Annotated in this window: 223 protein-coding genes, 4 tRNA genes and 6 pseudogenes (1 of these 233 cut by a window edge); 123 read left to right on the top strand and 110 right to left on the bottom strand. The window is 61.5% G+C overall.

Annotated elements, in window-relative coordinates; translation table 11 throughout:
- On the top strand, nucleotides 1-161 hold the final stretch of the coding sequence (locus P0648_RS01160; protein WP_276246075.1) for a GTP-binding protein. It extends 1102 nt beyond the left edge of the window; the window shows 161 of its 1263 coding nt (coding positions 1103-1263); the start codon falls outside the window, past its left edge; the stop codon is at nucleotides 159-161.
- Between the two features lie 57 nt (nucleotides 162-218).
- On the opposite strand, the gene P0648_RS01155 is transcribed toward P0648_RS01160, so the two are convergent.
- A complete protein-coding gene (locus tag P0648_RS01155; protein ID WP_276246076.1) occupies nucleotides 219-533 on the bottom strand; it encodes a hypothetical protein in 315 nt (104 codons plus the stop codon).
- A 57-nt stretch (nucleotides 534-590) separates the two neighbouring features.
- On the opposite strand from P0648_RS01155, the gene P0648_RS01150 reads away from it, so the two are divergent.
- The 6 genes from P0648_RS01150 (at nucleotide 591) to P0648_RS01125 (ending at nucleotide 7672) form a co-directional block, all read left to right on the top strand.
- Nucleotides 591-776 carry a hypothetical protein gene (locus P0648_RS01150; protein ID WP_277504941.1) on the top strand — a complete coding sequence of 62 codons (186 nt, stop codon included), beginning with the start codon at nucleotides 591-593 and terminating at the stop codon, nucleotides 774-776.
- A 59-nt stretch (nucleotides 777-835) separates the two neighbouring features.
- Complete coding sequence (gene upp, locus P0648_RS01145; protein ID WP_276246078.1) at nucleotides 836-1510, top strand: uracil phosphoribosyltransferase; 675 nt, start codon at nucleotides 836-838, stop codon at nucleotides 1508-1510.
- Nucleotides 1511-1631: 121 nt separating this feature from the next.
- Nucleotides 1632-2798, top strand: coding sequence for a CapA family protein (locus P0648_RS01140; protein ID WP_277504938.1), 1167 nt, complete (start codon nucleotides 1632-1634; stop codon nucleotides 2796-2798).
- A 582-nt stretch (nucleotides 2799-3380) separates the two neighbouring features.
- Nucleotides 3381-4403, top strand: a complete 1023-nt coding sequence (locus P0648_RS01135; protein WP_276246080.1) for a TAXI family TRAP transporter solute-binding subunit — start codon at nucleotides 3381-3383, stop codon at nucleotides 4401-4403.
- Between the two features lie 57 nt (nucleotides 4404-4460).
- Nucleotides 4461-4961 carry a DUF1850 domain-containing protein gene (locus tag P0648_RS01130; protein ID WP_277504936.1) on the top strand — a complete coding sequence of 167 codons (501 nt, stop codon included), beginning with the start codon at nucleotides 4461-4463 and terminating at the stop codon, nucleotides 4959-4961.
- Nucleotides 4958-7672 carry a TRAP transporter fused permease subunit gene (locus P0648_RS01125; protein ID WP_276246082.1) on the top strand — a complete coding sequence of 905 codons (2715 nt, stop codon included), beginning with the start codon at nucleotides 4958-4960 and terminating at the stop codon, nucleotides 7670-7672. The genes P0648_RS01130 and P0648_RS01125 overlap by 4 nt, the downstream gene beginning before the upstream one ends.
- Before the next feature lie 2 nt (nucleotides 7673-7674).
- Here the strand turns inward: P0648_RS01125 and P0648_RS01120 are convergent, their stop codons facing one another.
- The 6 genes from P0648_RS01120 to P0648_RS01095 form a co-directional block, all read right to left on the bottom strand.
- Complete coding sequence (locus P0648_RS01120) at nucleotides 7675-8277, bottom strand: YigZ family protein (protein WP_276246083.1); 603 nt, start codon at nucleotides 8275-8277, stop codon at nucleotides 7675-7677.
- A gap of 235 nt (nucleotides 8278-8512) precedes the next feature.
- Complete coding sequence (pyrE, locus tag P0648_RS01115; protein ID WP_276246084.1) at nucleotides 8513-9043, bottom strand: orotate phosphoribosyltransferase; 531 nt, start codon at nucleotides 9041-9043, stop codon at nucleotides 8513-8515.
- Nucleotides 9044-9079: 36 nt separating this feature from the next.
- Nucleotides 9080-9583 (bottom strand): ACT domain-containing protein, encoded by a 504-nt coding sequence (locus tag P0648_RS01110; protein WP_276246085.1) that lies wholly within the window; start codon nucleotides 9581-9583, stop codon nucleotides 9080-9082.
- A complete protein-coding gene (gene hisB / locus P0648_RS01105; protein ID WP_276246086.1) occupies nucleotides 9584-10171 on the bottom strand; it encodes an imidazoleglycerol-phosphate dehydratase HisB in 588 nt (195 codons plus the stop codon). It abuts the gene before it with no gap.
- A 48-nt stretch (nucleotides 10172-10219) separates the two neighbouring features.
- Nucleotides 10220-10948 (bottom strand): 1-(5-phosphoribosyl)-5-[(5-phosphoribosylamino)methylideneamino]imidazole-4-carboxamide isomerase, encoded by a 729-nt coding sequence (gene hisA / locus P0648_RS01100; RefSeq protein ID WP_277504933.1) that lies wholly within the window; start codon nucleotides 10946-10948, stop codon nucleotides 10220-10222.
- 54 nt (nucleotides 10949-11002) lie between these two features.
- The gene (locus P0648_RS01095) at nucleotides 11003-11416 is read right to left on the bottom strand and encodes a VOC family protein (RefSeq protein WP_277504932.1); all 414 of its coding nucleotides are present in this window, start codon (nucleotides 11414-11416) and stop codon (nucleotides 11003-11005) included.
- Nucleotides 11417-11503: 87 nt separating this feature from the next.
- Between P0648_RS01095 and P0648_RS01090 the strand changes: the two genes are divergently transcribed.
- The 4 genes from P0648_RS01090 (at nucleotide 11504) to hisI (ending at nucleotide 14647) form a co-directional block, all read left to right on the top strand.
- A complete protein-coding gene (locus tag P0648_RS01090; RefSeq protein ID WP_277504931.1) occupies nucleotides 11504-12700 on the top strand; it encodes an inorganic phosphate transporter in 1197 nt (398 codons plus the stop codon).
- A gap of 73 nt (nucleotides 12701-12773) precedes the next feature.
- Nucleotides 12774-13163, top strand: a complete 390-nt coding sequence (fer, locus tag P0648_RS01085) for a ferredoxin Fer (protein WP_276246090.1) — start codon at nucleotides 12774-12776, stop codon at nucleotides 13161-13163.
- Between the two features lie 102 nt (nucleotides 13164-13265).
- Nucleotides 13266-14249: an A24 family peptidase gene (locus P0648_RS01080; RefSeq protein WP_277504927.1), complete on the top strand. Its 984-nt coding sequence runs from the start codon at nucleotides 13266-13268 to the stop codon at nucleotides 14247-14249.
- Entirely contained in the window at nucleotides 14246-14647 is a 402-nt protein-coding gene (gene hisI, locus P0648_RS01075) for a phosphoribosyl-AMP cyclohydrolase (RefSeq protein ID WP_277504926.1), read from the top strand. The genes P0648_RS01080 and hisI overlap by 4 nt, the downstream gene beginning before the upstream one ends.
- Here hisI and glmM read toward each other — a convergent pair whose 3' ends face one another.
- The 3 genes from glmM to P0648_RS01060 all read right to left on the bottom strand — a co-directional run bounded on the left by glmM (nucleotide 14648) and on the right by P0648_RS01060 (nucleotide 18622).
- The gene (glmM, locus tag P0648_RS01070; protein ID WP_276246093.1) at nucleotides 14648-16033 is read right to left on the bottom strand and encodes a phosphoglucosamine mutase; all 1386 of its coding nucleotides are present in this window, start codon (nucleotides 16031-16033) and stop codon (nucleotides 14648-14650) included.
- Nucleotides 16034-16832: 799 nt separating this feature from the next.
- Nucleotides 16833-18161: a sodium:calcium antiporter gene (locus tag P0648_RS01065; RefSeq protein WP_276246095.1), complete on the bottom strand. Its 1329-nt coding sequence runs from the start codon at nucleotides 18159-18161 to the stop codon at nucleotides 16833-16835.
- A gap of 272 nt (nucleotides 18162-18433) precedes the next feature.
- Nucleotides 18434-18622 carry an HVO_2922 family protein gene (locus tag P0648_RS01060; protein ID WP_276246096.1) on the bottom strand — a complete coding sequence of 63 codons (189 nt, stop codon included), beginning with the start codon at nucleotides 18620-18622 and terminating at the stop codon, nucleotides 18434-18436.
- A gap of 80 nt (nucleotides 18623-18702) precedes the next feature.
- On the opposite strand from P0648_RS01060, the gene P0648_RS01055 reads away from it, so the two are divergent.
- The 5 genes from P0648_RS01055 to P0648_RS01035 all read left to right on the top strand — a co-directional run bounded on the left by P0648_RS01055 (nucleotide 18703) and on the right by P0648_RS01035 (nucleotide 22748).
- Nucleotides 18703-19155, top strand: coding sequence for a hypothetical protein (locus tag P0648_RS01055; protein ID WP_276246097.1), 453 nt, complete (start codon nucleotides 18703-18705; stop codon nucleotides 19153-19155).
- Between the two features lie 77 nt (nucleotides 19156-19232).
- Nucleotides 19233-20012 carry a hypothetical protein gene (locus P0648_RS01050; RefSeq protein ID WP_277504921.1) on the top strand — a complete coding sequence of 260 codons (780 nt, stop codon included), beginning with the start codon at nucleotides 19233-19235 and terminating at the stop codon, nucleotides 20010-20012.
- Nucleotides 20013-20055: 43 nt separating this feature from the next.
- On the top strand, nucleotides 20056-20910 hold the full coding sequence (locus P0648_RS01045) for a ribose-phosphate diphosphokinase (RefSeq protein ID WP_276246099.1): 855 nt from the start codon (nucleotides 20056-20058) through the stop codon (nucleotides 20908-20910).
- Between the two features lie 225 nt (nucleotides 20911-21135).
- A complete protein-coding gene (locus tag P0648_RS01040) occupies nucleotides 21136-21735 on the top strand; it encodes a hypothetical protein (RefSeq protein ID WP_277504917.1) in 600 nt (199 codons plus the stop codon).
- A gap of 47 nt (nucleotides 21736-21782) precedes the next feature.
- Nucleotides 21783-22748, top strand: coding sequence for a hypothetical protein (locus P0648_RS01035; protein WP_277504915.1), 966 nt, complete (start codon nucleotides 21783-21785; stop codon nucleotides 22746-22748).
- A gap of 159 nt (nucleotides 22749-22907) precedes the next feature.
- Here the strand turns inward: P0648_RS01035 and ileS are convergent, their stop codons facing one another.
- Together ileS and P0648_RS01025 are read right to left on the bottom strand one after the other, a co-directional pair.
- The gene (ileS, locus tag P0648_RS01030; protein WP_277504913.1) at nucleotides 22908-26087 is read right to left on the bottom strand and encodes an isoleucine--tRNA ligase; all 3180 of its coding nucleotides are present in this window, start codon (nucleotides 26085-26087) and stop codon (nucleotides 22908-22910) included.
- Between the two features lie 51 nt (nucleotides 26088-26138).
- A complete protein-coding gene (locus P0648_RS01025; RefSeq protein ID WP_277504912.1) occupies nucleotides 26139-26390 on the bottom strand; it encodes a hypothetical protein in 252 nt (83 codons plus the stop codon).
- Between the two features lie 97 nt (nucleotides 26391-26487).
- Between P0648_RS01025 and P0648_RS01020 the strand changes: the two genes are divergently transcribed.
- The 6 genes from P0648_RS01020 to P0648_RS00995 all read left to right on the top strand — a co-directional run bounded on the left by P0648_RS01020 (nucleotide 26488) and on the right by P0648_RS00995 (nucleotide 30450).
- On the top strand, nucleotides 26488-26715 hold the full coding sequence (locus P0648_RS01020) for a hypothetical protein (protein ID WP_276246104.1): 228 nt from the start codon (nucleotides 26488-26490) through the stop codon (nucleotides 26713-26715).
- Nucleotides 26716-26794: 79 nt separating this feature from the next.
- Nucleotides 26795-27223 carry a hypothetical protein gene (locus P0648_RS01015; RefSeq protein ID WP_276246105.1) on the top strand — a complete coding sequence of 143 codons (429 nt, stop codon included), beginning with the start codon at nucleotides 26795-26797 and terminating at the stop codon, nucleotides 27221-27223.
- A gap of 39 nt (nucleotides 27224-27262) precedes the next feature.
- A complete protein-coding gene (locus tag P0648_RS01010) occupies nucleotides 27263-27916 on the top strand; it encodes a uracil-DNA glycosylase family protein (RefSeq protein WP_277504909.1) in 654 nt (217 codons plus the stop codon).
- 27 nt (nucleotides 27917-27943) lie between these two features.
- On the top strand, nucleotides 27944-28309 hold the full coding sequence (locus P0648_RS01005) for a hypothetical protein (protein WP_277504908.1): 366 nt from the start codon (nucleotides 27944-27946) through the stop codon (nucleotides 28307-28309).
- A 493-nt stretch (nucleotides 28310-28802) separates the two neighbouring features.
- Entirely contained in the window at nucleotides 28803-29252 is a 450-nt protein-coding gene (locus P0648_RS01000; RefSeq protein ID WP_276246108.1) for a thioesterase family protein, read from the top strand.
- Between the two features lie 31 nt (nucleotides 29253-29283).
- Nucleotides 29284-30450: a phenylacetate--CoA ligase family protein gene (locus P0648_RS00995; protein WP_276246109.1), complete on the top strand. Its 1167-nt coding sequence runs from the start codon at nucleotides 29284-29286 to the stop codon at nucleotides 30448-30450.
- Nucleotides 30451-30486: 36 nt separating this feature from the next.
- Here P0648_RS00995 and P0648_RS00990 read toward each other — a convergent pair whose 3' ends face one another.
- Complete coding sequence (locus tag P0648_RS00990; RefSeq protein ID WP_276246110.1) at nucleotides 30487-31257, bottom strand: SDR family NAD(P)-dependent oxidoreductase; 771 nt, start codon at nucleotides 31255-31257, stop codon at nucleotides 30487-30489.
- A 55-nt stretch (nucleotides 31258-31312) separates the two neighbouring features.
- Between P0648_RS00990 and P0648_RS00985 the strand changes: the two genes are divergently transcribed.
- The 3 genes from P0648_RS00985 to P0648_RS00975 are packed head-to-tail and all read left to right on the top strand — an operon-like array spanning nucleotide 31313 to nucleotide 33876.
- On the top strand, nucleotides 31313-32128 hold the full coding sequence (locus tag P0648_RS00985) for an enoyl-CoA hydratase/isomerase family protein (protein WP_276246111.1): 816 nt from the start codon (nucleotides 31313-31315) through the stop codon (nucleotides 32126-32128).
- A gap of 47 nt (nucleotides 32129-32175) precedes the next feature.
- Nucleotides 32176-33204: a DUF2332 domain-containing protein gene (locus tag P0648_RS00980; protein ID WP_276246112.1), complete on the top strand. Its 1029-nt coding sequence runs from the start codon at nucleotides 32176-32178 to the stop codon at nucleotides 33202-33204.
- 54 nt (nucleotides 33205-33258) lie between these two features.
- Nucleotides 33259-33876, top strand: coding sequence for a cyclopropane-fatty-acyl-phospholipid synthase family protein (locus P0648_RS00975; RefSeq protein ID WP_277504906.1), 618 nt, complete (start codon nucleotides 33259-33261; stop codon nucleotides 33874-33876).
- 3 nt (nucleotides 33877-33879) lie between these two features.
- Here P0648_RS00975 and P0648_RS00970 read toward each other — a convergent pair whose 3' ends face one another.
- The 8 genes from P0648_RS00970 to P0648_RS00935 are packed head-to-tail and all read right to left on the bottom strand — an operon-like array spanning nucleotide 33880 to nucleotide 42117.
- Complete coding sequence (locus P0648_RS00970; protein ID WP_276246114.1) at nucleotides 33880-34707, bottom strand: amidohydrolase family protein; 828 nt, start codon at nucleotides 34705-34707, stop codon at nucleotides 33880-33882.
- A complete protein-coding gene (locus P0648_RS00965) occupies nucleotides 34704-35102 on the bottom strand; it encodes a PaaI family thioesterase (RefSeq protein ID WP_276246115.1) in 399 nt (132 codons plus the stop codon). Before P0648_RS00965 ends, P0648_RS00970 begins: the two co-directional genes overlap by 4 nt.
- A 21-nt stretch (nucleotides 35103-35123) precedes the next feature.
- Nucleotides 35124-36155, bottom strand: coding sequence for a branched-chain amino acid ABC transporter permease (locus tag P0648_RS00960; protein ID WP_277504905.1), 1032 nt, complete (start codon nucleotides 36153-36155; stop codon nucleotides 35124-35126).
- A gap of 54 nt (nucleotides 36156-36209) precedes the next feature.
- Nucleotides 36210-37145: a branched-chain amino acid ABC transporter permease gene (locus P0648_RS00955; RefSeq protein ID WP_276246117.1), complete on the bottom strand. Its 936-nt coding sequence runs from the start codon at nucleotides 37143-37145 to the stop codon at nucleotides 36210-36212.
- Nucleotides 37145-39172 (bottom strand): AMP-binding protein, encoded by a 2028-nt coding sequence (locus P0648_RS00950; protein ID WP_276246118.1) that lies wholly within the window; start codon nucleotides 39170-39172, stop codon nucleotides 37145-37147. The genes P0648_RS00955 and P0648_RS00950 overlap by 1 nt, the downstream gene beginning before the upstream one ends.
- Nucleotides 39172-39987, bottom strand: coding sequence for an ABC transporter ATP-binding protein (locus P0648_RS00945; protein WP_276246119.1), 816 nt, complete (start codon nucleotides 39985-39987; stop codon nucleotides 39172-39174). The genes P0648_RS00950 and P0648_RS00945 overlap by 1 nt, the downstream gene beginning before the upstream one ends.
- A gap of 13 nt (nucleotides 39988-40000) precedes the next feature.
- A complete protein-coding gene (locus P0648_RS00940) occupies nucleotides 40001-40852 on the bottom strand; it encodes an ABC transporter ATP-binding protein (RefSeq protein WP_276246120.1) in 852 nt (283 codons plus the stop codon).
- A gap of 2 nt (nucleotides 40853-40854) precedes the next feature.
- Nucleotides 40855-42117: an ABC transporter substrate-binding protein gene (locus P0648_RS00935; protein WP_276246121.1), complete on the bottom strand. Its 1263-nt coding sequence runs from the start codon at nucleotides 42115-42117 to the stop codon at nucleotides 40855-40857.
- 215 nt (nucleotides 42118-42332) lie between these two features.
- Here P0648_RS00935 and P0648_RS00930 point away from each other — a divergent pair, with 215 nt between their 5' ends.
- The 3 genes and pseudogenes from P0648_RS00930 to P0648_RS00920 form a co-directional block, all read left to right on the top strand.
- Nucleotides 42333-42761, top strand: a complete 429-nt coding sequence (locus P0648_RS00930) for an HIT family protein (protein WP_276246122.1) — start codon at nucleotides 42333-42335, stop codon at nucleotides 42759-42761.
- Between the two features lie 43 nt (nucleotides 42762-42804).
- Nucleotides 42805-43554: an AAA family ATPase gene (locus tag P0648_RS00925; protein WP_277504904.1), complete on the top strand. Its 750-nt coding sequence runs from the start codon at nucleotides 42805-42807 to the stop codon at nucleotides 43552-43554.
- Between the two features lie 47 nt (nucleotides 43555-43601).
- Nucleotides 43602-43913: pseudogene (locus P0648_RS00920) on the top strand (zinc ribbon domain-containing protein); the annotation flags it as partial.
- A gap of 166 nt (nucleotides 43914-44079) precedes the next feature.
- Here P0648_RS00920 and P0648_RS00915 read toward each other — a convergent pair.
- The 3 genes and pseudogenes from P0648_RS00915 to P0648_RS00905 all read right to left on the bottom strand — a co-directional run bounded on the left by P0648_RS00915 (nucleotide 44080) and on the right by P0648_RS00905 (nucleotide 51879).
- On the bottom strand, nucleotides 44080-44625 hold the full coding sequence (locus P0648_RS00915) for a hypothetical protein (protein ID WP_276246124.1): 546 nt from the start codon (nucleotides 44623-44625) through the stop codon (nucleotides 44080-44082).
- Nucleotides 44626-44782: 157 nt separating this feature from the next.
- Nucleotides 44783-45063 (bottom strand): annotated as a pseudogene (locus tag P0648_RS00910) (hypothetical protein).
- Nucleotides 45064-51879: an LAGLIDADG family homing endonuclease gene (locus tag P0648_RS00905; RefSeq protein ID WP_276246125.1), complete on the bottom strand. Its 6816-nt coding sequence runs from the start codon at nucleotides 51877-51879 to the stop codon at nucleotides 45064-45066.
- Between the two features lie 120 nt (nucleotides 51880-51999).
- On the opposite strand from P0648_RS00905, the gene P0648_RS00900 reads away from it, so the two are divergent.
- Entirely contained in the window at nucleotides 52000-52536 is a 537-nt protein-coding gene (locus P0648_RS00900; RefSeq protein ID WP_276246126.1) for a GNAT family N-acetyltransferase, read from the top strand.
- 3 nt (nucleotides 52537-52539) lie between these two features.
- Here the strand turns inward: P0648_RS00900 and P0648_RS00895 are convergent, their stop codons facing one another.
- From P0648_RS00895 to P0648_RS00875, 5 genes are all read right to left on the bottom strand, one after another.
- Nucleotides 52540-53619, bottom strand: a complete 1080-nt coding sequence (locus P0648_RS00895) for a phosphotransferase family protein (RefSeq protein WP_276246127.1) — start codon at nucleotides 53617-53619, stop codon at nucleotides 52540-52542.
- 252 nt (nucleotides 53620-53871) lie between these two features.
- Nucleotides 53872-53944, bottom strand: a tRNA-Pro gene (locus tag P0648_RS00890).
- Between the two features lie 66 nt (nucleotides 53945-54010).
- On the bottom strand, nucleotides 54011-55822 hold the full coding sequence (locus P0648_RS00885) for an SLC13 family permease (protein WP_276274695.1): 1812 nt from the start codon (nucleotides 55820-55822) through the stop codon (nucleotides 54011-54013).
- Between the two features lie 40 nt (nucleotides 55823-55862).
- Entirely contained in the window at nucleotides 55863-57917 is a 2055-nt protein-coding gene (locus P0648_RS00880; protein ID WP_276246129.1) for a DEAD/DEAH box helicase, read from the bottom strand.
- A gap of 38 nt (nucleotides 57918-57955) precedes the next feature.
- Nucleotides 57956-58330, bottom strand: a complete 375-nt coding sequence (locus P0648_RS00875) for a cupin domain-containing protein (RefSeq protein ID WP_277504903.1) — start codon at nucleotides 58328-58330, stop codon at nucleotides 57956-57958.
- A 128-nt stretch (nucleotides 58331-58458) separates the two neighbouring features.
- Between P0648_RS00875 and P0648_RS00870 the strand changes: the two genes are divergently transcribed.
- Entirely contained in the window at nucleotides 58459-59658 is a 1200-nt protein-coding gene (locus P0648_RS00870; RefSeq protein WP_276246131.1) for a CBS domain-containing protein, read from the top strand.
- Here the strand turns inward: P0648_RS00870 and P0648_RS00865 are convergent, their stop codons facing one another.
- From P0648_RS00865 to P0648_RS00820, 10 genes are all read right to left on the bottom strand, one after another.
- Nucleotides 59659-60369 carry a competence/damage-inducible protein A gene (locus P0648_RS00865; protein ID WP_276246132.1) on the bottom strand — a complete coding sequence of 237 codons (711 nt, stop codon included), beginning with the start codon at nucleotides 60367-60369 and terminating at the stop codon, nucleotides 59659-59661.
- Between the two features lie 116 nt (nucleotides 60370-60485).
- Complete coding sequence (locus P0648_RS00860) at nucleotides 60486-60728, bottom strand: hypothetical protein (protein ID WP_276248451.1); 243 nt, start codon at nucleotides 60726-60728, stop codon at nucleotides 60486-60488.
- Nucleotide 60729: 1 nt separating this feature from the next.
- The gene (locus P0648_RS00855; protein ID WP_276246133.1) at nucleotides 60730-61191 is read right to left on the bottom strand and encodes a universal stress protein; all 462 of its coding nucleotides are present in this window, start codon (nucleotides 61189-61191) and stop codon (nucleotides 60730-60732) included.
- A 3-nt stretch (nucleotides 61192-61194) separates the two neighbouring features.
- Complete coding sequence (locus P0648_RS00850; RefSeq protein WP_276246134.1) at nucleotides 61195-62874, bottom strand: cation acetate symporter; 1680 nt, start codon at nucleotides 62872-62874, stop codon at nucleotides 61195-61197.
- Nucleotides 62871-63326 carry a DUF4212 domain-containing protein gene (locus P0648_RS00845; protein ID WP_277504902.1) on the bottom strand — a complete coding sequence of 152 codons (456 nt, stop codon included), beginning with the start codon at nucleotides 63324-63326 and terminating at the stop codon, nucleotides 62871-62873. Before P0648_RS00845 ends, P0648_RS00850 begins: the two co-directional genes overlap by 4 nt.
- A gap of 60 nt (nucleotides 63327-63386) precedes the next feature.
- Nucleotides 63387-65375, bottom strand: coding sequence for an acetate--CoA ligase (gene acs / locus P0648_RS00840; RefSeq protein ID WP_277504901.1), 1989 nt, complete (start codon nucleotides 65373-65375; stop codon nucleotides 63387-63389).
- 351 nt (nucleotides 65376-65726) lie between these two features.
- A complete protein-coding gene (locus P0648_RS00835) occupies nucleotides 65727-66101 on the bottom strand; it encodes a carboxymuconolactone decarboxylase family protein (protein ID WP_369685108.1) in 375 nt (124 codons plus the stop codon).
- A 245-nt stretch (nucleotides 66102-66346) separates the two neighbouring features.
- Nucleotides 66347-68080 (bottom strand): bacterio-opsin activator domain-containing protein, encoded by a 1734-nt coding sequence (locus P0648_RS00830; protein ID WP_276246138.1) that lies wholly within the window; start codon nucleotides 68078-68080, stop codon nucleotides 66347-66349.
- 139 nt (nucleotides 68081-68219) lie between these two features.
- A complete protein-coding gene (gene acs / locus P0648_RS00825) occupies nucleotides 68220-70148 on the bottom strand; it encodes an acetate--CoA ligase (RefSeq protein WP_277504899.1) in 1929 nt (642 codons plus the stop codon).
- 567 nt (nucleotides 70149-70715) lie between these two features.
- Nucleotides 70716-71165, bottom strand: a complete 450-nt coding sequence (locus P0648_RS00820) for a pyridoxamine 5'-phosphate oxidase family protein (RefSeq protein WP_277504898.1) — start codon at nucleotides 71163-71165, stop codon at nucleotides 70716-70718.
- 221 nt (nucleotides 71166-71386) lie between these two features.
- On the opposite strand from P0648_RS00820, the gene P0648_RS00815 reads away from it, so the two are divergent.
- Nucleotides 71387-71941, top strand: a complete 555-nt coding sequence (locus P0648_RS00815) for a DoxX family protein (protein ID WP_276246144.1) — start codon at nucleotides 71387-71389, stop codon at nucleotides 71939-71941.
- An 11-nt stretch (nucleotides 71942-71952) separates the two neighbouring features.
- Here P0648_RS00815 and P0648_RS00810 read toward each other — a convergent pair whose 3' ends face one another.
- From P0648_RS00810 to P0648_RS00800, 3 genes are all read right to left on the bottom strand, one after another.
- Entirely contained in the window at nucleotides 71953-73194 is a 1242-nt protein-coding gene (locus P0648_RS00810) for a transposase (RefSeq protein WP_276246145.1), read from the bottom strand.
- 441 nt (nucleotides 73195-73635) lie between these two features.
- A complete protein-coding gene (locus P0648_RS00805; RefSeq protein ID WP_276246146.1) occupies nucleotides 73636-73914 on the bottom strand; it encodes a hypothetical protein in 279 nt (92 codons plus the stop codon).
- Nucleotides 73911-74288, bottom strand: coding sequence for a helix-turn-helix domain-containing protein (locus P0648_RS00800; RefSeq protein WP_276246147.1), 378 nt, complete (start codon nucleotides 74286-74288; stop codon nucleotides 73911-73913). The genes P0648_RS00805 and P0648_RS00800 overlap by 4 nt, the downstream gene beginning before the upstream one ends.
- A 243-nt stretch (nucleotides 74289-74531) precedes the next feature.
- Here P0648_RS00800 and P0648_RS00795 point away from each other — a divergent pair, with 243 nt between their 5' ends.
- Together P0648_RS00795 and P0648_RS00790 are read left to right on the top strand one after the other, a co-directional pair.
- Nucleotides 74532-75680 carry a multicopper oxidase domain-containing protein gene (locus P0648_RS00795; protein ID WP_276246148.1) on the top strand — a complete coding sequence of 383 codons (1149 nt, stop codon included), beginning with the start codon at nucleotides 74532-74534 and terminating at the stop codon, nucleotides 75678-75680.
- Nucleotides 75681-75685: 5 nt separating this feature from the next.
- A complete protein-coding gene (locus P0648_RS00790; protein ID WP_276246149.1) occupies nucleotides 75686-76693 on the top strand; it encodes a halocyanin domain-containing protein in 1008 nt (335 codons plus the stop codon).
- Here P0648_RS00790 and P0648_RS00785 read toward each other — a convergent pair.
- The 3 genes from P0648_RS00785 to P0648_RS00775 all read right to left on the bottom strand — a co-directional run bounded on the left by P0648_RS00785 (nucleotide 76690) and on the right by P0648_RS00775 (nucleotide 78767).
- Nucleotides 76690-77136 carry a DoxX family protein gene (locus tag P0648_RS00785; RefSeq protein ID WP_276246150.1) on the bottom strand — a complete coding sequence of 149 codons (447 nt, stop codon included), beginning with the start codon at nucleotides 77134-77136 and terminating at the stop codon, nucleotides 76690-76692. The two genes, P0648_RS00790 and P0648_RS00785, sit on opposite strands and share 4 nt — an antisense overlap.
- A gap of 74 nt (nucleotides 77137-77210) precedes the next feature.
- Nucleotides 77211-77858, bottom strand: coding sequence for a ferredoxin Fer (fer, locus tag P0648_RS00780; protein WP_276246151.1), 648 nt, complete (start codon nucleotides 77856-77858; stop codon nucleotides 77211-77213).
- 60 nt (nucleotides 77859-77918) lie between these two features.
- Nucleotides 77919-78767, bottom strand: a complete 849-nt coding sequence (locus P0648_RS00775) for an ABC transporter permease subunit (protein WP_277504893.1) — start codon at nucleotides 78765-78767, stop codon at nucleotides 77919-77921.
- A 180-nt stretch (nucleotides 78768-78947) separates the two neighbouring features.
- Here P0648_RS00775 and P0648_RS00770 point away from each other — a divergent pair, with 180 nt between their 5' ends.
- Nucleotides 78948-79340: a FixH family protein gene (locus tag P0648_RS00770; RefSeq protein WP_276246153.1), complete on the top strand. Its 393-nt coding sequence runs from the start codon at nucleotides 78948-78950 to the stop codon at nucleotides 79338-79340.
- Between the two features lie 16 nt (nucleotides 79341-79356).
- Here the strand turns inward: P0648_RS00770 and P0648_RS00765 are convergent, their stop codons facing one another.
- A complete protein-coding gene (locus P0648_RS00765) occupies nucleotides 79357-80652 on the bottom strand; it encodes an alpha/beta fold hydrolase (RefSeq protein WP_277504892.1) in 1296 nt (431 codons plus the stop codon).
- A gap of 63 nt (nucleotides 80653-80715) precedes the next feature.
- A complete protein-coding gene (locus tag P0648_RS00760) occupies nucleotides 80716-81189 on the bottom strand; it encodes an Lrp/AsnC family transcriptional regulator (protein ID WP_276246155.1) in 474 nt (157 codons plus the stop codon).
- Nucleotides 81190-81349: 160 nt separating this feature from the next.
- On the opposite strand from P0648_RS00760, the gene P0648_RS00755 reads away from it, so the two are divergent.
- From P0648_RS00755 to P0648_RS00740, 4 genes are all read left to right on the top strand, one after another.
- Nucleotides 81350-82444, top strand: a complete 1095-nt coding sequence (locus P0648_RS00755) for a hemolysin family protein (RefSeq protein WP_276246156.1) — start codon at nucleotides 81350-81352, stop codon at nucleotides 82442-82444.
- 140 nt (nucleotides 82445-82584) lie between these two features.
- Entirely contained in the window at nucleotides 82585-83340 is a 756-nt protein-coding gene (locus P0648_RS00750; protein WP_276246157.1) for a ferredoxin--NADP reductase, read from the top strand.
- An 896-nt stretch (nucleotides 83341-84236) separates the two neighbouring features.
- The gene (locus P0648_RS00745) at nucleotides 84237-84467 is read left to right on the top strand and encodes an AbrB/MazE/SpoVT family DNA-binding domain-containing protein (RefSeq protein ID WP_276246158.1); all 231 of its coding nucleotides are present in this window, start codon (nucleotides 84237-84239) and stop codon (nucleotides 84465-84467) included.
- Entirely contained in the window at nucleotides 84468-84842 is a 375-nt protein-coding gene (locus tag P0648_RS00740; protein ID WP_276246159.1) for a PIN domain-containing protein, read from the top strand.
- 359 nt (nucleotides 84843-85201) lie between these two features.
- Here the strand turns inward: P0648_RS00740 and P0648_RS00735 are convergent, their stop codons facing one another.
- Together P0648_RS00735 and P0648_RS00730 are read right to left on the bottom strand one after the other, a co-directional pair.
- On the bottom strand, nucleotides 85202-86506 hold the full coding sequence (locus tag P0648_RS00735; RefSeq protein ID WP_276246160.1) for a transposase: 1305 nt from the start codon (nucleotides 86504-86506) through the stop codon (nucleotides 85202-85204).
- Between the two features lie 855 nt (nucleotides 86507-87361).
- A complete protein-coding gene (locus P0648_RS00730; protein WP_276246161.1) occupies nucleotides 87362-87820 on the bottom strand; it encodes an SRPBCC family protein in 459 nt (152 codons plus the stop codon).
- Nucleotides 87821-88518: 698 nt separating this feature from the next.
- Here P0648_RS00730 and P0648_RS00725 point away from each other — a divergent pair.
- From P0648_RS00725 to P0648_RS00715, 3 genes and pseudogenes are all read left to right on the top strand, one after another.
- Nucleotides 88519-89136: a YihY/virulence factor BrkB family protein gene (locus P0648_RS00725; RefSeq protein ID WP_277504890.1), complete on the top strand. Its 618-nt coding sequence runs from the start codon at nucleotides 88519-88521 to the stop codon at nucleotides 89134-89136.
- A gap of 255 nt (nucleotides 89137-89391) precedes the next feature.
- Complete coding sequence (gene tnpA / locus P0648_RS00720; protein WP_277504889.1) at nucleotides 89392-89823, top strand: IS200/IS605 family transposase; 432 nt, start codon at nucleotides 89392-89394, stop codon at nucleotides 89821-89823.
- Nucleotides 89820-91128 (top strand): annotated as a pseudogene (locus P0648_RS00715) (RNA-guided endonuclease InsQ/TnpB family protein). The gene tnpA and the pseudogene P0648_RS00715 overlap by 4 nt, the downstream one beginning before the upstream one ends.
- Before the next feature lie 491 nt (nucleotides 91129-91619).
- On the opposite strand, the gene P0648_RS00710 reads toward P0648_RS00715, so the two are convergent.
- Nucleotides 91620-92141, bottom strand: a complete 522-nt coding sequence (locus P0648_RS00710) for a hypothetical protein (protein WP_276246162.1) — start codon at nucleotides 92139-92141, stop codon at nucleotides 91620-91622.
- A gap of 835 nt (nucleotides 92142-92976) precedes the next feature.
- Here P0648_RS00710 and P0648_RS00705 point away from each other — a divergent pair.
- Entirely contained in the window at nucleotides 92977-93621 is a 645-nt protein-coding gene (locus tag P0648_RS00705) for a hypothetical protein (RefSeq protein ID WP_276246163.1), read from the top strand.
- A gap of 73 nt (nucleotides 93622-93694) precedes the next feature.
- Here P0648_RS00705 and P0648_RS00700 read toward each other — a convergent pair whose 3' ends face one another.
- Nucleotides 93695-95110: an ATP-binding protein gene (locus P0648_RS00700; protein WP_277504886.1), complete on the bottom strand. Its 1416-nt coding sequence runs from the start codon at nucleotides 95108-95110 to the stop codon at nucleotides 93695-93697.
- Nucleotides 95111-96560: 1450 nt separating this feature from the next.
- Here P0648_RS00700 and P0648_RS20530 point away from each other — a divergent pair.
- The 4 genes from P0648_RS20530 (at nucleotide 96561) to P0648_RS00680 (ending at nucleotide 101367) form a co-directional block, all read left to right on the top strand.
- The gene (locus P0648_RS20530) at nucleotides 96561-96917 is read left to right on the top strand and encodes an HNH endonuclease (protein ID WP_369685687.1); all 357 of its coding nucleotides are present in this window, start codon (nucleotides 96561-96563) and stop codon (nucleotides 96915-96917) included.
- Between the two features lie 139 nt (nucleotides 96918-97056).
- Entirely contained in the window at nucleotides 97057-98409 is a 1353-nt protein-coding gene (locus P0648_RS00690; RefSeq protein ID WP_277504882.1) for a TIGR00341 family protein, read from the top strand.
- Nucleotides 98410-98787: 378 nt separating this feature from the next.
- Nucleotides 98788-99624, top strand: a complete 837-nt coding sequence (locus P0648_RS00685) for an ion transporter (RefSeq protein ID WP_276274712.1) — start codon at nucleotides 98788-98790, stop codon at nucleotides 99622-99624.
- A 69-nt stretch (nucleotides 99625-99693) separates the two neighbouring features.
- On the top strand, nucleotides 99694-101367 hold the full coding sequence (locus P0648_RS00680) for an MFS transporter (RefSeq protein ID WP_276274713.1): 1674 nt from the start codon (nucleotides 99694-99696) through the stop codon (nucleotides 101365-101367).
- 503 nt (nucleotides 101368-101870) lie between these two features.
- Here the strand turns inward: P0648_RS00680 and P0648_RS00675 are convergent.
- Nucleotides 101871-102353 carry a hypothetical protein gene (locus tag P0648_RS00675; RefSeq protein WP_277504879.1) on the bottom strand — a complete coding sequence of 161 codons (483 nt, stop codon included), beginning with the start codon at nucleotides 102351-102353 and terminating at the stop codon, nucleotides 101871-101873.
- 247 nt (nucleotides 102354-102600) lie between these two features.
- On the opposite strand from P0648_RS00675, the gene P0648_RS00670 reads away from it, so the two are divergent.
- The 3 genes from P0648_RS00670 to P0648_RS20525 all read left to right on the top strand — a co-directional run bounded on the left by P0648_RS00670 (nucleotide 102601) and on the right by P0648_RS20525 (nucleotide 104473).
- Nucleotides 102601-102792, top strand: a complete 192-nt coding sequence (locus P0648_RS00670; protein WP_276274716.1) for a hypothetical protein — start codon at nucleotides 102601-102603, stop codon at nucleotides 102790-102792.
- Between the two features lie 218 nt (nucleotides 102793-103010).
- A complete protein-coding gene (locus P0648_RS00665) occupies nucleotides 103011-103292 on the top strand; it encodes a hypothetical protein (RefSeq protein WP_276274717.1) in 282 nt (93 codons plus the stop codon).
- Between the two features lie 371 nt (nucleotides 103293-103663).
- Nucleotides 103664-104473, top strand: a complete 810-nt coding sequence (locus P0648_RS20525) for an HNH endonuclease (RefSeq protein ID WP_369685663.1) — start codon at nucleotides 103664-103666, stop codon at nucleotides 104471-104473.
- Nucleotides 104474-104589: 116 nt separating this feature from the next.
- Here the strand turns inward: P0648_RS20525 and P0648_RS00655 are convergent.
- Nucleotides 104590-104662 (bottom strand) — tRNA-His (locus P0648_RS00655).
- 98 nt (nucleotides 104663-104760) lie between these two features.
- Between P0648_RS00655 and P0648_RS00650 the strand changes: the two genes are divergently transcribed.
- Entirely contained in the window at nucleotides 104761-105216 is a 456-nt protein-coding gene (locus P0648_RS00650) for a DUF5814 domain-containing protein (protein WP_276274718.1), read from the top strand.
- A 1-nt stretch (nucleotide 105217) separates the two neighbouring features.
- Here the strand turns inward: P0648_RS00650 and P0648_RS00645 are convergent, their stop codons facing one another.
- The 3 genes from P0648_RS00645 to P0648_RS00635 form a co-directional block, all read right to left on the bottom strand.
- Complete coding sequence (locus P0648_RS00645; RefSeq protein WP_276246176.1) at nucleotides 105218-105631, bottom strand: ribbon-helix-helix protein, CopG family; 414 nt, start codon at nucleotides 105629-105631, stop codon at nucleotides 105218-105220.
- A gap of 161 nt (nucleotides 105632-105792) precedes the next feature.
- A complete protein-coding gene (locus tag P0648_RS00640; protein ID WP_276246177.1) occupies nucleotides 105793-106314 on the bottom strand; it encodes a hypothetical protein in 522 nt (173 codons plus the stop codon).
- Nucleotides 106315-106601: 287 nt separating this feature from the next.
- Nucleotides 106602-106904 carry a hypothetical protein gene (locus P0648_RS00635; protein ID WP_277504874.1) on the bottom strand — a complete coding sequence of 101 codons (303 nt, stop codon included), beginning with the start codon at nucleotides 106902-106904 and terminating at the stop codon, nucleotides 106602-106604.
- A 74-nt stretch (nucleotides 106905-106978) separates the two neighbouring features.
- On the opposite strand from P0648_RS00635, the gene P0648_RS00630 reads away from it, so the two are divergent.
- The 3 genes from P0648_RS00630 to P0648_RS00620 all read left to right on the top strand — a co-directional run bounded on the left by P0648_RS00630 (nucleotide 106979) and on the right by P0648_RS00620 (nucleotide 110454).
- Entirely contained in the window at nucleotides 106979-107572 is a 594-nt protein-coding gene (locus tag P0648_RS00630) for a class I SAM-dependent methyltransferase (RefSeq protein WP_277504872.1), read from the top strand.
- Nucleotides 107573-107918: 346 nt separating this feature from the next.
- Nucleotides 107919-108857 carry a winged helix-turn-helix domain-containing protein gene (locus tag P0648_RS00625; protein WP_276246180.1) on the top strand — a complete coding sequence of 313 codons (939 nt, stop codon included), beginning with the start codon at nucleotides 107919-107921 and terminating at the stop codon, nucleotides 108855-108857.
- A 430-nt stretch (nucleotides 108858-109287) separates the two neighbouring features.
- Nucleotides 109288-110454 carry a pyridoxal phosphate-dependent aminotransferase gene (locus tag P0648_RS00620; protein WP_276246181.1) on the top strand — a complete coding sequence of 389 codons (1167 nt, stop codon included), beginning with the start codon at nucleotides 109288-109290 and terminating at the stop codon, nucleotides 110452-110454.
- A 36-nt stretch (nucleotides 110455-110490) separates the two neighbouring features.
- On the opposite strand, the gene P0648_RS00615 is transcribed toward P0648_RS00620, so the two are convergent.
- From P0648_RS00615 to P0648_RS00600, 4 genes are all read right to left on the bottom strand, one after another.
- Complete coding sequence (locus P0648_RS00615) at nucleotides 110491-110886, bottom strand: PIN domain-containing protein (protein WP_277504868.1); 396 nt, start codon at nucleotides 110884-110886, stop codon at nucleotides 110491-110493.
- A gap of 1 nt (nucleotide 110887) precedes the next feature.
- On the bottom strand, nucleotides 110888-111118 hold the full coding sequence (locus P0648_RS00610; protein WP_276246183.1) for an antitoxin VapB family protein: 231 nt from the start codon (nucleotides 111116-111118) through the stop codon (nucleotides 110888-110890).
- A gap of 257 nt (nucleotides 111119-111375) precedes the next feature.
- Entirely contained in the window at nucleotides 111376-111969 is a 594-nt protein-coding gene (locus P0648_RS00605) for an RPA family protein (protein ID WP_276246184.1), read from the bottom strand.
- A 2-nt stretch (nucleotides 111970-111971) separates the two neighbouring features.
- The gene (locus tag P0648_RS00600) at nucleotides 111972-112904 is read right to left on the bottom strand and encodes a replication factor A (RefSeq protein WP_276246185.1); all 933 of its coding nucleotides are present in this window, start codon (nucleotides 112902-112904) and stop codon (nucleotides 111972-111974) included.
- Between the two features lie 379 nt (nucleotides 112905-113283).
- On the opposite strand from P0648_RS00600, the gene P0648_RS00595 reads away from it, so the two are divergent.
- Nucleotides 113284-114120 (top strand): alpha/beta fold hydrolase, encoded by an 837-nt coding sequence (locus tag P0648_RS00595; protein ID WP_277504867.1) that lies wholly within the window; start codon nucleotides 113284-113286, stop codon nucleotides 114118-114120.
- A gap of 12 nt (nucleotides 114121-114132) precedes the next feature.
- On the opposite strand, the gene P0648_RS00590 is transcribed toward P0648_RS00595, so the two are convergent.
- Nucleotides 114133-114684 (bottom strand): GNAT family N-acetyltransferase, encoded by a 552-nt coding sequence (locus P0648_RS00590; RefSeq protein ID WP_276246187.1) that lies wholly within the window; start codon nucleotides 114682-114684, stop codon nucleotides 114133-114135.
- 222 nt (nucleotides 114685-114906) lie between these two features.
- Between P0648_RS00590 and P0648_RS00585 the strand changes: the two genes are divergently transcribed.
- From P0648_RS00585 to P0648_RS00565, 5 genes are all read left to right on the top strand, one after another.
- Nucleotides 114907-115059: a hypothetical protein gene (locus P0648_RS00585; RefSeq protein ID WP_276246188.1), complete on the top strand. Its 153-nt coding sequence runs from the start codon at nucleotides 114907-114909 to the stop codon at nucleotides 115057-115059.
- 91 nt (nucleotides 115060-115150) lie between these two features.
- Entirely contained in the window at nucleotides 115151-115444 is a 294-nt protein-coding gene (locus tag P0648_RS00580) for a hypothetical protein (RefSeq protein ID WP_276246189.1), read from the top strand.
- Nucleotides 115445-115612: 168 nt separating this feature from the next.
- Nucleotides 115613-116725: an acyltransferase gene (locus P0648_RS00575; RefSeq protein WP_276246190.1), complete on the top strand. Its 1113-nt coding sequence runs from the start codon at nucleotides 115613-115615 to the stop codon at nucleotides 116723-116725.
- An 18-nt stretch (nucleotides 116726-116743) separates the two neighbouring features.
- A complete protein-coding gene (locus tag P0648_RS00570) occupies nucleotides 116744-117682 on the top strand; it encodes a hypothetical protein (RefSeq protein WP_277504857.1) in 939 nt (312 codons plus the stop codon).
- Nucleotides 117683-117776: 94 nt separating this feature from the next.
- Nucleotides 117777-118757, top strand: coding sequence for a mannose-1-phosphate guanylyltransferase (locus P0648_RS00565; RefSeq protein WP_277504855.1), 981 nt, complete (start codon nucleotides 117777-117779; stop codon nucleotides 118755-118757).
- 1 nt (nucleotide 118758) lies between these two features.
- On the opposite strand, the gene P0648_RS00560 is transcribed toward P0648_RS00565, so the two are convergent.
- From P0648_RS00560 to P0648_RS00550, 3 genes are read right to left on the bottom strand one after another with little or no spacing between them, the layout of a single operon-like run.
- Entirely contained in the window at nucleotides 118759-119544 is a 786-nt protein-coding gene (locus tag P0648_RS00560) for an SDR family oxidoreductase (RefSeq protein WP_276246193.1), read from the bottom strand.
- A 41-nt stretch (nucleotides 119545-119585) separates the two neighbouring features.
- Entirely contained in the window at nucleotides 119586-120053 is a 468-nt protein-coding gene (locus tag P0648_RS00555; RefSeq protein ID WP_276246194.1) for a Tfx family DNA-binding protein, read from the bottom strand.
- A gap of 23 nt (nucleotides 120054-120076) precedes the next feature.
- The gene (locus P0648_RS00550) at nucleotides 120077-120529 is read right to left on the bottom strand and encodes a TRAM domain-containing protein (RefSeq protein WP_277504854.1); all 453 of its coding nucleotides are present in this window, start codon (nucleotides 120527-120529) and stop codon (nucleotides 120077-120079) included.
- A 539-nt stretch (nucleotides 120530-121068) separates the two neighbouring features.
- Between P0648_RS00550 and P0648_RS00545 the strand changes: the two genes are divergently transcribed.
- Both P0648_RS00545 and P0648_RS00540 read left to right on the top strand, forming a co-directional pair.
- On the top strand, nucleotides 121069-122319 hold the full coding sequence (locus tag P0648_RS00545) for a transposase (protein WP_277504853.1): 1251 nt from the start codon (nucleotides 121069-121071) through the stop codon (nucleotides 122317-122319).
- Entirely contained in the window at nucleotides 122241-123431 is a 1191-nt protein-coding gene (locus tag P0648_RS00540) for a PQQ-binding-like beta-propeller repeat protein (protein WP_369685686.1), read from the top strand. The genes P0648_RS00545 and P0648_RS00540 overlap by 79 nt, the downstream gene beginning before the upstream one ends.
- 139 nt (nucleotides 123432-123570) lie before the next feature.
- Here P0648_RS00540 and P0648_RS00535 read toward each other — a convergent pair whose 3' ends face one another.
- Nucleotides 123571-124563 (bottom strand): radical SAM protein, encoded by a 993-nt coding sequence (locus P0648_RS00535; RefSeq protein ID WP_276246199.1) that lies wholly within the window; start codon nucleotides 124561-124563, stop codon nucleotides 123571-123573.
- An 88-nt stretch (nucleotides 124564-124651) separates the two neighbouring features.
- Here P0648_RS00535 and P0648_RS00530 point away from each other — a divergent pair, with 88 nt between their 5' ends.
- From P0648_RS00530 to P0648_RS00520, 3 genes are read left to right on the top strand one after another with little or no spacing between them, the layout of a single operon-like run.
- Nucleotides 124652-125962: an MFS transporter gene (locus tag P0648_RS00530; RefSeq protein ID WP_276246200.1), complete on the top strand. Its 1311-nt coding sequence runs from the start codon at nucleotides 124652-124654 to the stop codon at nucleotides 125960-125962.
- Nucleotides 125963-126005: 43 nt separating this feature from the next.
- A complete protein-coding gene (locus P0648_RS00525) occupies nucleotides 126006-127091 on the top strand; it encodes a DUF373 family protein (RefSeq protein WP_276246201.1) in 1086 nt (361 codons plus the stop codon).
- Between the two features lie 36 nt (nucleotides 127092-127127).
- Nucleotides 127128-127415, top strand: a complete 288-nt coding sequence (locus P0648_RS00520; protein ID WP_276246202.1) for a hypothetical protein — start codon at nucleotides 127128-127130, stop codon at nucleotides 127413-127415.
- 49 nt (nucleotides 127416-127464) lie between these two features.
- Here the strand turns inward: P0648_RS00520 and P0648_RS00515 are convergent, their stop codons facing one another.
- Nucleotides 127465-127986: a GrpB family protein gene (locus P0648_RS00515; RefSeq protein ID WP_277504847.1), complete on the bottom strand. Its 522-nt coding sequence runs from the start codon at nucleotides 127984-127986 to the stop codon at nucleotides 127465-127467.
- Nucleotides 127983-128825: a polyprenyl synthetase family protein gene (locus P0648_RS00510; protein WP_276246204.1), complete on the bottom strand. Its 843-nt coding sequence runs from the start codon at nucleotides 128823-128825 to the stop codon at nucleotides 127983-127985. Before P0648_RS00510 ends, P0648_RS00515 begins: the two co-directional genes overlap by 4 nt.
- Nucleotides 128826-129000: 175 nt before the next feature.
- Here P0648_RS00510 and P0648_RS00505 point away from each other — a divergent pair, with 175 nt between their 5' ends.
- On the top strand, nucleotides 129001-130506 hold the full coding sequence (locus P0648_RS00505) for an amidase (RefSeq protein WP_277504845.1): 1506 nt from the start codon (nucleotides 129001-129003) through the stop codon (nucleotides 130504-130506).
- A gap of 71 nt (nucleotides 130507-130577) precedes the next feature.
- Here P0648_RS00505 and P0648_RS00500 read toward each other — a convergent pair whose 3' ends face one another.
- The 3 genes from P0648_RS00500 to P0648_RS00490 form a co-directional block, all read right to left on the bottom strand.
- Nucleotides 130578-131531 (bottom strand): electron transfer flavoprotein subunit alpha/FixB family protein, encoded by a 954-nt coding sequence (locus tag P0648_RS00500; RefSeq protein ID WP_276246206.1) that lies wholly within the window; start codon nucleotides 131529-131531, stop codon nucleotides 130578-130580.
- Complete coding sequence (locus P0648_RS00495; protein WP_276246207.1) at nucleotides 131528-132322, bottom strand: electron transfer flavoprotein subunit beta/FixA family protein; 795 nt, start codon at nucleotides 132320-132322, stop codon at nucleotides 131528-131530. The genes P0648_RS00500 and P0648_RS00495 overlap by 4 nt, the downstream gene beginning before the upstream one ends.
- Before the next feature lie 66 nt (nucleotides 132323-132388).
- On the bottom strand, nucleotides 132389-133486 hold the full coding sequence (locus P0648_RS00490; protein WP_277504842.1) for a hypothetical protein: 1098 nt from the start codon (nucleotides 133484-133486) through the stop codon (nucleotides 132389-132391).
- Between the two features lie 156 nt (nucleotides 133487-133642).
- Between P0648_RS00490 and P0648_RS00485 the strand changes: the two genes are divergently transcribed.
- Both P0648_RS00485 and P0648_RS20520 read left to right on the top strand, forming a co-directional pair.
- Entirely contained in the window at nucleotides 133643-134836 is a 1194-nt protein-coding gene (locus P0648_RS00485) for a hypothetical protein (protein WP_276246209.1), read from the top strand.
- Nucleotides 134742-135041, top strand: a pseudogene (locus tag P0648_RS20520) (type IV pilin); the annotation flags it as partial. The gene P0648_RS00485 and the pseudogene P0648_RS20520, both read left to right, overlap by 95 nt.
- A gap of 41 nt (nucleotides 135042-135082) precedes the next feature.
- Here the strand turns inward: P0648_RS20520 and P0648_RS00480 are convergent.
- On the bottom strand, nucleotides 135083-135274 hold the full coding sequence (locus tag P0648_RS00480; RefSeq protein ID WP_276246210.1) for a hypothetical protein: 192 nt from the start codon (nucleotides 135272-135274) through the stop codon (nucleotides 135083-135085).
- 52 nt (nucleotides 135275-135326) lie between these two features.
- Nucleotides 135327-135950, bottom strand: a complete 624-nt coding sequence (locus tag P0648_RS00475) for a methyltransferase domain-containing protein (protein ID WP_276246211.1) — start codon at nucleotides 135948-135950, stop codon at nucleotides 135327-135329.
- A 146-nt stretch (nucleotides 135951-136096) separates the two neighbouring features.
- On the opposite strand from P0648_RS00475, the gene ahaH reads away from it, so the two are divergent.
- The 10 genes from ahaH to P0648_RS00425 are packed head-to-tail and all read left to right on the top strand — an operon-like array spanning nucleotide 136097 to nucleotide 145136.
- On the top strand, nucleotides 136097-136429 hold the full coding sequence (ahaH, locus tag P0648_RS00470; protein WP_276246212.1) for an ATP synthase archaeal subunit H: 333 nt from the start codon (nucleotides 136097-136099) through the stop codon (nucleotides 136427-136429).
- Nucleotides 136416-138557: a V-type ATP synthase subunit I gene (locus P0648_RS00465; RefSeq protein ID WP_276246213.1), complete on the top strand. Its 2142-nt coding sequence runs from the start codon at nucleotides 136416-136418 to the stop codon at nucleotides 138555-138557. The genes ahaH and P0648_RS00465 overlap by 14 nt, the downstream gene beginning before the upstream one ends.
- Nucleotides 138558-138575: 18 nt before the next feature.
- Entirely contained in the window at nucleotides 138576-138839 is a 264-nt protein-coding gene (locus P0648_RS00460; protein ID WP_276246214.1) for a F0F1 ATP synthase subunit C, read from the top strand.
- A 20-nt stretch (nucleotides 138840-138859) separates the two neighbouring features.
- Nucleotides 138860-139438 (top strand): V-type ATP synthase subunit E, encoded by a 579-nt coding sequence (locus P0648_RS00455; protein WP_276246215.1) that lies wholly within the window; start codon nucleotides 138860-138862, stop codon nucleotides 139436-139438.
- Nucleotides 139435-140496 carry a V-type ATP synthase subunit C gene (locus P0648_RS00450; RefSeq protein ID WP_276246216.1) on the top strand — a complete coding sequence of 354 codons (1062 nt, stop codon included), beginning with the start codon at nucleotides 139435-139437 and terminating at the stop codon, nucleotides 140494-140496. Before P0648_RS00455 ends, P0648_RS00450 begins: the two co-directional genes overlap by 4 nt.
- Nucleotides 140493-140816, top strand: coding sequence for a V-type ATP synthase subunit F (locus P0648_RS00445; protein WP_276246217.1), 324 nt, complete (start codon nucleotides 140493-140495; stop codon nucleotides 140814-140816). The genes P0648_RS00450 and P0648_RS00445 overlap by 4 nt, the downstream gene beginning before the upstream one ends.
- Nucleotides 140817-140819: 3 nt before the next feature.
- Nucleotides 140820-142580: an ATP synthase subunit A gene (locus P0648_RS00440; RefSeq protein WP_276246218.1), complete on the top strand. Its 1761-nt coding sequence runs from the start codon at nucleotides 140820-140822 to the stop codon at nucleotides 142578-142580.
- Complete coding sequence (locus P0648_RS00435; RefSeq protein ID WP_277504838.1) at nucleotides 142580-143989, top strand: ATP synthase subunit B; 1410 nt, start codon at nucleotides 142580-142582, stop codon at nucleotides 143987-143989. Before P0648_RS00440 ends, P0648_RS00435 begins: the two co-directional genes overlap by 1 nt.
- 26 nt (nucleotides 143990-144015) lie before the next feature.
- Nucleotides 144016-144696 carry a V-type ATP synthase subunit D gene (locus P0648_RS00430; RefSeq protein ID WP_277504836.1) on the top strand — a complete coding sequence of 227 codons (681 nt, stop codon included), beginning with the start codon at nucleotides 144016-144018 and terminating at the stop codon, nucleotides 144694-144696.
- A gap of 47 nt (nucleotides 144697-144743) precedes the next feature.
- Complete coding sequence (locus P0648_RS00425; protein WP_277504835.1) at nucleotides 144744-145136, top strand: DUF6276 family protein; 393 nt, start codon at nucleotides 144744-144746, stop codon at nucleotides 145134-145136.
- Here P0648_RS00425 and P0648_RS00420 read toward each other — a convergent pair.
- Together P0648_RS00420 and prf1 are read right to left on the bottom strand one after the other, a co-directional pair.
- A complete protein-coding gene (locus P0648_RS00420; RefSeq protein WP_276246222.1) occupies nucleotides 145133-145891 on the bottom strand; it encodes a winged helix-turn-helix domain-containing protein in 759 nt (252 codons plus the stop codon). The genes P0648_RS00425 and P0648_RS00420 overlap by 4 nt on opposite strands.
- A gap of 124 nt (nucleotides 145892-146015) precedes the next feature.
- A complete protein-coding gene (gene prf1, locus P0648_RS00415) occupies nucleotides 146016-147260 on the bottom strand; it encodes a peptide chain release factor aRF-1 (RefSeq protein ID WP_277504834.1) in 1245 nt (414 codons plus the stop codon).
- A 121-nt stretch (nucleotides 147261-147381) separates the two neighbouring features.
- On the opposite strand from prf1, the gene P0648_RS00410 reads away from it, so the two are divergent.
- Nucleotides 147382-148275: a MinD/ParA family protein gene (locus P0648_RS00410; protein ID WP_276246224.1), complete on the top strand. Its 894-nt coding sequence runs from the start codon at nucleotides 147382-147384 to the stop codon at nucleotides 148273-148275.
- Nucleotides 148276-148433: 158 nt separating this feature from the next.
- Here the strand turns inward: P0648_RS00410 and argS are convergent, their stop codons facing one another.
- Both argS and P0648_RS00400 read right to left on the bottom strand, forming a co-directional pair.
- Nucleotides 148434-150182 carry an arginine--tRNA ligase gene (argS, locus tag P0648_RS00405; protein ID WP_276246225.1) on the bottom strand — a complete coding sequence of 583 codons (1749 nt, stop codon included), beginning with the start codon at nucleotides 150180-150182 and terminating at the stop codon, nucleotides 148434-148436.
- A gap of 39 nt (nucleotides 150183-150221) precedes the next feature.
- Nucleotides 150222-150665 carry an HTH domain-containing protein gene (locus P0648_RS00400; protein ID WP_276246226.1) on the bottom strand — a complete coding sequence of 148 codons (444 nt, stop codon included), beginning with the start codon at nucleotides 150663-150665 and terminating at the stop codon, nucleotides 150222-150224.
- A gap of 383 nt (nucleotides 150666-151048) precedes the next feature.
- On the opposite strand from P0648_RS00400, the gene P0648_RS00395 reads away from it, so the two are divergent.
- The 16 genes from P0648_RS00395 (at nucleotide 151049) to P0648_RS00320 (ending at nucleotide 167550) form a co-directional block, all read left to right on the top strand.
- Nucleotides 151049-152215, top strand: coding sequence for a MarR family transcriptional regulator (locus tag P0648_RS00395; protein WP_277504831.1), 1167 nt, complete (start codon nucleotides 151049-151051; stop codon nucleotides 152213-152215).
- A 207-nt stretch (nucleotides 152216-152422) separates the two neighbouring features.
- Nucleotides 152423-153826, top strand: coding sequence for an arylsulfotransferase (asst) (locus tag P0648_RS00390; RefSeq protein WP_277504830.1), 1404 nt, complete (start codon nucleotides 152423-152425; stop codon nucleotides 153824-153826).
- A gap of 390 nt (nucleotides 153827-154216) precedes the next feature.
- Nucleotides 154217-156115, top strand: a complete 1899-nt coding sequence (locus tag P0648_RS00385) for a glycosyltransferase family 39 protein (protein ID WP_277504828.1) — start codon at nucleotides 154217-154219, stop codon at nucleotides 156113-156115.
- A complete protein-coding gene (locus P0648_RS00380; protein ID WP_276246230.1) occupies nucleotides 156102-157583 on the top strand; it encodes a sulfatase in 1482 nt (493 codons plus the stop codon). The genes P0648_RS00385 and P0648_RS00380 overlap by 14 nt, the downstream gene beginning before the upstream one ends.
- Before the next feature lie 2 nt (nucleotides 157584-157585).
- Entirely contained in the window at nucleotides 157586-158650 is a 1065-nt protein-coding gene (locus P0648_RS00375; protein WP_277504827.1) for a lysylphosphatidylglycerol synthase transmembrane domain-containing protein, read from the top strand.
- Between the two features lie 73 nt (nucleotides 158651-158723).
- On the top strand, nucleotides 158724-159245 hold the full coding sequence (locus P0648_RS00370) for a DedA family protein (RefSeq protein ID WP_276246232.1): 522 nt from the start codon (nucleotides 158724-158726) through the stop codon (nucleotides 159243-159245).
- Between the two features lie 18 nt (nucleotides 159246-159263).
- Nucleotides 159264-159716, top strand: coding sequence for a metal-dependent hydrolase (locus P0648_RS00365; protein ID WP_276246233.1), 453 nt, complete (start codon nucleotides 159264-159266; stop codon nucleotides 159714-159716).
- Between the two features lie 145 nt (nucleotides 159717-159861).
- Nucleotides 159862-161322, top strand: coding sequence for a sugar porter family MFS transporter (locus P0648_RS00360; RefSeq protein ID WP_277504825.1), 1461 nt, complete (start codon nucleotides 159862-159864; stop codon nucleotides 161320-161322).
- Between the two features lie 436 nt (nucleotides 161323-161758).
- The gene (locus tag P0648_RS00355; RefSeq protein ID WP_277504824.1) at nucleotides 161759-162310 is read left to right on the top strand and encodes a site-specific integrase; all 552 of its coding nucleotides are present in this window, start codon (nucleotides 161759-161761) and stop codon (nucleotides 162308-162310) included.
- A 73-nt stretch (nucleotides 162311-162383) separates the two neighbouring features.
- Nucleotides 162384-163364 (top strand): 4-demethylwyosine synthase TYW1, encoded by a 981-nt coding sequence (gene twy1 / locus P0648_RS00350; RefSeq protein ID WP_277504823.1) that lies wholly within the window; start codon nucleotides 162384-162386, stop codon nucleotides 163362-163364.
- 61 nt (nucleotides 163365-163425) lie between these two features.
- Complete coding sequence (locus P0648_RS00345) at nucleotides 163426-164094, top strand: nucleotidyltransferase domain-containing protein (RefSeq protein ID WP_276274738.1); 669 nt, start codon at nucleotides 163426-163428, stop codon at nucleotides 164092-164094.
- Nucleotides 164084-164569 carry a hypothetical protein gene (locus P0648_RS00340; protein WP_276246238.1) on the top strand — a complete coding sequence of 162 codons (486 nt, stop codon included), beginning with the start codon at nucleotides 164084-164086 and terminating at the stop codon, nucleotides 164567-164569. Before P0648_RS00345 ends, P0648_RS00340 begins: the two co-directional genes overlap by 11 nt.
- Before the next feature lie 181 nt (nucleotides 164570-164750).
- A complete protein-coding gene (locus P0648_RS00335; protein ID WP_276246239.1) occupies nucleotides 164751-165458 on the top strand; it encodes a CTP-dependent riboflavin kinase in 708 nt (235 codons plus the stop codon).
- The gene (ribB, locus tag P0648_RS00330) at nucleotides 165458-166114 is read left to right on the top strand and encodes a 3,4-dihydroxy-2-butanone-4-phosphate synthase (protein WP_277504821.1); all 657 of its coding nucleotides are present in this window, start codon (nucleotides 165458-165460) and stop codon (nucleotides 166112-166114) included. Before P0648_RS00335 ends, ribB begins: the two co-directional genes overlap by 1 nt.
- 101 nt (nucleotides 166115-166215) lie before the next feature.
- Nucleotides 166216-167157: a branched-chain amino acid transaminase gene (locus P0648_RS00325; protein ID WP_276246241.1), complete on the top strand. Its 942-nt coding sequence runs from the start codon at nucleotides 166216-166218 to the stop codon at nucleotides 167155-167157.
- A gap of 42 nt (nucleotides 167158-167199) precedes the next feature.
- Nucleotides 167200-167550, top strand: a complete 351-nt coding sequence (locus P0648_RS00320; protein WP_277504820.1) for a nuclear transport factor 2 family protein — start codon at nucleotides 167200-167202, stop codon at nucleotides 167548-167550.
- Here the strand turns inward: P0648_RS00320 and P0648_RS00315 are convergent, their stop codons facing one another.
- Nucleotides 167551-167739: a hypothetical protein gene (locus tag P0648_RS00315; RefSeq protein WP_277504819.1), complete on the bottom strand. Its 189-nt coding sequence runs from the start codon at nucleotides 167737-167739 to the stop codon at nucleotides 167551-167553. It lies immediately after the preceding gene.
- A 42-nt stretch (nucleotides 167740-167781) separates the two neighbouring features.
- Complete coding sequence (serS, locus tag P0648_RS00310; protein ID WP_277504818.1) at nucleotides 167782-169143, bottom strand: serine--tRNA ligase; 1362 nt, start codon at nucleotides 169141-169143, stop codon at nucleotides 167782-167784.
- 86 nt (nucleotides 169144-169229) lie between these two features.
- On the opposite strand from serS, the gene P0648_RS00305 reads away from it, so the two are divergent.
- From P0648_RS00305 to P0648_RS00290, 4 genes are all read left to right on the top strand, one after another.
- Complete coding sequence (locus P0648_RS00305; RefSeq protein WP_277504817.1) at nucleotides 169230-170147, top strand: MBL fold metallo-hydrolase; 918 nt, start codon at nucleotides 169230-169232, stop codon at nucleotides 170145-170147.
- Nucleotides 170148-170184: 37 nt separating this feature from the next.
- Nucleotides 170185-172119, top strand: a complete 1935-nt coding sequence (locus tag P0648_RS00300) for a long-chain fatty acid--CoA ligase (protein WP_277504816.1) — start codon at nucleotides 170185-170187, stop codon at nucleotides 172117-172119.
- A 65-nt stretch (nucleotides 172120-172184) separates the two neighbouring features.
- Nucleotides 172185-174047, top strand: a complete 1863-nt coding sequence (locus P0648_RS00295) for a cation:proton antiporter (protein ID WP_276246248.1) — start codon at nucleotides 172185-172187, stop codon at nucleotides 174045-174047.
- 73 nt (nucleotides 174048-174120) lie between these two features.
- A complete protein-coding gene (locus P0648_RS00290; RefSeq protein WP_277504815.1) occupies nucleotides 174121-175806 on the top strand; it encodes an aldehyde ferredoxin oxidoreductase family protein in 1686 nt (561 codons plus the stop codon).
- Here P0648_RS00290 and P0648_RS00285 read toward each other — a convergent pair.
- The 6 genes from P0648_RS00285 to P0648_RS00260 all read right to left on the bottom strand — a co-directional run bounded on the left by P0648_RS00285 (nucleotide 175803) and on the right by P0648_RS00260 (nucleotide 184484).
- Entirely contained in the window at nucleotides 175803-176819 is a 1017-nt protein-coding gene (locus P0648_RS00285) for a BtrH N-terminal domain-containing protein (protein WP_277504806.1), read from the bottom strand. The two genes, P0648_RS00290 and P0648_RS00285, sit on opposite strands and share 4 nt — an antisense overlap.
- Nucleotides 176820-176950: 131 nt before the next feature.
- On the bottom strand, nucleotides 176951-178726 hold the full coding sequence (locus tag P0648_RS00280; protein ID WP_277504814.1) for a nitrite/sulfite reductase: 1776 nt from the start codon (nucleotides 178724-178726) through the stop codon (nucleotides 176951-176953).
- A 243-nt stretch (nucleotides 178727-178969) separates the two neighbouring features.
- Nucleotides 178970-179608 carry a molybdenum cofactor guanylyltransferase gene (locus tag P0648_RS00275; RefSeq protein WP_276246252.1) on the bottom strand — a complete coding sequence of 213 codons (639 nt, stop codon included), beginning with the start codon at nucleotides 179606-179608 and terminating at the stop codon, nucleotides 178970-178972.
- Nucleotides 179609-179623: 15 nt separating this feature from the next.
- On the bottom strand, nucleotides 179624-180907 hold the full coding sequence (locus P0648_RS00270) for an MFS transporter (protein WP_369685109.1): 1284 nt from the start codon (nucleotides 180905-180907) through the stop codon (nucleotides 179624-179626).
- 2 nt (nucleotides 180908-180909) lie between these two features.
- Nucleotides 180910-182991: an assimilatory nitrate reductase NasA gene (gene nasA, locus P0648_RS00265; RefSeq protein WP_277504803.1), complete on the bottom strand. Its 2082-nt coding sequence runs from the start codon at nucleotides 182989-182991 to the stop codon at nucleotides 180910-180912.
- 356 nt (nucleotides 182992-183347) lie between these two features.
- Complete coding sequence (locus tag P0648_RS00260) at nucleotides 183348-184484, bottom strand: thiolase family protein (RefSeq protein ID WP_276246254.1); 1137 nt, start codon at nucleotides 184482-184484, stop codon at nucleotides 183348-183350.
- 117 nt (nucleotides 184485-184601) lie between these two features.
- On the opposite strand from P0648_RS00260, the gene P0648_RS00255 reads away from it, so the two are divergent.
- Complete coding sequence (locus P0648_RS00255; protein WP_276246255.1) at nucleotides 184602-185969, top strand: ATP-binding protein; 1368 nt, start codon at nucleotides 184602-184604, stop codon at nucleotides 185967-185969.
- Complete coding sequence (locus P0648_RS00250) at nucleotides 185969-186793, top strand: MBL fold metallo-hydrolase (protein ID WP_277504799.1); 825 nt, start codon at nucleotides 185969-185971, stop codon at nucleotides 186791-186793. The genes P0648_RS00255 and P0648_RS00250 overlap by 1 nt, the downstream gene beginning before the upstream one ends.
- On the opposite strand, the gene P0648_RS00245 is transcribed toward P0648_RS00250, so the two are convergent.
- The 6 genes from P0648_RS00245 to P0648_RS00220 form a co-directional block, all read right to left on the bottom strand.
- Complete coding sequence (locus tag P0648_RS00245; protein WP_276246257.1) at nucleotides 186788-187753, bottom strand: DUF5787 family protein; 966 nt, start codon at nucleotides 187751-187753, stop codon at nucleotides 186788-186790. The genes P0648_RS00250 and P0648_RS00245 overlap by 6 nt on opposite strands.
- 322 nt (nucleotides 187754-188075) lie before the next feature.
- A complete protein-coding gene (locus P0648_RS00240) occupies nucleotides 188076-188759 on the bottom strand; it encodes a haloacid dehalogenase type II (protein ID WP_276246258.1) in 684 nt (227 codons plus the stop codon).
- A gap of 38 nt (nucleotides 188760-188797) precedes the next feature.
- Complete coding sequence (locus P0648_RS00235; protein ID WP_276246259.1) at nucleotides 188798-189043, bottom strand: hypothetical protein; 246 nt, start codon at nucleotides 189041-189043, stop codon at nucleotides 188798-188800.
- A 109-nt stretch (nucleotides 189044-189152) separates the two neighbouring features.
- Nucleotides 189153-190064, bottom strand: coding sequence for a helix-turn-helix domain-containing protein (locus P0648_RS00230; protein ID WP_277504797.1), 912 nt, complete (start codon nucleotides 190062-190064; stop codon nucleotides 189153-189155).
- Nucleotides 190065-190129: 65 nt separating this feature from the next.
- Nucleotides 190130-190396 carry a hypothetical protein gene (locus tag P0648_RS00225; RefSeq protein ID WP_277504796.1) on the bottom strand — a complete coding sequence of 89 codons (267 nt, stop codon included), beginning with the start codon at nucleotides 190394-190396 and terminating at the stop codon, nucleotides 190130-190132.
- A gap of 99 nt (nucleotides 190397-190495) precedes the next feature.
- The gene (locus P0648_RS00220) at nucleotides 190496-191413 is read right to left on the bottom strand and encodes a helix-turn-helix transcriptional regulator (protein WP_277504795.1); all 918 of its coding nucleotides are present in this window, start codon (nucleotides 191411-191413) and stop codon (nucleotides 190496-190498) included.
- Between the two features lie 174 nt (nucleotides 191414-191587).
- Between P0648_RS00220 and P0648_RS00215 the strand changes: the two genes are divergently transcribed.
- The 10 genes from P0648_RS00215 to rdgB all read left to right on the top strand — a co-directional run bounded on the left by P0648_RS00215 (nucleotide 191588) and on the right by rdgB (nucleotide 197569).
- Nucleotides 191588-192820, top strand: a complete 1233-nt coding sequence (locus P0648_RS00215; protein WP_276246263.1) for a translation initiation factor IF-2 subunit gamma — start codon at nucleotides 191588-191590, stop codon at nucleotides 192818-192820.
- A 19-nt stretch (nucleotides 192821-192839) separates the two neighbouring features.
- Complete coding sequence (locus P0648_RS00210) at nucleotides 192840-193208, top strand: twitching motility protein PilT (RefSeq protein WP_369685074.1); 369 nt, start codon at nucleotides 192840-192842, stop codon at nucleotides 193206-193208.
- 2 nt (nucleotides 193209-193210) lie between these two features.
- Complete coding sequence (locus tag P0648_RS00205; protein WP_276246265.1) at nucleotides 193211-193780, top strand: DNA-directed RNA polymerase; 570 nt, start codon at nucleotides 193211-193213, stop codon at nucleotides 193778-193780.
- A 2-nt stretch (nucleotides 193781-193782) separates the two neighbouring features.
- Complete coding sequence (gene spt4, locus P0648_RS00200) at nucleotides 193783-193983, top strand: transcription elongation factor subunit Spt4 (protein ID WP_276246266.1); 201 nt, start codon at nucleotides 193783-193785, stop codon at nucleotides 193981-193983.
- The gene (locus tag P0648_RS00195; RefSeq protein WP_277504791.1) at nucleotides 193983-194534 is read left to right on the top strand and encodes a GTP-dependent dephospho-CoA kinase family protein; all 552 of its coding nucleotides are present in this window, start codon (nucleotides 193983-193985) and stop codon (nucleotides 194532-194534) included. The genes spt4 and P0648_RS00195 overlap by 1 nt, the downstream gene beginning before the upstream one ends.
- 63 nt (nucleotides 194535-194597) lie before the next feature.
- Entirely contained in the window at nucleotides 194598-194915 is a 318-nt protein-coding gene (locus P0648_RS00190) for a 30S ribosomal protein S24e (RefSeq protein WP_276246268.1), read from the top strand.
- The gene (locus tag P0648_RS00185; protein ID WP_276246269.1) at nucleotides 194916-195050 is read left to right on the top strand and encodes a 30S ribosomal protein S27ae; all 135 of its coding nucleotides are present in this window, start codon (nucleotides 194916-194918) and stop codon (nucleotides 195048-195050) included.
- Nucleotides 195051-195053: 3 nt separating this feature from the next.
- Nucleotides 195054-196631: a bifunctional N(6)-L-threonylcarbamoyladenine synthase/serine/threonine protein kinase gene (locus tag P0648_RS00180; protein ID WP_277504790.1), complete on the top strand. Its 1578-nt coding sequence runs from the start codon at nucleotides 195054-195056 to the stop codon at nucleotides 196629-196631.
- A gap of 31 nt (nucleotides 196632-196662) precedes the next feature.
- The gene (locus P0648_RS00175) at nucleotides 196663-196935 is read left to right on the top strand and encodes a DUF5808 domain-containing protein (RefSeq protein WP_276246271.1); all 273 of its coding nucleotides are present in this window, start codon (nucleotides 196663-196665) and stop codon (nucleotides 196933-196935) included.
- 70 nt (nucleotides 196936-197005) lie between these two features.
- On the top strand, nucleotides 197006-197569 hold the full coding sequence (gene rdgB, locus P0648_RS00170; protein WP_277504811.1) for an RdgB/HAM1 family non-canonical purine NTP pyrophosphatase: 564 nt from the start codon (nucleotides 197006-197008) through the stop codon (nucleotides 197567-197569).
- Between the two features lie 30 nt (nucleotides 197570-197599).
- On the opposite strand, the gene P0648_RS00165 is transcribed toward rdgB, so the two are convergent.
- Nucleotides 197600-198070, bottom strand: a complete 471-nt coding sequence (locus P0648_RS00165) for a hypothetical protein (protein ID WP_277504789.1) — start codon at nucleotides 198068-198070, stop codon at nucleotides 197600-197602.
- A 117-nt stretch (nucleotides 198071-198187) separates the two neighbouring features.
- On the bottom strand, nucleotides 198188-199270 hold the full coding sequence (locus P0648_RS00160) for a putative sulfate/molybdate transporter (protein ID WP_277504788.1): 1083 nt from the start codon (nucleotides 199268-199270) through the stop codon (nucleotides 198188-198190).
- Between the two features lie 137 nt (nucleotides 199271-199407).
- Between P0648_RS00160 and P0648_RS00155 the strand changes: the two genes are divergently transcribed.
- From P0648_RS00155 to P0648_RS00145, 3 genes are all read left to right on the top strand, one after another.
- Nucleotides 199408-200412 carry a substrate-binding domain-containing protein gene (locus P0648_RS00155; protein WP_277504787.1) on the top strand — a complete coding sequence of 335 codons (1005 nt, stop codon included), beginning with the start codon at nucleotides 199408-199410 and terminating at the stop codon, nucleotides 200410-200412.
- A 677-nt stretch (nucleotides 200413-201089) separates the two neighbouring features.
- Nucleotides 201090-201779, top strand: coding sequence for an ABC transporter permease (locus P0648_RS00150; protein WP_276246276.1), 690 nt, complete (start codon nucleotides 201090-201092; stop codon nucleotides 201777-201779).
- A complete protein-coding gene (locus P0648_RS00145; protein WP_277504809.1) occupies nucleotides 201776-202525 on the top strand; it encodes an amino acid ABC transporter ATP-binding protein in 750 nt (249 codons plus the stop codon). The genes P0648_RS00150 and P0648_RS00145 overlap by 4 nt, the downstream gene beginning before the upstream one ends.
- 20 nt (nucleotides 202526-202545) lie before the next feature.
- On the opposite strand, the pseudogene P0648_RS00140 reads toward P0648_RS00145, so the two are convergent.
- Nucleotides 202546-203199, bottom strand: a pseudogene (locus P0648_RS00140) (TrkA family potassium uptake protein); the annotation flags it as partial.
- Between the two features lie 88 nt (nucleotides 203200-203287).
- Between P0648_RS00140 and P0648_RS00135 the strand changes: the two are divergent.
- Together P0648_RS00135 and P0648_RS00130 are read left to right on the top strand one after the other, a co-directional pair.
- Complete coding sequence (locus P0648_RS00135; RefSeq protein WP_276246279.1) at nucleotides 203288-203482, top strand: hypothetical protein; 195 nt, start codon at nucleotides 203288-203290, stop codon at nucleotides 203480-203482.
- A 103-nt stretch (nucleotides 203483-203585) separates the two neighbouring features.
- Nucleotides 203586-203771, top strand: coding sequence for a hypothetical protein (locus P0648_RS00130; RefSeq protein WP_276274746.1), 186 nt, complete (start codon nucleotides 203586-203588; stop codon nucleotides 203769-203771).
- Nucleotides 203772-203774: 3 nt separating this feature from the next.
- On the opposite strand, the gene P0648_RS00125 is transcribed toward P0648_RS00130, so the two are convergent.
- A complete protein-coding gene (locus P0648_RS00125) occupies nucleotides 203775-205058 on the bottom strand; it encodes an LVIVD repeat-containing protein (protein WP_277504780.1) in 1284 nt (427 codons plus the stop codon).
- Nucleotides 205059-205205: 147 nt separating this feature from the next.
- A complete protein-coding gene (locus P0648_RS00120; protein ID WP_276246281.1) occupies nucleotides 205206-205508 on the bottom strand; it encodes a hypothetical protein in 303 nt (100 codons plus the stop codon).
- A gap of 148 nt (nucleotides 205509-205656) precedes the next feature.
- Here P0648_RS00120 and P0648_RS00115 point away from each other — a divergent pair, with 148 nt between their 5' ends.
- Complete coding sequence (locus P0648_RS00115; RefSeq protein WP_277504778.1) at nucleotides 205657-206481, top strand: alpha/beta fold hydrolase; 825 nt, start codon at nucleotides 205657-205659, stop codon at nucleotides 206479-206481.
- 132 nt (nucleotides 206482-206613) lie between these two features.
- On the opposite strand, the gene P0648_RS00110 is transcribed toward P0648_RS00115, so the two are convergent.
- Both P0648_RS00110 and P0648_RS00105 read right to left on the bottom strand, forming a co-directional pair.
- Nucleotides 206614-206685, bottom strand: a tRNA-Thr gene (locus tag P0648_RS00110).
- 48 nt (nucleotides 206686-206733) lie between these two features.
- On the bottom strand, nucleotides 206734-207408 hold the full coding sequence (locus P0648_RS00105) for a hypothetical protein (protein WP_277504777.1): 675 nt from the start codon (nucleotides 207406-207408) through the stop codon (nucleotides 206734-206736).
- Between the two features lie 60 nt (nucleotides 207409-207468).
- Here P0648_RS00105 and P0648_RS00100 point away from each other — a divergent pair, with 60 nt between their 5' ends.
- A complete protein-coding gene (locus tag P0648_RS00100) occupies nucleotides 207469-208167 on the top strand; it encodes an enoyl-CoA hydratase/isomerase family protein (protein ID WP_277504775.1) in 699 nt (232 codons plus the stop codon).
- 30 nt (nucleotides 208168-208197) lie between these two features.
- On the top strand, nucleotides 208198-208779 hold the full coding sequence (locus P0648_RS00095) for a hypothetical protein (RefSeq protein WP_276246285.1): 582 nt from the start codon (nucleotides 208198-208200) through the stop codon (nucleotides 208777-208779).
- An 18-nt stretch (nucleotides 208780-208797) separates the two neighbouring features.
- Here P0648_RS00095 and P0648_RS00090 read toward each other — a convergent pair whose 3' ends face one another.
- The 4 genes from P0648_RS00090 to P0648_RS00075 all read right to left on the bottom strand — a co-directional run bounded on the left by P0648_RS00090 (nucleotide 208798) and on the right by P0648_RS00075 (nucleotide 213046).
- Complete coding sequence (locus P0648_RS00090) at nucleotides 208798-209631, bottom strand: NAD+ synthase (protein ID WP_276246286.1); 834 nt, start codon at nucleotides 209629-209631, stop codon at nucleotides 208798-208800.
- A gap of 108 nt (nucleotides 209632-209739) precedes the next feature.
- A tRNA-Gly gene (locus P0648_RS00085) sits at nucleotides 209740-209810 on the bottom strand.
- Between the two features lie 112 nt (nucleotides 209811-209922).
- Entirely contained in the window at nucleotides 209923-211155 is a 1233-nt protein-coding gene (locus P0648_RS00080; protein WP_276246287.1) for an MFS transporter, read from the bottom strand.
- 76 nt (nucleotides 211156-211231) lie between these two features.
- Nucleotides 211232-213046 (bottom strand): hypothetical protein, encoded by a 1815-nt coding sequence (locus P0648_RS00075; protein WP_277504772.1) that lies wholly within the window; start codon nucleotides 213044-213046, stop codon nucleotides 211232-211234.
- Between the two features lie 364 nt (nucleotides 213047-213410).
- Here P0648_RS00075 and P0648_RS00070 point away from each other — a divergent pair, with 364 nt between their 5' ends.
- A complete protein-coding gene (locus tag P0648_RS00070; RefSeq protein ID WP_277504771.1) occupies nucleotides 213411-214034 on the top strand; it encodes a transcriptional regulator in 624 nt (207 codons plus the stop codon).
- Here the strand turns inward: P0648_RS00070 and P0648_RS00065 are convergent.
- The 5 genes and pseudogenes from P0648_RS00065 to P0648_RS00045 all read right to left on the bottom strand — a co-directional run bounded on the left by P0648_RS00065 (nucleotide 214031) and on the right by P0648_RS00045 (nucleotide 217682).
- Nucleotides 214031-214740: pseudogene (locus P0648_RS00065) on the bottom strand (hypothetical protein). The gene P0648_RS00070 and the pseudogene P0648_RS00065 overlap by 4 nt on opposite strands.
- Before the next feature lie 30 nt (nucleotides 214741-214770).
- Nucleotides 214771-215052: a hypothetical protein gene (locus P0648_RS00060; RefSeq protein WP_276246291.1), complete on the bottom strand. Its 282-nt coding sequence runs from the start codon at nucleotides 215050-215052 to the stop codon at nucleotides 214771-214773.
- 50 nt (nucleotides 215053-215102) lie between these two features.
- The gene (locus tag P0648_RS00055) at nucleotides 215103-216194 is read right to left on the bottom strand and encodes a sorbosone dehydrogenase family protein (RefSeq protein WP_277504767.1); all 1092 of its coding nucleotides are present in this window, start codon (nucleotides 216192-216194) and stop codon (nucleotides 215103-215105) included.
- Nucleotides 216195-216202: 8 nt separating this feature from the next.
- Nucleotides 216203-216730, bottom strand: a complete 528-nt coding sequence (locus P0648_RS00050; RefSeq protein WP_276246293.1) for a gamma carbonic anhydrase family protein — start codon at nucleotides 216728-216730, stop codon at nucleotides 216203-216205.
- A gap of 49 nt (nucleotides 216731-216779) precedes the next feature.
- On the bottom strand, nucleotides 216780-217682 hold the full coding sequence (locus P0648_RS00045; RefSeq protein ID WP_276246294.1) for an acyltransferase: 903 nt from the start codon (nucleotides 217680-217682) through the stop codon (nucleotides 216780-216782).
- Between the two features lie 133 nt (nucleotides 217683-217815).
- Here P0648_RS00045 and P0648_RS00040 point away from each other — a divergent pair, with 133 nt between their 5' ends.
- Nucleotides 217816-218874 carry an aldo/keto reductase gene (locus P0648_RS00040; protein ID WP_276246295.1) on the top strand — a complete coding sequence of 353 codons (1059 nt, stop codon included), beginning with the start codon at nucleotides 217816-217818 and terminating at the stop codon, nucleotides 218872-218874.
- A 234-nt stretch (nucleotides 218875-219108) separates the two neighbouring features.
- A complete protein-coding gene (locus P0648_RS00035; RefSeq protein WP_276246296.1) occupies nucleotides 219109-219489 on the top strand; it encodes a DUF6176 family protein in 381 nt (126 codons plus the stop codon).
- Nucleotides 219490-219493: 4 nt separating this feature from the next.
- Here P0648_RS00035 and P0648_RS00030 read toward each other — a convergent pair whose 3' ends face one another.
- From P0648_RS00030 to pyrH, 4 genes are read right to left on the bottom strand one after another with little or no spacing between them, the layout of a single operon-like run.
- Nucleotides 219494-221317, bottom strand: a complete 1824-nt coding sequence (locus P0648_RS00030) for a heme-binding protein (RefSeq protein ID WP_277504763.1) — start codon at nucleotides 221315-221317, stop codon at nucleotides 219494-219496.
- A gap of 40 nt (nucleotides 221318-221357) precedes the next feature.
- A complete protein-coding gene (locus P0648_RS00025) occupies nucleotides 221358-223127 on the bottom strand; it encodes a site-2 protease family protein (RefSeq protein ID WP_276246298.1) in 1770 nt (589 codons plus the stop codon).
- Between the two features lie 55 nt (nucleotides 223128-223182).
- Nucleotides 223183-224808 (bottom strand): lysine--tRNA ligase, encoded by a 1626-nt coding sequence (gene lysS / locus P0648_RS00020; RefSeq protein WP_276246299.1) that lies wholly within the window; start codon nucleotides 224806-224808, stop codon nucleotides 223183-223185.
- A 1-nt stretch (nucleotide 224809) separates the two neighbouring features.
- On the bottom strand, nucleotides 224810-225526 hold the full coding sequence (gene pyrH / locus P0648_RS00015; RefSeq protein ID WP_276246300.1) for a UMP kinase: 717 nt from the start codon (nucleotides 225524-225526) through the stop codon (nucleotides 224810-224812).
- Between the two features lie 87 nt (nucleotides 225527-225613).
- On the opposite strand from pyrH, the gene P0648_RS00010 reads away from it, so the two are divergent.
- Nucleotides 225614-226402 (top strand): molybdopterin synthase, encoded by a 789-nt coding sequence (locus tag P0648_RS00010; protein WP_276246301.1) that lies wholly within the window; start codon nucleotides 225614-225616, stop codon nucleotides 226400-226402.
- 280 nt (nucleotides 226403-226682) lie between these two features.
- On the top strand, nucleotides 226683-226934 hold the full coding sequence (locus tag P0648_RS00005) for a hypothetical protein (RefSeq protein WP_276246302.1): 252 nt from the start codon (nucleotides 226683-226685) through the stop codon (nucleotides 226932-226934).
- Nucleotides 226935-227215: the final 281 nt, after the last annotated feature.

The following is a 227215-nucleotide window of genomic DNA, read 5'->3' as shown; positions in this document are numbered from 1 at the left end:
CGGAACTCGTCTTCATCGGGACTGACCTGCAGGAAGACCGACTACGCCAGTCACTGTCAGACTGTCTGCTCACCGACGCGGAGATGGACGCAGACTGGGAGGACTTCGAGAATCCGCTTCCCGCAGAACTGGAGGGTGTCGCGGTCGTCGCCGAACCATAGCCACCCCCAGCGCAGATACGTATGGTTCACCCCGCGTGCCCGCGTGGGGCACCGACCTCAGAGAAAGGGGATGTTCACCAGTACCAACAGGAGCACGACGAGGAGGATGGCGACGAACAGCCGTCGGACCCTGAATTCGACGGGAATCTCCGCCGTGAGGTCGGGGCGGGCGGTCCACACCAGTTGGTGGTAGCAGAGCGCCGCACAGCCGAGAAAGAGGAGCGTCGAGGCGGCCACGGAGACGGCGAGCGAGTACCCGAGCGTCAGTCCGTAAACCGGCCCCGCGGAGAACACGAACAGAAACGAGGTGCAGAGGGCGACCAGAAAGGGTACCGGGTCTACGGAGTCGCCAGACCGCGTTCTGAGGCGCATTGTCGTGCTAGAGATTCGCATGATAAGTACTTAGTCGCTCGGTCACCGAGCACTGCCATGAGTCAGAAGTCACAGGGCGACCCGCGCGTCCTGTTCGTGATGAACGTCGTCCTCTCCGTGCTGTTCGCCAGTCTCGTCGTTTGGGGAGCCTCGCTCATCAGCCTCTGGGCGTTCACGCCCGTGAACGTCGCGCTCGCGACGGGTGTGTTTGTGGTGCTCACGCATTTTGTAGTGATGCGATAACGTGCCTGCCTGAGGCCATATCCGGTAATTTATGGCACTTCGCGTTGCCCGTAATTACAATGACCATCGAGGACCGCGGCGACGCGAAAGTCGTCACGCACGCACTGGCAAAGGACACCCTGTCGAAACTCAGAGACGTGAACACCTCGCAGGTAGCCTTCCGGAAGGGCCTCGTCAAACTCGGCCGCATCTGTGGCTACGAGATTATAGACGGCGTCATGGAGACCGAATACGTCTCCATCCAGACGCCGATGCAGGAGACGACCGGCGAGCGCGTGAAAGGCCTAGACGACGTGGTCATCATCAACGTCCTTCGCGCCGCGACACCGTTCGTCGAGGGTCTCCTGAAGGCGTTCCCCCGTGCGAAACAGGGCGTCATCAGCGCTGGGCGCGACGAGGAGGCCGGCATGGTCGACGGCGAGTTCCCCATCACCATCGACTACGTCAAACTCCCCGAAATCAAGGAGACGGACACGGTCATCGTCGCCGACCCGATGCTCGCCACCGGTTCGACGATGTGCACCGTCCTCGACCACGTCCTCGAAGACGCCCCAGACCCACAGCACCTCATCGTCCTCTCTGCCGTGAGCGCCCCGCCGGGCCTGCTCCGGGTCGCAGACCAGGTCCCCGAAGCGAACCTCCTCACCGTCGCTATCGACGACTATCTCAACGACGACGGCTACATCATTCCCGGCCTCGGCGACGCCGGCGACCGCGCGTTCCGCACCCAGTAACCGCGCAACTGGTCCATCGTCACCACTGATTTCCCTCCCGATTCTCTCGAATTCAGCTTGCTGCTCTGCCACCGCCGGAGCCGTCAGCTACAAGTGTCACCTGTTCAATATCACAGACTCGATGAAACGAAATCGGCGTGCATTCCTCAGCGCCGTGGGCGCACTCACGGTCGGTGGGTGCGTCGGTTCCCCACCCGACACTCCCTCGGGCGACGCGCCGCCCGCGACTGGGGACTCGGACACGTCAGCCCCTCCACCCTCCACCCAAGAATCGACTCAAAAGACGACGACGGAGCCGGAACCCACAACGACGACCATCGGTTTCGCCGGCGACACGATGGTCGGTCGCCGGTTGAACAACATCTACGGCGACGACGACGTAGACCCCGCGAGCATCTGGGGTGAGTTCCAGCCCCGGCTTCAATCGGTAGACGGCGTCCTCTGCAACCTGGAGTGCAGTCTCTCGACTCGCGGCGAACGCTACCCCGGCCGCGCCTTCTACTTCCGGGGCGACCCCGAGTGGGCGATTCCAGCCCTCGAAGCCGGCAACGTCCAGTACACGTCGCTCGCGAACAACCACGCGCTGGACTTCGGCGCGACGGCGCTCATGGACACGATAACCCACCTCGACGACGCCGGCATCGCGAACGCGGGCACGGGCGCGAATCCGGAGGCAGCGCGTGAACCGGCCACGCTCACCGTCGGCGACCTCGACGTCGCCGTCGTCTCGTTTTCAGACGAGTACGACTTCTACGCCGCCACCGACGACCGACCCGGCATCGCCTGGATTTCGCGGGATTACGATTCCGAGGAGACCCGACGGAAGATGCGCGATGCCATCGACCGCGCGAAGGCGACCGACCCGGACCTGCTCGTCTTCTCGATTCACTGGGGCGAAAACTGGATCGAGCGCCCGAGCGAGAAACTCGTCAAACTGGGCCACTGGCTCGTCGACCAGGGCGTGGACGTCGTTCACGGCCACAGCGCCCACGTCGTCCAGGGGATAGAGCAGTACGAAGATGGCATCATCCTCCACGACACGGGCGACCTCGTGGACGATTTCGGCATCAAAGACGACCTCGGGAACGACAAGAGTTTCCTCTTCGAGATGACCTTCGAGGGCGACGAACCGACGAAAATCCGGCTCGTCCCGCTCCACATCGACGACGGCGTCCGTCCGCCGACCGACGAGGAAGTCGAGTGGCTGAGGGAGACGATGCGTGACCGCGCTGAACCGTTCGATACGACCTACGAACGGGCTGACGATGGTCTCGTGGTCCATCTCTGAGCCGACATCGTAATCGCCGGCTTCACGGCCCTTCGCAACCCTCTCATTTCGCCTGGAAACCGACGGCGGAGAGGCCAATCGAGAGCCACTTTCTGCGAACGAAACGCACCACTTTCGGGTACATAGTCATGTATAGTCACGCTGACGGCACCCCCACGGTCGCCACTCTGACCCGTCTATTTCGTGTGGAAACACGAATAGGGCGGCCCAATTGGAAACGGAATATCGCTCACGAAACAGACCTTTCCTGCGTCGTTGGCGATTCGGCTTTCAGCCTATATGCGCTGATTCGGGCACGCTCTGGGACTGAAACGCCGGGTATCGAATCCGATTCGAACTGCGTTCTGTGCCGACTCGACGTCTATATAGTTCAGATACTGGTTGATTATCAATCAGTAAATATTGCCAGTGAGTGACACCGATTACCAATGTTCGTGATGTTATCTCTTCATATGTCCGACACAGTACGGGTACAGCACCGTTTCTATAGCGGCTAACATAATTATCCGTCAATCTATAGCGAAGAACAACTAGTCAGCATGATTGAATAAGTTTTTCATGCAGAGTGACCAAGGAGGTGGTATGGTAGACAGTGACCAGACAAAAGGTTCGAACACAAGCCGCCGCACGTTCATGCAGGTGGCTGGTGCAGCAGGACTCGCCGCGCTCGCCGGTTGTACCGGTGGCGATGGCGGGGACGGTGGCAACAACGGGACCGACGGTGGCAACGGTGATGGCGGCGGCGACACCCGTCTCTCGTGGCACGCAGGCGGTACGGGTGGGACGTACTTCCCACTCTCCAACGAGTTCAAGAACATCATCGAGGACAACACCGACTTCACGGTAAACGTCCAGTCCACCGGCGCGTCCGTCGAAAACGTCGGGTCGCTCGCGAACGGCAACGCCGATTTCGCGCTCATCCAGAACGACGTCGCGTTCTTCGCGAAGAACGGGACGGGTATCGACGTCTTCCAGGACAACCCAATCGAAAACCTCCGTGGTGTCGCGACGCTCTACCCGGAGACCATCCACGTCATCACGCAGGCGAACTCCGGTATTAGCGCCCTCGCCGACCTCGAAGGCAAAGTCGTGAACACCGGCGACCTCGGGTCGGGGACGCAGGTCAACGCGCTGACCATCCTCGAAACCGTCGGCATCACGACGGACGACTTCGAAGAGCAGAACACCGGGTTCTCCCAGGCGTCCGACCAACTCAAAAACGGCGACATCGACGCCGCGTTCGTCGTCGGTGGCTGGCCGGTCGGTGCCGTCGCGGACATCGCGACGACCAACGACATCTCGATCGTCCCAATCGACGGCGATACCCGCGCGAGCATCAAGGAAGCCGGTTCTTGGTTCGCAGACGACACCATCCCTGCCGGGACGTACGACGGTATCGACGAAGACACTCCAACCGTCTCCGTGCAGGCGATGATTGCCACGGCAGCGGAGGTCGAAGCCGACACCGTCGAACAGATTACGGCCGCAATCTTCGACAACACCGACGCGCTGACCATCAAGAAGGACTTCATCACCAAAGACACCGCCCAGGACGGCATGTCCATCGAACTCCACGAGGGGGCAGCGGCGTACTTCGGTGCGTAACCGAGGTCGAAACGCCTACGTAAGCACCCGACTATTTATCATTCACAAAGGCTGCAAATGGTAGAGCGCAGGTCGCTCCGTATCGTGGCGGTCGTGTTGGTCCTCTTGGTTCTTCTTTCGGGAGGAGCGGCGGCCGTGCCGGTCGGCACAGAACTCGTCGTCGAGGACGCAGACACCGGGCAGGTGTACTATTCGATTCCCGTCGAGAACGGGACTGCCTTTAGCATCGAGTACACCCACAGTGTCGAGAAAACCCGCGTCCTCGACGCCTACGTCGTCGATGGCGACCGAATCGTCATGACCCACATGGAGTTCGAATCCTATGGGTGGGGACTTCCCGCCCGGGCGGACGTCCGTCAGGAAAATGGCGTGTTCGTCTTCGAACCCGAGTGGGCCGACGATGAACTTTATGTCAAGGCGGGACGAATAGCAGGTCATCGTCTGAATGTCAACAGTCATACGTATGACCTCGTTGCACCGTCTGACGCGAGCTCGGTGAAAATCACAGTCGAGAAACGATCTGCGCTGGCAGTCGCGGTAGATTCCCTGAAACTATGACAGAAAATCCAACCCCCGGAACTGCGACGCCTCCGGATGACGACGACGTCATCTCGGAAGAAGAGCAGCAGGAACTCCTGCAGAAGCTCGAACGGCGTCGCACCGTCAGAGGCACAGCAGCGATACTCGTATCGGCCGTGGCCATCCTCTTTTCCGCATTCCAGATGTGGATTGCCGCACGCGGATTCGCGTTCGCCATCCCACTCCCCTTCGTCGGTGAAATCAACCTCGGAGCACTCCAATTGCTCACGGTGAACGCCGTCCACGTGACGTTCGCTCTCGTGCTGGCGTTCTTGCTATTCCCGCCGTCGACAGGCGAGGGATTCCTCTCGAATCGATTTGCCAAGATAGAACGCGCCGTCATTCGCTCGTCGGGTGACGGCAGTCCGCTCGCCCGTGTCGTCTCTCGCACTGGTGGTTTCTTCCACTGGTTTGCGGTAGACGACACGCGCGACCGAATCACTCCTCTCGACCTCCTGATGATTATCTTCGCACTGCTGGCAGGTCTTTACCACCTGACGCAGTTCGACGAAATCCGTCGAATGCGCGCACTCGGCCTCAATTCTGGTCGAACCATCGGTGACGTGCTTCCCTTCCTCGAAGGCCCTGCGCAGGCACTCGGCGCGATTGGGATTCCGTTCGACTCGATGTCCATCGCGTTCATCCTCGGTGTCATCGGCGTCCTGCTCGTTTTAGACGCGACTCGACGGGCACTCGGCATTTACTTGATGCTCATCGTATCCGCGTTCATCGTCTACGCCCGCTTCGGGTTCCTCATCCCGCAGAACGCAGAGCTCATCGGTATCCTGTCTATCGAGCAACTCGGCTGGGACGTCATCATCCAGAACCTCTGGTACAACACCGAAAACGGTGTGTTCGGGATTCCAGTCACCGTCTCTGTGCAGTTCATCTACATCTTCATCCTGTTTGGGGCGTTCCTCGAGATGTCCGGGGCGGGCCAGTGGTTCATCGACCTCGCGTACTCCGCAACTGGGACGCGAAAAGGTGGCCCTGCGAAGGCGTCCATCCTGGCGTCCGGGTTCATGGGAACCATCAGCGGGTCGTCGATTGCAAACACGGTGACGACCGGTGCGTTCACCATCCCGCTGATGAAGCGCTCCGGGTATCGTTCTGAATTCGCCGGTGCAGTCGAAGCGTCCGCGTCCTCCGGCGGCCAGATTCTCCCGCCGGTCATGGGTGCGGCGGCGTTCCTCATCGTCGAGTACACGCTGACGCCGTTCGCGGACGTCATCGTTGCCGCCGCCATCCCGGCTATCGTGTTCTTCTTCGGCGTCTGGGTGATGGTCCACCTCGAAGCCTCGCGCGTGGACATCGGTGGCTTAGACCCATCCGAAATCGTGAACACCCGAAAGCACATGGGACGTGGCTGGTTCTACCTCGTGCCGCTCGCACTGTTGCTCTACTACCTCATCATCGCGCGCCTCTCCGTGGCCCGCTCTGCGTGGTTCACGCTCGTCGCTATCATGGCGCTCGTCGCGTTTATCGCGGCGTACAACGAAAAGACGCGCATCCCGCTCATCGGCGTGATTCTCGCGCTCTTCGTCGCCGAATTCGCGGCGTACTTCGTCGCAGGCGTCGGCGTCACGTCCGCCATCACCGGCGCGGGTAGCGCCGGACTGCCAGCAACCGAGGCGTTCTCGGCCGCCGCCGGCGTCCTCGGCTGGATTATCATGGGCGTGAGCATCGCCACGTTACTCCTCCGCCCGCGCAACGAATCGCCGTTGCTCAACTACGACGACGAAATCGACGAAACTGCAGAACGCACCGCAGCGGGTCTCGGCCGGCCGTCGCTTGCGACCAATCAGGTGTACCGCTTCGGAACGTTCGTCCTCCGGTCGATGGACTCCGGGGCACGCACGGCGACGACCGTGGTCATCGCCGTCGCCGCTGCGGGTATCATCCCCGGCGTCATCAGCGCGACCGGTCTCGGACCGAACCTGACGCGCCTCATCCTGACCGTCGCCGGGAGTTCGCTCGTCTTGCTGTTGTTGCTCACCGCCGTCTCCTCGATTATCCTGGGGATGGGGATGCCGACCACCGTCACCTACATCATTCTGGTGTCGATGCTCGGGCCGGCAATCGCCGAATTCGGGATTCCGATTCTGGCAGCCCACCTGTTCATCCTCTACTTCGGCGTCATCGCGGACATCACGCCACCGGTGGCCGTGGCCGCGTACGCCGCATCCGGGATTGCAAAGTCCGACCAGTTCGAGACGGGTGTCCAAGCCTTCTCGCTCTCGCTGAACAAGGCCATCGTGCCGTTCGCGTTCGTCCTCACGCCAGGTATCCTGCTCATTCGCGGGGTCGGCACGGGTGAGGATGTTCGCGTCATCAACGCCGCGGACGTGCTCGACGTTGGCTGGTTCATCCCTGAAGTCGTCTTGCCGATTCTCGCCGTATTCGTCGGCGTCGTCGGTCTCGGCGCGACGGTCATCGGCTACCTCTACACCGACGTGAGCCGGATGAACCGCGGCTTGTTCGCCATCTCTGCGCTGTTACTCATGGCACCGGGAATGGTCACGGACATCGCCAACACACTGGCTGGCACGGGCGAACTCGAAACGGTACAACTCGCCCTCCGTGGCGTTGGTCTCGCATTGTTCGTCCTGCTCGTCGTCGCGAACCGCCGCGCTGCTGGTCCTCGCGCCGAGGGCACTGGGACGGTTGCCGACACCGACACGACGGCATAATCTCACTCCTCGATTTTTGCTCGCCCGCTCGTCGCACTTCGAATTCTGTCCTTGAGCGACGCCGACTGCGCGACGGGAATGCGGACCGAGAAAGAGACGTCAGCGTCGTAGGATGCGTCGAACTCCGCGCCGGTCGATTCGATGATGCCGCGCACGGTGCCCGAGTCGTCGTACTCGACGGTGACCGACACCTGTTCGTGTGGCACCTCTTCGACGATACCCGCAGCCGCAACAGCCTCCTTCGCAGCCTTCGAGTAGGCGCGAACGAGGCCACCGACGCCGAGGTTCGTCCCGCCGTAGTACCGCGTAATCACGACGGCGACGTTTTCGAGTTCCTCGTGAGTGAGCACCGACAGGGCAGGTTTACCCGCAGAGTTCGACGGTTCGCCGTCGTCGCTCGACCACTCGCGCAGCGGGTCGGCCCGCACGCGGTATGCGGGGACATTGTGCGTGGCGTCTGCGAACTCCTGCGAAATCTCGTCGATGAACTGCTCCGCCGCCTCGACGGAGGTCACGGGCAGGGCGTGGCCGATGAATTCGGACCCTCGCACGGTGAAGCGCGCCTCGCCGCGGCCGCGAATCGTTCGGTAGGGGTCCGGTGTCATTACTCGAAGGTTCGAGAGCCGCGCCTAAACAGGTTACGAGCGCCGAGAGAAACGAGGGCAGGGGCGCGCCCTCTTCGGGAGAGAATGTGGTTCGATGAGTGCCTCTGACTGCGACGGTGGGAAATGGGCGTAACGCCGCTACATCTCAGTCCGTCGCCATGTGAACCTTCACGGGGCCGCTAATCAATCCATCGACCGAAAGTACGATACGTTGACAGCTAGCCGTCGTGTACTGTCATTTGGTTACGTCGATGTCCTTGCCGATGCGGACGATGGCCTCCAGGTCGAAGCCACCGTCTTGGAGATTTTCGACCGCACCCTGATTTCGGTCCACGACCACGATGAGACGGGAGATGGTTGCGCCGAGGTCGTTTTCGACGAACTGTGCGGTCTCTAAGATGGTGCCGCCGGTCGTCGTCACGTCTTCGAGCAGGGCCACCTTGTCGCCCTCATCGATGGTACCTTCGACGCGGGTATCCGTGCCGTAGCCCTTCGCCTCCTTGCGGATGAACGCCCCGCGGATGCCCGTCTTCATCGTCACGGCGGCGACGAGCGGAACCGCACCCAGTTCCGGTCCCGCAATCACGTCGATGTCGCTGCCTTCGAGTCGCGCTGCGATTTCCTCGGCGATGGCTTCGAGCACCTTCGGCTGGGTCTCGAAGACGTACTTGTCCACGTAGTACGACGAGGTTTCGCCGCTCGCGAGTTCGAACTCTCCGTACTTCACGGCGCCACACTCCTCGATGAGCGAAGCAATGTCAGCCATTGGCCAATCGACTGCGAGAGGCGGCAAAAACGTTGTCTATTCCAGTTCGATTTTTCGGACGAACGGCAGGCGCCGAATCTCGTTTATCAAGTCCCCCGGTAACTCGTCGTCCATGATGATGTAGAGGCGCGGTTCGTCGGTGAACTCGGGGTCCTCGCTGATGGTCTGGCGAATCGAGATGCCGTTGTCCGCGAGGAGGCCCGTGACCTTCGCGACGATGCCCGGTTCGTCAGCGTCAGCGACTTCGACGGTCAGCACGGTCAAATCGAGCACCGGCGCGAGGTCGCGCAGACTCGGAATCGCCGAGATGTTCTGGAAGATGCGCTTTAACTCCTCGTCCGCGAGAATCGCGTCCGTCGTCGCGTCCACGACACGCCGGTCCACGTCGATTTCGCGGGCGATGCCCGTATTCGGAATCTCGATGCCGCCCGACACCACGCGTCCCTGTTCGTTCACCGAAAAGCCGCGTTCGAGCAGGAGGCGGATGACGGCCTGCTGGCTCGGGCTTCCCTCGAACTTCTGCATGATTTCGTCGAACATTCAGAGCGCTCCCTTCGTGCTCGGGGTGTCCGTCCGGCGCTCGTCGATTCGGGTGGCGTCGTCGAGACTCCGGGCGAGACACTTGAACAGCGCCTCCACTTCGTGGTGGGCGTTGTCGCCCTTGACGCTCGCGTGGAGCGTGAGGCCGGCGTTCATCGCGAGCGACATGGCAAAGTGCTCTGCCATGTGACTCGTGAAGTCACCGATGTGGTCCTGCGAGAAGTCGCCCTCGAACTCGAAGTACGGGCGTCCGGAGATGTCCACGACGACCGAGGCGACGGCCTCGTCCAGTGGCACTTTGCGGTCGGCGTAGCGGACGATTCCGCGCTTGTCCCCGAGTGCCTCCGTGAAGGCCTCTCCGAGGGTGATGGCCACGTCCTCGACCGTGTGGTGGTCGTCGATTTCTACGTCCCCGTCACAGCGCACCGTCAGGTCGAACAGGCCGTGGGTGGCGAATGCGTCGAGCATGTGGTCGAAAAAGCCGATGCCCGTGTCCACGACGGACTCGCCCTCGCCGTCTACGTCGAGGATGACTTCGATGTCCGTCTCGGCCGTCTCGCGGGTCACGGCCGCCGAGCGCTCACTCATAGGATATGAGAGAGGGGCCACCTACATGGTGGTTCCGCTTGTGGGAATTTAGTCGAGGGCCGCCTGCGCTTCTTCGAGCGAGAATCGCCCCTCGTACAGCGCACTCCCGACCACGACGGCGTCAGCACCCGCATCGCGCAGGGCCACGACGTCCTCGATGGTCGCCACGCCCCCACTCGCCACAATCGGAATCTCGACTGCTTCCGCAAGCCGTTTCACCGGCTCTGTCTGCACGCCCTCAAGCCGCCCTTCTACGTCCACGTCAGTAAAGAGAATCGCGCCAGCACCCAACTCCTCGTAGCGTTTGGCCGCCTCCGCGGGGTCGAGGCCCGTGCCCTCGGTCCATCCCGACACCACGACTTCGCCGCCTTTCGCGTCGAGCGAGACCATCACGCTGCCCGGATAGCGTTCGCTAATCTCCTCGACAATCTCCGGGTTCTCGATGGCCGCCGTCCCGAGAATCACCCGATTGACGCCCCGCGAGAGCAGGTCGAAGGCGTCTTCTGCGGTGCGAATCCCGCCGCCCAGTTGCACGTCCACGTCCACGGCGTCGAGGATGGCTTCCACGGCGTTCGCGTTCTGCCGTTCGCCCTCGAACGCGCCGTCTAAGTCCACGAGGTGGAGCGTCGTCGCGCCCGCCGCAATCCACTTCTGGGCTGCCTCTACCGGGTCGCCATAGGTCTTTTCGGTGCCGCGCTCGCCGCCGACGAGTTGGACGACTTGCCCGTCTTGCATATCGACCGCCGGAATCACCCGAAACTCGGGAAATGCGCTCATTGCCCGCAGTTGGTGGCGACTTCGCCTAAAGGACTCGGCTTCGGCAGGTACTGCTCAGTCGATTGGCTCGTCGGGTTCGACGAGCAGCAGCGGGTTGCCGTAGAGGTCCTCGATGACTGCTTCCAGCCCGAACCGGCGCTCGACCGGTCGCTGGCGGATTGTCACGTTGCCCTTCGCGAGTCGCTCGACCGTGCCCCGGCAGTCGTGGACGGTGTAGGCCCACGGCGTGCCGTTCCCGATTTGTTGGCGCATTCGCGCGGCCGTCTCCGGCCCGTGAAAGTTGTCGTTCGGTTGTTCGAGTGCGATTGCGACCTCCTGCTGTGCCCATGGTGTGACCGTCACCCAGCGGACGCCCGGTGCGACTTCCACGTCCTCGCGCGGGGTGAACCCGAGCGTATTGGTGTAGAAGTCGAGCGCGTCGTCCTGGTCTTCAACGTAAACCGTGACGAACGCGAGCCGTTCAATCATGGTCTCGCTAGCGACTTCTGTGATATACACTCATTGGCCGATTCGAAGGCCGACACCGTTTAACCGACTCGTCCCGTGGTTCGGGACGTGTTCAGCGCGCTGCTCATCGTCGGCTTGCTCGTCGCCGCCTTCGTCGGATTCAACATCGGGGGCTCCTCTACGGGCGTAGCCTTCGGCCCGGCCGTCGGCAGCCGCGTCGTCTCGAAACTCGCCGCCGCCGGGCTGATGACGGGCTTTGCCCTGCTCGGGGGCTGGACCGTCGGGCGCAACGTCGTGGAGACGATGGGAGGGCAAATCGTCCCCCAGGACTACTTCACCCTCACTGCGAGCGTCGCCATCTTGTTCTTCATCGGCCTCGCGCTCCTCATCTCGAACCTCTTTGGCGTGCCCGCTTCCACCTCGATGACCGCCGTCGGAGCTATCGCCGGCCTCGGCGTCGCCACCGGAAGCATCGACTGGGCGGTGATGGGCCGCATCGTGAGTTGGTGGCTCGTCTCCCCCATCCTCGCTTTCTGGGTGTGTGCGGTCATCGGCCGCTACCTCTACCCGTATCTCGACCACTGGTTCGCCTTAGACCGCAGTGACGGGGCGTTCATCGAACTCGACCGCTCCGGTACGTTCCCCTGGCCCCGCCTCGGCGAGAACGTGAGCAGGCGAAATCTCATCGGCGGTCTGCTCGTCATCGCCATCGGCTGTTACATGGCCTTCTCTGCGGGCGCGTCGAACGTCGCGAACGCCATCGCGCCGCTGTACGGCAATGGCGCTATCACGATGAATCAGGGCATCCTGCTCGCGGGCGCGGCCATCGGTCTCGGTGCGTTCACCATCGCCCGGCGCACCCTCGACACGGTCGGCAACGACCTCACGGACCTCCCGATTCTCGCCGCGCTCATCGTCGAAGTCGTGAGCGCGAGTCTCATCACCGGCCTCTCGTATCTCGGCATTCCGGCCAGTCTGGCCGTGAGCGCGACGATGTGCATCATCGGCCTCGGCTGGGGGCGAGCGACCCGGACGGTGACGATTTCGAAGGTGGCGAGTGCGGCGGTTCGCGGCACGTCGAAGACGCCTACCGCCGAGGACGGCGGCGTCTCGGTGAACGCCCTCGCGGCGCGTCGTGAACGCCGTTCGGTTCCACGAATCGGAGAGGAACAACCCGGCGAAATCTCCGCGAGCGAGCTGTTCGACCCCCAGGCGACGGGGAAGGTGATGATGCTCTGGCTGTTGACGCCGACGCTCGCTGGCGTCGCCTCTTACCTGCTGTTCCGGTTCGCGCCGTTCGTCTGAGGCGAACGTTCCCGATTTTTGATGACCGCCGAAACAGCAAGGTCTAACAAGCAGGCCACCCAACCGAGGCTTGATGCCCACGGTAGAATACCTCAATTACGAAGTACTGGACGACCAGGGCTGGGACATTGACGACGACGATCTCTTCGAGAACGCCGCAGACGCCGGTCTCGACGCAGAGGACTACGGCACCCTCGACGTAAACGAAGGCGAGTACGTCCTCGAGGCTGCTGAGGCCCAGGGCTACGACTGGCCATTCTCGTGCCGCGCTGGTGCCTGTGCAAACTGCGCAGCAATCATCATGGAAGGCGAAATCGAGATGGACATGCAGCAGATTCTCTCCGACGAAGAAGTCGAAGAGAAAGGAGTCCGCCTGACCTGCATCGGCAGCCCAGCTGCTGACGACATCAAAATCGTCTACAACGCAAAGCACCTCGACTACCTGCAGAACCGCGTCATTTAAACGCCCCTCTGCAACCTTTTCGCGACGCTGCTGCCGTGAGCGCCAGCTACCCCACCTCGCTGACCGGAACTGCTAACTCGTTTCAGTGAGCGTTTCCTGTCAGTGTTTGCTTCGACTCCAGACCTCCTGCGACTTCTCATCATCCCGATTCTCGGGTGGGCGGCGTGGCGCGACATCAAGACGCGCCGGGTGCCAAACGAGACGTGGATTCCGCTCGCGATTCTCGCGGTCTCGCTGTTCGCGTGGGACGCCTCCGTCGCTTACACGGCCAGCGAATTCGCCCGCCAACTGTTCACGATTCGGGCCGGACTCAGCGTCGGCATCGTCATCCCACTCAGCTACCTGTTCTGGCGCATTGGCGGCTTTGGCGGCGCGGACGCGAAGGCGCTGTTCGTTATCGCCGTGTTGTTCCCGACGTTCCCCGTCTACCGCATCGCCGACACCGTACTCCCGTATGTCTGGACGCCACTCGGCGTGTTCTCGCTCACGATTCTCACGAACGCCGTCCTCATCGGTATCGCCTACCCAGTCGTCCTGACGCTCAGCAACGCCCTCTCCGGGGACATCTCGAAGGTGATGTTCGTCGGCAAGCGCATCACTTGGGACGAGGTCACGCGCTCGTACGGTCGCATTCTCGAAACCTCGTCGGGATTCACCCGCGGTGGCCTCGACATCGACGCCCTTCGGATGTACCTGCGCTATCGCGGCCTCACCCTCGAAGAACTCAGAGCGAACCCGGACGCCTTCCGCGACCCGGCGACGCTCCCCGCGGAACCGAATCATCCGGGTGACGGCGCGCTCGCAGACGGCGGTGTCGAACTCGAACAGTCGCCGGAACCCGACCCGGCAGACCCCGCCGCCGCCGACCCCTGGGGCGCACAGGCCTTCCTCGACGACATCGACCACTGGGCGTATGGAACCACGCCACAGCAACTCCGCGAAGGGCTCGACTTGCTCGTCACCGCAGAGAACGTCTGGATTTCGCCTGGCATCCCGTTCATCGTCCCGCTGTTCGTCGGCCTGCTCGTCGCGCTCTCCTACGGCGACGTGCTGTTCGCCATCCTCGAAGCGATTGGCCTCGCGTGAAAAGACTCAAAGCCACCTCCTCCCTTCTCCCGACTATGACGATTGCCCTCGCGTTCGACGAACAGGACCTGCTGCCGGCCATCGCGCAGGACGACGAGACGGGCGAAGTGCTGATGCTCGCCTACGTCACCGAAGAAGCAGTCGAGCAGACCAAAGAGACGGGCCTCGCCCACTACTACTCGCGCTCTCGTGACGAACTCTGGAAGAAAGGAGGAACCAGTGGTCACGTCCAGCACGTCTCGGAAATTCGCGTCGATTGCGACGGCGACACCCTCCTCTACCTCGTCCAGCAGGAGGGCGGCGGCGCGTGCCACACGGGCTACCGGTCGTGTTTCTACCGGACGATAGACGGCGAGGTGGTCGACGAAAAAGCGTTCGACCCGGACGACGTGTACTGACTACTCCTCTTCTGCTTCGCTCGTGGCTTCCAGTTTTGCCTCCACGAGCGCCTCGTACATTCCGTCGACGAGTTCCTGGGCGCGGTGTTTGCCGTGGGCCTCGGCGTAGATGCGGATGAGCGGTTCGGTCCCACTCGGGCGGACGAGCACCCACGCGTCGCCGTGGTCGAGGCGGAAGCCGTCGATGGTCGAGAGTTCCGCGGACGCCTTCTCTGCGTGCTGTTCTGCGGCAAATAACATCGCGTCGTACTCGGCGTCGGTGTCGTAGTGAATCTTCGTCCGGATGTTCTCGTACCCCTCGAACTGCTTGACCACCTCGCTCGCCTGTCGGTCTGCGAGGAGTTCGAGGAACTTCGCGGCGGTGTAGGCCCCGTCGCGGGCGAGGCGGTAGTCGGGGAACAGTACCCCACCGTTGCCCTCCCCGGCGATTGGGACGTGGACGTCCCCGCGCTGGAGTTCCTCGATGCGGGTGATGATGTTCGTACTTCCCACAGGCGTGAGTTCGAGCGATGCGCCCACCTCGGCGGTCAAGTCGACGAGGCGCTGGGAGACGTTCACCGCGGAGACGGTGGCGTCCTCGGGTTTGAGTTCGGCCGCAGCAAGAGCGGCGAGCGTCGCGTCACCCTCGATGTAGCGCCCGTTCTCGTCGTAGAAGATGGCCCGGTCTGCGTCGCCGTCGTGGGCGATGCCGATGTCGGCGTCCGCCGCCCGGACGAGTCGCCCGAGGTCAGCGAGGTTCTCTGGAATCGGTTCGGGGTCTCGACCCGGGAAGTGGCCGTCCGGTTGGGCGTTGACCGTCACGACGTCGCAGCCGAGTTCGCGGAAGAAGTCGGGGCTGGTGAGCGACCCTGCGCCGTGGCCGGGGTCGAGGGCGACGGTCAGGTTCGCGTCGGCGATTTTCTCGCGGTCGACGGCTTCGAGGAGTTCTTCGACGTACGCTTTCCGTGCCCCCTCGACGATGCGGGTGTTTCCCGTCTCGTCCCACGGGATTTTGTCGAACTTCTCACCGAGGATGGTGCCTTCGACGCGTTCGAGCTGGTGTTTCGAGAGTTCGACGCCGTCGTCGCCGACGAGTTTGATGCCGTTGTACTCGGGCGGGTTGTGGCTCGCCGTAATCATGAGCGCAGGGATGCACTCGCGTTCTGCGTATGCCTGGAGGCCCGGCGTTGGGATGACGCCGATGCGGTCTACGTCTGCGCCCGTACTCGCGAGGCCGCTCGCGGCGGCGTCGGCCAGCATTCGCCCGGTGGTTCGTGTGTCGCGCCCGACCGCGACGCGGTCTGCGTTCCAGACCGTTCCAGCGGCCGCCGCGACGCGCAGGGCGAACGACGGCGTGAGTTCGATGTTCGCCACACCGCGGGTGCCACTCGACCCGAATACTTTCATTAACAGAAATGTAGCGCGGGTTGATTGAAAGCCTTCCGACGTTCTCCGGCGGGTGTGTGGCAGTCTCGGGCAGGATTGCTGGATTTGTTGAGTATGGGTTCCAGGTATGAGCAGTATGCTGGTATATATGTTTGGTCATTAATATTCAAAATTGGTTTAATAAAACTATCTAAATCCAAACCAAAAACAATCTATATAATTTGGTTAATTCAATCATCAACTGGCGTATTAAGTCCTAAACGCCCATCTTCGTGAATATCAACCAAAATGAACCCCCCAGTGACCTGTTCTCCGCTTGGCCCTCCTGGTCCGAGTCCAAGCCATGTACTTGCGTTTATTCCTATCTCTAATTGAACTACTATATGGAATGCACCTGTTTCGGAGATGAAGGTTGATTTACGCACTCGGCCGCCTGCTGCCACGTCAAATACATCCGTTCGATCCCAAATTGATGGAGCTTCGGGTGGCTGGGTGTCATCTCTGAAGGGGGCATCATTGTCGTCTTCACTCGTTTTTGAGACAGTTACTGTGACTGTATGCGGTTGGTCGTGGTCGTTCGCAATGACCAGCGTTCCTGATTGGATTGGATCTTGGTCAAGGGTGCATCCGCTCAATGGCACAGTTATTGTGGTAATCGCTCCAAAAATAAACGCCCGTCTACGAAGTTGAACCCGGCAATTTTATGTTCTATTCTGTCATACGTTTTATGGAATTGTCCATTGGGGGAAGTCATTAGTAAGCAAAGAGTTTCCTCAATGAGTTCCAATAAATCCACCGTAAAAAATTAGCTTCTTCCTTTTTAGTCGTCCGCGCTCACCGACTCATTCCTCCCACTCCCTAATGCCTCACCAACCGTACCCCTCGTCTGCTTCAAGATGCCCCGGAACGCCTTCCGGCGGGTGAAGAACAGAAGCGCGCCGATGACGATGTAGAGCACCGAGTAGGCGAGAAGGAGTTCGTAGCTCGAAATCGCGAGCGAGATGTACTCGCGGATGAGCAGGAACTCGATGACGACCTGCGAGACGAACAGCGTGAGCAGGACGACCGCTTCGCGGGCGGAGATTTCGAAGTTCACCAGAATCGAGATGGCGAAGAAGGACTGGGCTGCGGTGAGCCAGATTTCGCCGGATTGCTTCTGGTCGAACGGGAGCGCACCGTAGGTGCCAAGTGCGATGGAGTAGACCACCACGAGCGTCCCGATGAGGAGCGTCCACTGGTTGAGTTTCGAGGAGATGAGCGCGTTGAATCCGGCGGTCGAGCGCGCCTTGTTCACCAGGTAGGCGACGACGATGAGTTCCGGCGACTCGGAGGCCAGCGGCGCGACCCACTGAATCATGAAGAACGACGGAATGCCAACATTCTTGCCGAGTTCTTCGAGGCCATGTGCGAAGGGTTCGACGGCGGTGAAAATCATCAGTCCGGAGAAGGCGAACAGCGCGATGACGGTGGCAATCCGCTTGCCTTTTGGAAATCGCTGGAGGTAGGCGGGAACGCCCACGTTGTGTTCTTCGTGTTCGATGTCGCCCTTGAGAATGATGGCGATGTAGGCGACGTAGAGGCCGACGAGGAACAGCATGTCGAGGATGTCGATGCCGCCACCGAGTGGGACGAGGAACGCCCACAGCGTGGCGACGAGCAAGAAGACGATCTCGAGACCGATATCGCGGTCGAGTTTGACCACGTCTGCGAGGAAACCAGTCCGTCGCTCGACGGAGGAGTCTTTCGACGACCCGGAACGATAGAGGGTGAACAGCGTGATGCCGGCCCAGCCGATGCCGATGAGGATGCGGTTCGCGCCGGTCATGTTCGCGATGGCGAGGTTACCGGCTTCGACGCCGCGTTCTGTGCCGGCGAAGACCCCTGCGTTCCAGGCGTAGAGTGCGTCAACCGCATATTCGGGTGCAACGGCGAGCACCGCCAAAACGGCGATGGCGAACGCTCGCGGCACGTCCTTCTCTGCGGTCTCTGCCCCCCACGCGAGCAAGAACGACGCGCCGAGAACGGCGAGACCGCTCACGACGACCGTCGCGCCCGTCGAGAGCGACGGCACGAGGCCAAGCCACACGGCAATCCACGGCAGCGTCAGCACGACCGTTGCCGCGATTGCGCCGAGCGATTTTTGTCTCATCTGTCGATTCGCCCCTCCGTCAAGTGGCCCGTCGATACGCGGGCCGGTGATAGGTCGTCCATGTGTACGAACTGCTCGTTCACGTAGGCAAACGAGGGACGGATATTTAATTCACAAGCTATCGTCTCATGCGCGGAATTCTCGGGGTAGACGGCGTGAAGGGCACGAAAACGCGTTCGAGCGGGTCTGTGGGAATTCAACTCGCAGACCGGCTGAAGACGCCGAAATCGGCTCTTTCGGGGTTAGATAGCTCTCGCTCGCCACCGTGACGGTCAGTCGAGGAACTCGACGGTCGCGCTGGCGGCGTTCTTTTTGACGCTCTCGATGCCGCGCTCGACGCCCTGTTTGGTCTGGTAGCCTTCGCCGCTGTCTGCGATGATGTTGCCGTTCGAGGCGACGAGTCGCCAGCGCCACTGGTCTGCGTTGTCCTGGAACACTTCGAACGTTGCGCGCGTTGCCATATTTGACACCTCGCACGACCGGTACAAAGAACGCGTGGATTGTCCCGAAAGCTTATCACATCAGTGATTTGACCAGAACCATGTCCCTCCGCGAACGAATCGGTGCGCTGCAGGTTCCTGTCGCCTTGCTGGCGGTGATGAGTCTCGTGAGCATCCTCGGCGAGATGCACACGCTGGTGACCGGCCCCGACCAGGGGTTTCCCGGTGGCCTCGCATTACTCCTCGCCTACGCCATCGCGTGGGTGAGTTTCGTCGCTCTCGCGTTCATCTTCGCAGTTCCGACCACGCACCCATGGGCAATCCAGTTTTCGCGGCCCCAGCGATTGCTGTTTCTCACGTCGGGAATTGCGTCGATTGCGAGTCTCCTCCTTCCGTTCTCGATGTTCACCATCGCCCTCGCGCTCGGTCTCTCCGACCTCTCGCTCGTCGGGAACGCGTGGCTGCTCGCGATGGTCGTCGCTGTGGGAACGTTTGTTGGCGGCCTGTGTTGGCGGTTGGGGGAGGCAGTCTGGCGCGTCGCTCGCCCTGCCTGACCGCTGTCATTTTTGTCCGGCACGGGTCGCCTTTCTATCCCGCAACACTTTCACCTGCCCCGTTCCGTGTGTCAGCCATGCAAAGCCTCGAGGAAAAACGAGTGTTCGGCGAAAAGACGGGAAAGACCGTCGTCCTCGCGGCCACCGACGTTGGCGTCGCGGCCGTCTCGATTGCGGGAGCACAGGTCGGCCAGACTGAACTGCTCGTCCAGTGTGCGGCACGGGACGTCGCGGCGAACGACGAACAGGTCGCCGTCGCCACCGAAGAGGATGTGCTTGTCCACGACGGCGAGGAATTCGTGGAGACGGGTTTCGGCCCGGCGACGGCCGTCGAGTTCAACGACGGCGTCTTGCTCGCGGGCGGGCCAGCGGGTACCCTTGCTCGCTATGCCACCGACTGGTCTGCGATTACGAGCCTTTCAGGGCGGGTGAATGCCATCTCCGGCAACCTCGTGGCTACCGACGACGGCGTCTGTCAGGTCACCACCGCAGACTGCATCGAAGCGGGCCTCGAATCCGTCCGCGACGTGAGCACGGCGGGGACGCCCCACGCCGCCACCGCAGATGGGCTTTACTACCTCGGGAACGGCTGGATGGAGGCACTGGACGGCGACTTTACCATGGTCTCCACCGCCGAGGACGGCCGGGCACACGCCGCCACCGCGGACGAGTTCTACGCCTCCGACGACGAGTGGGGGGCCGTCTCGCTCCCAGTCTCCGGACAGGTAGCAGACGCCGCCTACGACGCGGCCACCTACGCGGCGACGGTAGACGGCACGTTCCTCGCGGATGCGGGCGAGGGTTACCGAACCCACCCGCTCGGACTGCGTGACGTGCACGCACTCTGCGTGCTGTAGCGGGACCGAAAATGGGTTTACACCCTGCGTACACCGTTCTCATATGATTGTAAGTGGGTCCGCGTCGCAGGCGCTCGCGGCGGCACTCGCCGCCAAGACGGGCCACGACCTTGCGATGGCCGCGACCGAACACTTTCCGGACGGCGAACTGCTCGCGTCGGTCGGTGACTTCGACGACGACCACGCCATCATCGTCTCCTCGACAGTGTCGAGCGACGCGCACGTCGAACTGCTCCAGTTGCAGGACGCCGCCCGCGAGGCGGGGGCGACGGAGATTACGACCGTCATTCCGTACATGGGCTACGGCCGCCAGGACCGGTCGTTCAAGCGGGGCGAACCCGTCTCCGCTCGGGCGATGGCGCGGGCAATCTCCACCGGAACCGATGGGGTCGTGACGGTGAATCCTCACGAAGAACTGCTCTGTGACTTCTTCTCCGTCCCTTGCGCGTCGGTGGACGCCGCCCACCGCCTCGCGACGCCCCTTCCCGACGACCTCACCGACCCCCTCTTTCTCGCGCCCGACGAGGGAGCCATCGACCTAGCGGGAACCGTCCGCGACGCCTACGGCGCGGGCGACACCGACTTCTTCGTGAAAAAGCGTCTCTCGGGCAGCGAGGTGGAAATCACGCCGAGCGACGCTGAAGTCTCTGGGCGCGACGTGGTGCTCGTCGACGACATCATCGCCACCGGTTCGACGATGAGCGAGTCGATTCAGATCCTTCAGGGGCGCGAACCCAACCGCGTCTTCGTCACCTGCATCCACCCGATGCTCGCGAGCAACGCACAGACGAAACTCGCCCGCGCCGGCGTGGAAGCGATTTACGGCACCGACACTATCGAACGCGCGGTGAGCGCGGTGAGTGTGGCCCCGGCGATTGCCGAGGCACTTGAAAACTGAGTTTTTGGCGCTGTTGAAATCTTAGAAGTTTGCCAGCATTGGCTTGCTGAGCATCTCTCATGGTGATCATGTCAGTCGATTCAGGACAACGAATTACAGTCCGCTTTCGGATAGAAATATAATCCAGTTTACATTTATCTTCCACCGTGGCGTCGATAACGAAGAGGAGAGATGACCAGAACCGATACAGTCGACCGAAGAAGTGAGACTCAACAGCCCGGTGGTGTGTTGCGCCGTACCGTGTTGAAGGCCAGTGCCCTGACCATCGCAGCACTCGGGACGAGTGTCCCCGTTGCCGCCGATCCGATGAATCACGACGGCGAACCGGGAGACGACCGCAAGGTCGACAGTCCCGTGGGATTCTACGTCGAAGTCCTCGCCGGGCACTCGACATTCCTCGACGGGGTCGCCGCGAAGTTTCAGATGAAGTACGACGGTGAAGGCGGAACCGTCGTTTCCAATTTGCCACGGGACGCGTCGACGACTGTCGTCGCCAAAGTGACGTGGGACCCAGAAGGGACCTCCGGATGGTACACCCACCCTGGACCAGTAATCGTCAGCGTCGTTGAAGGCGAACTCGAACTCGTCAACGAACGGGACTGTATCGTTCGGTCCTACTCGGCGGGCGAGGCCTTCATCGACCCCGGGCAGGGAAACGTCCATATCGCGTCGAATCCGAGCCATAGCCACAGTGCCGTGGCATACGCGACGTTCCTCGGTGTGCCCGACGGCGCGCCGCCGACGGTGTTCGTTCCACCGGTGAACTGCGAATTCCCGCTCCATCGGACGGCAAAACTGGCCGAGGTAATCGACCCGAAAACATAGGTCTGTTGATAATTGTTATGATTCACCGGCACCTATTGGTGTACCCTATGACCTCCGACGAAGAGCAGGAACACGAACTCACGCCGGATCGGGCTTTCGCTGTACTCGGCCACGAGACGCGACTCGCCATCCTGTTCGAACTCTGGAAACAACGCCGTCCCGACGAACACGTACCGCAGCACCCGATAGCGTTCTCAGAGTTGCGAAAGTCCCTCGGGATGCGGGACGGCTCGCAGTTCAACTACCACCTCAAGCCTCTTCTGGGCCGGTTCGTTCACCAATCAGCGGATGGGTACATCCTCCGACGGGAGGGTGAGCGCGTGGTCAGCGCGATCCTCGCTGGGGCATTCACCGACGAAGTCGTGTTCGAGACGGTCCCGAACGACAAGCCGTGCGAAATCTGTGGGGGACAGACCGTCTTCGAGTGCAACACCGACCTGACCCGTGGATACTTTGCGATCAGGTGCACCGAGTGCGAGGGAGCGTTCGGTGGCACTGGGTTCGATGGGGCATTGAGCCTGACCGATTCGCTCTCGCCGGTCGGCACCCGCAGCCGGGACCCAGAGGAGTTCTACCGGGCACTGGATGTCATGGTGAAACACCAAATCATGTCCGCAGTGGAGGGGGTCTGTCCCGACTGCACCGGAACCACGAGCGCGACGCCCCATGTCTGTGAGGACCACCATGTCGAACCGGGCCGTCGCTGTGAGTCGTGTGACACCATCTTCGAGGTTCAGTACGTCATCGTGTGTGATGTCTGTCAACAGATGTTCGGTATTCCGAGCAACCGGTGTCTACTCACCGAACCGAGAGTGCTCGTGTTTCTCGACGATCATGGCTACGACCCCTGGTACGACTGGCTCCTGATCGAACTGGAATTGGTCCAACGCCAGACGGTTCGCTCCGAAGACCCGTTCGAATTGGAGATGGTCCTCGAGGCCGACGGGGACCGACTGGTGGCGACCCTCGACGAGAAGGGGGCTGTTTCAACCCTCAACCGGGTGCCTCGATAGGCGTGTAGAATGTCGTGAGGAGCCGCCCGCTTGATGCTATTCCCTGTCTGCCTTAGCCGGACGAGAGGTCCGGTGTGACCGACTTGCGCCTTCTATTCACCAGGGCCGCAACAACCTATACGTAGAACGAGATCTTCGACAGAAGAGGGGTTTTCTGTATTAGGCTGCCTTCTCGATTGCGAGCGTCATCGTGACGCCTTCAACGTCCCATTCCTTGCGGTGGCCGTTTTCGACGTGCCCGACGTCGGTGGCCCGAACCTCGGATGCGATGAGTTCCTCGTGCGCCGAGACGAGATCAGCCACGCGCTCGTCTGCGATGTCGTAGGCGAGGCGGATGGAGGCGTCTAAGTCGAGGTCCAGATCTTTGCGCATCTCCTGGACGCGGCGGATGACCTCGCGGGCGTAGCCCTCACTCTCGATGTCCTCGGTGAGCGTGGTGTCCACGTAGACGGTGCCCTGTGCACCGCCTTCGAGGGAGAACGAGGCAGCACTCGTCCCCTCCGGCGTCTTCGTGACGAAGGTGACCATGTCCTCCTCCAGTTCGATGTCCTCGCCGAGTTGCTCGCTCACGGCGTCTTGGAGTGCGGCGAGCGACGGTTCGGTGATGCGGGCCTCGTTGAGCGCGTTCATGACTTTCCCGGCGTCACCGCCGAAGGCGGGGCCGAGCAGGCTCATGTCGGCTTCTGCGCTGTAGTAGAGTTCGCCCCACGAGTCCTCGGGGTCGATGACCTCGATGGTGCGGGCGTTGAGGCGCTCTGCGACGAGGGACGCCTGCGACCGGACGGCCGCTGCCACCCGGTCATCTGTGGCGTCGACGACGATGCGCGTGACCGGCCAGCGGAGTTTGCGCTCTGCCTGTTGGCGGGCGTTCGACCCGGCTTCCTCGACGGCGCGGACGACCGTCATCTCCCACTCTAACTGCTCGTTGTGGAGTGCCCGGTCGTACTCAGGCCAGTCGCACATGTGGACCGTGTCGTAGCCTGCGTCACCGGTGAGGTTCTGGTAGATTTCCTCGGTGATGAACGGTGCGAACGGCGCGAGCAGCGCGACGACTTCCGAGAGGACGTGGTAGAACGTCGTGTACGCGGACGTCTTGGAGTCGGATTCGGCCTCCTCCCACATGCGCTCGCGGACGACCTGGATGTAGAATCGTGAGACGTCCTCAACGACGAAGTCGACGAGCGTCCCGACGGCGCGGTCGTAGCGGAAGTCGTCCATCGACGCGGTCATGGACTGCTTGACCGTCTGGAGTCGCGAGAGCAGCCAGCGGTCTTCCTGGTCGAGGGTCACGTCGTCTACGGTCTGGGCTTCGGGGTCGAAGCCGTCCATGCGCATGTACGGCAGCGGGAACCGGAAGACGTTCCAGAGGATGTTGAGGTGGCGCTGCATGGTCGCCATCTCGTCCCACGAGAAGCGCATGTCCTCACCCTGTGGGTTCACCGAGAGGAGAAACAGACGCATCGCGTCCGAACCGTGCTTGTCGATTGCCTCGTGGGGTTCGACGACGTTGCCAACTGATTTGGACATCTTGCGACCGTCCTTGTCGTTCGCGAAGCCGTGCATGAGAACCTCCTTGTACGGAATCTCGCCGAGTGCGGCGGTGCCCATGCCCAGTTGCGACCAGAACCACCCGCGCGTCTGGTCGTGGGCCTCGATGATGAGGTCTGCCGGCCAGAGTTCGTCGAACCGCTCGGTCTCGGATGGGTAGTCGAGCGTGCCCCACGAGGCGACCGAGGAGTCGAGCCAGACGTCGAACACGTCGGGGACGCGGTGGGCGTCAGAGCCACACTCCTCACACGACATCGTGAGCGGGTCGACGGCCGGGCGGTGGAGGTCGACTTCGCTCGGATCGACGTCCTCGTGGACGCGTTCTGCGAGTTCCTCGCGCGTGCCGACCACGTTCAGGTGGCCACACGAAGCGTCGTCGCACATCCAGATGGGGATGGGGATGCCCCAGTAACGCTGGCGGGAGACGTTCCAGTCGCGGGCGTTCTCCACCCAGTCGCGGAATCGGTTGTCACGCGCCCAGTCTGGGTGCCACTCCGAATCCTCGATGTTGTCGAGGAGTTCGTCTTTGATGTCACTGACCGTGATGAACCACTGGTCGGTAGCGAGGAAGACGATGTCCGTGTCACAGCGCCAACAGTGGCCGTAGCGGTGGCGGTGTCGACCCGAGGCGAGGAGCAGGTCCTTCGCCTCTAGGTCGGCGATGACGTTCTCGTTCGCGTCGCGGACGAACTGGCCTTCGTACTTGCCACCCTGTTCGGTGAACGTTCCGTCACCGGCGACGGGGCAGAAGATGTCGAGACCGAGTTCTGTCCCGCGCTCGAAGTCCTCTTGCCCGTGGCCGGGTGCGGAGTGGACGAGGCCCGTGCGGTCTGCTTCGACGTAGTCCGCGGTGTAGACCTGTCCGGCACCCTCGAATGCGGCGTGGTCTGGCACTTCGTCTGCGAGCGGGTGGTCGTACTCCCAACCGACCATGTCCGCGCCCGTGACTTCTTCGAGGATTTCGAAGTCGTCGTAGCGCCCCTCTTTGAGCGCGCCTTCGACGCACGGTTCGGCGAGGTAGAGTACCTCGCTCTCACCGTCTTTCGTCGCCTTCACGGCCTGATAGGTCATGTCCTCGCCGACCGCGACGAACGTGTTCGCCGGGATGGTCCACGGGGTGGTCGTCCAGATGACGAGCGAGCCCTCGCGGTCGCGGAGCGGGAACTTCACGTAGATAGATGGCGACTCGATTTCGTCGTATTCGACCTCGGCATCGGCGATGGCCGTCTCACAGCGTGGACACTGGTTGATGGAGCGTTTGCCGAGTTCGACGAGGCCGCGCTCGTGGGCCTGCTTGAAGCCCCACCACGCGGCTTCCATGTATTCGGGGGAGACGGTTCGGTAGGGGTTTTCCCAGTCCATCCAGACGCCGAAGGACTTGAAGTCAGACTGGAGGCCCTCCAGGTTGTCGTCGGCGAACTGCTTGCACTCGTCGATGAAGTTCTCGATGCCGAACGCCTCGATGTCCTTCTTGTTCTCGAAGCCGAGTTTCTCCTCGACTTTCGTCTCGATGGGGAGGCCGTGCATGTCGTAGCCCGGACGGTCGGTGACGTTCCACCCCTGCATCCGCTTGTAGCGGATGGTCGCGTCTTTCAGCGTCTTGTTCCAGGTGGTGCCCATGTGGGCGGCCCCGGAGGTGTACGGGGGGCCGTCGACGAAGAAGAACGTCTCGGCCTCCTGTCGGTGTTGTTTCGTCTGCTCGTAGGCGTCGACGTCGTCCCAGTAGTCGAACACCCGCTCCTCTACGGCGTCGGGGTCGTACTGGTCGTCGACGTCAGCAAACCTGCTCATACAGTGGTGAACCCTCTCAGGGATTAAAGGAGAATCGGTTAGACTGTCGGTTCAATTGTCGCTCGTGCCGAGGGCGAACAGTGCGGGCAGCAACTTTCCGCGGCCGATGAGAACGATGCCGAAGTAGCCGAGGACGACGCCCATGAACGCGAACCAGAGGCCCATCGTCAGGTCGCCCGTGGCAATCGTTTCGAAGCCGGTGAGTTCGGCGGCCACACTCAGTGTGGTGAGTGTGCCAGCGCCCACGGCGTACACGAGCACCGCGAACAGCTCCGCGCCGAGGTCGACGAGTAGTTCTCTCATACTCCCACTCATTTGACCGCTCGTTATCTACTTTTCGTGATACTGTGTCACACTCGGTCGCAGAACATTTTAGCTATCCGCCGGGAAACGACGTGTCATGGGACGCTACGGAAACATCGACTACGCTGCGGTGACGAAACTGGGCTTTCTGTTGAGCCTCGGCCTGTTCGCAATCGGCGCGGGCGGTGAACTCATCGGGCACGCGCTGTACTCGTCGCTGCCCGCCTGGGAGGAAACGCTCTTTTTCGACCTCGAAGTGATCGGCGTCCTCGGGGCGCTGCTCGTGCCGCTGTTTTTCGGTATCATCCTCCCTTTGACGGAGTGACTCTGCCACCGCGACTATCAGAAATCACAAATATTCCAGATACATTGATATTCTCTTGTGTTGTTATTCAGCTGGGGAAATGAAGACTGAGATGGGGATTGGGGGACTTACTGAACAGAGCGCAGCACAGGCGAAGCACGCGAACAGACACCGAGAGCGCACGCTGGAACTCGTCGAATTTCTCGGCGGGCGGGCCGGCGACGCGCTGTGCTGGGTCGCGTACTACGATGCCACCGTCTACGAGTTACTCTATACGCGGACCGACCTCGAAGGGTCCGTAGACGACGGCGATGTGACCGGTATCATCTCTCACTTACGATTCGAAGCACCGCTTTCAGAGGAATCTATCTTCCCGTACGAGTCGCTGCGGGCGACCGTCCGGCTCTTCGACGACGCAGTCGTGATACACATGCCACAGGGTTGTGCCTGTGGCGTCGTCGTCTCGCTCGACCAGAGCGCGGCACGAAACCTCAAATCGTTCATCACCGACTGCGAAGTCTACCTGTAGCCCGCTTCGTTAAGCCGTCACCGCCGCAACACTGCGGATATGGTGCCGTTTCCTGACCCGACGACGCGCAATGAACTCGTTGCCGACTGTCGCCGCTGTCCGGCCCTGGTCGAGGCACGCGAGTGCATCGCCTGGGGGAACGGGCCGCTCGACGCGACGCTCGTCGTTATCGGCGAAGCGCCCGCTGCGGGCGACTCGACCGCGGACACGTGGAAGGGTGGAAACTGGACGGGCATGGCCTACACGTCTCGCCACTCTGGGCGAACGGTTCGCCGGCTCATGGCAGACCTCGGGTACGGACCCGAAGACTGCTACTACACAAACGCGGCCAAGTGCTACCCGAAAGACGGGGAGTCGAACCGCGCACCTCGAGACACCGAGCTTGCGAACTGTCGCTCGCATCTCGTAGACGAACTCTCGGCCATCCGTCCGCACGCCGTCCTCACGACCGGGAAACACGCGACGCGGTCCGTCCTCGCGATGGAATCCATCGCACTCGACGGCTTCCTCGACGCGGTCCTCACACCCATCGACTGTCCAACCCTGGAAGTCACCCTTCTGCCGCTGTTACATCCGTCCTACCAGGCGGTCTGGCTCTCGCGACTCGATTTCACCTACGAGTCGTATCTGGAGGCGATTCGGACGCAGTTAGACGGGTCGAAGCCTAACTCGTCGGCCACGTATTTTATATGAAATTCTTCCTATATGACAAGTGGGCCGATGTACAAGGACAATGCGAAGGAGTTGGTGTCGTTTCTCGAGCAAAGAGTAGGCGGGTCGCTCCGGGCCGTTGCCTTCTACTCGTCTGACATGATTGAACTGTTACACCTCCGCGACGACCTCGACCGCGAGCGAATCCGACGGTCTGTGGAACCCGGACTCGAAATCCTCCGACAAGAGTCTCAGCTCGAGGGTATCGGTGCCCTCCCCTTCGAGGACCTGAACGCAACTGTGCACTTGTTCGGCCAAGGTGTCCTCCTTCACTTCCCACAGGGGGTGGATCACGGCACTGTCGTGACCCTCGATAGCGGGGTGGCGCGTCAACTCAACGGATTCGTCAAAGAGTGCGCGGCGTATCTGAAATAGTCATGCGCCAGCGCCTGCTGTCGATTATCTGTCGGGCATGACTATTCCACCCTTTTTGTTTTCATCGTCCACGAGAATTGTCAAAAGGGGCTATGTCATTTCGACACGCGAAAGATCTCGTGCCGTTTCTGAAACGGAAGGCGAGAGAAAGTCTTCGAGGGGTCGTGTACTACGATGCGGAGGGGTCGCAGTTTCTGTATTTCAGAGACGACGTCGACAGAACCAAACTCGAACAGAGATACCCACACGCGATGCGTCGGTTGCGCGAGGAGTCGACCGAATCGGAGGTTTACAACTATCCGTTTTCGAATCTCCACGCCACAATTCGACTGTTCGAAGAGGCGACGCTCGTCCACCTCATCCAGGGTGAACAGACGGGGACCGTGTTCTCGCTCGAACCCGAGAGCACGCAGGTAGTCCGTGGCTTCGTCCACGAGTGTCTCGACCGCCTCAAACACACCAACTTTTCTTTCGGCCCTGCGTCTCGTCGACAATGTCCGTCGACCGCGACGCGCTGGCCAGACTCCGTGACCAGTCCGTCACGCACACCCGCCGGTTCATCGTTGAGCGCCGCCACACGACGAATGTCTTCGGCGAGCAGGACGACCCAGCCGGGAAACCCGCCGCCGCCGACGCTTCCCCCGAGGAAGCAGTGCGCGTCCTGGGGTCGCCGTTCGTCGTCTCCTTCGCCGAGTTCACCGGCCGCGAATCGCTCCGAGGCCACCTCCCCGAGGGGACCGGGACGGTCGGCGAGTACGTCGGTCTCGACCACCGCAGCGCCGCACCGCTCGGGGCGACCGTCACCGTCGAAACCCTACTTACCGGCGTGGAGGGGCCGAAACTCTCCCTCGAAGCCACCGTCTCGCACGACGGACGACTCGTCGGTGAGGTGGCTCTCGTGTTTCGCGTCGTCGACCGGGCGCGCTTTCGCGCCGCCCTCTGATTTTATGCAGTGTGGCAACACACCTCTCAGTATGTACGACGACGAGACACTCGGCGCGGTTCGCGCTCAGCTCGAACGGGTCGCAGCGTACGACTTCTACGGAGCGAAGTTCGACAAAGCGGGCATCGACCCCGCGGCGATAGACTCGTGGGAGGATTTTCGCGACGTTCCGTTCACGACCGCCGACGAACTCGAAGCCGACTTCGAGGCGAATCCACCGGAGGGCTCCTGCTACCCCGGCGAGTCGATGATTTGCTTCACCCCGATGGGCGACGACCTCAAGCCGGTCTTCGACACGCAACCGGATTTAGAACACATGGCGGCGGTGAACGCGACCGTCTTCGAACGCGCCGGCATCAGGCGCGGTGACCGGGTGCTCAACACGTTCGGCTACCACCTATTCGGGACAGGCCTGCTCATCCATCGCGGCTTAGAACAACTCGGCGCGGAGGTCATCCCGCTCGGCCCCGGCGATTCCGAGCAGGCGGCGAGCGTCATCGACGAATTCGACGTCGACGCCCTCATCGGGAATCCAAGCTACGCGCTGAAAATCGGTGCTGCGGGCGGGCACGTGAACCGCTTTGTCGGCGCGGGCGAACCGTTCACCTCGATTCCCGGCCTCCGCGAGGAAGTGAAGGAAGCACTCGGCTGTGAGACGGCGTGTGACTACTTCGGGTCGCGTCAGATTCTCCCGGTCGCCGCCGAGACCACCGCCGAGGACGGCCTGTACGTCACCACCGACTACGCGCTCGTCGAGGTCGTAGACCCGGACACGGGCGAAGTGGTCGGCCCCGGAAACCGCGGCGAACTCGTCGTCACGCACGTCAAAAAGGAGGGTGCACCGCTCGTCCGCTACCGCACCGGCGACCTCGCGGACGTGGGCGTGCGCGACGGCCGCGTCGTCCTGCCGAACGGCGTGATTGGGCGAACCGACGGCCGCCTGAAAGTGAAAGGCGTGAAGCTCTATCCCGAGGCTGTCGGCCTCGTCCTCGCTGGATTCGACGGTCTCACGGGCAACTACCGACTCACCGTCTCCCGGCCCGACGCGACCGACCACCTCGCCATCGTCTGCGAGGGGGAGGCAGACCGCGAGGAACTGCGGGACGCCCTCGCAGAGCGTCTGCTCATCAAACCGAACGAGGTCGAACTCGTCGCAGAACTCGAAGACGGTCCCTCGGTCGTGGACGAACGCTACTGAGCGACCGTCCACACCGCGAACCGTGCGACCCAGCCGCTACCCGTTCATCGTCAGACCGCCCGACACAGAGAGCACCTGTCCGGTGACGAATCCCGCGTCGTCAGAGGCGAAGTAGGCCACCGCCGCGGCCACGTCTTCGGGTTCGGTCATTCGCCCGAGGGGAATCTGTTTGGCCATGCTGCCGAGAATCTTTTCTGCGAGTTCTGACTCCTCGCGCATCGCTCGCGTCAGGGGCGTGTCCGCGGGACCCGGCGCGACGACGTTGCAGGTAATCCCGTCACGGGCGAGTTCCCGGGCGAGCGTCTTCGTGAACCCGATGACGCCGCCTTTTGCCCCCGAGTAGACGGCCTCGCCGGAACTGCCGACCCGGCCTGCGTCCGAGGCGATGTTGACGATGCGCCCACCCTCGTCGCGGTCGGTCATAATTTCCGCTGCCGCTCGCGAGCAGTAGAGTTGCCCCTTCAGGTTGATGTCGATGATGCGGTCCCAGACGCCGGGGTCCTGTTTGAGGAACCACTCCATGCGGTCCCACCCGGCGTTGTTCACGAGCACGTCGAGGCGACCTGTCTCCTCGACCGTCGCCGCCATCGCGGCCCGCACGTCTTCTAAGTCGGTCACATCTGCAACGGCGGCGAACGCCTCGTCGCCACCTTCCCGAATCGCCGCGACTGTCTCTGCGGCCCGGTCTGCGTCGATGTCGTTTACCGCCACGGTCGCCCCTTCCTCGGCGAGTCGCGTTGCGATAGCCGCGCCGATACCCCCGCCGCTGCCGGTGACGAACGCCGTCTTTCCTGCGAGTCCGCGCATGGCCGAATCGACTCCCGCAGAGGAGTTATACTATTGGGGTGTGTTTCCACGGAACATGTCCTACGAGCGAATCGTCTACGAGACCCTCGCGGCAGACGACCGAATCGCCGCCGTCCGCCTCGACAACCCGGACCGACACAACGTCTTGGACGAGCGGATGGTGCTCGAACTCTACGACGCCTTCGACCGGGCCGACCAGGATGCCGCTGTGCAGGGCATCCTCCTGACTTCGACGAGCGACACGTTTTGCGCCGGGGCTGATTTGGGCGAACTCAACGGCCTCACGTTCGAGGAAGGCGCGCGCTGGCTCACCACCTACTTCGAGGCAATCGACATGCTTCGGGACACGGGCAAACCCGCCGTCGCCGCCATCGAGGGCACCTGCGTCGCCGGCGGCAACGAACTCGTGATGGGGTGTGACCTCATCGTCGCCGGTGAGTCTGCCCGCTTTGGCCAGCCAGAGGTCGGCGTCGGCTCGACTGCCGCGGGGGGTGGGGTCCAACTGCTCCCGCTCATCGTCGGCGAGAAGCGCGCCCGGGAGATGCTTCTGACTGGCTCCCTGCTCTCTGCAGTCGAAGCAGAACGTATCGGCCTCATCAATCGGACGGTCGAGGACGGAACCGCCGAGGACGCGGCCGTCGAACTGCTCCAGACCATCGTGGACACGAAGAGTCCACAGGCCTACCGTACCATCAAGACCATCCTCAAGCCGTGGACGAACTTCGGCCTGCTCGCAGAGGAGATGGCCCGCGACATGACCGCGAACGTCTGGGCCTCAGCAGAGTTCACAGAGCGCGCCGACGCCTTCCTGAAGCGCGAGGAACTGAAACCCCGCGAGTTCACCGGCACCCAACCCCGGACGCGAGACTGACTGCGACGCAAACACTCTTCTCACTGCTCTGTGGAGGATTACTGTTGATGACAGCTCTGACTTCGGTTTTCGAAACCTTAGCCACCCGGGAAGCGCGTGACTCGTCTCCACTCTACGAATCACTCGCACATTCTGTCGCCGCCGACCCCAAACTCCTCGCCCTCGCCGGACACTCACCTGCCGACCAACCAGCACCGAACCTGCTGTTCGCCGCCGTCCAGTATCTCTTGTTCAACCGGCCCGACCACCCGCTCGCGGCGTACTTTTCGAGCATCGTCGACGACCCAGCATCGCCCGCCGAGGAAGCTGACCAACTGTTCAGAGAATTCTGCCTGGAGAATCGAGCGACACTCGTCGCCCTCCTCGGGTCACGCCGGGTGCAGACGAACGTTCTCGGCCGCAGTTCGATTCTCCTCCCCGTGTTCGAACACGTCTCCCACCGAACCGACCAAACCCCGCTCGGCCTCGTCGAAATCGGCTGTAGCGCCGGCCTGAACCTGCTCTGGGACCGCTACGGCTACGAGTACGGCGGGCAGTGGCGAGTGGGCGACCCAGCCGCTCCGCTCCAGTTGTCCTGCGACGTCCGAAACGACGGCGTCCCACCACTCCCAGAATCGCTTCCTGCGGTCGGGTCGCGTCTCGGTATCAACCTCAACACGCTCTCGGTGGAGAACGAAGCGGACGTCAAGTGGCTCCGTGCGCTCATCTGGCCGGAACATGAGTCCCGTCGCGAACGAATCGAGGCCGCCGTCTCTGTGGCTCGCGAGTCACCACCGGAACTCGTCGAAGGCGACGCGCTCGCCGACCTGAAAACGCTCTGCAACCGCGTCCCAGAAGACGAACACCTCTGCATATACAACACGCACGTCCTCTACCAGTTCACCGAAGAACAGCAAGCTGACTTCGCGGCCCTCGTCGCCGACATCGGCCAGTCACGAGACCTGTTCTGGGCGAACTGCGAGTGGCACGGCGAGACGCCCGAAGTCCGGTACGTTGCGTACGAAAATGGCGAGAAATCGGCTGGCACGCTCGCGGCCTACGAGGCGCACGGTCGGTGGATCGACTGGCACGAATAGGCTGACGACGCTGGGCCTATACGCTTTTCACGGTACGTCGAGTCGGCCGAGACGATGGACTTCGAGACCTGTGAGGCACGCTACGAACAGGAGGAGTACTACTGGGGAACCGAGCCGAACGACCTGGCTCGCAAAACTGCGTCCCTCGTTTCGACAGCGAACACGACGCCCACGGTCATCGACATCGGAGCAGGCGAAGGCCGTGACGTGGTGTACTTCGCAAAACAGGGCTTCGACGCCTACGCTACAGACGTCTCCCCGAACGGCCTCGAAAAGGCGCGTCAACTGGCTGCCGCCCACGGTGTGGCTATCGAGACGCTCGAAGCCGACGCGAACGAACTGGCACTCCCAGAACCCGTCGACGTGGTCTATTCGTGTGGCGCGATTCAGTACATCCAGCCAGAAAATCGCGACGCACAGTTCCAGCACTTCCAGGAGATGACGAATCCCGGTGGCATCCACACGATGTTCGCGTTCGTAGACCACCCAGCCGTTCCGACGGCTCCCGACTGGACCGAGAACGAATATTTCTACGAACAGGGTGAATTCGAATCGTACTACTCGTCGTGGAACGTTCTCGAACGCGACACCCTCATCTTCGAGAACGAATCGGGCGGTGAATCCCACCAACACGCCGCAGAAATCGTCATCGCGAAGAACCCGACGGCGTAACGCTTACCCGAGGAACCGCTCTGCGGCCCCCCGGAACAACTGGTCGAATGCCTCGTCAGAGAGGTCGCGTTCGAGCAACAGCGCCCGTTCGTCGTCGTAGGGATACGGGATGTTCGGGTAATCAGAGCCGTACATAATCGACCCGGCGAGGTCCTCGATCACCGAATCGGGAATCGTCGCCGGGTCGAAGTCCATGAATCGCTGGGCCCCAGCGGACATCGCGAACGTCGTGTCGAGGAACACCTGTTCGTTCTCGCGGGCGCACTCGATGAACGCCTCGTGTTCGTAGGTTCCCATGTGGGCACAGCACGCCCGCACCTCGGGATAGTTCTCCACGAACTGGGCGAACTGGTCGTAACCGACGTGTGGGTTGTCGTGGAACATCGGCGCGGTACCGGCGTGGAACATGATGGGCCGGTCGTACTCGGCGGCCAACTCGAAGGCGGGGTCGAGGCGCGGGTCGGCGGGGCCACAGCCCTGGACCGGGCACTGGAATTTGAGGCCGCGTGCGCCGTTCTCGAACGCCCGTCTGACCACCGCGTCCACCTCGTCGTCGCCGTGGACGGTTGCAAAGGGCACGGCCATCTCGGAGTCGGCACACCGGGCGAGCACCCAGTCGTTGAGGTCGTCAGCGATGCCAGGCTTGTGGGCGTAAGGCAGGGCGATGTATCGGGAGACGCCTGCCTCCGTGAGTTCTGCCTCCATCGACTCGCGGTCGGTCGGGTGGTCGAACTCCCACGCGGCGGCGTCGTGGAGCGCATCGCGGATGGCAGCCATCAGCGTGTCCGGCATCAGGTGGACGTGGCAGTCGGTTGCTGGTGCGAAGGTCATGGCGAGAGTTTGTACGTGCCGACCCCGGTGGCACAGAGCGTGTCTCCGGCGCGAATCTCGATGTCGGCGACGCCAATCGACCCGCCCTTTCGGCGGAGCCTCGCGTTCCCGACGAGCGTCTCTTCGCCGGCGTGGCTGAGGTAATCGACGCGCATGTCGATGGTCGGCGTGTACCGGCCCAGATTTCCGACGAACAGCGCCGCGCCGGTCAGGTCCACGAGCGCCGAGAGGACGCCGCCGTGGATGGCGGGCACGTCGGGGTTGCCGACGAGGTCCTCGTCGAACGGAATGCGCGTCGTGGCCGTGTCTTCGGTAACCTCGACGATTTCGATGCCGTGGGATTTGTGGAACGGCAAAATATCGAGAAGAGAGCGGGCGGTTTGCGTCCGGTCCATGGGGTCAGTTGTGGCCATCCGCTAATAGGCGTATGGCCACTTCCTGAGATATTCCTTGAGCTGGCCGAGCGCAGCCAGCACCCCCTTTGGCTCGACGGCCAGCACGATGATGATGACCGCGCCGAAGATGACGGGAATCAGCGCCGTCGCGTCGCCGGCGTACGCCGTGAAGAAGTTCCGCAGGTAATCGAGCAGGAACGACACGACGGCCACGCCGAGCAGCGCGCCCCAGACCCGTCCGAGGCCGCCAAACAGCAACATGACGTAGTGTTCCAGCGTCAGCTCGATGGTGAAGAAGCCGGGGTCCAAGAAGCCAATCCAGATGGCGTAGAGGCCCCCGGAGAAGCCAATCATGAACCCGCCGATGGCGAACGCGAGCAGTTTGTTCTGGAACACGTTGATGCCCAGCACGGCGGCCGCGAGGTCGTTCTCGTGGACCGCACGGAACGACCGGCCGATGCCCGTCCGACTCAGGTTGAGCGAGAGCATCGCAAAGAGAAGCATCGAGACGAGCGCGACGAAGTAGATGTCCGTCCGCGAACTCACCGAGACGAACCCGCCGATGAGGCCGACGTCCACGGGAATCGACTGCTGGACGCCGCCGTGGATAAACGTCGCCTTGTCGTTCAGGAAGAACCACTCGGCGATGAACTGCAGGGCGAGCGTCGAAATGGCGATGTAGAAGCCCTTGACGCGGAAGGCGGGCAGGCCGAAGGCCACCGCGACGCCCGCGGCGACGAGGCCGCCAATGACCATCGAGGGCAGCAGTCCCGCCCCCGTCCCGAGCATCCGCGAGGTGCTGTACGCGCCGATCGCCATGAACGCCCCCTGCGCGAGGACGATTTCCCCGGCGTAGCCGAGGATGACGTTCAGGCCGAGCACCGCGATGGCGAAGATGTAAATCTTCGACAGCAGCGACACCGTCCCGCCGCCCAGCACGAACGGGAGCAAGAACGGAATCGGCAGGACGAGTGCCAGCGCGATGCGCTGGGTTCGCCAGCGGAACAGGCCCATCCGTGACCCGTAGTCCGTGAAGTACTCACCGCAGGGCATGGGACACCTCCGCGATGGAAACGAGCGACCGGTTGAGTGAAGTGCAGAACATGGTCAAATCCTCTCGATGCGTTCGGTGCCGAACAGGCCGTAGGGTAACACGACGATGATGAACAGCAGGAAGATGAGCGGCAGGACGGGGCCAAAGCCCGGCCCCACGATTGGCTCGACGTAGAACGTCCCCAGCTCCTGGAGGAGGCCAACGACGATTGCCCCGATGAACGCTCCCGGCACGCTGTCCAACCCGCCGAACACGACGGCGACGAAGATGATGATGCCGGTGGTTTCGATGTTGAACCCGGCCCCACCGTTGGCCATCGCGAGCAGGATGCCGCCGATTGCGGTGATGGCAATCGACAGCGTCCACGCGATGATGATGGTGCGCTCGATGGAGACGCCGAGGGCCATCGCGGCCTGCTGGTCTGACGCCGCCGCCCGGAGAATCGACCCCGTGACGGTGTAACGGAAGAACAGCATGAGCGCGATGACGACGGCCAGCGAGAGCACGACGCCGATGGCGAACGGTCCGCTTATCTCCGCGCCGAGCGGGAGCGGAACGTTCCAGTCGGGTAGAATCGAGGCGGGATACGCCCGGAAGTTCGGCCCGACGAGGAAGCGGATGAACCCGCTGAAGATGCCACCCAGTGCGAGGGTGACGATGATGACCGACAGCACGGGTTCGCCGATGAAAAAGCGGAAGATGGCGCGTTCTAACAGGATGCCGAGCAAGATGCCGACCAGAATGGTCGCCACTAGCGCGCCAATGCCGCCAAGTCCGGCCACCGACCCCGATGGGACGAACCAGACGATGCTCGGCGCGGCGAAGATAGCGACGAAGTACGCGCCGACGAGCGCCAACTGCCCCTGGGCGAAGTTGAGCACGCCGGTCACCTTGTAGATGAGCGAAAACCCCATCGCGATGAGCGCGTAGATTGCGCCGATACCGATGCCCGCGACGATGGTCGCGAAGAGGTTGCCAGCGTCAACCATCAATTTTCACCTCCGTCGGTGGCGACGGCTTCGCCGGGTGATTCGAGGTCGATAATCGCCATTTCGCCGTGTTCGCGCGTCTCGCGGCCGTCCTGATACGTGATGGTGATGTCGATTTCGCATGCTTCTTTGTCGCTGTAGATGTCCTCGACGAGCGAGGCGTAGCGTTCGCCGACGACTTTGCGGCGAATCTTCCCCGTCCGCGTGAGTTCGCCGTCGTCGGGGTCGAACTCCTTGAACAGGACGATGAACTTTCGAATCTCGTTGCCTTCGAGGCGTTCGTTGGTCTCTTCGACCACCTCGGTGATGAGGTCGAGCACCTCGGGTTTCTGGGTCAGGTCGCGATAGCCGGTGTACTGGATGTCGCGCTGGTCTGCCCACTCCGCGACGTTGTCGTAGCGGATGTTGAGCACCGCAGCGAGGTAGTCGCGGCTGTCGCCGACGACCATCGCCTCCTTGATGTACGGGTTGAATTTCAGCTTCGTCTCGACGCTGATGGGTGCGATTGCCGTTCCGTCGGCGAGTTCGAGCACGTCGTCCATCCGGTCGAACACCTTCACGTGACCGTCCTCGGTGATGTCGCCGAAGTCGTCGGTGTGGAGCCAGCCGTCCTCGATGGCCGAAGCCGTCTTCTCGGGCTGGTTGTAGTAGCCGGAGGTGACCACGGGGCCGCGAACCACGAGTTCGCCACCCGGCGTGAGGCCTACTTCCACGTTCGGGAACACCTGCCCGACGGTGTCGGGTTGGATGTCGCCGTCGCGGTGCATCGTCACGAACCCACAGACCTCGGACTGGCCCCAGATTTGCTTGAGGCGCACCCCGAGGGCGTGGTAGTACTGGAAGTGTTCTTCGCCGAGCGGGCCGCCGCCGGTGTAGACGTTCTTCGCGCGCTTCAGCCCGATTTTGTCGAGAATCGGGCGGTAGACCAGCCAGTAGGCGAGCCAGTTTTTCGCCCGCAGCGTCGCGGGTGGGTCCTGGTCTGCCTTCTCGCCGGTGACGTACTCGGCGTAGGCCCGACCCCAGTCCATCGCCTTCTCGTAGGACCACCGCTTGAGGCGGGTCGTGTTCTCGATTTTCGCCTTGATGTCCGCGACCCACGCCTCGTAGGTGCGCGGCGAGGAGAAGATGATTTCCGGGCCGATTTCTCGCAGGTCTTCGCGCTCGGTATCGGGCTGTTCGGGGAAGTTCGCCGTCCAGCCGCCGACGAACGCGGCGGCGATGAGAATCATCTGCTCGCCGACCCACGCCATCGGCAGGTACGAGAAGTAGTCCGATTCCTTCGGAAGCGGGTCGATTTCGATGGCCGCGTTCGCGAGGTTGACGAAGTTGAAGTGCGACAGTTGCACCCGCTTTGGCGTGCCCGTCGTTCCACTCGTTGGCGAGAGCATCGCCGGCGACTGTGGGTTCACGGCGCGAATTCGCTCTTCGAGGTAGTCCCCATCGACCTCGCCGCTCTCCAGTCGTTCGCGGCCACGTGCCTCCACGTCGGCGTAGCTGACGATTTGTGGGTCGTCCTGCTCGTAGCGGAACATCCCGCGTTCGTCGCGGTAGATGATGGTCTCTAAGCCTGGGGCGTCGTCCGCGACGGAGAGCACCTTGTCCACCATCTCCTGGTCCTCCGCGAAGACGATGCGCGGGGAAAGGAGTTCGAGTTGCTTCCCGATTTCTTCGGGCAGCATGTCCTGGTAGTTCGGCGCGGCCATCCCGCCGAGGGACATCGCGCCGAGCCACGCCCACAGCTGGTGGGGGCGGTTGTAGCCAATCGTGAACAGTACGTCACCGTCGCCGAATCCGTACTCCTCCAGGCCGAGGGCGAACCACCGGACGCGGTCGTAGTAGGCCGTCCAGGTGAACTCTTGCCAGATGCCGAACTGCTTCCAGCGAAGTGCGACGTCGTCGCCGTGTTTCGCGACGTGGTCTATCAGAATCTCGGGCAGCGACCGGTCGGAAACGATGTCGATGTCGCCCTCGGGGGCGTTCGCCACGCGGTCTACGGTCACGCCGGTTGCCATCTCGTCCTGGGCCATCAGTCGACCCCCGTGTACACTTCCGCGACGAGTGGGTCCGCGGTAACTGCCTCGGGTGGCCCACGGGCGATAACCGCGCCCTCTTGTAAGACGATCATTCGGTCTGAGACGTCCGTGACGACTTCGAGGTCGTGTTCGATCATAACGACGGTCAGGCCTCGCTCCTCGTAGAGGTCGGTCAGGAACCGCACCATGTCGTACTTTTCCTCGAACGTGAGACCGCTCATGGCTTCGTCCAGAAGGATGACGTCGGGGTCGAGCGCGAGCGCCCGCGCGAGGTCGACACGGCGGCGAATCCCGAGCGGGAGGCTCGAAATCGGGCTATGGCGGTACTCCCAGAGTTCGAGATAGTCGATTATCTCCTCGACCTCTCGCATATTTTTCTCCTCTATGTCTCTGCCACCCCAGTAGAACAACATCGCCTCCAGCAGGTTCGGGCGACGGCTGATGGACTTGACCGTGATGATGTTCTCGATAACGTCCTCGCTCTCGAACAGTTCGAGACCCTGGAAGGTGCGCCCGAGACCGTTTCGCGCCCGCTGGTGGGACTTCATGGTCGTCACGTCCTGCCCGCCGAGGAACACCTGGCCGCCGGGGTCGGGTTCGTAAAAGCCGTTGATGACGTTGAGCAGGCTCGTTTTGCCAGCCCCGTTCGGGCCGACGATGGAGACCCACTCGCCTTTTTGGATGGAAATCGAAACGTCGTCGACGGCCGTCACCGCGCCGAAGGTTTTGGTGATGTTCTTACAGCCGAGGGCGGCTTCCTCCGGTGGAACCGGCGGCTCGCCCCGCACGTCGAAGGTCGATTGGCTCACAGTTCACCTCTCATCAGGTCCACCGTTTGCGGATCTTGTAGTGGCGAATGTCGGTGTAGCGCCCTTCTTCACGACTCGTTCCGAGGTAGAACTCCTTGATTTCCTCGCGATTCTTGAGCTTGTCCGCGGGGTCGTGGAGTTCGATTTGCCCGTTTTCCATGACGTAGCCGTAGTCTGCGATGTCGAGTGTGCGTTTGGCGTTCTGGTCTGCGATAATCATCGTGATATCCTCCTTGTGGTTGATTTCGACGAGTGTCTCGAAGATGTCGCGCACCAGTTTCGGCGCGAGACCGAGCGACGGTTCGTCGAGCAACAAGAGCCGCGGCCGGTGGAGCAGGGCGCGTGCGATGACGAGCATCTGCTGTTCGCCGCCGGAGGCGTACCCCGCCTTCAGATTCATGATATCGTTGAGTTGCGGGAAGTAGGAGAACGCGAGTTCGTAGTCCTCCTCGCTGAAGTTGAGGCGACGGCCCTGTCGGTAGAGGCCACACCGGAGGTTCTCCTCGACCGTCAGGTCGCGAAACGACCGTCTGCCTTCGAGAATGTGGGTCACGCCGCGAGAGACCATCTCGTTCGTCCCGAAGTTGGTGACGTCCTCGCCGTCGAAGTAGATGCGACCGCGAGACACCTCGCCGCGTTCGGTCCGGCCGATGCCGGAAATCATCTTGAGGATGGTACTTTTGCCCGCGCCGTTGGGGCCGAGCAGGGCGATGATATCGCCCTCGTTGGCCGCCATCGACACTCCCTGTACTGCGAGGAAGTGGCGGTCGTAGACGATTTCTGCGTTGTCGAGTTCGACAACCGGTGGGGTTTCTGGCTGGTCGCCCACTCCCGATTCAGTCGTCTGTGACTCGCTCTGGGTCATGATTAGAGCCCGATCCAGTCGTCGCGGCGGGGGAGTTCTGCCTTCGAGTCGAACTTCATCTCGCCACCTTCGACCTGGTAGATGCGGCCCGTCATGGTCGGGCGGCGGTCAGCCTCTTCGTAGCTGAACGGTTCTGCGAGGCCGAACACGTCCCAGTCTTGGGTTTCGAACAGTCCTTCGCGAATGTTCGCACCCGCCGAGGGGTCTAAGTCGAGGTTGTTTGCCTCTTGGATGCCCTTGAGCGCAAGCATCGCGTGGATGACCCCGCGGACGTAGTTCAGGTTCGCCACGCTCGGGTCGTTCATGTCACGACCCTCGCGCTCGAAGGAGGCTTCGATGGCAGCCTTGCCGTCGCCGCTTCCCTCCATGACCTCGCCGAACGTTTTGAACCCACTCACGTAGCGCACGCCCTCGAAGGTCTCCGGGGATTCCTGGACGCGCAGTTCGTCTACGGTGTAGGTCAGCCCCATGACGTTGACCTCGGGGTAGACGTCCTGTCGGTCCTTCAGCAACACCTGCATCGGCGCGGCCGTGTTCTGGTGGATGAGGTAGTCGATGCTGTCGTCTCTCGCCTTGCGCAGCTGGCTCGTCGCGGAGTTGGCAGTGAGCGGCAGGTCGATGTCGTCGCCAACTTCGAGGCCGAGTTCCTCGGCGTAGGCCTTCCCGCCCTCGACGGGAGCCTTCCCGAACGGGTTGTTCGAGAAGATGAAGGCGATCTTGCCTGGATCGTTGTCCGCAATCCACTTGAGGTGGGCGCGGGCCTGACTCGTGTAGTCGAGGTTACCGAAGAAGTTGTACGGCGCTTCCTCCGTGAGCAGATTCGCCGAGTACGATGCAGAAATGTAGACGATTTCGTCGCGGGCGACTCGTTGGGACAGGGCCTCCGTGTCGGCGGTCCCCCAGCCAATGATGATTGGCGGCAGGTCTCCAGAGGTAAACTCGTCGTAATTCTGTTGGGCCTGTGCCACGTCGTAGGCGTAGTCCACCCCGTTGTGGTTGATTTGCTGTTCGAGCAATCCTTCCTCGTTTATCCATTTGAAGGCGTCGCGGGACCCGAGTGCCGTCGGACGGCCCACGTCTGAGGTCGCCCCACTCTGGTCGTAGAGGCCGGGAATGGTGAGTGCGTTCGCGCCGCCGTCGCCACCACCGTTGCCACCCGTACAACCGGCGACGGTGACAAGGCCGGCCGCCGCTGCGGCCTGCATGAACCGTCGTCGGGTCTGATAGCTGTCAGATTGGTCTTGTGGGTCGGTAGTCTGTCTCATGTGACCATTCATCATTATTACTCCTGAAGAATGTTGGAATGTGTTGTTTTATACATTTCGGTCATCCAACCCCTTCCAGTTCCGTGGATTTTAAATTCTGCCAAACTGATTGACGGATTTACAATTTGGCTACGGAAATCTCGTGATTCGTTAGTTGCACGCCGGTGTGCGTCCACGGGAAACTTTCTTCAAAGCGCCGCGCGACACACTCTACGATGGACGACGATTGCATTTTCTGTAAGATTATTGATGGTGAAATTCCGAGTCGAACCGTCTACGAGGACGACCAAGTGCTGGCGTTCCTCGACGTGAACCCGCTCACGCGCGGTCACACGCTAGTCATCCCGAAATCCCACCACCAGACGGTCGCAGATCTCCCCGAAGACGTCGGCGAGGCGGTGTTCACCACGCTCTACCGACTCACGCCCGCCGTGGAATCGGCCGTCTCCGCAGACGGGTCGAACATCGGTATCAACAACGGTACGGCCGCCGGTCAGGAAGTCCAGCACGTCCACGCCCACATCGTTCCGCGCTTCGAGGGCGACGGCGGCGGTGCTATCCACTCTATCGTCAGAACGATGCCCGACCTGACCGACGACGAGTTCGACGACATCGCGGCGGACATTCGGGCAAACGCCGACTGAGCCTCCCCGCCTTTTTTGTACGATAGCCCGAATAGTTCAAAATATGGATATGAAGCCACAGTCGCTCGCCCTCGCCGGCGTCACCGGCGGGGCTGGAACGACGCGACTCACAGCCGAACTCGGGGCGACACTCGCCCGAGCAGGCCGTGACGTCGCGCTCGTCGATGCCGCCTACGCCACGCAGGGCCTCTCGAGATTCGTCGGCGGGGCGCTCGAAACCGACATCACGGACGTCGTCTCGGGTGAGGCGACCGTTCAGGAAGCCCTCAGCGACCTCCCGCTCGACCTGTCCGGTCGCCTCGCGGTGGCACCCGCACACGCCACCTTCGAGCAACTCGCCCGGGCGAAATCCGCGGCCGCCGCAGAACGCCTCGCCGACACCATCGGCGACCTGACTCGGGGGTTCGACGTCGTCATCGCCGATACGCCGCCGCTGGCCGCGAATCAGGCCGTCGCCGCCGCCACCGCCGCGGACGCCGTCGCGCTCGTCGCCCCCGCCACCCAGCGAGGCCTCGACGCCGTCCCAACCATTCCCGGCCGCCTGCAGGACGTGGGCGCGACCGACGATCACCTCATCGCGAACCGTGCCGATGGCTCCCTGTTCGCGAGCGAAACCGACCTTGCGGTGCCCGTCTGCGAAGACCAGGAGGTCGAAACACCGACGTGTGCGACCGCAACGACTGGCACGTTCGCCCCGGCCGTCGCTGCCGTCACCGAGGGCATTTTCGACACCAACCTCGGCCTCGACTTCGAGGAACCGGGCTTCCTCAAAAAGTACACCCGGTCGCGCTAGAAGAACTCGTCGCCGTCGCTCATCGTCTCGGCGAGGCACTCACGTTAGTCGAAACCGTTGCCCCGCAGTACACGTCACAGCGGTGTAGTCACGGTGAGTGTGGGTTTACTCACGAGGACAATCGGAATGGTGACGAGTTCAAGTGTCTGAAGTGCGGGAAGGAGTTGCACGCGGATTACAGTGGTTCGAGGAGAAAGCCCACGACTTCAGTCGTGGGAGGAAGTCAGAACGCTGCGCGGAATGTGGCGTGGCGACTTGTCCAAAACTGGCTCAAGTCTGGTTCTGGACGGGTCACCAGTCAACTGGCCTTGAAGTCAGGAACGGTGAACGCTAACGGCGATTTCAACGCCTCCGCCTAAGTGCGGTAGAGCGGGAGTTCACTGACAAGCCCCGACCCTTGAGGTCGGGGTTGTTGACCGTGCGCTCGACAGATGTTTCGCAATCTGGCGGGCTACAGTCGAGTAGGTCACGACGAGTAGCACGCTACTCGTTTCAGAAATGATTAGTGTTAAATTTATCGTCAGGCTACCGGGTGCGGACGGTTCGCTCGCCGTCTTCGGTGAGCGACACGTCCCCGTCGAACAGTGAGCGAATCATCGAGAGCGTCTGGTCGTCGTGTGCCCCCGGATTGATGTGGAAGTGGGCGATGGCGTCCGCGGCGAACAACCGACCCGTGAGCACGTGTAAGAATTCGTATGCCTTCTCCGGGTCTACGTACTGTAGGAGCGTCGTGAGCGAATCGAAGCAGACGACGATTTGGGCGTCCTGGTCGGCCCACCGCGTGAGCACTTCGCTGATTTTGATGCCGAGGCCGGTGAGGTCGCCGGCGCTCGCCACTGTCTGTATCGGGCCCTGTGGGTTCTCGCCGGCCGTACTTGCCGCCGCGGCCGAACGGACGCTGTCGCCGACGTTGATGATGGCGAGATCGTTTGGTCGTCCCGCCCCATGGCGGTGCCACTGGGTGAGGCAGCTATCGGGTGAGCGAGAATAGGCAACCCAGAGGACGTTCGTCTCTGCCGGGTTCTGCGGCGTCAATAGCTCCATGCACGCGTCGTCTGCCGCCGGTTCCATGGGCGGTGCGCACAGCAGTGTGCTCGTCGCCGTCACCAGATCGTCGTGGAGTGAGTTTCCCCGTGTATCCTTTTGGCTCACACTCGTTCACTCTACCATACGCGGGAACAGATAAAATCGTTGTGGTGATTCAGAGAGTCTTTATTTCTGATTCATATCATGCAGAATCAACGGGCTCGACGATAAACGAAGCCGGATTTCCGTGCAGCTCGACGATTCGCTGTCGCGCTTCCTCTCGGGAGGTTGACACGACGATGAGGCCGTCTACCGTGCCGTCGCCGCTCGCGTGATAGGGGCGAGCGCATCATCCGCGAACTCGGTCGCGTAGGTCCGGAGGACGCCGCGAACGCGCCGCTCCATGCTCGCGAGGTCCGTCTCACCCTGCTCAAAGGTAGCCAGCGCGTCCTCAATGTTCCGCAGGGCAGAAATCCGGTCCATCTACGTCGTCCGAAGGTGGTCGGTGCGCGGTTCGTACACCTCGCCTTTCTGTTTGAGCTTCTCGATTTCGTGTTCGGCCTTCGAGTGGTCCATCCCGATTTCCTCCGCCCGGTCTAACACCACGTCGATTGGCGCACCGTCCTCGTATTCGTCTTCGATTTCCTTGATGAGGTTCTTGATGTTCTTCACGCGGTCGCGCTGGGTCTTCGAGCGGCCCGTCTCGACCACGTCGGCGTCGAACTGCCCGGTCTCCGGGTCGACCCCGATGTCCTGGAGACACGACCGGACGAGTTCGATGACCCGCTCTGCGTCCTCTGTTTCGACGGTGTCAGAGAGGCGAACCCGCGCGCTCGCCTCAGAGAGCCGGACGAGCCCCTCGAGTTTACGGGCGGTCACGGGAACCGGGGCGTCCTCGTCTGCACCCTTCGACCGCAGGTCCACGTAGAAGTCACGGATGGCCTGTTTGGCCTCGTCACTCATCGTCGGATAACACGTGCGTTTGGAGAACGCGATGTACTTGCGGAGCAACTCGGCGTCGATGACGGGCGCCACCTCCTCGGTCACCTCGTTTACCTGCTGTTCGGTGAAGTTAGAGGAGTTCGTGTGCGTGCGGTGGGTGTGCAACTCGCCTGCGTAGTTCGTCCGCAGGATGTGCTCTGCGAGTTCTGTGTCCTTCTCCGCGTCCGGCTTGTCCGTCACCGTGAAGATGAGGTCGAACCGGGAGATGAGCGCCGGTTCGAGTTCGATTTGCTCCCCGATTGGCTCGTACGGGTCGAACCGGCCGTACTTCGGGTTCGCCGCACCGAGCAGCGAACACCGCGATTTGAGCGTCGCGTTGATGCCTGCCTTGGAAACCGAAATTGAGTTGTGGAGCACAACTCCCTGACTGACGAACGTATTGGTTGGCTCAACAGTCACGTCGTACACCCACGCTGTTTCGTACTCACCGGCGTTCGGAACGACCTCTACATCCGTGACACGATAGTACCGGAGTTCACATCCCGCTTCTAGTTCGCAAATTCGCTGTTCAGCTTCTTCGAGAGCTTGTTGCACAGTTGCGTGTGCACGGTTCGTCAGTTGTTCACGCGTTTGCTCGTCATAGCCACCCGCCTCTGCGTAGTGAACAGTGCTCGTCGTCACGCCGTCCAATCGTTCGGCGAGTTGACGGCCGGACCAGTTGATTGTCGTCCGAATCGTAGCGAGAGTAGTTGCGTTTTCGAGTTCTTGTTCGACCACTTTTACGCGATCGCGAATCTCTGCAATCTCCTCCTGCACGGTTTCCACCCGAATGCCGAATCCTTCATCGAGCGTCGGACGGAACTTCCCGGTGAGATTGAGACCGACGAGTTTCCGAAGGCTGCGAATCTCTCGTGCCACGTCTGTTGGCAAGACGTCATGGTGTCTCGGAGTGGCGTCGCTTCGGTCTGCAAACGCGACAGCATCGTCGTATCGGTCGTCTGTTGGTTCGACTACCGCATCGACGAATTGCCGGATTGAATCGCCCATCACGTACACTTTCCACGAATTTTCGGCGATATCGTGGTGGATACGGGAGCCAACGCCTATCTTCGCAAGCGCATCCGCGTAGTCTTCTGCGAGCCCTTCTGACGCCGTCGAAAATGACATGGCTTCACTTTCGACCCCACCGTCACCGGCGAATACACCGACCAGGAACCGGCGAATGTGTTCCTCTGACGCTCCGAGCACCTTCGCTGGAATTCGCTTGTCGCGGGCCGTGTGCATGAACTCGGGGAAGTTCGCCTCAAACCACCGGTACAGTTTGGTTGAAACCCACCGCTTTGTCACTGTTCCTGCGGCATTCACTGCGTCGGTACTTTCGATCGCAAACGTGCTTCGTGCGAGTGTCGCTGCCCGTTCGAGTAATCGTTGATCCTGATTTGAGAATCCGATTTCGTGGCTGGAGCCAGCATACGAGTGCCCCTCGGCAACAAGGAGTCCAAGAAGCTCCGCGAGGTCTGGCGTAAGTGACTCGGGAAGTCGTACATCTTTCTCATTCCCCTGTACTGGCTCGTCAACTAGCGTGACACCAGCCGCAGAGTTTGGGAGTTTTCGTGGTGCTGGGACGAAATCACCGGCCGAAATGTCTTGCGCTTCGACCGTCTCAACGTCACTTCCTGCGACGAACATTGGATGTTCCGGCGTAACCATCACCTCTCGTCCGTTCGAAAACCGCACTCTCACGAACTCGTCGGGTGCCTCGTGGCGGCTGACTCGGTCAACAGGGTGTTTCGTCGTCTTATTCGACTCGAAATCAACAGAATGGACTTGCGTATCGTCGACCGAAATAATCTCACAGTTAATTCCATCGACGACTGCATCTGGATTGGCTGCCATCTTGGAATCAACAAACTCGCCGATTTTCACGCGTCGTCCATCAGCAAGCAAAATCTCTGAATTTGGGTGATATGACTGCTGTTCCAGCGCTTCGTGCATCGCAGAGCGGTCTTCCGATCGCATCTTATCGAGTTCGTCCACTGCAGCAATTCCTTTGTCTGCGAGGACGAGCGCACCTGCTTCGAGCGTCCACTGCTGGCCGTCACCGAAGTCGTCGCGCACCGCAGCGGCGGTGTTGTGCGTCACCACACCGTTCCCGATGAAGTTGTGCGTTTCAGGAACTGTGAGGTCAAACACTTCTTTCGTACCTACATCTGCCGCTTCGACGACGCGGTCCCAGCAGAGACTGGCGTCAACGACTTCGCGGACAAGGGGTTCTGCGTGTCCGAGGTCAACGTCTTCGAGTATCGCTCTGGCGCGCTCACGGCCTGGATTGTCCCCGCGTGTCACGTTGGTGTGGTACGCACCACCAGCGCCGTCAGTAGCGACGAGTGCCGACCCCACTGGAATCGTCTCTCCGCGTCTTGTCGCGCCGTTGGTGATCTTTTCGAGCGACGCTTGCTTTGGTGTGACCTCGAAACCGATGGTCGCGGCGTAGCGGTCGATATTCGAACCGTATATCTCGACGAAATGCTGCACGTGCTTGGACTCAATAGTCTGGCCATCGGCTAACGTATACGTTCCACGTCGATCGCGTTCCCGTCGTCGTGCGCGGACGCCATAGGTCTCTAGCATCAGCTGAACCTGTTCGGCCAACCCTTCGCTGATCGTTGAGAGAAGGATACTGGACCCACCGTTTTCACGGACTGAGACGGCTCCGTCCGCGTCCATCAGTCCTCGAAGGAATGCGTTGGCGTGCTCTGCTGTCGTGAGCTCAGGTGCCAGTTCGAGGTTGGCTTTTGGCGTCTCCATCCCAGCATTGGCGAAAAGGCGTGCAATCGTTGCGCTGTTAACCCTTATACACGAAACACGGCCTTCCTGTCGTTCGATGCTTGGGTGCTTATCGAACTTCTCGGCGAAGATAGTTGCTGCCCGCTTTAGTACCTCCTCATCGCTATTAGAGAGCCGAATTAATCCCCGATTCCCGCGCCGGCGGTCCAGAGAGATATCACCGTCGCCAAAGACGAGTCCAAGAAGATACATGAGTTCCTCGTCGAACGTTTTTGGCACGGTGATGCTGTCACCATGTCGAATCATGAGGCGATCGAATGTGATATCTTCACGAGTCATCCCAACCGCATCGAGCATCGTGTCGAGTTTTGAAAGAGGGACGTGTCGGTTTCTGAGGGAGTCATAGATGAAGTCCTCTGAGAGGCCCAGTGTTGTCGCTGCTCCACGAAGGTGGCCAAACTCTGTGCAGAGGGCCGCACGAATCGTCTCAACTGATTCGTCGGTCAACTTCACTTTCTCGGTGGTGAGTTCGAGGAGTTTCCGAACCGGGATCTCAGTTCGCTCGAAGTCCCTGTACTTTGGAATCGCGACGTAATCTCCCGGCCCAATATCTGAAATCTTGACCCACTCCATACCGTGTTCGCCGCACGTCAAGAGTGGCGTGTTCTCGGATGCAGTAAGCGACTTTCCGTGGGCGGTTTCGATGCGTCTGCAGGGCTTTTCTGGCATCCGCCAGACGTGCGATGAAGCGCGTTCATCTACCACACCGGTTCTGCGGTCGAACGTTTGTAAACCAATAGCTTTCAGTGCGCTCGTCTCTTCTGTCACCGGTTCAGGGTGTTCGTCAATCGCAAGATTCCGAATCTCCTGGAATCCGTTTTCGGTGTGGATTCGCGTGTCACCAGTCACACAGAGACCCGCAGAGGACGAACCCTTGCCCGAGGTGTAGACCGACCGCGGTGCGATGTTTCGGATGTACTGGAGCATCGCGGAGTTGTGCGACACAATGTTGTTCGTCAGGTAGTTGTGAGTCCCCTCAATTTCCAGGTCGTACACCCATTCATAATCTGGTTCAGCAATTTCGATGGACTCGATTTGTTCCCACCGGATGTCTCCCTCGACAAGTTGCTTGAGCGCGTGTATCTCATCAGCGACTGCTATTCCGTCTTCAATTCGCTCGTTTATCACTGCACGCGCTCCGGACACATAGCCGCCGTCTGCAATGACTTCGTTTCGCTCGTGAAGGCTCACTGTCCGCTGTGAAACGCCAACGTCGTCAGCAATTGCCTGCTGTGAGATGTTCAGATCGGTGCGTGCTGTTTTGAGGCTCCCCCATTCGGGTTGGAGGTTCTGCTTGAGCGCGTAGAGTTCATCTAATCGGCTTTCGAACGCCGTAATGACTGATCGGAGCGCCTCACGGGAGGGGTTTCTGTCACCGCGTTCGTAGTGCTGGTAGGTTGACCGAGGAACACCGCAGTCGAACTGTGACAGTGCTAATGCGGTACGTATCTCCTGTAGCTGCTCTCCAATATCCGGAATCACATCGACGTTGGTATTCTCTGGTACGTCGGCAAATGCCTGTGATGCAACGGTTTTTCGCTCGGTTACGAATCCAACTTGTTCAACATACTCACTGAAGTCCGAACCACTGATTCGGAGCCGGAAACTCTCGTTGTGTCGTGGTTTCAAGTGAGCGCCAATACCGATCGACGCGAGCAACGACTTCACGCCCTCTAACAGCTTACGACTCATCGAACTGACCGTAATCTCTCGCTGCGTGGTTGAAACGTGGCCTTCGGCCTCAACATAGGCTTTCAGGAACGCTGCTTTCACTTCCGGACTTGTGCTGAACAGCGCCTGTGGAACGTGCTGTTCTGCAGATCGGTTGAGGATGGCAGGCTCCAGATTTTCGAGGAAGCTTACAAACTCACTAGCTGAACAGACAACTTCTCGCGCCTGTTCATCTGGGCGTCCTTCGCGTTCAGACCACGTCAGTCCTAATCGCTCGAACCCGTCGGCGACGTCGTCGAGAATCTCGCGGTCGTTGTTCGTGATGGTGACCGAGCCGCTGTGCTCGTCATTTCGGTACACGTGACCCTCTGCGATGATGTAGCCAATGAGCCGCGCAAGTGACGGCGTCCAGGTTTCTGGGAGGGACAGACGAACGGCATTGTTCGCTCTCGACCGTCGATAGTCGACGGAAAGTGTATCGTCCCACGTGGTTGGTATGTGCCGAGGTGTCGCGATAAATTGCCCTTCGGAGAGCGTTCCTGCCTTGCGAGCCGAGAATCTGCCATCCGACTGCACAAACAATGGGTGGGACGGAGTCACCTCTATCTCGCTTCCGCTCGCGGTTTGGATGCGATACATCCGATCAGGTGCTTCGCGCTTCCAGACTTTCGTGGCTCGCTTTTGCGTCAGGGTTCCGTCTAAATCGACCGAAGGGACTGGGAAATCAACCGCTTGGTACACACCGTCGTCAATTGGTTTCGGATCCGTGAGATTTGACTCGACCAGCTCTCGAATCGTTACCTCTGTGCCGTCTGCGAGCGTGACTTTTGTATCGCCTTTGACGCACTTCCCGGTCCCTGGGTCACCGATGAGGAGCATGTGCAGGTCGCCACGAATCCGCGACCCGTCGGGGAGGTGTTTGGTCACGCCAGAGAACAACTGGAGAATCATCGCTAACTTCTCCTGTTCGTACCCGAAGATGGAGGGTGCAATCGACCCCACCATCTTGTCGTAAATGTCGGGTTCCTGGGAGAGTTCGATGATGTCCTTTTTGTCCTCCTCGGTGATGTCCATCTCCTCGAACTGCTCGTCCTCGACGACGATGGAACTGCCCTCCATGAACACGTCGAACATCGGGGATTTCTCCTGGTTGTTGCCCTGTTGTTCGAGGTGGAGGACGCCCGTCACGCGGACGTGGTCACCGGCGGTCACTTTGCCCGTGATGTCGTCTTCGATGTGGATGTCGATGCTCTGAGGTGTCTCCCCGCCGCGAAGTCCCTCGGGGCTCTCTTGGACCCGGAGCTTCTGGGCGTCGATGAACTCAGACTGGTCGAAGTTGATGCGAAACGGCCCCTGTCGTTCACAGCCCTGACACTCGTGGGGTTCCTGGAAGTCGCCGCCGGCCTGCTGGATGAAGGTCAGCGTGCCACAGCGCAGGCATTCGAAGGCGGCTTCCTGAATCTTCGGTCGAACGTCGGTGGCCTTGCGGACGATGCCCTGCACCGCGATGAGTCGGCCGCGGTGTCGTGCCCGAATCTTCCGGATGTCCGTCGCCTCCGGCAGGTTCTTGACCCGGACGTGCGCCCGGCCGAGGCCGACGTCAACCGGCAAGTCGTACATCCGCAGCGCCTCCTCTGCGTACTGTTGGAGTTGTCCCGGCTGGGATTTGTAGTCGTCAGCGAGGTCCGGGTCGAACCGATAGAGGTCCTGATAATCGATGTAGAGCGACCGCTGCTCGTTTGGGTACTTCTGGGCGAGTTCCCCGATTGCGTCGCGGTAGTAGTTCCGGTAGAACTCTTCGAATCGCTCGATTAGCTCTGCGTTTTCCGCGTGCGCCATTCAAGGAAAATGTAATCCACCATCGGCTAAGTAGTTTGGCAAAGGGCAGACTGAAAGTGAATGCCACCCGGGCGAACCCCTAAATAGGAAGCCGACATCGCCTCACTCAGTGATTCGCTGATGCCCGGCCCCGTCTTTCTTCCCGGTGAGAACGTCTCCCTGCATACCGTCGCCCGCGACGACCTGCCGTTCATCCAGCGACACGCGAACGACCCCCGCGTCTGGCACTCGCTCGCCAAAGCGAACCCAGTGAACGAACTTCAGGAAGAGCAGTGGTACGAATCGTGGAGCAAAGGCGACGACGCCAAACTCCTGATTTGCGCGGACGGCGACCCCGTTGGCTTCGTCAGCCTCACGGATTTCGATACGGTTCACGGGTCGGGCCAACTCGGCTACTGGATCGCTCCCGACGAGTGGGGCAACGGCTACGCCACCGAGGCCGTTTCGCTCATCACCGACTACGGATTCGGCCACCGACGCCTCCACAAAATCATCGCTTACGTCTACGACTTCAACGAGGGGTCAAAGCGCGTCCTCGAAAAGCTCGGGTTCAGGCAGGAAGGCCTGCTCCGCGATGGCGGCTTCATCGACCACGAGTACATCGATTTACTGCTGTATGGGGTGCTCGAAGACGAGTGGCGAGCGCGCCAGGGCTGATCTTTAGAGATACCGCTCGACGAACGTCCGGTGCTCCGCGGCCCGCTCGTCTCGCTCCTCGCTTGACGCATCCTGATACCACAGCGGGAGACAGGCCATCGCGCCCAGCCGAGTGGTGAGGCTGTAGACTGCCATTCGCTCTCGGGTCGCCTCGTCGAACGCCCACCCACTTCGCGCCTCGGTGTAGGCCGTCCTGAAGGTCTCGCGGAGGGTTGCCGTCTGCTCCGGTCCGTCTTCCTCCGGATGCAGCAGGTAGAATTCCGTCTGTGCGAGGTTGTACGCCGGCTCTGCCGCAGACAGATTCGCCCAGTCGAGAACCGCCTTCGTCGCGCCCGTCTCCGGATCGACGAGCAGGTTCCCAAGGCGGTAGTCCCAGTGGCAGTAGGTCGGTGCTTCGGGTTCCGACAGCGCGGGAATCGCGTCCCGGAGATACTCCCGTACGCCCGGCACGAGGTCGGCGAACCGCTCGGGTTTCTCCGCGAGGTCCGGGAAGAAACCGCCCTCGGCTAAGCTGTCGAGCGTTCCCTCACTGTCCGCCAGCACCTTTTCGCGCAAATCGTCGTAGCGAGGGTGTTCGTCAGTATCCAGGACGGCCAGTTCCTCATCCCGAACCCCGACTTTCCCCGCGCCATCGAGCGGGCCGAGCTCGTGGAGTTCCGCGAGATTTTGACCCGCCTCTCGGAGAATCTGCGTCCGGGCATCGAAGGAGAGTTGGCTCGCCTCGCCTTCGAAATTCTCCCCCTCGACGTATTCCATCAGATAGAACGGCGCGGGAAACCGCTCGTGGTCGTCACAGTAGCCGAAAACCTCCGGGACGGGAATGGTCGTCTTCAGTCCGACCAACGCGAGCAGTCGCGGTTCTGCCCGTGCAATGACGGGGTCCACGAAATCAGCCGTCGTCGCCTTGAGTACGACCACTCGTCGCTCGAAGGACGTTTTCACGTCGAGTTTCGCGACGAAATCCGTGCCGTGGGGGCTTCGTTCGACCGATTCGGCCTCCCAGTCCGACTTGAGGTTCTCGACCATCTCCTGCACTGCCGCGTCGGAAATTTCCGCAGAATCGTTGCCCGTCGCCGTCGTCATACGCTCACTTCTGATTGAACGTGTAGAAGTTTTGTGGTGATGGGTACGGAACCACCCGGATTTGAACTCGGTCGCAACGTTGCGAGTTGCTCTCTGCTCAAACTGGTTGCTGTCCATTTCTGCCTCCTCACGTGCGTTCGTCGCACAGAAATGGGACCACCCGGATTTGAACCCCAGTCGCTGTCGCTCCTTTGTTCAAATCCGCGGCTCGTCAGAAGGCTCTCGCTCGCCAATTTGCTCGCGAGAGAATTATGGGACCACCCGGATTTGAACCAGGGTCACAGCGTCCCAAACGCTGAAGGATACCAAGCTACCCCATGGTCCCGCATTACTGGCTTATCGGCAGCAGTTGTAAAGGGTTTCGTTCCGCGTCTGTCGGTTTGCTACCGACCTACACGCCCCAAATCATGTAAATGCCCACTGTCGTCACGACGGCGAACACCAGTTGCAGCGGCGTGCCTACCTTCACAAAGTCCATGAATTTGTAGCCACCCGGCCCGTAGACGAACAGGTTGGTCTGGTAGCCAACGGGCGTCATGAACGCCGTCGAGGCGGCGAACGTCACCGCGAGGACGAACGAGAAGGCGTTCGCGTCGATGTCGGCGGCGGCCTGAATCGCCACCGGAATCATGAGCACCACGCTCGCGTTGTTGCTGATGATGTTCGTGAGCAGAGCCGTTCCGATGTAGAACACGCCGAGCACGCCGATTGCTGGCAACACGTCCGCAGACATCACGATGAGGTTGGCGAGGAACTCTGCTGCGCCCGTGCGCTCCATCGCGATGCCGAGGGGAATCACGCCCGCGAGCAGGAAGATGACGTCCCACTGGACGGCTTCGTACACCTCTGGTGGGCGGAGACAGCCGGTTGCGACCATGGCAATCGCCCCGCCGAGTGCGGAGACGACGATGGGCACGACGTTGAGCGCGGCGAGCGCGACGACGCCGACGACGATGCCGACGGCGATTGGAATCTTCGACTCACGATAGTCAGGGCGTTCGACTTCCTGGGCGATGATGAAGTTTCGATTCCGGCTGAGGCGGTTGATGCTTTCGGTGGTCGCCTGCACGAGCAGCGTGTCACCCGCCCGAAGCGGGGAGTTGTCCATCCGCTGGCGGATGAGTTCCCCACCACGACGCACCGCGAGGACGGTGGCGTCGTAGCGCTGGCGGAAGTTCGCCGTCGAGAGCGACTGCCCGACGAGCGCAGAAGAGGGGGCGACGACCATCTCGACCAGGTTGCGCCCTTCGCCCATCTTCTCCAGTTCCTCGTCGGTGACCTTGACTTCGGGAAGCAGGTCGAGGCCCTCCGCGTCGAGGAGTTGGACGAGCGTCCGGCGGTCGGTACGCACCGCGAAAATGTCCCCCGCCTGAATCGTCTTCGGGCCGAGTGGTTCGAGGAAGACCGCATCGTTGCGAATCAGTTGAATCAGGTCCACGTCGAAGTCCGTCTCCTTGAGCGCTTCCTGGACGGTCTGGCCGATGATGGGCGAATCCTTGCGGACGACCACTTCGGTCAGGTACTCGGCCATCTGATACTCCTCAGTCAGGTCCTCTTCCGGCTTGATACGCTCTGGGAGGAGGAACCGGCCGACGACGAGCAGGTAGATGATGCCGACCACGGTCACGATGGCCCCGAGTTGCGTGAACTCGAACATCGTAAACGACCGCCCGAGCAGTCGCCCCGAGAGGTCAGACGCGAGGATGCTGGTCGAGGTTCCGATGAGCGTCAGCATCCCGCCGAACATCGAGGCGTAGGAGAGGGGAATCAGGAGTTTCGACGGCGAGGTACGTCCCTTGTGCGCGAGGTCGGTCACCATCGGCAGGAGAATCGCCACAGCTGCCGTGTTGTTGATGAACCCCGAGATGGGGCCGACGATGCCCATCGTCGCGAATAACTGTCTGCTCTCGCTTTCGCGTGTATATCGCCCCACCCACGTCCCGAGCATCTGGACCACGCCGGTTCGCTGAATGCCGTAGCTCAGAATGAACATCGCGAGGACGGTCACCGTCGCCGGACTGGCGAACCCGGAGATGCCGTCTTCGGGTGTGATGCCGGTCAGCGGCCCGAACACCATCAGCGCGACCATGATGCCGATGGCGGTGATATCGACTGGGACGGGTTCGGTTGCAAAGAGGAACAGCGCTACGAGGATGATGGCGAAAACCACCAGGGCTCCTGGGTCAAGCGCTGTTACTACCACAGCAGTATGTATTTTGCAACTGCCAAAAAGAGTGCGGTCGTCAGGATTCCTCGTCGCGCAACTCGATGTTCGCCACGATTTCGTACGGGTCGAGGCCCTTCCGAATGCCGTCTAACATGGCGAACGCCTCGGGCGGCGAGAGGAAGTGACGCGTCACCGCCCGCCCGAGGGGTGTCGGTTCGAACCCGTCGATGAACTCGTACTGGAGGAGTTTTCCGATTGCGTGTTTCGTCGAGAAATCGCCGAGCATCCGGTCATTCAGGCGCTTTGCGCCCTTCCCCGCAACGACGAGGTTCGCGAGCGTCTCCTCGATGGCGGCGTCCTCGTCGTACGGCGTCCGCACCGATTCCATCTCGTCTTTGAGCAGGGTGAAGGCCACCTCGTCCTCAGAGCGCTCCATACTGCCGTGGTAGGACCCGTCCGGCTCGACGAGCAGGTAGACGACACCCTTGTCGTGGTAGTCGGGGCGGCCCGCACGCCCGAGCATCTGGTGGAACTCCTGGACGGAGAGCCACTCGATACCCATCGCGAGCGAGTCGAAGATGACCTGCGAAGCCGGAAAGTCGACCCCAGCGGCCAGTGCGGCTGTCGTGACGACTGCCGCCAGTTCCTGCTCTGCGAACATCCTTTCGACCTTTTTCCGCCGCTTGTAGTCGAGGCCGGCGTGGTACGGCGCGGCGTTGTACTCGAGTTTTCGCGAAATCTCGTGACAGCGCCGCCGGGAGTTCGTGAAGATAATCGTCTGCCCTCGGTAGCCCTTCGAGGACTTGGTGTCGAAGGCGCGTTTGACGAGTTTGTTTTCGATGCGCGGCTTCTCGGCCCCCGAGGCGAACGTGACGTGGCGCTCGATTGGCACGGGCCGCTCTTCGAACTCGATGAGCGTGGCTTCCAGCCGTTTTGCCAGCCACTTCGGGTTGCCGACGGTTGCAGAGAGGTAAATCCACTGCGCCCCCTTGTACGACTGCTTGCGTTTTGCGCGCTGCTCGCAGTAGTGTTTCAGCCGGGCGATGAGGCCGTCGAGGCGGTGGCCTCGCCCCTCGTCTTCGAGCATGTGCACCTCGTCGATGACGACGGTGCCGATGTCACCGAGGTCCTTGCCCGTCCGCAGCGCGTGGTCGATCCCCTCGTAGGTTCCCACAATTACGTCGGCGTTCGGGTCGAAGCGGTTGCCGTTGTCCTGGACTCGGCTCGCGCCGACTCGAATCGTGACTTTGCCGAGGTGGCCGTAGCGTTTCTTGAAGTCCTCGTGTTTCTGGTTCGCGAGGGCGACGAGGGGCACGAGAAACAGCATCTTCCCCTTGTTGTTCAGGTGGTTGTTGATGCCGGCCATCTCCCCGATGAGCGTCTTGCCCGTCGCCGTCGCGCTCACGACGAGTTGGTCGTTGCCGTCGAGCAGCCCATTTCTGACCGAGAGGCTCTGGACGGGGAGCAAGGTATCGAACCGGTCTGCGAGGAGGTCCTTGATGCCTGGGTGCATCTTGAGTTCGTCCGTCTTGACCGGGTTGACGTCCTCGACGGTGGCCGAAATCTCGTCGAATTTCGTCAGGTCGGGGTCTAAGTTCCCCTTGAGCAGGTTCGTGATGCGCTCTAAGTTCTGGACCGAAAGCAGGAGTTCTTCGAGGCGTTCGACCGCCGTCGCGGTCAGGTCGCCCTGGAAAGAGAGTTCCCGTTCGAGTTCGCGTTTCGCACAGTCGGTACAGATGTGCTCGCGGTCGGTTTCGATGGCCGTCTTGCTCGTGAGCGGCGAGTACCGTCCTTCACCAGCACAAATCCGACAGGTGCGCACGCGAGTGGCTTCGAGTTGGTAGCCGGCGAGCATCTCTCGGAGTTCTTCTGCTGCGTGCTGGGAGGTCTGCTCTGAGATGCGGATACGCGTGGCTCGCCGGGCGATCTCGACGAACTGGTCGGGGCTGCGTGGCTCCTCGCTCGACCCGCGAATCACCCGAAAGCGGGCGGGTCGCGGACCGGCGTTCGTCTCTTTGAGTTCGAGCCGGGCGCGAAAGACCCGCTCTCCGTCCCGCATGACGGATACGAGGTAGTAGTCGCCAACCTCGTGGAGGAACAGCGTGTCGACCCGGGCGAGCTGCTGTGACACGTTCGCGAATACGCGGGCCGGGGTACTTAGGCCGCTCGCTACTCGACGAGTTCGATAGCGTCGTCACCGTTCGGAACCGCACAGAGGAACGACCCCTCTTCGTCGCTCTCGTTTAGGTACCAGTGGACCACGCCCGCGGGAATCAGTAGTGAGTCGCCCGCGGAGACGGTGTACTCCTCGTCGCCGATGCCGACGGTGTACTCTCCGGCGAGGACGTACTGTTCGTGTTCGACTTCGTTCGTGTGTTTCGGGACGGACGCACCGGGGTCGAGGACGAATCGTCGGATGGCGAAATGCGGAGCCCCTTGGTCCTCGCTCAGGAGGACGCCTTTTTGCATTCCCTCGGCCGCGCCGACGGGTTCGTACTCGATGTCTGCGGCGCGACGCACGAGGGGTACTGGCGTTTCGGTCATACGTCCTCTACCCAGCGCGTCGGGTTAAGATTTGGTCACGTCGCCCCACCAGCACATATCTCGACTGAAACGTGTAGCTTTCTGACAGAGCACGCGCTCTTAAGGCGATTGCGCGCTTACCATGGGGCATGCGTAGTTTCCAGATCGGGCGGCTCTTTGGCATCCCGATCAAACTCGACCTGACATTTCTGTTGGTCCTGCCAGTGTTCGCCTGGCTCATCGGAACGCAGGTCGGGCTGTGGGCGGGGACGTTGAACGACCTCTGGGGGACGGGTATCGACCCGGCGAATCTGAACGGCAGCCAGCGCCCGCTCATTCTCGGCGCGGTCAGCGCCGTTGGCCTGTTCGTCGGCGTCGTCCTCCACGAACTTGGCCACTCGCTGGTCTCGATGCGGTTTGGCTACCCCATCGCCTCCATCAAACTCTGGCTGCTCGGTGGGGTGGCCCAGCTCACCGAGATGCCCGAAAACTGGAAGCAGGAACTCCTCATCGCCATCGCCGGCCCCATCGTCAGCATCGCGCAGGGAATCATCTTCTACCTCGTGCTTATCTCGATTCCCGGCTTCAGTGACCCCATCAAGTTCGTGATTGGCTACCTGGCGCTCACCAACTTCGCGCTCGCGGCGTTCAACCTCCTGCCGGGCTTCCCGATGGACGGTGGCCGCGTGCTTCGCGCCCTGCTCGCCCGGAATCGCCCCTACGCCCAGGCCACCCGCATCGCCGCAGAAGTGGGCAAAGCGTTCGCCATCTTCCTCGCGCTCATCGGCCTGTTCGGCGGCGGTGGCATCTTCATGGTCGCCATCGCTTTCTTCATCTACATCGGAGCCTCCTCAGAGAGCCAGCAGATGACGATGAAGGCCGCCTTCGAGGGCGTTCGCGTCCGCGACATCATGACGCCAGAAGACCAGGTCGATTCGGTGAGTCCGGACAACTCGGTCACGGAACTGCTCCGGCGGATGTTCGCAGAGCGCCACACCGGCTACCCAGTCATGCGAAACGGCGAACTCGTCGGCCTCGTGACTCTCGGCGACGCCCGCGAAGTGAAGGAAGTCGAACGCGACGCCTACACCGTCTCCGACGTGATGAGCGACGAACTCCACACGATTTCCCCAGAGAGCAACGCGCTCGATGCCCTCCAGCGCATGCAACAGAACGGCATCGGTCGCCTGCTCGTCGTCGACGAATTCGGCGGATTCCTCGGCCTCATCTCGCGGACGGACCTTATGACCGCCTTCGACATCATCCAGTCGAGCGGGCCGACGCAGGTACGCCCGGGCCGCCCGGCGGTCGACCCACCGACGAAGCCGTTCGACGACCCTTCTCAGTAATCAGACCGTCTCGATTTCGTCGCGCAACCACGTTTCTGCGGCGTCGAGTGCCGCCGCGTCCTCGCTTCTGAGTTTCAGCCGATTGCGCCGCTGTTCGCGGTTCGGATAGCAGCCGATTTCCACGTCGAACCGTTCTCGCACCGCACCGAGTACGCCGAGCAACTGCCCCTCCGGCGTCGGCGTGTAGAGCGTCCGCGTCTGCATCGCGCCCGAAAATTCGTCTGCCACCTGTTCGAACATGGCCTTCATCTCCGAGGGGATTCCGGGGAGGGCGTAGACGTTGTTCGCGACACACCCCGGCGAGAGGCCCGCGTCGTTGACGAGCACCCGCGCCCCCTCGGGAATAGAGGCTTCCGCCTCGGCATCGATTTCGAGGTCAGGATAGCGGTCTGCCACCTCGGCGAGTCGCTCTTCGACGGCGACGAGCGCCGCGTCGTTCACCACCAACTCCCGGTCGAAAGCGCGGGCGACGGCTGCCATCGTCACATCATCTGGCGTGCCGCCAAGGCCGCCGGTCACGACGACGGCGTCGAACTCGGTGCTGTAGGCCCGGACGTGGTCTGCGATGACTTCCTCGTCGTCGGGAACCACGAGAATTCGCACGACCGAGACGCCCCGGTCGCCCAACTGCCGCGCCAGCCACGACGCGTTCGTGTTATCGATATCGCCAGCGAGCAGTTCGTCGCCGACGGTCAACAGCGCAACGTGCATGGGTGCTCTCGTGGCTGGAGTGGGTTAAGCGATTGCGTGAAACGTGCACGATAGACCCCTTCGCTTCCAGTGGAGAATAATGATGGTTCGAGAAACCTGCGTGTGGAGAAACCGGCCTACTGGCCGTCGTTCGCCACCGACAGCGAGGCGAAGAAGCCAAAGTAGGCGACGACGCCACAGAGCAGGCAGAGCTGGTAGGCCCATTCTGGTCCCTGCACGACGTCGAACAGGATGGTCACGCCGGTGACCCAGCCAATCGCGAACACGAGGTCGACGACCATCCCGTCGCGGTGTTCGCGGACGTGGTTCCGAACGGTCGCGACGAGTCCGCCGTCGGTTGCAATCCCGTCGTCGCCCATCTCAGGTGCCACCTCGTTCGTCCACGACGAGCACCGGCCGGTGGGTCGTCCGGAGGACGCGCTCGGTGACGCTCCCGAGGAGCGCTCGCTTGACGCCCGACCGGCCGTGGCTGCCCATCACGACGAGGTCGGCTCCCGCGTCGTCTGCGTAGTCTGCGATGACCTCGTGCGGTGCCCCGACGCGCACTTCTTCGTGCACCTGCACGTCGCGGGAGGCGGCCGCAGCCGCTACCGCACCGGTCGCCGCGTCTGCCTTCTCCTGTAACTCGGTCATCTCGCCGAAGTTACCCTGCGTGATGCGGTCTACCTGCTCGGTGCCGAGGCCGAAGTTCACCGCGTCGATGTCGACGACGTACAGGGCGTGCAGTTTCGCTCCGTACGTCGCGGCGAGGTCGACAGCGTGGTCGATGGCGACGCTCGCCGTGTCGCTTCCGTCGGTCGGAATGAGGATGTCTTGGTACATGGATTAGTCGTCAGCGGGGGTCTTGCCGCCGCTTTTGTTGACGAAGTCCTCTGCGGACTGTTGCTGGCCCATCGGTTCGGGGCTGTGACACTGGCGGACCATCTGCTTTATCTCCATCGGCGGTTCCGGCGTCGCGAGCGAGACGGCGATGGTGACGAGGAAGACGAGCGGCGTCCCGACCAGTGCGGCCCCGATTGGGGGCACGTACTGGGCGTAAATCGGGATGAGTGCCTGCCCTGAGCCACCTGCGATGTCGGCGAGGAACGGGACGTAGGCCGGGAGCACGCTGTTTACGACCGACGTTATCCAGAGCAGGAGGCCGACGGTCATCCCGGCGAGTGCGCCCTCTCGATTCGTGTTCTCCCACCAGAGGCCGAGGAAGAACATCGGGAACAGCACCGTCCCGGCGAGCGAGAACGCGTAGGCGACGAGTTCGCCGATGAGCGCCGGCGGGTTGAACGCGGTCACGGTGACGAGCGCGCCAATGACGACGATGGTCGCCCGCCCGATGAGCACCTGCTGGCGCTGGGTCGCGTCTTTGTTGATGAGTTCTGCGTAGATGTCGTGAGCCACGGCCGACGAGGCCGTGATGAACAGGCCAGCGGTGGTCGCAATCGCCGCGGCCATCGCGCCGGCGGCGACGAGGCCGACGAACCAGCGCGGCAGGTTCGCGAACTGCGCGGCGAGGACGACGATGACGTCGCCCTCCGCGCCGGACATCGCCTGTGAACCGCTGAAGACGGCATCCGGCCCGATGTTGTTCACTTGCGCGAACAGGTCGACGCCGAAGGCGGCCATCGCGGGGGCGGCCCAGTAGAGCAGGAGGATGAAGAACAGGCCCCAGACGGTCGACCAGCGGGCGGTTCGCTCGCTCTTGACCGTATAGAATCGAACGAGAACGTGGGGCAAGCCGCAGGTTCCGAAGATGAGCGAGAAGGCCGTCGCGATCCAGATGTAGTACGAGGCGTTCTCGAACGGCGCGGAGAACTCCCGACCGAGGTCGTTTATCAGCATCCCGTACTCGATTTGCGGGAGAATCGTGGAGTACCCCTGCGTGAAGCCGACGACGTAGACGCCGGCGAGGAACGCGATGATGAGGATGACGTACTGGACGGCCATGTTCTTGGTCGCCCCGAGCATTCCCGAGAGCGCGAGGTAGCCGACGGTGATGGTCATCATCACGACGATCATCGGGATGATATCGAGGCCGAAGACGTACTGGCCGACCAGTCCCATGCCGCGGGCCTGGCCGACCGAGTAGACGTACGCGATGAGTAGGGTGGTAAACGCCGCGAGCGCCCTGGCCGTCGGCGAGTTGAATCGGTCTGCAACGAAGTCAGGAGCCGTGTACTTCCCGAACCGACGCATCTGTGCGGCGAGGAAGATGAGCAGGACGAAGTAGCCGGTCGTCCAGCCGACGATGAACGCGAGGCCGTAGAACCCGGAGAGGGCGACCAGCCCCGCGAGTCCGAGATACGACGCCGCGGACATCCAGTTTGCGCCGATTGCCATGCCGTTCTCGATGTTCCCGATGCCGCGTCCGGCGACCCACATCCCCTCGGTGTCTGCCACTTTGAAGATGTAACCGATGACGAGGAACGACGCCATCATCAGGAAGACGATGATTGCGGGGACGAGCTTGAACGAGATGTCGAGCGCCTCCGCCTGCAATGGGAGTATCACTGGTCTGCACCTCCGCTCGCGGCCTTCGAGTCACTCGTTCCGGCCTTCTTCGACGCCGACCCGGCAGTGCCGTGGTCGATGCCGTACTTCTCGTCGAGTTTGTCGCGCTGGCGAGCGTAGACGGCCGCCAGCACGAGCGCCCCGGTCGGTGCGCCGAAGGCGACGAGGAAGTAGTGAAGCGGGAAGCCAATTCCCGGAATCGTCGTCGTCATCACGTCGGGCGCGACGACGGTGGCCGTCACCGGCCCGAAGACGATGAGCGCCCAGATGGCGAAACTGGCCCAGACGATTTTGAGGTGGTCTCGCATGAACGCAGTCGATGGACTCAGGAGGTTCACCTCCTCTTCCAGATAGTTCGTGCGTCTGTGTTGCTGTGCGGCCTGTGTGAGCGTCCCGCCGTCCGTCTCCACCGACGAGGACCCTGTCGAATCGTGCGTGTTGTTTTCTTGCATGGGTGGGTGTGGGTTGTGGGGTCGTGCGTTGTACCGTCTAAAAAAATTGGAATGGCGTGGTCAGTCGTCCTGTACCTTCGCGGCGATTTCGGAGACGATTTCCGGGTTCCGGAGCGTCGAGGTATTCCCGAGTTCGTCGCCGTTCGCGATGTCCTCTAAGAGGCGGCGCATGATTTTGCCAGAGCGCGTCTTTGGCAGTTCCGGCGTGAAGACGACCTGCTCGGGGCGGGCGATTGGCCCGATGGCCGAGTTGACGCCCTCGATGATACGCTCGGCCATCTCGTCGTCGCCCTCGTAGCCGTCTTCGGTGATGACGTAGGCGTAAACCGCCTCGCCTTTCACGTCGTGATGGCCGCCAACCACGGCGGCTTCGGCGACGCCTTCAACGTCCACGATGGCCGATTCGATTTCCATCGTCCCGAGGCGGTGGCCGGAGACGTTGATGACGTCGTCGACCCGCCCGAGGACGGTGATATAGCCGTCTTCAGAAATCTTCGCGCCGTCTTCGGGGAAGTAGACCCAGTCGTCGGGGTCGTCGCTGTTGGTGTCCGAGTAGGTGCGCCAGTACTCCTCGATGTAGCGCTCGTCGTTTTGATAGAGCGTCCGGAGCATCCCCGGCCACGGCTTGTTCACAGTCAGGTAGCCGGCGCGGCCCGCGTCGACCTCGTTGCCCTCCGTGTCGACGATGCGGGCGTCGATGCCCGGCAGCGGTGGCCCCGCGGACCCGGGCGACATCTCACCGACACCCGGCAGGGTGGTTATCATCATGCCGCCGGTTTCGGTCTGCCACCAGGTGTCCACGACGGGACACTCCTCGCCGCCGATGTGCTTGTAGTACCACTTCCACGCACGCGGGTTGATTGGTTCACCGACCGTTCCGAGCAGACGCAGCGACGAGAGGTCGTGTTCGTCTGGGTACTTTGCGCCCCACTTCATGAACGCGCGAATCGCCGTCGGCGCGGTGTACAGTTGGTTCGCGTCGTATTCGTCGACGATTTCCCAGAGGCGGTCTTTCTCGGGATAGTCCGGCGTCCCCTCGTACATCATCGTGGTCGTCCCGAGCGCGAGCGGGCCGTAGACGATGTAGGAGTGGCCGGTAATCCAGCCGATGTCTGCGGCACAGAAGTAGGTGTCCTCGGCTTTTACGTCGAGGACGGCCTGCGAGGTCCACGCGGTGTAGGCGAGGTAGCCGCCCGTGGTGTGTTTGACGCCTTTCGGCTGACCCGTCGTGCCCGAGGTGTACATCAGGAACAGCATGTCCTCTGCGTCCCGGGAGACGGGGTCGACGGTCGCGCCTTCCTGGGCGGCGACGAGTTCGTCGTAGTCGTGCTGGCTGGCCTCCATCGGGTGGTCGTAGTCTTCGTCGAGGCGGTCGACGACGACCGTCTCCACGTCGTGTTCGACGCCCGAAAGCCCCTCGTCGGCCTTCGCCTTGTGTTCGAGGGGGTCACCGCGCCGATAGTAGCCGTCACACGTGACGAGGTACGCAGAGTCCGCCGCGTTCATCCGGGTGGCGAGTGCGTCGGCGGAGAAGCCGGCGAACACCACCGAGTGCGGCGCCCCGATTCTCGCACACGCGAGCATCGCAATCGGGAGCTCTGGAATCATCGGCATGTAGAGGGTGACGATGTCGTCCTCCTCGACGCCGAGGTCCCGGAGTGCGGCCGCGAACTCGTTCACCTCGCGGTGGAGTTCCCGGTAGGTGTAGGTTCGATTTGCCTCGTCGGTCGGTTCGCCGACCCATTCGATGGCGGCTTCGTCACCGTGTTCGTCGAGGTGTCGGTCGATGCAGTTCGCCGAGGCGTTGAGCGACCCGCCCGTGAACCACTCGAAAAACGGTGGGTTCGAGTCGTCGAGAACGGTGTCGTAGTCCGTCTCCCAGTCGAGTACGTCGGCGGCCTGTTCCCAGCAGTCCGGCCACTCGTTTTCGAACTCGTCGTAGATGCCCTCGTCCGCCACGTTCGCTTGCTGTACGAACGATTCAGGCGGGCTGAACCGCTCCTGTTCTGCCAACCGAGCCTCCAGTTCGGTGTTGGTGTCCTGCGACATAGTGAGCCGTGTTGACAACCATTATATTAGGGTATAAAGGGTGTAACTAATTATACTAACTTCGCGAAAAACGCACCGCGAGCGGTCGCGGCAAATAGTCTCTCTTAGCCTGTCTCGGGCGGCTGTTGCCGTCGCACCTGAGAGATGGAGATTTCTTACGAAACGGCTCTGTTGACTCCTCAGTCGTTGATCGTTCGATTCGGAAACTTCGAATCTCATCGAGAGTATCAGCGGTCTCATACGGCCAAACTCATCGAATTACTGTCGTATTGAATCAGCATGGGTAGCTTGAAGCGTCGGGTTCGCAGAAAAATAATCGAGAGTGAGACTGCTTCCCTCGTTGCTGTCCCGTTAGTCGTCTGCGGTTGCCTGCTGCTCGGTGATGTATTTGACAATTTCGTCCGTTTCAGTTTTGAAATCGTCAAGGTCGGTCTCATTCCCGTGGAGAATCGTCGAGAAGTATTTCGTGTCGGCGGCGAGGTTGACAGCTTCCTTGAGCTCCTCGTCCTTGACGCCACTCAACCGCGCCTCCTCCGTGTGGAAGTAGGTACAGAAAGGACAGCTAATCGCGGCTGCGACGCCGACCCCAATGAGTGCTTTCTCGCGCGCGGACAGTTCGGTGTCTTCTCCCAAGTTGAGGTCGCGAAAGAGCCCCCAACTGTGTTCACTCGCCGATTCTGCCAAGTTCTCCATCCAACTCGGAACTTGGCCGAGCATTCCCTCCATCTCTTGTTGTGTGGCTTTCGATACCATCAGTTACACACCTTCACCTCCGAATCCGATGTGATAGGAGGTGTAATTATTAGGACGAATTAGGTTACTAAAGTTATGAGGTGGTTGGGTGAGTATAATCTACCTGTATCGACGACTTTCTTCAGAGCTGTGTAGTTAGTACACCAGCCTAACGAACGGGCCACCACCGGAGCCCACTAACCAGCCTGTATCAATTGACCGTACTGTATATCCGGCGTTCACTCCCGAACCGCGGCGTCTGCGTCCTCGATGACAGCGGTGAGTACCTTCTGTTGAGCCTTCCGGAGGTGATTGTGCAGCGTCGGCGACGAGACGTCCATCGAGGCAGCCAGCTCCTCTGCGGTCGAGCCACGGGGCCACTCGAAGTAGCCCGAAAAGTAGGCCGCCCGGAGTACCGAGCGCTGTTTCTCGGTGAGGCTGTCTGTCATCACCTGTCGCGGGCCCGAACTGGTCTGGGTGGGCCGCTCGATTTCTCGCTTCGAGACGAGTTCTGAGTCTGCGAACACGTCGGTCAGGTCCTCGACCACCGCTCGAACGTCGGTGCGCCGCGAGAACACGCCCGCCACCTCAGCGACGCCGTCTTCGACGGTCATCGTCTCGACGGTTCCACCGCGTGCGACGAGCGTCGAAACGACCGTCTGGTCGGTCACGACGAACTCGAGGAGGGCTCCCGACGCGAAGTCGCGAATCAGCCGCGCTTCGGTGACCGAGTCGGTGTCGTCGATTGCGTCGAGAACGGCCCGCACTTCGGCCCCGCGGACGGTCACGAAGTAGAGGAGGGCGTGGTCTTCGACCGGGACGACGCCTTCGACTTCGAACCCACAACCGAGTCGCTGGGCGGTGGCGACGAGGAAGTCCTGTGAATCGGTCGTCCGAAACGCCAGTTCGACCCCGGTGTCGGCGAGCAGGAGACGTTTTCGTTCGAGCGACGTGATGACCTCGCCGACCCGTCTGGCAACGTCCGTGAGCAGTTCGCGGTCGGCCGACTCGACCGACGGGTGGGCCACACAGAGCAGTCCGTTGACGCGTTCGTTCGACTTGAGTGGGGCGACGACGAGCGCACAGCCCGTGAGCCGCCCGCCGACGTGGGCGAGGACGTTTCGGATGACGATCGCCTGTGATTCGCCCTCGAAGCTGTCGACGCCGCCGGCCTCGTCCACGATGTCCCGCAGGTCAGTCTCGCCCTCGCGGTGGTTCGCGTACGTCCGGGGGACGCCCTGTTCGTCGCACACCCACACGGTGCGGTACTCCCCGGCGAGCACCTCACACGTCGCCCGTTCTACCTCCTCGCGTGTCGTGGCGTCTGCGAGTTCCGTCCCGAGTGCGTGGACGCACGAGAGCAGCGCGTCGCTTCGCGCCGACGGCGCATCGTTCGGTTCTGTGCCCTCCTGCCCATGCGGCGCACGAAGCGGTTCGAACGCGTCGATGATGGCCGCTCTTGAGGGTGGTTCGAGATAGGGGTCGAGGCTTTCGAGGCTCTTCCACCCGCCGACGGCTCTGACGACCTGCGGATGGATGCCCTCGCATTCGAGGAGATGGTGGGCGTAGTACTGGCGCAGGTCGCGGGGCGAGACCGATTGCAGTCGCTCGTCGTCGGTTCGTGCGGCGACGTCGGTAACCAGCATCTGGATGCGTCGCGGACTCACGTCGAACACGTCGTCGTCGGGGTCGCGGTCGTTCACCGCAACGAACTTGCGCAGGTCGTGGGCCACGTCCGGGAGCAAATACGCCGCCCGTTCGCGCTCGTCGCTCGAAATCCTGAGGAAGGCGTGCGTCTCCCCGTCGCGTTCTTGTTCGACCAGGTCGCGGGGGGTGAAGCGGGCGACCTCACTCGGGCGCAGCCCGGCTTCCCCCATGAGCGAGACGACCAGCTCCTCGCGGTAGGTCTCGGTCGCCCGCTTCAGGCGCGAATACGCCCGCGGGGTCAGGAACGTAGATTCCTCACGGTTCATCCTGTGTTTCGTGCTTTTCGAAAAACCCGAATTTAACTGTTACTGCTCTGCTCGCTGTTGCTGGGCGAACTGCTACGAGACTTCGACTTTCTCCACTCGAATTCACACTCTCGTTTCGTCCTTTTCGAAATATCCGAACTCATCGGTCTTCGACGATCGATTCGAGTTCGCCGACCACCTCGGGGTTCCGGAGCGCGCTGGTGTCGCCGAGGCGCTCGCCGTTGGCGATGGCCGCGAGATGTCTGCGCATTATCTTCCCCGACCGGGTCTTCGGGAGCGCCGGGGCGAAAGTGATTCGCTCTGGAACCGCGAGTTCGCCGATGGACGCCATCACCGCCTCGCGGATGGTCGCTGCGAGCTGGTCGTCGCCGACGACGTTCTGCTCGGGGGTGATGTAGGCGTGGATGGTCCGTCCCTCCACGTTTCGTCTCCCGCCGACGACGGCGGCTTCGGCGACGCCTTCGACGTCCACGATGGCCGATTCGATTTCTTTGGTTCCGATTCGCGTCCCCGCGACGTTGACTACGTCGTCGGCCCGGCCGAGCAACTGGATGTAGTCGGCCTCGACCGCTCGGTCGCCGGTGACGTAGTACCACTCGTCGTCCGCGCCGACGACGCGCTCGCTCTCGTCGCAAAAGCCGTGGGGAATTCCGGGCCAGGGCTTCGTGATGCGGAGGTGACCCGGCGTTCCGGGTTCGACGGGGTCGCCGCGGGCGTCCACGATTTCCGCTTCGATGCCCGGCAGCGGGCGACCGACCGCCCCCGGTTTCATTGGGTCCACCCCCGGCAGGGTGGTTATCATCATACCGCCCGTTTCGGTCTGCCACCAGGTGTCCACGACGGGGCACTCGCCACCGCCGACGTGTTCTGCGTACCAGCGCCAGGCGCTTTCGTCGATTCGCTCGCCGACCGTCCCGAGCAGGCGCAGCGACGATAGGTCGTACTTCGCGGGGTGTTCTTCGCCCCACTTGACGAAGGTTCGAATCGACGTGGACGCAGTGTAGAAGACGTCCACCGCGTTTCGTTCGATTATCTTCCAGAGGCGGTCTTTGTCCGCCTGATTGGGCGTTCCCTCGTAGAGGACGGTCGTTGCGCCCGTGGCGAGCGGGCCGTAGACGATGTAGGAGTGGCCGGTAATCCAGCCGATGTCTGCGGCACAGAAGTGCGTGTCCGTGGGTTCGAGGTCGAGTACCGTCTGTGCCGTCCACGCGACGTGTGCGAGATAGCCGCCCGTGGTGTGTTTGACCTCCTTCGGTTCGCCCGTCGTCCCCGAGGTGTAGATGTAAAAGAGGAGGTCCGTCGCGTCTCGGGGAACCGGGTCCACCGTTTGGCCCTCGTGGGTGGCGATGAGCTGGTCGTAGTGCCAGTGGTGGCCACGGTGCCCCTCGTTGCCGAGGCGGTTGACGACGACCTGCGAGACCTCCTGTGGAACCGAGAGACAGGCGTTGTCCGCCGTGCTCTTCAGGTCGATGGCGTTGCCGCGCTGATAGTAGCCGTCGCAGGTGACGACGAGTTCTGAGCCCGATTCCGCCATCCGGGTCGCGAGCGCGTCGGCCGAAAAGCCCGCAAACACTACCGAGTGTGGCGCGCCGAGGCGAGCGCAGGCCAGCATGGCGATGGGCAACTGGGGAATCATCGGCATGTAGAGGGTCACCACGTCGTCGTCCTCGACGCCGAGGTCGCGCAGCGCCGCCGCGAAGGCGTTTACTTCGCGATAGAGTGCCTGATACGTGTAGGTCTCCGTCTCGCCGAGTTCACCCTCCCAGGTGAGTGCGGCCTGGTTCTTCCGCCCGGCTTCGAGGTGTCTGTCGAGGCAGTTGTACGAGGCGTTCAGTGTTCCGCCAGAGAACCAGCAAAACCCGTCGCTGTCGTCGAGAACCGCGTCGTAGGGGTCGTCCCAGTCGAGGCGGTTGCCCGCCTCGCGCCAGCACGCAGGCCAGTTCGTCGCAAACTGCTCGTAAATCGACGGGTCTGCGACGTTCGCCTGGGCGACGAACGACGCTTTCGGGTCCACCCACTCACCGGGCACAGAAGACGTGTTCGCCGGTTGATTCCTCCCCGTGTCCATCTTAATCAAGCAGGGAATTCCGGCCTAAAGGCCGGGAGGGAATGCGACTAACGACTGTGCAACTGCCGTCAGTGGCCGGGCTGGACCCCGACCTGGAATCTTTATCGTGCATGAGTCTGTTTGTGAGGGTGACACACGCTGTGCGTGTGTCGCGCGACACACTCGAACCACTTCGTCCGGTTCCCCGCCGGATGACGCCCGAGGTGAGAGTCGTCCTATGAAACCGGACGGCAATGACACGTCAGGCGATGGGAGTGCCCGTGACAGCACCACGGGGCACTCCGAGGCAAGGCAGGGGCCCTGCCGTCCGAGCCTCGGGACGCGACGCCCCGAAACCGAACCGGCACCGGGCCGGGTGCCCACTGTGTGGGAAGCCCTACCCTTTAGGGCGGGCAAGGATGTCACGTGCGTTTCACCTGCGCAGAGGGTCACAAAAATTGTTCTGCTACCGGAAAACTATCTGACACCTGTTCGGTCTCAGCCGGAGAACGGTATCGATGGATGGATTCGCCGCAGAAAACGCAGGTTGCAAGGCTAGCAAAGCAACTCCAGGGACGACAGCGACCCTCAGACCGGCGTTTTCGATTCTTTTCGCCCGGTGAGTTCGTCGGGTACCAGCCGGTAGAACTCGAAGTGAATCTCTCCCGGCGGCTTTCCGAAGAAATCGACGAGCGGGATGGTGACGCGCTCTAGGCCCTGGAGCGTTTCTGTGGCGATCGCTTCGTCGGTCGTCTCCTCAAGCTTTCCACTTGCGATGACGCTCTTCCACCCGTCGCCGTCCATGCCGTAGATTACGAACGAGATGACACTATTGACGATTCGCTGCTTCCTGCTCTCGGGGCTTACAGCGAGCCGGAAGTAGAAGGTTTCCTCGCTCGCATCGTAGCCATACGAGACCGGTATCGAGTGGGGGGCCTCATTGGCTGGCGTCGAGAAGGACATGACTCCCGTCCCACCAGTTCCGAGGAACTCGTCTCGCTCGTCGACCTCCATCTCGAGTGATTCTCTCGCACCCATACTGCGATGGTACGACCCGGAGGGGCAAAAGTATCTATACACTAACGCGTTCGCCTCTCTGTCAATGCGGTTATCTGTTTACGACCGGGCAAACGGTAAAGATAGTCGAAACGTTCCGTTTCGCCGTAAATCGGTATCTACCTGCCGATTCTCGCAATCTGGGAATCACACCGCGCTTATATCGGATTTCCACACGTTCGTTTAATTGTAAGGTGAATAAAATGTCCATCAACGCCCCTAACACGTTCGAGAGCCAGATCGCTGGCGTCACCGTCACCGGGAAAGCCCACAGCCTCAGCGCGTGGTTCGTCCTCGCGCTCCGACTCGTCATCGGTTTCGCGTTCCTTTACACCGGCCTCGAAAAGGTTCTCAACGGCTTCAGCGCCGCAGGATATCTCGGAAACGTCGCCGCAGCAAACGGAAATCCCCTTGAGGGAATGTTCCTCTGGATGAGCCAGACGCCCTGGTTCGTCGACTTTGTGAACGTCGCGGTTCCGTGGGGTGAAGTGTTCATCGGCCTTGGCCTCATGGTTGGCCTCCTGACCCGCCTCGCGGCGTTCTTCGGCGCGTTCATGATGCTCATGTTCTACTTCGGCAACTGGAACATGGCCCACGGGTTCATCAACAGCGACTTCATGTACATGCTGGTCTTCCTCGCGGTGGCCGCGTTCGGTGCGGGTCGCATCCTCGGCCTCGACGCGTTTGTCGAGCGCTACGAGATCGATGGCACGGCTCTCATCGAGAAGTACCCCGCCTTGGACTACATCCTCGGGTGAACTACCCCACCCTACCGCTCGTCTTGCGACTCGCGCTTGAGGGTGGGGCTTCCTGCTTCCAAGACGCGCTTTGCAGGAACCGAAGTGGTTCCCGTAGGGAGCGCAGTCTCCACAGGCGTTGATTCGGAGCGTCCCGCTCCTAACTGCTTGATTCCACGCCGAAGGATATTCCACGCCGCGTTCCAATCCCTGTCTGCGGTGAAGCTACACGAGGGACAGGAGTGTTCACGGACCCACAATGGCTTGTCGCTTTTCACTCCACACGCGGCGCACTCTTTGGTCGTGTTTCGTGGGTCAACCGAGATGAAGTGCGTTCCTTCTCGCTCGCATTTGTATTCGAGCATCCGAAGAAAAGTGCTCCATGCGGCGGATGCTCGGTTACGCGAGTTTGAGTTGAACTGCATCATCCCCTTCACGTTCAAGTCTTCGACCGCTACGAGGTCGTACTCTTTTGCGTAGTAGTTCGAGAGTTTGTGCAAAAAGTCGCGGCGCTTCCGTCGGAGGTCGGCGTGACACTCCGCGACCCGACGCCGTTGTGTCTCGTAGTTGGCAGAGCCGTGTTCCTTCCGCGAGAGTTTCCGTTGCTCTCGTTCCAAGCGTTCACGTTCGTCCGAGTGGTCGAGTGATCCGACCGCCGTGCCGTCGGTGTCGTGGGCGTACGTGAGAATCCCAACGTCGATACCGACGCACTTCTCGGGATTCTCGGGTTTCGCAGGCGGGTCGTCAGGGGTTTCGACGCCGAACGTAGCGAACCATTCGCCCGTCGGTTCCTTCTTGACCGTGACCTGCTTGAGTTTCGCGTCGTCGGGAATATCTCGGTGAAGCCGAATTGGTACGTCCGCGAGTTTCGAGAGTGATAGGACAGTCTGACCGCCCTTCTTGTCGAGCTTGAAGCCAGACTGACTGTACGTGAAACTGCGGAACTCCCGTGGCGGCTTCCACGTGAGTTGACCAACGCGATAGCCATTCTCCTTGAGTTTGGAGAGTCCTTTGACGTTCTGCTCGATTCGCATGACCGCTGTTTGTAGAACTGTCGAGTACACGTCCGAGAGGCTGTCCCACCACTCTTTCAGGGATGGAATCTCGTCTCGGATGGACCGAACACGCTGATTGAGCGTGCCTGCGTCCTCGGGTATTTGGTCGAAGCGGTAGAGCGCGTGGTTGTAGAGTTGCCTACAAATGTCTCGGTGGCGGTCCAACTCCTCTCGGTGGGCGTCGGACGGCTTGAGACGGTACTTGTAGGCGTAGTACATTCGCTACTCGTGTTCCTCGATGTACTCGTCAAGTCGCTCGCGGATGAACGACGAGAGATTCAGGTGGTGTTCCTGAACCCACTCGTGTTGGTCCTCTCGGAGCGTGATTGTGGTTCGTTTCACCGTATGCATTGTATTCACTGTATGCACAAAGCAGTTACGATTGCGTGGGCCTGTGGGACGAGTGTCGAACGTGTTTGACACTCGTGCGGCGTTGACGAGACGCGTCGCGTCTCGTTCGCACACGAGAGTAAAGCTCTCGTGAACGCTGTATCCCCTCCCTACTCGCTCCCTTTGGTCGCTCCTTGAGGAAGGGGGCTTAGCGCCTACTTTCAGCTAAAGCGCACCGTTTCTGCTTTTTCGATTTTCTGACGTCTGCTCCGAGTCCTGTCGTGGATTTGTTTCTCGAATCCCTGGTATACTCGTGCGGACGATACAACCTCACTCGGCGTAGAGTGAGTACAGAATTATCCCAAAGCCAGCGGTCGTGAGCGTGCTCTCGATCGAAAGGACGATTCCTGAGTCCAATCCGAACGCTTGGTGGGCTGCACCCGCAGCAAGAGCCCCAACTGTAACGATAGCAAATCCGAGTGCAAGTACCCCAAGCGGCGGTGCGTTGGTTCGTCGATAGGCTCTGTACGCAAAGTAGGTGATGAGGCTGCCGAGGACGAGCGTAATCGTCTTCAGGGCCACGACCACCGTTGGGATGAGTGAACTCATGTTCCTCTGCGCATTTCCGCCCACATCGATGCAAGCTGTTCCTCCGGTTGTGCTGGCGGACGGACGATGGAAACGTCAAATTCTCGGTTTTCGTCGAGCCAAATCGAAACTTCCTCGAACGCGGTATGGTACATCGTTTGGTGGTGTCCGTCTTGCCGGAGTTTCATCTGTGTGGCTAGCAGCGAGGCGTCGTTGAGTTGTTCGAGTTTTCGGTACGTCGTCGAAAGCGGTACGTCGGCCGCATCGGAAAGTTCTCGTGCAGTCATCGGTTCCGTCAACCGTCGAATGAGCGTTCGACATGCCGGGTCGTCCAGACTATCGAGTATCTCCTGCACAGCGGGCGCGTCGTCCTCCCAGAACGATTTTCGCACCATATACCGTCAAAATCCGCACACTGCTAGATTAATGTATTGTTCATCGCAGGGCCCGCGCCTTTTCGATTGACAGCCGGCGACGGGATTGTGCAATCGTCTGGTTTGAACGAATGGGTCTGTCCTGTCCAACCGTTCTCGTACCCGGCGTACTCCCCGCACTGATTGTGGTTCGTGTTGCTTGATTCTCACCTCGTGAGAATTAGTTTCATCGGTTAAGACATATCCATCCAAAGAACTATATGTATGAGTGACAGAATCGGTGCCCCCGGAACCGGAATCTCTCGTCGAAAATTCCTCGCCGCAACCGGCAGCGCTGGTCTCTTTGCGACCGCTGGCTGCACGACTATCTCACAGCCGACGGTACGAACTGTCCCGCTCTCCGGTTCACAGAATGGGCTGAACCTCGACCTCCCGGAGACCGGGAAACCCGAGGTCGTAAACTTAGACGAACGGGGCCACGCGGTCACGATTAAATCCGTGATGGCTCGCCATCACATCCACCCTGGTGAGACGATGAACGGCCCCATCACGCTCCCTGTCGTCTGGGCGTTTCAGGCGGACGATGGCGTTCCGAGCGTCCCTGGCCCTATTCTCCGGTGCACCGAGGGTGCGGAACTGAAAATCACGCTCGACAACTCGGAGATGCAGATGCCCCACACGTTGCACTTCCACGGGGTGCGAAAGACGTGGGAAAACGATGGTGTCCCGACGACGACCGGCGTGACGGTCATGCCCGGCGAGAAGCACACCTACACCATCCCTGCGAACGTCCCGGGCACGCACCTCTATCACTGCCACTACCAGACGCCGATGCACATGGACATGGGCATGTACGGCATCCTTCGGGTTGACCCGAAGGGGTACGAGGAGGCTGACAAGGAGTACTTCATGACCGTCAAGGAATGGGATACCCGCCTCTCGCGCCAGCACGGTGGCGAAAACGTCCAGTACTCGCTCTCGAACCGACACGGAGACGCGTTCACCATCAACGGGAAATCCGCACCCGCGACGTTTCACCCCGAGACGGGGTCACCACTCATCGTCGAACCCGGTGACACGGTCCGCGTCCACTGGGTGAACGCGGGGTTCATGAGCCACCCGCTGCACGTCCACAATCACCGATTCAAAATCGTCGAAAAAGACGGGAGTCCAATGCCGGAGCCGTTGCAGTTCCTGCAAGACGTCGTCAACGTGGCTCCAGCAGAGCGTTACACTATCGAGTTCGAGGCCGATGCAGACCCGGGTATCTATCCGGTTCACTGTCACAAGGTCGACCACATTCGCAACGGCGACAGCTACCCCGGCGGGATGCTGACCGCGATCGTCTACACGGACGCGATGGATACCGATATCTTCCGCAGCGTGATGGACTATGCAGGGTACCAGGGGTGAAATCGATGACCACTGAACTCCACCGCCCCAGAGACTGCATCGACCGCCGACGGTTCCTCACCATGACGGCGGGACTTGCTATCGGCAGTACATTAGGTACGGGTCTGCTTGCGAGACCAGCCTCAGCGGCCGAAGACGACCTCGCGACGTTCTTCGCCAACACCGACAACGTGACCGAACTCGTCGACCGCCGCGGGGAACCGTCGGTCGAAATCATCGTCGGTTCAGCCGGCAACGGTGGGTCGTTTGGTTTCGAACCCGCCGCCGTCCGCGTCGACCCGGGGACGACGGTCGTCTGGACGTGGTCTGGCGAGGGTGGGATGCACAACGTGGTCGCGAAAAACGGTGCGTTCAAATCGGAGTTCTACACGAAACCGGGTGAAACCTACGAATTCACCCCTGTCACGACGGGCGAACACCGGTACGTCTGTGCTCCTCACGAGATGATGGGAATGCGGGGCGTGCTCGTCGTCGGTGACGGGGCGGTTTCCCTTGGGTCTGTCGCGGGTAGTAGTTCATCGAGCGGGACGCGCTCCGCTGAAACGTTCGACGGTTGGCTCGCTCGAACCGATAATTACGACAGTATCACGGACCTGCGCGGCGAGTCGACGGTGACAGTCGAGGTCGGTGCAGACGGTAACGGTGGAGCGTTCGCATTCGAACCTGCTGCCATCCACGTCGACCCCGGCACGACGGTCATCTGGGAGTGGGTTGGCAAGAACGAGTACGATGTCTCTGACCCGGAACTGGGGTATCAGAGTGACCTGCTCGCTGGTCAAGGAAACCGATTCGCAGTGGAATTCGACGGCCACGGACTGAGCAAATATGAGTGTTCAGCCTACGGCGAACAGGGAATGCGAGGCGTCGTCATCGTCGGCAACGGGCCAGACCCCGTGCTCTCTCCGCTCGGCAAGGTCCTCACCGGCGGAACGGCTGTCGTCCTCGGCGCGCCGTTCCTCTACGGGTTACACCGCCACATCAGTGATTCGACCAGCTACGACGAAGCGGACTAGTTCGCGAACGGTACCGAAGGGTGATACTCGCCGTCGAAGACGAGTTCAGCGATGGAGTACGCCCCCGGCCCCATCGCGACCAGCGAGAGCGCCACGACGGTCAACACGAGCGTGAACTCGACGCCGCCGTTCGAATTGGCGAACCCGTTCGGCAGGTGGACGAGCACCGTCGCGCCGAACATGACGCCTGCGACGCCGAGGGCGGCGTACCGCGTGAACAACCCGGCGACGAGCAGCACACCGCCGAGGAACTCGACCACCGCGACTACCACGGCGACGAGCCCGGCGAGCGGCACACCCATCGAGGCCAGGAAGCCCTCGAACTGGCCAAGCGGCATCGCGACGGGGCCAACGGCGAACAGTTTTCCACTCCCGTGGACGACCATCACGAGTCCAAGCGTAAGCCGGACGAGTAGCAGGCCGACGTCGTCGGTATTTTTCATGTCGTACGCGTGGCTACTTGCCGACCGGCAATAATAATTTCTGTAACAATAGTACGAAATAAACAGGGAATCGCTCATTCCTCCGCCCGAACGGTGTCGAACCGCTGGGAGGGGAGTTTGAGTTCGTCGAGGCCGGGGAGGTGTTTGACGTTGAAGACGACTTTCAACTCGTCCGTACAGGGTGTGCCGATACAGGAGAGGCGGATGCCCTTTTCCATCATGTTCTCAGAGAGGACGTGATTGGGCGGCATCTCGATGTCGCCTTCGACCACCGCGACGGCGCAGTTTGCACACGCCCCGCCGCGACACGCGAAGGGCCACGCGAAGCCCGTCTCCTCGACGCTCTCTAAAAGCGCATCCCGGGGGTGGGCGAGCAGCCGACCGTAATCGCGGGGGTTCAGGTTCGTCTCCGCAGCTTTCTCGAAGAGGTCTTCGTCGTGAATGTCCCAGCCGAAGTCGTCAAACACCTCGTAGTTCAGGTACTCGACGCGGGTCTCCGGGCGCTCCTCGCGGACCGGTTCTGTCTCGATTTCTTCTGCTTCCTCGTCTTCGGGGTCGTAGCCGTTTTGAATCTTCGCGTAGGCGGTCTGGACGGCCTTGAACTCGCGGACCGAGCCACCGCGGTCTGGATGGGTCTCCTTTACGCGTTGTCTATACGCCTGCACGACGGTCGAATCGTCTGCACCTGGTTCTATCCCGAGGACATCGAACGGGGACGCCACACCCGAAGTAAGCCCTTGGTGGCTTAAAATCTCTCTGGCGCGGGCAATCGGCCGACCTCCTCAGTGAATATCCGCCGCCCTGAATCGCAGGTAGCCAAGCGAGAGCGGAACGACGACCCACACCGCGAGGATGGGAAAGCCAATCCAGTCCTGCAGGAACGCTGCATTCGACTCGGAGTAGACCGTGAGTTCGTAGTACGCCGGGAGCGCAGACCGACTGGCGAACATGAACGCCCGCGCGGGGTTCAGGACGCCGGCGAACTGTATCACGTCCGGAAGTTGCGCACCTTGGGGCAGCGTCGGCCCGATGAAGATGAGTTGGAGGATGAACATGAGCGCGTCCCAGCCGAGCATGAACAGCGCGTAGAGCGACACCGTCCCGACGAGCGCTTTTCGCTTCGACTCCATCCACGCCGAAAAGCCGACCGCGATGGACACGTACACCGACCCGTAGAGTACCCAGATGGTCGTATTGATGACGAACGATTTCACATCGAAGGCGGCGTAGGTCACCAGCGCGATGACGCCCACGGCGAGGCCGGCGATTGCTGTAACCGCCATCACGACGGCGACCCGTCCGAGGAACTTCCCGAACACGACGTCCCGTCGGGTATGCGGCAGTGCGAGCATCATCTTGAGCGCGCCACTTTCACGCTCACCAGCGATGGTGTGATAGCCCACGAGTAACCCAAGCATCGGAACGAAAATCGCCCCCGGTTGTCCGAGGCTGTTGATGAGCGCCAGGGTGAATCTCGGAGTGCCGCTGTACCCAACCTGACCAATCTTGGGCACCCACTGAATCGCGGCGAAGAACACGACCGAGAGGAAGAACAGGCTCACCGTCCCGAGAACCGCTGGCGAGCCTCGACACTGGTGGTACTCTTTTCTCGCGACTGTCTGGAGGCTCATCGAATCTCCCGTGTGACTTTCGATTTGGAGGGTTGGCTGGACATTGGGGGAGGATTCGGAGGACGGGCACGTAGTGTTTATGAATTAACATTTTCGATACGGCTCTGTGCCAACACGTATCGTGAAATCGCTGTTAGATGTAACTCAATCTATATCTTCTCGCCGGTCGTTTCAACCTTCGTGACGATTTACCCTTCCCGACGGGCGTTTCTCGGGCTCTCCGGTGCCACGCTTGTGGCTCTCTCGGCCGGCTGTCTGGACGCCTTTGCGTCCGACCCGGCCACGTTGAACATCAAAAACAGCGCAGCGGTCGACCACACGGTCACGGTAAGCGCCGTCCACCGCACGGGCGAGCAGGCGGATTTCGAAGCGTCGTTCACTCTCACGGCAGGCGACGTCCAGCAGGTCCCAAACCCACTGCAGATGGCGGGCACCTACGACATTCGCGTCGTCGTCGCGGACACGTACGACGAGACCTACGAGTGGACCATCTCCGAAAACGGTGCGCGGAGCTTGTATCTCGACATCCAGTCAGACGGGATGTCGTTCTCGGACGCCGACTGGGGCCAGTAGCCCTCCGACAAGAGTGTCAGTCGTCGCAGACGCCGTGAATCCACTCGACGAGGTCCGCTACGACGTATCCGGCGACGTTCCCGCCGAAGTAGAGCGTGCTCGGAGCCACGGGCGTCGGTCCGTGCTGAAAGTAGTGACCGACGTGCTCATAGAATTCGACTCGGCTTCCGGGTGGGAGGTCCGTATCCTGCCACACTTCGAATTTCTGTCGACGAAACGCGGCGAGTTCCGGCTGCAGTTTCTCGTCTGCCCGACTCGTCGTCAGGACGAATACGGGCGAATCGAGCCCGGAGGAGGTGACCAACGGGTCGCAGTCGCGGTGGCTCCGGTGCCACACGCCAGGCTTTCCCAGAATAGTTTCGTCATCGTCGTACTCGTCGGCTTCGAGACGCCGAAACGTCTCGCGCATCTCCTCGAATTCGGCTTCCTGTTCCTCGTCGAGTTCGCCGTCCATCTCCATGCTGTATCGGAGCCACGCGAGGCCGTCCGGGTCGACCATCGAGTCCGGGGTGCCGTCGAGCGAGATGACGCCGGCACAGTCTTCGAACCGGTCAGCAATTCGCGGGGCGACCATGCCACCCTGGCTGTGCCCGGCGATGAACACCCTGCCTGCGTCTATTTCCTCGGCCTCGGCGAGCCTCGAAAGCGCCGCGACCGCATCGTCGGTCACGACGGTGTCGAGCGTGTAGTTCTCGTCCGCGACTTCGTGGTCGAACAGGCGCTTTTCGTACCGGAGCGTGGCGATTCCCTCGCTTGCGAGCCCCCACGCGACGTCCTTGAGAATCTTCGAGGCACCCACTGTCCCGTCCGGGTCGTGGAGGCCGTGACCGTGGACGAGCAAAACGCCCGGGAACGACCTGTCGCCCTCGGGTACGGCGAGAATACCTCCAAGGTCAATGTCTCCGGCGTCGATGATCACGTCGTGTTCTGCGAACGCCTCGCGGTCGACGTACTCGGGAACCTCGTACGCGGGCGAAAACGAGAAGGCTGTGACCTCGTCCCCCTCGAATTCGACGGTGGCCGTTTCGCTCCCGTTAGCAAAGCAGAGTTCCACCTCGGCCACTCCGTCTCCGACGGTCACTGCACCGATTCCTTCGAACTCGCCGTGCTGACCGTACAGTCCCCACCAGTACTCGGAGAGGGCTTCCGTGGGGTCGAGTGGACCCTGCTGGAACTCGTCGGGAAAGGCGGCGACGACCTGCTCGCGGCCGGCTTCAGTGAGCAACTCCACGGCCTCTTCGAATGACTGCTCGCCGAATCGCGTGGCGAACTCGTGGACTGTGGCTCCGACTGTCTCGTCGCTTCCAGTCATCGGTTCACGATTCCCGGACGGCGCTGAAATAGATTGGTGGGCGACACGTTGCTTCCGACGGCCCTACGATTCGTCTGTCTCTTCGAACCCGGAAAACGAACTTCGGTGAGTGCTCCGAATCAAGTCTTCGTCTGAAACCTGGAGACCGAGCTCGTCCAGTTCCTCGCCGATTCGCGTGAGGTCGTCGCCATCGACGCCGACTGCCTGGACGAGCACGTTCGCCTCGCCCGTCATCACCTCCTGGACCTCGACGACGCCATCGACTCCCGCGGCCGCGGTCGCGAGTTCGCCACGGTCTGGAATCGGGGCGGTACAGACGATGAGTGTGAACAGTTGATATCCCGCCCGCTCATAATCAACGTCGGCATGATAGCCGCGAAGCACCCCAGCGGCTTCGAGTTGCTGAATCCGATTTCGAACCGTACTCGCAGAAACCGAGAGCGTGCTTGCGATGTCACTGGACGAGGTGTGGCGTGCCTCCGATTGCAAGTGTGCGAGAATGCGTCGGTCAAGGTCGTCTACGTCTCGACTCACCATTTTGCTACATGGTTCACGCGTCCACATAAAAACGTACCTTCACTCTGTGTCAATCTGACATTCAATACTACGAAACATGCGCTTCTGACAACAAACTATTTAAAATTCCGAGCAGGTCGACACATACTACTATCTCCGGAAAGAAGGAAACATCCACCCAATGAACGCCATCGAGATCTGGATTCGCCTGTTGGCGGGCGTCCTGCTTATCCTCGCCAACGGCTTTTTCGTCGCCATCGAGTTCGCGCTGACCCGCGCTCGCCAGTTCACCGAAGACGAGTTCATCGACGGGAATCCCAAGCTGGAGCGGGCCTGGGAGATGACCAACGATCTCGAACTCTACCTGACGACGTGCCAGGTGGGCATTACCGCCTCCAGCATCGCGGTCGGTATCGTCGCCGAACCGGCACTCGCCGCCATCTTCGAGCCGCTGTTCGGCGGCACGGTGCTCGCCAATATCGGCGCTGGTGCGCTCATCGCGTACTTCATCATCAACCTCATCCACCTCACCCACGGTGAACAGACGCCAACGTACCTCGGCGTCGAACGCTCTCGCTTCGTCTGTCGCTATGGTGCGGCCCCCCTCCACTGGTTCTACGTCGCCATCTCGCCGATTATCAAACTGGGCGACATGGTCGCGAAGTGGACGCTCAAGCTGTTCGGCATCGAGATGTCTGGCGCGTGGCTCGAAGCCGAAACCGACGTCATTGAATCTCGGAGCCAACTTCGAAACCGCATGAGTTCACTCCTCGAACAGGGGGACATTAAAGGTGAGCGCCACGACGAAGTGCTGAACGCACTCGAAGCCGGGACCTTCGAAGTCCGGGACGTGATGGTCGACGAATCGGACATCGTGTTCCTTTCGACCGACGCATCTGTCACCGAAAACCTCAAACGGGTCTCTGAGACGCCCCACACCCGCTATCCGCTCGTCGGGGAATCACCCGCCGACGTCGAAGGCATCGTCTACGTGCCGCAGGTGCTCGACAACATCGACGCACTGCGCGACGAGGAGGTCACCTTCGGCGACATTGCCGCCCCGCCGATGACGCTCTCGGCGGAAACCACTGTCAGTGATGCCATCGACAAGTTCCAGGCCGAACGCCAGGAGTTAGCCCTGGTGCTCGCAGACGGCGACGTCGTCGGACTGGTGACCGCAACCGACGCGCTCGAAGCCGTCGTCGGCGAACTCGAAGACCCACTCGACGACCAATCTGCGAGTGACAAACCGACGGGTCATCCGTCGTCGACCTAGGGACCGGCTGTCGGTTTTCGTTCTTTCGTTGAACGGCGATGTCCAACTCCATGCCATGAGCTTCTCGAATTTGTCGGGTAGGAGACTCCACGCCGCTGTCTGAGACAGGTCCTTCCTCCTCGGTGTGCTATTCTAGCCTAATGAACGACGACAGCTCACTTCGAAAAACGGAACACGGCGTTGCGTTCGTCGCCGAGGTCCTGGAATCTCGACCCTTGACGCCGACGAGCCACCACATCCGCACCAGCCGCCACCCCCAGTTCGTGTACGAACCGGTTCAGTTCACGAGACTCTCGCTGCGCACGTCCGAAGGCTCGGCGAGATTCGACGACTCTCGACCCATGTCGCTGGCCAGTTCGCCAACCCGAGACTCTCTCGAATACGGCGTCCGTGTCTCAGATAGTCCTTTCAAGCAGGCGTTCGTGAACCTCGAACCCGGAGACGAGGTCCTGGTCGAAGGTCCTCGCGGCCATTTCATTCTGAACCCCGAGCGGGACACCGTCCTCATCGCCGGCGGCATCGGCATTACCCCCCTGAAAGGCATGGCCGAGTACGCGAGCGACAAACACCTCGATATTCCCGTCCGCCTCATCTACAGCAATCGAACCGCAGATGAAATCGCCTATCGAGATGAACTGGACGCGCTCGTCGAGTCGAACCCACAGTTCGAACTCATTCACACACTCACCCGCGAACCCGAAGGAAGCGAGTGGACGGGGCGCAGAGGGCGTGTCGACAGAGCCCTGATCGAAGCCGTCGTGAACGAGTTAGAGGCTCCTGTCTTCTATCTCTGTGGCACCCCCGGGATGGTGCGCGGATTGTGGGAAATCTTGCAATCGATGGGGGTCCCGCCGGAGCGAATCATTTACGAGCAGTTCTGGGGCTACACCGGCTGAGAGACAGCCCGTACCTGGCCTACGGGAAGTTCGAAGACACACTTAACGACCGTTCAGGGAGCGACACACAGGCGGGCCTTTCGTCGGAGAACGAGTACCGATTCTCACACTCGGTTCCAAGCCCGTAACACAGCCGAACGCGCCAGTGCGGGTCGCTCGACCAGCGAGGCGAGTTCCACAATCGGCCTGAAACCCCGCTAGAAGGCGTGTGGTTGGCGTTTTGGTCTGAGTGTGGAGCCTGTCGTCGCGGGAGGAATAGAGAAATCGAGATTTCGAATTTCGAGTGTAGAGCTGTTCTATCCGTTTCTTTCCGGGTTTCGAGAATCCCATTGCTCCCTCTTCTACAGACACGCTCGCCTGTCGACTGACGGTAATTCCCAAAACCGCACGACTGAAACCGATTGTGGAACTTCGGACGCACGTTTGACGGCCACAATTGAGTGGCCACGCCGTATTTCCACACTCGGATTATTGCCTGAATACTCGGGTTTCAACGCTGCTATAGCCAATTTGGATTTCTAACTTGCTCCACTGCAATTCCACGCTCTTTTCTCCACACTCAGGTCACTCACTCTGTATTCTCTCCCCTTCCGGATTATTTGCCGATTGTGAACCCGAAAATCCCTCGAAAGCAACTGACTCAACGCCCATACTACCGCTTTGCGGGAGGGTGGTTTTGGCGAAATTTCGACGTTCGGTGATTCCTCACAGAAACCGTGAAATCACCTGCGGGAAACCGATTGTGGAAAAATCGATGTTGGGGTCAATCGGATGGCTCGATTTCACGACGTATTCCCAGACCGGTTACGAGAGCTGGAGTACCTGTACGTCAGCACTGATGGGTAACTATTTGAATTTGGGGAAATCTCTTATACTTTCCCACCATAAACACGACTATGTCCGAGGCAACACTCGACGGTCGTGGCCGCCTCACGCTTCCGAAAGAAATCAGGGAGCGCTACGGGGAGCGCTATCGCATCGTTCAACTTCACGATGGTCTCAAGTTGGTTCCAATTGACGAAGATCCGCTTGCTGCCCTGCGTTCTGAATTCGCAGACGTCGAGAAGACAGCAACTGAACTCCGCGACGAAGCCCGCAATGCGGCGCTGGACGAGGCCGGACCCTGAATGTACGCTGAAACCGACTTCCTTCTGGCACTCATCAAGGACGAAGACTGGCTCGGTGACGCTGCAGAGAAGGTGTATCACAACCACCGAGACGAACTCTGGACGTCTCAATTCACGCTCATCGAACTCCTCATGGTCGCCTATCGTGAGGAACGGGATACAGAGCGAGTCATCACGAACGCTGCAGCACTCATGGAAATCCGCGGTGACGTGGACACGGTCATGGCCGCAGCAACCTACGTCGAAGACCACGGATTCACTCCCTTCGATGCCCTACATCTTGTCGAATCCGACAGTGATACAATCGTTTCGAGTGACGATGCGTACGAATCATTCGCACCACGACTCGACCTGAAGGCAATCGGGGAAGAGTAGCCCGACTACAGCGAGTCGAAATCGAGGTTGACCACGTACCAATCGAGTGCCTATCCGATACCAACTCCAAGCCCTACGAATATCACGCCGACCGCAGGCGAGAAGCCACTGCATCGATGAACGCGTTTAGACTGGTCGCCATCCGCCTGTACTGACCCAATATCACTAGCCATAACGACCCAGCAATGCCGGGGAGTTCGTTGCTTACGTCGTCCAAAAAGCGGGTATCAACGTCTCAGGCCGAAAGCCATGCGTATGTCTGGACGGTCCCGAATAACAGTGCTAACGCTGCATTCTCGACGACAAGTGACATCCTCCCCGCCATGAACGGCGGGGCTTCCCGTACCGCGTTGGGATATTTACGGTTCACAGAGGCTCGCTTGGTCAGCGAACGTCCCCTGTCCACTACTCGGGTCGTGTTCTCCACGACGGAACAGGTTGACTACTGGGCGTGCCACACGCCCGCTACTCCTATCCCCGGAAGACCGAGGACTCAGAGTTACCTTTTCTGCTTGGTCTAACCGACGCCGAATGTTCTCCGCACCATTCGAGTCGGCGTTCATCACGACTCCACACCCACAACAGACGTACAAGCCACGCTCTACACGATTGGCATCTCGTTTCTGTCCACAGCACGAACACGTCTTCGAGGTGTCGCGCTCGCTCACCACAACGACGGCGATGCCTTCGGCTTTCGCCTTGTACGTGAGGAGGTTCGTGAAGCGGTCGAACGCCCACCCGTGCAAGCCTTCGTTGCCACGGTCGCCCCAGTTGCGAGCCTCGCCGGTTTCGTCGTTGTCACGGATGCCTTCGAGGTTACCAACAGCAATCGTTCCGACACCTCGTTCGACGCACTCTGAGACGAGGTGTCTGGTGAGGGCGTGCAGGTAGTGTGACCGGCGCTCAGAACGTTTCCGTCGAAGCCTGAGGGCCTTGTTTGACCGAGAGGAGTTGCACGTTGCTATCTCCTTGGCGAAGTAGCGTTCGTCGGTCTTGAGGGCGTTCCCCGGATACAACTCGTGGGCGCCCGTGGAATACGAGACGGCGGCGACGTTCTTGATGCCGAGGTCGATACCGGCGGTTTCGTTGCCGGGCGACTCAGCCTCGATGTCGTGTTTGCACACGATGTGGAGTTCCCACTCGTCGCCGTTGTAGACGGCTCGGACTTGGCGGACGTTCTCGACAACAACATCTGGTCGGGTCTCGATTTCGCAGAGGATGAAGTCCGACCAGTGTTCTTTCAGGTTTCGACCTTTGGAGAGGCGAATCCGGTTGTTGTGGGCGTCGTGTTTGAAGCCGTCTTCTTTGAACGTGACCGTCGAGCGCGGGTGGTCGCCGTTGTGTTTGCGGTACTTCGGTGGGTTTGCGCGGTCGTTCCCGTTTCGGCGCTTGGCGTACCAGCCACGGAACGCTTCAGCGAGTTCTTCGATGACTCGCTGACTCGACTGAGAATTGAGGTCGGCGTAGCGTTCGTGGGTCTTCAGGTAGGCCTTGAGCGGGCCATCCTCGGGGATTGTCCCTGTTTCGCTCCAGATGCGGTCGCACGTCCAGCGTGCGATGTTCCAGAGTTTCGAGGCGGCGAACCCAAGCGAGTCCAAGTCACTCGTGACCTGTGGCTGGTTCCGGATGGAAGCAACGTAGGTTCGAGTGACCTGAATCGCCATACATAGCCTATGTAGACAAACCTACTTAATGGTATGGACTGGCGTTGAATATCCTGTCTGCAATCGACGGTGGTCTGTGTAGGAGTTGTCGGATTCACTCCCCCCCTTTAGGGCGGGATTCTCTCCTCGCAGAATGATAGATTACTGCCGGACAGCATTGTCCGACCGGCCAGGGCGAACACTCCAAACAATGTCGCCAACAGCAGATTGTACTTCGCGAATGCGACCCAACACTCTTGGTCGAGTTCGACGAGGCCATCGGTACCCATAGTTACAGTTTGGTCTGTGGGGTAACAAGCGTCATGGCCTTCAACTGTCTTTCTTCCCATTATCCCGCCAAATAGAGCGGACAGAACGACGAAAGCGACCGCTCGTCGGAGTGAAATTGTGAAACGGTACCAGGTGCGAGAATCGAACCTCAGTCGCTCCCTTCGGTCGCTCCTTGCTTCGATTCTCTCCTATCTGATCACTCCCGTTTTCGTCCATGTTCGCGTTGCTCTCAGTCGAGAGCAAACGCTCAGGAATTGAGAACGGAAGGAAGGTCCAGGTGCGAGAATCGAACCCCGATCGCTACCGCTCCCGAAAGAACTCAGAGAGCGCTACGGTGAGCGTTATCGAATCATCCAACTCCACGATGCTCTCAAGCTCACTCCCATCGACGAAGATCCGCTTGCAGTTCTCCGGTCTGAATTCACAGACGTGGAGAAGTCATCAGATGAACTCCTCAAAGAAGGTCCTCAAAGAAGGTCGCAACACGGCGTTGGACGAGTCTGGACGCTGATTCACTCCTCGTAATGCCTGCCCTTCGTAAAATCTGACGGATCGGCTGCGAACCGCACACATCCCACTGCTCAGTCACGGTTTCCTCACGACTTCAGGTTCGAGAATGGCCTTCAAATTCTCACCTTCCTCTTTCATATGTTTCCGGACGGCGTCGAACTCACGCCGGTTGAGCCGCGCACCGATTGGTCCGGTGCGAACCCTGATTCGTTGGGTGAGGTCACAGCCGTCCTCGTGCGGGTCGATGGTAAAGCTAATCGACGGCATCAGGAGTCCAACGAGCAGCGATGTTGGTCTAAACTCGATGTATTGGTTAGGAACCACCTCGGTAAATCGCACCGTCTTTTGCTGGGTCTTCCCCGCAATCCGTTCCTCGAAGTAGGCTTCCGACCCCTGCGCTAATCCGGCTTCGTCGAGCCACCGAAACTCGATGTGGTCCGGGTGCCACCGCTCGTAATTTGCCTCCATCGACTCGAAGAAGCCGTAGACGGCTTCCGGAGACGCCTGTATTCTTGTAGTCTCCTCTAATAGCATCTCACTCTCACTATCGGCGTGCAGCGCACAAAATCGTTTGTCCGCGCACTCAGCCAGGTTTTCACGCGCCTGCCGATTCCCGATCGATGAAAGACAATACGAACCAAGCAGCGGACCGACCACGAGCAACCACCTGGACGGCGGAGCGACTCCGTTTCATACGTAGTGATACCCGACAGAATCGGATGGTGTGCCCGATACTCGTCTCCCAGGCCGTCGATTACTGTTCATACCTGGCTGTTTTCTCCGGTAGTGGTGAGTATTGTTGGTGGTACTGGGAGCTAGAACGATTCGGCGTTCCTCTGGCTGTGGCACGCGTGTTCGAAATGAGTCGGGACAGAGTCGCTTCCGGTGGTTCGGTGGGTTTCGAGCGCTCCTCGTTCGAGCGGTTTCTCGCTCGATGTTTCATAATCGGTTTCCCTCTGGTGGTTTTCTCTTTCACATCTGCGTCTGTTCGCTGGCTGAATGCCCGATAGACGGCGTGTCGCGGCGAATCAGGCGTGTGGATTTCGTTGATTCTTAGCCCGGGTATCGCTTCGCTGTGTTCCTTGCGTGCCATTTCGTGTTCCTCGAGCGCTTCGAGGGCTGTAACCCGCCAATTCCGATTTTGCACGTCCCCTCAGACTCCGTTTGTAGTTCCGTCTCGATTCTCTGCTATCCCCTCTCTTCCGGTCAAACCATCCGATTAGGAACAGTCGATGATCGCCCAGGTCATCACGCGTCTCTTCCAGAGCCAGACGAGCGGGGCCGCCGGATCGTCGGTTTTCGGCCTCGTCGTGCTCGTCTGGAGTGCGTTGAAACTCTTCGGAGGACTCAACACCGCGTTCGCGGAAATTTACGAGGTTGATGTCGACAGTTCGTTCACTGACCAGCTCAGAGATGGACTCGTCGTCCTCGTGTCATTCGTGTTCGCCGCCGCCGCTATTATCGTGGCGACGAGCGCATTCAGTGCCTACTCGGAACGAGTTCCATTCCTTGGGGTGCTGTTGCCGGTCGTAGTGGCCATCGGCCTCGTGGTCGCGTTGTTCCCAATGTACTACGTCTTCCCGAACGTGGACGTCTCGCCGCGCGAAGTCCTGCCAGGGGTCGTCGTGGCCGCAGTCGGATGGGCTCTTCTCCAAGGCGTATTCCAGATCTACGTCACGCTGTCGAGTGGTGGCGGGACCGGTCTCATCACCGGTATCATGCTCCTCCTCACGTGGTTGTACTTCAGTGGAGTCGTCCTGTTACTGGGTGCAGTGGTCAACGCGGTTATCGAAGGATATCCTGCGGAGCGCGTCGATATCGGGGAGACCGTTCGCTCGCCGACTGACTAGGCACGTTTTCAATAACATCGGGAGGGCTTCGATAACGAGTTGAGTGCCACCCACCACGTCGTCTTTCTTCCCGCCGCCTCTGTCGAACTGCGAGATAGCTGTTCGGACTGACGTGTTGATTACGAAAAATTCGAGGCGAAAGCCTCGCCCTTCAGGGCGGGGATGAAGCCGACCAACAGTATTCAACCGCCGACGATGGCATAGACGGGGTTCCAACGCGATCTTTAAGCCGCCCGACCGTGATAGTATGCATGGATGGTGAAGAGTACCCGTCACGCGAAATACGAACTCTACTACCACATAGTGTTCGTTCCGAAATCTGACGGAATCGAAGATTCCGCTGACCTCGCGGAACAAGGTTCCGCTCAGTATCGGGGTTCGCACCTGACGGGGGAGACGGAGGAACGTCTCGAAACCATCTTCGCGGAAATCTGTGACGACAAGGGCCTCGAACTGGCCGAGTCCAAGGTCATGCCCGACCACGTACACCTGTTCATCGGGAGTCCACCGAAGAACGCCCCATCACTCATCGTCAACTGGGTCAAGGGCATCTCGGCGCGGAAATACAACAACCGCTACGACGACCGCGTGAAGTGGACTCGTTCGTACTACGTCGGTACGGCGGGGAGCGCATCTAAAGGCGCTGTCGAACGCTACATCGCTGAACAGGAGGGTGAGGACGCATGAAACGCGTCAACACCTTCGAGGTGGTTCCACAGACCGAGAACGACAAAGAGTGCCTCCTACGGCTACTCGATGCGTCCGCCTCTCTGTGGAACGAACTGACCTATGAACGTCGCCAGAACTACTTCGGTGACGGCGACGTGTGGGACATCTCCGAATACCGAGGGCGCTACAACGGCGTCGTCGGAAGCGCGACCGTCCAACAGGTCACGCGCAAGAACAGCGAAGCGTGGCGGTCGTTCTTCGCCCTCAAGGAGAAAGGCGAGTACGCCAACCCGCCGTCGTACTGGGGCAACGAGGAGGACGGACGCGAACTCCGTACCTACATCCGCAACAACCAGTACACGATTCAGTGGGGCAAGCGTAGTCGTCTTGAAATCCCCGTCGGGCAAGAACTGAAAGACGAATACGGACTCGGCTACCACGAACGACTCCGCCTCGAAGTCCGAGGCAACCCGAAGTGGGACGGAAAACAGGGTCGTCTGGAACTTGAGTACGACGAGGTGAGCGACACGTTCAGGGCTTTTCAACCAGTCACCGTACCTGATTCTCGACTGGATTCACCACTGGCTTCCGAAGAAGCCGCCCTCGACGTTGGCGCGAACAACCTCGTCGCCTGTTCCACGACTACTGGGAACCAGTACCTCTACGACGGACGGGGGTTGTTCGGACGGTTCCGTGAGACAACAGACGAAATTGCCCGAGAGATGCAGTCTCTCGGAATCACGGAAGACAAAGTTTTCCGGACGACTCCGAGAGGGACGCTACAGTTCCAAGCGGATTCGACGGCTGTACCGACAGCGAACCCGTCGCCGTGACCACGCACAGAACGCGCTGGTGCGCGACCTCGTTGAACGGCTGTACGACGAGGGTGTGGCGACGGTGTACGTGGGTGATTTGACCGACGTGCTGGAAACGCATTGGTCGGTCAGGGTGAACGAGAAGACGCACAACTTCTGGGCATTCAAGAAGTTCATCCACCGTCTCGCGTGCGTCTGTGAGGAATACGGTATCAGCCTCGAAGCCGAGTCGGAAGCGTGGACGAGTCAGACGTGTCCCGAGTGTGGCGACCACGAGAAGACGGTTCGCCACGGAGATACGCTGACGTGTCCGTGTGGCTTCGAGGGGCACGCCGACCTCACGGCGTCTGAGACGTTCCTTCGAGAGAACAGCGATTGCGAAATCAGGCCGATGGCACGGCCCGTGCGATTCGAGTGGGACGACCACGATTGGTCGGGGAAACCACACCCTCATGAAAGTCCCAAAGAAGTGCGCACGAACCCGCAAGTTGCCTCCGTGGGTCGGTAGCCGAACCCCCAACGGAGGAATCCTCGCGCTTTAGCGCGGGGAGGATGTCAAGTTTCTGTGAGACTGGGGATTCGGTCTTGGAACAGTTGGTCGAGCACAACCCAGAGTATCTCTGTTGGAACAGATTTCTCGAACGTCGCCCGCTCATAGCTCATCTCTCCCGTTTCTGGATTTTATACTGGAAGTGCATTGGCCCCAGTTCGGGATGATCGTCATCGCAATGCCATCCACAGTTGAATCCAGTGTTCGGATCTGCGTAGTGGACTCGGAAGTGCTGTGTATCACGGAAAAATCGCCATTCGACGTCAAGCAGCGGTGATTCAGGACCAGTCATCGGCACAACACGGGTTGGGTCGATTTGTGCTCGGATACATTTCTTGACGATACTATCTGGCTCATACCCGACTGACGTGATTGCAGGATGCCGCTGGAGGACATCCCTGAGCCCTTCATAGACCGAGCTGTCGGTTGTTCCTGAAAGGCCCATCTACTCACACAGGGATGGCGTCTCGGTCTGTCGCCCAGTCGTATTCGTTGAGTGCCGCCCGAACGACCGGGATGCGGTCAGCGAGGTGCTCCCATTCGCTTGCGGTTTCGCGCCGCGTCCTGCTCTCATCGGCATCGGAAACATCTGCGATACTCGCTCGAAGTTCGCCAGGTGTCTCAACGTTGTAGGATTCTTTCCAGTCGGTGATTTTGGCACGCATCGATTCAAGCGCCCTCGTCAGTTCCTCACGACTCTGCTCTCGTTGAAGTGTGGCGATTTCACGATAGGTTGCCATGAGCTGATCGACACAGTAGAGCGTTTGGTCACCTTGTTTTATCGTTCGTAGAACGTTGTCCTCAACAAGTTGGTCGAGGTATTTTTGCGCCGTCTTGACGGAGACTTCCGTTTCTGTGGCAACCCATGAGGCAGTGCGGGGGGTTCGAAGCGTCCGTGCAGCGGCACGAATCCGCTCACCCCGCGTCATTGAAGTCTGTGGATAGGTGGTCTCGTGGCTATCGTCAGGCATATTCGGAAGTACGCCCTCTCCTAATATATATCCAGTGGGTTGGAAATATGCGGTGTAGTCACTGACTCTTTGCTATTGATTGGCTCGCGTTTATACGTCGTGCTGATAGGGAGAGCGAATCGGTCACGAGCGAACTGCTTTGAGGGTGTGTTCCTCTACCTGTTCGTGAATTATTCACTCTGTCACTGCTTCGAAGTCCGACAGTGCTTGTCACCGCTCGCAGAAAAGAAGCCAACTTGCCCCTCTTCGTACTCGATAATGATGCTATAGCACGTGTTCTCATCATATGTCATCGACTCGCCTTCACCGGTTCCATTCACTCCCACTGAGACTCTTTGGCGTCCCGCTTCCTGCGGGAGTTCATCGAATAGCACCGGAACGGGCGCTGTTCCTGCAGACGGCACTTTGTGAGACTTCTCGTAGGTGACCGAGCCATTCGTCTCAATCTGTACGGTGAATCGATGAGTGTCTGAATCGCGGTTGATGAGTTGCATCTTCTCGATGCGTGCGGTGGGTTGCTCGGGTGGCTTGACTGCGTGTTGAATCGCCGAACAACCGGCGAGGAGAGTGGTGGCGCTAATGCCCAACCCCCTCAGGAGAAACGCTCGGCGAGACTCATCGGACGACCTCATTCTTGTTATAAATACAACACATATACAAAGTCTTTCTGAGAGTGCCGAACTCCTTGCGATTCGACCAAGCACTGCAAGTCCGTTGACGAAGAGGTCACTCGCTGAGTGAAAGACGAATTTTCATCGAGAGACCGAGTTATAATGTCTGCCAACCAATGGGTTATCGACAGAGTGGAGAAATCAATACTCAGTATCCATCCCGAATGAACGACCAAACCGCCGTCAACACTGTCGAGGAGTACTGCATGTTTGGCGAGGAACGCGTTTACCTGTTCATGGCGATTGCACGCCAGAAAGAGAACCCACACCTCACCAGCAGTACAGAAGTCACGTTTCGTGAAGTCGTCACAGATACTCAAGACATTCGTCGGAAATTCGACCAGCTCCAGTCGTGGGCTCAACACTACCGAACCGAATCCGGCGACCCACTGGCCTTTCGGCTGTATCTCTCCGTGAATGCCCGGAACACGGTAGACGGCTTCTTCAATTTTCAGGAGCAGACAAACGGCTGGATCAGAGCGTGGTTAAAGGGCGATGAGACTGCCCCCCGGAAGTTCAAGCGCCTGTCCAGTTACTGGAAATCTGAACTCCAGAAACCTACTGCGAGCGACGACTCACGATTCCTCTTCGACCTGGACGATACCTCAGAGGAGGATGCACAACGCCTGCTCGCATCTCTGGAGAAACAGACGTCGGTCGTGACGGTCCGTGAGTCACCGAATGGGTATCACATCGTGACGGAACCGTTCAACTACACTACTCTCGATATCGATGTCGAATATGATTTGAAGACGGATGGGATGTTGTTCGTTGGGTTTCTCAGTGACTCATCGGAGAGTGATGGGTGAGTCTCTCGTATGGTGGTTCTGGCAATCGCCGGAACGGACATGAGTCGAATGTATGACTTCCAGCTATCTCCTTTCAGTTTTCGGCTTCACTTTCGAGAACGGCAACGACCTCGGTCAGATCGAAGAGACGGAGGTCATCGCGTTCGTCTGCAGCTTCTTCGACAGAGCGTTTGAATCCAGACCGGCTGAACAAGGCGAACTCAAATTCCGGCTCTCCACCCGCTTCGGGCGTCCAGTCGATATGGGGTGCGTCTTCTTCGAGAGCTGAGAGAACGTCATAGCCGAGGGGTGCGTTTGTGAACTTCGCTTCGCCAACGATCAGCGTCGATCCGTCGGTTGGTGCGACGACGTCCACCTCACGGCCCTTGTACCACCACTGACTCGGAACCTGTGTGAGCTGGTAGTCTGTATAGAGTTCCGGTACTGCCTGATGACAGAGTGATTCGAACGTCTCACTGACGAAGTCGGGCAATTCCGGTTCGATGAGATCAGCATAGGCGTTCTCGCCGTAGAGTTCGTACTGTCCACTTCGTCCGTAGAGATATCGGAAGTAAAACCGGAATACGGGGTCTCGGATGTGGTATCGAGTCTGTTTGCTGCGTGCCGGGTTGGCGAGTGCTGGATGGTGTTTCTCGATTATCTGGAGCGTTTCCAGCCGGTCGAAATAGTACGACGTGTTGGTGCTTTCGATACCGGCTCCCTGCGCGATTTCGTTCCGACTGCGGTTTCCACTCGCCATCGACTCCAGTACGGAAAAATACGTGTTCACCTCACTGAGCTCCATCTGGAGGACGGTTTCGGGTTCGTCATGGAGTGGTCCATCTGGGTCACACAACAACCGATTGATATTCTCTCCGAGACGTTGCGACGGATCGAGTGGCATGAGATATCGGGGTGTGCCCCCGAAGACACCATAGACGAACACTCGCTCCTCGGGATCGTACGTGGGCACGAACTCGTTGATGGAGCGAAACGGGAGTTGAGTGAGTTCGAGACGGCCATTCGGTGTCTGTGATACGCGCCCGTAGAGTGGTGCCCCTCCATCAAGGACGTGTGTATGAATCATCCCGATTGCAGAGCCCGTTAGTACGAGGGTTGCCTGACTCTCATCGACAGCCGTATCCCAGAGATGTTGAATGATCGAGGGGAGGCCCTCGTTCGATTCGATGAGGTACGGGAATTCGTCGATAACGATGATTGCGTCTTTGTCGACGAGGTGTTTCAGGAGGGGTTCCCACTCCTCTTTGACGGCGGTACTATCGGGATACGTCGTGGCGGCTGCCTCGATGAACCGCCTGAGTTGCGTCGTCTCTGTTCCCTGGACTGCCTGATAGTACACCGCACCGTCGCGGTCGGCAATCGATTGGCGGACGAGTTCGCTTTTGCCGATTTGCCGTCGCCCATAGATAATCGCAAGCTCTGCAGTATTGCTCGAATAGAGCGCCTCCAACCGATCGAGCTCCTTGATTCGATTGACGAACTGGTCCATGCGCTCAGTTATCTCAGGAGGTACATATTGTCTTCGGAGTTATAGTTCAAACTATTATAGTTCAAACTATTATAGTTCAAACTCTAATAGTCTGATTACTACTATCTGAGTAGACATCGCCAGCCTCCGATTTTCGAAAAGACAGTGGGTGCCAGCGTCGTCGTCAGCCATCTACAACCCAATTTGTCTGATAGTCCGCTCACTCGCGTATCGAGTATTCATTCTCGAAGCAGACAGACCAGCCAAAGGATCAAATGCTGGACGCTTGAGGTCAATGCATGACCGCAGATCGGCTCCGAAGTATCGTCCCGATGTTTGGTGGGGCGACCCAGTACATCGAGACACTGGATGCAACGCTGGCATTCGTCGATTCCTCCTACCCGACGACAGACGAACTCGTTGCATGGCATCAGGAAACGTTTGCGAACGTCTCCAGTCGGTCGTCCATCATGCGGCGCATGGGGTATCTCACAAATCTCGGCTTCTTACAGCGTGATGGCGAGAAGTGGACCCTCGGTGCTGTTGGTGAAGAGTACACGCAGAACCATGACACGGCAACACTGTTCCGAGTCATGTCCGACCGCAACGTTGGGCTCCGGAGTCTGCTCTATGCGTTGGCCGTCGCCCCGATGACCATCATGGAGATTAGCGACCAGCAACTCGATACACACCCCGAATTGGGCTGGCGTCGTGGCGAGCCGGATATGGCGCTCCAGCGGGCAAATTGGCTTCGGAGTATGGGGTTAGTCGAAAAGCAAGGGGATGAGTACCAGGTGACTCGTGACGGTCGTGCGTTCGTCAAGGATGTTGAGTCACCAAACGATGTTGGCTTGTTCTTTGTGGCAGTCAATGACGAGTGGCTTACCAGATTCAAGACCTCCGTAGTTCGTCCATTCAAACTCGCTGGTCGTGCGAACGTCCCCTCGCAGTTGGAAGGGGCTGATTCGGTGCGTGTTTGGGGAACAACTGCAACAGACAGTGCGAAGAAACAGGCGGCAATTGACCGACTCAAACAGGACGACGTTGTCCTCTTTTACCATGCTGGTGCATTCATCGGAGCCGGAACCGTCGGTCGAGTGTTCGAGAGTCAGACAGTCGGCGATTGGCTCTGGAATAATCCGGAGAGTCGTCACATCTACACGCTCAACGACTACAGAGAGGATGTTCCGACCGTTGAAGAAGTGCGGTCGATGTTGGGCTACAAAAATGACCGATTTGTGAATAGCAGTCTCGATCCTGTCGCTGAGGAAAAGGTTGGAGAGTTAGTTCGACAGTACGGTTCGCTTGAAGCAGCTCTGTTCGGTTCTCCTGTTCAAGAAATTTCAGAACCTACCGAAGACGAAATCCAAGCGGAACAATCTCTACTGGCGCGGGCTCTTGATTCGGAAGCCACTATCATCGAGGACAAGACGCAATACACGATACAGAAGCGGAAAGCTCGTGACGCCGCATTTCGGCGGTTGGTGAAGCTTACGATTATATCTGTGCTGTCTGCGAGAGTAGGCGAGAAAGCCTGGCGGGTGGGTTTGAGGTCGAAGCTGCGCACATTTACCCAAAAAGTGAGGGAAGTTCTGAGGACCCTCGAAATGGAATGGCGCTTTGTCGATTACACCACTGGGCTTTCGATTCTGGGTGGCTTTCTGTCTCGGATGATTACGAGGTTCTCGTTCGGGACGAAACGGGGTGTGAGGGATATCATGAGTTCAAACAATACGATGGGGAGACGCTGGAACTTCCTTCCGACAAGCGGGCAAAACCCAGTGTTGAGGCGTTACAGAAGCATCGAGAAATCCATGAGTTCGTGTGATGCTCACACAGTTCGTTACGGTTCGGTAGCACGTCGCACGGGACTGCTACGTGATATATAATATGTCCGTTGTAAGAGATGAGAACGTATCGTATCAGAATAATCGTAGTATTTCTCTATTCGATACGTCATAGAGTGCATGCGACTTGTTCAGGTGTTGATACCCGAGGGCAAACGAGAGAGCGTCCTCGGGGCTCTCGACGAACAGAGGATCGACTACGCGGTCTTCGATGAGGTCGGCCGTGGGGATTTCGAGGCGATGGTACAGTTCCCGGTTCCGCCCAGTGGCGTCGAGACGGTGATGGAGGAGTTGACGACCGCAGGTATCCGGGACGACAGCTACACCATCATCCTTCCCACCGAGACAGTGGTCTCACAGCGGCTCTCGGCGCTACAAGATCGGTTCCCTGGGCTCAGAATCTCTCGGGACGAACTGTCTGCTCGCGCGGAAGAGCTCGCACCGGCGAACTCGACGTTCTTCAGCTTCTTGTTACTTAGCACCATCATCGCCGCGACAGGGCTTCTCCTCGACTCTGCGGCGACCATCATCGGCGCCATGGTTGTCGCTCCCCTGATGGGGCCAGCAGTCTCCGCGTCGGTCGGGACGATACTGGCCGACCAACGGATGGCGTCTCGCGGAATCGTCCTGCAGGTCACAGGTCTCACGGCGGCGATCGCGACGGCTGCGATACTCGGTGTGTTACTCCAGCAGACCATCCTCATTCCGCCGGGCCTCGATATCCAGGCAATTCCACAGGTCGCAGAACGCACGAGTCCGAATGTCCTGTCACTCTTTCTCGCTCTGGGGTCGGGAATCGCGGGCGCCATTAGCATTATGCGCGGGTCGGGAGGGACCCTCGTTGGAGTCGCCATCGCCGTCGCGCTCGTTCCACCAGCGGCTACCGCCGGACTGGGTCTCGCGTTCGGACTTCCGGGCGTCGCCGTCGCTGGCACGGTTCTGGTCGTTGTTAATCTCCTCGCAATCAACCTCTCGGCGTTGATCCTGTTCTATCTGTCGGGATTCAAACCCCAGGACGCCGACGACCGGGAAGGGATCAGAGCGTCTGTCGCCTCCCGAATCGCCGTCATCGGTGTGGCAATCGCCGTTCTTTCTATCGTCCTCGCCGGTGTGACCTACGCGTCGTTTCAGACAGCCTCGTTCGAACAGCAGACACAGATGGAACTCGAACGACAGTTCGAAGAGGCGAACATCGAGGGTGTCGAACTCGTCAGCGTTACCGTGGATTACAGACCTGTAGACCTGCTTCTCGGCAACCAACCGCATGTCGACGTGCTGGTCGGAATCCCGCGGGACCTGCAAGCGCCACCCAATCTCGCACAACAATTCGACGACCAGCTGACCGACCAACTGGGTCGCCACGTCGTCGTCAGAGTCGGATTCGTCGAAGCACAAATCTCCGATGGGACGGTATCGCAATCCGCCATCGACCGAATCGGTCTCGACCGACCCACGGTGAGGGACCATGTGTGAGAGAGACGAAGGGCGACCGAGGGCGGTGGCGTCATCGTTGACTACGAACTCATCGAGAAGGCGGCGCCGAACGACGAGACATGGTTCCAGGGGCTCGTCACAACCGCACCGAAACGGGAGGCCACGATCCCATCGCGTACCATCGTCAGCCCGTCGCGTGAACTGAACGCGGAAGTCTCATCCGACACCGACCGGGGAACCGTATGAAGGGCTGAATCGGTCGCTCGAAGCCCTCTCGACCCACAACGCGCCGAATTCGACCCGACGTCGACGTTGACCGGCGTCCTCGGTCCCGACAGGACGGCTGCGTTAGATTCCAACGGCTGAACGGCTCACGCGGGAGGTAACGCCATATGACTCGGGAGACATGTGTGCAGCATGGTACAGCTGTCCAGAGACCAGGTGTGGACGGTGGTCGACCCCGACCCCGAGAACCGATTGGGTGCGCGATTCGATCTGATCGTGTTCGCCCTGGCGTCGATGAACGTCATCGCCGTCGTTCTCTCGACCGTCGAGTCACTTGGTGACCGGTACTCGAGCTTCTTCGCGGCCTTACTCGTCGGCTCTATCGTCCTGTTCACTGGCTTGTACGTCATCCGACTCTGGGCCGCGGGCTCTGCTCCCCACGGCAATGTGCGGAGCCCTCGATTCGCATTCGTCCGCGACCCCATCGCAGTCGTCGATTTATTCGTAATCGCGACGTTTTGGATCGGCTTCCTCTTCGAGATTTCCCTGCTCGAGTCAGGACTGTTTCGGGTCTTGTGGTTGGCCCGCGTGCTCAACCTCTCCTGGTTTAGGCACTCGCGACGACGGTTCAAACGGGTGCTTGACGCACAGCGGGCCGACCTCATCGTCGCGTTCAGTGGAGCCGGGATGTTCGTCCTCGTCTCCTCGACGCTCATGTACTTCGTCGAAGGGAGCGTCCAGCCGGACGCGTTCTCGTCGATTCCGGATACGCTCTGGTGGGGGGTTGTGACGCTCACAACAGTCGGATACGGCGACGTCGTGCCGGTGACGCCGCTCGGCCGGCTCCTCGGTGCTGCGACCATGCTCGGTGGGGTCGCCTTCTTCACTCTCCCCTCGAGTATCCTGGCGGCGGGGTTTTTCGCAGACCGGGCAGGCGAACAGACACCGATGCCGGGAACACCTGGAGCCACGTGGTGTCCACACTGTGGACGACCACTCGACTCGGGAGCCCCACACCGCCGACGCTGAACCAGTGGATAGCCGGACGCTGTCTGTGCGCAGAGAGGTTTATCGAGCGAGAGGTTGTATCGCACGTGCATGGAATCCGACGCGAGCACTCCCACTCTCGAAGCGGACGCACAGGTGGCGAATTCGTCGGGAGGGTTGGCGTACTGGGGGCCAGCGATCGCGGTGAGTCTCGCGATGTTCATCGGCGTCATCGATTCGACGTTGATGAACGTCGCGATTCCGTCGATCGTGGTCGACCTCGAGACGACCGTCACAGTCGTGCAAGGCGCGATCTCGTTCTACGCGATGGTCATGGCGGCGTTGATCCTTCCCGGTGGCAAACTGTCGTCGATGTACGGGGTTCGACGGCTGATGACGGCGACGCTCATCGTCTACGCGGTCGGGACGACGCTGGCAGCGGTGAGTTGGAACATCATCGTCCTCTACATCGGGTGGTCGGTCATCGAGGGTGCCGCAGCCGCCGTCTTACTCCCGCTGACGTTCACGGTCCTCCTCGTCAGCTACGAGGGCGTAGACCGGGCGAAGGCCCTCGGAATTCTCGCCGGGGTGAACGCGGCTGGGGCCGCGTTCGGGCCACTGCTGGGCGGGGCGGTCACGACGTTTGCAAGTTGGCGGTGGGGGTTCGGTATCGAGGTGCTGATCGTCCTCGTCGCACTCTTTTTCGTCCGGTATCTCCCCGCTGAACCCGTCACCACCACTCGTTCGAAGTTAGACGTCGGTGGGGCGCTCCTCTCTATCGTCGGGACGACGGCCCTCGTCGCGGGTGTGCTACTGGCCGGCCGATACGGCTGGCTGGCGGCTCGTCGACCGTTCGTCATTGGGGTCTGGCAACTCGACCTGTTCGGGGCATCTCCCACCGTCTGGCTCATCGGCCTGGGACTCGTCGTCTTCGCGGTTTTCGTCCAGTACGAGCGTCGAATCGAGCGGGACGGTGGGTCACCGCTGGTTCCGGTTCGGCTCTTGGCGAACGGCCCGTTCACTGCAGGTGTGGTCACGAACGCCGTTCGGTCCCTGGTCCTCGCCGGATTCATCTTCATCATCCCCGTCTTCCTCCAGTCCGGCGCCGGATACACCGCGTTCGAGACGGGGGTCGCGATGCTCCCGTTCTCGGTCGCGACGTTCGTCGCGTCGATCTTTACGACCGACTGGCGACGGTTCGTCCCGCCGAAACTGCTCATTCAGGGTGGCATCGTCCTCATGGGGCTCGGCACGCTCTCGCTCGTGTCCCAGACGTCCCTCGACACGACGGTGGTGCAACTCGTCGTACCGATGGTACTGGTCGGACTCGGTCTCGGCCTCGTGATGGCACAACTCATCGACATGACGCTTTCTGCGGTCGAGACGGCCGATTCGGCGGCGGCCTCGGGACTGTTGAACGCGACGATGATGCTGGGCTACGCGTTCGGGACCGCGATTGTGGGCACGTACTTGTTGAGACAGTTCTACGGAGGCGTCGTTACTGGTGTGCTGACCGCCGTCGATGCAGACGTACCGTTCGGTGACCGGGCGACACTCGTGGTGGCGCTCGAAGACGCCGTCGAGACGGCAACGAAAGAGACACAGCGCGAGTTCCTCGCCAGTCTCTCTCCCGCACAACAGGAGCTGCTGGCCAGCGTGTTCGACACCGCGATCGTGCAAGCCCAGCGAGCGACCTTGTTGCTTCTCACGCTCCTTGTGCTTCTCGTGTTGCTCGCGTCGACGCTGCTCCCGGCCGGTGAAGACGAGACAGACGTCGACTCGTGAACTCGACATGGCAGTTTAGGCGGCGCTCAGGACGTTTCGACCGACGGCGTCGACGCAGCTACAGGCGACGCGTGTGTCCCGAAGTCGGGGGGGTCTCCTCCATCCAGTACTAGACGAACGGTCCGTTCGAAAAAGCCGGACCAGCGGCGAATTCACCGACGTCGAACGCCCACCGAGGTCCACCCCCAGGGATTTCGTCGTGTCGGTCCTCTTCTGTTCGTGTGGCTCGTTCGGTCGGCGTCGCCGAGCCTCCTCGTGTTTGGCTGTCGCGCGACTCCATCGTCGACGCCGTCGGTGTCGTCTGTCTGGGTTGGTCGAAACAGTCCGTCAGAACGGTACCGACGTCTTAACTATCCGCCTCACGTCTCAAAACGGTTCGCTACCTTGCTGAGTATAGAGCGTATATTCAGCACGACCGTAGAAATATCCTCAGTTGCTGTCAGGAGCGTCGTGCAAGACTTAGAGGATGTATGCAGCAGATGGACAACCACCTGTAAGTGATGTCACCGCGTCCGCTGCCGAACCGCGAAACCGAGCAGGCCGCCAACGGCGCCGAAGAGGCTCAGCAGGAGGCCGAGGCCCACACCGAAGACGAGCGGCCCAACGAGCATCCGCAGCTGTCCAGCCAGCCCGGTTGGCGGCTGCACGAACTCGGCACCAGCCACGGCGAGGAGTCCGACGGCGAGCCCAAGTACGAACCCTGCAGCGAACCCCGACGCCCCGCCGTTCACGCCACTTCGTCGCCGCGTACCTGCCGTCAGGAAGCCGGCGGCAGCGCCACCGACCAGCCACGGGAGGACTTGGAAGACTTGAAACAGCAGCAAGAGGACGATGGGGGCAATCGGGTTCCCGTCAACCGGCAGCCAGCCGAAACCAATGGACACGATTGGCAGCCAAATGACCAACAGCAGCCCGAATTCGACGGCGACTCCGACGAGCACCGCTCGGAGTCTGAGGCTTTCATGGAGCCGTCTGAGTCGTTCCATCGTCAACCATCTTATGATTAATCTCCCGACATGATAAATCTCTCACACCGACGACGACGGCTACTGGCCAGTGACCGACTCGCGCGCTGAGTTCAGCACGGGCCGTTCGAACTACTCGAGGTGTGTCATGAACGTCGTGACCGACTCAGGGGTCGTATGCAGCAAGCGTGGGTTCTCACAACTCGGTGGCGTTGGGGCTCTACAGTCCGTAATAGTCACTATTAGTGATGGTAAATAATCATGTGTGATGGAGTACGACGTGCATCGCTTCCCGATCGATATGGAACGATATCGAGAGCAGTTGAAAGACTACCTGAATACGCTTGACGGGGAGGTCGTGTCAATACTCCCAAACATCCAGAAGACGGGTCTCCTCCAGATAATTGGGGTCAGTAAGAAGCTAATTTTCCTCCTGATAGTCGAAAAACGGGGCTCGTGAGGACTCTCAGCACGTGATATAAGAGTGATAACTTGATACAATACTTCGATGTAGTATGAACGATCGCGCTACCTGCCGACCACGACTCGCTCGGTAACCCCTGTTCTCTCATCATTCTGCACTCGGCATACGACTCATGGCAGCGGAGTCCGGTGTAGACGGTTTTTGGTAGTGAGACACACAGTCACGTATTTTCTGCCATCGAGCCTACTCTACATATGGACGTTGAATCGTCTCCGCAGGCGTACCCAGAAGGAGTAGGGTTCGCCATCGGATTCCTGCTCGGCGCCGTCTTTGGAGGAGTCGCGTGGATTATGTCCCACAACGTCGTCATCGGCGTAATCCTGTTCGCTGCTACGGGCACGGCGCTGGGAGTCGTCATTGAACAAACCATCAACACGCGTCCGCTCACCCCGCGTGAACGGCAAATCGCACTGGCGAGTGTCCTACTCGGTCTCGTCTTGCTCGTACTCGTGTATGTGGGTGTCGTGGGGGTGTGATGGCCGTGTCGTCCCATCTGGCCTGCTGGCCACTCCAGAAGGACCGCATATTCGGTGGCCGGTGTCTCTCATCCAGTTATCGAACTGACTGCTGCTGAATATGCGCGCTGCATTCAGCACGACTCAACAACGAATCCGCATCTGCGGATTCAAACAGGGCCGCTCACCTCACCAGTTACGTTGAGATTTGATTTGCGAGTTGGGGAGCCTTCGTCTGAAGACTTCATACAGCAATGCGAGACGCCAATTTTTCACGCGCCTGCAAGGGGTGCAGGCGCGTTTTGTCGGGCCTGCTGATTCCAAATGGATGAAACAAACGTCGAAGCAACCATAGTACCAACTACGAACAACCACCCACGGAGACGGTCACAATGACGGACACCCCGTGTCCTACCTGTGGTCGTGTGTTCTCCAGCTCTCGGGGCATGAAAGTCCATCACGCCAGAACCCACGGCGAGGAACTCCCCAATTACACGTGTGCTCACTGCGATGCCAAGTTCTACTCCCCTCACGAGAAGGCATACTGCTCCAGTGAATGCCACGACGATGCTGTCTCGTTTGCAGGCGAGAAGAATCCGAATTACAAAGGCGGGAAGTCCACCGCAACGTGCCAACTCTGCGAAGCGGAGTTCGAATACTATCCGTCGATGAAGAAGGGATTGTACTGTCCTGATTGTGTAGAAAACAGCTCGTGGCAATCGACGCCTGCACTGAACGGTTCTGCAAATCCTCGATGGACTGGTGGAATGAAAACTGTCGCCTGTGACGTTTGTGGAGAACTTGTTGAGCGGTATCCAAGCAACATCGGCGAGACAGTGCTGTGCAGCGAGGAGTGTAGACACCAATGGCTCTCAGACGCCTTTCGCGGTGAAGGACATCCCAATTGGAACGGCGGCTCGATTGGGAACTACGGCACTGGGTGGAACCGAGTTCGAAAACAGGCCCTCAAACGCGACGGGTATGAGTGCAAACACTGTGGTACGGACACGGATGACCTCGGCAGAAATCCTGATGTTCACCACATCGTCCCTGTACGGTGGTTTGTCGAATCTGAGAAGCACTCTAGAACTGACGCTCATACCCTCCAAAACGTCATATCACTGTGTCCGTCATGCCATCGCAAGGCTGAATTTGGGCATATTTCGCGGGAAAACCTCCGCTCACTCCAAGGTAATGTCTGAAAGTTGAACTAATATCTGTCAGCTATTCTTTTCTGGTCATTTCGCGGTTGGCAGTGAGAAAATCGCAACACAGCATACGCTTCTCCTCTCCTGAGTTAATGTCAAAAAGTTGAAGGGTCCAGGTGCGAGAATCGAACCCGCGTCTCAGCCTCCACAAGGCTGAAGGATAGTCCACTACCCCAACCCGGACACGCATCTCCTTCTAATTCTGGTTTGCTAAAATACGTTACGACTCCGGACGGACTCCGTGTGGCTTTTGGCCTCCAGTCACCTATGCCCGACTACGCGTGGCCATCACGGACAAAATCTATCTGAAGAACCACCGCCAGATTGCCTCCCAACTGGGAACGAACATCCCAAAGAGCGCGTTTAGCGGCGCGACCCTCGACATTCTCTTCCAGGGCGAGGGGCTGATGAAACTCGACGATGCGACCCAGGAGCGCGTCCTTGACTTCGCCGAAGACTTTCTGGATTGTGGCTGTGAGACGAATCCGTACTGTGGGCATCCTGAGCGCAAGTTCATCTCGTATTTACTCGAACTGCGGGCGCAGGGACTTGGCCCGGATTCTATCGTGGACGTGATGGGTGACGATTACATGCTGTACGCCTATGCGGGCGATATCCTCTCGTTTCTGGATGACTCAGTTCGCACCCTCGAAGCAGCCGAGGAACTCGCGGGGGTCGAGAACAACCGGGAGATGGAAGAAAAATTGAGTCAGGCAAAGCGCGACTTATCGCGTTGAGTTAGCTCAGGTGAAACGTCTCTTCGTGGTCAATGTCTTCGTCTAAGTCGTCGAGCAAGATGACTTCTTCTTCGTCGTCTACGTCTTCGAGCGTTTGGCGGAGTTGGGTGACGTAGCGTTTGTACTCCTCTAACTGCTCGCGGAGGTGGTCGTTTTCGAGTTCGAGGCGTTCGTGTTCGCGGATGAAGCTCTTTGGCACTTCGACGCGCGGGGGGAAGCTCTTTTTGTCGCTGTCTTCGCTCGGGATTTCGTGTTCGGGGACGACGCGCACCTGGCCGTCGTGGGCGACGAGCGTCTGGACGTAGTCGCGGAACACCGCGGACAGCGAGATGTCGCGCTCTTCGGCTATCTCCCGCAGGGTCTCGAAGGCGTCTTCGTTGACGCGAAACGAGATGGTTTTGTTCTTGTTGCCCATTGGAGGTAGGTGTTCGTCCAGGCTATTTAATCGTTCGTCAGACACTCACACGATATGAAAGATTGAAATCGGCAGTTGGGAACCCTCCTATCTGTACGGTCCGTGGTCTGGGTAGTATCGTACGCGCTGGAGCCAGTCGTTCGTGATCCTCACAGAAACCGTCAGTGTTCAATTCGAATGTCGTGCTGGGTCGTGATGAGCGTCCCGTCTGGCTTCGATTGGAGGAACAACCGGTAGCTCCCCGGCGTTGGAAACGTTGTCTTGAATTCGACGCGCCCGCTGTCGGAGTCCGTCGTTTCAGGGTGGACGTGGAGATAGGCAAGGTCGCCTTCGCGGAGCGCAACGAGATGGCCGCGCGCTCCCAGATATTGCTCTAACCGCGACACGGGTTCGCCGTCACGTCCAATCTCGAATACCAAGTCGACCGACGTACCAGCCAGAACCGCACTCACTTGGAGTTCGACGTCGTATCCTGTAGCCGTATCACGGTACGATGTTTCTGGCCGTGGGGCTACGTCCATCTGGCCCGACGCAAAGAGGTCGAATCCGAGTGTGGTTGGATTCCCATCGACAACGAGGTCGACGAATGCCCGGTATACTCCTGGGTCAGGGAGTGTGAATGCCTCGACACGCCACGTCCCATCGTCGCCGAGTGCGGGATGGAGGTGCTGAAATCGAGTCAAGTCTCGCCGAACGACGATCAGATGGGCGCGCTGTCCATGCGACTCGTCGAATTCGGTAACGACCTTTCCGGTTGCCGTAACGATTTGGAACTGCCAGTCTCGGGGTGTATTGGGGGTGAAGCGAGTGTCTGTGGGTACAAAACGGAAGCCAGCGTCAGCCACTGTTAACCCACCCAACGTCGCATGACTTTGAGGGCCATAGCCCTGTGGCAACCCGTGTCGACTGTGATTGGCGTGGTTTCCCATACCTTAGTACTTGTTTGCCCGACGATTTACCGATTGCTCCGTCACCCCTCTGCCGTCTGGTGGAGTCCGAACGCGTATTCCATGCTGAACAGAACGACCGCCATCGTGAGCGCCTGAACGAGGATGAACGCGGAACGCAATAGGGATCCGGCGATAAGAACTCCGACGCCGCCTGCCAATCCCAAGAAGGCGGCGTATTTCCCCTGAGGCAACCCCTGCAACCACGCATCGCTGCGGTTGTAGAGCCGTTTCACCGTGGTCATGTTCGAAATAGATAACTCACCGACAAATTTGCTTCGAACGGTAGCGTCGTCGGTGGTTGTCTCGCATTCAGTGCTGAACACAGCGCTGGTCGGTCGAATGTGTCAATCATAATTCTTGAGACCCTTATCCACCAGCACGACTTAGTCGCTGTACAATGGCCGACACAGAAGGCGAGTCTCACGGCTACACCCCGATGGACTACGATGCGGACAGCGAGGCAGACGAAGTGTACCAGCGGTGTCTGTCGTATCTTTTCGCACACGCGCCCATCGAGCCGGACGACGTGGTGCTCGACATCGGGACGGGGACCGGCATCGTCGCGCTCGAACTCGCGTTGAAGTGTGGCCACGTGCTCGGGCGAGACATCTTCGACGAGTGGCTCCAGTACGCTCGTGAAAAGGCTGCACAGCGCGGCGTCGAGAACGTCTCGTTCGACCACGGGTCGTTCCGAGAACCGAACGTCGAGGAACCGGTGGACGTCGTCGTCGCCAGCTACGCCCTCTACATGGCCTACGACGAAGGGGGCGAGAACGAATTACGCGCCGCCATCGACGGGCTCGCGTCGTTGAATCCACGGTGTATAGCGGTCGCCGACAAGATGCGTTTCGGGCCGGTAGAGTCCTCGAGCGAGTATGAGACGCTGCCACGGATGGGAACCGTCGCAAATTGCCTCGTGGATGCAGGGTTTACGCTCACTGATGTTGAAATCATCACTGAGTCAGTCGGTGTTCTCATCGCCACCCGATAGCACTCACTAGCAGTTTTCTATCGAAAGCTCAGCCGTATGGAGGAGTTGAAATCTGAGCGAATCGCATTCTATCAGTGTGTGCAGAATGCACTCTCAATATCTCGCATGCTGCGTCTGCCAGTATCTGAACAGCGTCCAGCGTTCGTTCTGAATAGAGGGCGCTTTTTCAGCAAACGCGAACCTCGGTTCACTCCTCGATTCATTTGGACGGACAGATAACTCGGCGCATGCATAGCTGTCTTACTCCGCGATCAGGAGAACGACGACTCGAAGACCTCCACGAATATTAATCATCTTTCATGTCGTAGAACCTTCGAAGCGAGTCCCCATCAGTCTACTAATCCAGATGACCACAGAAGATGCAGCAGACCAGCGGAGCGCCGAAACGGGTGAATCAGCGGCTGACCCACGCACACTCTCCCCCGATGTAGCGTTCAAGACCATCGGGAACGAAACCCGTCTGGCCATCCTCGACACGCTCTGGGGACCAAAGGGAACGAGAGCGTGGACGTTCACGGACCTCCGGAAAGCCGTCGGGATGCGTGACGGCTCGCAGTTCCACTTCCACCTCAAGAAACTGGTAGATGGTGGGTTCGTCGAGAAGGACGACGGGCAGTACATCCTTCGGCAGGCGGGAGCGAGAGTCATCTGTACCGTGCGGACAGGCTACCTGACCGAGCACCCCGAAATCGACGCGTTCGAGACGACCGGGGAGTGTTACGCGTGTGGCTCGCCGCTCGAGGCACAGTACACCGACGAGATGTTCTTCGTCGCGTGTTCCGCGTGCGAGCGACTCCACGCCCGGATGTGGTTCCCGCCAAACGGGCTGGTCGGACGCACGCCCGAGGAGGCGTTACTGGCCGCCGAACACTCGGTACGAGCAGACATCGACCTCGCGGTCGCGGGGATGTGCCCAGTCTGTAACGGCACGAACGAGCGGACCGTCTCGAGGGACATCTCCGAGGTGCCCATCCAGTCGCCGGTCCTTGACCCAGAACGAGCCGGGATGGTCAGAGCTTGGTACATCTGTCCGCACTGTAATGCCTGGGTCACCGCTTCCCCGGGCGATTCGGTTATCGACCATCCCGCGATCGTCGCGCTCTACGACGACCACGGAATCGACATCCGGGCCTGCCCGCGCTGGGAACTGCCTTGGACTATCGACCCGTCGGCCCTCGATGTCGTTTCGGCGGACCCGCTTTCGGTCCGACTCACAGTCGGTATCGGAGGAGATGGACTGGTTCTGACGCTCGACGAAGCGTTCGAGGTCGTTTCAGTGGGGTGAGGATCGATATATTGTGAGCGAGTGTCGGCTCCCGATGCGACGCGAGCGTCTTGAGTGCTGTCCCATCAGTCTGTCCGCGTGGATAAGGTAACTCACAGAGATACGTGACCGACGTGGGCTATATAGTCAGTATCACTCTTGTTACAACTTCTTTCATTGACAGATCTTACAGCAATAACTACGCCACACAATTCAAACGGAATCTGAACAAGTCGCATACCACAGCCCGATACTGCGTATCCCCTCTATCCCCAGCACGCTGCGTCTGCTAGCATCGGGAGGTGCTTCTTCGACTGTACTAACCCCGAGTTCCAAGTCGGTCACTGGCCAGCCGCCAGAAACGCGAAGGCGAACGGAAAACAGGGAAGCTTCGCAGCCACGGGTTGATGGTACCCGAATAGCCAAGAGACTGGTTCACACAGTACGACTCATGACCGACCGTGCCGTGTCGAATCGAGTCGCACAGATTGCGCCCCAACAGATTCGTCGGCTGTTCGACCTGGCAAGCGAACACGACGCTGACGATTTGGTCCACCTCGAAGTCGGCGAACCGGATTTTCACACGCCGGCGCACGTGGTCGACGCGGCGGTGACAGCGGCGCGCGAGGGACGGACGAACTACACGCCAAACGCCGGTATCGAGGCGCTCAGGCAGGCAATCGCCGATAGACTCCGCGGTCGCGACGTCGACGCGGACCCAGAGCGCGTGGTCGTGACTACCGGCGGCGTGGAGGCACTCTACCTCACACTATTGACCGTCACCGACCCTGGTGACGAAGTCGTCGTGCCCACGCCAGCGTGGCCGAACCCCCTCTCACAGACGCGGTTAGCGAACGCCGTTCCGGTCGAGGTGCCACTGCCTGCCGACGACGGCTTCGCGTTCGACGCAGACCGAATCGTTGACGCCATCACCGACCGAACCGGTGCCGTCGTCCTGACCTCGCCGTCGAACCCGACCGGTCGGGTCTTCGACGTTTCGGCGATGGAGCGTGTCGTCGAGGCGGCCGTCGACCACGATGCCTACGTCATCGCCGACGAGGTGTATCACGAACTCACATATGGGCGGTCTCAGCCGAGTCTCGCGGCCGTCACGGAGCATCCAGAGCGGGTCGTGACCATCGACTCTTGCTCGAAGACGTACGCGATGACGGGGTGGCGCGTCGGGTGGCTGAGCGGTCCCGAACCCGTGACCGCGGCCGCGACGAAGATCCACGAGAGTACCACCTCGTGTGTGAACACGCCCGCGCAGTATGCTGCGCTTGCCGCACTCACCGGTCCTGTTGGCCCGGTTCGTGAGATGAAGGCGGCTTTCGAACGGCGGCGCGACGCGGTCGTCGAGCGAATTGCCGACCTTCCCGGCGTCTCGATGACGCCACCCGAAGGCGCGTTCTACGCGTTCGTCAACGTGAGCGCGCTTTCGGGGTCGAGCCTCGAGGTCGCAGAGCGCCTGCTCTTCGAGTACGACGTGGTCGCTGCGCCGGGAAGCGCATTTGGCGACGCCGGAGAGGGATATCTCCGCTTCAGTTTCGCGAACGACTTAGAACGCATCGAACGCGGCCTCGACCGCTTCGAGCAGATGGTGAAGACAGAGACCTGAGTCATCCCGCGAATCAAGGGACTCGCTGTAGGCGTGTCAGTAGGTTTCGACCTCAAGGCCCGAAATCCGCTCGAAGTGGTCGAGGTTTTTCGTCAATACTGGCTCTTCATGGACGAGCCCTGTCGCACCAATGAGTTCGTCGCCCGGGTCGTTCAATGGCTTGCCCTGGCGAGCGAGTTCACCTGCAATTCGTCCGGCTTTCCGCGCGATGGCAGGCGTCACCTGGTATACTTCCTTTGTGCCGAGAATCGCATCGACCTTATCGCGTTCGGCCTGTGGACGGTCGACGTAGCCAATGCCCCAGTACAGCTCATAGAGCGTCATCACGGAGAGGCGTTCTGGAATCTGTTGGTCTTGTAGTGTAGCGGCTTTCTCGAGAGCGGCTGCATCCTCTCGTCCGACGTCTTCCAGAAACGACGTATCCAGAATCACGTCACTCGCGCTCCGCACGGTGTTGCGGGGAATACTCGTCGTAGGCTCGGCTTCGGGCCGCCCGGATCTCTTCGATTTCCGTATCGGTAAACAGTCCGGCAAGGTCGCTAATCGGCCGCTCGCTGGCCAACCGCGCGACCGCTTCAGAGAAGGTCTCGCCCTCGCGCTTGCGCCGCTCCAGTGCGTGGTAGGCGTCCTTCGTCAGGCGGACGTTCTTGTAGTCCGTGCTCATGTGTATACACATGTATACATAGTGGATATAATTATCGGCCACCGCTCAGATTACAGAGATTCAAGGAGAAAGCCCACGACTTCAGTCGTGTGAAGGATGTCAAAGGTCATCACCACTTATTCTGGGCAGCATGCAAAGACTGCAACAGGTTCACTAACTGCACGAAGGAGTAGCTTTCTGGATGGCAACAACCCGATCGCTTCGCGTCTACGAGTGAGATTGGCTTCGAAAAAAGCGTCGGCGTCTATCAGAGCCGCTTACGCGGCGTCGGCTTCGACCGCTTCGCTCTCGTCTAAGCTTTCGAGTGCGGTGAGCACTTCCTGCTTGTAGCGCTCTACGGGCAGGTCGTACTGCTCTTTGGCCATGCGCGCGTACTCGTTGGTCTCGTCGTCGAACGCTTCGATGCGGTCCATCGTGCGCTCTGCGGTTTCGACGACCCAGCGGTCGCGCGTCTCGGCGGAGACGACGGAGATGGACTCCGGTCGGATGGAGACGTTGATGGAGCCGTCGTCCGTCTCGTAGGTGCGTGGCTTGCCTGCGATTGCAACGTACGCCGGGGCTTCGACGTCGCGGAGGACGCTCGCGGCTTCCGGCTGGTACTGGCCAGCGTAGACGAAAAACGTCCCCGTCGGGTCGACGACGCGGCCGCGCCAGTACTCGCTGTCCTCACCGACGTCTTCTTTCTCGGTGAGCGTGCCGACGACGAACACGCGGTTTGCGCGTTCGCCCGTCGGGAGCAGCAGGTAGACCGGGGCGCGTTCGTCGTCCGATTCTTTGAACGTGTAGCCTGCGTCGTTGAACTCGCGGGCGAAAACCCGTCGAGCGACTTCTCGGGTGGGTGCGGAACTCATGGTTACATCGACCTCGCTTTGATGAGGACTGCTTCGGCATCGACCGGGCCGGTCAGTTCTTCGAAACTGTTCGCCAGGACGTAGCGTCCGAGCGTCGGGCCACTGATGCGGTAGTAGCGCCCGAGGACTTTCTCGCGCATCTCGTCTGCGACGATGGTCGTGTCGAGTGCGTCCATGGCCATCTCCTTTGCCTTCTCCAAGGTAATCCCGGTGAGTTCCTCGGTGGCTTCCTTGTTGAAGATGGTCTCGTGGACGTTCACGCCGTCGTCGACGACGCCCTTGATGCGGAGGTCGAACTCGCCTTCGACCTCACCGTGTTCTGAACACCGTCCGTTCTGGAGGACGCGCGTGCAGTCCTCCTCCGGACAGCGCTTGATGAGTCCGCTGCCGCTCTGGATGTCCACCAGTGCGCCTTCGATTTCGGCTTCGTTGTCGCCGACTTCCAAGTCCTCGTCGAGTTCCTCGATGCCGGTCGTCCGGTTGAGCTTGACCGAGAATCGGCCCTGGTACTCGTCGGTGACGACGTTCGAGAAGCGGTAGACCTTCCCTTCTTCGAGTTCGGGGAGGTCCGATTTCGCCCACTTCGTGAACTTGATCGTGCCGGTCGGGTCACCGAGCAGGCCGACCTGCCCGATGGATTCGTGGCCGGGTTCCCAGAGGTCGACGACCTTTGCGGTCAGGTCGAGCCACTGCTCTGGCTCGTCTACGTCCGCGATTTCCATCTCCTGGTTGCCGCCTGCGCCACGGAGGTCTTCGCGCTCCATGCCGGCTTCGTCCAGGTAGTGGCTCGTGACGCTGCGACGGGCCTCGTCTACGGGGACCTTGTATTCGTTTACGAGTTTCTCGAGACGCTCTGCTACGTCTTCGACGGTCAACTCGAGTTTGTCTGAAAACTGCTCGTGTATCTCTACTGCGTGCTGGTGCACATCTGTCATTGGGTTTCACTGTCTCCGCCTGTTTTCAATGGGAGACATACGACGGTTGGTTCCCGATAGTATAAAAGGTTAGGTGAGCGGGCTGAAAGTGATTCCCTCGTGCGATTCCGTTTCGCGGGCTAACGCTTAAGACTCGGCTTGGAAGGAGGGGACGTCCTCACTTTTTCAAATATGACAGAATATTGAAATCGTGAACTACCCGTGCGAGACTCAGTGGAGATATCGCAAATCAACTTCGCTCGTTCCGAGCGATTTGCGTTGAACCGGCCGACCTGGAGTTCTCTATTTCATCGACAACATTCCGTTCAGCCCGTGTATATTCGCCATCAGACAACACTATGTGGGTATCTAGCATAGACACACTGGGGTGAGAAGTCACATGGCTTCAACAACAAAGCCTGACGAAGAGAGGGAGATAGCGACGGTGACGTCCGCAGATGGGACGAAAATTGCGTACGAGCGGTCGGGAACGGGGCCGCCGCTCGTCCTGGTCCACGGGGCGATGTTCGACCGTTCGATATGGGAACTTGGCGACGTCCGCGCACTGCTCGCGGAACACGCGACGGTCTACGCACTGGATCGACGAAATCACGGTGACAGCGAGTCTTCTGACGATTTTAGCCCAGCGGCACAGTTTGCCGATGTGGTCGCGGTCGTAGAGTCGATCGACGAGCCAGTCCACTTGCTTGGTCATTCTTCGGGAGCCAACTATGCGTTGTGGGCGGCCCCGCAAATCGACAATTTGCGGAGCCTAATCCTGCACGAACCAGCCGCCCCACCCGACGAGGGTGGTGGAGACGCCCTCAAAGAGACGATGGCATCGATGGTGGGGTTGTTAGACAGTGGACAGAACGAACAAGCCCTCGCAATGATCGTCGGCGAGTTCGCTCAATTTGCGCCGGCTGAACTTGACGTACTTCGCTCGTCATCAGTATGGGACGCACACGTTGACAGATTCCCGCAAACTCTCCTGCCGGAGTTGGAAGGTGCCAGAGAGTACGAGTGGTGGAATCTCGCACCGTTCGAAGACCTCTCCACGCCAACGTTACTGCTCGTCGGGAGTGAGAGCGGCCACAAAGGGATGGCCGAGCGACTCCACGAAACGATGCCGAACAGTCGACTCGCCACCTTCGAGGGATACGGACACGCGGCGCATCTCGTCACTCCAGACCGCTACACCGACCAGGTATTATCCTTCATCCGCGAAGTAAACTAAGCGATAATTTTTCTACAACCCCTGTGAGGCGTTCGAATCCCACTCGGAAGCGAGCAGTCCGTAGAGCACCTGGTCGACCCACTCGCCGCCGGTGAATTCGGACCTGCGTTTCGTTCCCTCGTGGGTGAAGCCGAGCTTTTCGACGACCCGCCGAGAGCCCTCGTTCGGGGCCTCGATCCAGGCGTCGATGCGATGGAGGCCGAGTTCTTCGAAGCCGATTCCGATGATGGCTTCTGCGGCCTCAGTGGCGTAGCCCTTCCCCCAGTGGTCGGGGGCAATCCAGTAGCCGAGATTGCCGAGTTTGTTCCGGTCGTTAAAGGGCATGAGTCCCGCGTGCCCAACGCGTTCGTCACCGTCCCAGAGGACGAGCGAGACGACGTCGTCGCCGGTATGGAACTCTTCGTAGGAGTCCTCTTGTTCCATCTCGGAGTACGGCGTCCGGAAGATGCTGATGTACTGGCGGATTTTCGGGTGGTTCAGGTGTGCGTTGAGGAACGCCTCGTCGTCGCGGGTGACTGGTCGGAGGTCGAGGCGTTCGGTCTGTAGATACGGTGTTCGTGACATACTGGTGGTTGTGACTCGGTCTGAAAATCGGTGCGTGCGCAGACGGGATTCAGCCAACGCGGGCGTCGAACGTGAATCCGGTCAGAAACAGGTGGAAACGAGCATCGGGTACCTGTTTGAGACCTTTCGGAGCAGACGCAAAAACGTTATCCCTGTGAAGAACAGCGGTTCTGGGCACCTGAAGACCTATTAGCATCGAAGCAAGATGCAGGTTCACTGCCCATGTTCCCCGTGATTGACATCATTCCCCCCTCGGCCCTCAAGTTCCTGGTCATCATTGCGGTCGCCATCTTCGCGTTCCTGCTCGCGTACATCGTTACTGGCGGGTCGTCGAAAATGGACGATTGGTCCTTCTCCGGGGGGCGATGGCGATGAGACGAAGAGCATCGCTCGAAACCGGGAGCAAGCCCACGGGACATGTTCCCCGTCCCGTGACGCTTTGTATCTCCGTGCCCAACCACCCTGCATGAGTAACCGGCGGCGCATCGAACGTCTCATCCGCCAGCAGTTTCGCAAGGCGGGCCGTCAGATGGGGCGGGCACGTCACGAGTATCGCGAAGGGCGAGGGGAGCGGTCGCGCACGCCGGACGCCCCGGAGACCGACGGCGGCCGCGAGATGAACATCGTCTGTCGCCGGTACGCAGAGCGCCGTACTGTCAGCCTCGACGCCCAGCAACATCCCCACTGCTTCGACGCCGAAAGCGTAGACTGTCAGGGCTGTCTCGAAGACATTCGCGAAGGTATCATCGAAACGTGGTAAACTGCCTCGATCGCTCTTCACTGCGGTATGCTATCTGGTAGCACTCTGCCGATTCTCGTGTGAATCTGGGTCGCGACTATTATTGCGACATAGCTGATAATTCACCGCCGGAAATCGTGCGTCTTTTGAAGCGGAGTGTGTGAGATTTCACTAGATCTTCTTTCCACCATGAGAAAACGCCTTCACAGCATCGACACACTGCGAGCCCTCGCGATTTTCTTCATCACTCTCGCACACCTCCAGCCGTTCCGTGACTTTGCCACGCACGGGAATCTCCTCTTTTTCGCCCTCGATACCATCGGCCAGTTCGACGTCCCCTTCTTTTTCGTCACCTCGGGCTACTTCCTGGCGGCGAAGGTGAACACCCACAGCGTCACAGCCACCATCAAGGGCACCGGCCAGAAACTCGGCTCCATCTTCGTGTTCGGCAAACTCGTCTCTGTCGCGACGGCCGCACTGGTCGCCGTCATCGCCGGCACATCCGTGATGAGTGAACTCACGCACAGTCTCTTCAACCTCTCTCCGCTCTCCCTGTTGTACTACGGTAACGCCCAGACCGTCCCCCTCTGGTTCCTACCGGCGCTGTTTTTCTCCATCGCCTTCGTCTCCGTGTTCGTCAAATTCGACAACACCCGCTATCTACTGCCAGTCGCGGCGCTCTTTCACGTCGTCGGCATCGTCGCGATGAACTTCGAGATGCTCATAGAGATTCCGTTCCCCACGCGCGATGCCCTCTTCTTTGGCTTTTTCTACGTCGCACTCGGCTACACGATTCGCTCGTCGGACTGGAACCCGGACGAGAATCGCAGTCACCTGTATCTCGGCGCGGTCGTGCTCCTCTTGGGCGTGCAACTCGCCGAACAGTACGCGATTGGCTACCTCATCCACGACAACGTGCTCGCGCAGACGGTGTACACGACTGAGTATACCATCTCCACGATATTCCTCGTCCTCGCACTCTTCGCGTACGCGCTCTCGAATCCGGGCTGGGGAAAGAACACGATTCTGCCGAAGGTGGGTCGACACGCCCTCGGCATCTACCTCCTTCACGTGCCCGTCTTCTTCCTCATCCACGCGACCAAGAGGTACTGGATTCCGGTCATCGGATTCGACCTCCCATCGACGTTGGTCTGGCAGGTGACCATTACACCGCTCGTGTACGTGCTTTCACTGGGGAGCTATCTCCTCATGGCGCGAATCGGCGTCATCGAACTCGAGGGCAGCCACATTCCGTGGCTCGGTCAGCTGCGGGCTCGCGGTTGGATTCCAGCGCGGGAGTGAAAGCCTAATTCCGTTTCTGTGAGTCGACAGAAAGCATTTATAAATAGACAGAAACGATTTGACATGAACTCCGCTGCGAGAGGGTCTACACCGGCGAATACGAAGAGCCGGCGGTGGGTGCTATTCGCCACAGCGACCATCCCATTTGTCTCGAGTGGTTGTGCGCTGGACCCATACAACGACAGCAGTCTCTCGCTTCACTTCGAACCGGTCACGGACTCGAACCTCGGTGACGAATTTCTCTACACAACCGCTGACTGGTCTGAACTACAGCAGGAACTCGTGAACGAAGGTGTCCCGAATGGCACCACAACCTCCGGTCACCGACCGTTCCGGACTGGTGATTTCATCGAAGTGGACGGGACGTACTACGAAATCTCTGTCACAGAGAACGGAAGGACACCAGTCAAAACGCCGCTACTCGTAGCGACACCCGTAGAAGAACCAGACGGGAATGTCGGTGATTTTGGAACCCTTTCGGACACAGACGTGGAGACGCTTCGGTGTGCCCTCTCAACCGCAAGGGAGGGTGAAAAAACACGTCCATGCCCAATTTTCGGTGGTGAGAGCAGTAGCTTCCTCCCAAAACCTGCATTCGAATTCATCGAACACGGGTCGAGGTATTACCGCCTCTCTGTCGAGACGAAAGAAGTCCCTCTCGAAGCGTACGAGTACGAGTTCACCGCTATCGCGGAAACCCAGACCGAGTTTGCTGAATTCGCCGCTCGTGAACTCATCGCGGTGGATTTCGATGCAATGGACCTCTCGGAAAAGCAGCGAAAAATCCTCCGGACTGGAACCGAAACGGGCGTTTACGAAGAGTCGCCGCCGCCCTATACTGACGCCTTAACTGAACTCGTGGAGGTGTTCGAAGACAGTGCGGATGCTCACCGAGATTACATTCGATTCGAGGGTGCTTATTACCTCATGTGGACAATGTCGGTCCACGACGACTAATCGGTAGCAAACTCGTACACGTTGGGGCGATATGGTTCCGCTTGAAAGCAGCGTCGCCGATACTATTTTTCGCCCCACGCTCCCACATCTACCCATGGACCTGCCCCTCGTCGCTCTCGTCCTCGCCGGCGGCACCGGCACCCGACTCTATCCTGCGAGCCGCAGCCACCGCCCGAAGCAGTTTCTCGACTTCGGCGACGGCTCGCTGCTCGCCCAGACCGTAGACCGCCTCGGCTTCGCAGACGAAATCTACGTCCTCACCCGCGAAGATTTTGCAGACGAAATCCACGACCACGCTCCCGAAGCCGCCGTCCTCACCGAACCCGAACCCAAAGACACCGGCCCCGCGCTCGTCTACGCCGCCGCCCGTATCCGCGAGCAGGTGGGTGACTGCGTCCTCTTTTGCGTCCCGAGCGACCACCACATCACCGGCGACTTCGCGGAGACGGCACAGCGGGCCGCCCGCGTCGCCGTAGAGACGGAGAATCTCGTCACCGTCGGTATCCGCCCGACCCGCCCCGCGACTGGCTACGGCTACATCGAACCCGGTACTGACCACGGCGACTACGCCGACGTGGCTTCTTTCCACGAAAAACCGGACGCCGAAACAGCCTCCGAGTACGTCGAACGGGGATTCCTCTGGAACGCCGGGATGTTCGCGTGGACGCCCGACGCGCTCCTTCGGGAGGCAGGAGAGACGCCCCTCGCACCCCTCGTCGAAAACCCAGACGATTTCGATGCCGTCGAACCGGTGAGCATCGACTACGCCGTCCTCGAACGCACCGGGCGGGCGAGCGTCGTACCCGCGACGTTCGAGTGGGACGACCTCGGCGCGTGGGACGCCCTCGCCCGAATCCTCGACGCTGATGAGGCTGGCAACGCCGTCCTCGGCGACGCTGAACTCGTCGAGACGACGAACTCGCTCGTGGTCACGGACGACGCTCACGTCAGCGTCGTCGGGGTCTCAGACCTCGTGGTGGTCGCCTACGACGACCGCGTGCTCGTCGTGCCCATGGAGAAGGCTCAGCGAGTGCGCGAAATCGTCTCCCGGCTCAAGGCCGACGGCCGGTTCTGAATTAGCTTCGGAGCCGTCCTCCATCGACGGGAAGCGCGACGCCGTTGACAAAGCTTGACCGTTCGCTGGAGAGGAAGGCGACCACATCGCCGAGTTCGCGCGGGTCGCCGATGCGCCCGAGCGGAATGTTTGCCGACCACTCGGCGAGGCCCTCCTCGTAGCTCGCAATCTCGCCGCGGTCGAGCGACTGCTGGATGAGGTCCTGAATCCGACTGGTTTCGTGCGCACCCGGCAACACCGCGTTCACCCGCACGTCGGGGGCGAACTCGCGAGACAGCGTTTTGACGAGGCCGATGACCGCGCTGCGAACCGCATTCGAGAGGACGAGTCCCTCGATGGCCTCGCGGACGCTCGTCGAGGTGATGGCGACGAACGTGCCCGCGCCGCTTTTCGCGAGGTGCGGGTGGGCTTCCTTGGCCGTCCAGACGGCGCTCATCACGAGCAGGTCGTAGGCGGCGTACCAGTCGCGCTCCTGGGTGTCGAGAAACGGGCCGGAGGGTGGACCACCCGCAGACGTCACGACGTGGTCGAGGCCACCGAATTCGTCCACGGTCTGGGCGACGAACGCCGCGACGTGGTCTGGGTCAGTGATGTCTGCCTCCACCGCGAGAACGGTTCCGCGCCCCGCACCGCCGACTCGTTCCTCCGCTTTCGCCAGTCGGTCTGCGTCCCGCCCGCAGATGGCCACGTCGCAGCCTTCCTCGGCGAGCGCAACGGCACTCGCCAGTCCGAGCCCGCTGGTGCTCGCCGTCACTAACGCGCTATCTCCAGCAATTCCAAAGTCCATGACTGGCCCAACGCGGGCCAGCGCTAACGTCGTTTCCCCGCTCAGTGCTCGGTGCGCTCGGCACGGCGCACTCGCACCGCCCCGTCGTGGGTCACGCCAATGAGTAGCGGCTGGACGACCTGTCGTCCGCTCACCGCGCCACCCGCCTCGTCGCCGACGACTTTCATGAGTTCGGGCGCGGTGTGACTGACCTTGACGCCTGCTTCGTCACACGCGCCGTACACCTTCGCCGGTACGTCGTAGAGGTCTGCCCCCTCCTCGACGAGTATCTGTACCGGGGCGCGAAGCGTCTCCGCGAACGCCACCGTCTCGCGGGCCTTCTCGATGTTCGTCCGGGCGCTCGACTCGACGCTCGAAACGTTCGCTCGCGACGTGCCAAGCAGGTCCGCGATGTCCGCCTGCGCGATGCCCTTCTCGCGCAGTGCGAGTACCTCGGCCTGTCTTCGGGTGAGAATACTCGCTTCGGGGTCGAAGCCGATGCGGTCGAGCAGCGCGTCCACATCTGGCATCGGGTCGTCGCTCACGGTCGGCGTTAGCTGCCCCAGAAATTGTCGCGGCTACCGAGGCGCTCTGGGCGCTTTGGTTTGCTGTAGCCGTCTTCGCCGTCTTCCTCGTCTCCCTCCGTTTCTGCCTCGTTTTCCGCTTCTGGCTCCATCGGAAGGCGCTCGATTGGGTCTGCGCGAGCGTGATTCGAGCGAACTTTCGTTATCTTGACTCGTGCGCGTGCGTCGGGGAGGACGCCGTCTACGAAAATGATGAATCCGTCCTCGGTCCGGCCCACGCCAGCCCCACTCTCGTGGATGTCGGTGACGTCGACGACGACCTCCTCGCCGGGCTTGACCGGCTGTGACTTCAGGTCGCGGATCGGCTGGTTGTAGTGGTTACACCACTCAGCGCCGCCTTTGTCCCCGTAGTGCTGGCATCCCATCCCCTGGATGTGTTCGCTGAACTTGGGGCAGTCATCCGCGAGTGGACAGGTGGGCATATGGCCTACGTTTAGAGGCCGCCGTCTAAACGCTTGCGTCTCTTCAACTCCCTGACGGCGTGACTGTCTGCGTTCTGCGAATAGCGGGGGGGTCTGTGTCCGAAGCCGAACCTGAAAACTTATCGTGTGATGTCAGAAATTGTCCATTATTGTCCCCCGATTCATCCCCGCTCTCCTCGATTCGCCGTCGTGACGTCCTCCGCTCTCCGCCGGCGCACTGACCACCGCGCTCGCTGGATGTTCGTCTCTCCAGCAGACATTCCGTGAACAACAACTCTCGACACCCGAGCGACGAATTCCAGTCGACTGGAAACCGAACCCTGGGGAGTGGCCGCGAATTGGCTATCTTTAATCGAGGAGAGAATCCCGCCCTTCAGGGCGTTGACGAGACGCAACGCGTCTCGTTCGCACATCAGAACGCTTCGCGTTCTTGAGGACGGGAGTGAATCCAACACTTCCTACGCATCCACCGTCGATGGCAGACCGGATATTCCACGCCAATCCGAATCATTAAGTAATCTCGCTTACATAGGCTATGTATGGCGATTAAGGTCACTCGGACGTACGTTGGTTCCATCCAGAACCACCGACAGGTCTGTATTGGCCTCGATTCGCTCGGAGATTCCGCCTCGAAACTCTGGAACGTCGCACGATGGACAGCCGACCGCGTATGGGACGCAACCGGCGAAATCCCAGACGAGGGCGTTCTGAAGTCGTACATGAAGAACCAAGAGTGCTGGAAAGACTTGAACGCACAATCCAGTCAGAAAGTCATCGAAGAACTTTCCGACGCTTTCCAGTCATGGTTCGACCTGCGACACAAAGACCCGAAAGCGAATCCACCCGGCTACCGCAAACACGGCGACAAACGACCAAAGAGTACGGTCACGTTCAAAGAAGACGGGTTCAAACACGACCCCAAGAACAACCGCGTCCGGCTCAGCAAAGGGTCGAACCTCAAAGCACACTTCTCAGACTTCCTCCTCTGCGAGTACCAGACCCGCCCTGATGTTGACCTCTCGGAAGTCAACTCGGTGCAGAACGTTCGCGCCGTCTGGAACGGCGACGAATGGGAACTACACTTCGTTTGTAAGGTCGAACTCGAAACGAACGACTCAGCAGGCGACGGTGTTGCTGGAATCGACCTTGGCATCAAGAACATCGCCACAGTCGCGTTCCCCGACGAATACGTTCTCTACCCCGGCAACTCGCTCAAGCAAGACAAGCACTACTTCACGCGAGCCGAGTACGACACCGAGGGCGAGAACGGCCCGTCCGAGAAGTCGATGTGGGCGCGTCGGAAACTTGCAGAGCGTGAAACGCACTTCTACCACACGCTGACGGACACCATCATCACCGAGTGTGTCGAGCGTAGTGTTGGAACGCTCGCGGTGAGTTGGCCCGAAGACGTGCGAGAATCCGACTGGGGCAAGACTGGCAACAAGAAGTTGCATACGTGGGCGTTCGACCGCATCTACCAGTACCTCAACTACAAAGGCGAGATTCGCGGTGTTGGGGTACTGAAAGAGAATAAGTGGAACACCTCGAAGACGTGTTCGGCGTGCGGTGACGATACGAAAGGGAACCGCAAGCACCGTGGGTTGTACGTCTGCTCGTCGTGCGGGTTAGTCGGGAACGCAGATTGCAATGGGGCAGAGAACATGCGTCAGAAGATAACTCCGAGTCCTCACGGTGAGGATAGGAGTAACGGCTGTGTGGCACAGCCCTCGGTACACTTGTTCGATTCAGAAAGTGGGGCTTTCGCCCCGCGAGAACAGGTCGTGTCGTAGACCGGCAAATATCCCACCTGCGGTACGGGAAGCCCCGTCGTTCACGACGGGGAGGATGTCACAGTTACGCCGGAACGCGACACAACCCGTCTGCCACCCCGCCCCGCGAGCAACCGGAGGCGGCGTGGTCATTTGTTGATGCTTCTGAGCAAATCAATTCACTCGTCGTCAGTCAGGATGCCGTGTTCGCCCGAACACGGGCCGAACTCGTTGCCATCGACAAGGAAACAGGTCAGGAACGCTGGCGAAAGCAACGAGATGGCTGGGGATACGTTAGCTATATGGAAGGGCGGGTGTACGACGTGTCTCGGGACACTGTCATCGCACTCGATGGAGACGGCGCTGAACAGTGGTCAATCTCCATCAAGAAATTCCATCACGCTCGGCTCATCGAGCATGAGGGATGGGTCTACGTACTTGCGCGAAATCGGTTCGCCTGTGTGCACGCTGATTCGGGTGAAATCCTGGTCGAAACAGCCCTCGACGATGACGATATGAGCCACTACTTCCCCGTTACCGACGGCCATCGCATCTTCGCGGGCGACTCCAAACTCTTTGGGTACGAGGTTGTTGACAACCGATTCGAGAAGCGATGGGAGTCGCAGATGGCTCCACAGCGCCTGTACGGGTTCATGGCTACCGATAATGGCCTCCTCTTTCGAGCTGGCTTCAGCACACTCGTGTCTGACGCTACGCGAGGTCGACTGTCCATTCACGACGTCGAAGACGGCAGTCTGCGGGCCGAACAGACGTTCGAGACGGTCCCGCGTTCCCCTGCTGTCGTTGACGGGATCGTCTTCGTCTCGACGTCAACCGTGAGCAGCGACAATATCGGCGACGATGGCAAACTCGTCGCACTCTCCTCCGAAGGAGAATTGCTCTGGGAGTACACACCGGAAGCCAGTCTGCAACCACCAGTGGTCGCGAACGACACGCTCTACACTGGTCCCTTCGCCAATCGCGAGGCACCACTCATCGCCTTCGACGCCACCTCTGGCGAAGAACTGTGGCGTGAAGACCCAGATACGCTGCAGGGGTCTGTCGAACTTGCAATCGCCGGAGACATGCTCTACGTCGCAGATGGAACACGAGTGCGGGCACTCCGCACATAGCTGCCGCTCGCTTGCAGAAAGCTGGACCAAAAATACAGTTGTTCAAGCGAGAGGAGTCCGTTCGACCACCGTCCCCTCCCACCTTTTTACGGCGCTCGCTGCACTCGCTTGCAAAAAGCTGGACCAAAAATACAGTCGTTCAAGCCAATGGAGTCCGTTCGACCACAGTTCCGTCGACCGTCGGATACTGCTCGATAATCTCGCCTTTCTCCACGTCGCCCTCTTGGACCATCTCCTCTAAGAGCCACCAGGCGATTTCGACGTGGTTCTCTTTGACGGTGTAGAACTCCTCGGGGACGCCGAGAGCTTCGAGTTCCGCGGGTGTAATCCACGTCTTGCCGTAGACGAGCGTGCCGTCGTCGGTCACGTCGTCGAATTCGCGGCGGAGGTTCTTCGCCATGCGCTTTAAGCGGTTTCGATGCTGGGCGGCGTCCTTGAACACGGAGGTACAGAAGTACACCTTCGGGTGGACGGCCATCTCCTCTAAGATGTCGTGGGAGCCTTCGACGGCGCTCATGTGGCCCTCACGGAGTTCGTAGCCCTCGGCCTGCATGCGCTCGTAGTTCCCCTCGCTCATCTCGAACTCGTTGATGTTACAGAAGTCCGCCGCGCCCTCGTCGAGGAAGTCGATGAACTCGCGTTCGGCGCGGATGCCCGGAATCTCGAAGGCGGGGGTGAGGCCTTCTTCGCGGGCGATGTAGAGGATTTCCTCCCATTCGGTGCCGTGCATGTCGCCCCAGAGTTCGTACGGCGGGTGGAAGCGAATCTCGTCCAGTCCGGCCTCGGCGAGGCGGCGCATATTTTCGCGCCCGCCGGTGATGCCCGTGTAGAGGTGGGTGTGGTGGTCCTCGCCGAACTCGTCTTTGAGCAGGCGCAGGTAGCGACACGTCTTGTCCATCGCCTCCTGTGGTTCGCCGCCAGTGATGGAGGTGCCGAGGGCGTCCATCCGCTTTGCTTCGGTGATGACGTCTTCGTCGGACTCGACTGCACGCTCGTTTGCGTACACCTGGGTCACGTTCTTGCGGTTCTCCCCAAGCGGACAGTAGAAGCAGTCACGCTGGTCACAGTAGCCGTAGACGAACAGCACCATTTTGCCCCCTTTGGCACACTGTTCGCAGCCCTTCGAAATCATCCGTTATCGCCAGTCTTGCCGGTCGAGCCCTAAAAACTGTGCGACTCGTGCGGACGATTTATCCTCCCTGTTGACGTGCACCACTGTAATGGCCGACAGCTCGCGGCGCACCATCAGCATCGTCTTCACGGTGGTCTTTCTCGACCTGCTCGGCTTCGGCATCATCATCCCTATCCTCCCGTTTTACGTTCGGGCGTTCGGGGCCGACGAACTCGTCATCGGGCTGCTCGCGGCCTCCTACTCGGCGATGCAGTTTCTCTTCGCGCCGGTCCTCGGGAACCTTTCTGACCGTCGGGGACGGCGACCCATCATCCTCATCTCGGTGTTCGGCAGCGCCATCGCGTGGACGCTGTTCGGACTCGCGGAAGGCCTCGCCTTGCTGTTCGTCTCGCGGATGCTCGCCGGCGCGATGGGCGGCAACATCGCCGCCGCGCAGGCCTACGTCGCCGACGTGACGCCGCCCGAGGAGCGCGCGAAGAGTCTCGGTCTGCTCGGCGCGGCGTTCGGGCTTGGCTTTATCTTTGGGCCGGGTATCGGCGCGGTATTCACCTTTCAGGTCGTCGTGGACTTCTTCCAGGGGCTCATCCCGTGGGTCACCATCAATCAGTTCTCGCTGCCGAGTTTCGTCGCGGCGTTTCTCGCGCTCATGAATTTCCTCGTCGCGTATCGGTTCCTCCCCGAATCGCGGGAAATCGCGGACGAGCCGGTCGCCTACGAATCGCAGCTTACGCAGCTCAAAAACGCCATCCTGAACGAGGACCTTCGGGGCCTTCTCGTCGCGTTTTTCCTCATCTCGTTTGCCTTCTCGGGGGTCCAGATCATGTTCATCCCGTACGTCGCCGACATCTACGGCTACAGCGAGTCACAGAGCGCGCTATTGCTCACCTACATCGGCGTCCTCGGCGTCATCGTTCAAGGGGGCCTCATCGGCCGACTTACGAACCGCTATACAGAGAGCAGGCTGACCGTCTTCGGGGCCGCCCTGCTCACCGTCGCGCTGTTCGGGATTCCAAGCGCGCCCCTCCTCGGCGAACTGGTCTTCCCGAGTCTCACCGGTGTCGCCTCGTTCCTCACGAACCAACTGCTCGCGCTGCTCGCCGTCCTCGCCGTCCTCTCGCTCGGCAACGGCATCGTGAACGTCTCGCTCACGACCATCGTCTCCCAGAAGGCGAGTGCGGACCGACAGGGGAGTGCCCTCGGCCTCACGCAGGGGTCGGGGAGTCTCGCACGCACTTTCGGCCCCGTCCTGATGGGCGGCATCTACGCGACCATCGGCTACTGGTCGCCGTTCGTCCTCGGGGGCGTCCTGCTCTTGCCGGTTCTTGCAATCGCGTTACAACTCGCCCGAAATGACGACGCAAAACGGGCGACAGCAACCGAATCTGAACTGACACACTGACGCCAGAAAACAATTATACGGACGCTCACCCTAGCCTCCAGTAATGCTGCTCGTGCTGTGCATCGACCTGGACGACGACCTCGGCCGGAAGACAGGCCTGTCTACGCCCGTCATCGGCCGCGACGCCGTCGAAGCCGCCGCCGTTGCACTCGCCACCGCAGACCCCGAGGACTCCGACGTGAACGTCCTGTTCGAGGGCATCCACATCCTCGACAGCATCGAGGACGAAACCGTCGAAGTCGCCGCGGTCACGGGCCTCGAAGGCAGCGACATCGCCGCGAACCGCAAGGTCGGCGAGGAAGTCGATACGGTCCTCGCGAGTCTCACGACGGGCGAGGACATCCGCGCGCTCGTCGTGACCGACGGGGCACAGGACGAGTCGGTGATTCCGGTCATCCGCTCGCGGGTGCGCATTGACGGGGTTCGCCGAGTCATCGTCCGGCAGGCCCAGGACTTAGAGTCGATGTACTACACCATCAAGCAGGTGCTGAACGACCCCGAAACCCGGGGGACGATTCTCGTTCCGCTCGGCATCCTCCTGCTCATCTACCCCCTCGCCATCATCGCGGACAAACTCGGCCTGCCGGGGGCCGTCTTCGGCATGACCTCCGGCCTGCTCGGCCTCTACGTCCTCTTCAGAGGCCTCGGCTTAGAGGAGACCATCGACCGCTCGATAGACCGCCTGCGCCGGGGGCTCTACGCCGGGCGGGTCACGCTCATCGCCTACGTCGTCGCGGGCACGCTGCTCCTCATCGGCGGGGTCAGCGGGATGGAGATGCTGACCCAGATTCAGGAAGCGACGCCAGGTGGCCAGCCAAACGCCCTCTACGTCATCGCGGCGTTGCTATACGGCTCTGTGCGCTGGTTCGCCGCGGCGGGCATCACGACCAGTCTTGGTCGGGTGACCGACGAATACCTCGCTGCGACGTTCAAGTGGCGCTACCTGAACGCGCCCTTCTACGTCCTCGCCATCGCCATCGTCCTCCACGCCGTGAGCGCCTACTTCCTCGGCATCGTGACGCTGTCGTTCCTCGCGGCGGCCCTTACTGGTGGGACGTTGCTCGCGCTCGCCTCGACGCTCGCCTTCGCGGTGGCGGAAACCCACTTTGCCCGACCGGTCGAAGCCTGAGAGCCTTTTTACAGGCTGGCCGCCTACATCTCCCGCATGAACATGCGCCCGACCGTCTACCAGGTTGATGAGTACGAACCACAGGAGTTCGACTGCGTCCTCGTCCAGGAAGGGGTAGCCGTCTGCCTGCGAAAAGACCCGCGACTCGCCCGCGTGATTCCACTCGACAAGGTGAATCACATCGATGGGGATCCGCGAATGCTGCTCTCGGGGCCAGAAATCCCCGAATCGTTCTATGGCGGCGGAATCTGTGGCTACATCGACACCTCGGAGTACCCGGAAATCGAGGCCCACCTCGCCGACATCGAGCGCGAGGAGTACTGAGTAACAGCTTCCGTCTCGCGATTGACGCCAGCGCCGTCACCGACTACGCCTACCCTGTCTGCGAGTCGAGCACCGACTGGACGAATTCTGCTTTCTCGTTCGTATACGTCTCGCGGTCGTCTGCGTACTGCTCGGCCAGTTCTCGTTTCAGCGCGGCGTACGCTTCGGCCAACTCGGGGTTTGCCAGCAAGGCATCCCGGAATGCGACGTAATCCTCGAATCGCTCTGTCCCTTCTTCGACCACCGCGAGGTGGTGGGTGCGACCCGAGTCCGGACCGCGAGTGAAAAACAGCCGTTTTTCGAGGGGGTCGTCGGCGTCGTACTCGTAGCCGAGGCTCTGCAGTTTGGGAATCAGTTCCTCGGCGCGGGCTACATCCGACACGACGACGAGCACGTCGAGAATCGGTTTCGCGGGGATGCCCGGAATCGCCGTCCTTCCGACGTGCTCGATGCGCTCGATTCGGTCACCGATAAGCGACCGCAGTTCGCGGGCAGTAATCGAAAACGCCTCGTGCCACGCCGGGTCGTGCTCGCACAGTTCGACCGTTCCGCTTTGCAGGCCGAGGGTCATCGTTCGCGGACGACGACGAACTCAGCGAGGTCCCGGAGGTAGTCGAGTGCCTGCGAGTCTGCAGCGTCCACCCGGTCGAGGGCGTCGAGGGCGGCGTCGGAGTAGGCGCGAGCGCGGTCGTTCGCCTCCTCGGGCGTAAGGTTCGTAATCTGGACGAGCGACGGGCGGTCCATCTCGGCGTCGATGCCGGTCGGCTTGCCGAGTTCCTCTGCGTCCGCGACGGCGTCCAGCACGTCGTCGCGAATCTGGAAGGCGATCCCCACCTTCTCTGCGTACTCGCCGAACGCATCGACCGTCTCCTCGTCCGCCTCTGCGGCGATGGCTCCGACTTCGGCGGCGGCACGAAACAGCGACCCCGTCTTACGCCGGGCGAGCACCATGTACTCGGCTTCGGTTTCGGGTTTCGCCACCAGTTCGGTCGCCTCGCCCTCACCGAGTTCGACCATCGCCTCGGAGACGGCTTCCATGGCCCGGCCGTTCGTCGAAAACAGCGAGAAAGCCTCGCCGAGCAGGCCGTCCGAGGCGATGATAGAGGGGCCGTAGCCGAACTCAGACCACGCGCTCGCGACGCCGCGACGGATGTCCGAGTCGTCGATGATGTCGTCGACCACCAACGAGGCGTTGTGGACGAGTTCGATGCCGACGCCGAAATCGACGGCGTCCTCAGCGCTACCGCCGACGGCCTCACACGAGAGGACGGTCACCATCGGCCGAACGCGCTTGCCCCCTGAGAGGGCGACGTGCTGCATCTGCGCCGCGAGCGCCGGTGGCTCGATCTCGTCGAGCACCGCCTCCAGTCGTGTCTCGACCAGCTCGCGCCGACGCTCCAGATACTCCATTACCGAACTCTGAGGGTGGACGAAAAAAGTACGTGACGGTTCACTCGACAGGTTGCCCACAATTTCGCGTCGCCCGGAACTGTGAGACCAGTCCGTCGACCAAGGTGGACGCCAACACGTGGGTTGTCCCCGAACGAACGGTTAAGCCGCTCCTTCGAGTACTTCCTTCGAGACAATGACTCCCACATTTGACGTCGTCGAGACGACCGTCGAGGACATCCACGCCGCCTACGAGGCGGGAGACCTCACCTGCCGGGACCTCGTCCAGGCCTATCTGGACCGCATCGAGGCCTACGACAGCGCCGGGCCGGAACTCAACTCCATCATCACGGTGAACGACCACGCCCTCGAACAGGCCGACGAACTCGACGCTGCCTTCGAGCAAGACGGCTTCGTCGGCCCGCTGCACGGGATTCCCTTCGTGGTCAAAGACCAGGTGGAAACTGCGGACATCACGACTACGTTCGGCTCCGAAGCCTTCGCCGACTATCAGCCCGAAGCCGACGCGACGCTCGTCACGCGCCTTCGCGACGCGGGAGCCATTATCCTCGCAAAGACGAATCTCCCCGACTGGGCGACGTCGTGGTTCGGCTACTCCTCGGTGACCGGGCGCACGAAGAACCCCTACGACCTCGCTCGCGACCCGGGTGGCTCCTCCAGCGGAACCGGGGCGGCGGTGGCGGCGAACCTCGGAACCGTCGGCATCGGCGAGGACACGGGCGGGTCGATTCGCCTGCCGTCCGCGTACAACAATCTGTTCGGCATCCGCGTGACGCCGGGCCTGCTCCCCCGAACCGGAATGTCGCCACTCGTCGTCTCACAGGACACTCCCGGCCCGATGGCGCGCACCGTGCGGGAACTCGCGCTCGTCCTTGACGTGGGCGTCGGCTACGACGCCGCAGACGAGTACACTGCGGTCACGGAACTCACCGACGACGCGGGGTCCTACGCCGACAGCCTCGACGCCGACGCCCTCTCCGGGGCGCGAATCGGTGTCCTTCGCGATGCATTCGGCGCAGCAGACGACCCCGACAGCGGCCCGGTCACGGCACTCGTAAACGACGCCATCGAGACGATGGAAGAAGCGGGCGCGACGATTGTCGACCCGGTGAGCGTCCCGAATCTGGACGAACACCTCGATGCGACCTCGCTCTACATCCTCCAGTCCAAACGCGACCTGAACGAGTTCTTCGCCGCCCGCGACGACGCGCCAGTCGATTCGGTCGCCGAACTCTACGAGTCGGGACAGTACCACGAGATTCTCGACCTGTTCATCGGCATCGCGGAAGACGGCCCGGACGACCCGACCGAGGACCCCGACTACTGGAAGAGCGTCGCGGCGCAACTCAAGTTCCAGCGCGACGTGCTGAACGTCTACGCCGAACACGACCTTGACGTGCTGCTCTGTCCCGACGTGCAGGTCGTCCCGCCGACGGCCGAGTCCATCGAAGCGGGCAAACTCGACACCCTGACGTTCCCGACCAACACGATTCTCGCCTCTCAGTCCGGCCTCTGTGCGATTTCGGTTCCCGCCGGCCTGACCGACGACGGCCTCCCCGCAGGCGTCGAACTCATCGGAAAACCGTACGACGAGACGACGCTCCTCTCGCTGGCCTACGCCTTCGAGCAGGTTGCGGACACGCGCGTTCCGCCCGAGACGGCGCCGCCGCTCGACGACTGAGGCGGCGTCCGCTCACTGCTATTTTGGCTTCGAAAAATCAGTAAAATCTGGGCTAAAAAACGGCGACGTGGTTACTTGAACTGCTCGGTCAGCGCTGGGACGACGTCGAACAGGTCGTCGACAATCCCGTAGTCGGCGATGTCGAAGATTGGCGCGTTCGGGTCGGTGTTGATGGCGATGATGGTGTCAGAGCCCTTCATCCCGGCGACGTGTTGGACTGCCCCAGAGATCCCGATGGCGATGTAGACGTCGGGGGTGACGACCTTGCCGGACTGGCCGACCTGGCGGTTCTTCGGCAACCAGCCGTTGTCCACGATTGGCCGCGAGGACGAAAGGGTCGCGCCCAGGGCGTCTGCGAGTTCCTGGACGAGTTCGATGTTCTCCTCTTCTTTGATACCGCGGCCGACGGAAACGAGGATGTCCGCGTCGGTGATGTCGACGTCGCCGCCGCCGACTTCCTCGAAGCCGGTGACGGTCGACTTGACGGCCGACTCGTCGATGGACGCTTCGAAGGAGACGACGTCTGCGTCACCGGTCTCCTCTGCGCCCGGCCACTCGCCGGGGCGGATGGTCAGGGCGACGTGGTCTGCGTCGACTTCCACCGTCGTCTCGACCTTCGAGCCGTACTGCTCGCGGGTCGCTTCGAGCGTCCCGTTATAGGAGAAGTCGATGGCGTCGGTGACCAGTGGCAGGTCGAGGTGGTTGGCGACGGCGGGTGCGTAGTCGAGGCCGTTTACGGAGTTCGGCATGAGCAGGGCACCCGGCTGGAGCTCGTCGTAGAGCTGGGTGATGACCTGCGTGTACACGTCGTGGTTGAACTCTTCGCCTTCGTCGACGGTGTGGATTGTGTCCACGCCTTCGCGGTTCAGTTTGTCCGCGAAGCCGGAGACGTCGCCGGAGATGACGGCGAGGTGGAGGTCGCCGCCGAGTTCGTCTGCGAGCTGGCGGCCAGCCGTGATGAGTTCGTAGCTGACGTCGCGGAGTTCGCCGCGGCGGTGTTCGGTGATTGCGAGTACGTCGCTCATGCCTGACCAACTCCTTTGTCGCGGAGGAATTCAGCAAGTTTCCCGGCGGTCTCGTCGGCGCTGCCCTCCCAGATGGTAGCGTCGCTCTCGGATTCTGGTTCGTACATGGAGGTGAGCGTAATCTCGCTCTCGGTGACCGAGGCGTCGAGCCCGAGGTCCTCGAAGGACTTCGGCGCGATTTCCTTGCTCTGGGCCTGCCGGATGCCGCGCAGCGACGCGTAGCGCGGTTCGTTGATACCCGTCTGGATGGTGAGAACCGCTGGCAGGTCGACGTCGGTGAGTTCCTCGACGCCGCCTTCGAGTTCCCGACGCAGGTGGGCGACGCCACCGTCGACATCGAGGTCGAGGGCGTTCACGACGGCCGCCCACTCGAAGCCGATAGCGTCGGCGAGCGAGACGCCGGTCGCGCCGAAGGCGTCGTCGCCGGCCTGGACGCCCGTCAGAACGAGGTCTGGCTGTTCGTCTTCGACCACGGCGGCGAGGATGTCGGTTTTGGTGGCGACGTCCACGAAGTCAGCACCGTCGAGGGCGTCGTCCCAGACGCGGATGGCGCGGTCTGCGCCTTTCGCGAGGGCCATGCGGATGGTTTCTTCTGACCGTTCGGGGCCGATGGTCACAGTAACGACTTCGACGTCGTCGTTTGCCTCGGCGATTTGGACGCCCTCCTCGACGGCGTAGTCGTCCCATTCGTTCAGGTCGTATTCGAGGTAGCGTTCGTCGATTTTGAGTCCGTCAATCTCGAACTCGTCTTCGACTTCTGCCACCTCCTTTACGGTGACAAGGACTTTCATGCTCATCCTAGGTCAAGCCCTACGCTGGTTAAACGTTTTCCAAACGTCTAACGAGGGACGCCGGGTTTAATTTTCGCCGCCGTGCTCGCGGTCAGGAAGGCTGATGAGGTTCTCACGGCCGATTCTGAGCTTTTCGATGCGGCCGGCCTCGTCCATCGCAGAGAGCAACTGGGAGACTTTCGCGTTCGACCAGCCCGTCTCCTTCACGATGGTCGCTTGCTTCATCCGGCCGCCCTCGGCCCGCAGGAGGCGTTCGACGCGCTCTTCGTCGCTCAACAGGTCGAGGTCCACCTCGGGTTCGTCGTCCGGTTCCGTGTCTTCCGGCTCGGGGTCGGTCTCCTGAGTCGTCGGTGTACTCACTGCTGTCGTTTCGCCGCCGTTCGTGCTCGACGTGGGCGTGGCCGGCGCGTCGTCTCTGTCGTGGCGGATGAACCACATGTACGCGGCGAGGCCGATGACCACGAACGCGAGGATGCCGAGGCCGAGTAGCGGCAAGTCGTTTCCTTCTGGGTCAACGCCGGGCGTCTCCGTGTCCGAGGGTCGGTACGTGACTTCGAGGTCTTCGGTGGTGAACGTGGTTGGACCCTGCCAGCGCAGCGTCTCGTTGCGGAAGCCAATCGGCGCGCTGCTCACGGCGTAGCCCTCCGGCGGCCGAATAATCAACTGCTGGTCTGCCCGGAGTTGTGGCAGCCACGTCCCGCTCGACGTGTTGAACGCATCACCGACGCGGTATTCCTCTGCGGACACCTCTGCGAAATTCGTCCAGGTAAAAATGAGCGACAGCGTTCCCGTCTCGTTCTCGACGCTGTGGCTGTAGGCGACCCCCTCGATGGCCATTTCACGGCCCGTGTGCTCGCTTGCGAGTTTGCTCGCTCGCTTGAACACGTCGACGGAGAAACCCACCTCCGATTCGCCATCCTCGAAGGAGGCGGCGAGTTTCTCGAACGCCTGTGTCTCGTTTTCGGTTTCGAGTGCGAACTGCGTCGAGACGGTCCAGCGGGCGTCTCCGTTCGGCTGGAGGTCGACGGTCATGGTCACGCCTTCGTTTGCCGGTTCGTCCTGGAGAGCAGTGGCTGGATGCCCGGGAACGTCGGCTACCACTCCCGGCACCGCAAAACTGAGGATGACGAGGAGGGCACAGCTTGCGGCAATGCGTGACCGCATACCTGTTTCTGCTCAGTACGGGGGCAAAACGCTTTCTATCGAGAATAAAACGTCTCAGGCGTCTTTAAACAGTCTCGGGGCCGCTCAGACGCTCGCTGAACCACTGACGAAGCTTCAACTGCCTTTTTGTACTGGCACTGGTAACAAGAATACTAGATGCGCCGCACGTTCGCTTTCGCTCTCGCGCTGGTCGTCTTGCTCTCCTCCAGCGCGGTGGCCGTCCCCGTCGCCGGCCCGACCTACGCACAGGTCGAACCCGTCGTCCCCGCCGACAATACGACGGCCTACCTCACCATCGCCGAGGGCAACGTCGAACGCACCGGCTACGGCATCGCGTCGCTCGACGTGGCTGCGACGCTCTCTGCGCAAAACGACGGCTTGCACGCGAGGCTGAATTCACTGACGCTCGAAGAGCGACTCGCAACTGCTGGAAGCGAAGAAGAACGACAAATCATTATCCAGAGCGAGGCAGACCAGTTAACCGCGGAAGTAAACGCCCTCGAAAAGCGCAAACTCGACGCGCTCTCCGCGTACAATAGCGGCGACCTCACCTCGGACCAGCTACTCCGCGAACTCGCCACCATCTGGATGGTGGCCACCGCGCTCGAAGACCGGGTCGACACCGTCGAATCTGCGGCCGACGACATCACGCGCTCTCGCATCGCCAAGGGGATTTCCCTCGCCAGAGCGTCACTCCTCGAACTGCAAGGCCCCATCCGCGAACACTCCGCGTTGGTCGTCGAAGGGCGCGCGACGCCACGGACCGTGTACCTCGAAACCTCTGACTCCGCTATCGTCCTCGTGACCATCGCGGGCGACGAGTACGTCCGCGAAGTGTCTGTCCCCTCCGCCCGCAACCCGACGGCTCCAGACCAGTACGACGGCGACCTCGATAAGGTGGAGTCACGCGCAGAGGAACTCCACCCGTGGGCGCTCGAAAACAGTCGAAGCAGAAACTACGGGTCGCCCGAACTCGGCTTCGTCGGCATCTATCCGTTCCAGTTCCCACACAGTCAGGGAATACTCCAGAGTTACCTCGACGGCGGAACCGGCGAAATATTCTACGAGATACAGCACAAGGACCTGGACGAAGTGCCCACGAACGCACCGCAGACCACGACCAACGACAGCCTCACGCTGACCGTCGAGACGACCCACGGGAGCGGCCCGATGAATCTCACGCTCGTCGATGCGGACACGGGCGACCCCGTCGATGGCACGATTTCGATAAACGGCCAGCAGGTAGCAACCACCGGTGAGGACGGCACCGTCTGGGTCATCCAACCGCGCGACCGCGGGACGGTCATCGCCTCGGCCAACGGCCGCTCGGTTCGCGCGTCCGTCGCGTAACTTTTTATCGAAAGCCGAGGCCAGGGGCCGTGTGTCCCGTCGTGGAACCTCGCCCGTGCTCGGCGTCGTCCTCCTGACCCTGCTCACCGTCGTCGGTGCGGGGTTCGTCGGAGCGACGGTCCTGCAGTCCAGTCCGGCCTCGCCAGCGCCGCAAGCGGTCATCGACGTGACCGTGAATCCCGACACGGGCCAGTTCACGTTCGTCCTCCGTGACGGCGATTCGCTCTCGGTCGCCGCGCTCTCGATTCAGATTTCGATAAACGACGAGCCACTCGCCCAGCAGCCACCAGTTCCGTTCTTCGCGGCCACCGGCTTCGAGAGCGGGCCGACCGGTCCGTTCAACGTCGCCTCGGACGACGAGTGGTCGGCGGGCGAGGAGGCGACGGTCGCATTCGCGGCGACGAACCGCCCAGCTGTGGCTCCGGGGGATACTGTCACCGTCCGCATCATCTCGGAAAACAGAACGGTCGCCGTCGCGGAGGTGGTCGTTCTAGTTCTCGGGTGCGCGGGCGACGGTGACGATGGCGATCTCGGGACTGTAGCTCGGCCCCATGAGCGTGTGCTCTACGTCCACGAAGCCGGCCTCGCTGAACATCCGGTCTGCCTCGGCCTCGTCGTAGAACAGCATCATCGCGTCCGCGAGCTTGCCCATGACGAAGTTCCGCGGGTGGTTCGGGCCGACGATGAGTACTTTGTTGCCGGGTTTGACGACGCGGCGAATCTCGCGCAGGGCCGTGACTGGTTCCGGCCAGTATTCGATAGAGCCTGACGACCAGACCTTGTCGAACTGGCCGTCGCGGAAGGGCAGACGCTCTGCGTCGCCCCGGTAGAACTTCACCGTGTCGCGCTTGCCGAGCTTCGCCCACGCCTTTTCGAGCTGGTGGATGCTCTGGTCCAGGCCGTGAACGTCGTCGGTGTACTGGAGGATTCCCTCGGTGGCGAAGCCGGTCCCACAGCCGACGTCGAGGACGCGGTCGCCGTCTTGGATGTCGATCAATTCGAGGGCCTCAGCACGCATCTCCTCGTTCCAGATGTACGGGTTCACCTGGTCGTACACCTTGGAGAGGTACTTGTAGAACAGGCGGGCACGGCCCTTGTGCTCGAGGACTCCCATTGGTCGAGCCTAGGGAAGGGTGCGGCATAACTCTGCGGATATATGACCGCCAGTCCGTGGTGATGTGTCACGATTCCTCCCGTACGTACGCGAACGTATTCGCAACTACCATATAGGCGCTTGTGCAAGTTTCGGCTGATATAAGAATGGCTAGGCCAGAGGTTCTCGACCGAATCAAAGAGGCCGAGCGGGAGGCCGATGAAATTGTAGAACAGGCCGAGACCGCGCGCAAAGAACGGATTGCGGAGGCACGCGAGCGTGCTGAAGCGATTCGCGAAGAGGCCCACGAGGAGGCCCGCGAGCTTGAAGAAGAACGACTTGCCTCGGCAGAGGAGGAGATCGAAGCCGAACGCAAGGAAATTCTCGCAGCAGGTGAAGCGGAACGTGAGGCCCTCGAAGAACGCGCGCAGTCGCGGGTAGACGACGTCGTCTCCTTCGTCGTCGAAACCTTCGAGGAGGCGGTTCATGCTCAGACCTAAGCAAATGAGCCGTGTCTCGGTGACCGGCTCAAAATCCGTCATGGGCGAGGTCATCGAGACTGTCCACGACCTGAACATGGTGCACCTCTCCGAGTACGACGGTGCCTGGGACGGGTTCGCTCCCGGCGACCCAGTCTCCGGTGCCGACGACGCTTCGGAGAAACTCGTCACCGTGCGCTCGATTCAGAGCATCCTCGACGTCGACGCGGAAGATGCGGGACCGACGCGCATCGTCACCGACGACGCCCTCGAAGAGGAACTCGAAGAGATTCGTACCGAAGTAAATCGACTCGACGACCGTCGGGACGAGCTTCGAGACGAGCTCCGCGCGGTCGAAGATCGCATCGACACGATGGAACCGTTCGCCGCACTCGGCATCGACCTCGACTTGCTGTCGGGGTACGACTCGGTGTCCGTCACCGTGGGCGAAGGGAAAGCCGACGTCGTCGAGCGGGCACTGCTCGCAGCAGACGACGTCAAAGCCTTCGAGATGTACACGAGCGACAAGGCAATCGCCGTCGTCGCTCGGCTCGCAGACGACGCGACGCTCGACGACATCCTCGTCGGCAACGCGTTCACCCCGCTCGACATCCCCGATGCAGAGGGGAGTCCTGCGGAGTACATCGAAGAACTCCGCCACCGCGCCCAGCAGCTTCGCTCGAAGCTCAACAGCGTGGAGTCGGAAATCGAGAGTCTGAAACTCGATGCAGCGGGCTTCCTGCTCGCCGCAGAGGAGCGACTCTCCATCGACGTCCAGAAGCGCGAGGCACCACTGACGTTCGCGACGACCGAGAACGCGTTCGTCGCCGAAGGCTGGGTGCCAACCGAGCGCTACTCGACGTTCGCAAGCGCGCTCAAGGACGCCGTCGGTGACCACGTGGAAATCGACGAACTCGAGCGTGCAGACTACGACGAAGAAGGCCACGCACACGCGACAGAACCAGCAAAGTCTGGCGCAGGTGCGGCAGCCACCGACGGTGGCACCACGATGGGCCACGGCAACCCGCCGGTCATCCAGGACAACCCTGCTGGCACGGTCAAGCCGTTCGAAGCCCTCACGGGTGTCATCAACCGGCCGAAGTACTCGGAACTCGACCCAACGGTCATCCTGTTCCTGACCTTCCCGGCCTTCTTCGGCTTCATGATTGGTGACCTCGGGTACGGACTGATTTACATGGGGCTCGGCTACCTCATCTACAGTCGGTTCGAGAACGAAGTCGTCAAGAGTCTCGGCGGAATCGCGATGTGGGCCGGTGGATTCACGGCGCTGTTCGGTATCCTGTACGGCGAAATATTCGGGTTACACCAACTCGGGGAAATCGTCTGGGCAGGACACCCGCCAATCCACAAAGGTCTGCAGCCGGAATACGCTGATTACGCCTCGACGTGGCTCGTCCTGAGCCTGCTGCTCGGGCTTGCTCACATGACCATCGGGTACATCTTCGGCTTCGTCGACTTCCTCTCACACGGTGTCAAAGACGCCGTCCTCGAGAAGGGGTCGTGGGTCGTCCTGATGCTCGGCGTCTGGGGCTGGATTTTCAGCCAACACGCCGCCGACTCGAAGCCCGAATTCATGTTCACCGTGTTCAACGGGCAGCCGTTCGCCCTCGGCTTCGGTGGCTTCTCGGAGGCAACTGGTCTCGCTATGCTCGGTGTCGCGGGTATCGGCCTCGTGATGCTGCTGGCTGGTGAGGGCGCCATTGGCCTCCTCGAGAGCCTGAACGTCGTCGTGAACGTCCTGTCGTACACGCGTATCGCCGCGGTGCTGCTCGCGAAGGCGGGCATGGCATTCGTGGTGAACCTGCTCGTGTTCGGCGCGTACGTCCACGACGGCGCGTTCCACCTGATCTTCTTCAGCGAGAAGTCGTTGGCGGAGATTCCTGCAGAAGAAGTAATGTTCGCCGGGATGCTCAACGGTTCCTCGCCAACTGAGCTGTTACTCGGCGCCATCGCCGGACTTGTCATCCTCGTCATCGGGCACCTGCTCGTGTTGGTGCTCGGTATCACCAGCGCCGGTCTACAGGCCGTGCGTCTGGAGTATGTCGAGTTCTTTGGGAAGTTTTATGAAGGCGGTGGGGAGAAGTACCAACCGTTCGGCTACGAGAGAACGTACACCACTGAGGACTAAGTAAAACCACAAATCACAATGTTCGAAACTATCATGACTCTGATGAGCGTCGTACTGCAAGAAGGAAGCACTGAGGCTGTCGCAGCCATCCCACCAACGGCTGCCGCCGCCCTCGCTGTCGGTCTCGCTGCGTTCGGTGCAGGCTACGCAGAGCGCGGTATTGGCGCCGCTGCAGTCGGCGCAATCGCAGAAGACGACGAGATGTTCGGTCGCGGGCTCATCCTCACGGTCCTTCCTGAGACGCTCGTGATTCTCGCACTCGTTGTCGTGTTCGTGGTCTAAACACCCCTTCTCTTTCACCCATGAGTCTCGAGACAGTTGTTGAGGATATCCGGGAAGAAGCCCGCGCGCGTGCGGAAGAGATACGCGCAGAGGGCGAGGAGCGTGCCGAAGAGCTTGTCTCTGAGGCAGAATCCGACGCCGCGGAAATCCTCGACGAACGAGAGCGGGAAGTAGAGCGCGAAATCACACAGATGCGAGAGCAGCAGCTATCGAGTGCGAAACTCGAGGCCAAGCAAAAGCGCCTTGAAGCACGCCGCAACGTCCTGGCACAGGTTCGCGAGGACGTCGAAGTGGCAATCGCAAACCTCGAAGGCGACACTCGTGAGGAGCTCACCCGTGAGCTGCTCGACGTCGCAAGCGAGGAGTTCGACGACGGCGACGATGTCACGATCTACGGCCGTGCCGACGACGCTGCACTGCTCGAAACCCTTGCAGACGAGTACGACTACGCCTACGCTGGCGAATACGACTGCCTCGGCGGCGTCGTGCTCGAGAGTGAGAAGTCGCGTATCCGTGTCAACAACACGTTTGACTCGGTACTCGACCGTGTCTGGGAGAACAACCTGAAAGAAACAAGCGAGCGGTTATTCGACCAATGAAGGCACGGGTGACCGACACCAGTTCAAACTACGAGTACGTCACTGCACGTGTTCGGTCGCGCCGGGCAGCGCTGTTCAGCGAAGAGGACTACCGCAAACTCGTCCGGATGGGTCCTGGCGAGATTGCGCGCTTCATGGAGGAGACGGAGTACGAAGAGGAGATGAATGCACTCGGCTCCCGCTACAGCGGCGTCGACCTCATCGAGTTCGCCCTCAACCGGAATCTGGCGAAGCACTTCAACGACCTGCTTCGCTGGGCGGACGGCAAACTCTACGACTACATCGCCCGGTACCTCCGGAAGTTCGACGCCTGGAACGTCAAGACGATTATCCGCGGCATCTACGCGGACTCTGCCCGCGAAGACGTCGAGGCCGACCTCGTGCGTGCAGGCGAATTCGACGACGACTTCCTCGCCCGTCTCACCGAAGCGACGGACATCGAGGACGTCGTGGACATGCTTTCGGGCACGATTTTCGGCAAGCCACTCGCTGCCGCGTACCCCGAATACGAGGAAAAGGGCGTTCTCGTCCCCCTCGAAAACGCCATCGACCGTGCCTTCTACGGCACGCTCGTGAACGCGCTGCCGCCGGAACCGGACCGCGCGACGGGACTCTACGTCGAGTTCCTCCGCGCAGAGATTGACTTCCGTAACGTCCGCAACGCGCTTCGTCTCGCACGAAGTGGTGCGGACATTGACCCGTCTGAATACTTTATCGACGGCGGACGACTCTTCTCTGCGACGGAAATGCGCCAACTCGTCTCCAACACTGACGAGCTGGTCGCACGCATCCGCGACGGACCGTACGGCGACGACCTTTCTGCGGCCCTCGACCAGCTCGAAGCCGCAGACAGCCTCATCGCGTTCGAGCACGCGCTCGACGAGGCCCTGCTCGAATACTCCGACCACCTGAGTCACGCCTTCCCACTGTCGGTGTGCCCGGTGCTCGCGTACATCCTCGCCAAAGAGCGCGAGGTCGAGAACATCCGCGCCATCGCGCGCGGCCTCGAGGCAGGACTCGAAGCAGACGAAATTGAAGACGAACTGGTGATACAATGAGCCAGGAAATTGCCGTGATTGGAAGCCCCGACTTCACGACGGGCTTTCGGCTTGCGGGTGTCCGCAAGTTCGAGAACGTCGCAGAAGAGGACAAAGAGACAGAACTGGACGACGCCGTCCAGCGCATCCTCGACGACGAGAATGTCGGGATTGTCGTCATGCACGACCCCGACCTCGAATACCTCTCACGCAACGTTCGCAATAACGTCGAAACAAGCGTTGAACCGACGCTCGTGACGCTCGGAGGTGGCGCCGGCAGTGGCGGCCTCCGCGACAAGATCAAGCGGGCTATCGGTATCGACCTGATGGAGCAAGACTAAACCATGAGCCAAGCAACCGAATCCGACACCGTACGACAAGATGGTGTCATCGAGAGCGTGAGCGGTCCCGTTGTGACCGCCACGGACCTCGAAGCCCGAATGAACGACGTCGTGTACGTCGGCCACGAAGGTCTGATGGGCGAGGTCATCGAAATCGAAGGTAACCTGACGACGATTCAGGTCTACGAGGAAACGTCCAACGTCGCACCCGGCGAACCGGTCGAGAGTACCGGCGAACCGCTCACCGTCGACCTCGGACCGGGGATGCTGTACTCCATCTACGATGGTGTCCAGCGCCCACTCGACGTCCTTGAAGAGAAGATGGGTGCCTTCCTCGACCGTGGTGTCGACGCCCCTGGTGTCGACCTTGAAAAGACGTGGGAATTCACTCCTACCGTCGACGCAGGCGACGAAGTCGCACCGGGCGACATCGTTGGCACGGTCCCAGAGACCGAGAGTATCGAGCACAAAGTGATGGTCCCGCCAGACTTCGAAGGCGGCGTCGTTGCCTCCACCGAATCGGGCAACTTCAACGTCGAAGAGCCGGTCGTCGAACTCGAAAACGGCGAGGAAATCACGATGCGACAGGAATGGCCAGTGCGTAAGGCACGCCCAACGGTCAGCAAGAAGACCCCACGCGAACCACTCGTCACGGGTCAGCGTATCCAGGACGGCCTGTTCCCAATCGCGAAAGGTGGGACGGCCGCAATCCCAGGCCCATTCGGGTCCGGGAAGACGGTTACCCAGCAGCAGCTTGCCAAGTGGTCCGACGCAGACATCGTTGTCTACATCGGCTGTGGTGAGCGCGGTAACGAGATGACCGAGGTTATCGACGACTTCCCGAACCTGGAGGACCCAAAGACCGGGAAGCCGCTCATGAGCCGTACCTGCCTCATCGCAAACACGTCCAACATGCCCGTCGCAGCACGTGAGTCCTGTGTGTACACGGGAATCACTATCGCTGAGTTCTACCGCGACATGGGATACGACGTTGCACTGATGGCAGACTCCACGTCTCGCTGGGCAGAGGCAATGCGTGAAATCTCCTCGCGTCTCGAAGAGATGCCCGGTGAAGAAGGGTACCCAGCGTACCTTTCGGCACGTCTTTCCCAGTTCTACGAGCGTGCAGGAATGTTCGAGAACATGAACGGCACGGAAGGGTCGATTTCCGTTGTGGGTGCAGTCAGCCCACCAGGCGGTGACTTCTCCGAACCAGTTACGCAGAACACTCTGCGTATCGTCAAAACGTTCTGGGCACTCGACGCAGACTTAGCAGAGCGTCGTCACTTCCCATCCATCAATTGGAACGAGTCCTACTCGCTCTACCGTGAGCAGCTCGACCCATGGTTCGTCGAGAATGTCGCCGAAGACTGGCCAGAAACGCGCCAGTGGGCGGTCGACGTGCTCGACGAGGAAACGGAACTCCGAGAGATTGTCCAGCTCGTCGGTAAGGACGCCCTCCCAGCAGACCAGCAGCTGACCCTCGAAGTCGCTCGCTACCTACGTGAGGCATTCCTCCAGCAGAACGCATTCCACGACGTGGATACGTTCTGCCCACCGGAGAAAACCTACCGCATCATTCTGGCAATCAAGACGTTCAACGATGAGGCGTTCAAGGCACTCGAAGCCGGTCTCCCAGTCGAGGAGATTACGGCTATCAGTGCAGCGCCACGTCTGAACCGTATCGGAACGGCTGAGGACTACAACGAGTTCATCGACGACCTCGAAGCCGAAATCACCGAACAACTCCGGGAGCTCTACTAATGAAAGAGTACCAGACAATCACCGAAATCAGTGGCCCGCTGGTGTTCGTCGAAGTCGACGAACCAATTGGGTACGACGAAATCGTCGAAATCGAGACGCCTGAAGGCGAGATCAAGCGTGGTCAGGTGCTCGAATCGAGTACTGGTCTCGTGGCCATTCAGGTCTTCGAAGGTACAACCGGTCTCAACCGCAAGGCATCCGTCCGCTTCCTTGGCGAGACGATGAAGATGCCAGTGACCGAGGACCTTCTCGGGCGCGTCATGGACGGGTCGGGCAAGCCAATCGACGGCGGCCCTGACATCGTCCCAGAAGAGCGCCGCGACATCGTGGGTGAAGCAATTAACCCGTACTCGCGTGAGTACCCAGAGGAGTTCATCCAGACGGGTGTCTCCTCCATCGACGGCATGAACACCCTCGTGCGCGGCCAGAAACTGCCGATTTTCTCGGCATCTGGTCTGCCACACAACGACCTCGCACTCCAGATTGCTCGTCAGGCGACCGTGCCTGAGGAAGCAGGCGACGAAGGCGAGGGCACCGAGTTCGCCGTGATTTTCGGTGCGATGGGTATCACCGCAGAAGAGGCAAACGAGTTCATGGAAGACTTCGAGCGCACGGGCGCACTCGAACGCTCTGTGGTCTTCATGAACCTGGCAGACGACCCCGCAGTCGAGCGGACGGTCACGCCGCGCCTCGCACTCACCACCGCAGAGTACCTGGCCTTCGAGAAGGGCTACCACGTGCTCGTCATCCTGACGGACATGACCAACTACTGTGAGGCACTCCGTGAAATCGGTGCCGCACGTGAGGAGGTTCCTGGTCGACGTGGGTACCCAGGTTACATGTACACTGACCTTGCTACGCTCTACGAGCGTGCAGGCCGCATCAAGGGTCGTGAGGGGACGGTTACGCAGATTCCGATTCTCACGATGCCTGGTGACGACGACACGCACCCAATCCCTGACCTGACCGGCTACATTACGGAAGGGCAGATTGTGATGGACCGTGACCTGAACAGTCAGGGTCTCGAGCCACCAGTGAACGTGCTCCCATCTCTCTCCCGTCTCATGGACGACGGTATCGGCGAAGGTCTCACCCGTGACGACCACGCCGACGTCTCTGACCAGATGTACGCCGCGTACGCAGAGGGTGAGGACCTTCGTGACCTCGTGAACATTGTCGGTCGCGAGGCACTCAGCGAGCGTGACAACAAGTACCTCGACTTCGCAGAGCGCTTCGAAAATGAGTTCGTCCAGCAGGGTACACACACGAACCGTTCGATTGAGGAAACCCTCAACATCGGCTGGAACCTGCTCTCGATGCTGCCAAAAGAAGAGCTCAACCGTATCGACGAAGACCTCATCGAAAAGTACTACGAGGACGAAGCAGACGCTATCGAGGCGGAGGCATAAGGGCATCCCGCCCGTAGGAGTCTACCATGGCCACTGACGTCAAACCAACTCGGAAAAACCTGATGGCGATCGAAGATCGCATCGACCTCTCCGAGCGAGGCCACGGCACGCTTGAGAAGAAGCGTGACGGCCTCATCATGGAGTTCATGGACATCCTCGACCAGGCTCGGGACGTCCGTGCGGGAGTCGAGGACAACTACCAGCGCGCCCAGCGAACCATCAACATGGCCCGAGCGATGGAAGGCGACGTTGCCGTCCGCGGTGCCGCCGCCGCACTCAAAGAGCACCCAGAGATTACGACCCAATCGAAAAACATCATGGGCGTCGTCGTGCCACAAATCGAGTCGTCGCGCGTCAAAAAGACGCTCGACCAGCGTGGCTACGGCGTGCTCGGAACCAGCGCTCGCATCGACGAAACCGCAGACGCCTACGAGGAATTGCTCGACAGCATCATCCTCGCGGCCGAGGTGGAGACGGCGATGAAGAAGATGCTCGACGAAATCGAGACGACCAAGCGTCGTGTCAACGCACTCGAGTTCAAGCTGCTGCCCGAACTGTACGAGGGCCAGGAGTTCATCGAGCAGAAACTCGAAGAGCAAGAGCGCGAAGAGATCTTCCGACTGAAGAAGATCAAAGCGAAGAAAGAGGAAGAGGAGAAAGCAGCCCGCGAGGCCAACGAGGCCCAGCCGGTCCCTGCTGACGACTAACTTCGCAAACCACCATTCTCATTGTTTCACGGCGAGAAGCCGTGGCTATGGACTGTCCGAACTGTGGGTCGCCCGTCGTCGCGTTCGAGGTACCCGACGACTTGCGCGACACGGTCGCCGGGAAAGAACCGGTCGTCGCGCTGTGTACGCGCTGTCTCACGCTTTCACCTGCGACCACGCCCGACGCAGACCCCGACTTCTCGCGGGTGAGTCGGGAGTTCCCGACGCTTCGTGGCGCGAGCGTCCCGATGGCGCTGTTGCTCGGGTTGCTCTCATCGCTCGCAGTGAATCGGGCAGAAATCGAGCGCCTCGTCGAGCGTGTCGAGCGGACGGGTACCGACCCCCTGCTCGTGTTAGACCGCCTTGCACGCGACCCAGACATCGAGGCGGCAACGGACCTCCGGGGCAGACAGACGCAACTCGAACAGTTTCTCGACTAGCGGAACTCGTCGGTGATGTCGAACGCCTCCTCGCGGAGTGATTCGTAGTAGTTCTCAGCCCACTCGACGGCGGCGGGGGTGTCGTTCGTGATGACGCCTTCCATTCGGCCGTCGTTGTAGATGATGACGCTCACGAGGGTTGGGCCGTCTTCGTGGGTGGTGAGCGCGAACCCGAAGGGAACCGTATCGGTCTGGAGAACGCGAAAGTTGCCGGTCTCGACCATCTTCTCCATGGCTTCTCGGTTGTCTTCTGCGAAATAGTCGAGCAGTGACTCCTGATGGATTTTCTCTGCATCGAGGCCGCCCTGGATACACTCTAAAAACCAGTTCAGTGTGCTTGCCTGCGAGATGGTGTGCGTGACGCCTCGGTGGGTCGTTGCAGACCGCAACTGCGCTTCGAGGTGGTTTACGGGTTCGTGGGCCGCCGGCGGAGTCGATTCGTAGACGGTACATCCAGAGAGCAGGTCGGTCGTGATGGGGGCGTCCGCCGAGAGGTGCGAGAGGAGCTCTTTGGCTTCGTTCACGGTGGCCGATTCGTCGATGAACTCGTAGTAGACTTCAACGGCGAGGCGCCCGCTCAGCGTCGCTTGATACCCTTCGGTGCCACGTTCGGCGAAGCCGTGGGTCATGAGTTCGCGCAGGCCGCGGTCCACGGTCGACCGCGAAACGCCGAGGCGGTCTACCAGTGCCGGCTTCTGTGCCGGCTCGTCGATGATGGCCTCCAGCAGCTCGCCGCGCCGGGTCAGTACTGACACCAATGCTTCTGGGGGTTCTGTCGAGGCCATCTGTTCCTGACCGGTCTTGCGAGTGGACAGGTAATAATTTTCTGGTACTTATGTTAGAGAACAGCAATACCGTGGGTGGGCAGAGAGAGTGTGGTTAGACGCCTGTTGCGTAGCGGAGGATGCCCGCGATGCCGCCGAAGGCGTGGAGCAGTTGGTCGCCTTCTTCGAAGTCGGTCGAGATGAACTTCGTCTCCGTCCCGCGCTCTTCGGCGATGGACATGAGGTGCTCGATGGCGTCTTCGCGCTCTTTGACCTCGGCTTCGCTGCCGTCTTCGCATTTGTGCGTCGGCGTGTTCTTGCGGCGGTCTAGGAGTTCGTACTCCTCGGTGCCGTCTGCACACTCGTAGGTCACGACGTCCTTGCGGAGGTCTTCGCTGATGAGGAGTCGGTCGACAGAGCCCATGATGAGGTTGCGTCGGGTGGCGTCGAACCCGTAGGTCGCGAGGTCGCCCTCGTTGAGTTCCTTGAAGAACTCGTCCATCTGGGTCTTGTCCTTCATCACCTCATGGTCTGCGAGGGCGTCCTGTGCGGCGTCGACCAGTTCGCGCAGGCCACTCTCGTCGGTGTAGGCGACGTCGAACTTGTCGATGACGATTTGCTGAATCTCGTGGTGGAGGTAGTCGCCGTCTAAGAACTCGTCTTTCGTGGGGGAGGGGCCGCCGACGAGGACGCCGTCCATGTCGTGACGGTAGGGGACGAACAGGTCGTTTGCCATCTCCGCGACTTCCTGATAGAAGTTGTCGATGGCTTCGAGACGCAGGCGAGCGAAACGCTGGGCGGACTGGCCACCTTTGCGCTGCTTGCCGGGGACGAGCGACGAGGCGGACTTGATTGCCTCGATGCGCTTGCCTTTCAGCCACCCGACGGTCGCTTCGCGGCGGTCTAAGACCACGAGACCGATGAGGCCCTTGTCCACGAGCATGTCGGCGAGCGGGTCGGTGAGGAACGCGGAGTCACAGTGATAGCGGAACGATTCGACGGGTTCTGGCGGACTCTCTAAGACCTTCGTGACCATGTCGGTCTGGCCGCCGCCGGTGTCGATGGCACCCGAGAACAGGACGAGGCCGTTGTCGGGCGGGTAGACGTCGTAGTAGCGAAGGCGGTCTTTGATGCTGGTGAGCGCGTCCTGCACCGCGGTTCGCGTCTGCTTCGATTTGATGTTGGACGCCTCGCTGTGCTCCTGGGTGACGTGCGCGACGACGTCGCTTATCTGCTTGTCTTCTGGAACGTAGATGGTGACGAGTTGCGTCCCGGAGCCGGAGTATTGCTCCAGTTCCTCGATGACCTTCTGGAACTCGTATTTCCGCCGGTCATCCATCTCTTCTCCCTGCCTACTCATTACCTAGGGTAAACCTGTGGCTGCGTAAGTAACCTTTGACCCGCTACGAACGCGCTCAGGGCGGCGTTCATCACCCGATTCTTTATAGTGACCTTTGCCGTGTGTATGGATGACACGCGCAATGGCTGGGGAACTCTACGCGGTGGCAGGCGGCAAAGGCGGCGTTGGAAAGACGACGACGGCGGCGTGCTGTGCCCTCCTCGCTCACGAGGCCGGACACGAGGTGGTCGTCGTGGACGCCGACCTCGACATGCCGAACCTCGCCGCGCTCTGTGGCGTTTCGGTGGCCGGGCCGACGCTTCACGACGTCCTCGCAGACGAGGCGGCCCTCGCCGATGCCATCGTTTCCGGTCCGACCGGCCTCGCGCTCGTTCCCGGTGACCGTCGTCTCACTAAGTACGCGGACGTTGACCCGGCGGGCCTCGGGGCTGTTCTCTCGGAACTCGCAGCCGACTACGAATACGTGTTCGTCGATACCGGCGCGGGAATCACCCACGAAGGGGCGATTCCGCTGACCGTCGCGAGTGGGGTTCTGCTGGTCACGACGCCGGTTCCGGTCGCCGTGGACGACGCCGCCCGGACGGCGGCGCTCACAGAACGCCTCGGCGGCACGGTCAGCGGCGTGGTGGTCACGCGGGCCGGCGACCACGGCCTTTCGACCGAGGAAATCAACGCCCGCATCGGGTACGACGTGCTCACGACCGTTCCGACGGACCCCGCAATCGAAGCGGCCCTCGCCGAGGAACGCCCGCTCTCGTCGGCCGACGGGCCGGCGATGACGGCCTATCGTGACCTGGTCGCTCGGCTGGTCGGCGACGACAGCGCGCCCGAGGCGGATGCGTCCACGGAAGCCGCACCGACGACGCCGAGCGAGGAGACGGCCCCGGAACCACAGGCGCGTTCGACCGACGAGCCAGACCCGCTCGACGAGGAAGCCGCGCCCACAGCGTCCACAGAGCCGTCGAAAACAGAGTCCCGCGGCCTCCTCTCTCGACTGGCCGGGCTGTTCGGCTGAAAGAAAACATCTAAGCAACCCCTGGCCTCACAGACGCGTATGGAGAAAAATGAGTCCGTTCGACTGAGTTGGATACTGTTGTTCCTGCTGCTCGCCATCGGCTTCGGGGCGATGGTCCTGCTCGGTGCGGGTGGCAGCCTTACGGCGTAACCCGATTTTCACATCGACGTCGGCGCGGCAATCCCGAGCACGGAGAGAGCGTTCGCGATGGTCGTCCGGGAGGCGGCGACGAGCGCGAGACGCGCCGACCGCACCGTTTCGTCCTCCTCTGAGAGCACTGGGCACTCGCGGTAGAAGCGGTTGAACGCCTCTGCGAACTCGCGGGTGTAGGTCGCCACGATGTGTGGGCGCAGTTCCTCGGCGGCTTCTTCGATGACGGCGGGGAACCGGGCAATCTGCCGGATGAGTGCGCGTTCCGGTTCGGTCGAGAGCACACTGGCATCGATTTCTGTCGGCACGTCGGCCTCGTCTAAGATGCCACACGCGCGAGCGTGGACGTACTGGACGTACGGCGCACTCTGGGCTTCGAAGTCGAGGGCCTGTTCCCACTCGAACGTGATGCCCTTCGTTGGCTGTTTCGAGACGATGTCGTAGCGAACCGCGCCGATGCCGACCTGTTCTGCGATGCGCTGGATGTCTTCTTCGGTGAGTTCGTCGTCGCGCAGGCGGGTGTCGAGGCGGGATTCGACCTCGTCGCGGGCGCGAGCGATGGCCTCGTCTAACAGGTCGTCTAAGTCGATGCCCGTCCCGCGGCGGGTGCTCATGCCGCCTTCGGGGAGGTTGACCCACGAGTAGTGAATCGACTGGAGTTTGCTCGTGTCGTTGCCGAGGATGTCGAGGGCATACTTGAGCTGGTCTGCCTGCAGTTTGTGATCTTCACCCAGGAGCGTCACGGCGCGGTCGAAGTTCTCGAACTTCCACTCGTGGTGGGCGAGGTCGCGCGTCGTGTACAGCGAAGTGCCGTCAGAGCGCAGGAAGACGAGGTTCTTCTCGATGCCGAACTCGTCGAGTTCGAGTTGCCACGCGTCGTCTTCGAAGACGGCGTATTCTGACTCCTTCAGGCGGGTGACCACGTCGTCGCAGGAGCCATCGCGCATGAAGGTAGTCTCCTTGACGAAGCGGTCGAACTCGGCCGGCAGCCGCTCCAGCGTGTTCTTCATGCCGCCGAGGACGGTGTCGACGACGTACTGGACGCGCTCGTAGGTGTCCTCGTCGCCCTCCTCGATACCTTGCAGGATGGCCGCGATTTCGGCTTCTGCTTCCTCGACTGCCTCCGGGTCTGCCCCCTCTAAGAAGGCGTTGCCCTTGCGGTAGTAGCGCACGAGGTCGTATTCGGGGCTGTCGCGTTCTGGTTCCTCGTCCAGGTCCTCCTCGTCGAACGTCTCGTAGGCCCACGTGAACACGGCCATCTGGCGGCCCGCGTCGTTTACGTAGTAGTGGGTCTCCACGTCGTTACCGGCGAAGTCGAGGACGCGACTGAGTGCGTCTCCGATGATGGGATTGCGGGCGCGGCCGACGTGAATCGGTCCCGACGGATTGGCGCTCGTGTGCTCGACGACGACAGAGTCGCCGGTCGGTTCGAGGCGGCCGTAGTCGTCGCCCTGGGCGGCGTCGAGGGTTCCCTCGTAGTACTTCTCGGTCGGGAGGAAGTTCAGGTACGGGCCAAGTGTCTCCACCGATGCGAGGTACTCGTAGGGGTCGGTGTCGATGGCGTCGGCGATGTCCTGGGCGATTTTCGGCGGTGGTGCGCCCGCTTCGCTCGCGAGGCGAAACGAGGCGCTCGACGCCAGCACGGCGTCTACGTCTTCGGGTGGCTCTTCGATTCCCAGGTCCTCCGCCGGAAGCGAAAGCTGGGTGAGCGCGTCGGACAGGGCCGCTTGCACGTCTGCCCGAAATGAGAGGAACATACCTGCAGTTTACCAGCAGGCGGTATAAGAAAACGGGTTTCAGCCGAGATTCTCGAGTGGCTGTTCGGCCGCGAGTTTCTCGAGCAGGTCGGGCACGCTCTCGGTGCCGTCGGGTTTCGAACACGGGTAGACGCCGCGAATCTCACCCTGGTCGCGCACCAACACGCACATGATGGGCAGGGTGAGTTTCTCCTGCTCGTGGCTCCGACCGGGACGCGTCTTGAAGAACGGTTCCATCGAGCATTCTGCGTCACAGAGCGCCCGCTCGATCTCCGCGACGGTCCGGAGCGTCTGCTCTTCGGTGTCGTCACCGACGCCGACGCGACTGCTCCACAGGTTGACAGATACGTCCGCGAGCGTGTCACCGTCTGCGTATTCACGCAGTGTTTCGACCATTTCACGCTGGCGTTGCTGTGCTTCCCACGGCACGAACGCCCGCATGTACACCTCCACCTCCAGTTCCCTCGTGAGCGCGAGACTCATTGTGGACTGTACTATGTGAACCACCCATATTAATGTTTTCTCGCAAATAGTTTGGTTGAAATAATATTCCTTTAGGGGACATTAATCGCTCCGCCTTCCGGTGATTTCGAACTGGGCGTCAGACACATGGCAGGATGTGGGACACTCTCTAGCACGCCCGCCGGTTGGCGATGTTGACTCTTCCGACACGGGTCACTTGTCGCGGGGGATACATCGAGTTGCGCTTGCAGATTCCTGCCAGCACAATTGATTGTACGAGTGTTAGAAATATTCGCATTTATTGCACAAAATATCTAGAAAACACCCTCGAAAGTATACGAATTTCAACACAATGGCCATAACATATAATTGTTCTACTATTCGATTCACAACCAATTTGCCCCATGCCTCACTCCAACGCGTTCAAATACCTCCCCCTGTTGGCGGCGCTACTCGTTGCTATCGCGTTTTTTCCGATGGTGGCAGTCGCAGACCAACAGATTCCGAAATCCGTCGCGCTCTCCGGTAGCGACGGGCCACCTGGCACGACTGACGCCGCGCTCGAATTCGCCGTCCCGACGCCGATGGACGCCGACGTTGACGGCGACGGCGTAAACCAGGCGACTGAGACTCGCCTCGGAACGGACTCCACCGCGAGTGACACCGATGGCGACGGACTCGAAGATGGCGCCGAACGACGCCACGGTACCGACCCGACGCAAGCGGACACGGACGGTGATGGCGTCGACGACGGAACCGAGATTCACCAGTCGCTCGACGCGCTGGCAGCCGATACGGACGGCGATGGGCTCACCGACCGCGAGGAACTGGACGGACCGACGGACCCGACGGCCGTCGATACCGACGGTGACGGCCTCAGCGACGGCGAAGAGCGAAAACAGGGAACGGTTGCGACCCAACCCGACACCGACGGCGATGGGCTGACTGACAGTGCCGAGGTGAAACGTACCGGGTCGAATCCGCTGGTCACCGACTCGGACGGTGACTTCCTGAGCGACCAGAGCGAACTGAGCCTCGGCGGCGACCCGACCAATTGGCTGTCCCCGATTACGGTTCCCGGCACCTTCGCTGGCTTCCTCTTCGGCGTGGTGCTTTCGGTCGGCATCTCGAATCGCCGGCTCCGGCCCGGTCGGCTCCTCGACGGAGCGGTTGCCCTCCGCTCGCGAATCGAGCGCGGAGACGACGCCGCACAGGCCACAACGCACAGCGCCGAACCGGTTACCGAGCCTTCGGCGGACGAACCGTCCACCGACAAGCCAGCGGACACCATCTACTCCGACGAAGCCTTCATCGAACACCTCCTCTCCGCGAGCGACGGCCGACTAAACCAGGCGGCTATCGTCTCGCAAACCGACTGGTCCAAGTCGAAGGTTAGCCGCCTGTTATCGGCGATGGCAGACGACGGGGACGTGGTCAAAATCCAACTCGGCCGCGAGAACCTCATCTGTCTCCCGGGCGCGGAACCGGCCATCGTGAGATCCACTGGCCGAGACGACCGACGCGATTCGGCCCCGCCCACCTCGTTTGGCAACGCGGCTAACTCGGAGTAGGTCCGTCTCCGCTCCGGACGTGAGTTCGTGAGTGGCAACAATGTTTCACGCACCCACAGCTCACATCGGGAGGTGAGCGAGCGGGATAGCCGGCGGAAATTCCACGTTATCGCGGGACGCAACGGATGAAACAATCTCCCATTTATATAGCAGCACTCGCCATCTCATCGCATAACCTCCTCCATGCGCTCAAAGCGAACCTTCCGAATGGTATTCTCCGTCCTGCTCGCAGTGTCGGTTCTCACTGTTGGATACGGAGCCGCAACGGCGTCGAACAACGGGTCGTTCGAAAACCACCTCAACGAGTCTGGCGCACCCGATATGGATGCGCAGATTGCCCCCGAGTCAGACGGCATCACCGTCGTCGCAGCGGACTCGAATCAGTGGGAGGGCAATCCCACCGAGGGCCACCGGGCAACTTCCGAACTGGTCGCGTTCAACCCCGACGGTACGACGCTGTACTTCAACGGTACCCACGACCGATACTGGGACGTAGACCCGGTTCCCGGCACCGAAGCGACAGTCGAGTACGCCTTCTCCCACCACTACGAAAACGGTGGCTGTCCGACCGAGTGGGACGCAGCGTCCTACGGCGTCGACCAGGAGACGTGGGACCACTACGAGCGCGTCCACGGAACCGAGGCGTGCACGCTGAACGGTGTCGAGCGGGTGAACCTCAAAACGGGCGAGGTGACCACCGTCTGGACGCAGTTCACGCCGGGCAAGGAGGCGTCGCGCTACCACGACGTCGACCGTCTCGACGAGAATCGACTCGTCGTCGCCGACATCTACCTAGACCGCGTGTTCGTTGTGAACACCGAGACCAACGAGACGGAGTGGACGTGGAACGCCACCGAGGTCCACGAGACGAGCTCCGGCGGTCCGTATCCGAAAGACTGGACCCACATCAACGATGTCGAAATCCTCGACGACGGCCGCATCATGGTCGACATGCGCAATCACGACGAAATCATCTTCCTGAACGACGCGGGCGCAATCGAGGACATGACGCTCGGTGCCGACGACAACCACAACATCCTCTACGAGCAACACAATCCCGACTACATCCCGCCGAATCGGGGCGGCCCTGCGGTAATCGTCGCCGACTCTGAGAACAACCGCGTCGTCGAGTATCAGCGCGAGAACGGCGAGTGGAAGCAGACGTGGCTGTGGCAGGACGCGCGGATGCAGTGGCCCCGCGACGCAGACCGCCTCCCGAACGGCAACACGCTGATTACTGACTCGAACGCGGACCGCGTCTTCGAAGTGGACCAGCGCGGGAACATCGTCTGGAGCGTAAACATCGCCTTCCCGTACGAGGCAGAACGCCTCGGAACCGGTGACGAGAGCGCGGGTGGGGAGAGCGCCACCGCGCTCGGCCTCGAATCGCACTCCTCGTCGATGACCGGCAAGGCACTCATCGGCCTCAAGAGCCTGATTCCCGGCAAGTACCTCAACGGACTCATCTACATCACGCCGGTGTGGATGGGCTTCGTCGAAATCCTTGGCCTCCTCGTCGGCGTGCTCGCTGGCCTCGCGTGGGCGGGCGCGGAGGTCCGTTGGGCGATCCGTGACCGTCGAACTGAGCGCGGCCACCTTTCCTCCGAATAACGGTCTCGTTTTCACCAACCGTTCACCCTTCCACAGCCTCGAACCTTCCTCCGCCATGGTCGGTGTGCGTTGGCTCTCATCCGCTCGTGACTGGCTGGGCGGAGACCGGCGGTTCACCCGCGATTCGTGGGTGATTTGCAGACATTACGTCCGGAGTAATGTCCTATTTCATGCACTGGTTCGCTCCTGACTCCCGCTACTTCGATAATTCGGGCGTTTCTCGCATCGTTCACGTCTCGAATATTGTCTCTCTCGCTGATTCGTTTCGGCCGAACCGTCCGTTGCAACTCATGCAACAATCGTACCGGGTAATCTGCATACCCACTGTTCCTCCTCGTACGGTCCCTGCTCCAGTGGCAGACCGGCCCCCTGAAGACTCTCTCCAAACCAATGGCCACCGACAAACGGACGTTCGAGATCGCACGCCCAGACTCCCTCGACGCGAACGGATACGTCTGGCTCCTACCAGCCGTACTCGCGGGGAGTCTCGTCCACCTCATCTACCTCGGAACCCACCCCTACCCGGCGTTCGGTGCTGGCCTGTTCTTGCTGATGGCAGAACAGGTGAGCCACCACGGCTACGCGCTGCCGTCAGCCATCCCTCACTACGCGAGTTCGATTCCGTTCGCGTATCCCCCGCTGATGTTCTACGTCGTCGCGGCGCTGCGAGACCTAACCGGGGCGGATCCGCTGTTCATCAGCCGCGTTCTCCCCGGCCTCGTCACGACCACCGCGCTCGTGCCCTGTTACCTGTTCGTCAGAGAACTCCTCGACTCCGGGCGCAAGGCCGGTCTCGCGACGTTCGTCGTCGCCGTCTCGCCGCCCATTCTCCAGTGGCACATCTCGGCCGGCGGTATCGTCCGGGCACCGGCGTTCTTGTTCCTCGTTTCCGGGCTGTACACCGGTCTGATGCTGTTCAAAACCCGTCGCCCGAAGTGGCTCGTGGCTTCGCTCGGCCTCTTTTCGCTCACGATTCTGACCCACCCCACCTACACGATATTCTTCGTTCTGAGCTATCTCTGTCTGTTCGCTGGATTCTCCCGGACCATCTCCGGGCTTCGGGACGGCGCCATCGTCGGCGTCGGCGGCCTCGTCCTCACCGTCCCGTGGTGGGGACAGGTACTAGCGACCCACGGCACGGCGGTGTTCTCGGGCGCCGCAGGTACCCACGGCGGCCTCGCCCAAAAAGTCCCGGCTGTGCTGAGTGACGTCGTCTCGACGCTGGTGCCGGGCGGGCCCGCAATCTCGCGTGGCACCCACTCGGCGGAACTGGTCAGCATCCAGCCGTGGTTCGGCGACCTGAGCGTCGTTGGATTCCTGCAACTCGTCGGCGGCGTCGTCCTCTTCGTCGGCGCGGCCGCGTCACTCGTCATCGCCGACGAGGACACACAGTCGAAACTCGCCGCCTTCGTCTCCGCGCAAGTCGCCGCCACTCGCGGCGAATTTGCCAACCTTCCCGTCTTCGGTGACGGGTCCCATCCACGGGTGACCGCGTTCCTCCTCGGATGGCTTTTCCTGACCGTCACCATCGTCTCGCAACACCGGTTTGCCTATCTGATTCACTCGATACTCGTTGCGATTCTCGTCTACGAGTACCTCCTTCCGACGCTCGACGACATCGCACCGCGACCCACGCGACAGCAGGTCGAATTCGGCGTCCTGCTCGTCCTCGCCGTCTCCTGTCTGAGCGTTGGCGGCCTCTACGCCGCGAGCCAACTCGATAGCCACGGAGGGAGTGCGTCGCTCCCCGCGTTTATCGACGACAGCGACGCGGCGGCGATGTCATGGGCGGCGGAGAACACGGACCCGTCGGCCCGATTCCTCGTGATGGGTGACGCAGCAGAGTGGTTCCCCCAATCCACCGACCGCGCCATCACGACCGGGCCGTGGGGCATCGAGTGGAAGGGTTCTGGCGCGTACAGCACGCAACTCGCCCAGTTCATCGACGTCTCGACGTGCGCCGACGCGGCGTGCGTGAGCCAGCAGGTCGAACGGGCGGGTGTCCACCCTGACTACGTCTACGTGCCGACTGACGGCTACACCGTCCGCGGTATGGAAACCGACCCAGCCCCCGGTCTGTACGCCTCGCTCGTCGCTGCTGAAGACTACACGCTGGTCTTCGAGAACGACGGCGTGGCGATTTTCCGGGTGACAGACGCCGCCAGCGCCGATTCGCTGGCCGCAACGCAGTCGCCACCGTTGCTCGGTCCCAGCGGTGGCGCTGCAATCGACCACCACGGGACCGAGAGAGAGACAGCAACTGTCAGAGCACCTTATGACCGCAACTAAGCACAAAAACATCGTCATCGTCGTGATGGACACCGTCCGGAAGGACGCCCTGTCCGTGTACAACGCCAACCGTTCGACCTCACCGAACCTCGAACAGTTCGCAGCAAACGCCGTCGTCTTCGACCAGGCCGTCTCGCCTGCGCCGTGGACGCTTCCGGTCCACGCCTCGCTGTTTACGGGCGAGTATCCGAGTCAGCACGGGGCGAGTCAGGAAACGCCGTACCTCGCGGATTCGATAACGCTCGCGGACACGCTCTCGAACGAGGGTTACTCGACCGCGTGTTTCACGTCGAACGCGTGGATTACGCCGTACACCGGTCTCACCAGCGGGTTCGCCGTCCAGGACAACTTCTTCGAAGTGCTCCCGGGCGACTTCATTTCGGGACCGCTCGCGAAGTGCTGGCAGGTCTTCAACGACAACTCGACGCTGCGCTCTGTCACCAATCGCCTCGTCGAACTCGGAAACGACATTCACGAACACCTCGCGCAGGGCGATGGCGCGGACTCGAAGACGCCGGCCGTCGTGGACAAAGCCATCGACTTCATCGACCGGACGGAAGGCCCCTCCTTTACGTTCGTGAACCTGATGGACGCCCACCTGCCGTACTACCCGCCCGAGGAGTACCGGGAACTGTACGCCCCTGACGTCGACCCGACCGAGGTGTGTCAGAACTCGAAGGAGTACAACTCCGGAGCGCGAGACATCGACGACGACGAGTGGGAGGCGATTCGCGGCCTCTACGCCGCGGAAATCCGCCACCTCGACGCCGAACTCGGTCGCCTGCTCGATTGGCTTCGCGAGAACGACGAGGAGGACACGCTCGTCGCTGTCTGCGCGGACCACGGCGAACTTCACGGCGAACACGGCCTCTACGGCCACGAGTTCGGAATTTACGACCCGCTCGTGAACGTCCCGCTCATGGTCTCCCACCCCGACCTCGAGGCCGGGGAACGTGACGACCAGGTCGAACTGCTCGACCTCTACCACACGGTACTCGACCACGCCGGCGTCTCGCCGCGCGAACCGGCGGTTCCGCTCGACCGTCGCCGGTCGCTTCTCTCGGCCGACTACCGCGATTTCGCCGGTGGCGAGTACGCCTTCATCGAGTACGACCAGCCGGTCATCGAACTGTCGCAACTCGAAACCAAGGCGTCGAACGTGGGCATCACGCTCGACGAGAACTCTCGGTACTACTCGCGGATGCGCGGGGTGCGTCGCGCTGACGCGAAGTTCATACAGAACGAAGGGCTTCCGGACGAACTGTACTTCATCGACGACGACCCCGAAGAACTGCACGACCGTGCGGGCCGAGACCGCACGGCGGAACGCGAACTCGAGTCGGCGCTCTCCGATTTCGAAGCGACGACCGGGTCGAACTGGACGGCCCAGACCGATTCGGACGGGTCGATAGACGAGATGAGCGTCGAGGCGAAATCTCGCCTTCGGGAACTCGGCTACCTCGAATAATCGTGCCCTCACCACCAGACACACAGGCGGCCGGCGGCGACCCCACAGCGCAACCGCCGTCGACGCTCGCGTTCGACCGGAAGACCATTCTCAAAATCGGGATCGGTTTTCTCGTCGCCGTCGCGGCGCTCTACCTCGTCGGGAAGGCGTCGGGGCTCCGGGCCGTCGAAGAGTCGCTGATTTACGGCGACCACCAGTGGCTCGTCGTGGCTTGTCTCTCGACGTTCCTCGGACTCGTCGCCTGGAGCAAGGTCTGGCAAATCGTTCTCTCCATCGTCGGCATCGAAGCGAGTCTGCCCCGCGTCACCTCGACGTTCTTCGCGGGCACGTTCGCGAACTACATCACCCCGCTCGGACAGGTGGGCGGCGAGCCGCTTATCGCCTACGTCATCTCGACAGAGATGGATACTAACTACGAGAACAGTCTGACGAGCGTGGTCACCGCAGACCTGTTGAACCTCGTCCCATTTTTCGTCTTCTCGGTGGTCGGCATGGGCGTCCTCCTCGTCAGGGCGGAACTCCCGCCGGTCGTCCAGACGTCGGCCTACGGGCTCGTTGCGCTCGTCGTGGCCGTGCCGGTGACGAGTTACATCGGGTGGAATCACCGGACCGGGGTCAAGCGGGCGGTTGCAGCCGTCGTACGCCCCATCGCACGCTTCACAGACCGCATGCAGGTGGACAGCCTTCTCGCCCGCGTCGACCGCTTTTACGAGACGCTCGACGTCATCGCGACGGCACCGCGCCGTCTCGCCTACGCCCTCGTCTTCTCGTTCGTCGGCTGGGTGTTCTTCGTCCTGCCGCTCTACTTCTCCGGGCTGGTCCTCGGCGTCTCGCTCGACCTGTGGCTCGTCCTCTTTATCGTCCCGGCGAGCACACTCGCCGGATTCGTTCCGACCCCCGGGGGCCTCGGCGGCGTGGAAGTCGCACTCGTTGCGCTTCTCGTCGGCATCGTCGCCCTCTCCGCGAGCCAAGCGTTCGCGCTCGCAGTCCTCTATCGCGTCGCGAGTTACTGGTTTACCCTCGCCGTCGCCATCGTCCCGACCTTCTACGCAATCGCGAGAGCATAAGTTATGACACGTTCACTCCACACATACCGTTCGACCGTGACCATCCCGCCGTCGGCAATTCGGGTGACTGCCCGTGTTTGAGCTTTCGCTCATTCCGCCAGAACTGGGGACGCTCGGCCTCGAAATCATCCAGAAGTACGGGATGGTCGCGCTGTTCGTCCTGTTCATCCTCGAAGGCGCGATGTTGCTGTTTATCGCGCCGAGCGAGAGCCTCGTCCCCGTCGCCATCGCCTCGATGTCCACGACCGAGGAGTACGCACTCGTCATCGTTCTCTCGGTGGCTGGAGCGACCATCGGACAGTACGCCTTGTTCACGCTCGCAAAGCGTCGCGGAAAGGAGTATCTCGTCGAAAACCGGTGGTTCCGGGTCGACGAAGCGCGCATCGACACGTACGAAAACTGGTTCGGGCGCTGGGGCCCGGGCATCGTCCTGCTCAGCAACACGCTCCCGTTCGTGCGCGGCCTGTTCACCGTCCCCGCGGGTGTCGCGGAACTGAGCGATCGAGAGTTCGTGGCCTATTCGGCGCTCGGAACGCTGTGTTTCGAGACCATCCTCGCGTTCGCCACCCTCGGAGTACTCAGCCACTTCGGCTAATCTGGCTCCATCGCATCCATGCTGGACCACACGCTCTATCTCGTCTTCGCCATCGCGACTCACGGACTCGTCGGCTACGTGCTGGTTCGCACCCTGACCACCGCCCCGCCCGCGGCGGGTTTTCTGTTCGCTGTCGCTCCTGACGTGGACCTATTTTTTCACCACCTCTGGACGTTTCCGCTCGTCCATCGTGGCCTCCTCCACACTCCTGTATTCCTCGGAATACTGGCCGTCTCGTTCCTGCTGGTCGGCGCGTCCAGACGGCTGCTCTTCGCACTCTGTGTCGCCTTCGGGTCCCATCTCGTCATCGACTCGTTCACCAATGCGGGCATCCTGTGGCTGTACCCATTGACCGTCGAACACTACGCCTACGACGTCGATATTCACAGCGTTGCTGGCAACCTCGCCGTCTGGACCGTCTCGCTCGTCGTCCTGGTACTGGATGGTCACGTCCTCTCACGTCGAAGCTAATTCTCGCCGTAAACCCGGTTCAAACTGCCGAAACCTCGCTCGCTCACACTGCGGAGACGTGCCGGTTCGAATCGATAATGGTCGTTCGAAAAAAATTAATCGAAACCTTAGTAAATATTCATACAGTCGGCCCATACACCTACCTATGTCAACGGAACACGGGGGCCAGTCGACTTCGGGGCCGAACCGCCGGTTCGTCTTCGTGGCTGCTGGACTCGCGGCACTCAACGGACTACTGTTCGGCTTCGACACAGGGGTCATCTCGGGGGCGTTCCTCTACATCAAAGACGCGTTCGTCATGTCCTCGTTCGTAGAGAGCGTGGTCGTGAGCGGCGCACTCGTCGGCGCGGTCATCGGTGCGGCCGTCGGTGGTCGCCTCGCAGACCGCATCGGTCGCCGGTTGCTCATCATCGTCGGGGCGGTGGTGTTCTTCCTCGGGTCGTTCATCATGGCCGTCGCGCCGACCGTCGAAATCCTCATCGCCGGGCGCATCATCGACGGCATCGCGATTGGCTTCGCGTCGATGGTCGGCCCGCTCTACATCGCCGAAATCTCCCCGCCGAAGATTCGCGGGTCGCTCGTCTCGCTCAACCAACTCGCCATCACGACCGGGATTCTCGTCTCGTACTTCGTGAACTACGCCTTCACCGACGGCCCGATTCTCGCGCTCGCCCAGGACGTCCTCGGTGCGGCGGGCTGGCGCTGGATGCTCGGGGCCGGGATGGTCCCCGCTGTGGTCCTCGGCGTCGCCATGATGTGGATGCCGGAGAGTCCGCGGTGGCTCGTAGAGGAGGGCCGCGAACGCGAAGCGAAATCCGTCCTCGCGCGGACCCGCGGCGACGAAAACGTCGAGGCGGAACTCGAACAGATTCAGGAGACGGCGCGAAAACAGGCCAGCACCGGCCTCTCGGACCTCGTGGAGCCGTGGATTCGCCCGGCGCTCGTCGTCGGCATCGGTCTCGCCGCTTTCCAGCAGGTGACCGGCATCAACACGGTCATCTACTACGCGCCGACCATCCTCGAATCGACCGGCTTCGACAGTTCCGCGTCCATCCTCGCGACGGTCGGCATCGGCGTCGTGAACGTCGTGATGACCATCGTGGCGGTCCTGCTGATGGACCGCGCGGGTCGTCGGCCGCTCCTCCTCGTGGGCCTCGGCGGGATGACGCTCACGCTCGCCGGCCTCGGCCTCGCCTTCTTCTTGCCGGGGCTGTCCGGCGTCATCGGCTGGGTCGCCGTCGCCAGCCTGATGCTGTACGTAGCCTTCTTCGCCATCGGTCTCGGGCCGGTGTTCTGGCTGCTCATCTCCGAAATATACCCGCTTCGCGTGCGCGGGACGGCGATGGGCGTCGTCACCGTGGTCAACTGGGCGGCGAACCTGCTCGTCGCGCTCACGTTCCTCCAGCTCATCGACGTCGCCGGTCGTCCCGGCACGTTCTGGCTGTACGCCGCACTGAGCATCGCCGCCCTCGTGTTCACCTACTATCTCGTTCCCGAGACGAAGGGGCGTTCGCTCGAAGAAATCGAGGCCGATCTTCGCGGAAACGCCTTCGGTGACGCCTCCACGGGCGGCGCGGCGAGCGGGTCCGCGACGCGAGACGACTGACGCACAGCTGAGTGATTTTTGAATCAGTTTGCACACTGAGAGGCGGGTTTCTCATCCCCCCTCGAATTTTCCACAATCGGGTGAAATCCCCGGAAGAAACAGGGATATTGGAAAATAAATCTGATTGTGGAAATCTAGTACGTCATCTGAGACGTTGACTATACGTTACTGATGGCGCGAATATCGCTACCTGAGGCTGTCAGAAGGCCGAATTTGAATACTGGGGATATTCAAGTAGTGCTGCTGGTCGGGCTACACCGTGGTTCTCAGACTCCACAATCGGTTGCAGTCTGTCGATTCCAGATTTTCATCTCAGAATGAGTGGATATGGCGGTCCGTTTTCACTCTATTCCCAATTCCCAATTTGCCAAAATTGTGGTGATAGAGGTGTTCTACGTAGGAAAGTCACTTCTTAAAATGTGCCCTCTCGTCCACTTTGGCGGAGTTCCACACTCAGATTAAATCTGGCCTTACAGCCTCCCTTACGGGGACTGAAGCCGATTGTGGAGATTTCACATTTGCACCCTATCTCGCAGCTTGGTTAGCGGACCATCCACGTTCTGACAACCCTGAAGCCTACGTGTTCGTTGGCGACCCAGACCACTTCCAGACGAGTCTTGACGAACCCTTGTGTCAAGGAACGATACGTCGCATGCTCCAAACAACTGCTGAGCATGCAGACGTAGAAAAGCCGGTGAATCCACACAACTTCCGTCACTACTGGACGACGATAATGAAACAGGAATACGGACTCAATGACGAGGAACTCAAATTCCTCCTCGGGCATCAACGGTCGGGAAATGGAATGAACGAGGTCTACAATCACTCCGTGGATTCAAAGCTGCGAAGGAATATCGCCGAAAAACGCGACGGAAATATTTCATCGCAGCCAAAGCCCTTGACTCCAGCCCACTGTGCTGAATGCAATGAACAACTAGCAGACCACTGGGTTTTCTGTCCCTACTGTGGGACAGCATACGGTCCATAATCGTCGATTGGAGTAGCTCACCTCCTGTGCGGGTGGAAAGAGTGTTGTAGGTCGCGCGTACACACTCATAGCAATGAGTAACTCGGATGGACCAAGCCAGGTGGGGACTCCGAACTACCACCACGAGAACCACACTGCCGCTCAAACATGTGGTTGGACCGCGAACGCCCTGCGTGGCGAGGGTCGCTGTTATAAGCAAATATTTTATGGAATCGAGTCACACCGCTGCATTCAGATGACGCCAGTGGTCAAATGCAACGAGCGCTGTGTCTTCTGCTGGCGCGACCACCGCGGGCACGCCTACGAACTGGACGACGTCCAGTGGGACGACCCGGCGGCCGTCGTGGAGGCGAGCATCAAGCTCCAGCGAAAACTCCTTTCGGGATTCGGCGGCAACGACAACGTCCCCCGCGAACTGTTCGACCAGGCGATGGAACCGCGCCACGTCGCCATCTCGCTGGACGGCGAACCGTCCCTCTACCCGTATCTCCCCGAACTCATCGACGAGTTTCACGCCCACGACATCACGACGTTCCTCGTCTCCAATGGGACCCGTCCCGGCGTCATCGAACGTTGTGACCCGACGCAACTCTACATCAGCGTGGACGCCGCAGACCGCAAGACGTTCGACCACACCGTGCGCTCGGTCGAGGACGATTCGTGGGACCGCCTCATCGACACGATGGACGTACTCGCGGAGAAGAAAGACACCCGCACCGTCCTCCGGACAACGCTCGTCAAGGGCGTGAACATGGCAAATCCCGACTGGTACGCTGCCCTTTTCGACCGCGCGGACCCGGATTTTGTCGAACTCAAGGCGTACATGCACGTCGGCCACTCGCGGGGCCGACTGAACCGCGACTCGATGCCGAGCCACGAGGAGGTCGTCGAGTTCACAGAACAGGTTCAGGCGTTCATGCCCGAACACACCGAGTTGAAAGACGTCCCTGCTTCCCGCGTCACGCTGCTCGCGAAAGACAGCGATACGTGGGTGCCGAAACTGAAGAAGGACAGCGACTTCTGGGCGCGTGACCCGATTACGGGGCAGTCCTGACCCTCCTCTGACCCCTCTGTCACCCGTACAGTTTTACCATGGTATTCCTAATAGGAATTGTATGCCTAATGGGAATACATCTACTGAAATCGCTCTCACGTATCCGTTTCCAGCGGAGCGGGTATTCCGCTATCAGGCGATGCAGGAGGTACTCTCAGTCCTCATCGAACAACCGTACGACGAGTTCACGATATCTGAACTCGCGACGCTCATCGAGGGAAATCAGGCAACAGTCTCCAAAGCGGTCAAATTACTCGCCGCGGTCGGGGTCGTCGAAACACACAGAGAGGGTCGAAAGCAGTACGTGAGCATCAATCGAGCGCGGCTCACCAAACCTGACCCGTTCCTGTCGATTCCACAGGTGGAATTTCAGAAACCAGTTCGGGCGTTCGTCAATCGGATTCGGGAGGAAGTCGATGAACTGGTGGGGGTAGTGCTCTTCGGGAGTGTCGCTCGTGGTGAGGCCGATAGAGTCAGCGACATAGACCTCCTCATCATCGTGGCGGGAGATAAAACGGCGGGGCGACGAGCTGCTCAATCGATTATTCGTGATCTTCAACAGACGAAATTCGACGGAAATCGGTATTCGTTCCAGCCCCTCGTCGAATCAACAGCCAGTGCTCGGAGAATTGGTGAGCGGTTGCGCCCACAGTTTCGCGACGGAATCACGCTTGTCGATTCTGATGCACTCGCTGCGCTTCGTCTCGAGGTGCTCTCAGATGGTGAATGACGACATTCGAGAGAGACTCGCGGCTGCCGAACGTCGATTCGAGGAGTCACCGGTAACTATCGAACACGGTCTCAACGTTTCTGACCCCGAGTTAGTGCAACTTCGAAGAGCTTGTCGATTGCTCGCGGCTGGATTGCAACTTCTCGATCGTGGCTACTACACCGTGGTTATCGAGTCGTCGTTCGTCGCAATCGAGCGAACGATACAGTTTCGGTTAATTCACGATGGGGCGATGGCGCCAGAAGAAATGATTAGCAACCATCGTCGGCTATACCAACGCGGGGCGGAAATCGGCCTCTACGATGAACCGTTCTCCGAGAAGCTCGCTGACTTGTGGACGCAAAATCGTACAAAAACGTACTACCGGCTCGGAATCGCCACGAAAGAGCAGGCAGCGGCGATGCAACAACTCGCTATCGACTTTCACCAACACTACGTCTCGACCAGTCAGTGTAAACACGAATGTCTCTGTTAGTCGCGACCCGATTACGGGGCAGCCCTGACCCCCTGACCAATTTCGCTGCGACCGGAGCGTATAGATAGCTCCCCGTCGTCCGTTCAGGTAGTTCAACTCCTTCCAACGGGCTTTGCGTTCCATTTTTGGAATGCTTCTCACTTCCGTTACGCTTATCCTTCGTGCGATAGAATCCTCAGGTATGACTGGAATCGCGCGGCTCGAAATCGGGCACGACGCCCTCGCGACGCTCAAACTCCTCGCCCTCGACGGCGCGTTAGAGGGCGACGTCAAGGCGTCGTGTGCCAACCTCGCGGCCCGACTCGACGCCTCGAACCAGACCGCCTCCCGTCGCCTCCAGCGATTAGACGAGGCGGACTTCATCGAACGCGAAATCGTGAGCGACGGCCAGTGGATTTCTATCACCGACGAGGGCGAACGCGCCCTACGCCGCGAGTTCGCAGACTACCGGCGCATCTTCGAGCGCGACACGCGAATCGACCTCTCGGGGACCGTCACCGGCGGGATGGGCGAGGGTCGCCACTACATCTCCCTGCCCGGCTACCACGAGCAGTTCGTCGAGCGCCTCGGCTACGAACCGTTCCCGGGGACGCTCAACGTGAATCTCACCGCAGAGAGCGTCCGCGCTCGCTCCGGCCTGCACGCGCTCGACCCCATCCCAATCGACGGCTGGGAGGACGACGAGCGCACCTACGGCCCAGCGGTGTGCTACCCCGCGAAAGTCGAGACGGCAGACGGGAAGACGTACGAACCCGCCCACGTCGTGGCGCCAGAGCGCACCCACCACGACGAAGACCAGCTCGAACTCATCGCGTCGGTGAAGCTCCGTGACGAACTCGACCTCGCTGATGGCGACCACGTCACGGTCCACGTCGTGGAGGTGAACTAATGGCTCAGACCGCCACAGAACTGGCTCGCGTCATCGCGGCGTTCAAAGCCGGCGGCCCGGTGCTCGTCCACGACGCCGCAGACCGCGAGGGTGAGACTGACCTCATCTACCCCGCGACGAGCGTCACGCCGAGTGACGTCGCCCGAATGCGAAACGACGCTGGCGGCCTCGTCTGCGTCGCCCTCTCGGATGCGGTTGCAAGCGAATTCGACCTCCCGTTCATCCAGGACGTCCTCGACCACCCCGCGGCCGAGGCCCACGACCTGCGCTACGACGAGCGGTCGTCGTTCTCGCTCACGGTGAACCACCGCGACACCTTCACGGGCATCACCGACGAGGACCGGGCGCTCACGATTTCGGAACTCGGACGCGCTGCCGCGGATGCTGCGGCCGTCGATTTCGCCGCCGAGTTCCGTGCTCCCGGCCACGTCCACCTGCTTCGGGCGGCCCCCGGCCTGCTCGCGGAGCGAAAGGGCCACACCGAACTCGGCATCGCGCTGGCCGAGGCGGCGGGTGTCGAACCCGCCGTGGTCGTCTGTGAGATGCTGGACGACGAGACGGGCAAGGCACTTTCGCCCGCCGATGCGCGGGCCTACGCAGAGCGCCAGGGCTTCCCGTACATCGAGGGGTCGCGGCTGGTCGCAGAACTTTCCTGACGGCGGGCAATTTTTCGACGTACTGTCACCCTGCTCTGCGTCCGAGAAACGATGATGATGGTTTCTGAGTCTTTATTGCGGTGGCGTCCATTTCTCGGGGTATGAGTGGCTTTGCAGACATGGACGTTGACACTATCTGGATGAACGGCGAGTTCGTCGACTGGGACGACGCGAAGATTCACGTGATGTCCCACGGACTCCACTACGGGACGGGCGTGTTCGAGGGCGTTCGCTCCTACGACACCGAACGCGGCCCCGCAATCTTCCGCTGGGAGGAGCACTTAGAGCGCCTCTACAACTCGACGAAGCCGTACAACATGGAAATCGACCACTCGCCCGAGGAACTCACCGAAGCGACGATCGAACTCCTCAAGCGCCAGAACCTCAAATCGTGTTACATCCGGCCCATCGCCTTCTACGGCTACCACGCCCTCGGCGTGAGCCCCGGCGACTGCCCGACCGACGTGGCCATCGGCGCGTGGCCGTGGGGCACCTACCTCGGCGACGACGCGCTCGAAAACGGCGTGGACGTCATGGTCTCCTCGTGGCGCAAGCACTCCTCCAGCCAGATTCCGACCAACGCGAAAACCACGGGCCTCTACGTCAACAGCCTCCTCGCCGGTGAAGAGGCCCGCCGCAATGGCTACGCAGAAGCCATCGTCCTCAACAAGGAGGGCAACGTCGCAGAGGGTCCCGGCGAGAACATCTTCCTCGTCCGCGACGGCGAAATCTTCACGCCCGGCCTCGCAGAGAGCATCCTTGACGGCATCACCCGCAACACGGTCATCACGCTCGCTCGCGAACAGGGCTACACCGTCCACGACAACGCGACCATTTCGCGGGGCGAACTGAACACCGCAGACGAACTGTTCTTCACCGGCAGCGCCGCCGAAGTCACCCCGATTCGCAAGGTGGACAACGTCGTCATCGGCAACGGGTCGCGCGGCCCGGTCACCGAGGACCTCCAGAGCGCCTTCTTCGACCTCGTCGAACGGCGCACCGATTCACACGACGACTGGTTCCTCTACGTCGACGAGCAGTAGTTCGCCCCCACATTCTTTTGCCGTCGCCACCGATTGACCACCATGCACGAGGCCGCCGCCCGCGAGTTCTACGCCGCCATCGACGAGGGGGACTACGACCGCCTCGCCACCCTGCTCACGCCCGCGTTCGTCCACGAACGCCCGGACCGAACGCTCTCGGGACGCGACACCTTCGTCTCCTTCATGCGCGACGACCGCCCGCTCACCGAGACGAGCCACGAAATCGAGGCCGTCTACACCGGGGACGGCGAGGTGGCCGTCCGGGGAACGCTTCGCGGGGCCGACGGCGCGACCCTGTTAAAATTCGTCGATATCCACCGTCTCTCTGGCGACCAAATTGCGCACCTCACGACCTACACCGCCCAGACCGCAGAGCGGTTGACCGAGGAATAGTCAGAACGCGTCGCTCGCGTAGGTGGCGAACAGGCCAGCGACGACGAGGGTGAGCGAGAGGAAGAAGGCGAGTCGGCCCAGTAGTTCGTAGTCGCCCGTCTGGTAGCTAATGGACCCGACGGTGGCGAACAGGGCGAACAGTCCGAAAGTCAGGAATTTCAGTCGGAAGATGTCGCCGGGAAGGGACATGGCTGTGATGCAGGAACCGGAACTCGAAGAAGCTGTGGGGCGTTAGTCGCGCTTGCCGGCGCCGAGTGCCGACTCGCCGACCGGTTCGTGGCCCTCGATTTGCTCCTGGCCGCCCATGTACGGACGGAGGGCTTCGGGGACGGTGACGGTGCCGTCTGGGTTCTGGTAGTATTCGAGGATGGCGACCAGCACGCGCGGGAGGGCGAGGCCGGAGGCGTTCAGCGTGTGGAGGTACTCAGCAGAGCCGTGGCGCTCTGGCCGGTAGCGCAGGCCGGCGCGGCGGGCCTGGAAGTCCTCGAAGTTGGAGGCCGACGAGACTTCGAGCCAGCGGCCACCTTCGTCGGGGCCGGCTTCCATGTCGTCGCCGGGGGCCCAGACTTCGATGTCGTAGGTCTTCGCGGAGGCGAAGGTGAGGTCGCCGGTACACAGCGAGAGGATACGGTAGGGCAGTTCGAGGCGCTTTAGCACCTCTTCAGCCTCGTCGAGCAGGCTTTCTAAGCGGTCGTAGCTCTCTTCGGGCCGGACGAAGTTCACGAGTTCGACCTTGTTGAACTGGTGGACGCGGACGATGCCGCGGGTTTCCGTGCCGTGTTCGCCCGCCTCACGCCGGAAGTTCGGCGTAACGGCCTGATGCTTGAGCGGGAGGTCCTCGTCTAAGAGAATTTCGTCGCGGTACATATTGGTGACCGGCACCTCTGCGGTCGGGCAGAGCCAGAGGTCTTCGCTTTCGAGTTTGTACATGTCCTCCTCGAACTTCGGGAGCTGGGACGTGCCGACCATCGCGTCCGTGTTGACCGGAATCGGTGGCTGGACGTCGACGTAGCCCTGCTCGCGGTGGATGTCGAGCATGAACTGGATGAGGGCGTGTTCTAAGCGCGCGCCGTCGCCTTTGAGGAAGAAAAAGCCGGAGCCAGCGACCTTCGCGCCGCGGGCCTCGTCGATAATCTCTAGCTCCTCGCCGAGTTCGTAGTGTGGCTTCACCGAGGCGGGCAGGATGCGCCGGTCGTCGAAGCCCCAGCGGCGCTCTTCGACGTTGTCGGATTCGTCTGCGCCGACGGGGACGCTCTCGTGGGGGACGTTCGGGAACTCCAGCAGTTCCTGTTCGAGCTGGGCTTCGAGTTCGTCGGCCTTCGACTCGATGCTCTCTAACTGCTCTTTGAGCTGGCTGGAGCGGTCGATGCACTCCTGGGCGGCCTTCTCCTGGCCCTCGCGTTTGAGCTGCCCAATCTGGCTGGACACCTCGTTGCGTTCGTGTCGCAGGTCGTCGCCGCGGCTCTTCAGGTCACGCCACTGCTCGTCTATGTCGAGCACGTAGTCGAGGTCCACGTCCCCGGCCATGCCACGGGCCTCCAGGGCGGTTTCGACCTCCTTTGCGTGCTCGCGAAGGTATCGCCTCCCAAGCATTCTTGCGCGAGGCTTCACGACGCCGGGGCAAAACCGTGTCGCTTGTCGCCCCGAGAGCTTTTTCCTACCCAGCGCGTGGGTGGCGTATGGGAATCGGAGACGTTTACGAAGTCACGACCGGTGACTGTTCTGACCTCTACTACGTCGATACTGGAATGTACGACGTTCCACAGTACGGCGCTGTGTACATCTTAGACGCAGACCGTCCGGCGATCGTCGATACCGGCATCGGGACGCGCTACGAGAACATCCTCGACGCACTGGACGAGTTGGACATCGCCCGCGAAGACGTCGAATACATCCTGCCGACGCACATCCACTTGGACCACGCGGGCGGCGCGGGCTATCTGGCCGAGGAACTGCCGAACGCTACCGTCGGCGTCCACGAAATCGGCGCACCACACCTCGTGGACCCGACCCGTCTCGTCGAGGGAACCAAACAGGCCGTCGGCGACGCCTGGGAGTTCTACGCAGAGCCGAAGCCCGTCCCCGAAGACCGCATTCGCGAACTGACAGATAGCGACGTGATTGACCTCGGCAATCACACCCTCGGTGTCCACCACGCGCCTGGTCACGCACCCCACCAGGTAATCTTCCACGACCCGCGCAACGACGCCGTGTTCACGGCGGACGCCGCAGGCATCTACCACCAGGACGCAGACCGCGTGCTCATCACGTCGCCACCGCCGAACTTCGACTTAGAGCAGTGTATCGCCGACGTGAAACTCATCGACGCGCTCCAGCCCTCGACGCTGCTCTACGCCCACTACGGGCCAGCGGAGGCTGACACCCGCCTCGAAGACTACGCAAAACTGCTCAACGAGTGGGTCGAACAAATCGCCCTCGCGAAGGACGAACTCGGCGACGACGAGGCGGTCATCGCCCACTTCCTCGACGCGACCGACTTGGACGAACTCTGGGGCGAGCGCAAGGCGAGAGACGAGGTTTCGATGAACGTAAACGGCGTGTTGCTGGCCCTCTCGCGGCGAGAATCGGCAAAATAAGCGCGAAAGTTTTCTTCGGTGCGCGCCTTTTTGGGCCATGGACTGGCGGTCGGTCGAACGTGAGTATTCAGACGAGGTTATCGGTGAGACGACGCTCCCCGTGCTGTTCGAGGAGAGTGCGACCCAGAACGCAGACCGGCCCGCACAACTGTTCAAAGGCGCGACAGCAGACAGTTCGCTGTTCGACACGGTGATAGCGGACGCCCCTACCGGCGAGTACGGGTCGCTCACCTATCGCCAGCTGCAGACAATCGTCCACCACCTCGCCGCCGGATTTTACGACCTCGGAGTTCGGAAGGGCGACCGCGTCGGCATCTTCGCCCACACCCGGATGGAGTGGGCCCAGTGCGATTTCGCCATTCTCGCGGTCGGCGGCGTCGTCACCACCATCTACCCTGACTCGACTCCCCGCCAGTTGACCTACCTGCTCGAGGATTCGGGTGCGACGGGCGTCGTGGTGGAAAACGCCGCCCTGCTCGAAGCGGTCCTCGAAACCGAGGCTGCCCTCGACTTTATCGTCGTCATGGACCGGTTCTCGGGGTACAGCCACCGTGACGATATCCTGTCGCTCGCCGACTTCCACGAGCGCGGAGCCCAGACCTACGACCCGGCGGCGTACCAGTCGTGGCTCGACGCCGGGTCGCTTTCCGACCTCGCGAGCATCGTCTACACCTCCGGGACGACTGGGACGCCGAAAGGTGTCCCGCTCACCCACGGCAACTTCCGGGCGAACATCAATCAGGTCAGACGCCGGTTCGGCCCCCGCCCGGACAAGGGCGACCTGCCGGCCATCTCGGCTGACTCTCGCTCCCTCTCGTTCCTGCCACTCGCCCACGTCTTCGAGCGCCTCGGCGGTCACTTCTTCATGTTCGCCTCGGGCGTCGCCGTCGCCTACGCGGAGAGTACCGAAACGCTGCGCGAGGACTTTGGGCTGGTTCGACCGACCGTCGCCACGAGCGTCCCGCGCATCTACGAACGCTTCTACGACGCCGTCTGGTCGCAGGCCGCAGAATCGGCCGTGCGCCTTCGTATCTTCGAGTGGGCGAGCGACGTGGCCCGTCGATGGGCGACGACCGCCGACCCCGACCTCTCGTTGCGCCTGAGCCACGCGCTCGCAGACCGCCTCGTCTACCGTCGGGTACGCGCCGGCCTCGGCGGGGACGTCGAAATTCTCATCTCCGGTGGCGGCAGTCTCTCGACGGACCTCGCAGAACTGTTCTTCGGCATGGGACTTCCCATCTACGAGGGCTACGGCCTCACGGAGACGGCACCCGTCCTGTCCACGAACCTCGTCGAAAACCCGCAGTTTGGCACCCTTGGACTCCCCGTCACCGACGTCGAGGTGCGTATCGACACCGCAATCGACGCAGACGGCCTCGTTCCGGAGTCCGGCGGCGAACTCGGCGAACTCCTCGTGACGGGGCCGAACGTGTTCGACGGCTACTGGAATCGCCCCGAGGAGTCCGCACAGGTGTTCACCGACGACGGCTGGTTCCGCACCGGCGACATCGTCGAACGACGGCCCGACGACTACCTGGTCTTCCGTGGCCGGGTGAAGGAACTGCTCGTCCTCTCGACGGGCAAGAACGTCTCGCCCGGCCCCATCGAGGACGCCTTCGCGACCAGTTCGCGGGTCGAACAGGCGATGGTGCTCGGCGACGACGAGAAGTTCGTCTCCGCGCTCATCGTCCCGAACATGGCGGTACTCCGCGAGTGGGCCACAGACGAGGGTATCGCGCTCCCGGCCGACCCGTGGGAGGCGTGTGCTGACCCGCGCGTCGTAGCCTGGATTCAACGAGACGTAGAACGCGTCAACCGGTCGCTCGAAGCCTACGAGCAGATAAAGCGGTTCACCCTCGTCCCAGAGGCGTTCACCGAGGCCAACGATTTGCTCACGCCGACGCTGAAACTAAAACGTCGCAATATCGTGACGCGTCACGCGGACAGTGTTGCGGCCATGTATGCCGATTAATGTCGAATTGAAAAGGTGCGTTTATCAGTCGCCCGTCCGTTACCGCGACTAATGGAGGCGAAACTGTGGCAGAAGGCGGCTCACTGATTCCACTCGTCGCTGCTATCATCGGGATTGGCGTCGGAGCGCAGGTGCTCGCAGACCGCTTTCGGGTACCCAGTATCATCTTCCTCATCGCCTCCGGTATCATCCTCGGGCCGGAAGGACTGAACTTCGTCACGCGAGAATCGTTCGGTGGCGGGCTCTCGACTATCGTTGGCCTCTCCGTGGCCATCATCGTCTTCGAGGGCGCATTCCACCTGCGAATCAACAATCTGCGAGAAGCCCCTGCGGCAACGATTCGCTTGGTGACCATCGGGGCGATTATCGCCCTCGCGGGGACGGCGGCCGTCGTCCACTTCGCCCTCGGGGTGTCGTGGACGGTTGCCGCGCTCATCGGTGCGTTGCTCGTCGCGACGGGACCGACGGTCATCGCTCCCATCCTCGTGGTCGTTCCCGTACGCGACCGCGTGGCGACGGCGCTCGAAACCGAGGGCATCGTAAACGACGTGACGGCGGCCATCCTCGCGGTCGTCGTCTTCGAAATCATCCTCGTCGGCGACGCCACGCCCTTCGAGTTCATCCAGTTGTTCGTCGAACGACTCGGCGTCGGCATGGTCATCGGCGCGGCCGTCGCGGGCGTGCTTTGGTACCTGCTTCGGTACGTGGACCTCTCGCCCGCGAACGCCCCGCAGAACGCCCGCTTGCTGACGCTTGCGGGGGCGCTCGTGGCGTTCGCCGCGGCGGACGCCGTCCGCACGGAGGCCGGCATCGCGGCGGTAGCGACGGCGGGTATCCTTCTCGGTAACACGGACATCCCGTACGAAGAGCAGATCTCCGAGTTCAAAGGCGACATCACGCTGCTCGTCCTCTCGTTCGTGTTCATCGCGCTCGCGGCGTTGCTCGATTTCGAGACACTGCTCGGCCTCGGCGTTGCGGGGCTCGTCGTCGTGGTCGCGGTCGCGCTCGTCATTCGGCCGCTACTCGTGTTCATCTCGGCGGCGGGCGACCGCTTCACTCGCGGTGAAAAGCTGTTCATGAGTTTCGTCGGACCACGCGGGATTATCCCCGCATCCGTGGCGACGCTGTTCGCCGTCGAACTGCAGGCGGCCGGGTTCGACGAGGCGGCGACGGTCCTCGTCGGCACGGTGTTCCTCGTCATCCTCACCACCGTCGTCTTCGAGGGTGGCTTCGCTCGGTACATTGCAGAATATCTGGACGTGATACCAATGCGCGTAATTATCGTCGGCGGCGGAAAGGTGGGCCGTGCGCTCGCCGAACGCCTGGTCGACCGTGGCGAGAACGTAGTGATTATCGAACAAGACACCTCGGTCCTGCAGATTGCCCGCGACGCGGGATACACCGTCCACAACGGCGACGGGACGGACACGGACGTGTTGCGCGCTGCAGGTGCGGACAACGCGAAAATCATCGTCGCGGCCACTGGGGACGACGACGTGAACCTGCTTGTCTCGCAACTGGCGAGTTCGAAGTTCGACATCGACCGCATCATGGCCCGGGCGAACAACCCGGACAACGTCGATGCGTTCGAGGAACTCGGGGTTCGGACCATCTCGTCTGCGCTCGCGACGGCCTACGCGCTCGACAACCTCATCGAGCGTCCCGCGCTCTCGAACTGGATGACCGAAATCGGCCGCTCGGGCGACGTTCAGGAGACGGAGGTCACGGCCGACGACCTGGTCGGCAAGACCATCGGTGAAATCGACACCGAACTCCCCGATGGCGTGCTCATCGCGCTGGTCAGCCGCGACGGCAAAAACCAGATGCCAGACGAGGACTTCACCCTCCAGAACGGCGACCACGTCACGCTGCTCGGGCGCAAGGAGTCGGTTCGCACTGCGCTCAAGACGTTCAACCCGCGCGAATGACATGAACTGCATGTGCGTCGCTGCACGTTTATAATAAATTTTTATTAGCGTGGGGCCGTCTGTTTGGCCGAGAATGATACACACGAAAGGTCCCCTCTTGACCGTCGATGTCGGGTCGCGCGAGTTCGAGACCACGAACGTAGACGCGATTCTCGAAGCCTACGTCGGCGGTCGCGGCGTCGGCACGAAACTCGCCCACGACCGCATTCCATTCGATGCAGACCCGCTCAGCCCAGAAAACAGCCTCATCTTCGCTACCGGCCCACTCCAGACCTCCCAGATGAGCTTCACCGGTCGGATGAGCTGTACTGGACTCTCGCCGCTCACGAACGGCCTGCTCTCGTCTAACGCCGGCGGCTTCATGTCCCGACCGTTCGCCGATACGGGGTACAGCGCAGTCCAGTTCACGGGCGCGAGCGACGAACTGCTCGCCGTCCACGTCCGCGACGACGGCGTCACCTTCGAGGAAGTACCCGACCTCGCGGGAGCGAAACTCGACGAGGTTACGGCGTGGTTAGACGAGGCCCACGACCTCGGGCCGGAACACGCCGCCGCAATTGGACCGGCAGGCGAGAACGGCGTCCGCTTCGCCTCCATCATGACCTCGGAGAACCGGGCGTTCGGCCGTGGTGGCCTCGGCGCGGTGTTCGGTGCGAAGAACGTCAAAGTCATCACCTTCGACGGTGACTCGCGCCCCGACATCGAGTTGGACGTCGACATCACCGCGGAGATTCACCAGAAGGCCGCCAACGCTGACAGTCCAATGAAGTCGGCGGGAACCACGTCGGTCACGAACTACGCCAACTCGGTCGGGGCGCTCCCGACGAAGTACTTCGAGGAGACTTCCTACGAACACGCGCACAAAATCGGCGGGTCGGCCGTCGCAGAGAAGAAGTACAAAAAGGGCACCTGTTCTGCGTGTGCGTTCGCGTGCAAACTTCCCACCCGCGACGAGGAAAGCGGCCTCGAAACCGAGGGGCCGGAGTACGAGACGGTGATGGCGTTCGGGTCGAACGCGCTCGTGGACGACGTGGTGGACGTGATGAAGTCGAACGACCTCTGTAACAAACTCGGGATGGACACCATCTCGTGTGGCGACGCCGTCTCCGCCTACCTCGCCGCCCACGACGAGTTCGGCAACGTCGACCTCATCCACGAACTCGTCGAGAAAATCGCCTACCGCGAGGATGAAGGCGACATGCTGGCGGAAGGCATCGCCCGGTTCCACGAGGAACTCGGCGTCGAAAACTGGACCATGAAAGGCATGGAGTTCTCGGCCCACGACGGGCGTACGCTGAACGGTCAGGGTCTCTCGTTCGCGACGGCGAACCGCGGGGCAGACCACATGTACGCCGAAATGTACAACCTCGAATACCCGCTCGTTGCGCCGCCACAGGCGCTCGACCCGGACGGCCTCGACGGCAAACCAGCGGTGCTCGTCGAACACGAGAACCTGAACGCCCTGAAGGACGCGGGCGTCCTCTGTAAGTTCGGGTCGTCGTTCATGAAGGAAGAACGCTACGAGAAACTGTTCGACGCGAGTTACGCTGCCCTCCTCGAAGTGGGCGACCGCATCGTCACGCTCGAACGCCACTTCAACAACAAGCGCGGCTTCGACCGGACTGACGACGACGCGCTGCCCTACGAACTGGACGGGTTCGACGAGGCACTCTCCGAGTACTACGAACTCCGAGGTTGGTCGGACGACGGCGTCGTGCCCGACGCGAATGTGGGAGACACGCCTGCTGCGGCCGATTAGACCAGCGATTCGAGGTCGGTCAACAGGGATTCTTCTTTCGTCGCTATCGCTGAGACAGCGTCGCCAATCTCCGTGAGCTGCGCTCGCAGGTCGGCTTCGTCCTCGGCTTTGCTCGCGGCTTTCAACTGCTCGCCGACCGCCGTCCAGTCGGCGGCAATCTGGCGCATGCGCTCACCGTGCGAGTCGTCGAGTTCGGGAACCTGCTCGGCCATCGACGCGAGGAACGCGGCGTAGAGCCGTCGGAAGGTGCCGCCACCCGTGCCGCGGCGTTCGACGTTCTGGTAGGCGAACCGCGCTGTCCACGTGATTTCCCGGAACGCTCCGAGGTCGGGAAACCCGGGGAGTTCGTCCGCAAACCGGCGGATGCCGGGCAGACCGTGAGCTGTATTCACCCCGCCGAGCGACCACGGCGCGGATTCGGGGTCCTGCATGTAGGCTGCCGTCGTTCGAATCGCCTGTCGCATCGCTTGCTCGATGCTCGCTCGCGGCTCGGGGTCCGTGACGACGATGTGTCGTCGGGCGAGCGAAACCATCGCCTGCGAGGTCCACGCTTCGTCGAACTGCTCGCGAGAGAGCGTCTGCACCTCGTCGAACTCGCTATCCGAAATCTGCACGCTCTCGTCGTCGTAGCCTACGAGGAGGACGGTGTGTGGCGAGAAGTGGGTGTCCGTGTTGTAGTAATCGAGGTAGAATAAATCCACGAAGCACATGACGGGGTCGCCACCGTCGATGGCGGCCTCGACGGCGGCCCACGCTTCCTCGTGGCTCTGCCCCTCACGCTCCTCGTGGGGAATATCGAGGTTAGCGAAGAAGGCCGATTCGAGCCACACTGGACGGCCGAAAAAGGCGCGATACGGTGGCTCATCGGTGATGAAGTAGGTAAAGCCGAGGCCGGAGGCGAGGCCGAAGCACTCGGCCTCTGAGAGGCCCCAGCCGTAGAAATCGGAGAGATTGCGAAGCGAGGTAGACCCGCAGTGGTGTCCGGTTTCGTGGGTGTAGCCGGAGAGGTGCATACGTCGCGTTTTCGGCGGGCAAGCGATAACGATTGTGACCCGATCAGTCGACTTCGGGGTCGGCCTCGAAGAGTTCGGGGGCCACGTCAGCGGAGACGTGCTGTAGGGCCGATGGACGGTCACGAGTCGCGTCAGTCATCGGCGGAGAGCGGCGTCCCGTCGTGGGCCGTCGGAGCGGGACTTTCACCGGTGGCAAAGGGGTACCACGACTGTTTTGCGTCGGTCAGACATGGGTCCTTGTAAGTCGTTTCTTCGGGTTCACAGAGTTCGACGATGGCCTCTGGCCCGGTCGCCTCGACCCACTCACGAAACGACTGCCCCTCCTCGCGGAGGGCGGCGAACGACTCCATCAAGTTCTTGATGGCGCCGGGAATCTCGTCTGCGGGGATGCGCTGGCGCACCCACTCGACGAACGAGGGTTCCGCACCGATGCCGCCACCGACGCCGAGGTCCATCGCTTCGACCATCTCCCCATCTTTCCGAGCACGCATCCCGAGCAAGCCGATGTCGGCAGTGTTCGCCTGTCCGCAGTCGGCCGTACACCCCGAGTAGTGGATGTGGACGTTTTCCACGTCGTCGGGCAGCGAGACGTTGTCTCGAAGCCACCGCAGTAGCCGGGCCGTCCGCGCCTTCGTCTCGGTCAGCGCGAGCGAACAGAACTCCGTGCCGGTACACGCGATGGCACCGCGCTGGAATGGATTCGGCTCGGGGGTGTGCTTCGCGAGGAGCGGGTCGCCGAGGAGGTCGTTGAGTGCGCTCTTCGGCACGTCCATGATGAGCGGGTTCTGCCGGCGAGTCAGGCGTACCTCACCGCTACCGTACTCGTCTGCGAGGTTGGCGAGTGCGAGGGCATCGTCCGCAGTGAGTCGACCGACGGCTACGCTCAAGCCGACGTAGTAACGCCCGTCTGCCTGCTCGTGGACGCCAACGTGATCTGCCTTCCCCTCACTCGGTGGTTTCCCGGCGTTGTACGTGTACGCTTCTCTGATGTCTGTCCCCGCTGTCTTGAGCGGGCCATCGACGTACTCGGCTTCGAGCAGGTCACGAATCTTCTCTGTGCCCCACTCGGTGACGAAGAACCGACTGCGATTTTTCGAGCGAACCTCCCGATTGCCGTGGTCGTGGTACAGTTCGACGAAGCCGCGGACTACGTCGTAGGCCTCCTCGGGGGTGACGAACACGTCGAGTGGCTGAGCCACCTTCGGTTTGCGACCGCCGAGACCGCCGCCGATGCGGACGTTAAAGCCCATCACCGGTTTGCCGTCCTCCTCCTCCTCCTTCCGGGCGGGTTCGAGGCCGATGTCGTTGATGCTGTCCTGGGCACAGCCCTCCCGACAACCGGTGATGCTGATGTTGAACTTCCGGGGCATATTCGCGAGCGAGTTGTCGGTTCTGAGTTCCGTCCGAACCCGTTCGAGAATCGACTTGGTCTCGACGAGCTCGTGGGTGTCTTTTCCGGCGACCGGACACCCAGAGATGTTTCGCATCGTATCGCCCCCCGACGAGCGCGTCGAGACGCCTGCCGCCTCCAGTCGCTCCCAGATGGCGGGCACGTCTTCGAGCTTCATCCAGTGAAGCTGAATCGATTGTCGGGTGGTAAGGTCGAGCCAGCCGTTACCGAACTCGGGGTTCGAGACCGGACCCGTCGAGAAGTCGCGGGCCACCTCGGCGATAGCCCGCAGTTGCCCGGGTTCGAGTCGCCCGTTCGCGTTCGTCAGTCGCATCATGAAATAGCTCTCCTGGCCCCGCCGCTGATGGAATAGCCCCCAGAACTTGAACCGGGTGAACCACGCGTCGCGTTCGTCATCGGGAATCGAGTCCCAGCCAGTTTCAGCGAACGAGAGGAGTTCCTCACGCACGTCGTCTCCGTACAGACCGTCCTTCCAGTGTTCTTTTTTGTGTACCATGTTTATTTCCCAAACGAATGTCTATTTTTGAATCTGATTGTTCGACATTCGGCTCTATTTTTCCTGTCAGGATGTGCGCAACGAGACTATTTAATGCTAATCGTTGAAATAATAAATTTAATAGTGTCTTTAGTTGTCGGATGGCCAGTTTAATAGTGAATAAGGGTTGTATAAGGATGTATTCTGTCTACTTTCTGGACGAATATGTGTTCGCACGTCTACTAATATTTTGAATCAATGACATTATCGGTTTGGCACGTTCGGGCGGTTCGCGCGGGCAATCGCGCCTCGCAGATCGGCGTGGGTATTGACGTTCGTGAAGGCGTCTCGTCCGGCGTGGGCCGTGGCTTCGCGTTCCGGAATCACGACCGGGTCGAGCAGTGCAACCAGGTCGTAGAGACTGCCGTCTCGCTCCCGAACCACCTCCGTGCAAACCGATTCGGCAGCCCGGACGTGTACGACCGCCGGAAACGGCGTGATGTGGTCACGAAAGCGAGTGACAGTCCCCGTCTTTGTGTCCGCTCGCGAGAACAGGAAGTCGAGAAATCCAGCGGAAAGAAACGGCATATCACAGGGCACGGCTGCCGCGTACTTCGCCTTCGTCGCTCGCAGACCGGTTCGGATGCCGGCCACCGGTCCACGGTCTGGAACGCGGTCGACGGCGAAGCGCACGACGTGGTCGGCGAGGGCTGACTCGATAGCCTCTCGTTGGGCCCGCCGACAGTTGACGACGACCTCGTCGACCGCCGGCGCGACCGCTTCCACGACGTGCCAGATGAGCGGTTTACCGAGCAGGGACGCCAACGCCTTGTCCTGGTTCTCGAACCGGGCGGACCGCCCGCCGGCGAGGACGATTCCGGCGCGTCCCGTATCCGCTTTCATCGAGGGATGCTCCGTTCAGTCATCGCTCGAACCAAAGCCACCGAATCCATCGACGTGGGCACGCTCTGCGATGACGGGCCGGGCGACGTAGGCGTTGAGCAGGACGATTGGCACCATGATGGTGGCCACGATGATGTAGCCGCCGTGGATGGCGCCGACCGACGCCGCGTAGGAGTAGACGAGCGGGAATCCGATACCGCCGAACGTCCCAATGCCGCCGACGATGCCCGCTGCCGCCCCGGAGTTGTTCGGGAACATCGCGGGAACCTGCGCGAAGATGGCTCCTTCGCTGAACGCACAGGCCACGCCGACGAGGAACCCGACGGCCACCGTGAGCAGGACGCTCCCCGTTTGCCCTGCGAGCGTGAGCGCGCCGAGCGAGACAACGATGGCGCTCAGGCAGACGACCGTCCACTGTTCGCGGTAGCGACCGGTGAAGACGGGGAGGACGTTGCGTTCGGTTCTGACCACCCAGTCGCTGACGAACCCGCCGATGGGCCGTAAGAGGCCGGCGGCGAGCGAGAACGTAGCCGCAAATGTACTCGCCACCACGAGATTCGAGCCGAACCCTTCCCGGAAGTAGGTGGGAAGCCACCCGTTCATCGAGATCTCGAGGCCGAAGCTCATCACGTAGCCAAGCGCGAGGGCGATGACGCCGTAGCGGGTCGCCGTGTGGGCGACGGCTTCGAGGGTGGCCGCCTCACGGTTCTTCGTGGCACGTTCCTCGGTGGCGGCGTCCTGGCCGAGCACGTAGTAGGTGACCGCCATCACGAGGGCGACGATGCCGGTATAGAAGAACGCGGCACGCCAACCGGTGTCGAACAGGGGGCCACTCCAACCGTCGAACAGCCGTGGGAGGATGAGTGCCCCGCCTGCCGCGCCGGCGTTGCCGATGCCGGCGTAGACGCCCTCCGCGGTCCCGAGTTGTTCTTCGGGGAACCATTGGGCGACGTGCTGGATGCCGACGACGAAGGTGATGCCCGCGGAAGCGACGACGAGTCGTTCGATGAAGAGTACCTCGTAGCTGGTGGCGAAGGCGCTCGCGATGCTGAATACACCCACGTAGCCAAGGACAATGGCGAATACCGTCGGCGCACCGTAGCGGTCAGAGAGCCATCCTGTGAGCATACGACCGGGCGGGGCGGTCCAGATGGCCGCGCTCGCGAGGATGCCGAGGTCGGTGAGGGAGAGGCCGAACTCGTCGGCGATGGCCCCGGTAAACGGGGCGAAAGAGAACCAGATGAGAAACGAGAGGTTGAACGCCGCCGTGGCGAGCACGAGCGTCCGCCACTTGGTCATCCTCATCTGCGTCCCTCCGGCGAGGAGATGGCTGCCTTCTCGTGGAGCGCGGCAGACGGCGCGGAAAGGGCCACTGCACACTGTTTGTAGTTCGGTTCGTTCGATCGCGGGTCTCTCGCGGCGATGGTCAGCTCGTTGGTCATCGGATGGTGAATCGGGAGCCAGACGAGTCCAACAGGGATGGCATCGTCCCGTTCGACCCGCGCCGGAATCGCACCCCGGCGCGAGGTGAGCACTGTCTGGTCGTCAGTAATCTGGTTATCGTACGTTCCTGCGGTGGCCGGGTTGATGCGCATTCGAACGGGCGCACCGTCGCCGTCGCGCGACCGGACACCGGTGTTGTAGCCGTCGGGCTCGCGGCCCGTCGTCAACACGAGGGGGTAGTCGTCGCTCGCTGGTTCGGGAAGTGCAGCGGGAAGAGTGGCGGAAAATCGTGCCTTCCCCGACGGGGTCGGAAATCGCCACTGGCCGTCTGCGTAGTACCGATAGCCACCCGAAGATTCCGCGTCGGGCGCGGGCCAGCGCACGGCCAACTCGGCGTTCAGCCGGTCGTAACTGATGCCCGAGCAATCGGCGTTCGTCCCCGCGGTGAGAGCGCGGAACTCGTCGAACACGGCGAACGGCTCGGGGCGGTGGCTCGGGAACACAGATGGTGCGAGACGCGCACCGACTCCGGCGATGATATCGCGGTCGGAGCGAACCCCGGACGGGGTATCCGTCGCCGGGCGCACCCGCGAAACGGTCCGTTCCATGTTCATGGCGGTGCCGTCTGATTCTCCCCACGTCGCCGCTGGCAGCACCACGTCTGCGTACTCGACCGTCTCCGAGCGAAAGGCGTCCTGGACGACGAGAAACGTCTCCTCGAACGCTCGACGTGCGGCCGACGCATCTGGCAATCCAGCGACGGGGTTGGTCGCCACAGTCCAGAGGACCGACGGCGCTGTCTCCACGATACCGACCGGGCCGGGACCGCTCTCTGCGGGCAACCGTGAGACTGGGACGCCCCAGTGGTCGGCGACGGTTTGTCGCTCGTCGGGGTCCTCGTACGACCGCTGGCCGGGCCAGGACCCCTTCGAGGAACAGACGCGCGTTCCCATCGAGTTGGCCTGTCCGGTGAGCGAGAACGGTCCGGTTCCCGGGCCGAGATTTCCGGTGGCGAGACAGAGGTCGACGAGTGCACCGGAGGTGGCCGTCCCCCGAACGCTCTGGTTGACCCCCATCCCCCAGTAGATGAGCGTGTCGCGTTCGAGTGCGGCAGCGAGTCGCGCCACGACTGCTTCGGAGACGCCCGCCTTCTTCGCCGCCGCCGCGACGGTCGGCAATCGGGCCACCAGCGCGTCGAATCCACTCGTGTGCGCCTCGATGAACGCCCGGTCCACGCGATTGGTTTCGACGAGGGAGGCAAGGACGGCGCGGGCGAGTGCCTCGTCGCCGCCGGGAGTGAGCTGGACGTGGCAGTCGGCCTGTGTCGCAGTCTTCGTCCGGACAGGATCGACGACCAGCAGTTCGCTGTCGTCGGCGCGGGCAGACGTGTAAATCCACCTGAACATGACAGGGTGGGCGACCGCGGGGTTGGCCCCCCAGACGATGTGCGACGACGCCTTGGGGATGTCGTCGTACGTTGGCGGTGGCGCGTCGCTCCCGAAGGCATCATAATAGGCGGTTACGGCGCTCGCCATGCACAGCGTGGTGTTCGCGTCGTAGTTGCGCGTCCCGACCACGCCCCGAGCGAGTTTTCCGAGGAGGTAGGCCGCCTCGTTGGTCTGCTGGCCACTGCCGAGAATCGCCACGTCGTCAGGCTGCGTGGCCATCGCGTCCTCAATGGCCGTCGAAACTCGGGTGAGGGCGGCTTCCCATGTCGTCCGAACGAGCTCGCCGTCCTTGCGGACGAGGGGTCTCGTCAGCCAGTCACCCCCGGGATTCGCTGTCTCGCGAATACCTCGGCCACAGGCGAGACCTCTGTTCACCGGGTGGTTCGCGTCGCCTCGCACCGAATCGATGCCGTAACCGATATCCGCTCCGACCTGAAGGTGGCCACACCCAACGGCACACCGCATGCACGTCGTGGGAACGGGGTCGCTCACACGGCCACCTCCGATTGACCAAACAGACTAATCCTACGTTCGTCGAACAACAGTAAAAATTCCGTTAACCCATTTCGATATTGCATGCTTTAGCGTGACTGATTCGAGTAATAAAACGATAACTGTTGAAAAAAGAATTTTCTGATGAATTTTTAGAGACGTGTGTCTGGTTTATAATGAACTTTAAACTCCTAAGTCACATATTCCGTCCAGATAATTGGATATTTTCTGGATGAATGCAACAAAATACTTTGGCCAACGTCCGTGTACATCTCTATGCGCGAACTCGAATCTGCGCACGAACTTCGGTGAAAAACGACTCGGCCGAGCACTGGGTGCTCACAGGGGTCGTCGCTCTATCGGCTGAACTCGATAGCGGCCCCTTGGCCAAAGCCGACGCACAGCGTCGCGAGCCCGTTCTCTGCGTCCTGCTTGATCATCTCGTGGATGAGGGTGACCGGGAGGCGTGCGCCACTCGCGCCGAGTGGGTGGCCGATGGCGATTGCGCCGCCGTTTACGTTGAGTTTCTCCTGGTCGATGCCGAGTTCGTTCGCGGAGTAGACACACTGGCTCGCGAACGCCTCGTTGATTTCGTAGAGGTCGTAGTCCTCGATGTCGGTGCCCGAGCGTTCGAGCAGGCCGCGGGTCGCCGGAACGGGGCCGATGCCCATCACGGTCGGGTCGACGCCGGCGACGTTGTTGTTGCCGACTTCGGCGAGGATGTCGAGGTCGCGTTCCTCTGCGAAGGCCTTCGAGGTGACGAGCAGGGCTGCTGCGCCGTCAGAAATCTGGGAGGCGTTGCCGGGGGTGACGGTGCCGTCTGCTTTGAAGACGGTCGGGAGGCCAGCGAGTTTCTCCGCGGTCGTGCCGGGGCGGAGACCCTCGTCTTTGGTGATTTTCTCCTCGCCGTTGTCGATTGGGACGATTTCGTCCTCGAAGCGGCCGGATTCAGTTGCCTCGACGGCGCGCTGCTGGCTGCGTGCGGCGAACTCGTCTTGCGTCTCGCGGGAGATGTCGTACTCCTCTGCGACCTTTTCTGCGGTCATGCCCATCTGGAGTTCGGCGACGTTGTACACCTCGTTCATGCGTGGGTGGGTTTTGTGGGTGTTGCCGCCCATCTCGACGCGGGACATGTTCTCGACGCCGCCCGCGATGATGGCGTCGCGCTGGCCGGCGCGGATGGCGTCGGAGGCGGAGATGAGCGCCTGCATCGAGGAGGCACACCAGCGGTTGATGGTCGTCGCGGGGACGGATTCGCCGAGTTCCGAGAGGAGCGCGATGACGCGGGCGACGTTGTTGCCCTGTTCGTCGCGCTGCTGGGCACAGCCCCACATCAGGTCGTCGATGTCCTCGCCTGCGAGGTTCGTTCGGGCGAGAATTTCGTTGATGAGCGGAATCGAGAGGTCCTCAGAGCGAACGTCTGCGAACACGCCACCGTCTTTCCCTTGCGGGGTTCGGACAGCCTGGACGATGACGGGAGTGTTGTCTGCCATGGCTGTCTCTAGAGGACCGGTGCGTGTTAAACCCACTCGAACCCACATGGCTAGCACCGAGAGTTTATTCGGCCTGTTCGACGGTCTTATGCCACTCCCACTCTTATTCCCCCGAGAATGAGCAGCCCGGAGCTTGACGTCGTTGAGTTCTTGTTGACGACACATCTCTACAACCAAGACCGCGACCGCGATGAGAACGACCTGCCGCCCCGATATCGCCGGGTTTTCTGGGGCGAGGATGGCATCGAACGACCGCTTCCCTCGACCACGAAGAAGGCCGCCGCGGCCACGGGCGTCGAACACCCCTGGGAAGCCGTCTCGGGGTTGATGTTCACGGACTTCGACGACTTCAATCAGGTCATCAAACTCACCGAGGCCGACCTCGCGAAGCAGTGGTATCTCGACCGTGCCGACCCAGAGCGCATCATGGGCGTCCCGACGCTCACCGCCGCCTTCGCCGAGGAAGTCGAGGACCTCGATTACGACCGCGCTCGCGCCGAGAATCGACCACTGCGTGCCGACCGCGTCTGGATTGACAGCCTGTTAGAGGAGTACTTCGACAGCGAGGAAGAAGAGGAGATGCTCGACCTCGTGGACGTGCTCGCGCCCGAGGAAATCGAGATGAGCTTAGACGACCTCGTCCTCACCGAGGACCAGGAGGGCGAGATTCTGAAAATCATGAAGGCCATCGAGCATCGCGACTACCTCGCCCAGATTGGCCTCCGCGAAATCGGGAAACTCCTCTATGTCGGCCCGCCCGGAACCGGGAAGACGACGACGGCACGCGCTCTCGCCCACGAACTCGACCTGCCGTTCGTCGAGGTGAAACTGTCGATGATTACGAGCCAGTATCTCGGTGAGACGGCAAAGAACGTCGAGAAAACGTTCGAGGTCGCAAAACGCCTCTCGCCGTGTATCCTGTTCATGGACGAGTTCGACTTCGTGGCGAAAACCCGCGCGTCGGACGAGCACGCGGCCATCAAGCGCGCCGTGAACACCCTGCTCAAGTCCATCGACAACATCAGCCTGGTGCAGGACGACGTACTTCTCATTGGGGCGACGAACCACCCCGACCAACTCGACGCGGCGGCGTGGCGACGCTTCGACGAAATCGTCAACTTCCCGAAGCCGGACCACCAGATGCGCTCTGACATTCTCTGGGTCATCACCCGGAACATGGAAATCGTGGATTTCGACCCCGGCGAAGTTGCAGACCTCACCGAGGGGCTGACCGGCAGCGACCTTCGTCTCGTGATGCGCGAAGCCGTGCTCGAAGCACTCACCGAAGAGCGGATGGTGCTCACCCAGCAGGACCTTCTCGACGCGATTACCGACTTCGAGGAACGTGATACGCTGAAGGACCTGGACATGATGAACGGCGACCACGACGCGCTCATCGCGGGCGGGAGCGACTTGCCCGGCGGCTCCGACGACGGCCACGATCACGACCACGACGACCACGATCACGACCACAGTCACGACTGATGCAGGTCACGCTCCTCGGGACGGGTGACACGACGGGGACGCCCACGCCGAACTGCGACTGTGACACCTGCGTCGAAGCCCGGGAGCGTGGCGTCCACCGCAGCCGATTTTCCGTCCACATTCACAACGAACGCACCGAGGAGACGCTGCTCGTCGATGTGAGCCCCGACTTTCGCCACCAGTTTCTCACGAACGACGTGCCGCTCCCCGACGCGGCGCTCATCACCCACATCCACTTCGACCACGTCGACGGCCTCGGCAACGTCTATCGCCTGCTCTCTGACCTCCCCGTGTACGCCGCAGACGAGACGGACCCAGTCACCGGCGAGAGCGTCGCCGAAACGATTCGGGACAAATTCGACTACCTGAGCGCCATCACCGTCTGCGACTTCTCGCCGTTCGAAACTCGGAGGATTTGCGGCCTCGACGTGACGCTCGTGCCGGTTGACCACCCGCCGCTGCTCTGCTACGGACTCACCGTCAAAGACCCGGAGACCGGCGCGAAACTCTCGATTTCCGGTGATACGAGCTTCGAACTGCCCGACGACTCACGAGAACTGCTCAAAAACCCGGACCTCCTGCTCGCCGACGGCATCGTCCCGGGCCACCTCTCCGAGTACCACCCCGCCGGCGGAAGCCACCACGACGCAGATGGCACCGCCCGAACCTTCGGGACGAAACACATGACTCGCGAAGGCGCGATTGCTCTCGGCGAGGAACTGAACGCCTCAATCACTCGCCTCGTGCACATCGCCCACTACTATCCCGTCGAAGAAGCGTTCGAAGACCCGCTCGCCGTAGACGGCGAGCAGTATCAGCTATAGAAATCGGTCGAGGCCGCTCTGTTTTCGCGGGCCACTCGGGTTCGCGACCCACGGTGTCCGCCCGTCGCGGATGGCTGTGATGTCTACTGCGGGCGGGTCGGCCGGTTCGTAGCCGGGACACGCCGGCCCGCACGCTTCTGCCGGATTGACGATTGCATCTTTCCACTCGCAGTAGGGGATGCCATCGGCTCCTGCAACCACCGTCGTCGCCCCGTGGACACACGCCGGAAGGTCGAAACTTCGCCAGCCTTTGCCATACGCGCGCTCGGCCATCCGGCGGCGGAGTCGGGCCTTTTCTTCGGGCGTCGCGACGCGCATGTCGGTCCGCCCGGCGAACTCGTCGACGATGTCTACGCCCGACGCAGACGGGTCAAGCGGGGTCGGTTCCCGCACGACTTCGAGCCCCCCCGTTTCGGGTCGAAACCGCCAGACACCGACTTCTGCGGGGATGCGGTTCAGGTGCGCCCGTGTCACGTAGGATTCAGTGGCGAGAATCACCTCGTCGAACACGCCGAGAGAGACGTCTTTTCGCAACTGGAGTTCCAAATCGCCCGGCACGGAGAGGTCTGGTTTGTTCTCGATGCCGACGACCTTCCCGAACCAGTCGTCGGGATAGCGCGCCGTCTGGCGGACGTAGAGGCGTGACCCCCGGCGCACGCGCTCGAAGAAACCGATGTCGATGGCGCGCTCTGCGACGCTCCGTGCCCGCTCTGGGTGCATATCGAAGCAGTTGCGGTAGTATTTGGCCTGCCCGACGCCCGCACTGCTCTCGATGGCCGCGTCGGGAATCTCGTGGGGTGTAATCGACGCCCGGGCGTCGAACTCGGGGCCGGGTTGGACGCAGACGATGTCCATGATGCGCCGCCCGTGGACGCTCGCGCCCAGTTGGCGGGCGATAATTTGCGCTCGCTCGCGCTCGAGCTGGGCGCACAGGGCCACCTCGAACGCGAATTCAGACACGTATGAAGGGTGGTGTTGGTGGCTGAAAAACCTCGTGCTAGATGGAGTTTTGTGTGGGTATTCTGGAGCTGTGTCACACGGGGCTTCCAACACCTCGAAAGCCCCCGACTTCTCGACGGCTGCACCTCGCTGCGCGCTTCGCTCGCCGAGAAGTCGGCCCCTTTCAGTCCCACCCACGTGGTTTGCCTCCCCGCTCTACGGGCCGGGAAGCGCGTCTCGTCGCGCGACCCGGGGGAGGGCAGGCATGCTATCTCTCATTGTGGCTCGTGATTCGTGCGGTCTTGGACCACTCACGAACTTCTCCCGAGCAACTTCGACCCTCCTAAACACCCAGCTCGTCAGCCAGGTCGTAAAACGTCTCAATCGTCAGGTCAGGCTCTCCGCCGAACGTCTCGTAGGGCGTGCCCTTCCTATCCACCCACACGCCTTGCATCCCGGCGTGCTGTGCGCCCATCACGTCGAACCAGCCGGCCGAAACGTGGGCGATCTCTTTTATCGGGGTTCCCGTCCGCCCCGCCGCGTGGCGATAAATCTCGGCGTCCGGCTTGAACGTCTCTACCTCGTGGGCTGAAATCGTGTCGGCGAGGAGGTCCGTGATTCCGGCGTGTTTCACCATCGAGTCGAGCATCTCGGGGTTTCCATTCGAGACGACGTAGCAGTCGTAGCCGCCGTCTTGCAGGCGCTCTATCCCGTCGCGCACGTCGTCGAACACGTCGAGTTCGTGGTAGACGGCGAGGATTTCGTCGCGCTCGTCGGTGGAGATGTCCACGCCGTGGACGTCTAAGGCGTACTGGAGGGCGTCGCGGTTCATCTCGTAGAAGGGCTGGTAGGCGTCAACGAAGTTCGCGACCATCGTGTACTCGATGGAGCGCGCGCGCCACAATTTAGAAACGGGTTCGGGGTCCGCAACCCGGTCCGCGAGCGCCTGCTCTGCGGCGTCTACGTCGACAATTGTACTGTACGAATCGAAGGTGACGGTCGTAACCCGGGCCGCGTCGAATGCCATGTCAGTGGGTTGCGCGCCGGGTTACAGAACTGTTTCCCTCACCGGGTGAGGAGCGACCCCACGGCGAACGGGAGCGCAAGCAAGCCGGCGACGCCACCGACCCACAGCGCCACGAACAGGGCTGGTGCGGGCAGGAGGGCCGTCGCCGCCACCGCGAGCGCGGCGAGTGCCGCGAACGCGAGGGTCACGAACAGCAGCGTGACGAGTGCGTCTGCGGCGGCGTCAGTGGGCGTTCTCGGGCCGAGTCGGGCGGCGGATGACAGGTGCGGGTTGGTTGCAGCCATGGGCTTCTTCCTCAGATAAAGAAAGGAGCCACGGCACCTTATATGATTCCTGAATTACATTTCTGTAAACGGGTGGACTGAACTGCGTTTCTGGAAGAAATGTGATAGTTCAGGCGGTCGTCCGCGAGTCGGCGGGTGCGGTGGCGGGGAACGTCTCTACGTCCGTCACGCGCAGGTCGCCGTCGAGGGTGACGCGCAGTTCCTCGTCGTCGAGCGGAATCGTGACCTGAATCGACCACGGGTCTTCGGAGACGATGGTGGTGTGGTTGTCGGAGACGCACCAGTCGAACTCCCAGTACGGCGTCGCACAGAGGTCGATGCCGTGATTTCGATGGAAGGTAACCACGTCCGACTGGTCGAGCAGTTTCAGCCCCACCGCAGAGCTAATCTGGTGGTTGCACTGCGCGCAGGTCAGCTCGACGCAGACCTCGCCCGCGAAGTCGGCGTCCTCGGCCCGTCTGAGGGTGGTCTCCATCCGCCCGGTACACTCGGGGCAGACGCCGTCGGCAGCGAGACAGTGGAGGTGGCGCACGCGCTGGTTGAACGCGGCCATGATCTCTTCGCGGGTGCGGTCGTTCAGGCCGCCCGGCGGGAAGGAGTAGCGAGAGTGAAATCGCCCGCAGACGGTGCAGTCGATGGTGATTTGTTCGTCGGCATAGGCGGCCTGTAGCCCGCCGCCGCAGTCGGCACACGACCCGGAAATCCCGAACGAGGGTAGTTCCGGATCCTCGTTGAACGAGCCTTCGAGGACGGCGCGGACGACCTTCTTGCCCGCGTGGCGGAAGTCGTAGCCGTCGTCGGTTTTCTTCACGAAGTGACCGGTCAGCTTGCCGAGGTGGTAGTTGAATTGCGCGGAGTCGCGCATCCCGACCGACCGCCGGAGTTCCGAGAAACTGACGGGCCGCTCGGGAGCCGTCCAGAGCGCCTCCAGGATGGCGAGGCGCGTCTCGTTTGCGATGGTGGAGAACGCGTCGGCAGGGGCGAGACACTCCTCACAGTCCTGGATAGAGGATTCCTTCATTGTGGTAACAGTTGTGACCTTCCTGCAAAAAGGTTCAGTGAAAAAAATTTAGTATGCTTTTGTGATTACGTCTCGACCGCCGAAACGACGAGTTTGATGGCCGCGAACGGGACGAGCACGAGGGCGCTCACGAGGCCGACCATCCCGAGGACGAACAGCGCGGGGCCGGGGAGGAGCGAACTGACACCCACGGTCAGGACCGCGAGGGCGGTGGCGATGGCGAGTAGGATGACCCCAGCGCGGAGGTACTCGCTGAGGCGCTCTGCGGCCGTTCGAGCGGGTCTGCGGTAGGCGTACTGTGCGGCAGACAGGGTGCGAGTGTCGGTCTTCATGGACAGGTGAACGGAGGCGTTCGGGGTTAAAAAGAGTAATCTGAATTACATTTCTGTAAGCGACGATACTGAAGTCTGTTTCTGTCGAAAATCGGATAATTACTCGCGCCGGTAGGACTTCGCCCGCTCGACGGCGACGACGTCGAAGGTGTCGTCGAGGGTGACGCGCAGTTCCTCGGCTTCGAGGCTGATGTCGACGCGTGCCATCCACGGGTCGTCCTGGATGACGGTCGTGTGCTCGTCGCCGACGCACCACGGCAGTTCCCAGTAGGGAATGGTTCTGAGGTCGATGCCGTGGTCGCGGTAGAAACTCACCACGTCGGGCTGGTCGAGCAGGGTCATCCCGACGGCGGCGATGGCGCTCGCGTCGCACTGGACGCAGCGGTGGCTCACGGCGATTTCGAGTTCCGGCAGGCAGTGTTCGCCATCGACGATTTTCGAGCCCATCGAACTGCCACACTCGGGGCAGACGCCGTTGGCGGCGAGGCCGTAGAGGTGGCGCACCCACCGATTGTAGCCCGCCATCAACTCGTCGCGGGTGCGCCCGTAGATGCCCGCTGGCGGGTAGGGGTAGGCGCTGTGCACGCGGTCGCAGGCCGGACAGGCCACAGTCAAGTGTTCGCGCTCGTAGGTCGCCACGAGCGTCTCGCCACAGGAGACGCACGTTCCGGGGAGCGGGAACGCGTCGATGCTCACGTCGTCGGTGAACATCCCCGAGATGAGGGTGCGCATCACGCGCTTGCCGGCGAACGTGAGGTCGTAGCCGTCGTCCGATTTCTTGACGAAGCGGTCGAGCAACTGGCGCAGGTGGTAGTTGAACTGCGCCGAATCCTTCATGCCGACCGCGCGATGCAGGTCCGAGAACGTCACGGGTCGCATCTCTGCGGCCCACAGCGCCTCTAAGATGGCCAGCCGCGTCTCGTTCGAGATGACGGCGAACACCTCTGCGGGCGCGGTTTTCGGCGTCGCCGAGAGTGGCACGACGGGTGCATCGCCCGGCGTGGGATGTGAAGACATACCTCCTGTATGCCGCGAGGGGGCTAAGCCCTTCCCTGAAGGAATCTTCAGTAGGCCTGGAAAAACCCACAGCAGGCGGAGGGGCGCTCTGGGCCGCCCTCGCGCGGGGTGTGGGGCGAGAACAGTAGGTTTATGCGTCGCTCGGGGTGACTACTCTGTAAGATTACTCTCGAAATGACAGGGAAACATCAACAACCGGAGGTGAACATCGGACTCGTCGGTCACGTCGACCACGGAAAGACGACGCTCGTGCGAGCGCTCTCGGGGGAGTGGACGGACCAGCACTCGGAGGAGATGAAACGCGGTATCTCCATCCGCCTCGGCTACGCCGACGCGACGTTCCGCAAGTGTCCCGGTGTCGAAGCGCCGGCGTGTTACACCGTCGACGAAGAGTGCGAAGACGGCACGGAGAGCGAACCGCTTCGCACCGTCTCGTTCGTGGACGCGCCCGGCCACGAGACGCTCATGGCGACGATGCTCTCCGGAGCAGCCATCATGGACGGCGCGGTGTTGCTCGTGAGCGCCACCTCGCCCGTGCCACAGGCACAGACCGAAGAGCACCTGATGGCCCTCGACATCATCGGCATCGACAACATCGTCATCGCCCAAAACAAGGTCGACCTCGTCGACGCAGAGCAGGCCCGCGAGAACTACAAGCAGATAAAAGAGTTCACGAAGGGCACGGTCGCAGAGGACGCTCCCGTCGTCCCCATCAGCGCCCAACAGGAGGTCAACTTAGACCTGCTCATCCAGGCCATCGAAGAGGAGATTCCGACCCCAGATCGCGACCCGAGCGACGATGCCCGACTGCACATCGCCCGCAGTTTCGACATCAACCGCCCGGGGACGACCTGGGAGAACCTGACCGGTGGCGTCATCGGCGGGTCGCTCGTCGCGGGCGGTCTCGAAACCGACCAGGACATCGAAATCCGCCCCGGCCGCGAGGTCGAAGAGGGCGGCAAGACCGAGTGGCGACCGATTACGACGAACGTCCGTTCCATCCAGGCGGGTGGGCAGTCGGTCGATTCGGCCACGCCCGGTGGCCTGCTCGGCGTCGGTACTGGCCTCGACCCAAGCCTCACGAAAGGCGACGGACTCGCCGGCCAGATTGCAGGGCCACCAGGGTCGCTGCCACCGACGCGTGAAGCCTTCGAGATGACGGTGGACCTCTTAGACCGCGTCGTCGGCGACGACGAGGACACCGTCGACGAGATTTCGACCGGCGAACCGCTCATGATGACGGTCGGGACGGCCACCACCGTCGGTGCCGTCACGAGCGCCCGAGACGGCGAATGTGAAGTTCGCTTAAAGCGCCCGGTCTGCGCCGCAGCAGGCGCGAAAGTCGCCATCAACCGCCGTGTCGGCGCGCGCTGGCGACTCATCGGCGTCGGCACGATTACGGAGTAGGATGGCGGTGACGGTGCTCATGGACGCGAACGCCCTGATGATGCCGGTCGAACTCGACGTGCGCGTGTTCGACGAACTCGACCGGTTGCTCGGCGTGGTCGACCTCGTGACACCCGAAGCGGTCGTAGCCGAGTTGGAGAAACTCGCTGCGGGCGCGAGTCGCGAGGCGGTCGCCGCGAGCGTCGGAGCGGACCTCGCCCGCGAGCGCTGTCGCACCCTCACACACGATGCATCGTATGCGGACGACGCGATCGTCGAACTCGCCGACGACGGTGAGTGCGACTACGTCGTCACGAACGACGGACCCCTGAAACGGCGGTTGCTGGCCGCTGGCGTACCAGTAATTGGTATAAGGGGCCGGAACAAACTGGCAATCACTCGACCATAAGTATGTACAAACGGGTCAGACTCAAGGACACAGTCGAGGTGCCACCGAAGCACCTCGCGGACGTGTCTCCACAACTGGTAAAGCAGCTGTTACAGGACAAACTCGAAGGGCGGATGGACGAAGACGTGGGCAGCATCGTCAGCGTGACGAAGGTCCACGAAATCGGCGACGGCGCGGTCATCCCGAACAAGCCCGGCGTCTACTACGAAGCGGATTTCGACGCCCTCACCTACGACCCACAGATGCAGGAAGTCGTAGACGGCGAAGTCGTCGAAGTCGTCAACTTCGGCGCGTTCGTCGGCATCGGTCCCGTGGACGGGCTGCTCCACGTCTCACAGATTTCAGACGAATACCTCGCGTTCGACGAGGAGGGGCAGCAACTCGCCTCCCGCGAGTCCAACCGCGCCCTCGGCGTGGGCGACTCGGTTCGCGCCCGCATCGTCACGAAGAGCATCGACGAGCGCAACCCACGCGACAGCAAAATCGGCCTCACGGCCAAGCAGGTCGGCCTCGGCAAACACGGCTGGCTGAAAGAGGAACGCGAACGCCGGCAGGCCGCCGCGGGTGAGTAGACATGGCGAAAAAGCGCAAAGTGTGTCGCGACTGCCACCGCGTCCTCGAAGTCTCGGACGGTGACGTCTGTCCGGACTGTGGGTCTACGAGCCTCACCGAGGACTGGGCGGGCTACGTCGTCATCGCCCATCCCGAGAAGAGCGACATCGCCAAAGAGATGGGCGTCACCTCGCCCGGCGCCTACGCACTGAAGGTTCGATAGTGACCGACGACGCCGTCCTCACGCTCCCCGACGATTTGCGGTCGGCGTTCAAAGACCCGCTCGGACCGCTGTTTACCGACCCGGACGAACTCCTCCAGCAGGCAGGCCGCCCGATTATCGCCGTCGGCGACATCGTCACCTACCACCTGACGCAGGCGGGCGTCGTCCCCGACGTGGCCGTCATCGACGGCAAGACCAAGCGCAAAGCCGTAGACGAGGCCATCTCCGAGGCCATCGGCGGATACGACCGTCGTCTCACGTCGGTCAACCCGGCCGCGACGCTCACCGAGGAGTTGCTCTCGGTGCTGCGGGAGGCCATTGACGCGCCGGAGACCGTCGTCATCGTCGTCGAGGGCGAAGAGGACCTCGCGACGCTGCCGGCCATCGTCGCCGCCCCGGAGGGGGCAAGCGTGGTTTACGGCCAACCCGACGCGGGCATGGTGCTCGTCACCGTGACGCCGGAGGTCCGCCATCGCATGTTTTCGCTGCTCGAAGCGATGGCGGGCGACCACGAAGCGGCGTGGACAGCCCTCGGCGTTGACGCAGAATAGGCCGCCAGTCCCTTCGAAATCCTTTTAGCCGGTTCGCCGCCAAATCCCTGTAACTGAGTTACCATGGACATTACCATCCTCGAAGAATCGGAAAATCCGATGCTTCACCGAACGGACGTTCGCTTCGAAATCATCCACGACGAGGCCACGCCGTCGCGCCTTTCGGTCCGCGACAGCCTCGCCGCGAAACTGAACAAAGACGCCTCGGAAGTCGTCGTCCGCAAGATGGACACGAAGTTCGGCATGCGCAAGACCCGCGGCGTCGCGAAGGTCTACGACAGCTCCGAGTTCGCCCGTGAGGTCGAACAGAAGCACATGCTAGAACGCAACAAGATTCTCGCAGACGGCGAGGACGCAGACGCCGAGGCGGAGGAAGCGTAGATGGCCCGTCACGAACTCTACAACGAAGACGGCACGACCGACCGCGAGATGTGCCCAGAGTGTGGCGACGCATTCCTCGCAGAGCACAGTGACCGCTTCCACTGCGGCCGCTGTGGCTACACCGAGTGGAAATAGGGGATGCGCGTACTCGGTATCGAGGGGACCGCGTGGGCGGCGAGCGCGGCGATTCACGACACCGAGACCGATTCAACTGTTATCGTCTCAGACCCCTACCAACCAGCGACGGGTGGGATTCACCCGCGCGAGGCCGCAGAACACATGGCCAGTGCCATCCCTCGCGTCGTCTCCGAGGTCCTTGACGAGGCAGCGGGCCCCGTCAACTACGTCGCCTTCTCTCGGGGACCGGGACTCGGCCCGTGTCTCAGAATCGTCGGTACGGCCGCCCGGTCGCTCGCACAGGCACTCGACGTTCCGCTCGTCGGCGTCAACCACATGGTGGCTCACCTGGAAATCGGCCGCCACCAGTCGGGATTCGACTCGCCGGTCTGTCTGAACGCGAGCGGCGCGAACGCCCACCTCCTCGGCTTCCACAACGGGCGCTATCAGGTGCTCGGCGAGACGATGGACACCGGCGTCGGCAACGCAATCGACAAGTTCTCTCGGCACGTCGGCTGGTCGCATCCCGGCGGCCCGAAAGTCGAAAAGTACGCCGAGGGCGGGGAACTCATCGACCTGCCCTACGTCGTCAAGGGAATGGACTTCTCGTTTTCCGGCATCATGAGTGCGGCCAAACAGGCCTACGACGACGGCGCGTCTGTCGAGGACGTCTGTTTCTCGCTGCAAGAGAACATCTTCGGGATGCTCACCGAAGTCGCAGAGCGCGCGCTCTCGCTCACCGGAAGCGACGAACTCGTCCTCGGGGGTGGGGTCGCCCAGAACGCCCGCCTTCAGGAGATGTTGCGGACGATGTGCGAGGAGCGGGACGCTGACTTCTACGCCCCCGAACCGCGCTTCCTGCGCGACAACGCCGGCATGATTGCGGTGCTCGGCGCGACGATGGCGCAAGCAGGCGACACCATCGCCGTCGCGGAGTCGGCGGTCAACCCCGACTTCCGCCCGGACCAGGTGCCCGTCACCTGGCGCGAGGACGAGAGCGTCGCCGTCGTTGGCGAGGCCGGACGTGAACTGGTCGGCGCGGAGGCCACCGTCACCGTCGAAGGTAACCAGGTCGTGAAACGCCGCCTGCCCAAGACGTATCGCCATCCCGAGTTGGACGCCCACCTCCGCAAGACTCGCACCGTTCAGGAGGCGCGTCTGTTCAGCGAGGCGCGAAAACACGGCGTCCCGACGCCCGTCGTCTACGACGTGGACGTCCGCGAGGGCGCGCTCACGCTCGAATTCGTCGGCGAGAAGGATTTGAGTGCGGACCTCACCGCCGCGCGCGTTCGGGACGTGGGCCGCCACCTCGCCGCGCTCCATCGGGCGGGATTCGTCCACGGCGACCCGACGACACGCAACGTCCGCGTCGGCGAGTTCACCTACCTCATCGACTTCGGCCTCGGGTTCTACACCGACCACGTCGAGGACTACGCGATGGACCTCCACGTCTTCCACCAGAGTCTGACGGGGACGGCGAGCGACCCAGAACCGCTGCGCGACGCGGTAGAGGCCGGCTATCGCGAGGCGGGCGACGAGCGCGTCCTGCGCCAACTCCGGGAAATCGAGGGTCGCGGGCGGTATCAGGAAAGCCACTAATTCCTTAACCCTCCCCTTCGTATGCGTTCGTATGGCTGACAAACCATCGTCCGGAGAGATACTGGGGATTCCGTACAACTTCGAACGCCCGAGCCTGAAGCGCATGCTGCAGTCGTACTGGCAGCCAGGCGACGAGATGCTCGTCGAGAAGCCCTTCGGCATCGGCTACACCCTGAACCTCGCCAACTGGCGGTCGTGGATCGTCCTCGGCGTCGTCGGCGCACTGCTCTACCAGGAGCGCAACAAGGTCGTCGAGAAAGAAGACCTGCCGGACGAGGGGCCGGTCGAGGTCATCGTCGACTGAGCGCGACTCGTTTTTCCGCCCGGCATCGACATTCGACAGGCTATTTTCCCCCGCCCACGCCCACTTGGATATGCTCCGGTTCGTCACAGGCAACGAGGGGAAGGTCCGCGAGGCAGAAACCTACCTCACGGAACCACTCGCACAGGCCGACTTCGACTACACCGAAATCCAGAGCGACAGTTTAGCCGAAATCGCGCTCCACGGCGCACGAGAGGCGTTCGACCACCTCGACGGCGACGACCCCATCATCGTAGACGATTCGGGACTGTTCATCGACGCACTCGGCGGCTTTCCCGGCCCGTACTCGGCGTACGTCGAGGACACCGTCGGCGTCGAGCGGGTCTGGAACCTCACTGAGATGGAGGACAATCGCCGCGCTCGATTCCGCTCCGTGGTCGCTTACTACGACGGCGAACGGGCGGAGACGTTCGAGGGGAGCGTTCGTGGGCGCATCGTCGCGCCCCGCGGTGAGGGTGGCTTTGGCTACGACCCAATCTTCGAGCACAACGGGACGACGCTCGCGGAGATGGACGTGGAGACGAAAAACTCGATTAGCCACCGCGGGCGGGCGCTGGCGAAGTTCGCCGAGTGGTTCAGCACCGACGGCGAGTGGAATCCGGGCGTTCCGGAATAGGCGCGAGCGTCGAGGGTTGCCTGCCCCAGTCTACGCACGCGGGTCGCGGTCCGGGCCGGGATACTCGCCGCCGCCGACCACGTCGTAGAGCGATTCGGGGTCGAACAGTTTTGCGAAGGCGTCGGGGTGCTTGACGCTCGTTTTCACGCGTTTTTGCATGGCCACGCCAGCCTTCGCGCTCCGGAAGCCTTCGTCGAACGAGAGGATGTGGGCGGCCTGCCCGTGGTAGGCCGAGGCGAGCGCGGGGTGGTCTTGTGGCGGATGTTCGACGCGCACTCGGAGGGTCTCGATTTTCGCGCGCCAGTCTGCGGCGAGTTCGGCGTCCGCGAGTCGGGTGATGACGGCTTCTGCGTCGTCGAGCAACTCGTCTGAGGCCACCAGTTCGACCCACGAGTGGCGGCGAACGTGGTCGAGCGCCTCGCGGGCGGGGCCGCCGACGAGCAGGTCCGCGGCCAACACGTCCGCGTCGGCGACCACGCGTGCGGGGTTGGGGTTACTCATCGCGCACCTCGGTGAGGGCGTCTCGCACCGCTCGTTCGGTGGTTTCGTGACGCGCCGCACGCTCGAACAGGTCGGCCCAGGTCATGCTCGCAGGTTGCAGGGCGCGGGCGAAAACCGTTACGCGCGCCGGGAGAGAAGCCACCAGCCAGCGAGGCCGACGACGAAGGCGACGCCCACGCCGAAGACGAGGCCGAGCAGGCCCACCGCGATGGTGACCGGCAGGTGGTCTGATTCGAGCGAGACGCGACCCAGCTGGAGGGCGACCACGACGAGAAGGACGCCGAGCAGCGCCATCGGGAAGCCAACGAGCACGCCCGCCACGAGTGCCGCAAGCCCGTAGAGGACGCCGAGGATGACGTTCGCGCCGCCGGTTCGCGCACCGAAGGCGTACTTGCCGGCGAGGCCGCCGCTGCCGTGGCACATCGGAAGGCCGCCGAGCGGGACGGCGAGCAGGTTCATCGAGCCCATGCTGCCGGCGAGGCGGTCTGCGGACACGTCGCGGTCGAAGAGGTCGGAGAGCAGGAGCGAGGTGGCGACGGCGGCGTTGCCGACGGTCATCGCTAACTGGCCGGCGAGGCCCTCCGTTGCGGCGAGCGAGAGCGTGGGTGGCCCGGCCGGGAATAGTGCCAGCGAGGGAACGGAAACAGTAAACGGCGTCTGTGAGAGGGCCACGAAAACCCCGACTCCGAGCACGACGAGCGCACTCGCCTGCGTGTATCCGAAGAGCGCGACGACGCCGACGAGTGCCACGCCGCCGACGGCGATGGCTGGGTCACCGACACCAAGGGAGAGACCGGTCTGGGCGAGCAGGAGGGCGACGGCGAGTTGTACGCCTCGGATGACCGGTAATCCCACGCTTTCGGAAAGTCGAGAGAGCGTTCCCAGTCGCCCCGCGACGAGCAAGATTCCTCCGGCCAGCAGGCCCGCGGCGACGAGTTCGCCGTGGGTGATTGCGCCGGCGATCGCGAGTCCGGCGAGTGCCTTCATCGGTTCGACCGAGAGGGGAAGTCCGTAGCGGACGCCCCAGACGACCTGAAACAGCCCGAAGAAGAGCAGAATGTGGGCGAGCGACGCTTCTGTGAGCGTTCCAATCGCGACGATGAGCGGGAGGGCCGTAATCGAATCTCCTAACGCACCAGTCAGCTCGTTCGTCGTGAATTTGAGTGCCGGATGGGTCCGCTCGGCGTGCCCAATCGCCATTGTGTGGGTCGTAGCGCTCGATTGGCTTCATTCTTCTCAGTAACCTCATCTCCAAACGTTTTCCACACAATGAAACCGAATTTGGTTATTCCGCTTCATCAAGATTTAATGCGGGTACCGCCATCGATACGCTCAGGATGCAACGACGACGGTTCCTCCAGGCGACGGGCGCGGGCGCGCTTCTCGGGCTCAGTGGCTGTCTCGACTCCGATGGCAACGACGCGGCGAACAACCAACAGACGCCCGCGCAGTCCGGGCAAATTGGCGACGGCGAACTCGTCCTCGCGACGACGACGAGCACGTACGACACGGGCCTCCTCGACGCGATTCACCCGACCTTCGAGAAGAACTTCGGTGTGACGATAAAGACCCTCCCGAAGGGGACGGGTGCGAGTCTCCGAACCGCCCGTGATGGGGACGCGGACGTCATCCTCGTCCACGCCCGGAACGCAGAAGACGAGTTCATGCAGGACGGGTTCGGCGTCAACCGCCGCGACGTGATGTTCAACGACTTCGTCGTCGTCGGCCCCGAGGACGACCCCGCTGGCATCAACGGAATGGGGAGCGCCACGGAAGCGTTCTCGACCATCGCCGAGTCTGAAGCCGTGTTCGTCTCGCGGGGTGACGATTCCGGCACGCACAAGAAAGAACGCATCATCTGGGAGGAGGCCGGCGTCGAACCGAGCGGTGGGTGGTACCGCGAAGTCGGGAAAGGGATGGGTGATACGCTCATCCAGGCAGACCAGACGGGTGCCTACACGCTCGCAGACCGGGGGACGTACCTCTCGATGCAGAGCGACATCGACCTCGTCATCCACGTCCAGGGGCCGCTCAAGGGTGGACCGGTCATCCTGAAAAACCCCTACGGCGTGATGGCCGTAAACCCCGCAAAGTACGAGGACGTGAACTACCAGGCCGCGATGGCGTACATTGGATTCCTCACGAGCCCTCAGGGCCAGTCGATGATCGAGAACTACACCGCGAACGGCTCGCAGTTGTTCTTCCCGAACGCCATTTCAGAAGAGCCGAACTTCGAGCAGTACGTCCCCCAGGGTTACTCCGCGTCGCAGGCGCAGTCGCTCTCGACGCGCGACAAGCAGTACCTCTACTGGGTCGACCAGCAGGTTCCGGCCGATTACTAACGGCCACTTTCACCCACAGCGTGTGCCCGCCCGATTCCCCACTCACAGAAATACAAGGAGGAAGCCCACGGCTTTAGCCGTCCTCAGAACGGCAGAGCCGTTCTGATGGGCTGCACAAGAGCTGTACTCTTGTGAACGTGGGAGGAATCCGATAGCAGATGGATACCGACGACGTTACATTGCCAACCCCATCGAAAACGCTTTGATTGGTGGTGTTGGCCCTTGAACTGCCTGATTGGGATGTTGCACCACGGGAACTTCGTCCAACACAGGCACACGTCGCGGGCGCACTGCGAGCGACGTGAACCCCGCTTCGTGGGGCGAGGGCGCATCCTCTCCGTCGAAACATCCGACGTCCAGCATGGAACACTGTACCACGGGGCACAAGAACCGCAGGCGGTTGTGCTACCTCCACGTTTCGGTGGACGCTGTTCTGGCCACGTCCGCGTGAGACACGCACTCCCTGTGGGTTGGGTCGCCCGTCAGGAGGCCCGAGAGTCCGAGACGATGAACACGAGTGGTTGCTCCATGCTCCCACGCTGTCAGGCGTTAGAGTCGGAGTCTCCTGGACAATTAAATTGCCACGGCGGGTGGCCCACCGCTGAGGCAAACCCACGACTGTAGTCGTGAGTACCTGACTCGTGGCCTTTTAGTCACCTGACACCCGAGGACAGCACGTGTTAGAGAGCCTCGCGGACCTGAACTGGCGCTATCTCATCAGCATCACTGTCGTGTCCCTCCAGGTGAGCACGACGGCGGTGCTATTGAGCACCCTGTTCAGCCTGCCCGTGGCGCTCTCTGTAGGATTCACCGACTTCCCCGGTAAGCGCGTCGTCACCGCCGTCATCAACACGGGGATGGGTCTCCCGAGCGTGGTCGTCGGCCTCGTCGTCTTGCTCGCGCTCTCTCGGTCCGGCCCCCTCGGGAGCCTCCAACTGTTGTTCACCCCGGAGGCCATGATCATCTCGCAGGTCATCCTCGCGGCCCCCGTCATCACGAGCGTGACGCTCTCGGCCATCGAGAGCGTCGGCCAATCGGTCAGAGACGCCGCCTATGCCGCCGGTGGCACCCAGCTGGACGTGGCCCTCGTCGTCGTCAAAGAAGCCCGGTACGGCATCGTCACGGCCATTCTAGCGGGTTACGGTCGGGCAATCAGCGAGGTCGGGTCGATTCTTATCGTCGGGGGGAACATCGTCCTCTCCGACGGCACGTCGCTCACCCGAACGCTCACGACAGCCATCACCGTGGAGGCTCGACGCGGGCGCTTCGAGACGGGTATCGCCCTCGGTATCGTCCTCCTCGTCCTCGTCCTCGGCGTGAACGCGCTTGGGGCGTGGGTCCGCGACCGCGGACGGTGGGACGCATGATTCGAATCGAGAACCTCTCACACGGCTTCGACAACGGGCGGGTCCTCGCCGACGTTTCGCTCGCCGTCGAACCGGGCGAAGTCCTGGCTATCGTGGGTCCCTCTGGAACCGGGAAAACGACGCTGTTGCGCCTGCTCGCGCTGTTCGACCCGCCTCAGGAGGGGTCGGTTCGCGTAGACGACACGGACGTCTGGTCGCTCCCACGAGAGAACCGCCTCGCGCTCCGACGACGCATCGGCATGGTGTTCCAGGACCGAAGTCTGTTCAGTACGACCGTCGGCAAGAATGCGGCCTACGGCCTCGAAGTGCGTCGGTCGTGGACCGACCGCCTCGCCGGGCGACTGTCCCGAAACGGCACCCACGAGGCGGTCCTCGACGCCCTCGAAACGGTCGGCATGCGCGACCAGGTAGACCAACACGCCCTCGGGCTGTCGGCGGGTGAAGCCCAGCGCGTCGCGTTCGCCCGGGCACTTGCCGTCGAACCGGACGTGCTCCTCCTCGACGAACCGACCTCGAATCTGGACCCCCGGAACACCGCGTTGCTCGAACAGGCCGTAGACCGGGCGCGTGATCGTGGCATCGGCGTCGTCATCGCGACCCACGACATGCAGCAAGCACGCCGCGTGTCCGACCGCACGGCGGTGCTGTTGGCTGGTGAGTGTATCGAACGCGGGCCGACAGAACGAGTGTTCGAGCACCCACACGACGAGCGGGCGCGAAAGTTCATCACCGGCGAACTGGTGTAGCTGGCCGTCGCCTGTCGGTTCTCACCAAGCAGGACGTTTTTCACTTCGTCCATGTCACCAACCTCTGCGATGACCGAGACGCGATCTCCCGGCTGGACGACGGTCTGGGGTAGCGGGATAGTCTGGGCGTTGTGCGCCCGACCGTGGGCGTAGAGGACGGCCCGGTCTGGGAGTTCGATTTCGCTGATGTGCAGGTCGATGACCGGCGAGTCGTCGGGCAGCGAGAAACTCGCGAGCGAGAGGTCTGCGGTGAGGTCTGCGATGATGTTGAAGTCGCCGCCGAGCAGCGCGTTCTTCGCGCCGATAGCTCCGAGGCGCTCGGGATAGATGATTTCGTCTACCTCTGCCGCGTACTTCTGGTAAATTTCTTCGCGGTAGTCCTCGTCGATGCGCATGACCGTTCGACAGCCGTGGTTCGCGGCGACGATACAGGCCGCGTAGTTCACGTTCAGGTCGCCGGAGAGGCCGCCGAAGGCGTCCGCCGAATCGAGGTCTGCGTCGTTCAGTATCTGTTCGTCCATCGCGTCGCCTTCGATGACCGAGAACCCCTCGTCGCGGGCACGGTCACACTTTTTCGGGTCGATTTCGATGATGGTGACGTCGTGCCCCTCCTCTTTTAGAATTCGCGCGGTTCGGTGACCCACGCGCCCGAAGCCTACAATGACATACCTCATACGGCCTCCATACGACGGCGGGCGTAAAAACGTTAGTTACTGACTATCACGTCGCAAGCTTCAGGCTCATCCTCCGTCTTCGTGGTGTATGGCGCGACAGCGAACCGCCGTCCGGGGATTCGGTCTCGCGATGATCACCCTCGCGTGCGGTGGTCAGGTCTGGCTGTTCACCATGGTCGGAACGCCCGCGGTCGGCGAGTGGTTCCTCTACCTCTCGCCAGCCTTCGGACTGCTCGGATTCGTCGGCTTTGGCACCCTGCTCACCTCGTATATGGACCGGTAATCGCTCACTTCACGCCGCTCCCGTCAGTTAATTTCAGAACGTTGGACAGTAGATATAAGTTCGCGCGGCCCAATCGTCCATCCGGGGGTGGGACGCGGTGACTGTGCCACGAACCTCGTCAGTCCGGTTCGTCGCATACCGCCCTGAATGCCGTCGGATTGGGGTCCCGGCGGCGGTCCCCTTCGTTTCGACGCAGACGCGACAAGCCGTGCTCACGTCCGTCATCATCCACGGTTCGTGGCTCGACTGTCCACGCCGTCTCCTGCCCCTTTCGAAAAACGAGGAGTGACGACTATTCTTCGCCGTGTGGCGGCTGGAGCGCTGCGTTGCTCGGCCGCGACCCGCTGAACTTCGGCGCGGCGCGTTTGCCGCGGTCGTCGCTGAGGAACACGATTCCGCGACCGATGTCGCTCGCGATGGTCGTCCCGCGCTCGTAGACGGCCCCCCAGAACGAGGACCCATCGGGGTCGTAGCGAGACAGTTCCTCGGGATTCGCAGGGTCGGTCACGTTGAACACCGTGAGGCCCCCGTCGTACCACGAGGTATAGAGGCGATTGCTCGTCACGTCGAAATTATGCGACGTGCGGAACGCCTCGACGTCAGGCGGACTGATGCGTGCCACCTGTTCGGGATTGTCGAAATCAGTCACGTCGAACACCTTGATGCCGCCGTAGTCGTCGTTGTCCGGGTTGTCGACGTATCCGCCGGGGAACGTCTCTGCGCCCACGAACACGTACTTGCCGTCGGGAGTTGGTTGGACGTAGTGGGAATTCCCCGGGAGGGTGAGGAGGCGTTCCCAGAGATTCCCGTTGGGAGCTTGGTCCGCGTTCGGAGCCATTCCGAACCCGCTTACAGCCTCGGGGTTTGCCGGGTCGCTCACATCGAGCACCCACGTCCCGGCGTCCCAGTAGGCGAGGTAGGCGTAGTCACCCTGAACGTACACGTCGTGGATGAAATTGGTCTCTCGGTCGAGTTCCGGTCGGTCGTCCTCGACGGCCCACCGCGAGAGCAGCGACGGGTTCGTCGGGTCGCTCACGTCCACGATTTGCAGTTCGCTGTCGTCGAACGGCGCTTCCTTCGCAATGTAACAGACGTCTCCGACGAGGTAGTGGTTGTGGACTCCCTCGGGAAGGACCTGCCACGTCCCCTGGAACTCGGGGTTCGCTGGGTCGCTGATGTCGTAAAAGTGCGTCCCGATTTCGTCTTCGGGAGCGCGGTCTTCGTCCCCATCGCCGTCGCCGTGGTCGTGTTCTTCGCTACCCTGACTGCTGATGGCGAGCAGGTCGCCGTCTACTTTCACGTCCCAGACGCCCGCGCCGGGGACTTCCATGTCTACGAGCAGTTCCGGGTCGTGGGGTTTACGCCAATCGACGACGGCGAGTCCATCGTTCGTCGCCGCGTAGGCGTAGGTTCCCTGCGTCGTCACCTCCGTGATTCCGCTCACGCCGACTTCGCCGAGCAGTGAGAGGGTTCGGTCGTCTTGTTTCGCACTCGCTACGCCCATACCGCCCGCCGCAACCGCGGAGGCGCCGAGCAACTTGAGCGCCTGCCGTCGTGTCGTGTGGTTGGAAGGCATAATCCATCCCTTCGGTCACGCCGGAATTAATTAAAACATTCTTACGTTAGGAATAATATTGACGTTGATAGTTTGACACGCTTGCGCAGCTGGTTTTGCGACGACGGCCACGCGAGACAGACGACCTAATCGTCTTCAAACGCCGCGTCAGAACGACTGGTCTTCTTCGTCTTCGGATTCGCTCGCCTCGTTTCCGCTCGTTCCCCTGTCCGTGTACCCCTCGCGTCCGACGTACTCAGCTGGCAGATTTGCCTGAATCGACTCGAACAGTTCCACTGGCGAGCCGTACTCCTCGTCTTCGATGTGCGAGAGCACCTCCGCGATGGTCAGCTCGTCGTCGGTGTTCGCCGATTCGAGTTTCGTCTCCCCAATCTCCTCGCGGACCGTCGCGATGTCTGCGGGAAAGTCGAGTTCGGATTCGAGGTAGTCCTGCAGTTCTTGAACGTCCATGCTCGGAGATTCGTGAGCCAGTGGTTTCGGTGTTGTGGCAGTCTTCACGGCAATCCAAACTCTCACGTCCTTCGCAGATGCCGTATGTGGACGCCTCACGGCTCCTGTCCGCACACGTTCATCTTCTCACGCGACGCTAGATACACCTGTGCCAACGATCCGAACGAACGACGTTCTCACCTACTACGAGGAGCGTGGCGACGGGCCACCTCTCGTGTTCATTCACGGGGCCATCGTGGACCACAACCAGTGGAACCCGCAGATAGACGCCCTCAGCGACGGCTACCGGACCATCGCCTACGACGTGCGCGGCCACGGCCAAACCGGGGGCTCCGACCGAGACGCCTACTCCATCGACCTCTTTGCGGACGACCTGGACGCGCTCATCGACGGCCTCGCTCTCGACCGACCGGTCCTCTGTGGCACCTCGACGGGTGGCTGCATCGCGCAGGTGTACGCCGCCCGCCACCCCGAGAAAATCGCTGGCCTCGTGCTTGCGGACACGTTCACGCCCGCCCTCCTCACTCGCGGCGAGTGGCTCCAGCGGTCTGCGATGCTCAAAGCGACGATTCCGTTCGTTCGCCTCGTCGGCTACGAGCGCGTCGAGAAGGTCCTGGTCTGGATTCAAGAACGCCTCTCCCGGGGCTCGAGCGGCGATTACGAGCAAATCGAACGGCTCCGCGAGCAGGGACCAAAGATGACCACCGACGAGTTCGCGAAGGTGATTCGAGCCGTCGCAAGTTTCCACGAGACGACCGTCGAGTACGCGGCGATTACCGCCCCGACGCTCGTGCTCTACGGCGAAAACGAACCGCCGTTTCTCCGCCGCCACGCACCCCTCCTCGGCGCTCGAATCGACGGGGCCGTCGTCCGGGCCGTCCCCGAGGGTGGCCACGCCTCGAACCTCGACAACCCGGCGTTCTTCAGCGATGCGATGCGGGCGTTTCTGGAGGCGAACGTCGTGGCTGTGTAGGATTTGGATTGCTGGGACACGTGAGGCTGGGATTTGAACTCAGTCGCTAACGCTCCTTGCTCAAATCCCGCTGACGGCTCACTACTCACTCGAAACGACTCGCTATCGCTCGTTGTGTGAGTTCGTAAGAAGAGCCTAGGCCGGGATTTGAACCCGGGCTCTCGTCCTTACCAAGGACGCGCTTTACCGCTAAGCTACCCAGGCAGGCATTACCCACTTACGGCGGTTTGTTGTTAGACGTTTCGATTCGCATCAGGGATCCGTCGCCGAGGTTCGGACCCCGTCGTCCAGTCCCTTGCCCGCGTCGTGGGCCGCGAGATGGCCTGCGAGCGACTCCGTGACGGCGTCCGTGTAGAGAATCGTCGCCGTGGGGAAGGCGATATCGTCGTAGGTCGTCGTCAGGTCGCGGACGAACGCCCGCAGGGCGGGTGAGATAGTCGCGCCGACGGCGGTAGTTCCCGCGACGAGCGCGAGGTCGAGGACATCGCGTTCTAAGTTGCGGTCTAAGTCGTCGGTGTCGGCGTCGGGTTCGCCTCGCAGCGTCTGGTCGCGGCCGAAGGCCTGGACCGTCGCGACGGCGTTGTCCGCGGCTTCGGTCCGGGCGAGAAGGTGAAATCCGCGGGAGACGAGCACGTCCGCGGCGAGTACGTCCAAATTCGCCTGTTCGACGTTGGTCTCCCACGAGGGGTTCTGTGTGAGGGTTCGCGTGAGGCGAAGGCCTTCGTAAATTAGCTGGACGCCCGCGGCCCGGGTTCGAATCGCGTGTGGTTCGGCACCGTCGATGGCCTGGGCACAAAGGAGCGTCAGGACCCCCGGGGCCATCGACCCTGTAGAGAGTATGGCCTCCAAGTCGCCACGGAGGCGCACTGGCTCGATTTCACGTATCGCGTCCAGCGCGGCGCGGCGGACCGCATCGGCTTCCTCCATTGCCCCAATTTAGCGGCGGGAAGGGCAAAGACCTTTGGAAACGGACGGTCACTTCCTGCCATGATTTCGACCACGGATACCGGGGCTTTGCGGGTGGTCACTCTGGACCGCCCCGCCCAGCGAAACGCCCTCACGGTCGACGGTCTCGAAGCCCTCTCCGAGGCCGTCACCGAGACGGACGCGACAGTCGTCTACATCCACGGCGCGGGCAGCGCCTTCTCCGCGGGGGCAGACCTCTCCGAAGTGCGGGACTTGGACGGCCAAGCAGCGAAGGAGTTCGCCGAACTCGGCCAGCGCGTCGCCGCGAACATCGAGAATGCGGAGGCCGTCACCGTCGCGGGTATCGACGGCGCGGCGCGCGGTGGCGGCGTCGAACTCGCGCTCGCCTGCGACGTTCGGGTGGCGACCCAGCGGGCGACGTTCGCGGAACCCGGCGTCGTGTTCGGCCTCTTCGGTGCGTGGGGCGGGACGGTTCGCCTGCCGAAAATCGTCGGCCAGGGCGAAGCACTCGACATCGGCCTCACCGGTCGCATTATCGACGCGGACGAGGCCCTTCGCGTGGGGCTCATCTCCCAGATCACCGAAAACCCGCAGGCGGTCGCAGAGCGCATCGCGTCGAACAACCCGGCTGCACTCCGAGTCGTGAAAGAACGCATCAGAGACGAGGCCACGACGGACGCTCAAGAGCGCGCCGAGGCCGAGGCGTTCGCCGACCTCGTCGAGACGGCGGTCGATTTTGACTCTCACCGAAAAGGTTGAGTCGCTTCCACGTGCAGGAGTTGCTAACCAATGCCCGAGTGTTCGTACTGTGATGCGTCGTTCGCAGACGAGGCGGCCTACCACCGTCACCTGCGCGACGAACACGCCGCAGAACTCGGGCCAATCGACCGCAGACGGGTGGGCGTAGACCGCGACCAGCCGACGGCCGTCGATGCCGCACCCTACGCGCTCGTGGTGGTCGTCGTCACCGTCGCGGCCATCATCGGCTACGTCACCTTCTTCGCGGGAAGCGACGAGATTCGCCCGACGAACTTCGGCGGCGCGCACTTCCACGGTCCAATCACAGTGACCATCGGCGGTGACCAGCTGGATTTCAGCCAGGACCGCTTCCAGCGTCAGGACGCCGCCTTCCACTTCGAGGGCGGTGACGGCACCACCTGGCACGGTCACGCGAATCAAATCACGCTCAAATACGCCATGGGGACACTCAACATCTCGGTGACGGAATCGACTGTCTCGTACGACGGCACGACCTACTCGGAAGCCGACGGCGACACGGTGCGCGTGCAGGTAAACGGCCGGTCTGTGACGCCGGGTGACTATCTGCTCGCTGAGGGTGACCGCATCGCCATCGTCGCGGAAAAAGGGTAGGTCCCGAAACGGAACGCCTCAGTGCCCCGAGAGCGGGTCGGGGCCCGGCGGGACGTGACGTTTGTGCTCGCTTTTCGTGTACAGTTCGTCTACCCGGTCGACGACGGACTCGTCTACGCCGAGGGTCGCCATCGTCTGTGCCTTCGTGAGCGGGCCGTCTACGTGCAGGGCGAGCACCTGGTCTAAGGTGTCGTAGGAGACGCCCATCTCTTCTTCGTCGGTCTGGCCGACCCACATCTCCGCGGTAGCGGTCTTCGCCGCGAGGTCTTCGGAGACGCCGACGTGGCGGGCCAGTTGCCGTACCTGCCCCTTATAGAGGTTCGCGATTGGGTGGCAATCGACCGCGCCGTCGCCGTACTTCGTGAAGTAGCCGACGAGCGCCTCAGACCGGTTGCCCGTCCCGAGGACGAGTCGGCTGTCGTGATTCGCGACGAGGTAGTTGAGCACGGCTCGCGTGCGGACGCGGACGTTCCCGGCGGCGAGCTGGTCGTCTGCGGCCTCCGGCACGGCGGCGAGGAACTCTTCGACGATGGGGTTGATTTCGATGACGTCGTACTCGATTTCGAGCAGCTGGGCGACGCGCTCTGCGTCGCTCATGTTGTCCGCCGCGTTGACCTCACTCGGGAGGACGAGGCCTCGGACGTGTTTCTTCCCGAGTGCTTCGACCGCGAGAAACGCTGTGAGCGTCGAGTCGATACCGCCCGAGAGACCGAGGACGGCCCCATCGACGCCCGCGGCGCGAACCTGGTCGCGGATGAACTGAGTGATGTGTTCGCGGTGGGCGTCGAGTTCGGCCTCTGTAAACGAGAGGTCGATTCGAGTTGCGACGTCGGCGGACTGAGTATCGGTCATTGGCGAAAGTAGGGGCGGGAGCGTCAAATAGCCTTGTTACCACGGCGAATTTGTGGACGTTCGTAGCGCGAACGGGGCCGTGGCTCGTCGATTCGAGGGTCTGAGAAGTGCGCCCGCCGGGAATTGAACCCGGATTGTAGCCTTGGGAAGGCTAAGTCATGCCATTAGACCACGGACGCGCTGTCTGCGTCTTTCCATTCTTCGGCGTCACACTTGAACGTAGCGCTTCTCTCGGGTCGTGACTGCGCGGCTGTACAGCGATTCGGTTCCGCAGCGGATGTACGTTCGCCCTCACGTCCCGTAGGTTCCGGGTACGGGCAACAGCGCGTAGACGATGGCCGAGACGACAGTCACGCCGCCGAGGACGAGGAACGTCGTCTCGAACCCGGAGAAATCGCTGAGGAGGCCGACGAGGGCCGGACCCGCCGCGCCGACGAGGAAGAACACGGTTCGGACGAGTCCCCACGATGCGCCCTGCACCTCGTCCGGGAGCAACCGGATGATGTAGGCGTTCGTGACCGGATAGGTCCCGAGTCGCACCCCGACTACGGCCGAGAGAATGGCGAACGGGACGACCCCGGAGACGAACGGGACGACGAACAGCGGGAGTGCGCCGATGGCCGCCGCGACGGCGAGGACGGCCCGGTCGCTGTACGTGTCGGCGAGGCCGCCCGCGAGCGGTTGGGCCACCGCTCCGGCGAGGAAAATGAGCCCATAGAGTCCCGCCGCTGTCCCCTGATTGAGTCCCTTCACTTCGGTCAGGTAGGTCGGAAAGAACGCGGCGAAGCCCTGAAAACTCGAGAGCAGGAGCGTAATCGCGACGACGGCGATGAGTACCGGACGCTTGAGCACACCCTCGACGATGCCGTCCATATCCTTGGCGACACTGCGCCCATCGTTGCCGACTGCTGCAGACCGGGCACGAGGGACGACGCGCCAGACGAACAGGGCGATGAGCGCGAACAGGGGGACGAGCAGGCCGAGGGTGGTGCGCCAGCCGATGCTGACCACCAGCACCCCGGCCAGAAAGGGGATCAGCGCCCCGCCGATGCTCCCCGCGGCGAACGTCACGCCGATTGCGGTTCCATCGCTTTTGTCGTACACTGCAGAGAGTATCGTCCCGCGTGCCGGGCCGTAGAGTCCCATCCCCAGGCCGAGCAACAGGCTACCGAGGACGAACGCGGCGAACAGCGGCGAGAGTGCGAGTCCGGCGACGGCAAGCGCGGTGAGGCCGAGACTCGCCACGAGGAGCGTCCGCTCGCCGAAGCGGTCGACGAGCAGCCCCGCCGGAAACTGCATGATGGCGTAGCCACTCCACAGCGCGGAGTAGGCGAGGCCGGCGGCGGCGTTGTCGAGGACGAACGCCGTCTTGATTTGCGGTAGAATCGCGGGCACCGCGGCTCTGAGTCCGTAGACGAGAAACCAGCCGAGCGCAATCGAAACGAGAATCGGGCCGCGGCCATCGCTCCAGAGTCCCCGAACGTTCGCTGCGAGTGAGGTTCGTTCGGGGGACTCTGTGGCCATGCACCGGGCGTTTCGGGCGAGCCCTCAAAACGGTATGTGAGCCGTCAGGGTCTGCCGGATTCTCAGGTTGCCTCGGTTAGAGGCCGCCCTGATTGACGCTGGTCGTCCAGCCTGTTCGTTCGCCCGACATGCTCGTTCCGCTTCTGAAGCGATTGCCCGTCACGATCCCGTTCTTGAGCGAGGCGCGACTGTACTGGTACAGCTTTCCGGCTTTGAAGTCGTTGTTCTGAAGCCGGATGTAGTCGGCACCGTCGTCGAGCAGCAGCGAGAGGCCGTCGTCTCCCTTCCCGTGATAGAACGTACAGCCACTGATGTCCACCCACGGCGCGTCGATGACGAGGCCGTGGCGCTTGCCGTCGGACGGCGGGTTCAACCGGACTTCCCAGTCCTTAATCTTCACGTTCGCGCGGCTGATGCGCCCGAGTTGCGCCCGGGTGCCGCTCCCGCCAGTGTCGTTGATGGTCCAGTTCGAACAGACGATCATCCCTTCGTCGTCGCCGCTGCCCCTGAACTCACAAATGTACTGGGAGTCGTCGGAGTTGACGTGAATGTTCGTCAGTTGGCAGTGTTTCGTGTCCTCGTTTACGCGGATGAGTTCGGAGGGCGTCCCCTGAACCGCATCGATGTAGATGCTGTTCGCGACGGCGTGGCGGGCTTTCGCGACCCAGAGGGCGGCATAGGAGTAGTCGCGGTCCTCCGCGTCGTCGTTTATCAGGTGGCACTTGTACGCGAAGTCCCCGTCACCGAGGCGGAGCATCCCGGCACCACAGTTTTTGATCTGGGTGTTTCGGACGCTCACCTGGCCGTTGTGACCGGCGCTGTAGATTCCGTTGTTGATGAACCCCTCGATGAACGAGTTCTCGATGACGATGTGACCGAGGTGGTCACGTTCGAGCGAGATGCCCATCGGGTGTTCTTGCTCTCTCTGGTCCGGGTTGTAGTACCCACCGTCCGGCATGGTGACGCTCACGTAGCCGCGACCGGTGTTCTTGAGCAGGGTCGGGTGGATGGAGTAGACCTGACCGTAGTCGCGGTCCATCTCGCCGATGATTTTGATGTTGTTGATGTAGAGGTACTCGTCTACAGCCGCCTGGATGGAGGAAGCCGCACACTGCGGCATGGTGATGTCGAACGTGATGTTCTCTGAGAGGAACATGTCTGCGTTGTCCTTCGCCCCGCTGCCCAACTTCAGGAAGTGGGTCATCTGCGGATCTCTGCATTTCACCCTCGCCTGTGGCTTCCCGATGATACCGAAGGCGTCGAACTTCTCGACGGTGACTGCGGTGTTCCAGGTGTACTCGCCCTCTGGGAGAACGTAGATGGTCGTGCTGTTGACGCCACCGTCGAAGTCGTCCTTGATGAACTTCCCGAGGTCGTCGTCCGTTCCCGGCTGGATGCCGCGCTCGGTGACGTCCACGACGTTCCAGCTCTTGACGGACATCGAATCGAGGATTGCGCCCTTGGTGATTTCCAGGCTTCCTGGATTTACGGCACCGGCATCATCCTCGTCTGCGCCCGAAATCGGCGACTGGAATTTGACCGGGCCGGGGGCGTCGCCGTCGCCCTCGTAGGCCCGCATCGACCACGTCTGGGCGGTCGAGTCACGGAGTTGGATGGTCCCGTTTCCGGAGCCGGAGGTGCTCCAGGACGAGAAATCATCCGACGTCGTGATGTCGTTCAGATTGAGGATGTTGTTCCCCTCCATGTTGAGGTTGCCGTCGATGGAGAGAGCGTCGTTCTCCGGGGTCAGATTTCGGAACGATGCGTTGGGGGATGGTCGGCCGTTGCCAACCACGCTCAGCCCTGTGAGCCCCGCCAGCGCGAGTAACCCCCGTCGAGTCGTATCGAACGTCTCGTCGTTGTCGTCCGGTTCGTCAGTATTTTCTTTCATGGTATAAATTGCCCCTCTGCAAGACAGTAACGAACTAACGACTGTTATTATAGAGTGACTAAACTATGACGAAACGAAAGGATGATGCTGCGTTAACAACTCGTTATCCAGCATAATTACGGGTTATTCCGGGTTTTACGGGCTCGTATTCCGGATGAAACGACATTTTCGAGATTGACATCTACAGTGGCTCACATTTTCGGCATCCGGCGGGTGTTTTTCCCGACAACCGTTATCGGAGCGGCCTTTCGACGTAGCAACCCCGTTATCAGGTAGGTAACAATACCCATGGCTCACTCATCACATACTGGGGGAAACGCGTGTACGGACAATCGGACAATTCGGCAACCGTGGGGGGTCGCCGATGAAAACAGTCTCAACAGGTATCGAAATTTTAGATCGCAAACTCGGTGGTGGCATTCCGGCCGGCAGTATCGTCGCGCTCGTGGCGAAGCCTGCGAGCCAGGCAGAACTGGTGCTCTTGGAATTGACTGCCGAGCACGAAACGCTGTATCTCACCACCCAGCGATCCGCACAGGCGGTCCGCGACGCGATAGACCGAACGTCTACGCGAGTGGGTGAACCGGTCGTCCAGGAAGTCGAAGCTGAAGCGCCAATCGACCACGCGCTGGCACTGATTCGACAGCTGCCAGAGGGGGTCAACCTCATCGTAGACTCCGTCGACGTGCTCGAAGCAGATGGGGGCGTTCGGTATCGCAACTTCCTGAACGACCTCCAGACTCACATGGTGAACATCGGCGGCGTTGCCTACCTGCACTGCCTCGACGGGCGGGCCGTTTCGCCGATGCGAGATACCACCGAGTACATGGCGGACCTCGTCTTCACGCTCTCGACGGACGTGAAGGGCGAAACCATCGAGAATCGCCTGACGATTCCAAAGTATCGCGGCGGGGCCGCGATTCGAGACGCCATCAAGCTCCAGTTGGCAGACCGAGTCGCCATCGACACCAGCCGCGACATCGCCTAGTCCTGCGTTTTCTCCCCGAGTTCTGCCCGAAGTTTTTCAGTTGCAGATTCATCGAACCGCAGCGGTCGTCGCCACCACGGTCCCTTTCCAGAATCGCTGGACCACTCGGTGACGGCGTGATTCGCCGTCGCTCCGCCTCCGGCGTGCTGAGCGGGAACGCCCGGTCGAACAGGCGCGACTCATTGGGGTCGCCGCGAAGCAACACTCGGGCGTCGAAGGGATCGCGTTTGAGGTGGGCGTTCGAGGCGAATGCCGCTTTCTCAGTCGCCGAAAGCTCGTCGAAATCGTCGCCCGAAACCGGGTCGCGGGCGAGTTCGAACTGCCCGATGATGTAACAGCCCCAGCGCGGGGCAATCCAGGGCGCGGGGTCGTCGCCCGCTGTCGAAAGGGTGGCGTAAAAGTACACGAAATCACCCGCTTCGAGCGATTGCAGCGGTCGGGCTTTGACGCCGAACGGGTCGCCGTAGGTGTAGTTTTCACACGGACCATAGTCGGCGAACTCCGGGTCCAAGTGGACCGGTGTCTCGCGGATTTCTGCTGGTATCTCCATCGAGAGACCGAGGTCTGCGTAGGTCGGGACCGGGTCGGTCGTGGGCGCTTCTTCCGGTATCGGGACGTACTCGAAACTGCCGTCGTCGTAAATCGGGCCGCGAAAGCCGGGCGCGTTGGTGTTCGCGCCGATGTTGATGGCGACGCTTCGTGGCATAGTGGTCACTCGGGGCACGACGCTAAAACGTTAAACGGAGAGTGGCTGGATACACTCTTTGCAAAAGACGAACACCGGGTCTGCCTCGTTCTGGGTGCCACAGTGTGGACACTGGCGGAACTCGCCCGGGACGTGCCCGCTCTGGGTTCCGTAGTCCGCAGTCGCGCTCGACCCCTCGTACCCGGAGGCGTCGCTCGGCGAGAATTGTTCGAATCGAGACTCATCGCTCGTGCGGAGGTATTGGTAGACCAACAGGTGGATGACGGTGAACCCGATGATGTAGGCGACAACCCACCCCCACGCGTCGAGCATACTTTGAGATACGGTGTCAAGGTACTTTGTCTCTTCGGCGTTACAGGCCCTTAGGCTGGTCTAAGCCGGATGACGCGATCGTCACCGTCCTTGGCAAGTCCGCGCCCGTCTCGATTGCTCGTCGTGACGTAGAGGTGGCCGCCCGGTCCCGAAAATGCCGTCCTGAGTCGGCCGAATTCATCGACTAACAACTGTTCTTGTTCGGTTACAGTCCGGTTATCGAACCGAATTCGCCGCAGATACGACCCTTTCAGCATCGGCACGAAGAGGTCACCCTGCCACTGGCTGATGGGGCCGTCGTAAAACGCCGCGCTCCCCGGGGCAATCGTGGGCGTGTAGGAGACGAGCGGGTCGGTGTACTCGCCACCGGAATCGCCCATCACGTCGGGCCAACCGTAGTTGTTCCCGGCTTCGAGGACGTTGATTTCGTCCGCGCGGTCCGGGCCGTGTTCACTCGAAAAGAGCACGCCGTCATCACGGAAGGCGAGGCCCTGTGGATTCCGGTGGCCGTAGGTGAACACCGCGTTGTCGAAGTGATTGTCCGGGTGTGGTTCCCCGTCGAGGGTCAGGCGTAGCACCTTCCCGTTTAACGTCTCTGTGTCCTGTGCGCCGTCGCGTTCGCGGGCGTCGCCCGCCGTCGCGTACAGTGCGCCCTCGGGACCGACCGCGAGGCGGCCGCCGTCGTGGGTGGTCGCGCCGGGGATGCCCGAAACGATTTCTTCGAATGCCCAGTCGTTCCCGACGTCGTGGCGGAGGATACGATTCAGCATTCGCGTGTTCGGGGTGTGCGTCTGGTAGGTATAGGCCACGTCGGGGTCGTCGGGGTGGAATACGAGGCCGAGCAAGCCAGCCTCGCCGCTCGCGGCGGTCGAATCGGTCATGTCGCGGACCACCTCGCGCTCGCCGTCGCGAACGCGGACGATGCGGCCCGGGCGCTCGGTGAGATACAGGTCGCCATCGCGAAACGCTGCCCCCCACGGGACCTCGAGGCCGGTGGCGAAGGTTTCGACCACGACCTCCTGGTCACCGACCGTGGTCGTCGAATCGTCGGGGGCGGACCCGCCGAGGCCGGGGAGGGTACAGCCGGCGAGTCCGGCCGTGGCAGTGGCTGCGACGCCTGCGAGGTAGGCGCGTCGATTCATGCTCGCAGTTAGGGCTCACGGGCGGAAAAGCCCTCGTCTGCGAGCAATTCCGACGTTTCCGCGTGGCGCTTTGAAAGGGCGACGTACCGGTCGCCGGCGGCGAACCAGCCCGAGTCCTCCAGTTCGAACTTCACTTCGGCGGGCGACCCGGCCACGAGCACGCCGCCGGGGATTTCGGTGTCCTCGGTGACGACGCTGCCGGCCGCGACGATGGACTTCTCGCCAATTACCGCCCGGTCGAGGACGACGGCGTTCATGCCGACGAGACTTCGCTCGCGTACCGTCGCGTCGTGGACGATCGCGCCGTGGCCGACGGTGGCGTAGGGTTCGAGGACGGCGTCCTCGTGGAGCGTCGCGTTGTCCTGGACGTTCGCCCCTTCGCCGATTTCGATGGTTCCGACGTCCCCTCGGAGGACGGCGTTCGGCCAGACGCTGGCGTCGGGACCGATTCGCACGTCGCCGATGACCACGGCTGCGGGGTCGACGTAGGCACTGTCTGCGATTTGGGGTTCCTTCCCGTCGAACGAGCGGAGCATAGCCTCGCTTGGTGGGTCTGGGCCAAAAGTCCTCGTCTGGGTGGGAAAATCAGTTCGGCGGCTGTCGCGTGCGCCCGAATTCGTCGAACTCGTCTAACTCCTCGGGGAGTTCGTACGGAATCTTGCGCTCGTCGCGGTGGCTCTCGTAGCGTTCGTCGACCGGGTGGGCGACTGACTCCCAGCCGGGTTTGACGCGGACGCTCTTTGCGGGCTGGCCGACGACGACGTGGTGGGGTGGCACGTCGTGCTGGACGACCGACCGGGCACCGGCGACCGAGTTTTCGCCGACTTTGACCCCGGCGCGAACCATCACGTCGAACGTCAGGCGTGCGTCGTCTTCGACGATGGTGTGGAAGTTTTCGACGGCGGTCTGGTCGTTGATGTCGTGGTCGTGGCTGTAGATGTGGACGCCGTCGGAAATCGAACAGCGACGCCCGATGGTGAGCTTGCCGCGGTCGTCAAGGTGGACGTCGTCGTGGATGACGGTGTTGTCGCCGATGGAAATGTTGTGCCCGTAGGTCATCGTGACGCCCTTGAAGATGCGGAGGTTGTCGCCTGCATCCTCGAAGAGGTGGTTCGCGAGCATTTGCCGGAAGCGCAGGGCGAACTCGATGTTGTCCGCCATCGGCGTCGCGTCGAACTGCCGCCAGAGCCACTGGAGGTGTTTCGAGCGCTTGAACTTCTCCTCGTCTTTCTCCGCGTAGTACTCGCTTTCGAGGGTGGAGTTACACGGGTCGTAGCCCTGCAGGCGAACGCGCTCTGCGGTAGAGACCGACTCGCCGTTCTGCCAGCGTTCGTATGCGTCTCGGTCGCCGTAGAGGTCTACGAGAACGTCCTCTACGACCTCGCAGGTACTTTCTTCGTCACCCGAGAGTCGCTCATCGACCTCGTCGATGAACGCCCTGACGCCTGCCTCTGCGGCGTCAGGCAGGTGGACGTGTCGCTTCGTCATGGCAACTCGTTCACGCTGGTGACTGATAGGGGTTTCCGTTACGGCACTTCCGGAACCGCACTCCACAATAACTGTAACGGCCGGTCGGGGCAGAATGCACACGGATAAGTGCGTCTCGTCCCTACCCCCGCCCATGCACTACCGAACACTCGGCGACTCGGGCGTCGAGGTCAGCGAAGTCGGCTTCGGTGCGTGGGTCGTCGGCACCGACTGGTGGGGCGACAAATCGGAAGCCGAATCCATCGAGATGGTCCAGCACGCCCTCTCCGAGGGAATCACCTTCTTCGACACCGGTGACGTGTACGGCCACGGCCGCAGCGAGGAACTCATCGGCCAGGCACTCGCAGAACACCGCGACGAAGTCACCATCGGCACGAAAATCGGCTACGACTTCTACAACCACGCGCAGGCCGGCCACGGCGAGATTCCGAAGAACCTCGACCCCGACTGGATGCGCCAGTGCGTCGAAAAGAGCATCGACCGCCTCGGCGTCGAGCACATCGACTTCCTGCAACTGCACAACGCGAACGTAGACGAGGTCACGCCCGAGGTCATGGACGTGCTCTACGAACTGCGCGACGAGGGCCGCGTGGATGCCCTCGGCTGGGCGCTCGGCCCCTCGATTGGGTGGCTCGCAGAAGGCGACCGCGCCGTCGAACTCGACTTCGACGCCATCCAGACGGTGTACAACATGTTCGAGCAGGTGCCCGGCCAGCACTTCCTCGACACCATCCGTCGTGAGAACGCGGACACCTCCATCATCGCCCGCGTGCCCCACTCCTCGGGCCTCCTGAACGAGCAGGTCCGTCCGGAGACGGAACTCGAATCCGGTGACCACCGTGGGTTCCGCCCCGACGCCTGGTACGAAACCGGCTGGGAGAAACTCGAAACCGTGCGCTTCCTCGAACGGGATGGCCAGCGCTCCATGGCCCAGGCCGCAATCCAGTGGCTCCTCAGCCACGACGAAGTCGCCTCCGTCACGCCGACGTTCCACTCCACCGACGACATCACCGAGTGGGCCGCTGCCTCCGAGACGCCGCCGCTCTCGCCGGAAGAACAGGAGCGCGTCGCCGCGCTCTACGAGACCAACTTCGAAATCGACCGCAACGACGGCATGGACAGCCTTCGCTCCTCTGTCGATGGCGAAGACATCGAAGCCGCCGGCCTGAAACTTAAGAACGCTGGCGCGTAATCGCAACCCCTCGGTTGCAACTCGAAAACCGAATGCAGGCTGGCGTCTGACGCTGATTTTCGTTCACTTTCACCACGGTTTACCTGTCAGCGACAGCGCGTAACTGAACTGCAAAGTCGAACCCCTTCGTTGCGAGTCGAGACCCGCTTACGGAACCTGTCTGACGGTCGAAGTGAAGTGGGCGAACCTGTTGACGGGCCAAGACTTACGCACCGACGGTGCGGAGGTCTTCACATGGTAGACGTGCTCCTCGTGAACCAGCGCATCGCGGACGGAAACGTAGACCGCGCGAAGGCTCTCCTGTCGCAGCTGGACGACCCAGAAACGCTGGACGCCGCACTCGCTATCCTCGACGCGGAGGGCGTCCACACTGAATCGGCGTTCCTTCGGCACGACGACGAAGGCCCGTTCGTCACCTACTACATCGAAGCCGAAGACGGCGCGACGGTGTACGACGTGTTCAAACACGTCACCGAAAATCCCGAGGCGCAACCCGACGAGATGGCGGCCTTCATCGAAGAATTTAACGCCGTGATGGACGGCGACCCGTATCTCGTCGAATCAGAGGTGCTGTACCATCTGGTGAATCCCGAGCGGCCAGAAAAGGTGAACTGAACTTCTACGCCAAGAAGACGTGCCGCGGCCGGTCTGCAAGGATGTCGCGGCCCCACTGCACGGTGTCGCGGAAAGCTTCACTGCGGAAGAACGCCATCGCGTCCTCCTTGTCGCGCCACTGGCTGGCGATGAACATGTCGTTCTCGTCGTCCAGATTGGCGAGCAGCGCGGTCTCTAAGTGGCCGTCCATGTCGTCGAGCAGGCCGCCGACGACCTCGAACTTCTCGACGAAGTCCTCGCGGTGCTCCGGTTTCACGGTGTAGAACATTCCCATTGTCCCGAAGCCGGATTCTTCGCCGGCGCGGGCGACGATGCCGGGCAGGTCTGCGAGGAACCCGCCTGCGGTGTTGGCCGCGCTCTGGGTCTTCCAGATGCTGACGATGGCCGTCTTGTCGGCCATCTCGGCGTCGTAGACGGCCGTCTTGACGTGGGTGTCGTAGTGGTCGAACCGTTCGCGCATGCCGTCGACTTCGTCGTAGACTTCCTGCGGGTCGGCCTCCGAGTAGAGCACCATCGCGTAGACATCTTCGCCGTGTGGCTGGCCGGAGTAGATGTTCAGGTCCTCCAGTTCGGCGCGGAGGTCTGCGTCTTCGTCAGTGCCGTGTGAGGCGGTCTCGTCTGCTTCGTCGTCGCTCTCGGTGCCCCCTTCTTCGCCAATCTGTGCGCCCATCCCCGACTGGACGCCTTCTAAGTCGGAGAGGAAGCCGGATGCGGTGTCGGCGGCGCGCTTGTTCTTCCAGAGGCTGATGACGCCCGCGTGGCCGGCGTCGGCCCGCACCGCGGTCATGACGTGGGTGTCGTAGTGGTCGAAGTTTGTGCGCAGGCCGCTGACTTCGGCGGCGAGGTCCTCTGCGTCGGCGGTGGACTCGAAGATGAGGCCGTAGCCCGTTTCTGGATACTCGTCGAGTCGGACGCCGTACTTGCGCAGTTCCTGTTCGAACTGGTCGCGGTCGACTTCCTCGTGGGTGTCCTCTTCTGGAACCGGTGGCTTGCCGCCTGAACTGGCGCTGTCTGCGGATTTCTGCTCAACTGCGGGGGCCGTTCCGGTCGGGACGTGTTCGCCCGCGAGGTAGGCTTCCAGGTCAGCGGGCGGGAATCGGCGCCCGACGTAGAACTGGCCGAACTCCGCGAAGCGGGAGGTAGAGGGGTCGAAGCGCATCTCGTTGAGCAGTTGTTTTACGTCGGTCAGGTCGTCGGCGAACAGGGTGACGCCCCACTCCCAGTCGTCCATGCCGATGGAGCCGGTGATGACCTGTTTTACCTTCCCGGCGTACTGCTTGCCGATTTCGCCGTGGGCCGAGAGGTGGTCCGCCCGCTCGTCGAACGGCAGGTCGTACCAGTTGTCCTCGGGGCCGCGGCGCTTGCTCATCGGGTAGAAGGAGACGAACTCGGCGTCCGGGATGTCCGGCTTGATGCGCGACTGGATGTACCGGGCGATGCTGGTGTCCACGTCGCCGTCCTCCTCGAAGTACTCCTGGGACATGTACCCCGAAACCTCCGTCACGGAGACGTACGAGGAGGTCTGCTCTGTGAACTGGGCGAAGGCGGTCTGTTCGAACTGGCGCTCTGCGACGTCAAGGTGGGCCATCGTCGGGCGCAGGTGCAAGATGAGCAGGTCGGCCTTGTGCCCGAGAATCGAGAAGACGGCCGACGCACCCTCCTCCGCATCGGCGAGTGCCTCGTGGTCGGTGAGGAACTCGACGCCCTCTGCTGTGGCTCGCTCTCGGATGCGGGCGGGGGCCTCGCGCCAGGCGTCCCAGTCCACCGTCCGAAAGTCGTGCAGTGCGTACCAGCCCTCGTCGGTCTGTGGCGGTTCGCGTCGCTCCATGGATGGACGTTAGCGGGCAAAGATAAGGGCGTTTTGAGTTTCAGGCGAGCAGTTGCGGCCCGAAGATCATCACCACGAGGCCCGCGAGCATCGTGAGGCTAATCGAGGTCGTAATCGCTCTGGACAACTCACGGCCGTCCTGCACGGGAAGTCGCGAGACGATGGCTTCCGTGCTCGTCCGGAGAATGTGCCCGCCGTCGAGCGGGAACGCCGGAATGCAGTTGAAGAAGCCGAGCTGGAGGTTCACCCAGCCGCTCCAGAACAGGACGTTGGCGAGGGTGAACACGCCACCGCCGAGGAACGCGAGCGGGCCGCGAATCTCGTAGAAGTTCGTCACCATGTCCACGAACCCGGCGAAGTTGTAGCTGAGTCCGGGCGAGAGGACGCTCGCGAACGGCAGGAACAGGATGACGCCGATGCGCTGGATGAACGACACTGCGCCGAACCCGCCCTCGCCGTCGCCGCCGAGTGCCGCGAGGTACTCGTCTGCGGGGTACGGGTCCACGCCGAAGTCGTCAACCGTCACACCGGAGATGCCGGGCTGGGTGAACACGCCGAGCAGACCGCCACCCGTCCGTGGGTTCTCGTCGAGTTCCACGTCGTAGCTGACCTGTTCACCGTCGAGGACGCCTTCGATGGTCACCGTCTGGCCGGCCTGCGTGTTCGCGAGTGCTCGCTGGAGTGCCTGCTGGTCCACCGTCCGCGTGCCGTTTACGGACGTGATGACCATCGTCTCCTCTTCGGGTGCGCCAGCGTCGGTGAGCGGGCCGTCGGGGCTCACCTGTACGAGTGCCCCGGCGGCGAACGTCGCGCTCCCTTTGTCCGTCTGGATGGTCGAGACGGTGCGGTTCTGGAGGGCGTCACGGAGTTCTGCCTCCGTGCCGACTTGCGTACCGTTCACCGACTGAATCGTCGGCGGGTCGCCAGAGAGGTCGATGCCCTCGACTACGCGGGGGACGGCCCCGGTAATGATGAGCGACCGCTCTACGGTGCGTTGTTCGCCGCTTTTGAGCGACACGTCCACGGTTCGGCTCTCGTTCGCGAGGACGGCGTCGAGTTCGCTCGCGCTCGTCACGTCCTGGCCGTTTATCTGCGTGATGACGTCACCGGGTTGGAGGCCGGCAGCAGCGGCCGCAGAGCCGTCTGCGACGTTTCCGACCGGTGCGCCGGGCACGACGGCGATAGAGCCGACGACGGGACCGAACAGCAGCGCGAACGCCACGAGCGAGATGGCGAAGTTGTTGGTCACGCCGGCGGCGAACATCCGCGTCTGTCCGCCGCGGTCGGCCTTCTGTCTGCTCTCCTCGTCGGGTTCGACGAACGCGCCGACGGGAATCAGCGTGAGCAGGGCGAGGCCCATCGACTCGATTTTTATGTCTTCGACCCGGCAGAGCAGGCCGTGGCCGCCCTCGTGGACGACGAGGCCGATGAGGAGGCCGAGGACGATTTCGGGGGCCGCAGAGAGCGGGAGGAAGTCGTTGACCCCCGGAATCACGAGGACGTTTCGCGGTTCGGTGATGGCACTCGCCGTTGGCTGGGTGAGCGTGCTGTACGCAGAGAAGAGCACGGCGAGGAACGACCCGACCATGATAACGAGCGCGATGCCGATGCCGAGATTGCCCCACGCCCGCCAGAACCGACGGGGGCCCGCCAACCAGTCGAGAAATGCCTTGCCGCGTTGTGTATGAATCGTCGTGATGGGGCCCTGAATCCGCACGGACGGCGGGAGCAGGCCCCGTGCTCGCAGGCCCATTGCGACGACCGTATAGAAGGCCAGGCCAGCGAGTACCCACACGAGGGTGTCTACCATTACCCCAAATCAGGTGCCTAACCGCAAAGAGGGTTTTGGGGTACGACGAGGTGGGTCAGCCCTGTCGGCGCAGGCGGGTCACGACGAACTCCCGGTCGAGTTCGCCGAGGAAGGTGCCGAGTCGCGGCCCCTGTTCGGCGTCGAAAAATAACCGGTAGCCAGCGGTGAAGAAGTCGCCGACGCCGACGTCGTGGCGCTTTGCCGTCTCGTAGATTTCGCCCTGAATCGCCTCGCCGTCGTGGCCCGCTTCGACGAACTCAGCGAGGTCTTCGAGGGCGGCCTGTGTCGCCTCGTCGAAGTCCGTCTCCGGCAACTCAACTTGCAGGCGGTAGTTGTACTCGTTGTCCATGCGCTCGGCCCAGTTGCGCGCCTTCTCGACGCGCTTCAGGGCGTCTTCGACCGCCCACGCGGGCGTGTCGTCGGTGAAGTGCTCCTCGTTGCGCGCCATCTCTTCGCGCAGGTCCACGTCGTCGGTCATCCCGAGGACGGCCGCGAAGGTGTAGGGTAGGCGCACGCGGTCTTCGTTCACTTCGTCTACGAGGAACGGATAGACGCGGTCTGCGAGCGGTTTCAGGTCCTCGTCGTCGGTGCGGTCGAAGTAGATGGCCTCGAAGCGGTCGAAGTCGTCGACGAGCTGGTTCAGCCGCGAGACGTCGAAGTCGCGGGCCTTCTTCGGCGAGAGCGAGAAGAAGTACTTGAACACTTCCGGTTCGAGGAGTTCGAGCACTTCGTGGGCGGTCACGACGTTCCCGGCGGAGGAGGAGAGTGCCTCTCCATTGTAGGTGAACCACTCGTATACCATCGGGACGGGGGCCTCGTTACCGAGGACGTTTTCTGCGATGTCCTTGCCGGAGGGCCACGACCCGGCGGCGTGGTCCTTGCCGAACGGTTCGTGGTCGACCTTGAGGACCTGCCACTGGGCGGGCCACTCGAAGCGCCACGGCAACTTGCCGTCGCGGAAGGTGGCCGTGCCTTTGTGCCCACAGCCCTCGATGACGTTGCCGCCGGCTTTCAGGTCGGTACACTCGTACTCGACGGTGCCCGCCTCGATGTCGTAGGAAAGCACCGTCTCGGTGAGTTTGCCGCAGTTCTCACAGATGGGATTGAACGGAATGTAGTCGGCATCGACCTTGTCCTGATACTTCGAGAGCACATCTGCGGCCTTCTCCTGATTTTCGAGCAGGTAGGCGACCACGTCGTCGAACTTGCCTTCGGCGTACAGTTCTGTGTTCGAGATAACCTCGATTGGGATGCCGAACGCTTCCGCATTCTTCGCGAGCAGTTTCGTCTGGTGTGCGCCAAAGGAGTCACAGCACCCGAACGGATCGGGCACCGAGGTCAGTGGCTTGCCGAGGTTGCGCCCGAGTGCGCCCGGATTCTCGAGTTCGCCGAGTTCCTTGATGTTGAAGTCCAGGTCGGCGAGTTTACGCGGAATCTTGCGCAGCGGGTCCTTGTCGTCGGAGGTGAACACCTGTCGGACCTCGTGGCCGCGCTCGCGGAGGACTTCGGCGACGAAGTAGCCGCGAATAATCTCGTTCAGGTGGCCGATGTGGGGGATGCCGGAGGGCGAGACGCCGCCCTTGATGATGATGGGGTCTTCGGGGTCGCGCGCTTCTATCTCGTCTGCCACCTCGTCCGCCCAGAAGACGCGGTGTTCGGGAGCGGCTGCTGTGTCGCTCATCTTACGGAACCCAGAACGTCGGTTCGTTGCCCACGCCCTCGGGGACGATGTCCGTACCCTCGTGTTCGCCGGTGCGGACGGCCTTCCCGATGCGCTCGGGGTCGGTGCCGTCTAAGACGATGGCGCGCATCGAGGAGCGCTCGATGAGTTTCGCAGCGAGCAGGTCGACCGGGGCACTCGACCCCGCGCTCATCTCGATGTTGGCGATGACGTCTACGAGTTCGCTCGCGGTCATCTCCTCGAAGCGCGTGGCGTCAGCTTCTGTGCGTGGGTCAGCCGAGTAGACACCGTCCACGCTCGTCGCGTAGACGAGCAAGTCGGCGTTCACGTACTCCGCGAGTGCGGCGCTTACGGCGTCGGTCGTCTGGCCGGGGGTGACGCCACCCATCACGGCGATGTCGCCGCGACGGAGGGCTTCGCCCGCTTCCTCGTAGGTGAGGGCGGGTTTCGGCGCGGCGCGCTCGCCGAGGGCGGTGAGCAGGAGGCGCGCGTTGAGCCGCGTCACGTCGATGCCCAGCTGGTCGAGCTGGATTTCGTTCGCGCCGTGGGCGCGGGCGGCCTTGATGTACTGGCGGGCGACGCCGCCCCCACCGACGACGATGCCGAGGTTGATTCCCTCTCCTGCGAGCGATTCGACGACGGCGGCGTGCTCTTCGACTCGCTCTGACCCAAGCGACGGTGCGAGCACGCTCCCACCGATAGAAACGACGACCTTCATGTCTGTTCGTGGTAGCCCAGAGTTCGCCTTAAGAGTTGCCAACTTGGCGGCGAAGCGTACAAGCGAGTCGCGCCCGTTTCGGCGGATATGCAGGTCTTCTCAGTTTGTGGCGACGGGGCCGACGCGCTGGCGGCACGACTCGCCGCGCGACTCGATTCGAACGGGCGGGTAGCGACGATTTCTCGGGTGGACGTCACACCCGAGGACCCGCGTCCAGCGGGCGTTTCGACAGCCTACACGCTCACTGACGCCGGCTGGTCGGGCGCGGGCGACGGGTCGCTTTCGGCCCTCATCGACCGCGTCGCGCCGGACCACGCCTACGCCATCGTCACGGGCGAGCCAGGTGCGCGACTGCCCCACGTCGTCTGTGGCGACGTCGAACACGCGGGCGAGACGCTCTACCGGGTCGAGGACGCTGAATCGGCAGCCGTTCCCGCAATCGTCGAAGCCGTAGCGGACCTCGAACCGTACGAGACGCTCGAATCGCTCGTCGCACAGGTCAAGGCTTCAGAACGGGCAGAACTGTCGGGCGCGATCGCCACGTTCACGGGTCGCGTGCGTGCGAAGGAGTCTACTAACGATGCGCCGACGGAGTACCTCCAGTTCGAGAAGTACGAGGGCATCGCAGAGGAGCGCATGGACACTATCTCGCGGGAACTCGAAGAACGCGACGGCGTCCTCGACGTGGTGATGCACCACCGGACGGGCGTCATCGAGTACGGCGAGGACATCGTCTTCGTGGTCGTGCTCGCCGCCCACCGTGGTGAGGCCTTCCAGACGGTCGAAGACGGCATCAATCGCCTCAAAGAAGAAGTTCCGCTGTTTAAAAAGGAAGTGACAGTTGACGAGGAGTTCTGGGTCCACGAACGCCAGTAGTCTGCGCGCCACTGAGCGCGCGCAATCCGAGGCAAACTGTGCTTGCGGAACAATTTGCCGCATTTGTGGACTCGAGACGCTCGAATTTCCCTCGAATATCGTGACTTACCAACTCTTGATTTTACGCCGTTAGCTCGGGCTTTAAAATGTTAAACGCCCGCAAAACACGTCGTAAAAGATTGTCTGACGGACGCTTCAGCGGTAAAACGACCCAAATCAATCCTAAGGTTCTGGCCCTTATATGCTCCCGAAGTTTGAATGAGCAGTCGAGGTGTTAGAGATGAGCGCTACAACGCAGCAGCCCTCCACTGTCAGCAAAGAAGATCGGCTCAAGAACTACCTGAAGCAACGCGCAATGGAGAAGGGTGAATTCTTCTTCAAAGGCAAGTTCATCGCCGACGACGTCGGTCTCTCCCCAAAGGAGATCGGCGGGCTGATGGTCAAGCTCAAGGAGTCAGCTACTGACATTACCATCGAAAAGTGGTCGTACACGAGCGCCACCACCTGGCGCGTTCAGCAGGCCACGGTCTAAGCGCCAAACTGCACCTACAGCGAAACCAGTCACCGCGTGCCACCACACGCACTGACATCCCAACAGACGGTCACCGCGTGCCACATTGGTGACCAACCAATCTGCGTGCCACCACACGCACACCACACCGTTCCACTTCTCGTCCCGTGATTCCCGTCACGGGATTTATCAACGCTCCACCCGTAGCGAGAGCCAATGGACCCCCCCGGTCCACCGGAAGACGGCCCACCGGTGGATGCATTTTCGACCGCGTTTCACGTCTACGAGACTCGGACTGACGG

It is taken from the genome of Haladaptatus sp. DYSN1, from assembly GCF_029489995.1.
Classification (GTDB): domain Archaea; phylum Halobacteriota; class Halobacteria; order Halobacteriales; family Halococcaceae; genus QDMS2.
Note: the sequence above shows the minus strand (reverse complement) of the source record. Positions and strands in the feature narration are given on the sequence as shown.

Coding starts and splice junctions, on each gene's coding strand:
- P0648_RS01155 (WP_276246076.1), bottom strand. CDS start 533: ATGCGCCTCAGAACGCGGTCTGGCGACTCCGTAGACCCGGTACCCTTT.
- P0648_RS01150 (WP_277504941.1), top strand. CDS start 591: ATGAGTCAGAAGTCACAGGGCGACCCGCGCGTCCTGTTCGTGATGAAC.
- upp (WP_276246078.1), top strand. CDS start 836: ATGACCATCGAGGACCGCGGCGACGCGAAAGTCGTCACGCACGCACTG.
- P0648_RS01140 (WP_277504938.1), top strand. CDS start 1,632: ATGAAACGAAATCGGCGTGCATTCCTCAGCGCCGTGGGCGCACTCACG.
- P0648_RS01135 (WP_276246080.1), top strand. CDS start 3,381: ATGGTAGACAGTGACCAGACAAAAGGTTCGAACACAAGCCGCCGCACG.
- P0648_RS01130 (WP_277504936.1), top strand. CDS start 4,461: ATGGTAGAGCGCAGGTCGCTCCGTATCGTGGCGGTCGTGTTGGTCCTC.
- P0648_RS01125 (WP_276246082.1), top strand. CDS start 4,958: ATGACAGAAAATCCAACCCCCGGAACTGCGACGCCTCCGGATGACGAC.
- P0648_RS01120 (WP_276246083.1), bottom strand. CDS start 8,277: ATGACACCGGACCCCTACCGAACGATTCGCGGCCGCGGCGAGGCGCGC.
- pyrE (WP_276246084.1), bottom strand. CDS start 9,043: ATGGCTGACATTGCTTCGCTCATCGAGGAGTGTGGCGCCGTGAAGTAC.
- P0648_RS01110 (WP_276246085.1), bottom strand. CDS start 9,583: ATGTTCGACGAAATCATGCAGAAGTTCGAGGGAAGCCCGAGCCAGCAG.
- hisB (WP_276246086.1), bottom strand. CDS start 10,171: ATGAGTGAGCGCTCGGCGGCCGTGACCCGCGAGACGGCCGAGACGGAC.
- hisA (WP_277504933.1), bottom strand. CDS start 10,948: ATGAGCGCATTTCCCGAGTTTCGGGTGATTCCGGCGGTCGATATGCAA.
- P0648_RS01095 (WP_277504932.1), bottom strand. CDS start 11,416: ATGATTGAACGGCTCGCGTTCGTCACGGTTTACGTTGAAGACCAGGAC.
- fer (WP_276246090.1), top strand. CDS start 12,774: ATGCCCACGGTAGAATACCTCAATTACGAAGTACTGGACGACCAGGGC.
- glmM (WP_276246093.1), bottom strand. CDS start 16,033: ATGAAAGTATTCGGGTCGAGTGGCACCCGCGGTGTGGCGAACATCGAA.
- P0648_RS01065 (WP_276246095.1), bottom strand. CDS start 18,161: ATGAGACAAAAATCGCTCGGCGCAATCGCGGCAACGGTCGTGCTGACG.
- P0648_RS01060 (WP_276246096.1), bottom strand. CDS start 18,622: ATGGCAACGCGCGCAACGTTCGAAGTGTTCCAGGACAACGCAGACCAG.
- P0648_RS01055 (WP_276246097.1), top strand. CDS start 18,703: ATGTCCCTCCGCGAACGAATCGGTGCGCTGCAGGTTCCTGTCGCCTTG.
- P0648_RS01050 (WP_277504921.1), top strand. CDS start 19,233: ATGCAAAGCCTCGAGGAAAAACGAGTGTTCGGCGAAAAGACGGGAAAG.
- P0648_RS01045 (WP_276246099.1), top strand. CDS start 20,056: ATGATTGTAAGTGGGTCCGCGTCGCAGGCGCTCGCGGCGGCACTCGCC.
- P0648_RS01035 (WP_277504915.1), top strand. CDS start 21,783: ATGACCTCCGACGAAGAGCAGGAACACGAACTCACGCCGGATCGGGCT.
- ileS (WP_277504913.1), bottom strand. CDS start 26,087: ATGAGCAGGTTTGCTGACGTCGACGACCAGTACGACCCCGACGCCGTA.
- P0648_RS01025 (WP_277504912.1), bottom strand. CDS start 26,390: ATGAGAGAACTACTCGTCGACCTCGGCGCGGAGCTGTTCGCGGTGCTC.
- P0648_RS01020 (WP_276246104.1), top strand. CDS start 26,488: ATGGGACGCTACGGAAACATCGACTACGCTGCGGTGACGAAACTGGGC.
- P0648_RS01015 (WP_276246105.1), top strand. CDS start 26,795: ATGAAGACTGAGATGGGGATTGGGGGACTTACTGAACAGAGCGCAGCA.
- P0648_RS01010 (WP_277504909.1), top strand. CDS start 27,263: ATGGTGCCGTTTCCTGACCCGACGACGCGCAATGAACTCGTTGCCGAC.
- P0648_RS01005 (WP_277504908.1), top strand. CDS start 27,944: ATGTACAAGGACAATGCGAAGGAGTTGGTGTCGTTTCTCGAGCAAAGA.
- P0648_RS01000 (WP_276246108.1), top strand. CDS start 28,803: ATGTCCGTCGACCGCGACGCGCTGGCCAGACTCCGTGACCAGTCCGTC.
- P0648_RS00995 (WP_276246109.1), top strand. CDS start 29,284: ATGTACGACGACGAGACACTCGGCGCGGTTCGCGCTCAGCTCGAACGG.
- P0648_RS00990 (WP_276246110.1), bottom strand. CDS start 31,257: ATGCGCGGACTCGCAGGAAAGACGGCGTTCGTCACCGGCAGCGGCGGG.
- P0648_RS00985 (WP_276246111.1), top strand. CDS start 31,313: ATGTCCTACGAGCGAATCGTCTACGAGACCCTCGCGGCAGACGACCGA.
- P0648_RS00980 (WP_276246112.1), top strand. CDS start 32,176: ATGACAGCTCTGACTTCGGTTTTCGAAACCTTAGCCACCCGGGAAGCG.
- P0648_RS00975 (WP_277504906.1), top strand. CDS start 33,259: ATGGACTTCGAGACCTGTGAGGCACGCTACGAACAGGAGGAGTACTAC.
- P0648_RS00970 (WP_276246114.1), bottom strand. CDS start 34,707: ATGACCTTCGCACCAGCAACCGACTGCCACGTCCACCTGATGCCGGAC.
- P0648_RS00965 (WP_276246115.1), bottom strand. CDS start 35,102: ATGGACCGGACGCAAACCGCCCGCTCTCTTCTCGATATTTTGCCGTTC.
- P0648_RS00960 (WP_277504905.1), bottom strand. CDS start 36,155: ATGCCCTGCGGTGAGTACTTCACGGACTACGGGTCACGGATGGGCCTG.
- P0648_RS00955 (WP_276246117.1), bottom strand. CDS start 37,145: ATGGTTGACGCTGGCAACCTCTTCGCGACCATCGTCGCGGGCATCGGT.
- P0648_RS00950 (WP_276246118.1), bottom strand. CDS start 39,172: ATGGCCCAGGACGAGATGGCAACCGGCGTGACCGTAGACCGCGTGGCG.
- P0648_RS00940 (WP_276246120.1), bottom strand. CDS start 40,852: ATGACCCAGAGCGAGTCACAGACGACTGAATCGGGAGTGGGCGACCAG.
- P0648_RS00935 (WP_276246121.1), bottom strand. CDS start 42,117: ATGAGACAGACTACCGACCCACAAGACCAATCTGACAGCTATCAGACC.
- P0648_RS00930 (WP_276246122.1), top strand. CDS start 42,333: ATGGACGACGATTGCATTTTCTGTAAGATTATTGATGGTGAAATTCCG.
- P0648_RS00925 (WP_277504904.1), top strand. CDS start 42,805: ATGGATATGAAGCCACAGTCGCTCGCCCTCGCCGGCGTCACCGGCGGG.
- P0648_RS00915 (WP_276246124.1), bottom strand. CDS start 44,625: ATGGAACCGGCGGCAGACGACGCGTGCATGGAGCTATTGACGCCGCAG.
- P0648_RS00905 (WP_276246125.1), bottom strand. CDS start 51,879: ATGGCGCACGCGGAAAACGCAGAGCTAATCGAGCGATTCGAAGAGTTC.
- P0648_RS00900 (WP_276246126.1), top strand. CDS start 52,000: ATGCCCGGCCCCGTCTTTCTTCCCGGTGAGAACGTCTCCCTGCATACC.
- P0648_RS00895 (WP_276246127.1), bottom strand. CDS start 53,619: ATGACGACGGCGACGGGCAACGATTCTGCGGAAATTTCCGACGCGGCA.
- P0648_RS00875 (WP_277504903.1), bottom strand. CDS start 58,330: ATGACCGAAACGCCAGTACCCCTCGTGCGTCGCGCCGCAGACATCGAG.
- P0648_RS00870 (WP_276246131.1), top strand. CDS start 58,459: ATGCGTAGTTTCCAGATCGGGCGGCTCTTTGGCATCCCGATCAAACTC.
- P0648_RS00865 (WP_276246132.1), bottom strand. CDS start 60,369: ATGCACGTTGCGCTGTTGACCGTCGGCGACGAACTGCTCGCTGGCGAT.
- P0648_RS00860 (WP_276248451.1), bottom strand. CDS start 60,728: ATGGGCGACGACGGGATTGCAACCGACGGCGGACTCGTCGCGACCGTT.
- P0648_RS00855 (WP_276246133.1), bottom strand. CDS start 61,191: ATGTACCAAGACATCCTCATTCCGACCGACGGAAGCGACACGGCGAGC.
- P0648_RS00845 (WP_277504902.1), bottom strand. CDS start 63,326: ATGCAAGAAAACAACACGCACGATTCGACAGGGTCCTCGTCGGTGGAG.
- acs (WP_277504901.1), bottom strand. CDS start 65,375: ATGTCGCAGGACACCAACACCGAACTGGAGGCTCGGTTGGCAGAACAG.
- P0648_RS00835 (WP_369685108.1), bottom strand. CDS start 66,101: ATGGAGGGAATGCTCGGCCAAGTTCCGAGTTGGATGGAGAACTTGGCA.
- P0648_RS00830 (WP_276246138.1), bottom strand. CDS start 68,080: ATGAACCGTGAGGAATCTACGTTCCTGACCCCGCGGGCGTATTCGCGC.
- acs (WP_277504899.1), bottom strand. CDS start 70,148: ATGGACACGGGGAGGAATCAACCGGCGAACACGTCTTCTGTGCCCGGT.
- P0648_RS00820 (WP_277504898.1), bottom strand. CDS start 71,165: ATGGGTGCGAGAGAATCACTCGAGATGGAGGTCGACGAGCGAGACGAG.
- P0648_RS00815 (WP_276246144.1), top strand. CDS start 71,387: ATGTCCATCAACGCCCCTAACACGTTCGAGAGCCAGATCGCTGGCGTC.
- P0648_RS00810 (WP_276246145.1), bottom strand. CDS start 73,194: ATGTACTACGCCTACAAGTACCGTCTCAAGCCGTCCGACGCCCACCGA.
- P0648_RS00805 (WP_276246146.1), bottom strand. CDS start 73,914: ATGAGTTCACTCATCCCAACGGTGGTCGTGGCCCTGAAGACGATTACG.
- P0648_RS00800 (WP_276246147.1), bottom strand. CDS start 74,288: ATGGTGCGAAAATCGTTCTGGGAGGACGACGCGCCCGCTGTGCAGGAG.
- P0648_RS00795 (WP_276246148.1), top strand. CDS start 74,532: ATGAGTGACAGAATCGGTGCCCCCGGAACCGGAATCTCTCGTCGAAAA.
- P0648_RS00790 (WP_276246149.1), top strand. CDS start 75,686: ATGACCACTGAACTCCACCGCCCCAGAGACTGCATCGACCGCCGACGG.
- P0648_RS00785 (WP_276246150.1), bottom strand. CDS start 77,136: ATGAAAAATACCGACGACGTCGGCCTGCTACTCGTCCGGCTTACGCTT.
- P0648_RS00775 (WP_277504893.1), bottom strand. CDS start 78,767: ATGAGCCTCCAGACAGTCGCGAGAAAAGAGTACCACCAGTGTCGAGGC.
- P0648_RS00765 (WP_277504892.1), bottom strand. CDS start 80,652: ATGACTGGAAGCGACGAGACAGTCGGAGCCACAGTCCACGAGTTCGCC.
- P0648_RS00760 (WP_276246155.1), bottom strand. CDS start 81,189: ATGGTGAGTCGAGACGTAGACGACCTTGACCGACGCATTCTCGCACAC.
- P0648_RS00755 (WP_276246156.1), top strand. CDS start 81,350: ATGAACGCCATCGAGATCTGGATTCGCCTGTTGGCGGGCGTCCTGCTT.
- P0648_RS00750 (WP_276246157.1), top strand. CDS start 82,585: ATGAACGACGACAGCTCACTTCGAAAAACGGAACACGGCGTTGCGTTC.
- P0648_RS00745 (WP_276246158.1), top strand. CDS start 84,237: ATGTCCGAGGCAACACTCGACGGTCGTGGCCGCCTCACGCTTCCGAAA.
- P0648_RS00740 (WP_276246159.1), top strand. CDS start 84,468: ATGTACGCTGAAACCGACTTCCTTCTGGCACTCATCAAGGACGAAGAC.
- P0648_RS00735 (WP_276246160.1), bottom strand. CDS start 86,506: ATGGCGATTCAGGTCACTCGAACCTACGTTGCTTCCATCCGGAACCAG.
- P0648_RS00730 (WP_276246161.1), bottom strand. CDS start 87,820: ATGCTATTAGAGGAGACTACAAGAATACAGGCGTCTCCGGAAGCCGTC.
- P0648_RS00725 (WP_277504890.1), top strand. CDS start 88,519: ATGATCGCCCAGGTCATCACGCGTCTCTTCCAGAGCCAGACGAGCGGG.
- tnpA (WP_277504889.1), top strand. CDS start 89,392: ATGGTGAAGAGTACCCGTCACGCGAAATACGAACTCTACTACCACATA.
- P0648_RS00710 (WP_276246162.1), bottom strand. CDS start 92,141: ATGCCTGACGATAGCCACGAGACCACCTATCCACAGACTTCAATGACG.
- P0648_RS00705 (WP_276246163.1), top strand. CDS start 92,977: ATGAACGACCAAACCGCCGTCAACACTGTCGAGGAGTACTGCATGTTT.
- P0648_RS00700 (WP_277504886.1), bottom strand. CDS start 95,110: ATGGACCAGTTCGTCAATCGAATCAAGGAGCTCGATCGGTTGGAGGCG.
- P0648_RS00690 (WP_277504882.1), top strand. CDS start 97,057: ATGCGACTTGTTCAGGTGTTGATACCCGAGGGCAAACGAGAGAGCGTC.
- P0648_RS00685 (WP_276274712.1), top strand. CDS start 98,788: ATGGTACAGCTGTCCAGAGACCAGGTGTGGACGGTGGTCGACCCCGAC.
- P0648_RS00680 (WP_276274713.1), top strand. CDS start 99,694: ATGGAATCCGACGCGAGCACTCCCACTCTCGAAGCGGACGCACAGGTG.
- P0648_RS00675 (WP_277504879.1), bottom strand. CDS start 102,353: ATGGAACGACTCAGACGGCTCCATGAAAGCCTCAGACTCCGAGCGGTG.
- P0648_RS00670 (WP_276274716.1), top strand. CDS start 102,601: ATGGAGTACGACGTGCATCGCTTCCCGATCGATATGGAACGATATCGA.
- P0648_RS00665 (WP_276274717.1), top strand. CDS start 103,011: ATGGACGTTGAATCGTCTCCGCAGGCGTACCCAGAAGGAGTAGGGTTC.
- P0648_RS20525 (WP_369685663.1), top strand. CDS start 103,664: ATGACGGACACCCCGTGTCCTACCTGTGGTCGTGTGTTCTCCAGCTCT.
- P0648_RS00645 (WP_276246176.1), bottom strand. CDS start 105,631: ATGGGCAACAAGAACAAAACCATCTCGTTTCGCGTCAACGAAGACGCC.
- P0648_RS00630 (WP_277504872.1), top strand. CDS start 106,979: ATGGCCGACACAGAAGGCGAGTCTCACGGCTACACCCCGATGGACTAC.
- P0648_RS00625 (WP_276246180.1), top strand. CDS start 107,919: ATGACCACAGAAGATGCAGCAGACCAGCGGAGCGCCGAAACGGGTGAA.
- P0648_RS00620 (WP_276246181.1), top strand. CDS start 109,288: ATGACCGACCGTGCCGTGTCGAATCGAGTCGCACAGATTGCGCCCCAA.
- P0648_RS00610 (WP_276246183.1), bottom strand. CDS start 111,118: ATGAGCACGGACTACAAGAACGTCCGCCTGACGAAGGACGCCTACCAC.
- P0648_RS00605 (WP_276246184.1), bottom strand. CDS start 111,969: ATGAGTTCCGCACCCACCCGAGAAGTCGCTCGACGGGTTTTCGCCCGC.
- P0648_RS00600 (WP_276246185.1), bottom strand. CDS start 112,904: ATGACAGATGTGCACCAGCACGCAGTAGAGATACACGAGCAGTTTTCA.
- P0648_RS00595 (WP_277504867.1), top strand. CDS start 113,284: ATGGCTTCAACAACAAAGCCTGACGAAGAGAGGGAGATAGCGACGGTG.
- P0648_RS00590 (WP_276246187.1), bottom strand. CDS start 114,684: ATGTCACGAACACCGTATCTACAGACCGAACGCCTCGACCTCCGACCA.
- P0648_RS00585 (WP_276246188.1), top strand. CDS start 114,907: ATGTTCCCCGTGATTGACATCATTCCCCCCTCGGCCCTCAAGTTCCTG.
- P0648_RS00580 (WP_276246189.1), top strand. CDS start 115,151: ATGAGTAACCGGCGGCGCATCGAACGTCTCATCCGCCAGCAGTTTCGC.
- P0648_RS00575 (WP_276246190.1), top strand. CDS start 115,613: ATGAGAAAACGCCTTCACAGCATCGACACACTGCGAGCCCTCGCGATT.
- P0648_RS00565 (WP_277504855.1), top strand. CDS start 117,777: ATGGACCTGCCCCTCGTCGCTCTCGTCCTCGCCGGCGGCACCGGCACC.
- P0648_RS00560 (WP_276246193.1), bottom strand. CDS start 119,544: ATGGACTTTGGAATTGCTGGAGATAGCGCGTTAGTGACGGCGAGCACC.
- P0648_RS00555 (WP_276246194.1), bottom strand. CDS start 120,053: ATGCCAGATGTGGACGCGCTGCTCGACCGCATCGGCTTCGACCCCGAA.
- P0648_RS00550 (WP_277504854.1), bottom strand. CDS start 120,529: ATGCCCACCTGTCCACTCGCGGATGACTGCCCCAAGTTCAGCGAACAC.
- P0648_RS00545 (WP_277504853.1), top strand. CDS start 121,069: ATGGCGATTAAGGTCACTCGGACGTACGTTGGTTCCATCCAGAACCAC.
- P0648_RS00535 (WP_276246199.1), bottom strand. CDS start 124,563: ATGATTTCGAAGGGCTGCGAACAGTGTGCCAAAGGGGGCAAAATGGTG.
- P0648_RS00530 (WP_276246200.1), top strand. CDS start 124,652: ATGGCCGACAGCTCGCGGCGCACCATCAGCATCGTCTTCACGGTGGTC.
- P0648_RS00525 (WP_276246201.1), top strand. CDS start 126,006: ATGCTGCTCGTGCTGTGCATCGACCTGGACGACGACCTCGGCCGGAAG.
- P0648_RS00520 (WP_276246202.1), top strand. CDS start 127,128: ATGAACATGCGCCCGACCGTCTACCAGGTTGATGAGTACGAACCACAG.
- P0648_RS00515 (WP_277504847.1), bottom strand. CDS start 127,986: ATGACCCTCGGCCTGCAAAGCGGAACGGTCGAACTGTGCGAGCACGAC.
- P0648_RS00510 (WP_276246204.1), bottom strand. CDS start 128,825: ATGGAGTATCTGGAGCGTCGGCGCGAGCTGGTCGAGACACGACTGGAG.
- P0648_RS00505 (WP_277504845.1), top strand. CDS start 129,001: ATGACTCCCACATTTGACGTCGTCGAGACGACCGTCGAGGACATCCAC.
- P0648_RS00500 (WP_276246206.1), bottom strand. CDS start 131,531: ATGAGCGACGTACTCGCAATCACCGAACACCGCCGCGGCGAACTCCGC.
- P0648_RS00495 (WP_276246207.1), bottom strand. CDS start 132,322: ATGAAAGTCCTTGTCACCGTAAAGGAGGTGGCAGAAGTCGAAGACGAG.
- P0648_RS00490 (WP_277504842.1), bottom strand. CDS start 133,486: ATGCGGTCACGCATTGCCGCAAGCTGTGCCCTCCTCGTCATCCTCAGT.
- P0648_RS00485 (WP_276246209.1), top strand. CDS start 133,643: ATGCGCCGCACGTTCGCTTTCGCTCTCGCGCTGGTCGTCTTGCTCTCC.
- P0648_RS00475 (WP_276246211.1), bottom strand. CDS start 135,950: ATGGGAGTCCTCGAGCACAAGGGCCGTGCCCGCCTGTTCTACAAGTAC.
- ahaH (WP_276246212.1), top strand. CDS start 136,097: ATGGCTAGGCCAGAGGTTCTCGACCGAATCAAAGAGGCCGAGCGGGAG.
- P0648_RS00465 (WP_276246213.1), top strand. CDS start 136,416: ATGCTCAGACCTAAGCAAATGAGCCGTGTCTCGGTGACCGGCTCAAAA.
- P0648_RS00460 (WP_276246214.1), top strand. CDS start 138,576: ATGTTCGAAACTATCATGACTCTGATGAGCGTCGTACTGCAAGAAGGA.
- P0648_RS00455 (WP_276246215.1), top strand. CDS start 138,860: ATGAGTCTCGAGACAGTTGTTGAGGATATCCGGGAAGAAGCCCGCGCG.
- P0648_RS00450 (WP_276246216.1), top strand. CDS start 139,435: ATGAAGGCACGGGTGACCGACACCAGTTCAAACTACGAGTACGTCACT.
- P0648_RS00445 (WP_276246217.1), top strand. CDS start 140,493: ATGAGCCAGGAAATTGCCGTGATTGGAAGCCCCGACTTCACGACGGGC.
- P0648_RS00440 (WP_276246218.1), top strand. CDS start 140,820: ATGAGCCAAGCAACCGAATCCGACACCGTACGACAAGATGGTGTCATC.
- P0648_RS00435 (WP_277504838.1), top strand. CDS start 142,580: ATGAAAGAGTACCAGACAATCACCGAAATCAGTGGCCCGCTGGTGTTC.
- P0648_RS00430 (WP_277504836.1), top strand. CDS start 144,016: ATGGCCACTGACGTCAAACCAACTCGGAAAAACCTGATGGCGATCGAA.
- P0648_RS00425 (WP_277504835.1), top strand. CDS start 144,744: ATGGACTGTCCGAACTGTGGGTCGCCCGTCGTCGCGTTCGAGGTACCC.
- prf1 (WP_277504834.1), bottom strand. CDS start 147,260: ATGAGTAGGCAGGGAGAAGAGATGGATGACCGGCGGAAATACGAGTTC.
- P0648_RS00410 (WP_276246224.1), top strand. CDS start 147,382: ATGGCTGGGGAACTCTACGCGGTGGCAGGCGGCAAAGGCGGCGTTGGA.
- argS (WP_276246225.1), bottom strand. CDS start 150,182: ATGTTCCTCTCATTTCGGGCAGACGTGCAAGCGGCCCTGTCCGACGCG.
- P0648_RS00400 (WP_276246226.1), bottom strand. CDS start 150,665: ATGAGTCTCGCGCTCACGAGGGAACTGGAGGTGGAGGTGTACATGCGG.
- P0648_RS00395 (WP_277504831.1), top strand. CDS start 151,049: ATGCCTCACTCCAACGCGTTCAAATACCTCCCCCTGTTGGCGGCGCTA.
- P0648_RS00390 (WP_277504830.1), top strand. CDS start 152,423: ATGGTATTCTCCGTCCTGCTCGCAGTGTCGGTTCTCACTGTTGGATAC.
- P0648_RS00385 (WP_277504828.1), top strand. CDS start 154,217: ATGGCCACCGACAAACGGACGTTCGAGATCGCACGCCCAGACTCCCTC.
- P0648_RS00380 (WP_276246230.1), top strand. CDS start 156,102: ATGACCGCAACTAAGCACAAAAACATCGTCATCGTCGTGATGGACACC.
- P0648_RS00365 (WP_276246233.1), top strand. CDS start 159,264: ATGCTGGACCACACGCTCTATCTCGTCTTCGCCATCGCGACTCACGGA.
- P0648_RS00360 (WP_277504825.1), top strand. CDS start 159,862: ATGTCAACGGAACACGGGGGCCAGTCGACTTCGGGGCCGAACCGCCGG.
- twy1 (WP_277504823.1), top strand. CDS start 162,384: ATGAGTAACTCGGATGGACCAAGCCAGGTGGGGACTCCGAACTACCAC.
- P0648_RS00345 (WP_276274738.1), top strand. CDS start 163,426: ATGCCTAATGGGAATACATCTACTGAAATCGCTCTCACGTATCCGTTT.
- P0648_RS00340 (WP_276246238.1), top strand. CDS start 164,084: ATGGTGAATGACGACATTCGAGAGAGACTCGCGGCTGCCGAACGTCGA.
- P0648_RS00335 (WP_276246239.1), top strand. CDS start 164,751: ATGACTGGAATCGCGCGGCTCGAAATCGGGCACGACGCCCTCGCGACG.
- ribB (WP_277504821.1), top strand. CDS start 165,458: ATGGCTCAGACCGCCACAGAACTGGCTCGCGTCATCGCGGCGTTCAAA.
- P0648_RS00325 (WP_276246241.1), top strand. CDS start 166,216: ATGAGTGGCTTTGCAGACATGGACGTTGACACTATCTGGATGAACGGC.
- P0648_RS00320 (WP_277504820.1), top strand. CDS start 167,200: ATGCACGAGGCCGCCGCCCGCGAGTTCTACGCCGCCATCGACGAGGGG.
- P0648_RS00315 (WP_277504819.1), bottom strand. CDS start 167,739: ATGTCCCTTCCCGGCGACATCTTCCGACTGAAATTCCTGACTTTCGGA.
- serS (WP_277504818.1), bottom strand. CDS start 169,143: ATGCTTGGGAGGCGATACCTTCGCGAGCACGCAAAGGAGGTCGAAACC.
- P0648_RS00305 (WP_277504817.1), top strand. CDS start 169,230: ATGGGAATCGGAGACGTTTACGAAGTCACGACCGGTGACTGTTCTGAC.
- P0648_RS00300 (WP_277504816.1), top strand. CDS start 170,185: ATGGACTGGCGGTCGGTCGAACGTGAGTATTCAGACGAGGTTATCGGT.
- P0648_RS00290 (WP_277504815.1), top strand. CDS start 174,121: ATGATACACACGAAAGGTCCCCTCTTGACCGTCGATGTCGGGTCGCGC.
- P0648_RS00285 (WP_277504806.1), bottom strand. CDS start 176,819: ATGCACCTCTCCGGCTACACCCACGAAACCGGACACCACTGCGGGTCT.
- P0648_RS00280 (WP_277504814.1), bottom strand. CDS start 178,726: ATGGTACACAAAAAAGAACACTGGAAGGACGGTCTGTACGGAGACGAC.
- P0648_RS00275 (WP_276246252.1), bottom strand. CDS start 179,608: ATGAAAGCGGATACGGGACGCGCCGGAATCGTCCTCGCCGGCGGGCGG.
- P0648_RS00270 (WP_369685109.1), bottom strand. CDS start 180,907: ATGACCAAGTGGCGGACGCTCGTGCTCGCCACGGCGGCGTTCAACCTC.
- P0648_RS00260 (WP_276246254.1), bottom strand. CDS start 184,484: ATGGCAGACAACACTCCCGTCATCGTCCAGGCTGTCCGAACCCCGCAA.
- P0648_RS00255 (WP_276246255.1), top strand. CDS start 184,602: ATGAGCAGCCCGGAGCTTGACGTCGTTGAGTTCTTGTTGACGACACAT.
- P0648_RS00250 (WP_277504799.1), top strand. CDS start 185,969: ATGCAGGTCACGCTCCTCGGGACGGGTGACACGACGGGGACGCCCACG.
- P0648_RS00240 (WP_276246258.1), bottom strand. CDS start 188,759: ATGGCATTCGACGCGGCCCGGGTTACGACCGTCACCTTCGATTCGTAC.
- P0648_RS00235 (WP_276246259.1), bottom strand. CDS start 189,043: ATGGCTGCAACCAACCCGCACCTGTCATCCGCCGCCCGACTCGGCCCG.
- P0648_RS00230 (WP_277504797.1), bottom strand. CDS start 190,064: ATGAAGGAATCCTCTATCCAGGACTGTGAGGAGTGTCTCGCCCCTGCC.
- P0648_RS00225 (WP_277504796.1), bottom strand. CDS start 190,396: ATGAAGACCGACACTCGCACCCTGTCTGCCGCACAGTACGCCTACCGC.
- P0648_RS00220 (WP_277504795.1), bottom strand. CDS start 191,413: ATGTCTTCACATCCCACGCCGGGCGATGCACCCGTCGTGCCACTCTCG.
- P0648_RS00215 (WP_276246263.1), top strand. CDS start 191,588: ATGACAGGGAAACATCAACAACCGGAGGTGAACATCGGACTCGTCGGT.
- P0648_RS00210 (WP_369685074.1), top strand. CDS start 192,840: ATGGACGCGAACGCCCTGATGATGCCGGTCGAACTCGACGTGCGCGTG.
- P0648_RS00205 (WP_276246265.1), top strand. CDS start 193,211: ATGTACAAACGGGTCAGACTCAAGGACACAGTCGAGGTGCCACCGAAG.
- spt4 (WP_276246266.1), top strand. CDS start 193,783: ATGGCGAAAAAGCGCAAAGTGTGTCGCGACTGCCACCGCGTCCTCGAA.
- P0648_RS00190 (WP_276246268.1), top strand. CDS start 194,598: ATGGACATTACCATCCTCGAAGAATCGGAAAATCCGATGCTTCACCGA.
- P0648_RS00185 (WP_276246269.1), top strand. CDS start 194,916: ATGGCCCGTCACGAACTCTACAACGAAGACGGCACGACCGACCGCGAG.
- P0648_RS00180 (WP_277504790.1), top strand. CDS start 195,054: ATGCGCGTACTCGGTATCGAGGGGACCGCGTGGGCGGCGAGCGCGGCG.
- P0648_RS00175 (WP_276246271.1), top strand. CDS start 196,663: ATGGCTGACAAACCATCGTCCGGAGAGATACTGGGGATTCCGTACAAC.
- rdgB (WP_277504811.1), top strand. CDS start 197,006: ATGCTCCGGTTCGTCACAGGCAACGAGGGGAAGGTCCGCGAGGCAGAA.
- P0648_RS00165 (WP_277504789.1), bottom strand. CDS start 198,070: ATGAGTAACCCCAACCCCGCACGCGTGGTCGCCGACGCGGACGTGTTG.
- P0648_RS00160 (WP_277504788.1), bottom strand. CDS start 199,270: ATGGCGATTGGGCACGCCGAGCGGACCCATCCGGCACTCAAATTCACG.
- P0648_RS00155 (WP_277504787.1), top strand. CDS start 199,408: ATGCAACGACGACGGTTCCTCCAGGCGACGGGCGCGGGCGCGCTTCTC.
- P0648_RS00145 (WP_277504809.1), top strand. CDS start 201,776: ATGATTCGAATCGAGAACCTCTCACACGGCTTCGACAACGGGCGGGTC.
- P0648_RS00135 (WP_276246279.1), top strand. CDS start 203,288: ATGGCGCGACAGCGAACCGCCGTCCGGGGATTCGGTCTCGCGATGATC.
- P0648_RS00125 (WP_277504780.1), bottom strand. CDS start 205,058: ATGCCTTCCAACCACACGACACGACGGCAGGCGCTCAAGTTGCTCGGC.
- P0648_RS00120 (WP_276246281.1), bottom strand. CDS start 205,508: ATGGACGTTCAAGAACTGCAGGACTACCTCGAATCCGAACTCGACTTT.
- P0648_RS00105 (WP_277504777.1), bottom strand. CDS start 207,408: ATGGAGGAAGCCGATGCGGTCCGCCGCGCCGCGCTGGACGCGATACGT.
- P0648_RS00100 (WP_277504775.1), top strand. CDS start 207,469: ATGATTTCGACCACGGATACCGGGGCTTTGCGGGTGGTCACTCTGGAC.
- P0648_RS00095 (WP_276246285.1), top strand. CDS start 208,198: ATGCCCGAGTGTTCGTACTGTGATGCGTCGTTCGCAGACGAGGCGGCC.
- P0648_RS00090 (WP_276246286.1), bottom strand. CDS start 209,631: ATGACCGATACTCAGTCCGCCGACGTCGCAACTCGAATCGACCTCTCG.
- P0648_RS00080 (WP_276246287.1), bottom strand. CDS start 211,155: ATGGCCACAGAGTCCCCCGAACGAACCTCACTCGCAGCGAACGTTCGG.
- P0648_RS00075 (WP_277504772.1), bottom strand. CDS start 213,046: ATGAAAGAAAATACTGACGAACCGGACGACAACGACGAGACGTTCGAT.
- P0648_RS00070 (WP_277504771.1), top strand. CDS start 213,411: ATGAAAACAGTCTCAACAGGTATCGAAATTTTAGATCGCAAACTCGGT.
- P0648_RS00060 (WP_276246291.1), bottom strand. CDS start 215,052: ATGCTCGACGCGTGGGGGTGGGTTGTCGCCTACATCATCGGGTTCACC.
- P0648_RS00055 (WP_277504767.1), bottom strand. CDS start 216,194: ATGAATCGACGCGCCTACCTCGCAGGCGTCGCAGCCACTGCCACGGCC.
- P0648_RS00050 (WP_276246293.1), bottom strand. CDS start 216,730: ATGCTCCGCTCGTTCGACGGGAAGGAACCCCAAATCGCAGACAGTGCC.
- P0648_RS00045 (WP_276246294.1), bottom strand. CDS start 217,682: ATGACGAAGCGACACGTCCACCTGCCTGACGCCGCAGAGGCAGGCGTC.
- P0648_RS00040 (WP_276246295.1), top strand. CDS start 217,816: ATGCACTACCGAACACTCGGCGACTCGGGCGTCGAGGTCAGCGAAGTC.
- P0648_RS00035 (WP_276246296.1), top strand. CDS start 219,109: ATGGTAGACGTGCTCCTCGTGAACCAGCGCATCGCGGACGGAAACGTA.
- P0648_RS00030 (WP_277504763.1), bottom strand. CDS start 221,317: ATGGAGCGACGCGAACCGCCACAGACCGACGAGGGCTGGTACGCACTG.
- P0648_RS00025 (WP_276246298.1), bottom strand. CDS start 223,127: ATGGTAGACACCCTCGTGTGGGTACTCGCTGGCCTGGCCTTCTATACG.
- lysS (WP_276246299.1), bottom strand. CDS start 224,808: ATGAGCGACACAGCAGCCGCTCCCGAACACCGCGTCTTCTGGGCGGAC.
- pyrH (WP_276246300.1), bottom strand. CDS start 225,526: ATGAAGGTCGTCGTTTCTATCGGTGGGAGCGTGCTCGCACCGTCGCTT.
- P0648_RS00010 (WP_276246301.1), top strand. CDS start 225,614: ATGCAGGTCTTCTCAGTTTGTGGCGACGGGGCCGACGCGCTGGCGGCA.
- P0648_RS00005 (WP_276246302.1), top strand. CDS start 226,683: ATGAGCGCTACAACGCAGCAGCCCTCCACTGTCAGCAAAGAAGATCGG.